At 44.2% G+C, this 230,686-nt stretch carries 204 protein-coding genes, 2 tRNA genes, 1 other RNA gene, 2 riboswitches and 1 other annotated feature (1 of these 210 cut by a window edge); of the genes, 127 read left to right on the forward strand and 80 right to left on the reverse strand.

Translation table 11 applies throughout. The features are described from left to right. Nucleotides 1–103: 103 nt before the first annotated feature. Nucleotides 104–188, reverse strand: a tRNA-Tyr gene (locus IJ23_RS00005). Between the two features lie 284 nt (nucleotides 189–472). Here IJ23_RS00005 and IJ23_RS00010 point away from each other — a divergent pair. Both IJ23_RS00010 and vmeF read left to right on the forward strand, forming a co-directional pair. Beyond that, nucleotides 473–1,561, forward strand: coding sequence for an efflux RND transporter periplasmic adaptor subunit (locus IJ23_RS00010; protein WP_033905031.1), 1,089 nt, complete (start codon nucleotides 473–475; stop codon nucleotides 1,559–1,561). Further along, nucleotides 1,561–4,674 (forward strand): multidrug efflux RND transporter permease subunit VmeF, encoded by a 3,114-nt coding sequence (gene vmeF, locus IJ23_RS00015; protein ID WP_033905032.1) that lies wholly within the window; start codon nucleotides 1,561–1,563, stop codon nucleotides 4,672–4,674. The genes IJ23_RS00010 and vmeF overlap by 1 nt, the downstream gene beginning before the upstream one ends. Nucleotides 4,675–4,754: 80 nt before the next feature. Here vmeF and IJ23_RS00020 read toward each other — a convergent pair whose 3' ends face one another. Next, nucleotides 4,755–5,330, reverse strand: a complete 576-nt coding sequence (locus tag IJ23_RS00020; RefSeq protein WP_033905033.1) for a porin family protein — start codon at nucleotides 5,328–5,330, stop codon at nucleotides 4,755–4,757. A gap of 214 nt (nucleotides 5,331–5,544) precedes the next feature. Here IJ23_RS00020 and IJ23_RS00025 point away from each other — a divergent pair, with 214 nt between their 5' ends. Then, nucleotides 5,545–5,862, forward strand: coding sequence for a DUF1244 domain-containing protein (locus IJ23_RS00025; RefSeq protein WP_005378586.1), 318 nt, complete (start codon nucleotides 5,545–5,547; stop codon nucleotides 5,860–5,862). A gap of 61 nt (nucleotides 5,863–5,923) precedes the next feature. Here the strand turns inward: IJ23_RS00025 and IJ23_RS00030 are convergent, their stop codons facing one another. Beyond that, nucleotides 5,924–7,018: a PLP-dependent cysteine synthase family protein gene (locus IJ23_RS00030; RefSeq protein ID WP_005389952.1), complete on the reverse strand. Its 1,095-nt coding sequence runs from the start codon at nucleotides 7,016–7,018 to the stop codon at nucleotides 5,924–5,926. Between the two features lie 140 nt (nucleotides 7,019–7,158). Here IJ23_RS00030 and IJ23_RS00035 point away from each other — a divergent pair, with 140 nt between their 5' ends. Together IJ23_RS00035 and IJ23_RS00040 are read left to right on the forward strand one after the other, a co-directional pair. Beyond that, on the forward strand, nucleotides 7,159–7,623 hold the full coding sequence (locus tag IJ23_RS00035) for an Lrp/AsnC family transcriptional regulator (RefSeq protein ID WP_025998626.1): 465 nt from the start codon (nucleotides 7,159–7,161) through the stop codon (nucleotides 7,621–7,623). 456 nt (nucleotides 7,624–8,079) lie between these two features. Then, a complete protein-coding gene (locus IJ23_RS00040; protein WP_033905034.1) occupies nucleotides 8,080–11,121 on the forward strand; it encodes a hypothetical protein in 3,042 nt (1,013 codons plus the stop codon). Nucleotides 11,122–11,189: 68 nt separating this feature from the next. Here IJ23_RS00040 and tesB read toward each other — a convergent pair whose 3' ends face one another. Continuing rightward, nucleotides 11,190–12,050, reverse strand: coding sequence for an acyl-CoA thioesterase II (gene tesB, locus IJ23_RS00045; RefSeq protein WP_033905035.1), 861 nt, complete (start codon nucleotides 12,048–12,050; stop codon nucleotides 11,190–11,192). 240 nt (nucleotides 12,051–12,290) lie between these two features. Between tesB and IJ23_RS00050 the strand changes: the two genes are divergently transcribed. Continuing rightward, nucleotides 12,291–12,725: a YbaY family lipoprotein gene (locus IJ23_RS00050; protein ID WP_005378572.1), complete on the forward strand. Its 435-nt coding sequence runs from the start codon at nucleotides 12,291–12,293 to the stop codon at nucleotides 12,723–12,725. A 30-nt stretch (nucleotides 12,726–12,755) separates the two neighbouring features. Here IJ23_RS00050 and IJ23_RS00055 read toward each other — a convergent pair whose 3' ends face one another. Beyond that, complete coding sequence (locus IJ23_RS00055; RefSeq protein WP_033905036.1) at nucleotides 12,756–13,058, reverse strand: DNA base-flipping protein; 303 nt, start codon at nucleotides 13,056–13,058, stop codon at nucleotides 12,756–12,758. 257 nt (nucleotides 13,059–13,315) lie between these two features. On the opposite strand from IJ23_RS00055, the gene IJ23_RS00060 reads away from it, so the two are divergent. The 7 genes from IJ23_RS00060 to udp all read left to right on the forward strand — a co-directional run bounded on the left by IJ23_RS00060 (nucleotide 13,316) and on the right by udp (nucleotide 21,615). Next, nucleotides 13,316–14,059, forward strand: a complete 744-nt coding sequence (locus IJ23_RS00060; RefSeq protein WP_005389942.1) for a hypothetical protein — start codon at nucleotides 13,316–13,318, stop codon at nucleotides 14,057–14,059. Between the two features lie 152 nt (nucleotides 14,060–14,211). Then, nucleotides 14,212–16,215 carry a GGDEF domain-containing protein gene (locus tag IJ23_RS00065; RefSeq protein ID WP_033905037.1) on the forward strand — a complete coding sequence of 668 codons (2,004 nt, stop codon included), beginning with the start codon at nucleotides 14,212–14,214 and terminating at the stop codon, nucleotides 16,213–16,215. 137 nt (nucleotides 16,216–16,352) lie between these two features. Further along, nucleotides 16,353–16,449, forward strand: an RNA gene (gene ffs, locus IJ23_RS23785) — signal recognition particle sRNA small type. A 212-nt stretch (nucleotides 16,450–16,661) separates the two neighbouring features. Then, nucleotides 16,662–17,396: an RNA methyltransferase gene (locus IJ23_RS00070; RefSeq protein WP_033905038.1), complete on the forward strand. Its 735-nt coding sequence runs from the start codon at nucleotides 16,662–16,664 to the stop codon at nucleotides 17,394–17,396. Between the two features lie 247 nt (nucleotides 17,397–17,643). Continuing rightward, entirely contained in the window at nucleotides 17,644–18,063 is a 420-nt protein-coding gene (locus IJ23_RS00075) for a CBS domain-containing protein (RefSeq protein WP_005378483.1), read from the forward strand. 172 nt (nucleotides 18,064–18,235) lie between these two features. Next, complete coding sequence (locus tag IJ23_RS00080; RefSeq protein WP_033905039.1) at nucleotides 18,236–20,542, forward strand: zinc/cadmium/mercury/lead-transporting ATPase; 2,307 nt, start codon at nucleotides 18,236–18,238, stop codon at nucleotides 20,540–20,542. A gap of 314 nt (nucleotides 20,543–20,856) precedes the next feature. Beyond that, nucleotides 20,857–21,615, forward strand: coding sequence for a uridine phosphorylase (gene udp, locus IJ23_RS00085; RefSeq protein ID WP_005378479.1), 759 nt, complete (start codon nucleotides 20,857–20,859; stop codon nucleotides 21,613–21,615). Between the two features lie 157 nt (nucleotides 21,616–21,772). Here the strand turns inward: udp and IJ23_RS00090 are convergent, their stop codons facing one another. Both IJ23_RS00090 and IJ23_RS00095 read right to left on the reverse strand, forming a co-directional pair. Next, a complete protein-coding gene (locus tag IJ23_RS00090; protein WP_005378476.1) occupies nucleotides 21,773–22,933 on the reverse strand; it encodes a DUF1887 family protein in 1,161 nt (386 codons plus the stop codon). A gap of 163 nt (nucleotides 22,934–23,096) precedes the next feature. Then, a complete protein-coding gene (locus IJ23_RS00095; RefSeq protein WP_033905040.1) occupies nucleotides 23,097–25,088 on the reverse strand; it encodes a methyl-accepting chemotaxis protein in 1,992 nt (663 codons plus the stop codon). Between the two features lie 269 nt (nucleotides 25,089–25,357). Between IJ23_RS00095 and hinT the strand changes: the two genes are divergently transcribed. The 7 genes from hinT (at nucleotide 25,358) to IJ23_RS00130 (ending at nucleotide 31,571) form a co-directional block, all read left to right on the forward strand. Then, nucleotides 25,358–25,708, forward strand: a complete 351-nt coding sequence (gene hinT, locus IJ23_RS00100; RefSeq protein WP_005378473.1) for a purine nucleoside phosphoramidase — start codon at nucleotides 25,358–25,360, stop codon at nucleotides 25,706–25,708. A gap of 69 nt (nucleotides 25,709–25,777) precedes the next feature. Next, a complete protein-coding gene (locus IJ23_RS00105; protein ID WP_005378471.1) occupies nucleotides 25,778–27,175 on the forward strand; it encodes a COG3014 family protein in 1,398 nt (465 codons plus the stop codon). Further along, entirely contained in the window at nucleotides 27,175–27,567 is a 393-nt protein-coding gene (locus IJ23_RS00110; RefSeq protein WP_005378469.1) for a YcfL family protein, read from the forward strand. Before IJ23_RS00105 ends, IJ23_RS00110 begins: the two co-directional genes overlap by 1 nt. 66 nt (nucleotides 27,568–27,633) lie before the next feature. After that, nucleotides 27,634–28,224 carry a penicillin-binding protein activator LpoB gene (gene lpoB / locus IJ23_RS00115; RefSeq protein ID WP_005378467.1) on the forward strand — a complete coding sequence of 197 codons (591 nt, stop codon included), beginning with the start codon at nucleotides 27,634–27,636 and terminating at the stop codon, nucleotides 28,222–28,224. 24 nt (nucleotides 28,225–28,248) lie between these two features. Then, entirely contained in the window at nucleotides 28,249–29,130 is an 882-nt protein-coding gene (gene thiK, locus IJ23_RS00120) for a thiamine kinase (RefSeq protein ID WP_017634746.1), read from the forward strand. A gap of 75 nt (nucleotides 29,131–29,205) precedes the next feature. Next, nucleotides 29,206–29,748 (forward strand): alpha/beta hydrolase YcfP, encoded by a 543-nt coding sequence (gene ycfP / locus IJ23_RS00125; protein WP_005378464.1) that lies wholly within the window; start codon nucleotides 29,206–29,208, stop codon nucleotides 29,746–29,748. A 533-nt stretch (nucleotides 29,749–30,281) separates the two neighbouring features. Then, nucleotides 30,282–31,571: an NAD(P)/FAD-dependent oxidoreductase gene (locus tag IJ23_RS00130; protein ID WP_005378463.1), complete on the forward strand. Its 1,290-nt coding sequence runs from the start codon at nucleotides 30,282–30,284 to the stop codon at nucleotides 31,569–31,571. Nucleotides 31,572–31,647: 76 nt separating this feature from the next. On the opposite strand, the gene IJ23_RS00135 is transcribed toward IJ23_RS00130, so the two are convergent. The 4 genes from IJ23_RS00135 to IJ23_RS00150 all read right to left on the reverse strand — a co-directional run bounded on the left by IJ23_RS00135 (nucleotide 31,648) and on the right by IJ23_RS00150 (nucleotide 37,168). After that, on the reverse strand, nucleotides 31,648–32,196 hold the full coding sequence (locus IJ23_RS00135; RefSeq protein WP_005387823.1) for a GNAT family N-acetyltransferase: 549 nt from the start codon (nucleotides 32,194–32,196) through the stop codon (nucleotides 31,648–31,650). A gap of 160 nt (nucleotides 32,197–32,356) precedes the next feature. Continuing rightward, nucleotides 32,357–33,124 (reverse strand): peptidoglycan binding protein CsiV, encoded by a 768-nt coding sequence (locus IJ23_RS00140; RefSeq protein WP_021707672.1) that lies wholly within the window; start codon nucleotides 33,122–33,124, stop codon nucleotides 32,357–32,359. 7 nt (nucleotides 33,125–33,131) lie between these two features. Then, entirely contained in the window at nucleotides 33,132–36,593 is a 3,462-nt protein-coding gene (mfd, locus tag IJ23_RS00145; RefSeq protein ID WP_033905041.1) for a transcription-repair coupling factor, read from the reverse strand. Nucleotides 36,594–36,598: 5 nt separating this feature from the next. Continuing rightward, nucleotides 36,599–37,168, reverse strand: coding sequence for a hypothetical protein (locus IJ23_RS00150; RefSeq protein ID WP_025766933.1), 570 nt, complete (start codon nucleotides 37,166–37,168; stop codon nucleotides 36,599–36,601). A gap of 248 nt (nucleotides 37,169–37,416) precedes the next feature. Between IJ23_RS00150 and lolC the strand changes: the two genes are divergently transcribed. From lolC to lolE, 3 genes are read left to right on the forward strand one after another with little or no spacing between them, the layout of a single operon-like run. Continuing rightward, on the forward strand, nucleotides 37,417–38,625 hold the full coding sequence (lolC, locus tag IJ23_RS00155) for a lipoprotein-releasing ABC transporter permease subunit LolC (RefSeq protein ID WP_031778997.1): 1,209 nt from the start codon (nucleotides 37,417–37,419) through the stop codon (nucleotides 38,623–38,625). Continuing rightward, on the forward strand, nucleotides 38,618–39,325 hold the full coding sequence (gene lolD / locus IJ23_RS00160) for a lipoprotein-releasing ABC transporter ATP-binding protein LolD (RefSeq protein WP_005378457.1): 708 nt from the start codon (nucleotides 38,618–38,620) through the stop codon (nucleotides 39,323–39,325). Before lolC ends, lolD begins: the two co-directional genes overlap by 8 nt. Before the next feature lie 2 nt (nucleotides 39,326–39,327). Further along, complete coding sequence (lolE, locus tag IJ23_RS00165; protein ID WP_033905042.1) at nucleotides 39,328–40,572, forward strand: lipoprotein-releasing ABC transporter permease subunit LolE; 1,245 nt, start codon at nucleotides 39,328–39,330, stop codon at nucleotides 40,570–40,572. Between the two features lie 148 nt (nucleotides 40,573–40,720). Here the strand turns inward: lolE and IJ23_RS00170 are convergent, their stop codons facing one another. Then, nucleotides 40,721–41,230: a DUF2062 domain-containing protein gene (locus IJ23_RS00170; RefSeq protein ID WP_005387834.1), complete on the reverse strand. Its 510-nt coding sequence runs from the start codon at nucleotides 41,228–41,230 to the stop codon at nucleotides 40,721–40,723. 8 nt (nucleotides 41,231–41,238) lie between these two features. Here IJ23_RS00170 and IJ23_RS00175 point away from each other — a divergent pair, with 8 nt between their 5' ends. Continuing rightward, nucleotides 41,239–43,524: a DNA internalization-related competence protein ComEC/Rec2 gene (locus IJ23_RS00175; RefSeq protein ID WP_050550044.1), complete on the forward strand. Its 2,286-nt coding sequence runs from the start codon at nucleotides 41,239–41,241 to the stop codon at nucleotides 43,522–43,524. Nucleotides 43,525–43,527: 3 nt separating this feature from the next. On the opposite strand, the gene IJ23_RS00180 is transcribed toward IJ23_RS00175, so the two are convergent. Beyond that, a complete protein-coding gene (locus IJ23_RS00180; RefSeq protein ID WP_033905043.1) occupies nucleotides 43,528–44,517 on the reverse strand; it encodes a glycosyltransferase family 8 protein in 990 nt (329 codons plus the stop codon). A 345-nt stretch (nucleotides 44,518–44,862) separates the two neighbouring features. On the opposite strand from IJ23_RS00180, the gene msbA reads away from it, so the two are divergent. Genes msbA through kdsB form a run of 4 tightly spaced genes read left to right on the forward strand, consistent with a single transcriptional unit; the run spans nucleotide 44,863 to nucleotide 48,539 of the window. Continuing rightward, the gene (gene msbA / locus IJ23_RS00185; RefSeq protein ID WP_033905044.1) at nucleotides 44,863–46,611 is read left to right on the forward strand and encodes a lipid A ABC transporter ATP-binding protein/permease MsbA; all 1,749 of its coding nucleotides are present in this window, start codon (nucleotides 44,863–44,865) and stop codon (nucleotides 46,609–46,611) included. Between the two features lie 5 nt (nucleotides 46,612–46,616). Then, complete coding sequence (lpxK, locus tag IJ23_RS00190) at nucleotides 46,617–47,624, forward strand: tetraacyldisaccharide 4'-kinase (protein WP_017634739.1); 1,008 nt, start codon at nucleotides 46,617–46,619, stop codon at nucleotides 47,622–47,624. After that, the gene (locus IJ23_RS00195) at nucleotides 47,605–47,784 is read left to right on the forward strand and encodes a Trm112 family protein (protein WP_009707122.1); all 180 of its coding nucleotides are present in this window, start codon (nucleotides 47,605–47,607) and stop codon (nucleotides 47,782–47,784) included. The genes lpxK and IJ23_RS00195 overlap by 20 nt, the downstream gene beginning before the upstream one ends. After that, complete coding sequence (gene kdsB, locus IJ23_RS00200) at nucleotides 47,784–48,539, forward strand: 3-deoxy-manno-octulosonate cytidylyltransferase (RefSeq protein WP_033905045.1); 756 nt, start codon at nucleotides 47,784–47,786, stop codon at nucleotides 48,537–48,539. The genes IJ23_RS00195 and kdsB overlap by 1 nt, the downstream gene beginning before the upstream one ends. Nucleotides 48,540–48,619: 80 nt before the next feature. Here kdsB and IJ23_RS00205 read toward each other — a convergent pair whose 3' ends face one another. From IJ23_RS00205 to IJ23_RS00245, 9 genes are all read right to left on the reverse strand, one after another. Continuing rightward, nucleotides 48,620–50,179, reverse strand: a complete 1,560-nt coding sequence (locus IJ23_RS00205; protein ID WP_005378449.1) for a SpoVR family protein — start codon at nucleotides 50,177–50,179, stop codon at nucleotides 48,620–48,622. A gap of 11 nt (nucleotides 50,180–50,190) precedes the next feature. Then, nucleotides 50,191–51,462, reverse strand: a complete 1,272-nt coding sequence (locus tag IJ23_RS00210; protein ID WP_005378448.1) for a YeaH/YhbH family protein — start codon at nucleotides 51,460–51,462, stop codon at nucleotides 50,191–50,193. Between the two features lie 47 nt (nucleotides 51,463–51,509). Beyond that, on the reverse strand, nucleotides 51,510–53,444 hold the full coding sequence (locus IJ23_RS00215; RefSeq protein ID WP_005378447.1) for a PrkA family serine protein kinase: 1,935 nt from the start codon (nucleotides 53,442–53,444) through the stop codon (nucleotides 51,510–51,512). A 493-nt stretch (nucleotides 53,445–53,937) separates the two neighbouring features. Then, the gene (locus IJ23_RS00220) at nucleotides 53,938–54,438 is read right to left on the reverse strand and encodes a YfbU family protein (RefSeq protein WP_005378446.1); all 501 of its coding nucleotides are present in this window, start codon (nucleotides 54,436–54,438) and stop codon (nucleotides 53,938–53,940) included. A 136-nt stretch (nucleotides 54,439–54,574) separates the two neighbouring features. Beyond that, entirely contained in the window at nucleotides 54,575–55,240 is a 666-nt protein-coding gene (locus tag IJ23_RS00225) for an energy-coupling factor ABC transporter permease (protein ID WP_005378445.1), read from the reverse strand. 154 nt (nucleotides 55,241–55,394) lie between these two features. Then, a complete protein-coding gene (gene pflA, locus IJ23_RS00230) occupies nucleotides 55,395–56,135 on the reverse strand; it encodes a pyruvate formate lyase 1-activating protein (RefSeq protein WP_005378444.1) in 741 nt (246 codons plus the stop codon). 211 nt (nucleotides 56,136–56,346) lie between these two features. Then, nucleotides 56,347–57,324 (reverse strand): lipid A deacylase LpxR family protein, encoded by a 978-nt coding sequence (locus tag IJ23_RS00235; protein WP_005387855.1) that lies wholly within the window; start codon nucleotides 57,322–57,324, stop codon nucleotides 56,347–56,349. Between the two features lie 153 nt (nucleotides 57,325–57,477). After that, the gene (gene pflB, locus IJ23_RS00240; RefSeq protein ID WP_005378442.1) at nucleotides 57,478–59,754 is read right to left on the reverse strand and encodes a formate C-acetyltransferase; all 2,277 of its coding nucleotides are present in this window, start codon (nucleotides 59,752–59,754) and stop codon (nucleotides 57,478–57,480) included. A gap of 303 nt (nucleotides 59,755–60,057) precedes the next feature. After that, complete coding sequence (locus IJ23_RS00245) at nucleotides 60,058–61,605, reverse strand: DUF3360 family protein (protein ID WP_005378441.1); 1,548 nt, start codon at nucleotides 61,603–61,605, stop codon at nucleotides 60,058–60,060. Nucleotides 61,606–62,058: 453 nt separating this feature from the next. Between IJ23_RS00245 and IJ23_RS00250 the strand changes: the two genes are divergently transcribed. The 6 genes from IJ23_RS00250 (at nucleotide 62,059) to IJ23_RS00275 (ending at nucleotide 69,769) form a co-directional block, all read left to right on the forward strand. Then, a complete protein-coding gene (locus IJ23_RS00250; RefSeq protein ID WP_033905046.1) occupies nucleotides 62,059–63,522 on the forward strand; it encodes a hypothetical protein in 1,464 nt (487 codons plus the stop codon). A 241-nt stretch (nucleotides 63,523–63,763) separates the two neighbouring features. Beyond that, nucleotides 63,764–64,534 (forward strand): ABC transporter ATP-binding protein, encoded by a 771-nt coding sequence (locus IJ23_RS00255; protein WP_005378438.1) that lies wholly within the window; start codon nucleotides 63,764–63,766, stop codon nucleotides 64,532–64,534. Between the two features lie 83 nt (nucleotides 64,535–64,617). After that, nucleotides 64,618–65,388 carry an ABC transporter substrate-binding protein gene (locus IJ23_RS00260; protein WP_005378437.1) on the forward strand — a complete coding sequence of 257 codons (771 nt, stop codon included), beginning with the start codon at nucleotides 64,618–64,620 and terminating at the stop codon, nucleotides 65,386–65,388. 81 nt (nucleotides 65,389–65,469) lie between these two features. Next, nucleotides 65,470–66,210: an ABC transporter permease gene (locus IJ23_RS00265; RefSeq protein WP_005378436.1), complete on the forward strand. Its 741-nt coding sequence runs from the start codon at nucleotides 65,470–65,472 to the stop codon at nucleotides 66,208–66,210. A gap of 3 nt (nucleotides 66,211–66,213) precedes the next feature. After that, nucleotides 66,214–66,891: an ABC transporter permease gene (locus IJ23_RS00270; protein WP_005378435.1), complete on the forward strand. Its 678-nt coding sequence runs from the start codon at nucleotides 66,214–66,216 to the stop codon at nucleotides 66,889–66,891. Between the two features lie 154 nt (nucleotides 66,892–67,045). Further along, complete coding sequence (locus IJ23_RS00275) at nucleotides 67,046–69,769, forward strand: ImpA family metalloprotease (protein WP_033905047.1); 2,724 nt, start codon at nucleotides 67,046–67,048, stop codon at nucleotides 69,767–69,769. A gap of 93 nt (nucleotides 69,770–69,862) precedes the next feature. Here IJ23_RS00275 and xthA read toward each other — a convergent pair whose 3' ends face one another. The 5 genes from xthA to dinG all read right to left on the reverse strand — a co-directional run bounded on the left by xthA (nucleotide 69,863) and on the right by dinG (nucleotide 74,346). Beyond that, on the reverse strand, nucleotides 69,863–70,669 hold the full coding sequence (gene xthA / locus IJ23_RS00280) for an exodeoxyribonuclease III (protein WP_005378433.1): 807 nt from the start codon (nucleotides 70,667–70,669) through the stop codon (nucleotides 69,863–69,865). 95 nt (nucleotides 70,670–70,764) lie between these two features. Further along, the gene (gene rsmS / locus IJ23_RS00285) at nucleotides 70,765–70,929 is read right to left on the reverse strand and encodes a pleiotropic regulatory protein RsmS (RefSeq protein WP_005378432.1); all 165 of its coding nucleotides are present in this window, start codon (nucleotides 70,927–70,929) and stop codon (nucleotides 70,765–70,767) included. Continuing rightward, complete coding sequence (locus IJ23_RS00290) at nucleotides 70,929–71,474, reverse strand: primosomal replication protein (RefSeq protein ID WP_033905048.1); 546 nt, start codon at nucleotides 71,472–71,474, stop codon at nucleotides 70,929–70,931. The genes rsmS and IJ23_RS00290 overlap by 1 nt, the downstream gene beginning before the upstream one ends. Then, nucleotides 71,471–72,256, reverse strand: coding sequence for a sulfite exporter TauE/SafE family protein (locus IJ23_RS00295; RefSeq protein WP_005378430.1), 786 nt, complete (start codon nucleotides 72,254–72,256; stop codon nucleotides 71,471–71,473). The genes IJ23_RS00290 and IJ23_RS00295 overlap by 4 nt, the downstream gene beginning before the upstream one ends. Nucleotides 72,257–72,270: 14 nt before the next feature. Further along, nucleotides 72,271–74,346 carry an ATP-dependent DNA helicase DinG gene (gene dinG / locus IJ23_RS00300; RefSeq protein WP_017634733.1) on the reverse strand — a complete coding sequence of 692 codons (2,076 nt, stop codon included), beginning with the start codon at nucleotides 74,344–74,346 and terminating at the stop codon, nucleotides 72,271–72,273. Between the two features lie 515 nt (nucleotides 74,347–74,861). Between dinG and IJ23_RS00305 the strand changes: the two genes are divergently transcribed. After that, a complete protein-coding gene (locus tag IJ23_RS00305; RefSeq protein WP_005378424.1) occupies nucleotides 74,862–75,941 on the forward strand; it encodes a porin in 1,080 nt (359 codons plus the stop codon). Nucleotides 75,942–76,017: 76 nt separating this feature from the next. Beyond that, entirely contained in the window at nucleotides 76,018–76,695 is a 678-nt protein-coding gene (locus IJ23_RS00310; protein ID WP_025766923.1) for a DUF2057 family protein, read from the forward strand. An 85-nt stretch (nucleotides 76,696–76,780) separates the two neighbouring features. Here the strand turns inward: IJ23_RS00310 and IJ23_RS00315 are convergent, their stop codons facing one another. After that, nucleotides 76,781–77,482, reverse strand: coding sequence for a pseudouridine synthase (locus IJ23_RS00315; protein ID WP_005387874.1), 702 nt, complete (start codon nucleotides 77,480–77,482; stop codon nucleotides 76,781–76,783). Between the two features lie 311 nt (nucleotides 77,483–77,793). Between IJ23_RS00315 and IJ23_RS00320 the strand changes: the two genes are divergently transcribed. Beyond that, nucleotides 77,794–80,019, forward strand: a complete 2,226-nt coding sequence (locus IJ23_RS00320; protein WP_005378404.1) for an NADP-dependent isocitrate dehydrogenase — start codon at nucleotides 77,794–77,796, stop codon at nucleotides 80,017–80,019. A 183-nt stretch (nucleotides 80,020–80,202) separates the two neighbouring features. Here IJ23_RS00320 and cspD read toward each other — a convergent pair whose 3' ends face one another. Next, nucleotides 80,203–80,421 (reverse strand): cold shock domain-containing protein CspD, encoded by a 219-nt coding sequence (gene cspD / locus IJ23_RS00325; RefSeq protein WP_005378407.1) that lies wholly within the window; start codon nucleotides 80,419–80,421, stop codon nucleotides 80,203–80,205. Nucleotides 80,422–81,125: 704 nt separating this feature from the next. Between cspD and clpS the strand changes: the two genes are divergently transcribed. Together clpS and clpA are read left to right on the forward strand one after the other, a co-directional pair. Then, nucleotides 81,126–81,446, forward strand: coding sequence for an ATP-dependent Clp protease adapter ClpS (gene clpS / locus IJ23_RS00330; protein ID WP_005378419.1), 321 nt, complete (start codon nucleotides 81,126–81,128; stop codon nucleotides 81,444–81,446). Between the two features lie 50 nt (nucleotides 81,447–81,496). Next, the gene (clpA, locus tag IJ23_RS00335) at nucleotides 81,497–83,764 is read left to right on the forward strand and encodes an ATP-dependent Clp protease ATP-binding subunit ClpA (protein WP_005387879.1); all 2,268 of its coding nucleotides are present in this window, start codon (nucleotides 81,497–81,499) and stop codon (nucleotides 83,762–83,764) included. A 133-nt stretch (nucleotides 83,765–83,897) separates the two neighbouring features. Here clpA and infA read toward each other — a convergent pair whose 3' ends face one another. The 3 genes from infA to aat form a co-directional block, all read right to left on the reverse strand. Next, on the reverse strand, nucleotides 83,898–84,116 hold the full coding sequence (infA, locus tag IJ23_RS00340) for a translation initiation factor IF-1 (RefSeq protein WP_001040192.1): 219 nt from the start codon (nucleotides 84,114–84,116) through the stop codon (nucleotides 83,898–83,900). An 81-nt stretch (nucleotides 84,117–84,197) separates the two neighbouring features. Further along, nucleotides 84,198–84,899: an arginyltransferase gene (locus IJ23_RS00345; RefSeq protein WP_005378346.1), complete on the reverse strand. Its 702-nt coding sequence runs from the start codon at nucleotides 84,897–84,899 to the stop codon at nucleotides 84,198–84,200. Continuing rightward, nucleotides 84,896–85,603: a leucyl/phenylalanyl-tRNA--protein transferase gene (gene aat / locus IJ23_RS00350; RefSeq protein ID WP_033905049.1), complete on the reverse strand. Its 708-nt coding sequence runs from the start codon at nucleotides 85,601–85,603 to the stop codon at nucleotides 84,896–84,898. The genes IJ23_RS00345 and aat overlap by 4 nt, the downstream gene beginning before the upstream one ends. Before the next feature lie 39 nt (nucleotides 85,604–85,642). Here aat and IJ23_RS00355 point away from each other — a divergent pair, with 39 nt between their 5' ends. Together IJ23_RS00355 and aroA are read left to right on the forward strand one after the other, a co-directional pair. After that, nucleotides 85,643–86,119, forward strand: coding sequence for a glycine zipper 2TM domain-containing protein (locus tag IJ23_RS00355; RefSeq protein WP_005378348.1), 477 nt, complete (start codon nucleotides 85,643–85,645; stop codon nucleotides 86,117–86,119). Between the two features lie 290 nt (nucleotides 86,120–86,409). Continuing rightward, entirely contained in the window at nucleotides 86,410–87,690 is a 1,281-nt protein-coding gene (gene aroA, locus IJ23_RS00360; RefSeq protein ID WP_033905050.1) for a 3-phosphoshikimate 1-carboxyvinyltransferase, read from the forward strand. A gap of 63 nt (nucleotides 87,691–87,753) precedes the next feature. Here the strand turns inward: aroA and IJ23_RS00365 are convergent, their stop codons facing one another. After that, on the reverse strand, nucleotides 87,754–88,002 hold the full coding sequence (locus tag IJ23_RS00365) for a YciN family protein (protein WP_005387884.1): 249 nt from the start codon (nucleotides 88,000–88,002) through the stop codon (nucleotides 87,754–87,756). A gap of 434 nt (nucleotides 88,003–88,436) precedes the next feature. Here IJ23_RS00365 and topA point away from each other — a divergent pair, with 434 nt between their 5' ends. The 4 genes from topA to IJ23_RS00385 all read left to right on the forward strand — a co-directional run bounded on the left by topA (nucleotide 88,437) and on the right by IJ23_RS00385 (nucleotide 95,253). Continuing rightward, nucleotides 88,437–91,067, forward strand: coding sequence for a type I DNA topoisomerase (gene topA, locus IJ23_RS00370; protein WP_005378351.1), 2,631 nt, complete (start codon nucleotides 88,437–88,439; stop codon nucleotides 91,065–91,067). A gap of 608 nt (nucleotides 91,068–91,675) precedes the next feature. After that, a complete protein-coding gene (gene glgC / locus IJ23_RS00375; protein WP_017634726.1) occupies nucleotides 91,676–92,893 on the forward strand; it encodes a glucose-1-phosphate adenylyltransferase in 1,218 nt (405 codons plus the stop codon). Beyond that, a complete protein-coding gene (gene glgA, locus IJ23_RS00380) occupies nucleotides 92,883–94,340 on the forward strand; it encodes a glycogen synthase GlgA (RefSeq protein WP_033905051.1) in 1,458 nt (485 codons plus the stop codon). The genes glgC and glgA overlap by 11 nt, the downstream gene beginning before the upstream one ends. Nucleotides 94,341–94,449: 109 nt before the next feature. Continuing rightward, a complete protein-coding gene (locus IJ23_RS00385; RefSeq protein WP_017820032.1) occupies nucleotides 94,450–95,253 on the forward strand; it encodes an alpha/beta fold hydrolase in 804 nt (267 codons plus the stop codon). 31 nt (nucleotides 95,254–95,284) lie between these two features. Here IJ23_RS00385 and IJ23_RS00390 read toward each other — a convergent pair whose 3' ends face one another. The 5 genes from IJ23_RS00390 to torD all read right to left on the reverse strand — a co-directional run bounded on the left by IJ23_RS00390 (nucleotide 95,285) and on the right by torD (nucleotide 99,631). Continuing rightward, entirely contained in the window at nucleotides 95,285–95,605 is a 321-nt protein-coding gene (locus IJ23_RS00390; RefSeq protein WP_017820033.1) for a DUF2007 domain-containing protein, read from the reverse strand. Between the two features lie 20 nt (nucleotides 95,606–95,625). Further along, nucleotides 95,626–96,312 (reverse strand): TVP38/TMEM64 family protein, encoded by a 687-nt coding sequence (locus IJ23_RS00395; RefSeq protein WP_005378366.1) that lies wholly within the window; start codon nucleotides 96,310–96,312, stop codon nucleotides 95,626–95,628. Between the two features lie 114 nt (nucleotides 96,313–96,426). After that, the gene (locus tag IJ23_RS00400; RefSeq protein ID WP_005378367.1) at nucleotides 96,427–97,017 is read right to left on the reverse strand and encodes a TfoX/Sxy family DNA transformation protein; all 591 of its coding nucleotides are present in this window, start codon (nucleotides 97,015–97,017) and stop codon (nucleotides 96,427–96,429) included. 116 nt (nucleotides 97,018–97,133) lie between these two features. Continuing rightward, nucleotides 97,134–97,223: riboswitch (cyclic di-GMP riboswitch) on the reverse strand. 287 nt (nucleotides 97,224–97,510) lie between these two features. Then, on the reverse strand, nucleotides 97,511–98,515 hold the full coding sequence (gene purR / locus IJ23_RS00405) for an HTH-type transcriptional repressor PurR (protein ID WP_033905052.1): 1,005 nt from the start codon (nucleotides 98,513–98,515) through the stop codon (nucleotides 97,511–97,513). 468 nt (nucleotides 98,516–98,983) lie between these two features. Then, a complete protein-coding gene (gene torD, locus IJ23_RS00410; RefSeq protein ID WP_005378369.1) occupies nucleotides 98,984–99,631 on the reverse strand; it encodes a molecular chaperone TorD in 648 nt (215 codons plus the stop codon). 266 nt (nucleotides 99,632–99,897) lie between these two features. Between torD and torR the strand changes: the two genes are divergently transcribed. Next, nucleotides 99,898–100,608: a two-component system response regulator TorR gene (torR, locus tag IJ23_RS00415; RefSeq protein WP_005378370.1), complete on the forward strand. Its 711-nt coding sequence runs from the start codon at nucleotides 99,898–99,900 to the stop codon at nucleotides 100,606–100,608. 72 nt (nucleotides 100,609–100,680) lie between these two features. Here torR and elyC read toward each other — a convergent pair whose 3' ends face one another. Next, nucleotides 100,681–101,466, reverse strand: coding sequence for an envelope biogenesis factor ElyC (gene elyC / locus IJ23_RS00420; protein ID WP_005387893.1), 786 nt, complete (start codon nucleotides 101,464–101,466; stop codon nucleotides 100,681–100,683). 114 nt (nucleotides 101,467–101,580) lie between these two features. Between elyC and cmoM the strand changes: the two genes are divergently transcribed. Genes cmoM through mukB form a run of 4 tightly spaced genes read left to right on the forward strand, consistent with a single transcriptional unit; the run spans nucleotide 101,581 to nucleotide 108,884 of the window. Next, entirely contained in the window at nucleotides 101,581–102,372 is a 792-nt protein-coding gene (gene cmoM, locus IJ23_RS00425) for a tRNA uridine 5-oxyacetic acid(34) methyltransferase CmoM (protein ID WP_033905340.1), read from the forward strand. 2 nt (nucleotides 102,373–102,374) lie between these two features. Further along, the gene (gene mukF / locus IJ23_RS00430) at nucleotides 102,375–103,712 is read left to right on the forward strand and encodes a chromosome partition protein MukF (RefSeq protein ID WP_009707095.1); all 1,338 of its coding nucleotides are present in this window, start codon (nucleotides 102,375–102,377) and stop codon (nucleotides 103,710–103,712) included. Continuing rightward, nucleotides 103,693–104,418 (forward strand): chromosome partition protein MukE, encoded by a 726-nt coding sequence (mukE, locus tag IJ23_RS00435; RefSeq protein WP_005378379.1) that lies wholly within the window; start codon nucleotides 103,693–103,695, stop codon nucleotides 104,416–104,418. Before mukF ends, mukE begins: the two co-directional genes overlap by 20 nt. A gap of 2 nt (nucleotides 104,419–104,420) precedes the next feature. Then, the gene (gene mukB, locus IJ23_RS00440) at nucleotides 104,421–108,884 is read left to right on the forward strand and encodes a chromosome partition protein MukB (RefSeq protein WP_033905342.1); all 4,464 of its coding nucleotides are present in this window, start codon (nucleotides 104,421–104,423) and stop codon (nucleotides 108,882–108,884) included. A 143-nt stretch (nucleotides 108,885–109,027) separates the two neighbouring features. On the opposite strand, the gene IJ23_RS25320 is transcribed toward mukB, so the two are convergent. The 7 genes from IJ23_RS25320 to IJ23_RS00470 form a co-directional block, all read right to left on the reverse strand. Then, a complete protein-coding gene (locus IJ23_RS25320) occupies nucleotides 109,028–109,180 on the reverse strand; it encodes a hypothetical protein (protein ID WP_005378381.1) in 153 nt (50 codons plus the stop codon). 227 nt (nucleotides 109,181–109,407) lie between these two features. Beyond that, nucleotides 109,408–110,376: an alpha-L-glutamate ligase-like protein gene (locus IJ23_RS00445; RefSeq protein ID WP_005378387.1), complete on the reverse strand. Its 969-nt coding sequence runs from the start codon at nucleotides 110,374–110,376 to the stop codon at nucleotides 109,408–109,410. A 3-nt stretch (nucleotides 110,377–110,379) separates the two neighbouring features. Beyond that, the gene (locus IJ23_RS00450) at nucleotides 110,380–111,885 is read right to left on the reverse strand and encodes an inactive transglutaminase family protein (RefSeq protein WP_005378389.1); all 1,506 of its coding nucleotides are present in this window, start codon (nucleotides 111,883–111,885) and stop codon (nucleotides 110,380–110,382) included. Between the two features lie 11 nt (nucleotides 111,886–111,896). Beyond that, the gene (locus IJ23_RS00455; RefSeq protein ID WP_005378391.1) at nucleotides 111,897–112,643 is read right to left on the reverse strand and encodes an ATP-dependent zinc protease family protein; all 747 of its coding nucleotides are present in this window, start codon (nucleotides 112,641–112,643) and stop codon (nucleotides 111,897–111,899) included. A 276-nt stretch (nucleotides 112,644–112,919) separates the two neighbouring features. Next, complete coding sequence (gene cmoB, locus IJ23_RS00460; RefSeq protein ID WP_005387902.1) at nucleotides 112,920–113,891, reverse strand: tRNA 5-methoxyuridine(34)/uridine 5-oxyacetic acid(34) synthase CmoB; 972 nt, start codon at nucleotides 113,889–113,891, stop codon at nucleotides 112,920–112,922. A gap of 81 nt (nucleotides 113,892–113,972) precedes the next feature. Next, the gene (cmoA, locus tag IJ23_RS00465) at nucleotides 113,973–114,710 is read right to left on the reverse strand and encodes a carboxy-S-adenosyl-L-methionine synthase CmoA (RefSeq protein ID WP_017635063.1); all 738 of its coding nucleotides are present in this window, start codon (nucleotides 114,708–114,710) and stop codon (nucleotides 113,973–113,975) included. A 93-nt stretch (nucleotides 114,711–114,803) separates the two neighbouring features. Beyond that, on the reverse strand, nucleotides 114,804–115,670 hold the full coding sequence (locus tag IJ23_RS00470) for a DUF72 domain-containing protein (RefSeq protein ID WP_033905053.1): 867 nt from the start codon (nucleotides 115,668–115,670) through the stop codon (nucleotides 114,804–114,806). A gap of 273 nt (nucleotides 115,671–115,943) precedes the next feature. Between IJ23_RS00470 and aspS the strand changes: the two genes are divergently transcribed. The 21 genes from aspS (at nucleotide 115,944) to IJ23_RS00575 (ending at nucleotide 134,953) form a co-directional block, all read left to right on the forward strand. Further along, nucleotides 115,944–117,722, forward strand: coding sequence for an aspartate--tRNA ligase (aspS, locus tag IJ23_RS00475; RefSeq protein ID WP_005378401.1), 1,779 nt, complete (start codon nucleotides 115,944–115,946; stop codon nucleotides 117,720–117,722). Between the two features lie 143 nt (nucleotides 117,723–117,865). Continuing rightward, nucleotides 117,866–118,612 (forward strand): YebC/PmpR family DNA-binding transcriptional regulator, encoded by a 747-nt coding sequence (locus IJ23_RS00480; RefSeq protein ID WP_005378402.1) that lies wholly within the window; start codon nucleotides 117,866–117,868, stop codon nucleotides 118,610–118,612. A gap of 92 nt (nucleotides 118,613–118,704) precedes the next feature. Beyond that, nucleotides 118,705–119,226 carry a crossover junction endodeoxyribonuclease RuvC gene (gene ruvC, locus IJ23_RS00485; protein ID WP_005387909.1) on the forward strand — a complete coding sequence of 174 codons (522 nt, stop codon included), beginning with the start codon at nucleotides 118,705–118,707 and terminating at the stop codon, nucleotides 119,224–119,226. Nucleotides 119,227–119,293: 67 nt separating this feature from the next. Continuing rightward, nucleotides 119,294–119,905, forward strand: a complete 612-nt coding sequence (ruvA, locus tag IJ23_RS00490) for a Holliday junction branch migration protein RuvA (protein ID WP_017820041.1) — start codon at nucleotides 119,294–119,296, stop codon at nucleotides 119,903–119,905. A 286-nt stretch (nucleotides 119,906–120,191) separates the two neighbouring features. Further along, nucleotides 120,192–121,196, forward strand: a complete 1,005-nt coding sequence (gene ruvB, locus IJ23_RS00495; RefSeq protein ID WP_033905343.1) for a Holliday junction branch migration DNA helicase RuvB — start codon at nucleotides 120,192–120,194, stop codon at nucleotides 121,194–121,196. 461 nt (nucleotides 121,197–121,657) lie between these two features. After that, nucleotides 121,658–123,244, forward strand: coding sequence for a cytochrome ubiquinol oxidase subunit I (gene cydA, locus IJ23_RS00500; protein ID WP_033905054.1), 1,587 nt, complete (start codon nucleotides 121,658–121,660; stop codon nucleotides 123,242–123,244). A 17-nt stretch (nucleotides 123,245–123,261) separates the two neighbouring features. Next, the gene (gene cydB, locus IJ23_RS00505; protein ID WP_006742909.1) at nucleotides 123,262–124,398 is read left to right on the forward strand and encodes a cytochrome d ubiquinol oxidase subunit II; all 1,137 of its coding nucleotides are present in this window, start codon (nucleotides 123,262–123,264) and stop codon (nucleotides 124,396–124,398) included. A gap of 12 nt (nucleotides 124,399–124,410) precedes the next feature. Next, a complete protein-coding gene (cydX, locus tag IJ23_RS23790) occupies nucleotides 124,411–124,518 on the forward strand; it encodes a cytochrome bd-I oxidase subunit CydX (protein WP_000270284.1) in 108 nt (35 codons plus the stop codon). After that, the gene (gene ybgE, locus IJ23_RS00515) at nucleotides 124,511–124,813 is read left to right on the forward strand and encodes a cyd operon protein YbgE (protein WP_033905055.1); all 303 of its coding nucleotides are present in this window, start codon (nucleotides 124,511–124,513) and stop codon (nucleotides 124,811–124,813) included. The genes cydX and ybgE overlap by 8 nt, the downstream gene beginning before the upstream one ends. A gap of 172 nt (nucleotides 124,814–124,985) precedes the next feature. Next, entirely contained in the window at nucleotides 124,986–125,405 is a 420-nt protein-coding gene (gene ybgC, locus IJ23_RS00520; protein WP_017820044.1) for a tol-pal system-associated acyl-CoA thioesterase, read from the forward strand. Then, nucleotides 125,395–126,093: a protein TolQ gene (tolQ, locus tag IJ23_RS00525; protein WP_005378301.1), complete on the forward strand. Its 699-nt coding sequence runs from the start codon at nucleotides 125,395–125,397 to the stop codon at nucleotides 126,091–126,093. The genes ybgC and tolQ overlap by 11 nt, the downstream gene beginning before the upstream one ends. 3 nt (nucleotides 126,094–126,096) lie before the next feature. Beyond that, nucleotides 126,097–126,540 carry an ExbD/TolR family protein gene (locus tag IJ23_RS00530; RefSeq protein ID WP_005378298.1) on the forward strand — a complete coding sequence of 148 codons (444 nt, stop codon included), beginning with the start codon at nucleotides 126,097–126,099 and terminating at the stop codon, nucleotides 126,538–126,540. 13 nt (nucleotides 126,541–126,553) lie between these two features. Next, entirely contained in the window at nucleotides 126,554–127,621 is a 1,068-nt protein-coding gene (gene tolA, locus IJ23_RS00535; protein ID WP_017820045.1) for a cell envelope integrity protein TolA, read from the forward strand. Between the two features lie 12 nt (nucleotides 127,622–127,633). Further along, entirely contained in the window at nucleotides 127,634–128,986 is a 1,353-nt protein-coding gene (tolB, locus tag IJ23_RS00540; protein ID WP_005387925.1) for a Tol-Pal system beta propeller repeat protein TolB, read from the forward strand. 30 nt (nucleotides 128,987–129,016) lie between these two features. Next, nucleotides 129,017–129,541, forward strand: coding sequence for a peptidoglycan-associated lipoprotein Pal (gene pal, locus IJ23_RS00545; protein ID WP_005378293.1), 525 nt, complete (start codon nucleotides 129,017–129,019; stop codon nucleotides 129,539–129,541). Between the two features lie 15 nt (nucleotides 129,542–129,556). Beyond that, nucleotides 129,557–130,309, forward strand: a complete 753-nt coding sequence (gene ybgF, locus IJ23_RS00550; protein ID WP_005378285.1) for a tol-pal system protein YbgF — start codon at nucleotides 129,557–129,559, stop codon at nucleotides 130,307–130,309. A gap of 251 nt (nucleotides 130,310–130,560) precedes the next feature. Then, nucleotides 130,561–131,622 carry a quinolinate synthase NadA gene (nadA, locus tag IJ23_RS00555; protein WP_017820046.1) on the forward strand — a complete coding sequence of 354 codons (1,062 nt, stop codon included), beginning with the start codon at nucleotides 130,561–130,563 and terminating at the stop codon, nucleotides 131,620–131,622. 118 nt (nucleotides 131,623–131,740) lie between these two features. After that, entirely contained in the window at nucleotides 131,741–132,784 is a 1,044-nt protein-coding gene (locus IJ23_RS00560; protein ID WP_017820047.1) for a potassium channel protein, read from the forward strand. Next, a complete protein-coding gene (locus tag IJ23_RS00565) occupies nucleotides 132,784–133,200 on the forward strand; it encodes a DUF350 domain-containing protein (RefSeq protein ID WP_005378281.1) in 417 nt (138 codons plus the stop codon). The genes IJ23_RS00560 and IJ23_RS00565 overlap by 1 nt, the downstream gene beginning before the upstream one ends. Nucleotides 133,201–133,208: 8 nt before the next feature. After that, on the forward strand, nucleotides 133,209–133,778 hold the full coding sequence (locus tag IJ23_RS00570; RefSeq protein WP_025766906.1) for a DUF1190 domain-containing protein: 570 nt from the start codon (nucleotides 133,209–133,211) through the stop codon (nucleotides 133,776–133,778). Nucleotides 133,779–133,786: 8 nt separating this feature from the next. After that, nucleotides 133,787–134,953: a glutathionylspermidine synthase family protein gene (locus IJ23_RS00575; protein ID WP_033905056.1), complete on the forward strand. Its 1,167-nt coding sequence runs from the start codon at nucleotides 133,787–133,789 to the stop codon at nucleotides 134,951–134,953. A 73-nt stretch (nucleotides 134,954–135,026) separates the two neighbouring features. Here the strand turns inward: IJ23_RS00575 and IJ23_RS00580 are convergent, their stop codons facing one another. After that, nucleotides 135,027–135,638: a YecA/YgfB family protein gene (locus IJ23_RS00580; RefSeq protein WP_005378278.1), complete on the reverse strand. Its 612-nt coding sequence runs from the start codon at nucleotides 135,636–135,638 to the stop codon at nucleotides 135,027–135,029. Nucleotides 135,639–135,689: 51 nt separating this feature from the next. Between IJ23_RS00580 and IJ23_RS00585 the strand changes: the two genes are divergently transcribed. The 3 genes from IJ23_RS00585 (at nucleotide 135,690) to IJ23_RS00595 (ending at nucleotide 139,294) form a co-directional block, all read left to right on the forward strand. Further along, nucleotides 135,690–138,110 (forward strand): hybrid sensor histidine kinase/response regulator, encoded by a 2,421-nt coding sequence (locus IJ23_RS00585; protein ID WP_033905057.1) that lies wholly within the window; start codon nucleotides 135,690–135,692, stop codon nucleotides 138,108–138,110. Between the two features lie 502 nt (nucleotides 138,111–138,612). Further along, nucleotides 138,613–139,062: an L-alanine exporter AlaE gene (locus IJ23_RS00590; protein ID WP_005378276.1), complete on the forward strand. Its 450-nt coding sequence runs from the start codon at nucleotides 138,613–138,615 to the stop codon at nucleotides 139,060–139,062. Nucleotides 139,063–139,206: 144 nt separating this feature from the next. Further along, nucleotides 139,207–139,294, forward strand: a tRNA-Ser gene (locus IJ23_RS00595). A gap of 273 nt (nucleotides 139,295–139,567) precedes the next feature. Here IJ23_RS00595 and IJ23_RS25675 read toward each other — a convergent pair. From IJ23_RS25675 to IJ23_RS00605, 3 genes are all read right to left on the reverse strand, one after another. After that, on the reverse strand, nucleotides 139,568–139,696 hold the full coding sequence (locus IJ23_RS25675; RefSeq protein ID WP_257789285.1) for a hypothetical protein: 129 nt from the start codon (nucleotides 139,694–139,696) through the stop codon (nucleotides 139,568–139,570). Between the two features lie 353 nt (nucleotides 139,697–140,049). Further along, nucleotides 140,050–141,042: a cytochrome d ubiquinol oxidase subunit II gene (locus IJ23_RS00600; RefSeq protein ID WP_033905058.1), complete on the reverse strand. Its 993-nt coding sequence runs from the start codon at nucleotides 141,040–141,042 to the stop codon at nucleotides 140,050–140,052. 2 nt (nucleotides 141,043–141,044) lie between these two features. After that, complete coding sequence (locus IJ23_RS00605; RefSeq protein WP_033905059.1) at nucleotides 141,045–142,376, reverse strand: cytochrome ubiquinol oxidase subunit I; 1,332 nt, start codon at nucleotides 142,374–142,376, stop codon at nucleotides 141,045–141,047. An 816-nt stretch (nucleotides 142,377–143,192) separates the two neighbouring features. On the opposite strand from IJ23_RS00605, the gene IJ23_RS00610 reads away from it, so the two are divergent. Further along, complete coding sequence (locus tag IJ23_RS00610; RefSeq protein ID WP_033905060.1) at nucleotides 143,193–143,441, forward strand: hypothetical protein; 249 nt, start codon at nucleotides 143,193–143,195, stop codon at nucleotides 143,439–143,441. A 5-nt stretch (nucleotides 143,442–143,446) separates the two neighbouring features. On the opposite strand, the gene IJ23_RS00615 is transcribed toward IJ23_RS00610, so the two are convergent. Then, entirely contained in the window at nucleotides 143,447–144,436 is a 990-nt protein-coding gene (locus tag IJ23_RS00615; protein ID WP_033905062.1) for a Solitary outer membrane autotransporter beta-barrel domain, read from the reverse strand. 773 nt (nucleotides 144,437–145,209) lie between these two features. Here IJ23_RS00615 and IJ23_RS00625 point away from each other — a divergent pair. The 4 genes from IJ23_RS00625 (at nucleotide 145,210) to IJ23_RS00640 (ending at nucleotide 152,260) form a co-directional block, all read left to right on the forward strand. Further along, nucleotides 145,210–146,847, forward strand: coding sequence for a methyl-accepting chemotaxis protein (locus IJ23_RS00625; protein ID WP_033905064.1), 1,638 nt, complete (start codon nucleotides 145,210–145,212; stop codon nucleotides 146,845–146,847). A gap of 466 nt (nucleotides 146,848–147,313) precedes the next feature. Then, nucleotides 147,314–148,453 carry an efflux RND transporter periplasmic adaptor subunit gene (locus tag IJ23_RS00630; protein WP_033905065.1) on the forward strand — a complete coding sequence of 380 codons (1,140 nt, stop codon included), beginning with the start codon at nucleotides 147,314–147,316 and terminating at the stop codon, nucleotides 148,451–148,453. 2 nt (nucleotides 148,454–148,455) lie between these two features. Then, on the forward strand, nucleotides 148,456–151,617 hold the full coding sequence (locus IJ23_RS00635; protein ID WP_005378264.1) for an efflux RND transporter permease subunit: 3,162 nt from the start codon (nucleotides 148,456–148,458) through the stop codon (nucleotides 151,615–151,617). Between the two features lie 187 nt (nucleotides 151,618–151,804). Beyond that, nucleotides 151,805–152,260 (forward strand): MarR family winged helix-turn-helix transcriptional regulator, encoded by a 456-nt coding sequence (locus IJ23_RS00640; RefSeq protein WP_033905066.1) that lies wholly within the window; start codon nucleotides 151,805–151,807, stop codon nucleotides 152,258–152,260. A 44-nt stretch (nucleotides 152,261–152,304) separates the two neighbouring features. Here the strand turns inward: IJ23_RS00640 and IJ23_RS00645 are convergent, their stop codons facing one another. Further along, nucleotides 152,305–153,261 (reverse strand): AEC family transporter, encoded by a 957-nt coding sequence (locus IJ23_RS00645; RefSeq protein WP_025766898.1) that lies wholly within the window; start codon nucleotides 153,259–153,261, stop codon nucleotides 152,305–152,307. A gap of 601 nt (nucleotides 153,262–153,862) precedes the next feature. Between IJ23_RS00645 and trpS the strand changes: the two genes are divergently transcribed. Next, on the forward strand, nucleotides 153,863–154,885 hold the full coding sequence (trpS, locus tag IJ23_RS00650) for a tryptophan--tRNA ligase (protein WP_033905067.1): 1,023 nt from the start codon (nucleotides 153,863–153,865) through the stop codon (nucleotides 154,883–154,885). Between the two features lie 84 nt (nucleotides 154,886–154,969). Here the strand turns inward: trpS and IJ23_RS00655 are convergent, their stop codons facing one another. Both IJ23_RS00655 and IJ23_RS00660 read right to left on the reverse strand, forming a co-directional pair. Then, on the reverse strand, nucleotides 154,970–155,926 hold the full coding sequence (locus tag IJ23_RS00655) for a hypothetical protein (protein ID WP_033905068.1): 957 nt from the start codon (nucleotides 155,924–155,926) through the stop codon (nucleotides 154,970–154,972). Next, nucleotides 155,923–157,251: a sphingomyelin phosphodiesterase gene (locus tag IJ23_RS00660; RefSeq protein ID WP_033905069.1), complete on the reverse strand. Its 1,329-nt coding sequence runs from the start codon at nucleotides 157,249–157,251 to the stop codon at nucleotides 155,923–155,925. The genes IJ23_RS00655 and IJ23_RS00660 overlap by 4 nt, the downstream gene beginning before the upstream one ends. Before the next feature lie 291 nt (nucleotides 157,252–157,542). On the opposite strand from IJ23_RS00660, the gene IJ23_RS00665 reads away from it, so the two are divergent. Beyond that, the gene (locus tag IJ23_RS00665) at nucleotides 157,543–157,809 is read left to right on the forward strand and encodes a hypothetical protein (protein ID WP_033905070.1); all 267 of its coding nucleotides are present in this window, start codon (nucleotides 157,543–157,545) and stop codon (nucleotides 157,807–157,809) included. Nucleotides 157,810–157,964: 155 nt separating this feature from the next. After that, a complete protein-coding gene (locus IJ23_RS00670) occupies nucleotides 157,965–159,593 on the forward strand; it encodes a methyl-accepting chemotaxis protein (protein ID WP_033905071.1) in 1,629 nt (542 codons plus the stop codon). A 125-nt stretch (nucleotides 159,594–159,718) separates the two neighbouring features. Here IJ23_RS00670 and miaE read toward each other — a convergent pair whose 3' ends face one another. After that, nucleotides 159,719–160,489: a tRNA isopentenyl-2-thiomethyl-A-37 hydroxylase MiaE gene (gene miaE / locus IJ23_RS00675; RefSeq protein WP_033905072.1), complete on the reverse strand. Its 771-nt coding sequence runs from the start codon at nucleotides 160,487–160,489 to the stop codon at nucleotides 159,719–159,721. 97 nt (nucleotides 160,490–160,586) lie between these two features. After that, the gene (locus tag IJ23_RS00680) at nucleotides 160,587–161,351 is read right to left on the reverse strand and encodes a hypothetical protein (RefSeq protein WP_033905073.1); all 765 of its coding nucleotides are present in this window, start codon (nucleotides 161,349–161,351) and stop codon (nucleotides 160,587–160,589) included. 313 nt (nucleotides 161,352–161,664) lie between these two features. On the opposite strand from IJ23_RS00680, the gene cysB reads away from it, so the two are divergent. Together cysB and IJ23_RS00690 are read left to right on the forward strand one after the other, a co-directional pair. Beyond that, on the forward strand, nucleotides 161,665–162,639 hold the full coding sequence (gene cysB / locus IJ23_RS00685) for an HTH-type transcriptional regulator CysB (protein ID WP_005388967.1): 975 nt from the start codon (nucleotides 161,665–161,667) through the stop codon (nucleotides 162,637–162,639). A 53-nt stretch (nucleotides 162,640–162,692) separates the two neighbouring features. Next, complete coding sequence (locus IJ23_RS00690) at nucleotides 162,693–163,889, forward strand: methyltransferase (protein ID WP_025766893.1); 1,197 nt, start codon at nucleotides 162,693–162,695, stop codon at nucleotides 163,887–163,889. Between the two features lie 93 nt (nucleotides 163,890–163,982). Here IJ23_RS00690 and ald read toward each other — a convergent pair whose 3' ends face one another. After that, nucleotides 163,983–165,107 carry an alanine dehydrogenase gene (gene ald, locus IJ23_RS00695; RefSeq protein WP_005378241.1) on the reverse strand — a complete coding sequence of 375 codons (1,125 nt, stop codon included), beginning with the start codon at nucleotides 165,105–165,107 and terminating at the stop codon, nucleotides 163,983–163,985. A gap of 156 nt (nucleotides 165,108–165,263) precedes the next feature. Here ald and lrp point away from each other — a divergent pair, with 156 nt between their 5' ends. The 8 genes from lrp (at nucleotide 165,264) to IJ23_RS00735 (ending at nucleotide 174,177) form a co-directional block, all read left to right on the forward strand. Next, the gene (lrp, locus tag IJ23_RS00700; protein WP_005378234.1) at nucleotides 165,264–165,758 is read left to right on the forward strand and encodes a leucine-responsive transcriptional regulator Lrp; all 495 of its coding nucleotides are present in this window, start codon (nucleotides 165,264–165,266) and stop codon (nucleotides 165,756–165,758) included. 152 nt (nucleotides 165,759–165,910) lie between these two features. Continuing rightward, nucleotides 165,911–168,958: a DNA translocase FtsK 4TM domain-containing protein gene (locus tag IJ23_RS00705; RefSeq protein WP_033905074.1), complete on the forward strand. Its 3,048-nt coding sequence runs from the start codon at nucleotides 165,911–165,913 to the stop codon at nucleotides 168,956–168,958. A gap of 61 nt (nucleotides 168,959–169,019) precedes the next feature. Beyond that, on the forward strand, nucleotides 169,020–169,646 hold the full coding sequence (gene lolA / locus IJ23_RS00710; protein ID WP_033905075.1) for an outer membrane lipoprotein chaperone LolA: 627 nt from the start codon (nucleotides 169,020–169,022) through the stop codon (nucleotides 169,644–169,646). Beyond that, nucleotides 169,647–171,002, forward strand: coding sequence for a replication-associated recombination protein A (locus tag IJ23_RS00715; protein WP_020196990.1), 1,356 nt, complete (start codon nucleotides 169,647–169,649; stop codon nucleotides 171,000–171,002). Nucleotides 171,003–171,093: 91 nt separating this feature from the next. Beyond that, nucleotides 171,094–172,401 carry a serine--tRNA ligase gene (serS, locus tag IJ23_RS00720; RefSeq protein WP_005378225.1) on the forward strand — a complete coding sequence of 436 codons (1,308 nt, stop codon included), beginning with the start codon at nucleotides 171,094–171,096 and terminating at the stop codon, nucleotides 172,399–172,401. Between the two features lie 206 nt (nucleotides 172,402–172,607). Further along, nucleotides 172,608–173,339 (forward strand): hypothetical protein, encoded by a 732-nt coding sequence (locus IJ23_RS00725; RefSeq protein ID WP_033905076.1) that lies wholly within the window; start codon nucleotides 172,608–172,610, stop codon nucleotides 173,337–173,339. Beyond that, a complete protein-coding gene (locus tag IJ23_RS00730; protein WP_033905077.1) occupies nucleotides 173,333–173,773 on the forward strand; it encodes a hypothetical protein in 441 nt (146 codons plus the stop codon). Before IJ23_RS00725 ends, IJ23_RS00730 begins: the two co-directional genes overlap by 7 nt. A gap of 137 nt (nucleotides 173,774–173,910) precedes the next feature. Continuing rightward, nucleotides 173,911–174,177: a DksA/TraR family C4-type zinc finger protein gene (locus tag IJ23_RS00735; RefSeq protein ID WP_033905078.1), complete on the forward strand. Its 267-nt coding sequence runs from the start codon at nucleotides 173,911–173,913 to the stop codon at nucleotides 174,175–174,177. Between the two features lie 69 nt (nucleotides 174,178–174,246). Here the strand turns inward: IJ23_RS00735 and bioA are convergent, their stop codons facing one another. Then, entirely contained in the window at nucleotides 174,247–175,527 is a 1,281-nt protein-coding gene (gene bioA / locus IJ23_RS00740; RefSeq protein ID WP_033905079.1) for an adenosylmethionine--8-amino-7-oxononanoate transaminase, read from the reverse strand. A 130-nt stretch (nucleotides 175,528–175,657) separates the two neighbouring features. Here bioA and bioB point away from each other — a divergent pair, with 130 nt between their 5' ends. The 4 genes from bioB to bioD are packed head-to-tail and all read left to right on the forward strand — an operon-like array spanning nucleotide 175,658 to nucleotide 179,352. Next, complete coding sequence (gene bioB, locus IJ23_RS00745; protein ID WP_005378222.1) at nucleotides 175,658–176,710, forward strand: biotin synthase BioB; 1,053 nt, start codon at nucleotides 175,658–175,660, stop codon at nucleotides 176,708–176,710. Then, on the forward strand, nucleotides 176,697–177,848 hold the full coding sequence (gene bioF / locus IJ23_RS00750) for an 8-amino-7-oxononanoate synthase (protein ID WP_033905081.1): 1,152 nt from the start codon (nucleotides 176,697–176,699) through the stop codon (nucleotides 177,846–177,848). Before bioB ends, bioF begins: the two co-directional genes overlap by 14 nt. Next, nucleotides 177,848–178,669: a malonyl-ACP O-methyltransferase BioC gene (bioC, locus tag IJ23_RS00755; protein ID WP_005388087.1), complete on the forward strand. Its 822-nt coding sequence runs from the start codon at nucleotides 177,848–177,850 to the stop codon at nucleotides 178,667–178,669. Before bioF ends, bioC begins: the two co-directional genes overlap by 1 nt. Continuing rightward, on the forward strand, nucleotides 178,666–179,352 hold the full coding sequence (gene bioD, locus IJ23_RS00760; RefSeq protein WP_005378217.1) for a dethiobiotin synthase: 687 nt from the start codon (nucleotides 178,666–178,668) through the stop codon (nucleotides 179,350–179,352). The genes bioC and bioD overlap by 4 nt, the downstream gene beginning before the upstream one ends. A gap of 81 nt (nucleotides 179,353–179,433) precedes the next feature. Here the strand turns inward: bioD and IJ23_RS25325 are convergent, their stop codons facing one another. Next, a complete protein-coding gene (locus IJ23_RS25325; protein WP_005378215.1) occupies nucleotides 179,434–179,601 on the reverse strand; it encodes a hypothetical protein in 168 nt (55 codons plus the stop codon). Nucleotides 179,602–180,110: 509 nt separating this feature from the next. Here IJ23_RS25325 and htpX point away from each other — a divergent pair. The 9 genes from htpX (at nucleotide 180,111) to IJ23_RS00805 (ending at nucleotide 187,329) form a co-directional block, all read left to right on the forward strand. Next, the gene (htpX, locus tag IJ23_RS00765; protein WP_033905082.1) at nucleotides 180,111–180,980 is read left to right on the forward strand and encodes a protease HtpX; all 870 of its coding nucleotides are present in this window, start codon (nucleotides 180,111–180,113) and stop codon (nucleotides 180,978–180,980) included. A 209-nt stretch (nucleotides 180,981–181,189) separates the two neighbouring features. After that, nucleotides 181,190–181,609, forward strand: a complete 420-nt coding sequence (locus tag IJ23_RS00770; protein WP_005378211.1) for a nuclear transport factor 2 family protein — start codon at nucleotides 181,190–181,192, stop codon at nucleotides 181,607–181,609. After that, nucleotides 181,606–182,331 carry an SDR family oxidoreductase gene (locus IJ23_RS00775; RefSeq protein ID WP_033905083.1) on the forward strand — a complete coding sequence of 242 codons (726 nt, stop codon included), beginning with the start codon at nucleotides 181,606–181,608 and terminating at the stop codon, nucleotides 182,329–182,331. Before IJ23_RS00770 ends, IJ23_RS00775 begins: the two co-directional genes overlap by 4 nt. A 12-nt stretch (nucleotides 182,332–182,343) precedes the next feature. Further along, nucleotides 182,344–183,654: an NAD(P)/FAD-dependent oxidoreductase gene (locus IJ23_RS00780; protein WP_033905084.1), complete on the forward strand. Its 1,311-nt coding sequence runs from the start codon at nucleotides 182,344–182,346 to the stop codon at nucleotides 183,652–183,654. A 1-nt stretch (nucleotide 183,655) separates the two neighbouring features. After that, a complete protein-coding gene (locus tag IJ23_RS00785) occupies nucleotides 183,656–184,474 on the forward strand; it encodes a DUF1365 domain-containing protein (RefSeq protein ID WP_005378205.1) in 819 nt (272 codons plus the stop codon). After that, nucleotides 184,468–185,724 carry an SAM-dependent methyltransferase gene (locus IJ23_RS00790; RefSeq protein ID WP_033905085.1) on the forward strand — a complete coding sequence of 419 codons (1,257 nt, stop codon included), beginning with the start codon at nucleotides 184,468–184,470 and terminating at the stop codon, nucleotides 185,722–185,724. Before IJ23_RS00785 ends, IJ23_RS00790 begins: the two co-directional genes overlap by 7 nt. 6 nt (nucleotides 185,725–185,730) lie before the next feature. After that, complete coding sequence (locus IJ23_RS00795) at nucleotides 185,731–186,243, forward strand: DUF2878 domain-containing protein (protein ID WP_033905086.1); 513 nt, start codon at nucleotides 185,731–185,733, stop codon at nucleotides 186,241–186,243. Further along, nucleotides 186,203–186,796 (forward strand): chalcone isomerase family protein, encoded by a 594-nt coding sequence (locus IJ23_RS00800; protein WP_017821712.1) that lies wholly within the window; start codon nucleotides 186,203–186,205, stop codon nucleotides 186,794–186,796. Before IJ23_RS00795 ends, IJ23_RS00800 begins: the two co-directional genes overlap by 41 nt. Next, nucleotides 186,796–187,329 (forward strand): DUF3833 domain-containing protein, encoded by a 534-nt coding sequence (locus IJ23_RS00805; protein WP_139832019.1) that lies wholly within the window; start codon nucleotides 186,796–186,798, stop codon nucleotides 187,327–187,329. Before IJ23_RS00800 ends, IJ23_RS00805 begins: the two co-directional genes overlap by 1 nt. A gap of 133 nt (nucleotides 187,330–187,462) precedes the next feature. Here IJ23_RS00805 and purB read toward each other — a convergent pair whose 3' ends face one another. The 3 genes from purB to mnmA all read right to left on the reverse strand — a co-directional run bounded on the left by purB (nucleotide 187,463) and on the right by mnmA (nucleotide 190,739). Beyond that, entirely contained in the window at nucleotides 187,463–188,833 is a 1,371-nt protein-coding gene (gene purB, locus IJ23_RS00810) for an adenylosuccinate lyase (RefSeq protein WP_005378198.1), read from the reverse strand. A 153-nt stretch (nucleotides 188,834–188,986) separates the two neighbouring features. Further along, nucleotides 188,987–189,604: a high frequency lysogenization protein HflD gene (gene hflD / locus IJ23_RS00815; RefSeq protein ID WP_005378194.1), complete on the reverse strand. Its 618-nt coding sequence runs from the start codon at nucleotides 189,602–189,604 to the stop codon at nucleotides 188,987–188,989. Nucleotides 189,605–189,614: 10 nt separating this feature from the next. Further along, a complete protein-coding gene (gene mnmA / locus IJ23_RS00820) occupies nucleotides 189,615–190,739 on the reverse strand; it encodes a tRNA 2-thiouridine(34) synthase MnmA (protein ID WP_005378192.1) in 1,125 nt (374 codons plus the stop codon). 188 nt (nucleotides 190,740–190,927) lie between these two features. On the opposite strand from mnmA, the gene IJ23_RS00825 reads away from it, so the two are divergent. Both IJ23_RS00825 and IJ23_RS00830 read left to right on the forward strand, forming a co-directional pair. Beyond that, a complete protein-coding gene (locus IJ23_RS00825; protein ID WP_033905087.1) occupies nucleotides 190,928–191,197 on the forward strand; it encodes a hypothetical protein in 270 nt (89 codons plus the stop codon). 117 nt (nucleotides 191,198–191,314) lie between these two features. Further along, complete coding sequence (locus IJ23_RS00830) at nucleotides 191,315–192,619, forward strand: inosine/guanosine kinase (protein ID WP_005378187.1); 1,305 nt, start codon at nucleotides 191,315–191,317, stop codon at nucleotides 192,617–192,619. Between the two features lie 127 nt (nucleotides 192,620–192,746). Here the strand turns inward: IJ23_RS00830 and IJ23_RS00835 are convergent, their stop codons facing one another. Further along, nucleotides 192,747–193,154, reverse strand: coding sequence for an H-NS family histone-like protein (locus tag IJ23_RS00835; RefSeq protein ID WP_005378185.1), 408 nt, complete (start codon nucleotides 193,152–193,154; stop codon nucleotides 192,747–192,749). Nucleotides 193,155–193,736: 582 nt separating this feature from the next. Further along, a riboswitch (Lysine riboswitch) is annotated at nucleotides 193,737–193,919 on the forward strand. A gap of 109 nt (nucleotides 193,920–194,028) precedes the next feature. Here IJ23_RS00835 and tet(35) point away from each other — a divergent pair. The 9 genes from tet(35) to hisIE all read left to right on the forward strand — a co-directional run bounded on the left by tet(35) (nucleotide 194,029) and on the right by hisIE (nucleotide 203,176). Next, nucleotides 194,029–195,630 carry a tetracycline efflux Na+/H+ antiporter family transporter Tet(35) gene (gene tet(35), locus IJ23_RS00840; RefSeq protein ID WP_005378182.1) on the forward strand — a complete coding sequence of 534 codons (1,602 nt, stop codon included), beginning with the start codon at nucleotides 194,029–194,031 and terminating at the stop codon, nucleotides 195,628–195,630. A 180-nt stretch (nucleotides 195,631–195,810) separates the two neighbouring features. Further along, nucleotides 195,811–195,948, forward strand: a sequence feature (His leader region). 53 nt (nucleotides 195,949–196,001) lie between these two features. Beyond that, nucleotides 196,002–196,898: an ATP phosphoribosyltransferase gene (hisG, locus tag IJ23_RS00850; protein ID WP_005378180.1), complete on the forward strand. Its 897-nt coding sequence runs from the start codon at nucleotides 196,002–196,004 to the stop codon at nucleotides 196,896–196,898. 5 nt (nucleotides 196,899–196,903) lie between these two features. Beyond that, nucleotides 196,904–198,196, forward strand: a complete 1,293-nt coding sequence (gene hisD, locus IJ23_RS00855) for a histidinol dehydrogenase (protein ID WP_033905089.1) — start codon at nucleotides 196,904–196,906, stop codon at nucleotides 198,194–198,196. An 18-nt stretch (nucleotides 198,197–198,214) separates the two neighbouring features. Further along, nucleotides 198,215–199,255 (forward strand): histidinol-phosphate transaminase, encoded by a 1,041-nt coding sequence (gene hisC / locus IJ23_RS00860; RefSeq protein ID WP_017634689.1) that lies wholly within the window; start codon nucleotides 198,215–198,217, stop codon nucleotides 199,253–199,255. 69 nt (nucleotides 199,256–199,324) lie between these two features. Then, entirely contained in the window at nucleotides 199,325–200,398 is a 1,074-nt protein-coding gene (gene hisB / locus IJ23_RS00865) for a bifunctional histidinol-phosphatase/imidazoleglycerol-phosphate dehydratase HisB (protein WP_033905090.1), read from the forward strand. A 26-nt stretch (nucleotides 200,399–200,424) separates the two neighbouring features. Beyond that, on the forward strand, nucleotides 200,425–201,039 hold the full coding sequence (gene hisH, locus IJ23_RS00870; protein WP_033905091.1) for an imidazole glycerol phosphate synthase subunit HisH: 615 nt from the start codon (nucleotides 200,425–200,427) through the stop codon (nucleotides 201,037–201,039). A 12-nt stretch (nucleotides 201,040–201,051) separates the two neighbouring features. After that, complete coding sequence (gene hisA / locus IJ23_RS00875) at nucleotides 201,052–201,789, forward strand: 1-(5-phosphoribosyl)-5-[(5-phosphoribosylamino)methylideneamino]imidazole-4-carboxamide isomerase (protein WP_033905092.1); 738 nt, start codon at nucleotides 201,052–201,054, stop codon at nucleotides 201,787–201,789. Next, the gene (hisF, locus tag IJ23_RS00880) at nucleotides 201,771–202,544 is read left to right on the forward strand and encodes an imidazole glycerol phosphate synthase subunit HisF (protein ID WP_004749837.1); all 774 of its coding nucleotides are present in this window, start codon (nucleotides 201,771–201,773) and stop codon (nucleotides 202,542–202,544) included. The genes hisA and hisF overlap by 19 nt, the downstream gene beginning before the upstream one ends. Beyond that, the gene (gene hisIE / locus IJ23_RS00885; RefSeq protein WP_033905093.1) at nucleotides 202,541–203,176 is read left to right on the forward strand and encodes a bifunctional phosphoribosyl-AMP cyclohydrolase/phosphoribosyl-ATP diphosphatase HisIE; all 636 of its coding nucleotides are present in this window, start codon (nucleotides 202,541–202,543) and stop codon (nucleotides 203,174–203,176) included. The genes hisF and hisIE overlap by 4 nt, the downstream gene beginning before the upstream one ends. 275 nt (nucleotides 203,177–203,451) lie before the next feature. Here the strand turns inward: hisIE and IJ23_RS00890 are convergent, their stop codons facing one another. From IJ23_RS00890 to IJ23_RS00905, 4 genes are all read right to left on the reverse strand, one after another. After that, nucleotides 203,452–203,967: a YchJ family protein gene (locus IJ23_RS00890; protein WP_033905094.1), complete on the reverse strand. Its 516-nt coding sequence runs from the start codon at nucleotides 203,965–203,967 to the stop codon at nucleotides 203,452–203,454. An 80-nt stretch (nucleotides 203,968–204,047) separates the two neighbouring features. Next, a complete protein-coding gene (locus IJ23_RS00895; protein WP_005378158.1) occupies nucleotides 204,048–205,262 on the reverse strand; it encodes an EAL and HDOD domain-containing protein in 1,215 nt (404 codons plus the stop codon). A 98-nt stretch (nucleotides 205,263–205,360) separates the two neighbouring features. Further along, nucleotides 205,361–206,098 (reverse strand): UDP-2,3-diacylglucosamine diphosphatase, encoded by a 738-nt coding sequence (gene lpxH, locus IJ23_RS00900; protein WP_005389817.1) that lies wholly within the window; start codon nucleotides 206,096–206,098, stop codon nucleotides 205,361–205,363. 60 nt (nucleotides 206,099–206,158) lie between these two features. After that, nucleotides 206,159–206,653: a peptidylprolyl isomerase gene (locus IJ23_RS00905; RefSeq protein ID WP_005378156.1), complete on the reverse strand. Its 495-nt coding sequence runs from the start codon at nucleotides 206,651–206,653 to the stop codon at nucleotides 206,159–206,161. A gap of 202 nt (nucleotides 206,654–206,855) precedes the next feature. Between IJ23_RS00905 and cysS the strand changes: the two genes are divergently transcribed. Both cysS and IJ23_RS00915 read left to right on the forward strand, forming a co-directional pair. Continuing rightward, entirely contained in the window at nucleotides 206,856–208,238 is a 1,383-nt protein-coding gene (cysS, locus tag IJ23_RS00910; RefSeq protein WP_033905095.1) for a cysteine--tRNA ligase, read from the forward strand. An 87-nt stretch (nucleotides 208,239–208,325) separates the two neighbouring features. Continuing rightward, nucleotides 208,326–208,904 (forward strand): thymidine kinase, encoded by a 579-nt coding sequence (locus IJ23_RS00915; protein WP_005378154.1) that lies wholly within the window; start codon nucleotides 208,326–208,328, stop codon nucleotides 208,902–208,904. Nucleotides 208,905–208,964: 60 nt separating this feature from the next. Here the strand turns inward: IJ23_RS00915 and IJ23_RS00920 are convergent, their stop codons facing one another. From IJ23_RS00920 to IJ23_RS00930, 3 genes are read right to left on the reverse strand one after another with little or no spacing between them, the layout of a single operon-like run. Beyond that, the gene (locus tag IJ23_RS00920; RefSeq protein ID WP_017821723.1) at nucleotides 208,965–209,603 is read right to left on the reverse strand and encodes a YdcF family protein; all 639 of its coding nucleotides are present in this window, start codon (nucleotides 209,601–209,603) and stop codon (nucleotides 208,965–208,967) included. After that, entirely contained in the window at nucleotides 209,600–210,427 is an 828-nt protein-coding gene (locus tag IJ23_RS00925) for an NAD-dependent epimerase/dehydratase family protein (RefSeq protein WP_017634682.1), read from the reverse strand. Before IJ23_RS00925 ends, IJ23_RS00920 begins: the two co-directional genes overlap by 4 nt. Before the next feature lie 18 nt (nucleotides 210,428–210,445). Further along, nucleotides 210,446–211,324, reverse strand: a complete 879-nt coding sequence (locus IJ23_RS00930; RefSeq protein ID WP_005378151.1) for a LysR family transcriptional regulator — start codon at nucleotides 211,322–211,324, stop codon at nucleotides 210,446–210,448. Nucleotides 211,325–211,413: 89 nt separating this feature from the next. On the opposite strand from IJ23_RS00930, the gene IJ23_RS00935 reads away from it, so the two are divergent. Continuing rightward, entirely contained in the window at nucleotides 211,414–211,860 is a 447-nt protein-coding gene (locus IJ23_RS00935; RefSeq protein WP_005378150.1) for a PACE efflux transporter, read from the forward strand. 43 nt (nucleotides 211,861–211,903) lie between these two features. On the opposite strand, the gene IJ23_RS00940 is transcribed toward IJ23_RS00935, so the two are convergent. Further along, nucleotides 211,904–212,137, reverse strand: coding sequence for a TIGR02647 family protein (locus IJ23_RS00940; RefSeq protein ID WP_005378148.1), 234 nt, complete (start codon nucleotides 212,135–212,137; stop codon nucleotides 211,904–211,906). 299 nt (nucleotides 212,138–212,436) lie between these two features. On the opposite strand from IJ23_RS00940, the gene focA reads away from it, so the two are divergent. Then, entirely contained in the window at nucleotides 212,437–213,297 is an 861-nt protein-coding gene (gene focA / locus IJ23_RS00945; RefSeq protein WP_033905096.1) for a formate transporter FocA, read from the forward strand. Nucleotides 213,298–213,382: 85 nt separating this feature from the next. On the opposite strand, the gene IJ23_RS25680 is transcribed toward focA, so the two are convergent. Together IJ23_RS25680 and IJ23_RS00950 are read right to left on the reverse strand one after the other, a co-directional pair. Further along, nucleotides 213,383–213,508 (reverse strand): hypothetical protein, encoded by a 126-nt coding sequence (locus IJ23_RS25680; RefSeq protein ID WP_254903806.1) that lies wholly within the window; start codon nucleotides 213,506–213,508, stop codon nucleotides 213,383–213,385. Nucleotides 213,509–213,874: 366 nt separating this feature from the next. Continuing rightward, a complete protein-coding gene (locus tag IJ23_RS00950) occupies nucleotides 213,875–214,687 on the reverse strand; it encodes an ABC transporter permease (RefSeq protein WP_033905097.1) in 813 nt (270 codons plus the stop codon). 462 nt (nucleotides 214,688–215,149) lie between these two features. On the opposite strand from IJ23_RS00950, the gene torE reads away from it, so the two are divergent. The 4 genes from torE to IJ23_RS00970 all read left to right on the forward strand — a co-directional run bounded on the left by torE (nucleotide 215,150) and on the right by IJ23_RS00970 (nucleotide 220,991). Beyond that, entirely contained in the window at nucleotides 215,150–215,329 is a 180-nt protein-coding gene (torE, locus tag IJ23_RS23795; protein WP_005378141.1) for a trimethylamine N-oxide reductase system protein TorE, read from the forward strand. Between the two features lie 50 nt (nucleotides 215,330–215,379). Then, nucleotides 215,380–216,564 carry a pentaheme c-type cytochrome TorC gene (gene torC / locus IJ23_RS00960; protein ID WP_033905099.1) on the forward strand — a complete coding sequence of 395 codons (1,185 nt, stop codon included), beginning with the start codon at nucleotides 215,380–215,382 and terminating at the stop codon, nucleotides 216,562–216,564. 26 nt (nucleotides 216,565–216,590) lie between these two features. After that, nucleotides 216,591–219,053 (forward strand): trimethylamine-N-oxide reductase TorA, encoded by a 2,463-nt coding sequence (gene torA / locus IJ23_RS00965; RefSeq protein WP_005378138.1) that lies wholly within the window; start codon nucleotides 216,591–216,593, stop codon nucleotides 219,051–219,053. A gap of 198 nt (nucleotides 219,054–219,251) precedes the next feature. After that, nucleotides 219,252–220,991, forward strand: coding sequence for a glycoside hydrolase family 36 protein (locus IJ23_RS00970; protein ID WP_033905100.1), 1,740 nt, complete (start codon nucleotides 219,252–219,254; stop codon nucleotides 220,989–220,991). Between the two features lie 77 nt (nucleotides 220,992–221,068). Here the strand turns inward: IJ23_RS00970 and IJ23_RS00975 are convergent, their stop codons facing one another. Continuing rightward, complete coding sequence (locus tag IJ23_RS00975; protein WP_005378133.1) at nucleotides 221,069–222,283, reverse strand: putative manganese transporter; 1,215 nt, start codon at nucleotides 222,281–222,283, stop codon at nucleotides 221,069–221,071. A gap of 186 nt (nucleotides 222,284–222,469) precedes the next feature. Between IJ23_RS00975 and IJ23_RS00980 the strand changes: the two genes are divergently transcribed. Further along, nucleotides 222,470–223,375, forward strand: coding sequence for a manganese-dependent inorganic pyrophosphatase (locus tag IJ23_RS00980; protein WP_017634678.1), 906 nt, complete (start codon nucleotides 222,470–222,472; stop codon nucleotides 223,373–223,375). Between the two features lie 68 nt (nucleotides 223,376–223,443). Further along, nucleotides 223,444–223,833, forward strand: a complete 390-nt coding sequence (locus IJ23_RS00985; RefSeq protein WP_005378129.1) for a DUF2750 domain-containing protein — start codon at nucleotides 223,444–223,446, stop codon at nucleotides 223,831–223,833. 82 nt (nucleotides 223,834–223,915) lie between these two features. Here the strand turns inward: IJ23_RS00985 and IJ23_RS00990 are convergent, their stop codons facing one another. The 6 genes from IJ23_RS00990 to pspF all read right to left on the reverse strand — a co-directional run bounded on the left by IJ23_RS00990 (nucleotide 223,916) and on the right by pspF (nucleotide 230,367). Further along, a complete protein-coding gene (locus IJ23_RS00990) occupies nucleotides 223,916–224,707 on the reverse strand; it encodes a peptide ABC transporter ATP-binding protein (RefSeq protein ID WP_005393308.1) in 792 nt (263 codons plus the stop codon). Beyond that, nucleotides 224,704–225,699, reverse strand: coding sequence for a peptide ABC transporter ATP-binding protein (locus IJ23_RS00995; RefSeq protein ID WP_005378126.1), 996 nt, complete (start codon nucleotides 225,697–225,699; stop codon nucleotides 224,704–224,706). The genes IJ23_RS00990 and IJ23_RS00995 overlap by 4 nt, the downstream gene beginning before the upstream one ends. After that, nucleotides 225,699–226,586 carry an ABC transporter permease subunit gene (locus IJ23_RS01000; protein ID WP_005378123.1) on the reverse strand — a complete coding sequence of 296 codons (888 nt, stop codon included), beginning with the start codon at nucleotides 226,584–226,586 and terminating at the stop codon, nucleotides 225,699–225,701. The genes IJ23_RS00995 and IJ23_RS01000 overlap by 1 nt, the downstream gene beginning before the upstream one ends. Beyond that, on the reverse strand, nucleotides 226,573–227,535 hold the full coding sequence (locus IJ23_RS01005) for an ABC transporter permease (protein ID WP_005378122.1): 963 nt from the start codon (nucleotides 227,533–227,535) through the stop codon (nucleotides 226,573–226,575). The genes IJ23_RS01000 and IJ23_RS01005 overlap by 14 nt, the downstream gene beginning before the upstream one ends. Further along, a complete protein-coding gene (gene sapA / locus IJ23_RS01010) occupies nucleotides 227,535–229,154 on the reverse strand; it encodes an ABC transporter substrate-binding protein SapA (RefSeq protein WP_033905101.1) in 1,620 nt (539 codons plus the stop codon). Before sapA ends, IJ23_RS01005 begins: the two co-directional genes overlap by 1 nt. A 205-nt stretch (nucleotides 229,155–229,359) precedes the next feature. Continuing rightward, nucleotides 229,360–230,367, reverse strand: coding sequence for a phage shock protein operon transcriptional activator (gene pspF, locus IJ23_RS01015; RefSeq protein ID WP_017820869.1), 1,008 nt, complete (start codon nucleotides 230,365–230,367; stop codon nucleotides 229,360–229,362). Nucleotides 230,368–230,599: 232 nt separating this feature from the next. On the opposite strand from pspF, the gene pspA reads away from it, so the two are divergent. Beyond that, on the forward strand, nucleotides 230,600–230,686 hold the 5' portion of the coding sequence (gene pspA, locus IJ23_RS01020; protein WP_005378119.1) for a phage shock protein PspA. Its footprint extends 585 nt past the window's final position; the window shows 87 of its 672 coding nt (coding positions 1–87); the start codon lies at nucleotides 230,600–230,602; its stop codon lies beyond the right edge, outside the window.

The raw sequence follows: 230,686 nt of genomic DNA on the forward strand, positions 1-230,686 counted from the left end.
GGCCACTCGGGAACCCCTCCAGGGTGTTTATACTTAAAAGTTAGTTTCCCAACCTAGCTTTCAAGTTGTTCTCACGTTTAAAGGAAAAACATAAGAAAGAATATGGTGGAGGGGGACGGATTCGAACCATCGAAGGCAGTGCCGGCAGATTTACAGTCTGCTCCCTTTGGCCACTCGGGAACCCCTCCAGAGGATTTTTATACTTAGTAAGATGTTTTCCCAACTCATCTCCCAAGTGCGGAGCGAATCATAGCAAACTCGCTCAGGCTGTAAAGCGTTTTTCTTACGTTTTTACGTTGAATGCTGTCTTTTTGGGCAAAGATGGTAGAAAGTCAGCGTTTTGTTTGTCCTTTGAACAGAAGAGAAGCGCGCTTTTTACTTGAATTTACACTACTTGACGTTAAACACCGTATCTACTGATAAACTGTAAGCAGTTTAATGACATAAGTTTATTCGTTTAGAAGTCAATATCATGAGCATGAAAGCCACGTTATCTGTTTTAACGCTTTCTATATTACTGAGTTCTCCATCGGTTTGCGCTGCGATGCGAGGAGGCTCAGCGGTTACTGTTGTGACTGAACAAGTAGAAACGCACGAGATCAATCAATCCTTAACTCTTATCGGCAAATTAAAGGCAGCGGAGTCTGTGGTTGTCGCATCGGAAGTCGCCGGCAAAGTGAATCAAATCGCTGTTAAAGCGAATCAAAATGTCCAGCAAGACCAGTTATTAATTAAGTTAGATGACGATAAGGCTCAAGCCGCTTTGATTGAGGCAAAGGCGTATCTAAAAGATGAACAGCGTAAGTTAAAAGAGTTCCAACGTTTGGTTAAGCGGAATGCGATTACTCAAACTGAAATCGATGCACAAAAAGCCAGTGTTGAAATAGCACAAGCGAGGCTAGATGCTGCTCAAGCCAATTTAGCTGATCTCCATATTACTGCTCCATTTTCTGGCACTGTTGGTTTTATCGATTTTAGCCGCGGCAAAATGGTCAGTGCGGGTACTGAACTTTTGACGTTGGATGATCTTTCCGTCATGGAACTGGATTTGCAAGTACCGGAGCGCTATTTATCGATGCTTTCTATTGGTATGGAAGTCATCGCTAAAACCAGTGCATGGGGTAGCCAGATCTTTACTGGTCAAGTCACAGGTATTGATACGCGTATCAGCGCCGAAACACTGAATCTTCGCGTGCGTATTGAGTTTGATAACCCAGAAAATCAATTGAAGCCGGGCATGTTGATGAACGCTTCACTAGCATTTCCTGCTATTAAGGCGCCAATCATTCCTGTTCAAGCGCTTGAATACTCCGGAACTAAACGTTTTGTATATGTAATTGATGAAAACAACAAAGCTACTCGTCAAGAAGTGTCGCTAGGTGCTCGTGTTGGTAACGAGGTGGTGATCGAATCTGGTGTTGAGATTGGTGACAAGATTGTGGTTCAAGGCATTGTTAACATGCGTGATGGTGTCGAAGTGAAAGAAATTGTCGCGCCACTAAAAGCGAACACCACGGATGTGACACGCAATGACAGTGAATCGGATGAGGAAGAAAACTAATGTTACTGTCCGACGTTTCAGTTAAACGCCCTGTCGCGGCGTTGGTTCTGAGCATGCTGTTGTGTGTGTTTGGCTTTGTGTCATTCACCAAATTAGCCGTTCGTGAAATGCCTGATATAGAAAGCCCAGTCGTTTCTATCAGTACGCGTTATGAGGGTGCATCGGCGACTATTATTGAAAGCCAAATTACCTCCGTTTTGGAAGACCAGCTTTCTGGGATCAGTGGAGTTGATGAAATTAGCTCCACTACTCGTAACAGCATGTCGCGTATCACGATCACGTTTGAGTTAGGTTACGATCTCAACACAGGTGTGAGCGACGTGCGTGATGCCGTAGCTCGTGCTCAGCGCTCGCTACCTGATGAAGCGGATGACCCTATTGTTTATAAGAACAATGGCTCGGGAGAGGCGTCGCTCTACATCAATCTCAGTTCTGCAGAGATGGACCGTACTCAATTAACGGATTATGCCGAACGTGTATTGATGGACCGCTTTAGCCTGATCTCTGGGGTTAGCTCCATTGATCTCTCCGGTGGTTTGTACAAGGTCATGTACGTGAAGCTTAAGCCAGAACTAATGGCTGGACGTTCAGTTACAGCTTCGGACATTACATCAGCTTTACGAAGTGAGAACCTAGAAAGCCCAGGTGGTGAAGTTCGCAACGACTCAACAGTAATGTCCGTGCGTACGGCTCGTACTTATAACACGCCTGAAGATTTTCAATATCTTGTCATTAAACGCGCAAGCGACAATACACCTATCTATTTAAAAGATGTAGCAGATGTCTTCATTGGTGCAGAAAACGAAAACTCAACCTTCAAAAGTGATGGTGTAGTAAACATCAGTCTTGGTGTGGTACCGCAGTCAGACGCAAACCCGTTAGAGGTTGCGAAGCTGGTTAGGTCTGAAGTCGATAACATCCAGAAGTTCTTACCAGAAGGTACACGTCTTGCGATAGATTACGACGCGACAGTGTTTATCGAGCGTTCAATCGAAGAGGTGTACAGCACGCTATTTATCACGGGCGGCTTGGTGATTTTGGTATTGTACATTTTCATCGGCCAAGCTCGTGCAACCTTAATTCCTGCGGTTACGGTTCCTGTTTCTCTGATTTCTTCGTTCATTGCCGCGTACTACTTTGGGTTTTCTATCAACTTGATCACCTTGATGGCGTTGATATTATCGATTGGTTTGGTGGTGGATGACGCAATTGTGGTTGTAGAGAATATCTTCCACCATATTGAACGCGGTGAATCGCCATTACTCGCCGCATATAAAGGCACAAGAGAGGTTGGTTTTGCTGTTATAGCAACAACATTAGTGCTGGTGATGGTGTTCTTACCGATCTCCTTTATGGATGGCATGGTAGGTCTACTATTTACAGAGTTTTCTGTATTGCTGGCTATGTCGGTCATATTCTCCTCTTTGATTGCCCTGACGCTGACGCCTGTATTAGGTAGTCAGATTTTGAAAGCGAATGTAAATCCAAATCGATTCAATGAAGCAGTTGATCGCTTGTTTAGCAAGCTTGAGAGTGGCTATCGCGCATTATTGAAAGGCGCATTAAAAGTACGTTGGGCTGCTCCCCTGGTGATTCTAGCTTGTTTGGGCGGTAGCTATTTCTTGATGAATCAGGTACCGGCCCAGCTGACCCCACAAGAAGATCGCGGTGTGATATTCGCGTTTGTGCGCGGTGCAGATGCTACGTCGTACAATCGTATGTCAGCCAATATGGATATTGTCGAAGACCGATTGATGCCATTACTAGGGCAAGGTTATCTGAAGTCATTCAGTATCCAAACGCCAGCGTTTGGTGGCCAGGCAGGAGACCAGACAGGCTTTGTGATCATGATTCTAGAAGATTGGAACGAACGTGATATCACGGCTCAGCAAGCCCTTAACAAAGTACGGAAAGAATTGGCGGGTATCCCAGATGTTCGAGTGTTCCCATTTATGCCAGGTTTCCAAGGTGGTTCGAGTGAGCCAGTTCAGTTCGTATTAGGCGGCTCTGATTACGATGAGCTCGTTGTTTGGGCTGAAATGCTAAAGAACAAAGCAGAAGAATCACCAATGATGGAAGGAGCAGAGATAGATTACTCGGAAAAAACGCCTGAGTTATTGGTTACAGTTGACCGACAGCGTGCCGCAGAGCTAGGAGTCAGTGTTAAAGACATTTCTGACACCCTAGAAATCATGCTCGGTGGTAAAAGCGAAACGACTTATGTTGAGCGTGGCGAAGAGTACGATGTGTATCTTCGCGGTGATGAAAATAGCTTTAATAATGCTGCAGATTTAAGTCAGATTTATCTGCGCACGAATAGCGGTCAGCTAGTGACGTTAGATGCGGTCACAAAAATTGAAGAAGTGGCGGCCTCTATTCGTCTTTCTCACTACAACAAACAGAAGTCCATCACTATTACTGCCAACCTGTCGGAAGGTTATACATTAGGAGACGCGCTGAATTACCTAGACCAGGAAGCCATCGACAACTTACCGGGTGACATTTCGGTGAGTTATTCGGGGGAGTCGAAAGACTTTAAAGAGAACCAAGCAAGTGTTGCTGTTGTGTTTGCATTGGCACTACTAGTGGCGTATCTCGTGTTGGCGGCTCAGTTTGAAAGCTTCGTAAACCCGTTAGTGGTCATGTTTACGGTGCCGATGGGTGTATTTGGTGGCTTCCTTGGTTTGGTTATTATGGGCCAAGGTATGAATATTTATAGCCAGATCGGCATGATCATGTTGATTGGTATGGTGACGAAAAACGGTATTTTGATCGTAGAATTTGCCAATCAGCTACGTGATCGTGGCGTTGGGTTTGAAAAAGCGATCATTGATGCAGCTGCGCGACGTCTACGTCCAATCTTGATGACTGCGTTTACCACACTTGCTGGCGCAATTCCGTTGATAGTATCGACAGGGGCGGGTTATGAGAGCCGTATTGCCGTGGGTACGGTTATCTTTTTCGGGATGGGGTTTGCGACATTGGTGACCTTGTTTGTTATCCCGGCAATGTACCGATTGATTTCGGCGAAAACACAAGCACCAGGTCATGTAGAAGCAGAGTTAAACAAAGCAATTAGCCATGATACGAAGGGCCGTATAGCGCACCCTTAAATCAAACGTTAAAACATAAAAGCCGAGGTAATAACCTCGGCTTCTCTTTATCGGTTTAAAGTTAGCTCGGAAGCGTTCGATTAGAAGCGTTTCCCTAGGCTGATTTGTACACCTTCGTAGCTGTCGTAAAAATCTTCAAAACCCATATCCGCGACATTATAAATGTACTCTGCGCGTAACCAGATATCTGTACTCATATCCCAATGGACACCAGCACCGATGTTGAATAGTGCGCCTGAATCATCTGTGACTTTTTGTTCGTTTGGTACGTACATTTCGGCTTGAGTGCCAAGCGCTGTTACGCGACCGAATAGTGATAGTGGCGTATCGCCTAAGTCATCACTCGTTACAACAGCAGACATACCTGCTTGGTAATAGTGAAGATCTAAGTCAGTTTTTAGAGCATCGTTCTTAAGTTCATTTTGTGAATAGCGCAGAACCCCTTCAAACGCGAGGTATTGGTTTACATGGTAACCCCAGCCAACTGTGATATGTGGTGTTGACCACTCATTGTCTCTATCCGAGCCGAAATACGGTGTATCAAAACCAACGTTACCAGTACCCAGATAAAAATAAGATTGATGAGCTTGTTCTTGAGCAGCTAAAGTTGGCACGCTAATGGTCAAGGCAGACAATAATAGAATGGCGTTTTTCATAACTAGACGATAACCTTGGTAAAAGACCGTTGTAATGATTTGTTTAAATGTTAATTTAATCAATAGGATGGATGGTAATTATCATATCAGCTTTTATCAAAGGTAGTGATTTTAGAATGGGAATTGTTGCGCTAAAGCATACTTATTACTCATGACTACCGACTAACTAGATATGGTGACGAAAGCTAGCTAAAGAAGAGAGAAGGAAAGGAAAGTGGCTGAATTCAAATACAAAAACTTGACTCAAGAAGAACAAGATAAGTTAGACGCGGCGACATTTCGCCGTTTATTGGCGCATTTAGATGCCAACAAAGACGTACAAAACATCGACCTGATGATCCTTGCGGGCTTCTGTCGCAACTGCTTTAGCAAATGGTATAAATCTGAGGCTGAAAATCTCGGTTTGGATTTAGATATTGATGACGCTCGCGAACGTGTTTACGGCATGACTTACGATGAATGGAAACAAAATCATCAACCAGCGGCAACGCCAGAACAATTGGCTGCGTTTGAAGCGCGCCAGAAAAAGTAAAACCCAACGATAAAAACAGCCCGCATGAAGTTGGGCTGTTTTTTAAAGTCCAGTTTGCACGTTAAGCGTTAGTTGAGCCGCAACAAGCTGGCTCAACGCAACCTTTTGCTTGAATGACTTCGAGTTGAGCTAAGTAAGGTTGAATATCGCCGATGTTCTCTTTTACCCATGTTAAGTCATAATACGTATCTAGGTAACGCTCTCCAGAATCACATAGAAGCGTCACGATAGAACCCTTCTCACCGCGTTGTTTCATCTCACAAGCCAATTGCAGCACACCGTAAAGATTGGTGCCTGTTGATGCGCCGACTTTACGCCCAATCAGCTGAGATACCCAATGGGCGGTTGCCACACTGGCTGCGTCTGGAATTTTGCGCATTTCATCAATGACACCAGCAATAAAACTTGGTTCGACACGTGGTCGCCCGATACCTTCAATTTTGCTGCCAGTATCGCCTTTCAATGAGTGATTTCCTGACTGGAAAGCATCGTAAAACACTGAGTTTTCAGGGTCTACCACGCAAAGCTTAGTGTCGTATTTTTGGTAACGAATAAAACGGCCAATGGTTGCTGATGTGCCGCCTGTTCCAGGACTCATCACTACCCAGCTAGGAATCGGGTGATCTTCTAACTCCATTTGGCTAAAGATAGAGTTCGCGATGTTGTTGTTACCGCGCCAGTCAGTAGCACGTTCAGCATAAGTAAACTGGTCCATGTAGTGACCATTTAGCTCTTGAGCCAAGCGTCGAGACTCGTCATAAATCTGATCTGATCGTTCAACAAGGTGCGCTTTACCACCGTAAAATTCAATTTGTTCGATCTTTTTACGTGCAGTGGTTTTCGGCATAACAGCAATGAACGGTAAGCCAAGTAAACGCGCAAAATACGCTTCCGAAACGGCAGTGCTGCCTGAGGACGCCTCGATTACAGTGGTTTCAGGACCAATCCATCCATTACAAATAGCATAAAGAAACAATGAGCGCGCCAATCGATGCTTAAGAGAGCCTGTAGGGTGCGTACTCTCATCTTTTAGATAGATATCGATACCATCAAGAGAAGGTAGTTCGAGTTTAAATAAGTGAGTATCAGCAGAACGTTGGAAGTCTGCTTCAATTTTACGCACTGCATTGTTGATCCAATTGTGGTCAGTACACATGGCGTCTCTCCTTGGGAAATCGATAGATAAGTATTAGATAGGGATAATTTATCTATAATTTCCGAGAAAAACTTTGCTATTGTTACTCTTAATAAAGATACCTGTAGAAAAATTTTCTACATTTTATGGGTTTTATAGAAATGAGCTTAGATCGAATAGATAAGCAGCTGCTTGCTTTACTACAAACCGACAGCACCTTGTCATTAAATGACGTGGCTGAGCGAGTCAATCTTACTACAACACCATGCTGGAAGCGCTTGAAAAGGTTGGAAGAAGAGGGCTACATCGAAAAACGCGTGGCGTTGTTAAGTGCAGAAAAGCTCGAGCTATCTTTCATTGCATTTGTTCAGTTAAAAACGATTGATCATTCCGAAGGTTGGTATCACCATTTTGTTACAACTGTGAGTGACTTTCCTGAGGTAATGGAGTTTTATCGTATGGCTGGCGAGTATGACTACATGATGAAAGTACTAGTCAAAGATATGAAGTGTTTTGACGAATTCTATAAGCGGTTAGTTAATAGCGTAAAAGGGCTATCTAATGTGACTTCAACATTTGCTATGGAGTCCATTAAATACACAACAGAGTTACCAATCCTAAAATAACTCGCCCTATAAGAATTCTATCTAATGTTAATTCTACCTTTTAGTATTTTAAATGTTAAAAGGTAGTTTGATTATGATTTTAAAACTATTTCCTATCAGATTTTCATAAATATAAACGATATTTATTCTCTCTTCTATTTTTCATTAACCATTTGTTTTTACAGTCCATTAATCCTGTACATCATAATGAAAGAAAAAATAACGCAATTTTTTCTCTTTCTTTTTCATGTTTTATTTTATTGAATATTAATTTTTACTAAATTAATGGAAGAGTTTGATTTAAACGTTTGCTTTTTGTGTTTTCATGTAATTTGGTCGCTATTTTTGAGTATTTGTTTTTAGGATGAATACAGTAGCAATTACTTAAGTAATAAAGTACTCAAAAATGGGGATAGTGATTAATAAAACATCGTATTATTATCGCCCCATCTTGTATGTAACAAAGTATTACTAAAAATGAACAGAAATTACTATTTGCTTTTTCTCGCAGCTTTACTTGCTGGCTGTGGCGGTGGGGGAGACTCTAAGCCGAACAATACGAAGACACCAACTACGATAACAAAGCAGAACCGTCCGCAATTAAAAGTGGAAGACACGGTATTGAAGTTTGAAGGAGTGGGAACGGTTACTGAAGCAAAACTGAGCAATGTACATGGGTCGGTTTCTTACCAAGTCATTGATTCTAATCCGCAAAATGTCGTGAAAATTAATGACTCAGGAATACTACAAATTCTGCGCCCAGGAACGGCGACTATTCTTGCTACAGATAGTAGCTCTGCTTATGAATCTTCTGAAGCAAGATTTTCTGTGACTGTAGAGCGAGGCATCAATACTGAACTTTCAGTGAGTGATCTGAATTTCAATGCGATTGAGTCAGAAGGAAAAGCGTTGATCGTCCGTGGCCAAAAAGGCGAACTGAGTTATGAGGTAGAAAGTGGTCATAACTTGATTCGTGTTGATGAGAACGGTTCGGTATATTCATTAGGTTCAGTTGGTCAGGCATCGGTGCTGATTACTGATTCAGGTAACGACTTTTACTTGCCGAAACAAGTTCGCGCTACGGTTAAACTGCATGCAGTAGCTCCGGGGCAATTACAGTTCGCTTTGCTTGAAGACGAGTATCGAGAAGGGTTGACGTTAGAACCAGTGCGTCTAGATAAAGCTCAAACGCAACGTATTTCTTACAAAATCATAAATAGCGTACCAGACAGCAAGGTGGCCGAGTTGCTAGACCCTGAAACGGGTTTGCTTCTTGTTCATAATGTTGGGCAATTAACGGTTGAAGCGACTGCAACTTACAGCGACGCGTTTCTAGATAAACAGCAAACAGCGCAATTTTTTGTGGATATAAAACAAGGTAAGCGTCAAGAAATCAGGGCAGCGGATATCGTCACAACTTATGAGGAAGGTGGACGAATTTTCCCTAAGGTGACGAACGCCTACGGTGACTATGAGCTGAGAATCATTCGTGGTGAAGACGTTGTTGCTAAAACCGAAAATGGTGAAGCATTACTGATCAAAGGTGTTGGTGCTGCTGAAGTGGAAATTTACGAGCATGACATGCGTAATTATCCTGCAAGCAAAACTCGTTTTGATCTTGAAGTTAATCGCGCGCCTCATCCCGTTATAAAAGACATTGAAATGCCGCTTACCTATCAACCAAATCTTTCAATCCCTCTGGCGTTTAAAGGGCAAAAAGGTAACGTAAATCTAGTTAGCAGCTTACCTAATGGCTTACGAATGACTGACGGCAAGTTGGAGGTAGTGACTGCGGGTGAGTACGACCTTAAGTTTGAAGACGATGGTGGGGAGTTCTACCAACCTATTCAATTTAATGTCGTCATTAAAGTAGCAAAGGCTGAAGGCCAACCCATGGCAACGCACGATTATGACGTTGTATACAGCAACAAATACAGTTTTGATCTTCACCGTGATTTTGGTTTGAGTGCTGACGAGCAAATTGAGATTGTAGATAACACCGCACCAGATGTTGTCGGTGGTTTTAGTGAAGGACGTCTCCATGTGTATAAAGCGGGTAAAGCGACGCTAACTGTGCGCAGAAAAGAGAGCGCGAATTATACTGTTGGTCCTGATCAAAAAGTCTACGTGACAATTTTGAGTGCGCCGAGCCGAATTGAAGTTCAATCCGATGTGGAAGAGATTTGGAAGGTTGGCCAAACATTTGTTGCGCCGAAAATCTCTGGTACGGTTGGGGAAGTTACGTACCGATTTGCAGACAACGCTGCAACAGATGTGGTTTCCTTAAACAGCCAAACGGGTGCCATGCAAATTCTTAACGCGGGTAGCACAAAAATTATTGTTTCGGATGCGGGGGACGACAAAGTGGATCCGGGTGAAAGTAGTTTCTCGGTCACGATTAAACAAGGCACAAACCCTGTATCGGTTACTTACCCAACGGTAGAATTCTCCGCTGGTAGTGTTATCTCACCAGTGATGAGTGGTGGGACTGCGAAGGCAAGTTACCGTCTTATTAACCAAAAAGATCCTGTGGTCGAGCTAGTTTCCCCTGATACGGGGCGTTTGAAGATTTTGCACGCAGGCGAGTACCAAGTAGAGGTTACTCTTACTGGACGCAACTACAAAGCTAAAACAATCGTCGTAAATGGCACTATTAACAAAGCGAATCACCCTGGTTTAAGTGCTTCTACAATGAAGGTGGAATTTGAACCATTTAAAAAGGTTAAGCTAGACTTTGGTACACCAATAGGAAACCGCAGCTATCAAATATCCAGCTCAACAATTAAAGGAGTCGCTTCATTAGATGTTGATAAGGAAGAGCTGACGTTACTTGACCTCCCGCCAGTAAAAAGACGTTGGATTTCTCTCGACGTTTCTGAAGGAGAATCTCGAGATTACAAAGCGTTGGAAAGTAAGAAAGTCCAGCTGTATCTAAGCTTTGCAGATGAAGGTGTTGCGGATCAATATACATTGCTTGAAACTGAACAAACAGTATTGTTTAGCACGCTAAATGCACGTGAGTTTTCTAACTTAGAAGAAAGTGAGTTTGGTTTGATGAACGTTCGTTCAGTGCGTGAGCCAACGGACGAAGAATTGAAACTATACGGCAAAGGTAAGATTGCACTACTTGCATTCAAGCCGGTGGGTAACGATGACCAAACTCTAATAAAAGGAGCGTGGGTACACTTAGCTCGATTTGATGGATGTACATCAGAGCTGTTCGAAGATGATCTCAAGCCTTTTGAAGCAATTGACTATGATGACCCAGGGTACTGCACCAACGGCAGCACGATTCGTATGACTCGGTTCTTAGTAATTGATGACTCGAAGATGGAAAAGGTAGAGTATGAGTTAGTAGCACCTGTGATTACTTACCGTCGTGGGGTTCGTGAATTTTTAGCAACGAATAAAGGTGGATTCTATGCCGACCCAAATGTCATTTACGGGAAAGGCGAATATGGTTACCCGAAATCACTTTACGAATGGTCGGTTGTTAACATGAAGTATCAACCAAATTAATCATCGTTTGATACCCATTAAAAAAGGAGTGCGGAACAGCACTCCTTTTTTCGTGTAACGAACACGAGCTATTTCGTGTAGCGCATCACCCCTTCTTGCACGGCGGTCGCCACTAAGTGACCTTGCTGGTTGTATATTTCGCCTCGGACCAACCCACGAGTATTGCTCGCCGTTGGGCTCTCTATCGCATATAGAAGCCATTCATCCATCTTAAACGTACGATGGAACCAGATAGAGTGGTCAATGGTGGCCACTTGAAAGTTAGGCGTCATTAATGAGACTTCATGTGGATGCATTGCTGTCACAAGGAATCCCCAATCGGATGCGTAGGCCAGAAGGTACTGGTGAATTAGCTGATTCTCTGGCATTTCACCATTAGCACGAATCCAAAGGTACTGTTTGGGTTCTGCTTTTTTGGGCTTCAAAGGGTTGATAACCGTAACGGGGCGAGTTTCGATTGGCTTTTCCCCGCAAAATGTTTTGCGTAAGCGTTTGGGTAGAAATTCTGCAATATGGCTTGCGAGCTCACTCTCTGAGGCAAAGTTTTCTGGACCAGGGATATCTGGCATTTCTTTTTGATGATCAAACCCAGGTTGATCGCCATGGTAGGATGCGGTTAGGTAAAAAATAGGGCGTCCATTTTGAATTGCTTTTACGCGTCTAGTGCTAAAGCTACGGCCATCTCTCAGATTTTCTACGTCATAAATAATAGGTTTTTCTGGATCGCCAGGGTACAAAAAATAGCTATGGAAGGAGTGTACCGTGCGTGTTTCTTCAACGGTGTAGCGCGCAGCAGAAAGTGCTTGCCCAATTACTTGACCGCCATAAACTTGAGGCAAACCTAGGTTTTCACTTTGGCCACGAAACAAGCCTTCTTCTAATTTTTCGAGTTGTAGTAGGCTGAGCAATTCTCGTAGTGGTTTACTCATTGTGTCTCCTCACCGTTGTCTTTCATTCCAAGTTACCTCAACAGCCTCACTCTTGTGAAGTGGCATAGTTAAGAACTATTGAGTAACTTAGAAATAGTATTGTTCCAATTATGAAACAAAATCAATTGTTTGATAAATTCTAACTCAGTCAAACTATTGTCAAATAAAATGACAGGAAGCAGACAGTTTTATATTCCACACCTATAATTGCTTCGGTTTAATGCTCTTTTCGAGGAATATATGAAAAAAACACTACTACTTGTTACTTCTCTACTCTTTGGGGCTGCGTTAGTGGGTTGCCAAACTTCTCAAAATACAGAAATGGAATCTACAGAGGCGTCAATGAAGACGATTACAGGTACAGTGGCTTATCGCGAGCGGATTGCCTTGCCACCAAACGCAGTGGTTACTATTGCGTTAGAAGATGTGTCCTTGGCGGATGCGCCAGCAAAAGTGTTGGCGAAACAGACATTCGAAACAGAAGGTAAGCAAGTTCCTCTTTCTTTTGAGTTGAGTTACGACAGCAATGAAATCAAACCAAACCATCGTTACAGCGTTCGTGCTCGCATTGAGGTAGATGGAAAGCTGCGTTTTATCAGCGACACACATAACGGTGTTATTACAGATGAAGCACAAACTCACCAATTAGATATTCGTCTAGTTGGAACACGTTAATACGACGTACTGAGAACAAAAAATGGCAGCTTAAGGCTGCCATTTGTATTTTTTAAGTGAAGTTTTGCCAACTTCCGAGACTTCAATCCCTTCTGCTTCTAATTTCTTTTTTTGTCGCTCTAAGTCTCTGCCTTTTAAAGATATTTTTCCTTGGCTATTTACCACTCTAAACCAGGGGAGTTTGCTGTCTTCTGGTAGGTTACCCAGTGCTTTACCAACATGTCTCGCATAGCCCGGATAACCGGCCATTTTTGCAATTTCCCCATAGGTGGAGACTTTTCCTTTTGGAATTTGGTGAATTACAGCAAAGATTTGCGCTAAAAATTGGTCCATACTCAAAAGTGTCTATTTTGGATTACTAAGGAATGGTAAACCATTGGACTTGTATATTGCTAACGGTTCTTAACCCTTGTGTTGTCAGCGACTCACTTTGAAGAATTACATTTTCTGTTCTTTAGTGTCGTTGGTTGATGAGCCTTAAACAGCATGAAGCAAACGCAAGCTAAGCTTGAATCTAGACCCTCTCAACGACTTTCAATCCCAGTTTTTGCCGTTGAGTTACCAAGTAGGTGGGGAAGCCAGGAGGCGCTATGATTTTATCGACACTTCAATTTTTCGTTACGACCTTACTCGCTGTTGTCTGCGTTCGGGCGATGAGTTTGAGCGAGGGTGACATTCCCGTTCTTGCACTTATGATCCCCGCGCTGTGGGTTCTGCCACAAGGTGGGTTCGCTGGCTTAGTATTGCTGGGCGCGATGATGGCTTTTGGTGCGACACTCTCAATGCAGCCAATTGCTTTGTCGGTTGGTGTTTTGATCCTTTTCCCACTTTTAATGGTGGTGTTTTCTCGTAGAAGCTCTTTAGGCGTGTTGCTCACCGCTGGTCTTATTGTACTTACACTGCAAGTTGGTCTTATGGTCACACAGCAAGGCGGTAAGCTGGATGGGTCTGCTTGGGTTACAGTGGTTCAAACCATTGCGGTTATGGCGATGTGGTGGTCGGCTGCGCATTGGACGCCATCCAATAAACACAGCTGGTGGCCGTTGTTTTTGTTGCTCCCTTTGTGGATTGCAGGCCTACCGTACGCCGTTCTTATGGCGTTAAGTTTGACGGGAATGTTAGCGTCAATGGAAGCACTTGCGAAGCTTCAACATACCATTCGTTGGAGCAAATTATTATGTTGGACATTGCCGACTGTGGGTTTTGCCGCTTTAGTCGTCAGCCCGACCACGGATGTGCCAAACCCTGTTTTCGTGGTTTGGATCTGTTTGTTAGGGACGGCTTGGATGACTGACTATATTTTACGTAGTAGCGATGAACAGGCTGAATTATGAGTTTTTAGTCAGGTAAAAAGTGACATGTGCGGCAGAGTATCGAATTGGTTGTGGAACAAAATGGAGATTAGTATATGTTCTTCATTTCATATTTACTACACTTCCAATAATAATAACCACAATATAAGTGGTTGATTTAAGATAAGTTTGTCATGACAACTTTTGCTCGAACACTGTTGCTTTTTGCATGTTGCCTCTTGAGTTTGAATGTAAAAGCCGAAGCCCCTTTAATTGCTCATTATAAAGTCGCGACTGAAGCGGATGATGTCGTCACTCGTGTTCTTTTCAATGCTGCTTCAAAGGAGTTTGGCTTTACCGTTCAATACGTAAACTACTCCAGCTTTGATGCCATTCTAAATTCAGTAGCGAATGGGGAAGCGGACTTTGCTGCGAATATCACTTACACACAAGAACGTGCTCAACGTTTTAGTTATTCCCGCCCAACAAATATCGAATATACCTACCTCTTTGGCTTAAAAGATTCGACGTTGAGTGATATTTCGCGTGTTGGCGTCCCCAAAGATACAGTTTATGCCCAATTACTTAAACAACACTACCCTGGTCTAGAACAGATCTCTTATCAAGGTCACGAACAAGCAGTAACACTGCTACGTTCAGGTGCTGTGGACGGCGTTGTCGATGCCATTAACCAGCTCAAGCCGATGCTGATGGAGGGGTTTGACGCCAAGATGCTCAATGATCAGATTTCGATAAAGCCCGTATCCATCATCAGTAAAAAAGATCATCATCTTGAGGAGTTGGACACGTTCGCTACGTTTATTCACGGGGAAGCGGTGCAAAAGCAGCTTCGCGAAGAAATTTCCCAGTATCAATTTGAATTAAGGCGAGCAGCGTTGCGTGATTCTATTCGTTTATTACCCCTTGATTTTAATGAACCAATACGGATTAAGCTCGAATCTATCTTTCCATATGTTGTATACAACGCAGATGGTAGTGTCGAAGGGATGACGGCTGATGTAGTCCTGAGAAGTTGTGAGATCTTGGCTTTAAACTGCTTGATCATTAGTGAGCCTGGTGAAAGCTGGGGTTCTATGTACCATGAGTTTATCCAAGGTAATTTCGAAATTTTGGCGCCGTTAACGGTCAGCCGTGAGCGGCGCGCATTTAGCTACTTTCCAAAGTCCCATTACGCGCCAGCATCGGTGATGGTCAAGCGTTTAGGTTACAAACCGAGCACATACTCTCATGTTTCACAGTTGATATCTGAGCAGATTGGCGTAGTTAAGGATGACTTTTTCGATCAAATGATGACGCAACTGTTACCGCTAAAAGAACTCAAACGTTATCGTACTCAACAAGAGCTCATTCAGGGGCTATTAAATGAAGAAGTCGATTACATTCCGATGGATACGGCGATGCTCAATCATTTTTTACGTCTCAGTGAATTGGTTCCGATAGAGCAGGATACCGCTATTGGTGAGTTTTATGAGTCACAACTCTCTGTTGGATTGGTCGCGAATGAAAAAGGAGCCATGCTTGCGCCTTTCTTCAGTCGAGCGATAGCGATGTTAGAAGTTGATAAGATCATTGCTCAGTACGATGTACGCCCAGATTGGCGTACCGCACTTGAATATGATATTCGATTAGCGACGCAAACACAAGCTGTGTTTATCTTTGTGTTATTGTTTGCTATTTGTGTTTCGCTTTATCTTTACCGTCAATCTAACACTGACAACTTAACAGGGTTAAGGAATCGTCGTGCGTTGCAAGTAAAGTATCGAAAAGGAGTAAACAAAGATCTATCCATACTTTACTTAGACATTAATCATTTCAAACGAATCAATGACACTTATGGGCATCGCGCTGGGGACGAAGTTTTACAACTACTGGCACTAAAAATTCATTATGTCTGGTCGGGAAGATGTTATCGAATTGGAGGGGATGAGTTCATATTACTGGGTTATCCTACGCAAGCTGAGTTAACTAGAGCAATGAGAGAGCTCAGTAGAATCGATGTGAAAGGCAAATTATGTAGTGATTTGGAGTCTATAAGTATCTCTATTGGTTTCTCTGCAAAAAGGGAACGGCACATGAGCTTAGAGCAAGCGATGCATTTGGCTGATGAAGACATGTACATGAGTAAGCAGTCCTCACGGCACGACTCCTCTTATCGTGACTGTACGGTTTCATCATAAAGGAATGAATTGATCGAGTTTTGTCCAAACGGTAATGAAATGATGAAATTCAAGGTTTTTGCTCTTGCATTATGAGAGCTGATACTGAATAATCGCCCCATCGATTGAGGCAAGACCTCTCGAAAAGAATTATGGGGCTCTGGTCCTCTCGCAACAATAGCTCGTGAACTCGGTCAGGTCCGGAAGGAAGCAGCCGCAGCGTGTGACTTGTGTGCCGGGATGTGGCTGGGGTCCCACCCTTTGAAAGCCCTGCGTTATCGCAGGGCTTTTTTCGTTTTTGAGCCTTCTTTTATTTTGGCTACGCTTGGTGTTCAACGTCTTCTGATGATCAAGCTTCTTGAGGTTATTTAGGTATAATTTATAATCTCATCCGCTCGATACCGAACTTTCGTGAAGATTGTTTAGGGTACGCTCGTCGAATAACCATTTTCACCTGGGATACTTTAATGATTTCAAAAAACCAATTAAAACTGCTTCGTGCTTTAGGTCAAAAGAAACAGCGTAAAGCGCATGGCTTATTCCTAGTTCAGGGTGAAAAGAACGTACTAGAGCTAGCAAGTAGTTCATTGAAGGTGAAGCAGGTTTTTGCAACAGCGGCATTTCTCGAACAAAATGCTGGTACGCTAAATCGTTTTGATTGTGTTGAAGCATCGCTTGATGAATTGACCAAAGCGAGCACGCTTGTGAGCAATAATGCGGCCATTGCTGTGGTTGAAATTCCGAGTGTAAAAGAGCCTCAAGCGAAAGGCTTGATGATTGCGCTAGATGGTGTATCCGACCCTGGTAATCTAGGTACGATTATTCGTGTTGCAGACTGGTATGGCATCAAGCACATTATTGCGAGTACAGATTGTGCTGATCCTTATAATCCTAAAACGATCAGTGCGACCATGGGCAGCTTTGGCCGCGTACAAGTGAGTTTGGTGGATTTGCCAAGTTATTTGGAACACGCCAAATTGCCAGTATATGGCGCGTTTTTGGAGGGAGAGAGCGTTCATAAAACGGATTTCGCTGCTGAAGGTATTTTGTTGATGGGCAGCGAATCTCATGGTGTGGGCGAAGCCGCAGCAAAATTCGTGACAGATAAGATCACGATTCCGGCGTTTGGCGGTGCCGAATCACTGAATGTCGCGATGGCGACTGGCATTATTTTAGACAACATGCGCCGCCAACATAGCTAACGCAACAATTACTTAATAACAAAGCCAGTCAATTTGACTGGCTTTGTTGTATTTATTGCCTAGAAAAATCAGCCTGGCTGAATCTTGCGTTTAACGAAATACAGTGAATGTTGTTCGGTGAGTTAATTTTGTTTTAGTTCAATAGGCTGTGCCTATAAATAAAATTACTCCTTTCCATTTAGTAAAATCAGGAAATTAGGCGACACTTATCTAAAGGCCGCAATAAAATGCCCTTAAGGAGATAAGAATGCATTCATTAAAAGTAAAAGATTACATGACGTTGCAAGCGGTGACTTTCACGAAAGATATGTCACTTTCGGCAGCTTTAAACAAAGTAATGCAAAGTGTCACACTAGGTGGCCCTGTCATTGATGAAAATGAAAAAGTGGTTGGGTTTTTATCGGAGCAAGACTTATTAGATAAGTTGGTGAAAGCAAGTTATCACTGCCAAGATACACATACGGTACAAGAGTGTATGCATGATGATGTCTTATCTGTTTCTCCAGAAATGTCAGTAATTGAACTGGCTGACATGATGAAAGTTGGAAAGCCGAAAATGTATCCAGTGGTGGATGGCAAAGGTAAGTTGGTTGGTGTTATCACAAGAAGAGACGTGCTGCGTGCCATAGGAATGACATTAAATGAGTGTTTTAAGCATCCCGTTTAACCTCTCTGTTTAAACTTTACGGAATATTGCTTTTAAACTGGTTTGGAAAGACGCTTCGGCGTCTTTTTTATTTTCTATCGCCGAACTGTACAAATTTATCTTGACCTTGGAGCTTACTCTAAGGTTTATCCTTAGCAATAGGTAAATCACCGATACCAATAAGGAAAAAATTATGTGTACAAAACATCAAGGTTGCCAATCTAGCAAAATCAAAACTGCGGTGCCGCTTGGTGCAAGCGAGTCATGCTGTGCGCCAGTAAAATCTTCGCTCAATATCTCTCAGGCCAGTGTTGATGTTTCTGAAAGCTCTTGCTGTAGTGGAGGAGGCTGCAGCGTAGATACAGGCGAGGAAGACGATCCCACAAGGGAGAGTAATTCCTCCGTTCGGAACGCTTGGCTTGTGTCAGGTATGGATTGCCCATCTTGTGCGCAAAAGCTTGAGAAAGCCATTACGTCTTTACAAGGCGTCAGCCAAGCCAAGGTTTTGTTTGCAACAGAAAAACTGGTCGTCGATTTTGATGGTCTAGAGCTGATAGCTACGATAGAGCAGACAGCCCAAAAAACGGGTTTCCCGCTCTCTTCACTGGATGCTCCAAAACCAAGCACTACAAAGAAAGGCTGGCTTGGCGTCATAAGAGACAACATCCAAATTCTCTCGATTGCTGGTGCAATGGCTACTGCGGCAGTAATTTCTAAGATCGACCCTCAAATAAGCGCTTGGTTATTCACTTTGACGTGTTTACTTGGTTTATACCCAATCGCGCTCAAAGCATTTAAGTTGGCGCGTAGCGGTACGCCTTTTGCGATTGAAACGTTAATGAGTGTAGCGGCGCTCGGCGCTTTATATTTAGGTGAAACCGCCGAAGCCGCAATGGTGTTATTGCTTTTCCTTATTGGTGAAAAGTTAGAAGCATATGCATCATCTCGCGCGCGAAGCGGTGTCCAGGCGTTAATGGACTTAGTCCCAGAAAATTCAATTTTAATAATTGATGGTGAACGTAAAGAAGTACCAGCTGCTCAGCTTAAACCAGGGGATATCATAGAAGTCGCACCCGGAGGTCGTTTGCCTGCCGACGGTGTTTTGCAAGATGCGCTTGCGAGTTTTGACGAAAGTGCGTTAACGGGAGAATCTGTTCCCGTTGAGCATCAAACCGGTGGCAAAGTGATGGCCGGGGCTGTGGTTGTCGATAAAGTGGTTCGTTTACAGGTGACTTCCCGTCAGGGCGAGAATGCGATAGATCGAATTCTTCATTTGATTGAAGAAGCAGAATCCCGTAAGGCACCATTAGAACGCTTTCTTGATAAATTTAGCCGTTGGTATACGCCACTAATGATGTTGGTGTCTCTGATGGTTATCGTTACGCCGCCATTACTATTTGCCCAACCGTGGGAAACGTGGATCTATCGAGGACTCGCCCTGCTGTTGATTGCTTGTCCATGTGCATTAGTAATTTCAACGCCTGCGGCGATCACTTCTGGCTTGGCGGCAGCTGCTAAGCGGGGCGCATTGATCAAAGGTGGTGCGGCGCTTGAGTTGCTTGGCAAGGTTGAGTCTGTCGCATTTGATAAAACTGGGACACTGACGCAAGGTAAACCAGAAGTGACCGACGTCTTTGCTTTTGATATGGATGAAGACAAGTTACTTAGCCTAACTGCGTCAATCGAGGTTGGTTCAAGTCATCCTCTAGCGGTTTCTTTAGTTACCAAAGTGCAAGAGCAGGGGCTTACTATTCCTGAAGCGTTGGATAAAACCGCGCAAGTAGGCTCTGGTGTCACAGGTTACGTCGATGGAAAAATGGTCCAAGTGGTCACGCCTTCAAAGGCAGACTTTCCACTTTCTCAACAAGCCAAAGAGCAAGTGGTTACGTTGGAACAACAAGGTAAAACGGTTGTCATTGTGCGTTTCGATGACGAGGTCATTGGCGTGATCGCATGGCAAGATACATTGCGCTCAGATGCCCAGCAAGCCATCGCAATGTTGAAGGAACTTGGGGTCACGTCGGTGATGCTAACGGGTGACAACCCGAGAAGTGCAGAAGCAATGGCAAATAGAATAGGCTTGGATTATAAAGCGAGTTTGTTACCTGCAGACAAGGTGCATTACGTCGAGAAGCTATCACAACAACATACCGTTGCGATGGTGGGAGACGGTATCAATGATGCTCCAGCCATGAAAGCTTCGAGTATCGGCATTGCGATGGGAGGCGGTACGGATGTTGCACTCGAGACTGCTGATGCGGCGTTAACACACAACCGTTTGATTGAGCTACCTGCCATGATAGAACTGTCGCGTGCGACGCTAAGTAACATTCGTCAGAATGTCGCGTTAGCGCTAGGTTTGAAAGGTGTATTCTTAGTGACAAGTTTACTTGGTGTTACTGGGTTGTGGGTTGCTGTATTAGCCGACAGTGGTGCAACAGCACTGGTGACATTGAATGCGTTGAGATTACTTCGTTTTGAGTCCAAGCAGATCAAATAACTGACCTAACCATTGATCCCACTCATTAATAGCCCGAGGCATTCGTGTATCGGGCTTTTTTTAACCGTATTCACCTGATGCGATCAGACGTTTTTCTCGTCCTTGAAATCACGCATTGCTATGCAACAAAATGATCTAATGCCCCTTGAAGTGTGATCAATACCAGTTTTGTTTGAAATTTCATTTTCATTACATTTTGTCATTGTGATTGTGATCACTCTATGTTGGTGAAAGGTTCGCTACAGTGCATCTGTACCCAATAACTGATTAATGAGCTTATTGTTCATAAAATAAGCCACAATAAGGAGCGACTTATGTCTCAAGCTGTATTCCATTTAGGTGTTACTGAAGCTGATCTTAATGGTGCGACTCTAGCGATCATTCCTGGTGACCCAGCGCGTGTTCAAAAAATCGCAGAACAAATGGAAAATCCAGTATTTCTAGCAAGCCATCGTGAATACACGCTATACCGTGCAGAGTTAGACGGTAAACCTGTTGTGGTTTGTTCTACAGGTATTGGTGGTCCTTCTACCTCTATCGCAGTTGAGGAATTGGCACAGCTTGGTGTTCGTACTTTCCTACGTGTTGGTACAACGGGTGCAATTCAACCACATGTAAACGTGGGTGACATGATCGTAACGACGGGGTCAGTTCGTCTTGACGGTGCGAGCCTACACTTTGCTCCTATGGAATTCCCAGCAGTTGCTGACTTTGAAGTAGCAACCGCAATGAAAGCAGCGGTAGAAGAGTCTGGCGCTACAGTTCACATGGGTGTGACTGCATCAAGCGACACGTTCTACCCTGGTCAAGAACGTTACGATACGTTCTCTGGTCGTGTTGTTAAGCGTTTCCAAGGCTCTATGCAAGAATGGCAAGACATGGGCGTACTTAACTTCGAGATGGAGTCGGCAACACTGCTAACAATGTGTGCGAGCTCTGGTTTAAAAGCGGGTTGTGTGGCAGGTGTTATCATCAACCGTACACAAAAAGAGATTCCAGATCATTCAACTCTGAAAGAAACGGAAGCGCGTTCAATTAAAGTGGTTGTAGAAGCAGCGCGTAAAATGCTTTAAGCCCCTATAGTTGGCATTTAAACAAACAGAAAAAACCAGAGGCTAACCTCTGGTTTTTTTCTAGTTATAGAAATGCGTACAGCTAAAATTTAGGTATAAAAAAAGCAGCATTAATGCTGCTTTTTATCGTTGTGAATTTTAGCTTTTCTTAATGGCACTATATCTCGTCTGAACCGCCCGCGTCTTTAAACCAAGCAGTTAAGTGCGTTCTTAAATCTTTAAGCTCATCAGGGCCAATCAGGGCTAGTCCTAAGTCTTCAGCACGAGTAATGTCATTGTGACGAAGAGGACGGAAGCTCACCAACATTGCGCGCGCTTGTAAGCCACCTAATAGATCGCGAAGCGATTCTAACTTATATAAAGTATCGTCGCCGTCATCTCTCATGCCTTTGGTTTTGCACTCGATGATGTGCAGCTTGTTGTTTACAACTGTTGCGACATCTAACTCATTGCGTACTTCACTTTCACCAAGTTTGCGATAAACCTGAACATTTAACGATCGATCTTGGATCGTCGGCATGGTGTCTTGGATTTGCTTCACGGTGCTGTGAACCAAAGTTTCTAACCACTCACCGTTTGAAAAGCGTCGAGCATCTTCATCTGCAAACGTTAAAACGCCATTCTCATAGGTGGCGATTTCTGCTTCTACTAAATCTGAAAGCAACATGTTTAGCTCACGGTAGCCCTGCTGTTTTTCGGAGAGCTCGACATCAAGCTTTTGTTCTTTGCGGCATGTGGTTGCAAGGTAGTTAAGTGTTGCTAGACCTGGCCCAAGCTCAAGCGCATTTGAGGCCCATCGTTCACCAAGTTCATACAATTTTTTATCAAGAAGAGGTGGTAAATCAACGTGGTGAAATTCGCCGCGTGCACCAAAGATAGTGAGGTAATCTGCAATCGTAATGTGATCTTCGACTTGGGTATCTTCTTTGCCATCAGGGTATAACCAACAAAGCTTATCGCTACTAGGCTCAACCACAAAAATTGGCCAGCGATAGGTACGGAAAACTTCGTACACCGACAACAAGCGATGACGAAGACCACAGCTCGCGTTCAATTTTACATCTTCGCCGCGTTCATGGAGATCTTTTGCCAGTTTTTGAATTGCTTGTTTGATCAGAGATGTATTAACAGCGGATGGAATTTCAAAAAATTCAGAAGTAATTTCTCGTTGATCTAAAACGGCACTCAGTCGGTCAAATATATCTAACTGGCTCTTGTCTCCGATGAAGACGATATGTGTGCTTAGCGTACGATTATCTAATAGAGGAGTGACCAATCTCACTGGGTCTTGGTCGATAATACCAACATGAACAGCCATAGATTTTCCTTTTTATGAGGCCGCTCGAAAAGAGTTGTGCAAGGGGATGAGCTGGCCTTATTAATCATATGTAGACATGGCCGACAAAAAACAAGGGCGACTTAACAAAAAGTCGCCCTTATACAGTTGATTGCACTAATTAATGCTCTTAATTATAAAGTATTTATAACTTAAATCGGTGGACCAATTCATTTTGCTGATGAGCCAAGTGGGTCAGTGATTCACTGGTTTGTGCGATATTCGACATGGCTTGGAAACTTTCATCGGCGATGCTGTTGATATCTTCGATGCTGCGAGCAATGTCTGTTGATGTTTCACTTTGCTCTGCTGCTGCTTGTGAAATGTGCGTACTCATTTGGCTGATTTCGATGATTAGCGCCTGGATCTCTTCCATTGAGCTGTTCGCTTTTGACGCTTGCTCAACCGACATCTCCATATCGCTCATACAGCTTTGTATGACTTGGTTTGCCGATTGTGAGCTAGATTGCAGATTACTGATCATGGATTCAATTTCAGTGGTTGATTGAGTCGTTCTTGATGCGAGTACTCGTACTTCATCTGCCACTACCGCGAAGCCGCGACCTTGTTCACCAGCGCGAGCCGCTTCAATTGCCGCGTTCAATGCCAGTAGGTTGGTTTGCTCCGCAATGTTGCGGATCACATCAAGGATAGACCCAATTTGACCACTCATCTTTTGTAGCTCAGAAACTGCGGAGACCGATTCGTTCAAACGTGTTTCTAGTTGATTAATGGTTGAGATGTTACTGCTCATAACATTTCTGCCTTCTTCAGAGGCAGATTCGACGCGTTGCACCATTTCTAGCGAGCCTTGCGCACTTTGCGCGACTTCCTGCACTGAATGAGACATTTCTGTCATCGCGGTAGCGACGTTTGCCGTTTGTTCGCGTTGAGAGCTCAATTTAATTTGTGCTTGCGAAGAGGTGCGTTCGTTGGTTGTCGCGGTTGACGATAGGTTTTCTGACGCTTCGTTGAGTTTCACCAAGATCTCGTGAAGGTTGTCGGCGAGTGAGTTAATGTGTCCACTCACACGGCTGAATTCGTTGTTATAGCGAATATCGATACGCTGTGTCATATCACCTTCAGTCAGGCCTTCTAACACTTTTAGAATACGAGTCAACGGCTCGCGAACGCTTTGTGCGATGTGGTAGCCAATCGCTGTCGCGAGTAAAACGACAATAACGCCAATGATGATGGCTTTCGTTACACCGGCCGAATATATGTCACCTGCATCTGCCAATGATTCATTGAGCTTATCTGTTGCGGTTGTCGTAAATTGCTCAAGAATCGCCATGGTTGAATCCACTTTATTTGCTAGGTTGGCGATATTGTTATACAAAGCGGCGCGAGCATTGAGGTAATTATTATGTTGGTCTAGCACACCGCCACGCATACCGACGTCACGAGTAAATTGCTCTACAGATTCGCCAAATGCTTTTTCTAGCTCAGGAAGCTGAGTCACCAACCCGCGGAATGCGTAATTCAAGTGCGTTACTGCTTTGCGGTTTTTAGCTACGGCTTGCGTAACAAACTCAGGGTTGGAACTGGCGAGGGCATCAGAGGTAATTACTTCGGCATCTTTTAACTTGATAAAGTAGCTCTTTGCCATGACTTTGACAGAAATGCTGGTTTGATCTGCCACATATTCTTTAAGACCAACCGAAAGTTCGGTATTCAGTTTTTGGAAGCGGCGTGAGGATTTTTGCACTTCTTCTTGAGCCGCAAACATTGCTTCGTAGTTGTCCATGGCCTCTAGAGCTTCTGTAAAATAGCTCTGCTCTAACGTTTTTAACTGTGAAAACGGTTCGGCAAGAGAAGGGTAGATTTGGCTTGCGGTTTTCAGTTGAGCCAATGTGGATTCGAAGCGCTGTTGAGATCTAGCAAATTCCTGACGCATTTCATCCATGCGTTGTTTATTCTCTGTCGTCAGGAAGTCTTTAAATGATTTGTCGGCAGAAAGCAGCTCAACACTGGTTTGATTAGATAACGATACCAACGGTAGGGATGATTTAGAAACCGTGCCAAATTTTCCGTGAATATCACTCATTCCTCCCATCATAATGGCAATTGTGACGGCAAATAGGATGATGATCAGTGCAAAGCCGGCATACATCCTTTTAATAACTGAACCTCGCATAAGTGAGCTTCCTCTCCCAAAAATAGACAAGCTACCCAAGCATTTTTGAGTTTACTTGGGTATAAAAATAATAATTGTCTTAAAAAAGTAACAAAATTCATTGGATTGTATTCAGTTTGTGACGCGCATTTTATGACGCACACGACAAAAAAAGCCTCGTTAATTAGCATTTGATTAATAATGTTAAGTGAACACTGTTTTTATTGAGCTCCGCTTTTGGTTGGCGCATACTAATTGGGGTCTAATTACGTTTATAAAATGGAGTCCTCATGGCGGAAGAAACGATCTTTAGTAAAATTATTCGCAAGGAAATCCCTGCCGATATCCTTTATCAAGATGATTTGGTGACTGCGTTTCGCGACATTAACCCTCGCACACCAAGCCATATTCTCATTATTCCGAATAAACTGATCCCAACAACGAATGATGTAGAAGCTGAAGATGAAGCAATGATGGGGCGTTTGTTCACTGTTGCTAGAAAGTTAGCGAAAGAAGAAGGTATTGCTGAAGACGGCTATCGCCTGATCGTTAATTGTAATCCACATGGTGGCCAAGAGGTTTACCATATTCACATGCACCTACTAGGCGGCCGCCCTCTAGGTCCAATGGTATTGAGCTAAGCTTTTAAAAGTGGGTGGTGATTCACCCGCTTCTTTTTCCTGTCGAATGACACATTTGTGGAGATAAATGTGAAACTAGGTGTAAAGCTGTTAGGGCTGATGAGCTGGGCTTTAATGGCCTCTGGCTGCGCGAATTTATCTGCGGGCAATCTGTTTAGTCATTACAGCAACCAGAATCAAGAAGTTTATCAAGCCGTTGTTGCAGGGGAATATGCCAAAGCAAAACAACTTCAATCAAGTGAAGTGGGTGGCGAGATACTTGGCAATTTTGAAAAAGGTCGCATCTCTTTTCTTGCTGAAGATTACCCAACAAGTTTGAATGCGCTAGAAAGCAGCGATCGTGCCGTACGTGTTCAACAAGATCGAGCGACGATATCTGTGTCAGACACGGCAACGAGCGTCGGCTCTCTCGCAGTGAACGACAATCTCCAAGATTATCATCCCGCCGATTACGAACTTGGCTTTTTGCACCTGTATCTAGGACTAAATTACTTACAGAAAAACGATTTAGAAGGAGCACTAGTTGAAGTGCGTCGAGCTAATCAAGTTCAGGAAGCGGCAAGAAATGCGCGTGAAAAAGAGCTAAAAGCAGCAGAGAAAGACCTTAACAAGCAAGGCATGTCTGCCAATTTAGGCAGTGTATTAGCGAACTACCCTGATGCTGGTAAAAAACTAAGCGCGGTACAAAATGGTTATCTGTTCTATCTTTCTGGCTTGTTATATGAAGCGTCGCGAGACTTAAACAGTGCTTATGTTGATTACCGACGAGCACTCGCTGTAATGCCAGACAACAAGCAAGTTGTAGAAAGCACCTTATACGCTGCTAAGAAGTTAGGCATGCGTGAAGACTTGCGCATGCTAGAGAAGCGGTATGGCAAAGCACCTTCTGGATTAACTCAGTCACAAGGGCGAGTCATCGTTATTGATGAGCAGGGTGTTGTTGAGGCGATGAAAGGGTGGCGTATTGATTTACCGATTTACGACAGTCGCGATAATGGCGCGATTTATTCGTTGGCGCTTCCTTATTATCAGAACCGAGGTGCTCAACGTTTTAGCGATGTTGTTTTAAATGGTCAGGTATTGCCTTCCAGTACGCTGACTGATGTTAATGCGATGGCGCAAAACGATCTTAATGAACGTCTTACTACAATAGTGATCCGTCAAGCTCTTCGTGTTTGGGCAAAAGATCGAATCCGAAAAGAGGCGGCGAAAAAAGGCGATGATGTGGGCAACATACTTTTCAATGTATGGAACACATTGACCGAACAGCCAGATACAAGAAGTTGGCAAACATTGCCAGCGCAAGTGAAAACGGCTTCAAAAATCGTGAAACCGGGAACACAAAGTTTAAACTTGGGTGATCAAACCTATCAGTTTGAAGTGCCTGCACAGCAGACTACATTGGTATGGGTATCTCGTCAGGGAGCACACTCAACCGTGTGGCATAAACAGCTAGGGAGACTGTAATGAAAGCATGGCTTGTTTGTTTAGCAATGGCTATTGGTTTAGTTGGATGCGCCGAAAACACGGCTGGTATTCGAATTGATGGCCAAACGCAAAAAGTATTCTTTAATGATAACGTTTTAGGTAGTCGCTTATTAGTTGACAACATCACCACCACTTACGTTGATGATCGCCCACGAGGAGTCGTGCAGTTGAGTAGCAATTACAAAGGTGATCAGCACATTCTTTACCGATTTTATTGGTATGACAACAATGGTTTAGAAGTGAATACCAAACCTGGTCCGTGGCGAAAAATGATTGTGCGAGGATTTGAGCAAGTCACGTTATCTGAAGTTACTGTGAATCCAAATGGCACAAAATTCCGTGTGCAAATTAGAGAAGCACAAGACGATTAATCTTAACGGCTCTGCCGAAGCTGCCGCGCTAACGATGCGCTGGTATTGAAAAACTAAGGAACTCTCATGAAAAAAAGTATTATTGCTCTTTTAGGTCTTGCCGTCATTTTAGGTGGCTGTTCTAACAAAGTCTCTTACGGCGATGCGCAAGCAACAGAAACCACGACTATCGATTTTGGCTCAACAGATTTACAAAAAATCGCGGCTGAAATGGTGGATAGCATGATGATGTCGGGCTCTGTAGCAGCAATTACTCGTGACCAACGTCCTATCGTTTTTGTTGAGCGAATTAAGAACAAAACCAGTGAACATATTGACACTGAATCCATTACTGACACGATCTCTACTAAGATGTTGAACTCAGGTAAGTTCCGCTTTGTTGATATGGATCGTGTTGAGTCTGTGCGTGAACAACTTAACTTCCAAAACACGGATGAGCTTGTTAACCAAAGCACAGCGATCCAATTTGGTAAAATGGTTGGTGCTCAATACATGCTTTACGGCAACCTATCTAGCATTGTGAAAAATGCAGGTAGCGATAAAGATGTATACTACAAGATGACCATGCGCCTAATGGACCTAGAAACAGGTTTGATTGAGTGGGCGGATGAAACTGAAATTCGTAAAGCGCAATCTAAGAGCCTATTCGGTCTTTAATCGAACAGGGTGGAGAAGTCATCAATGGCATGGTTTTCTTGGCAACAAGCAAAACAGTTAGATCCGAGTCTTAATGCTCTCGATGGCTTCTTTACGGAGCCTCCGGTAAAAGTACAAACTGTTACCGGGGGGCTAACCAACCGCTGTTGGCGGTTGGAATCTTCTCAAGGCCTTGCATACATCTGGCGACCGACCAGTCATGTCTGCAAGGCTTTTTCAATTTCTCGTCACAGTGAATATCAAGTGCTGAATGCAGTCTCTTCATTGGAAATTGGCCCCAAGCCAGTTTTTATTCATGAGCAAGGGTTGCTGGTGGAATGGATAGAAGGAGAGGCACTGACGGAGTCAGGCTTAGCACTAAGCGATTTATTATCCATTGCGGCGAAGATTCATCAATATCCGATAAGCGCAATTCCTTTGGTTCCATTTTCATATATTTCTCGCATCGATCATTATTGGCTTGAGCTTGATGGTCAGTATGTGGGTACGGAGTTTGAGGCTTTGTACATGAAGTGGCGCACGGAACCGAACGTTGCACCTGTTCCGCTTGCCCTATGTCACTTCGATCTGGGGTGTTACAACCTAGTGCGAGGGGAGAGTGGGGTGAAAGTCATTGATTGGGAGTATGCCGGGATTGCTGACCCTAGGCTAGATTTGACCTTAACTATTCAGGTCGCGAATGCGCCTGTGGAAGAAGCGGTAAAGCAGTATTGCCAAATTCGAGGTATCGAAGATGTGTCTCTTTGGCTGAGAGGTGTACACGCTTGGCAACCAAGAACCTTGGTGATGGCGATGCTCTGGTATCTACTTGCCTATAAATTGTGGGGAACTGAACAATACTTAAACAGTGCGTATGAGTTGAAAGGCTCATTGTGTATGGAAGATCACTGTTTTGAGAACTCGTGATATTTTCCCCTTTAACAGTAAGGAAATAGTGGTAGTTTTAATAAAAGTACCAGATACACACAGGGAGAGGTACACATGATTATTTACTTACACGGCTTTGACAGTACAAGCCCGGGTAACCACGAAAAAGTTCTTCAACTGCAATTTATCGACGACGACGTTCGTTTTATCAATTACAGCACCCTTCACCCAAAGCACGACATGCAACACTTGTTAAAAGAAGTGTCTAAAGTTATCGATCAATCTGATGACCCAAACCCGTTAATCTGTGGGGTAGGTTTAGGTGGTTACTGGTCTGAGCGAATTGGTTTTCTATGCGGTATCAAGCAAGTGATGTTCAACCCGAACTTGCACCCAGAAAAAACGATGGCTGGTCGAATCGATCGCCCAGAAGAGTACGAAGATATCGCAACAAAATGTGTTGATCAGTTCCGAGCGAAAAATCAAGCGCACTGCTTAGTGATTCTCTCTAAAGATGATGAAGTGCATGACAATTCGAAAACGGCAGCTGAGTTAGAAAAACACTATCAAATCATTTGGGATGAAACTCAGTCTCATAAGTTCAAAAAAATCTCTCATCATTTACAAGCGATAAAGGCATTTAAAAATACTTACTAATGTTGAGTGTAGACAGTAAAGCGGCGTTTTTATCGGCTGCTTTGCTGCGATTCCTTCTCTTGAGTATGCCGAGCCACTGTCTCTTTGAAAGGCACATTTTCTTGGTTTAACGCTTTGAATATTGTGTTCTCCTTACCGTTTTCTTACTTACCTCCTATGTAGCACGAACACCTTGTTGTAGAGTAGTCGAAAAGTAGTCAATCCGTACTCGTTACACGGATTTTGGTTGCCTTCAAAGTTGGTCTCTATATAATGAACCGGACTAAAATAATTTGATAAATATCAAAAAAAATTGAGAGCGAGTAATAAACTTGCCCAAAAACTTCTGGCGCCGTATGCGTACCAGATAAACATGCCAAACCCTGACAAGTCATTGATAGATAAAGAATCAAAGTGGGTGGTAGTTTTTTAATCCAAGTAATTGAGACACCTCTAAGAACCAAGAATTCATCGGTTGGATGGATGCCACAAATGTTTGTGAGTCATGCATCGAGCTGAACCCCATATATTCATTTTTGTAGAGGAAAATCATTGTGACACGCATTATCGTTGTAGGCGGCGGTGCAGGTGGTCTTGAGTTGGCAACTAAGCTTGGTCGAACTCTAGGTCGCAAAAACCGTGCGCAAATTACGCTAGTCGATCGAAAAGCGAGCCACTTGTGGAAGCCATTATTGCATGAGGTTGCTACAGGTTCTTTGGACGAAGGAGTAGATGCACTGAGCTATCGAGCTCATGCAAAAAACCACAGCTTCGACTTCCAAATGGGTAGTCTTCAAGACATCGACCGTGAACGTAAAGTTATCATCTTAAGTGAGCTTAAAGACGAACACGGTGAACTTCTTATGCCAAGCCGTGAGCTAGAATACGACATTCTAGTGATGGCGATTGGCTCGACATCAAACGACTTCAACACGCCTGGCGTTCGTGAAAACTGTATTTTCCTAGACAGCCCTGAGCAAGCACACCGTTTCCGTACAGAAATGAACAACGAGTTCCTAAAGCTGCACGCGAAAAACGGTAACGGTACGGTCGATATTGCGATTGTTGGTGCTGGTGCAACTGGCGTTGAACTATCAGCTGAGTTACATAATGCTGTTAAAGAGCTGCGCACTTATGGCTTCGGTGATCTTGATTCTAGCAAGTTGAACGTCAATCTGATTGAAGCAGGTGAGCGTATTTTACCAGCGTTACCTCCACGTATTTCTTCTGCTGCTCATCAAGAGTTGGTGAAGTTGGGCGTAAACGTGCGCACCGCCACTATGGTGACTAAAGCTGAAAAAGATGGCCTTACTACAAAAGATGGTGAGAAAATCCCAGCTCAAATCATGGTTTGGGCTGCAGGTATCAAAGCTCCAGACTTTATTAAAGATATCGCTGGCTTAGAAACGAACCGTATCAATCAGCTTGTAGTGAAAAACACACTACAGACAACACGAGATGATGACATCTTTGTTATTGGTGACTTAGCACAATGCACCCAGTCTGACGGTTCGTTCGTGCCGCCACGCGCTCAAGCTGCACACCAAATGGCAAGCCAGGCATTTAGTAACATCGTCGCGAAGATCAACGGGCGCGAGTTGAAAGACTATGTATATAAAGATCACGGTTCATTAGTGTCTCTAAGTCGCTTCTCAACCGTTGGTAGTCTGATGGGGAACCTAACTAAAGGGTCGATGATGGTAGAAGGCCGTATTGCTCGTGTCGTTTACATCTCATTGTATCGCATGCACCTAATGGCGTTGCATGGTGTATTCAAAACCGGTCTGATGATGCTCGTCGGCCGCATTAATCGCGTGCTGCGTCCAAACCTTAAGCTGCACTAAGGTTTTAAATCCACTCTGTGTGGATGTGTTGTATCTTAAAAAATGCAGAAGCCACCGCAAGTCGGTGGCTTTTTGTTTATGTTAGATCTGTCGGTAAAAGTGAGAACACAACGCCATCTTTAGGCTTACCCTGAAAAATAAACCGGTTTCTGGCGATGGCTTCTTTTTGTGCACCGACGGACTCAATTAAGGCTTGGCTAGCTTCGTTGTCGGGGTCACAAACAATCTCTAGTCGAGTTAAACTTAGCTTTGCGAAGCAGAATTCTGCTAAGGCTTTAACGGCTTCTTGGGCATAGCCTTGCCGTTGATAGCGGTCGGCAACCCAGTAACCAATACTCGCCATATTAAACGTATGATATAACTCATTAACCGCTGCCATTCCAACCAAAGTGTTACTTTGCCGCTCATAGATACCGAAACCAAAAGCCTCAGTTTTGACCCAGTTAAGACGGGTTGCCAACAGAAAGTCCTGCGCGGTTTTCAATGTGACGTTTTTATCACACCAGTCAAGCCATTGGTGCAGCGAAGGGGATTCTGCAAGTAATCGTTGTAGTGAATGTGCTTCTTCAGCAGGGATGAGCTTGAGCGCTAAGCGGGGCGCAATGATTTCAAAGTCTGGACTCATGAACTAATACGACTTCCATGTTGAGTGTAAGTAAATTGAAAGCTGTCTATTTATACTTGAACGCAGCTATTTTCCTTGCTCTGCGTTGGTTAGGAATAACTGAGGTATAGCAGATAAAAACAAAGCGCAGCTTTGCTGCGCTTTGTCGAACCGCTCGTGCTTATCGAACCCGACGAACTTGAATGATCATACCCATCAACGGGTTATCTAGGTAATGAGTCTCGCTGCTACGCATACGACGTTTTTGATCCATTCGATAACTCTTCAGGAATTTCTCTTCGGTTACTGTCGGCGATATTTCTGCCAAGTTACCGACTTGGACGTTACCATCTACTTCACCTAAGTCATCCGCCAATTGCTCAGTTGAGGTTGGTTCAAAACGCACCTCTCTAACACTTGGTTCGCGCAGATCTAGTGTTGTTTCGGCGAAGAGGTAATGCTGTACGTATATTTGGAATCGACCATCTAGTTCATATAAAGGACCATTGACCGTCTCTTCACTGTAACCGTCGCTGGAAAATGTTTGATTGCCATTGATTGGGCGGCCATCTGCTTGATAAGAATCAGAGAAATCTCGCCCGCCAACGATGCGGAAAATTGGGGCGCTAGATTTACCTCGGTCACCTTGACGCCAGGCTACGTGTTTAAGCACTTTAAAGCCGGCATGATTATTTAGTGCCGCTTCTTGCGCGTTGAGACGGAAAGAAGAACTTGGCAAAAGTGTCACGCCTTTAGAGCGGCGGTAGGATTCACTCTCTAGGCTACCGACATTTTCCATATCGATTTTTGGCAGTTGATTCGGCCAAGATTCTGTTGTGCTTTCAGCGTCGACTGCTCGCTTGAAAATGATCACTTCAATATCAAATTGGCGCTGTGCCCAAGAGGGCATTGAGACACATAGAAGCAATAATGGGATCAGTATTCTCATTCGACTATTAGCTCGTTGGTAATAAATTCTGTTTAAAATCATTCAGTAAGTCTTGAACAAACTGAATGCGTTTACGTCGGTCCACCAATGGTACGCTAAACTTGAACTTAGTTGGACCTTCCATTGCAAATTTTTGCGGCTGTGATTGCAGCAGTTTAACTAAATACGCTGGATTTATGTCAGCATCAGGGTAAAACTCGATAAATCCACCTTTATCATGGGCTTCTATCTTTTTCGCTTTTAAACTACCAGCCGAAATTTTCAATTCTGAGACGGCAAGTAAGTTCTTTGTTGCGTCTGGAAGCAAACCAAAGCGATCAATCAGTTCCACTTTTAGCTCTGATAGTTCATCACTGCTTGTGACACTCGCAATGCGTTTGTACATCGACAGTCGTGTGTTTACATCCGGAATGTAATCATCTGGTAAGAGCGCTGGGATTCGCATTTCCACTTCAGTTTGCTCACGAAGCAGCTCATCCAAAGATGGCTCCTTGCCTTCTTTTAATGCTTGCACTGCTTGTTCCAGCATTTCCATATAAAGTGTAAAACCAACGGATTGAATTTGCCCACTTTGCTCATCACCAAGCAGCTCACCAGCACCACGGATTTCTAAATCGTGGGTTGCTAACGTAAAGCCAGCACCTAAGTCTTCTAGTGAAGCAATCGCATCAAGACGCTTGATGGCATCTTTGGTCATGGCTTTTGGATGTGGCGTTAATAAGTAAGCATAGGCCTGATGGTGCGAACGTCCAACACGGCCACGCAATTGATGCAACTGCGCCAAGCCAAGATTGTCCGCACGATCCATGATTATGGTATTTGCCGTTGGTACGTCGATACCGGTTTCGATGATGGTTGTACACACCAACACATTAAAGCGCTGATGGTAGAAGTCATTCATGATTCGCTCAAGTTCGCGCTCGCGCATTTGACCATGAGCCACGGTAATACGTGCCTCTGGGATGAGTTTCTGTAAGTCTTCTGCCGTTTTTTCAATGGTTTCAACCTGATTGTGCAGGAAGTAAACCTGACCACCACGCATAATTTCACGCAGTACCGCTTCACGGACCACTGGCTCTTCTTTTTGTCGAACAAAGGTTTTAATGGCTAAACGGCGTGCAGGAGGTGTCGCGATGATCGACAGGTCTCGCATGCCACTCATTGCCATATTCAGTGTGCGTGGAATTGGTGTTGCGGTGAGGGTAAGAATGTCCACATCCGCACGCATTGCTTTGACTTTTTCTTTTTGACGAACCCCGAAGCGGTGTTCCTCATCAACGATCAACAAACCTAAATCTTTGAATTTAATGTCGCTCGAAAGCAGCTTATGCGTACCAACGACAATGTCTACTTTACCATCGGCAACGTCTTGCAGAATGACTTTTTGTTCTTTGGCAGATTTAAAACGAGACAGTACTTCAACTCGGATTGGTAAGTTGGCAAAACGGTCACGGAAGTTTTCGAAATGCTGCTGAGCAAGCAAGGTTGTTGGTACGAGTACGGCGACCTGTTTACTGTTATCCGTTGCGACAAATGCTGCGCGCATAGCGACTTCCGTTTTACCAAAGCCCACGTCACCACACACTAAGCGATCCATCGCTTTTGCCTGGCACATGTCTGACAATACGGCATTGATGGCCATCGCTTGGTCATCTGTTTCTTCAAACGGGAATGTTGCTTTAAATGTTGCGTATTGCCCACGATCTAGCTCAAATTTGAAGCCAGGTTTTAATTCTCGTTTAGCATACACATCCAGCAATTCTGCCGCGACATCACGCACTTTTTCTGCCGCTTTACGACGTGCTTTTGCCCACGCTTCACCACCTAATTTATGCAGTGGCGCACTCTCTTCAGCGCCGCCAGAATAACGGCTGATAAGATTCAGTGATGAAACTGGCACGTAGAGCTTGGCATCGTTTTGATACTCAAGGGTGACGTATTCCGTTTTCATGCCACCGGCTTCAAGTGTTTGTAAACCGATGTAGCGGCCAATACCGTGATCAATATGAACCACAGGTTGACCGGGTTTTAGTTCCGCAAGATGGCGAATAACGGTGTCACTGTTGACGGCTTTTTTATCTTTGCGGCGTCGCTGGATAACACGGTCACCGAGTAGATCACTTTCACAGATCAGAGCGAAGTTCAGCTCTTCGTGAATGAAACCATGCTCTGCTGCGCCTAAGATCAAGCTGAATCGATCACCCGAGTCTAGAGCTTGGTAAAGTGAGCCATGTACGACTGGCCGAACTTTGATGCCTTGCAACAGCTCCGTTAGTGCTTCACGACGACCTTCTGACTCTACCGAGAAAACGATTTTGCCGCTGAATTGCTCACTAAACTGACGAAGGCGCGAGAGCGGCTCTTTATTTTGTTGTTGAACGCCAAGCTCGGCTAACGATTGTACTGGTAGATTTTGACGACCGGCACGCTTAACCACTTTATCTAGGCTCAATTGAGCGATAGGGAGCTGTTTTAGTTGACTGAAAAGTTCGTCTTTTTTCAACCAAAGCTGTTCAGGAGTCAAAAGAGGACGCAGCGGATCAACTTTTTTCTGGTCGTATCGATATTCGACATCGGTTAAGAAAGTATCGACCGCAGATTCGATATCACCATATGTGATGACTTGAGAGTCTTCTGGCAAATATTCAAATAAAGTCTCGGTATGGTCAAAAAACAGCGGCTGCCAATACTCAATACCAGCGGGCCACGTGCCTTTGGTCACTTGCATGTAGATTGATTCAGGCTCGCGGCGTGCGTCGAACTGGGTGCGCCAACGTGTGCGGAAATCTTCAATCGCTTCTTTAGTGGTTGGGAACTCATGTGCAGGCAGCAATTGGATTTGCTGAATATCGTCGATAGAGCGTTGGTTCTCTGGATCAAACGTGCGAATGGTATCTATTTCATCATCAAAGAAGTCGATGCGGTACGGGTCATTGCTGCCCATAGGAAAGAGATCCAGAATAGACCCACGACTTGCATATTCACCTGGTCCAAATACTTGATCTACATGGCGGTAGCCTGAATTTTCAAGTTGTACACGTAACTTCTCTAGCGAGAGCCGATCACCAGTTTTCACCATTAAAGTGTGTTGCAACAAAAAATCACGTGGCGATTGGCGTTGCAATACGGTACTGACCGGGACGATGGTTATGCCATCACGTTGACTTGGCAGTTGGTATAGGCGTGCGATACGTTCAGAGATGATTTCTTGATGCGGAGAAAAGTTATCGTAAGGCAGCGTTTCCCAGTCGGGGAACAGGCTTACCGTTTGGTCGGTGAATTGCTCAATCTCTGCCTGAAGCTTTAAAGCAATTTGCGGGTCAGGCACAACGAGTAGCGAGTGACTCGAATGCTGTTTGGCCAGCTCTGCAATGGCTAGAGGTAGAGCTGCGCCCGGCAAATTACCTAGCTGTTTTTTGTCGCCACGCTCTGAAGGATTGGTGACGGAAAGAATCGTTGCTTTTGTCATAGGAATTATTTTTTATCTCGCTCCATCGAGCGCTGACGTAAAAGTTTTTGTTGTTGATACAGTGCCGCCTTTATCAGTAAATCTTGATCAGATTCTCGGAGCATCTTGTATCTAAGCGTGATAATGAAATCTTGCTCTGAAGCATCACATTCTTCTACTTGAGCGTAACAGTAAATCGCCGCAGCAGGGTGATCGAGGAACAGTTTAACACGAACGAGTTGTTGAGTAGTTAACGCTGTATCTGAGCGGAAACTGAGTTGACTAGCACCAAACTGCGTCGTTTGATAGCGAATGGAGGCGTCATCTTGTTGTGAAAGCATAAAGCTCAACAAGAGGTTAAGTTTCGCGTTTTGCGTATCAAGCAAGTTGATCACATGCTTTAACTCTTTGTTTTTCAGCTCTAGACGCGCGTTGTCTGCCAACATATCTAAGTGACTAAATTCACTGGCGACAATAAATGGTGCTGGAATTTCGGAGACAAACGTTTCTTCATCTGGCAAAGCAAAGTCCTCACTTAACGTTTCGACGTTGATGGTGAGGTTATGATGGACGGTAAAGTATTCTTGCTCTGTCATATAGTCATCCTTTTGCCTGTGAGCGCTCCCTGTTCACTCAACAAACAAAGAGAAATAGGGCACTGATTATCGCTAACTGAATGAAGTTATCAAGTTTAGCCGATTTGTCCTTGAACTTTTTGCCCTAAATACAGACTTATTGCATGTCGTTGACAAATTTAGCGATTCTCTTGTCTTCTTAATGAGAAGAGTAAGGTAAGATAATCCGCTAAAGCTTTATATCAAAACAACCAGTTGGTTTGTCTTATATGTATCATCCTATCTCATTGTTTATTGGCTTAAGGTATCTTCGGGGACGCTCTGGAGATAGGTTCAGCCGATTTGTTTCTTATATGTCGACGGCGGGTATTACGATCGGTGTAATGGCGTTGGTGACGGTTCTTTCTGTGATGAACGGGTTTGAATCGCAGTTAAAAGAACGCATTTTAGGTGTGCTACCTCATGCCGTTGTTTCGCAACACGATGGAAAAACACCTATGACCGAGTCTGCTCCTCCATTTGTTCAAGCGATGTCGAGTGAATCCCAGCCGGAGCCTATCGTTAGAGGAGAGGCTGTTATTCAGAGTTCTGCACAGCTGACGGCTGGTTACCTCATCGGTATTGAACCTAAGAAAGGCGATCCGATTAGCAACCATTTGATTGCCGGACGATTATCGTCACTTCAAGCAGGTGACTACAATGTATTTTTGGGTCACAGTTTGGCACGTTCACTAAAGGTCTCAATCGGGGATAAAGTACGCTTGATGGTGACCAACGCGACGCAGTTTACCCCACTTGGTCGTATTCCTAGCCAGCGAAACTTCACTGTCTCAGGCATTTTCAATACGGGATCGGACGTTGATGGTCAATTAATGATTGTGAACATGACGGATGCATCTAAGCTGATGCGTTTCCCTAAAGACACGGTTTCTGGTTGGCGTGTCTTTTTCTCTGACCCATTTATGGTGACGGATTTTGCTGACCAACCCATGCCTGATGGATGGGAATGGAGTGATTGGCGCGAACAGCGTGGTGAGCTTTTCCAAGCGGTGAAAATGGAAAAGAACATGATGGGACTTATGCTAGGTCTAATTGTGGGTGTCGCTGCATTCAATATTATCTCCGCTTTAATCATGGTAGTAATGGAGAAGCAATCAGAAGTCGCAATATTGAAAACTCAAGGCATGACTCAATCTCAAGTGATGACCATTTTCATGGTGCAAGGTGCAAGCAGTGGTGTAATTGGCGCGATTGTTGGTGGCGCCGCGGGCGTGATCTTGTCACTTAATCTAAATGCGATTCTTGAATCTGCTGGTGTGGCGCTATTCAGCTTTGGTGGTCATCTACCCATCTTGATTGATTCACTGCAAATTCTTTTAGTGGTGGTGTTGGCGATTGCTCTTAGCCTTGCTGCTACGCTTTATCCTTCTTATCGAGCATCTTCTGTTAAACCTGCTGAGGCACTTCGCTATGAATAAGCTATTAGAATGTCGTGATATTCGTAAAGTCTACCGAGAGGGTTCGTTAGATACGGAAGTGTTGAAAGGCGTAAGTTTCGATATCGACAAAGGGGAGTTGGTTTCTATTGTTGGCTCTTCTGGTTCGGGAAAAAGTACCTTATTGCATATTTTAGGTGCGTTAGATGACGCAACTCATGGTGAAGTTGATTTTCTAGGGCAAAACTTATCAGCTTTGAGCTCGAACAAACAGGCGGCATTACGCAACAAGCACCTTGGTTTTGTATACCAGTTTCATCACTTATTGGCTGACTTTACTGCGCTTGAAAATGTGGCGATGCCACTGATGATTGGCGGTGCTAAAGTAGCGGATGCAAAACAGGCGGCTAAAGCGCTGTTAGATAAAGTTGGTTTGAGTCATCGGATGCAACATAGACCCTCCGAGTTATCGGGCGGTGAGCGTCAGCGTGTTGCGATTGCGCGTGCATTGGTGAATAAACCTGATCTGGTCTTGGCTGATGAACCTACGGGGAACTTAGATCACAATACGGCACTGTCTATCTATGATTTGATGCGCGAGCTCAATAAAGAGTCAAACATTGCATTTTTGGTTGTCACGCATGACAAAGAGCTGGCAGCAAAAATGGATCGTCAAATGCACATGCAAGATGGTTTGCTCGTAGATCGTTTTGTGACTGATACAGCATCTGCGGAGGGCTAGTTTTGTTTACCTCTTTAGCTTTGATGATTGGTGGTCGCTTCAGTCGAGCGAAAAAGCGCAACAAGATGGTGTCTTTCATATCGCTTTCTTCGACCATTGGTATTGCGGTTGGCGTTGCTGTGATCATTATCGGTTTGTCTGCAATGAATGGCTTTGAGCGCGAGCTGCAATCGCGTGTGTTGTCTGTGATTCCACACGGCGAGTTAGAAGGTGTTAATGGACCACTTCAGGACTACACCAAAACGATGAATCAAGCTCTAAAACATGAACATGTTGTTGCGGCAGCACCGTACGTTCGTTTTACGGGCTTGGCAGAAAAAGGCAGTAAGCTAAAAGCGATAGAAGTTCGTGGTGTAGAGCCTACTTTCGAGCAAGCGGTGTCGAGCTTATCGAATTTTATTGACCAAGCAGCTTGGCAAAACTTTTATGCCGGTCAGCAGCAAGTGATCTTAGGCCGAGGTGTAGCAAACGAGCTAAATGTCGCCGTGGGGGATTATGTTACGTTAATGATTCCGCAAACAGGCGGCGCAAATAAAGTGCAGGCTCCTAAGCGTGTGCGCGTGAAGGTGTCAGGGTTCTTAACGTTGAATGGCCAAATCGACCACTCTCTAGCGTTAGTACCATTAGCTGATGCGCAGCAATACGCGAGGTTAGGGGAAGGGGTCACAGGCATTTCACTAAAAACTGACGATGTTCTCAATGCGCCTTCTATTGTTCGCGAGGTTGGTAGCATGGTTGATGTTTACGTGTATTTGAAAAGCTGGCAGCAAAAGTTTGGTTTTTTGTATCGCGATATTCAGCTCGTGCGCACCATTATGTACTTGGTGATGGTACTGGTGATTGGCGTGGCATGTTTTAATATTGTGTCTACGTTGATGATGGCAGTGAAAGACCGAGCGGCGGAAATTGCAATTTTGCGAACAATGGGAGCAAAAGATAGCCTAATCAAACGGATCTTTGTTTGGCAAGGTGTATTCTCTGGTGTATTTGGCAGTCTCGTCGGCAGTGTTATCGGTGTCTTAGTGGCGTTAAACCTGACTCCGTTAATTAAAGGGTTAGAGAGCTTAATTGGTCATCAGTTTTTATCGGGTGATATTTACTTCGTCGACTTCTTACCATCACAACTACACTGGCCAGATGTGGCATTGGTGTCAGTGACGGCTATAGTGCTTAGTTTACTTGCGACGTGGTATCCTGCTTCGCGTGCCGCAAGGTTGAATCCGGCGGCTGTACTGAGTTCTAAATAGCTGATTGTTTTACAGTATGCGAAAAACAAAAAGGACCGAATTCGGTCCTTTTTTGTATTTATCCGACTTGAGTAACATCGCGTTTCATTCTAACTGTTAGATGCCCCTCAACTGATAGCTCAAATGCTGATTTTTACGCAGTAAGGTCTTATCTTATTTTGCGTTTTTGCCAGCTCCGTACCACTGAGTAGCGCCAAAGCCCTCGAATTCCGAAGTAGCCAATAATCGCGGATACAACCCCACAAATTGCGCAGCCCAATAGAAATGGAGGTCCAATGGTGCTCATTTGCTGCATGATGAATTCCCACGATAGTTCAAAGTGAAAAGGTTGCGGGGGAAGACGCATCACTAGAGCACCTAGCTTGTACGCAAAGTAAAATAGCACAGGCATAGTGATAGGATTGCTGATCCATACCAAAGCGACGGAGAGGGGCAGATTGACACCCAACATAATGGCCAAACCAGCGGCCATGATCATTTGGCTCGGCAGCGGAACAAAAGCCATAAATAACCCGACAGCAAAAGCCCCTGATGCCGAGCGGCGGTTTAAGCACCACAAGTTTGGGTTGTACAACACATTGCCGAAGACCTTCAATGCTTTTTGGCGTTTGATCAATTCATGATCTGGCATGAAGCGTTTTATCAGCTTTCTAGGCATAGGACAGCATGACTCTCTCAGAAAAAAGTTGGACCTTGGCGTTATTTGTAGCGAGCGTAATCTCGTCAGCTTGGTGGCCGACAATACCAGATTGGCGTTGGTTGCTGCTGGGAATAATAACCACTGGCTCAATAATCAAATTACGTCGTGGCTTAATTAGCATAGGCGCAATTGCGGGCTTTATGGTTGTCATCGTCCACGGCAATGTATTGGAGTCTCAGAGACAAGCCCTTTTTCAAGCAGGGGAGAATATTACCATAATTGGTAAAGTTGACAGCCCTTTTACGCAAATAAGTCACGGTTATGAAGGTATTGTCGCTATAGAAGCGGTAAATTCTCAAACTCTGTTACCTTTTCTTAAACCTAAAATCCGTCTTATTACGCCTTTTCCACTCGATGTTAACAGTGAGTTTACGACATCCATCTCGTTAAAGCCGATTACAGGTCTACGCAACGAAGCTGGCTTTGATGCTGAAAAGCACGCGATGAGTAAAAATATTATCGCCCGAGCGGTTGTTAACAAAGATGCTAAGTGGATTGTTCGTTCTAATGTATCTCTGCGTCAATCCATTATTGCCGATGTCGCTGATGATGTGTCTTCCCTTCATCATTTCTCGTTAATAAGTGCGTTAGTTTTTGCTGACCGTTCTTGGTTGTCTAAGGAAGATTGGCAAGCGCTCAGGGACAGTGGTTTACTGCATTTGGTCTCCATTTCTGGTTTACATATTGGTATGGCGTTTACTTTTGGGCTAGTCGTGGGCGGTACCGTTCGTTATCTATTACCCCAATACCAGTTGTTACCTAGCTTATATGGGCTGATCTTCGCTGTTGCCTACGCTTGGTTAGCGGATTTCTCTCTGCCTACTACGCGAGCAGTGTCGGTATGCGTTGTTTACGTTCTCCTGAAGTATACTCTGGTGCACTGGACTTCTTGGCGAGTTCTTTTGCTTGCAGTATCTCTACAACTGCTTGTCCAACCTTTTGCATCCTACAGTATGAGCTTTTGGTTATCGTACCTCTCCGTTTGTGCGGTATTGTTCGCAATTAATTTGATTCGACATCAAAGGGGAGGTTGGAAAGCGCGATTAAAAGCGTTATTGCTTACTCAATTGATGTTGAGCGCTTTAATCGTACCTGTTAGTGGCCATTTCTTCTCCGGTTTTAGTTTGTCCTCAATAGCCTACAACTTGGTATTTATTCCTTGGTTCGGATTTATCGTTGTACCTTTGATGTTTCTAGCCCTGTTCTCATCTTTGTTTCTTGAAATGATAGCGAAGCCTCTGTGGCATTTGGTGGACTGGTCATTACAGCCATTGAGCACGTCAATACAGTACGCAGTAGGTTCTTGGCAACCCATTAGCATGGAAATGACAATGCTGGTTATGGTGATAGTGGTTTGCTTAATATTTCAACGGTTCATGTCTCATTACGCGTGGTATTTGTTACTCGGCATCGTTATTAGTATCAAGTTTGCAGCGGAGTATGAACCGCATTGGCGTATCGATGTATTAGATGTAGGTCATGGCCTTGCAGTGGTTGTAGAAAAAGACGACAAGGTGTTGCTGTATGACACTGGTAAAGCATGGCAAAGCGGCAGTATCGCAGAGCAGGTCGTCACTCCGGTTTTGCATCAACGAGGTTATGAAAGCATAGATACACTGATTCTAAGCCATTCCGATAATGATCACGCAGGCGGCCGCTTTTTCATTGAAGATGCCTTTTCTCCACAGCGTAAACTTAGTAGTCAATTCTTTATCGAATATGAGCCTTGCACTAGAGGCGACCAATGGAAATGGCAAGGATTAAACATGGAAGTGCTCTGGCCTCCTGCACTTGTTCAACGTGCGTATAATCCGCACTCCTGTGTATTACGACTTACTGACCCTATTTCTAACTTTAGTATGCTTTTTACTGGTGATATTGAGGCCATTAGCGAGTGGATTTTGCTTAGAGAACCCGGAAAGTTACAAAGCGATGTGATGCTAGTCCCTCACCACGGGAGTAAAAGTTCATCGAATCCTCGATTTATTGAGGCGGTGAGCCCGAGTGTGGCAGTTGCTTCTTTAGCAAAAAACAATCGATGGGGAATGCCAGCGGAAAATGTCGTTGCTTCATACCGAAAGCTTGGCGTTACTTGGCTTGATACTGGTGAGGGTGGTCAGGTAAGCTTCTTTATTCACCGTGATAATTGGCGCTCAGAAACCAAACGTAGCGATACATTTGAGCCTTGGTATAGGCAGATGCTGCGTAGCGGAACTAATATAAAAAGACCTAATGTCGAATTAGGTCTGTAAGTTTTAGCTTTTTATTTTTAATATATCCAACCTGAATTTTTTATTCTTTTTTAATGGTAGTGTAAAACTAAATAGTTTCTTTTCACCATTTGGTCTGGCTAGTTGCTCTAAGCTAGAAAAGTAGTCTTCGAAAAACTCGGTCTTAAGTATACATTCTAACCACAAGTTAGCTTTTATAGAATCTAATTTGTTCCATGGTTTTACTCTTGATGCGTAATGGAGTTGAATCGGATTATCATATGCATCCAATAATTCTTCTTTAGTATAGTTAACCTCATCCACAAACTCTTTTCTGTCATACATACTATACACATAGTTACAAACCATGTTTCTTAAGGGTAATTTTCCAACTCTAGGGTGACAACAGAAGTTTAGAACGTCTTGTTCTGGCTGTATTAATCTGTGAGAGTTTTTTTCGAGGTAGTCTTTAAACCTTTTCTCTAAATTATCTTTTCTAATGAGATCGGCATTCATAAAAAAGTATCCAGCACCTATTTTCAGTTGGCTAATCTCTTCATTAGAAAAACTCTTTTTATAAACATCATTATAGCTTAGGATCTTATCTACGGAGAATACCCCTGATATATAATTATTATCATCGTTGTTATTATATTCTATAAAATCTTTTGAAATGTCATTTAAGTAAATAACATCGACATCAGATACGATCATTTTTTTATGTTCTTTAATTAAACTTGAAATACTAAGTTTGTAAAACATAGCTTTAGAGTAATGACCTTTTGTCTTTATGTTTTTCCAATCATTTTCAAAGTCGACATTTTCATTGAAATTAATGAAAATAAGTTCTGAGTTTTTGAATTTTTGTATGGTTTTTTTTAATTTTTCTTGATTTAGCAGCGTAATATCTTCATGTAAGACATATATCTGGTATTTGTAGTTTTTATCTGATTTCTCAAGCAAAGAATAGAATGCTACTGCAGCTGGAATAACATAGTTGTTATCAAAGCAATGAACAATGGGAATGACTTGCATATTTTTTATTGTAAATAAGAATGAACATATCAAGAGTATAGAGCGAAATATAAAAGACTAAAAGACTTTCTCTAAGTGGACATAACACATTTATTAATGTTTATCAGTAGATGAACAGGTACGATGGTCAAGTTTGCTTCACGATGAGGCTTGATCCCCCAATTTTCATATTTAAGATTGAATATCAGTTGAGTCAGAGTAGGTTAGCCAATGACACATTGGAGATCTACTGGGTAAAAGTGGCAGTCTTATACGTTAGCAAACTTAGTGTACGTTCTAGGGATAGGCATATGAGCGCTAACAGAGTAGAATGAATGCCTTAATGTAAGAAAACAAAGCACTTCTATGTCAACAAATACTGATGAAACGACTTGGCAGACGTTTAAGCGTCTCTGGCAATTTATACGCCTTTATAAATCTGGCCTAATCGTTGCTGTTTTAGCATTAGTTATTAATGCAATATCAGATACTTATATGATTTCCTTGCTAAAACCGCTACTCGATGAAGGTTTTGGGAACGCTGAGTCTGATTTTTTACGCACGCTTCCATTGATTATTTTTGCTATGATGTTCATTCGTGGCATAAGTGGATTTGTCTCCACCTACTGTTTGAGTTGGGTATCTGGCAACGTAGTTATGCAAGTCCGTCGCATGGTGTTCAATCACTTTATGCATATGCCGGTGTCTTACTTTGATAAGGAAAAGACGGGCAATTTATTGTCGCGTATAACCTACGACTCAGAGCAAGTGTCAGCGGCAACTAGCCAAGCGTTGGTGAGCATTGTCCGTGAAGGCGCAAGTATCATTGGTCTGTTAGTCTTGATGTTTTACAACAGCTGGCAATTGTCGCTAGTGCTGTTTGCTGTTGCTCCCGTTGTGGCATGGGGTATTGGTGTTGTTTCTAAACGTTTTAGAAAAATATCCAAAAATATGCAGACCATGATGGGTAACGTAACTGCATCAGCAGAGCAGATGCTGAAAGGCCATAAAGTTGTGTTGAGCTATGGCGGCCAAGACATCGAACGTCAACGATTTGAAAAAGTCAGCAACCAAATGCGTCAACAAAGCATGAAGTTGGTGACGGCTCAAGCGGCGGCTAACCCTATCATCCAAATGATTGCATCACTTGCAATTGTTGCCGTTCTTTATTTAGCAAGTATTGATTCGATTAAAGAGCAACTGACTCCAGGTACATTTACTGTTGTGTTCTCTGCAATGTTTGGTCTGATGCGCCCACTTAAAGCGCTGACTAACGTTACTTCTCAGTTCCAACGTGGTATGGCCGCGAGCCAAACGCTCTTCGCGTTAATTGACCTCGAGCCTGAGAAAAACGAAGGTAAGTTGACAGTTGAACGCGCAAATGGCGATGTTTCGGTTAAAAACGTAAGCTTTACTTACACTGGCGCAGAAAAACCAGCATTGGAAAATGTCAGCTTCGATATTCCAAGAGGAAAAACGGTGGCGCTAGTTGGCCGTTCTGGCTCAGGTAAAAGTACCATCGCGAACTTGTTCAACCGCTTCTATGATGTTGGCAGTGGATCTATCACATTAGATGGGCATGATATTCGTGATTACGAGCTAAAGAATTTACGTCAGCAATTTGCACTAGTATCGCAAAATGTTCATTTGTTTAATGACACGATAGCAAACAATATTGCGTACGCAACGGATGGCCAATACGAGCGCAGTGATATCGAGAAAGCGGCAACACTCGCGCATGCGATGGAGTTCATCAGTAAGATGGATGGCGGACTAGATGCGATGATTGGTGAAAATGGTGCTAGCTTGTCTGGTGGTCAACGCCAACGTGTTGCGATTGCGCGAGCTCTATTGCGTGATGCTCCAGTGCTAATTCTTGATGAGGCAACTTCAGCTTTGGATACTGAATCCGAGCGAGCTATTCAAGCTGCACTTGATGAGCTGCAAAAAGACAAAACGGTACTTGTAATAGCGCACCGCTTATCCACAATCGAGAAAGCCGATGAAATTCTTGTGGTTGATGATGGTGCCATCATTGAACGTGGCAACCACGCTGAGCTTATTGAGAAAAATGGTGCGTATGCACAATTGCACCGTATTCAGTTTGGTGAATAAGCGCGGTGATTGAAAAAATCTGGTTTGAAAGCCATCCAATAAAATATCTCTTGTGGCCGCTTTTGTGGCCACTGAGTTTATTATTTGGAGCGATAAGCAAGTCAAAGCGAAAGCAATACCAAACTGGCCGCAAGCAAGCTTATAATGCGCCTATACCTGTTGTTGTGGTTGGCAATATCACTGCTGGTGGCAATGGTAAAACACCAGTTGTTGTGTGGCTTGTTGAGCAACTACAGCAAATGGGCTTTAAGCCGGGGGTTGTTTCTCGTGGTTATGGGGCAAAGGCTCCTGCCTATCCGTTAGTGCTAAAAGAAGATACGCCAGCGAAGCATTGTGGCGATGAACCTAAGTTGATTCATCGCCGTACAGGAGCACCTGTTGCGGTAGATCCTGTGCGTTCAAATGCAGTGAAAGCACTGCTAGATTTGGATGTGGATATCATAATTACGGATGATGGATTACAACATTATGCGTTAGGCCGTGATATTGAGTTAGTGATTGTGGATGGGAATCGCCGGTTTGGGAATGAAAGCCTGATTCCATTAGGTCCTTTACGTGAAGGTATTGAGCGACTTAAAGAAGTCGACTTTATCATCACCAATGGCGGTCAAGCGCATACGGGCGAAATCGCAATGGCTTTAGCACCCTCTAAAGCTATTAATCTTAAGACTAAGCAACATGTGGATGTCTCGGAGTTGAAAGATCTCGTCGCATTTGCGGGCATTGGGCATCCTCCGCGTTTTTTTCATACACTAAACTCGATGAACGCAAATGTTAAAGTCACAAAAGGTTTTGCTGACCATCAAGACTTTGATCAACAAGAATTAGAAGCATTGGCTCAACAAGGGACCAATGTGATTATGACCGAGAAAGATGCCGTCAAGTGCAGCCATTATGCGCAAGATAATTGGTGGTATCTGCCTGTATCTGCCCAGTTTGAGTCAAACGATGCAGAGCAAATTTTAAATAGAATAAAAGAGGTTAAAGCGGCTTATGGATCACCGTCTACTTGAGATTGTAGCTTGCCCTGTTTGCAAAGGTAAGCTGACGTACGATAAAGATAATCAAGAGTTGATCTGCAAATTGGATCGCCTTGCTTACCCGATCAAAGAGGGTATTCCAGTTCTGCTAGAGCCTGAAGCTCGCGCTATGAGCATGGATGAGGGACGCTAATGTCTTTTACGGTTGTCATCCCTTCGCGCTACGCATCGAGCCGTTTGCCTGGTAAACCGCTAGCGGATATTGGTGGTAAGCCTATGGTTCAGTGGGTTTATGAACAAGCGCTACAAGCGGGTGCGGAAGATGTCATCGTTGCAACTGATGACGAGCGTGTTGCGAAAGCGGTTTCGTCATTTGGTGGTAAAGTTTGTATGACCTCTCCCCAGCACGAATCAGGTACGGAGCGTCTTGCAGAAGTTGTTGAAAAGATGGCTATTCCGTCAGACCACATTATTGTTAATGTGCAAGGGGATGAGCCTTTGATTCCGCCGTCCATCATTCGTCAGGTCGCTGATAACTTATCAGGGTGTGAAGCCCCGATGGCGACGTTAGCTGTAGAAATAGACTCGGAAGAGGAAGTGTTCAACCCGAACGCTGTTAAAGTTGTCGCAGATGAGCAAGGCTATGCGTTGTACTTTAGTCGAGCAACCATCCCTTGGGATCGCGATAACTTTGCTAAACAAGACAAAACCATTGCCAACCCATTAATGCGTCATATTGGTATTTATGCTTATCGAGCTGGTTTCATTAATACGTATGTCAACTGGGCACCAAGTGCATTAGAGCAGATTGAGTGTCTTGAGCAACTGCGAGTGCTTTGGTACGGTGAAAAAATTCATGTGGCGGTAGCGAAAGAAGCACCAGCGACAGGGGTTGATACGCCCGAAGACCTAGAAGCCGTGCGCGCGATTGTTGCAAAGCAAGCGTAACAAATGCTCATATAGATTTAAGAATAAACAAGGCTCCTGAATTAGGAGCCTTTTTTGTTTTACTCGTATCGCGGTATTAGTTAAATGTTAGTGTCGTATTGGTTCCGTTTAGGGCAGGTCGCTAACACCTCTCGGTGACCGGTGTCTTTCACTTCTTGGAGAATGACATCAAAGCCCCATAATCGGTACACGTGCTTTAGAACTTCTTCGTAACTATCATCAAGTGGGATGCGGTTGTGAGGAACGTACTGCAACGTAAGCGATCGATCACCACGGACATCGACATTAAACACCTGAATGTTTGGCTCAAGATTAGATAAGTTATACTGAGCGGCTAAGGTTTCTCTAATGCGTTTATAACCCATCTCATCGTGTATAGCAGCGACTTCAATAAAGTTCTTATGGTCATCATCGTTGATCGCAAACAGCTTGAAATCACGCATTAATTTCGGAGAAAGGTATTGGCTAATAAAGCTTTCATCTTTGAAATTATGCATCGCGAAATGCACTGCATCTAACCAGTCGGTTCCTGCTAAATCTGGAAACCACTCCTTGTCCTCATCAGTTGGTTCTTCGCAGATACGCTTAATATCTCGGAACATGGCAAAGCCTAACGCGTAGGGGTTAATGCCATTAAAGTAAGGACTGTTATAAGGCGGCTGAGCCACGACACTGGTGTGGCTATGTAAGAACTCTAGAATGAACTTTTCAGACACCAAGCCCTCATCATAAAGATGGTTGAGTATGGTGTAGTGCCAGAACGTTGCCCAGCCTTCATTCATGACTTGCGTTTGTTTTTGCGGATAAAAATACTGACTGATCTTACGGACGATCCGAACAACTTCACGTTGCCATGGCTCTAGCAACGGCGCATGTTTTTCGAAGAAGTAGAGCAAGTTTTCCTGAGGCTCGCTTGGGAATCGCTCTTTAATGTCTTCCTCTTTCGTCTTGGCTGTTGGTACCGTGCGCCAAAGCTCATTAACTTGAGATTGTAGGTATGCTTCGCGTTCTTCTTGTCTTGCTTTTTCCTCTGTAATTGAGATTTTCTCTGGACGCTTGTAGCGGTCTACACCAAAGTTCATTAACGCGTGACAAGAGTCGAGCAGCTTTTCCACTTCTTTTACGCCATATCGTTCTTCACATTCGGCTAAGTACTTTTTGGCGAACAGCAGATAGTCGATAATAGAACTGGCGTCAGTCCACGTTTGGAATAGGTAATTACCTTTGAAAAAAGAGTTATGGCCGTAACACGCGTGTGCTATCACGAGTGCTTGCATTGTTACCGTATTTTCTTCCATCAAATAAGCAATACAAGGGTCGGAGTTAATCACAATCTCGTAGGCTAGCCCCATTTGACCATGTTTATAGTTCTGCTCTGTTTGAATGAATTTTTTACCAAATGACCAGTGGTTGTAATTGATTGGCATGCCGATGCTTGAATAGGCATCCATCATCTGTTCTGAAGTAATCACTTCTATTTGGTTAGGGTAAGTGTCTAGGCGATAATGCTCCGCGACACGCTTAATTTCTTTGTGGTATCGCTCTAACAGCTCAAATGTCCAATCTGGTCCATCTGGCAACACTTTACTGTTACGCTTCTTAGGCGCCTCTCCTGAGAGGTTTCTCGTTGCGGTATTCATCGCTAGCCTCCTTACGCCGTTTCTTTTTGGAATAGTTCACGAAAGACTGGGAAAATATCCTCCACAGAGCGAATGTTTTTCATTGCGAAATTAGGAAACTCTTCAGTGAGTTTTTCGTACTCATGCCATAGAGTTTGGTGCGAGCGCCGCGTGATCTCTATGTAAGAGTAGTACTGACAGTTTGGAAGTAATTTGTTCACTAACAGATCCCGGCATCTTGGCGAATCATCTGCCCAGTTGTCACCGTCGGATGCTTGAGCTGCATATATGTTCCACTGACCAATCGGGTATCGCTCTTTTACTATTTCATCCATTAACTTGAGCGCGCTAGATACAATGGTACCCCCGGTTTCTTGTGAATAGAAAAATTCGTGCTCGTCCACTTCCTTCGCTTGGGTATGGTGGCGGATAAAGACGACTTCGACATTCTCGTAGGTACGAGTTAAGAACAAGTACAAAAGAACATAGAAGCGTTTTGCGATGTCTTTCGTTGCCTGGTCCATCGAACCGGATACGTCCATTAGACAGAACATGACCGCTTGGCTTGATGGTACCGGGCGTTTCTCATAGTTCTTGAAGCGTAAGTCGAAGGTATCGATGAACGGCACGCTTTCGATTTTCTTGCGCAGTTCTTCAATTTCAGCCTTCAAGCGGTTCTCTTCAAACTGCTGAGCAGGTTCAATATTTTTGATGCGAGCAAGTTCGTCTTCTAACTCTTTAAGAAGTCGTTTCTTACCAGCAGTCATTGCAGTACGGCGCGCAAGAGATTGTTGCAGAGAACGTACTACGGCGATATTGGAAGGGATACCGGCAGTTTGAAAGCCTGCACGGTGCGTTTTCCATTCTGTGATTTTGGCAATTTGGTTTTTTTCTAGATTAGGCAGCTCGAGATCTTCGAACAAAATATCGAGGTACTCATCTTTTGATATTTGGAATACAAATTCGTCTTGGCCTTCTCCATCTGGACTGGCGTTCCCTTCTCCAGAGCCGCTACCTTGACCGCCACCTTTGGGACGCTCAATCTTATCACCAGTAATGAATTGGTCGTTACCGGGATGAACTCGTTCGCGAACACCACCTTTGCCTTGATGAAATATAGGCTCATTGATGTCTTTGTGAGGGATAGAGACGTCTTCGCCCGTTTCCGTATTCGTAATCGAGCGTCGATTCACTGCGTCTGCTACCGACTCTTTTATTTGCTCTTTGTGGCGCTTCAAGAAGCGCTGTCGATTAACAGCGCTCTTGTTCTTGCCATTGAGCCTTCGGTCTATAAATTGCGCCATGAAATAGCCCTCTTCATGTTTCACAAGCGACCTAACTCAATACTGGGTTAGGATGACTTACGTACTCGTAGGTACCACTCAGAAAGTAGGCGAACCTGTTTCTCGGTATAGCCTTTTTCCATCATGCGAGCGACAAAGTCGTCGTGCTTCTTCTGATCTTCAGAAGAGGTTTTCGCATTAAATGAGATAACCGGAAGTAGCTCTTCGGTATTGGAGAACATTTTCTTCTCGATTACTGTGCGCAGTTTTTCGTAGCTGGTCCAAACCGGGTTTTGACCATTGTTATTCGCTTTCGCACGAAGCACAAAGTTAACGATTTCGTTTCGGAAATCTTTCGGGTTAGAAATACCAGCTGTTTTTTCGATCTTCTCTAGCTCAGCATTCAGTGAAGAGCGATCAAATAGCTGACCAGTTTCTGGATCTCGGTACTCTTGATCTTGAATCCAGAAGTCTGCATAGGTGACATATCGATCGAAGATGTTTTGGCCGTATTCAGAGTAAGACTCAAGATAAGCGGTCTGAATCTCTTTACCGATAAATTCAACGTATCGAGGTACTAGGTAGCCTTTCAAGAACTCGAGATATTTCTCTGCTGTTTCAGCAGGGAACTGTTCGCGCTCAACCTGTTGTTCAATCACATAGAATAGATGTACAGGGTTGGCTGCCACTTCGGTTTGGTCGAAGTTAAATACGCGTGACAAAATCTTAAAGGCAAAACGTGTTGAGAGACCGTTCATGCCTTCATCGACACCAGCATAATCACGATACTCTTGATAGCTTTTTGCCTTTGGATCCGTATCTTTCAGCGTTTCACCGTCGTATACGCGCATCTTAGAGAAGATGGACGAGTTCTCAGGCTCTTTAAGTCGAGAAAGAATACTGAATTGTGCCAGAGTCTCGAGCGTGCTTGGTGAACAAGGGGCTTGAGACAACTCACTGTTTTCAAGAAGTTTTTGGTAGATTTTGACTTCTTCTGAAACACGTAGACAGTAAGGTACTTTCACAATATAAACACGGTCCAAGAACGCTTCATTGTTCTTGTTGTTACGGAAGGTCTGCCACTCAGATTCGTTTGAGTGAGCCAGAATCATACCGTCGAATGGAATCGCAGAAAGGCCTTCTGTGCCGTTGAAGTTGCCTTCTTGCGTTGCTGTTAACAGCGGGTGAAGCACTTTGATTGGTGCTTTGAACATCTCAACGAATTCCATTAAACCTTGGTTTGCTTTACACAGCGCACCGGAGTAGCTGTAAGCGTCTGGATCGTCTTGCGAATAGTGTTCAAGCTTACGAATATCGACTTTACCAACCAATGATGAGATATCTTGGTTGTTTTCATCGCCTGGTTCAGTTTTGGCAATACCGATTTGGTCAAGGATAGAAGGGCGTACTTTCACTACTTTAAATTTGGTGATATCACCACCAAACTCGTGAAGACGTTTAGCGGCCCAAGGAGACATTATCGAGCGAAGATAACGGTGCTCGATGCCATATTCTTTTTTCAAAATATCGCCATCTTCTGTGGCTTTGAATAGGCAGAACGGATGGTCATTCACTGGGCTGCGTTCGCCGTTAGCAGTAAGAACATAAATAGGCATCTGTTCCATCAGAGCCTTAAGCTTTTCTGCAAGCGAAGACTTACCGCCACCTACAGGGCCGAGTAAGTAAAGAATCTGCTTACGCTCTTCTAAGCCTTGCGCCGCATGTTTTAGGTAAGACACAATTTGTTCTATGGCATCTTCCATGCCATAAAAGTCTTTAAAGGTTTCATAACGAGAGATAACACGATTCGAGAAGATTCGGCTTAGTCTCGGATCCTTTGCCGTATCGATTATCTCTGGTTCACCAATCGCCATCAGTAGGCGTTCTGCTGCATTAGCATAAGCGCTTTTGTCATCTTTACACAGGGCTAAAAACTCCTGTAACGACATCTCTTCATCTTTTGCAGCTTCATATCTTGATTGATAGTGGTCGAAAATACTCATGTCGCTTTCCCCTTTAATAGTCAGTCTACCGACGAACGTTGATTCAGGCTTTCCACCAACAGTTATGCTCGTTGTTGTTTGAATATACGTCCTGTTATCACATTTGGTTCGTACAGAATGTAAGATTGGCGACACCAAAGACTTTGCTTTATGGACGGTTTTTTCGTTACAACGGTGAGCGGTGGATATGAATTTTTCAATCACAGCCTTTCTCTACTTAAGCCTAGTCGGGGATTTGCAATTTTGCTTAACAATTATGAATTTATTGTAAAAGTGACATTTGAATCACTCTTTTATTAAGGACGAATTTATGTCGTGAATAGGTGCAATAGAAATCAAATATTTGGCAAAGACAGAAGAGTCTCAGTGATTCGTTGTTCTACATTGAGCAAGGTAAGTGAAAGAGGTAGGAAGAGAGCAAAGTCTTAGATAAGTTTGTGACAGGGTAAATAACAAGGAGAGCGGGCGCTCTCCTCATTCTTAGACGACCATTTTATGCGCTGAAGATTTGCGCTAGTTCGTTTTCACATAAATGATACTGACGAGGGCAGTTACGCCAAGTTTGCAGCATACGGCGGTATTTATCTAGCATCGGCATTTGGCTGTTAAAGTGATGATCTGCCTTGTCAAACTGAGGGTACAAACCTTCAGAATCGATGAGAAAACGTACGTAATGTACTTGTTGCGCTTCTGAAGCAATATCAAATCCCAAGAACTTCAAGCGGCGCTGATCTACGTTGCTGCGATCTTCATCGTCTAGCATGTTGTAAGATTCTTGCATCGCATGATACATCTCCATAACGTCGATGATCTCACGACACTCTGCTTCTGAGAGGCAGCCGAAATCTTTGTTCAACTCTCGCATTTGTAGTTCATAACCACGTTCAACGATCGTTTGTAAGCGTTTGTATTTGGCCGCATTACTTGGATCAAGTTGAGACATAAGGTTGTATTGGTTTGATAGAATCAAACGTTGAGCGTTTGACATTTCCATGGTGACCTCACTAGATATCTAATACATTTTTAATGTGCTTAGGTTAACGCTTAAGACATGAGTGAAACATGATCTCAACACATATTTAATACTAAAAAATGGCAAGAACTGTCACTTTTGACCAGTTTGAAAACACTTATTTATGGTAATGATTGTATATGTAGTCTCGGTCTGAAAATACTCTCAGCCACTCTGGCTTGAATACGGTTAAAACCGCCAGTGCCATACCATTTAATAGACCTTCTGGAAAGGCGAGCAACGGCACAAAAACAAAGTAGTTATGTTGAATGGTTTCCCAATCGTAGTGACCAACTGATAGGTGATAAAAAGAGTTAATGATGAGGTGCAGACTTCCTGTTATCGCGCCATTGAAAAATCCAGCAACGAAGATGAAAACAAAAATGTTTCGTGGCAAGTAGTGGTAACTCAGAAGAAACACTAAGTAACTAATGAAAATCGGAATTAGGGCAGATAGAACTAACGACGTGGGTAAGAGTAGCAAGGACACATCATGTAGTAGGTGGTTGACCAACATAGCGGGAATGCTGAGTAGAAATGCCATGCGCCAACCATACATCATCGTCAGCGTTGTTAGTGCAAGAAAATGAATCTGTAATCCTTCTTTTACACCTGCTTGAGCTGTCCATAAAATACTGAAAAAGAAGAGCGTTGCAAAAACGAGGTGCTGAAATCCTTTTTCTTTTTCCAGTTTGGGCCAAACGACTTTTTTCCAATCTGGTAGGCAGTAGACTACTACTATCCAAATTGAGACAACAAGAGAGCCTAAGTTAAACAAATCCATGTTACTTCCTTCCTATGCGAACATGACGCAATCATTTCTATCGTTCTTTTTATACCTAAATGACCGCAGAGAAACTCACTGATAAGGCTTAGATATAATCAAAAAAATACCAGCAATAAGCTGGTATTTTAAAGAGGTTAGTCTTGCGGTTCACTTAGTATTTTACGTTATCGTTGTATTGAGCAAGAATGGATTGAATTTCATCCATGGTTTCTTTCGGTGGCGGGTTTACGCCTTCGAGTGGGTATTCTAAGCCTAACGCTTCCCACTTATGAGCCCCTAATTTGTGGTAAGGAAGTAACTCGACCTTTTCGATGTTATCCATGTCTTTAATAAATTCACCAAGCATGTGTGCTGCTTCTGGGTCATCTGTGTAACCAGGCACGACGACATAGCGAATCCATGTTTTCTTTCCGATTTTTTGCAAGTAACGAGCAAAGTCCAATGTGCGTCGGTTGGATACACCAATGAGATCTTGGTGCACTTCGTCTTTCATGTGTTTGATGTCAAGCATGACTAAGTCTGTTGCATCCAGTACTTCATCGATAACATCAGTGTGCTTACGAACATAACCGTTAGTATCTAGACATGTATGAATGCCTTCGGCTTTAGCAGCGCGGAAAAAATCACGTACGAATTCCGGTTGAAGCATCGCTTCGCCGCCAGAACAAGTAACGCCACCGCCTGATGCATTCATGAAGTGGCGGTAACTTTTCGCTTCGGAAATGATTTCTTCAACCGTGACTTCTTTGCCATCATGCGTGTCCCAAGTATCGCGGTTATGGCAATACTTACAGCGCATTAAACAACCTTGCAAGAAGACGATAAATCGAATACCAGGTCCGTCTACGGTACCACATGACTCAAATGAGTGAATACGACCAGCTGTTGACATCTTTTGCTCTCATTACTAGTAAATTCTAGCTGTTATTTTATTACAAAAAGCAGGGTTAAAACAGCTTTGTCGGTACTAAAGGCAAGGTTATTTGAAGAAAGAAAATAGATGGAGCCAATCTACATAAACGCTTGAACACGAGGTGGTTAATACCTACCCCGAGAACTTGCCGTGTATCTAGATTGACTTCGATGCTGGGATAATCCAGTTTTTAGAAAAAGGCGAACACGGAGAACGAGCCTGTCCCATAAACATCGGTTTGGGCTTCTTCATAATCCGGTGTTTTAATCGTAAAGGTGATGCTTGCACCGTAATTTTGGTTGTACCAAGATACCCCCGCGACGGCACTTGCTTGCCAATTTTGCAGTGTGACGTCGTATGGCGCTGACGGTTCAGGAATGCCAGGACGATCTCCTTCGATAGTCATGTCATTAAAGCGGTAACGACCTTCAAACCCGGTGAACAAGAACCAACTCGACGTGTTCTGAGCGATCATACTTGCTGAGAAAGGGCTTTCGACACTGATATTGGCTGCTCCGATGCTATTCGCTAGGTTTGTACCCCAACGAAACATGACGCCTTGAGAGACATCACTACGGAAGTTACCCGCATTGATGTCGTTGATGTTGGTGATCTCCCATTGTGTTTTTTGTTCTTCGCTGCGCATCAATTTGTTAAATACGCGGTAACCAAGGCTGAACGCAACTTTATCTTCAATCTGGTAATCCCAACCTTGAGGGTCCGTCGATCCTGTTATGCCGTGAACGATTTCTTGCGCCTTTTCTGATAGCGAACTTTCACCCGTAGCTCCTATGGTGAAATTGTACCGTACAGCTTTGTCACTCGTTAGGGAAAGGTAGTTGATTTCGGTGTGTAGGTAACCGGCATATGGGCGATCATTGATTAGTGGATAATCGGCTTCAATGTCGCTTGGAGTCCACATTTTGTGGCCAAGAACCAACTCTATTTTATCGATATTGGCGTGCTCTGAGTTAGCTAGACTCAGCCATTTCCATTGGCTTTCTTGTGTCAGTTGGTCTGTCGCGTAAGAAAGGAAAACACCATTCGTATAGTCTTGATCGACGCCAAAAATACCATCGTTGTCGATGGTAAAAGAAACCGTAGACTTAGTGGATGCTATTGCAACTGGAGAAAGAAGGGTAAGAATAATTAATTTACTAAATCTCATAGACTTTATTTGCTAACTTTTTTCGCATCATACGTAAGAATGCGGGCAAAAGTCTTTCGCGATATCACAACTTTCATTCAAGAAATAAAAAAAGGCTGATGCTACTTAGCATCAGCCTTTGTTGTATTACTAGAACGTTATTTCGCTATAGTCTTATAGAGACTCAGTGAATGTACGTGCGATTACGTCAGCTTGTTGCTCTGCAGTTAGAGAGTTGAAGCGAACAGCGTAACCAGATACACGGATTGTTAGCTGAGGGTATTTCTCTGGGTGCTTAACTGCGTCTTCTAGAGTTTCACGGTTAAGAACGTTCACGTTTAGGTGTTGGCCACCTTCGATACCCGCTTCGTGGTGGAAGTAACCATCCATCAGACCAGCAAGGTTAGCGCGTTGTGAACCCTCATCTTTACCTAGTGCGTTAGGTACGATAGAGAATGTGTAAGAGATACCATCTTGTGCGTCAGCAAACGGCAGTTTAGCAACTGAAGTTAGTGATGCTACAGCACCTTTCTCGTCACGACCGTGCATTGGGTTTGCACCTGGAGCAAATGGAGCACCAGCACGACGACCATCAGGCGTGTTACCAGTTTTCTTACCGTAAACCACGTTTGAAGTGATAGTAAGAATTGACTGAGTAGGGATTGCATCACGGTAAGTCTTAAGCTTACGGATTTTGCCCATAAATACAGAAACAAGTTCACATGCAATGTCATCAACGCGTGGGTCGTTGTTACCGAATTTAGGGTAATCGCCTTCGATTTCGAAGTCGATTGCTAGACCGTCTTCGTCACGAATTGGCTTAACTTTTGCGTATTTAATTGCAGATAGTGAGTCAGCCGCAACAGATAGACCAGCAATACCACAAGCCATAGTACGTTTAACGTCACGGTCGTGTAGAGCCATTAGTGCCGCTTCGTAGCTGTACTTATCGTGCATGAAGTGGATAGCGTTTAGTGCAGTCACATATTGTTTCGCTAGCCAATCCATGAAGTGGTCCATTTTCTCCCACAGTTCATCGTAGTTAAGAACATCGCCTTCGATCTTAGGCATTTGCGGGCCAACTTGGATTTTTAGCTTCTCATCCACACCACCGTTGATGGTGTAAAGCATTGTTTTCGCAAGGTTCGCACGAGCACCGAAGAACTGCATTTGCTTACCAACAACCATTGGGGATACACAACATGCGATCGCGTAGTCGTCAGAGTTCATGTCTGGACGCATTAGGTCGTCATTTTCGTACTGAATAGAAGAAGTATCGATAGATACTTTCGCACAGAACTTCTTGAAGCCTTCAGGTAGTTGCTCAGACCAAAGAACAGTGATGTTTGGCTCTGGAGAAGGACCCATAGTGTATAGTGAGTTTAGGAAACGGAAGTTTGTACGAGTAACTAGCGTACGACCGTCAAGACCCATACCACCCATAGACTCAGTTGCCCAGATAGGGTCGCCAGAGAATAGATCATCGTACTCAGGAGTACGTAGGAAACGAACCATACGTAGTTTCATTACGAAGTGGTCGATCATTTCCTGAGCTTGTTCTTCAGTTAGCTTACCAGCCGCGATATCACGTTCGATGAAGATGTCTAGGAACGTAGAAGTACGACCTAGAGACATAGCCGCACCGTTTTGAGACTTAACAGCAGCTAGGTAACCGAAGTAAGTCCACTGAATAGCTTCTTGCGCAGTTTCAGCAGGACGAGAAATATCACAACCGTATTTTGCAGCCATTTCTTTGATTTGACCTAGAGCACGGTGTTGCTCTGCGATCTCTTCACGAAGCTGCATTGTCATTTGTAGGTCTTCGCCGTTCTCAAAACGCTCTTGTAGAGAAGAGAACTGCGCGAATTTATCCTTCATTAGGAAGTCAATACCGTATAGAGCAACACGACGGTAGTCACCGATGATACGACCACGACCGTATGCATCTGGAAGACCAGTCAGTACGCCAGATTTACGACACGCCATGATTTGAGGAGTGTAGATATCGAAAACGCCTTGGTTGTGAGTTTTACGGTATTCTGTGTAGATTTTTTTAACTTGTGGGTCTAGCTCGCGGTCGTAGGCTTTGCATGAACCTTCAACCATGCGGATACCACCGTTAGGGATGATCGCACGTTTTAGAGGAGCGTCAGTTTGAAGACCTACGATAGTTTCTAGGTCTTTTTCGATGTAGCCTGCATCGTGAGCAGTGATGGTAGAGATAACTGAAGTATCAAAATCAACAGGAGCGTGAGTCGCGTTCTCTTGTTTGATGCCTTCCATTACCTTAGCCCAAAGCTTGTTAGTCGCTTCAGTACCTTCAGAAACTAGGAAAGATTCGTCGCCTTCGTACGGAGTGTAGTTCTTCTGAATGAAATCACGAACGTTTACTTCGTTTTGCCAGTCGCCTGCAGCAAAACCTTCCCAAGCTTTAGCAAATTGCTCTGCCATGACATACCTACCTTTTTAGTAGAAAAAAATACGTACTGCTTCGCCGTTGAGCCAGCTATCCCCAGATAAAAGAGGGGAACAGTACACTCTTATGAATAACAATATTTATAGTCTTAAATTTACGTATTCGATTTACAAAACTATAAATATTGTCACTAGTTTTAACGTTTCTCTTTTTAAGCAACAGTTAGAGGTTAAACTAAAATTTTTTTGCAAACCTTAAACTAAATCAATAAATCCTCAAAAATCTCGATAAAAATGGGGTAGCGACGAGCGCTACCCACAAATTTCTGGACTGCTAGCTTATAGCCAAGCTTGGATGCCATACTGGCCTTCAAGCATACCAACTGCAAGCATAGCAACTAAACAGATAACAAGTACGCTTACTGGGATCACAATCTTGTCTACAAATGATAGGCGAGACGCGCGCTCTTTATCTCCAATTAAACCGTTGTTATCTAAAAGCATAGTTAGTGCCCAAGCTAGAACTGGGTTAACAACGGCAGAACCAAAGATACAGATACCTGCTGCTTGTGAGTCTTTCGAGTCCTTCACCATCTGCATGCCAGCTTCAAGCAGTGGTAGAGATACACCAACGAGAAGAGCAACGCGCATAACTGGAGGCCATACTGCAACGTCCATAGGAAAACCAAGGATTGCAACAATAATACATAGAGAGCCTAGTAAGATGGCGCCAGCAGGAATAGGGCGTTTCGCGATTGCAGCAGGGATCATGTAAGTCCCCCAAGATGATGTGATGTTACCACCACCCACTGCAGTACCGACCATTTGGCGAACGGAACACATTGTCATTGTGTCATCAACGTCCATCAGCACTTTCTCACTCTTACGTGGGTAGTTCATCTCTTGGAAGATACGGTGACCCAAGAAGTCAGGTGACCACATTGCTACCGCAAGTATGGCGAATGGTAGTGAAGCGATGAAGTGTTCCATATTAGGAAGACCAAGCATCCAACCTTCTTCTGTTGAACCCCACCAGTAGATTGGATTTAGGTTTGGAAGGCCTGTCTCGGTTACGAATTTAATATCGAAGCCTGCGCCAAGAGCAAGTGCGATTGCAAGCCCAGTGAAGGCACAAACAGGGATCGCTAGCCAGCGTTTGTTCACTTTAGCAAGGAACGCGTATAAGCCAATGGTAACCGCAAGAACAATTAGACCGATGTAACCCATGCTACCAGCGGCAACCGTATCGGATTGCAAACCAACAGCCCAAGCTTGAATAGAGTTAATTTGGCTCATGGTTCCGGTTAAACCTAGGAAAATAAGAAGGCCACCAGCCGTACCTTCAGAGGTGAGGTTAACCAGTTTTGACCCACCTTTTAAGAGGCTCAAAATCAAACCAAACACACCAATGAGAATTGCTAATGCAAGAGGGTGAGCACCAGCAAGAGCGATGGTACCAATAAGAGGGATCATTGGGCCGTGGTTGCCTGCTAGGTTGGCTTTAGGGTTAATAAAACCAGAGGCAAGTACACAGAAAAGAAGTGCAGGGATGAGCATTTCTACACGCGCAACTTCGATAGCAAAGTCCTTGCCTAAGTTTACGTGGTCCCATGCTGCAGTAAGACCTTCAGCCCAAGACATCATTACCGCAGAGTACATTGCGATAATACCGATAGTACCAGCAAGTGCTGGAACAAGGTCTTCAAGCTCAAAGCGGAAGTCACGACCTGGCAAGTTCAAGCCAAAACGACGTGGCTTCATGATTTGTAGTTCGTGGTCTAGGTAGTCTGAACGGCTTGCGAACTCAGATGCTGGACGATGAAGCTCACGGTAGCTCTTGGTCTCGATATCTGAATCAGAGTGCGTTTTGTTAACTGCGTCTGACATAGATTCCTCATATATTTAAAAGTTATGAATTCTTCATTCAATTGTGTTAATCCGCATCCTGCGGCACGCTTATGCTAGCTATTGTTAGATTTGTTACACGTCGATACTGTGCCTAAGCATAGCTAATAACTTATTGTGTTGAAGCGCAAAAAAAGCCTCATCTTTTGGCAGGAGTCTAGCAAGATAGCCATTTAGGGTGATTGATTTAGATCACTTTAAGAATGGTTGTGAAATAAAACTACAGAAAGTTTCTGGCATGCGAATGAGATGCGGAGATCTTGTGTAATTTCATTACACAAGTTGCATAAAATTAGAACTTTTTTTCCTTTTGCACGAGATGCAGATTAAATGTCAATATTCACGGTGATTATATAAAGCTGGCTTTATTCTTGCTTTGGACAGAGCAAAGACAATTTTTTGGCTAATCATTGCCGCTCAGTTTAGGAAAAAGACATGAAACAGCTTAAAGTACTGCCACTAGTGGCAATCATCTCAGGGTTAATGGTCGGTTGCGGCGGCGGTGGCGGCGGTGGCGGTGGTTCCACACCAAGAACTACATTCACTTTTACTTTTGCAGCTCCAAATGTCATTAGTGAAACAAATGCACAAAAAGACAGCTGTACTATTTACGACCGAAGAGTAGATGGCAACGGCATCGAGCAGGTATTGACCTATCAACCAGCCGTAAGTGCACAGCTAACAGGAGGTAAGGTCGTCGGTTTCTATTCAGACAAGAATGGTGTCCGTCAAGGCGACTTTATCTACCCATCAGGCACTACTTTGAAATTTGTTCTAGAAGACATTCCTGAGGACGGCTATTTTACTTATCAGTTGCTTGATGCTTCTGGAACAGTATTTACGGCAAACAGCTTCGGTCGAGATTTTTTAAAGGACAATAACCTTAGAAACTCAACGTTCTCAATGAATCGAGAGGCGGTGTCTGCTTGCAATAAAAATGGCAACTTCCGTAAGGCTACCCGAACTGACCTTAAATATGAAGCAACGGAGGCTGGTGGCTTAGAGTACAACTTCATATCTAAAATTGCGAAAGAGTCTAAGCCTACCTATTCTATTGATTCTTTGGATGTAAGAGCAATTGGTTCGAAGATGGAGTCGACAGTCGTGCTACAATATGCAGACGCAGCGAAAACAGAACTGCACCAGTATGGTATTCGCGATTGGTCGAGTGAATCACCATTGCCGTTGGTTGGCATGAATGGCTCTTCTCCAATCTTGAACCCAACACTTTTTAAATATGACACTTTAGACATCAGTGTACTTGTTGGTGATTACAACTACGAAGTTGCAGAGCTACCTATGTCAACGACGAAGTTCTACCACCCGCTTGAGCCAAAAACGGAAACTTGGACTTACAGTGTTGCAGCTGAAAAACCTATCAATGGTTGGACGGTAGTGCTGAACCAAAAGATGTATCAGGACGCAAATTGGGATATCTCAATTGATCCAAGCGCTTACTACAACCTAAATGCTCTGCCTGCGTCGCATGTGGTGAGAGGCTCAACTATTGATACTGGTTTTGCTTTCACTGACCAAGATAAAGGCTTTAGCCGCCTTGCATATCGTGCAGAGTCTAACTCTGGAACACTACACCGAGTAACACACAAGATATTTACAACTTTAGAGAGTGATGTCGTTGTTCCGGAGTTGTTCTACTACACATTCGATGACAGTGTGAAGCAAGATTTGAAAGTTTCTTCTAAAAGTGATTTCTCACAATCTATTGTCGTGGAGTCTGCTGAAGCAAACCTAAATAGCTATGACTTTGTTTCTCTTTTCTCTCATGGTGATGTGACCGATCTTAAAGTGGATCACGATGGTCTTGTGATCAGTGAAGTTGATTCTGAGAAGGTCAATACGAATGCTCAGAAATCTGATTTTATGGTATTGGTTAAGTAGCGTCTTAACACTTTTGTAAATTAATTAAGCCCCTTTGAAAGGGGCTTTTTTATATTTAATATTCAACTTTTGAAGAATATGTTGCTATATATTGCATATTAATTTGTCTATAGTATCTTTCTATTCGAATTATTTAGGTTAATAATTTGTTGCAAGTTTCAAAGGGCGGTGCTAATTTGTTCCAAATTAGAGAGGGCGGAGTCCCTTAATTGCAGTGACAAAAACACAGGGAGTAGGGCGCATGAATGATGTACCAGCGCTAGATATAAAAGACCTGCACAAAACATTTGGACAAAATGAAGTTTTAAAAGGCATTTCACTTGCCGCGCACAAAGGAGATGTTATCTCCATCATTGGCTCTTCCGGCTCAGGTAAGAGTACCTTTCTCAGATGTATCAACTTGCTAGAAACGCCTACCGCGGGCGAAATTTGGGTAAATGGTGAATTAATCCAAATGAAGAACAACAGAGCAGGTGAATCTGTTCCTGCTAATGAAAAGCAAGTCCAACGTATTCGCTCACGCCTGGCAATGGTTTTCCAAGGTTTCAACCTCTGGTCTCACCTAACCGTACTAGAAAACGTGATTGAGGCGCCTGTTCATGTCTTAGGCGTGCCAAAAGCTCAAGCGATTGAAAATGCAGAAGTCTTGCTTAAGAAAGTAGGCTTGTATGAGCGTAAGGATTATTACCCTGGGCACTTATCTGGCGGCCAGCAGCAACGTGCAGCTATTGCCCGTGCGCTAGCAGTTGACCCAGAGGTGATGTTGTTTGACGAGCCAACTTCTGCGCTTGACCCAGAACTTGTAGGAGAAGTTCTGGGGGTAATGAGAGATTTGGCAGATGAAGGGCGAACTATGCTGGTGGTCACGCACGAAATGGCGTTTGCGCGTGACGTATCAAACCATGTGATGTTTTTACATCAAGGCTTAGTGGAAGAACAGGGAAATCCAGCTAAGCTATTTACAAACCCGGATTCAGAACGATTACAGCAGTTTATCTCATCCATTTACTAATATTTGTTAGGCGGCAGACTATTGCCTCCTAAGCCAACACAACAAACAAAACGAAATAAAATAGCAATCACAGGAGTATGGAAATGAAAAAGTGGTTATTAGCAGCAACGATTGCTGCAACGGCAGTATCAGGTGTTGCCCAAGCGAAAGAATGGAAAACAGTTCGCTTTGGTATCGAAGGTGCTTACCCTCCGTTTAGCTGGACAGAAACTGATGGCTCAATAAAAGGCTTTGACGTAGACATGGCAAATGCACTCTGTGAAGAGATGCAAGTGAAGTGCAAAATCGTCGCTCAAGATTGGGATGGTATTATTCCTTCTCTGCTTGCACGTAAGTACGATGCCATCATCGCAGCAATGTCTATCACTGAAGAGCGCAAGAAAAAAGTCGATTTCACTGGCAAGTACGCACAAATTCCAAATAAATTTATCGCTAAGAAAGGTGCGGGTCTAGATTTTGATAATCTTAAAGATGTCAAAATTGGCGTGCAACGTGCGACGACACATGACAAGTACTTAACTGACAACTACGGCGATGATGTTGAAATTGTGCGTTATGGCTCTTTTGATGAAGCGTATCTTGATCTAGAAAATGGTCGAATTGCTGCTGTTTTAGGTGATGCTTCTGCTCTAGAAGAGGGTGTGATCAACAAAGCAGGTGGCGAAGCTTATGAGTTTGTTGGACCATCGTTAACCGATCCAAAATGGTTTGGCGAAGGTATGGGTATCGCTGTTCGTAAACAAGACAAAGATCTAACGAAGAAACTCGACGCAGCAATTATTTCACTACGTGAGAAAGGTGTTTACCAAGAAATTGCTGGTAAATACTTTAACTACGATGTGTACGGTGAATAAACCGTAATTAAGCGACCGTTGGCTTGTTCCTAGAAGTAGTCAACGGTCGATTTTTTGAGTTTAGGGATTAGGAACTCACCTATGCTAGATTTACAAGGATACGAAGCTTCGATTTTGAAAGGAGCTTTAGTAACAATAGAAGTTGCAGTGCTTTCACTCATTCTCGCCATGGTCTTAGGCATGCTTGGCGCATTAGCTAAGTTAGCACCTTACAAATGGGCAAGGGCGATTGCCACTCTTTACACCACAGTCATTCGCGGCATTCCAGATTTGGTTCTAATGATGCTAATTTTCTTTGGTGGACAAATACTTTTAAATAACAGCCTTTACTCCATCAACGAAACGCTCAACGAGTGGTTTGCCTCGAGTGATCCAAACCATGAATGGACGTCTTACTTACCTGATTATATTGATGTCAGCCCATTTATTGCTGGTGTACTCACGATTGGTTTTATCTTTGGCGCCTACATGGCGGAGACTTTTCGCGGAGCGATCATGGCGGTGGACAAGGGTGAATTAGAAGCGGCGAAAGCTTATGGGATGAGTTCTGCTTTATCGTTTAGAAGAATCTTACTTCCTCAGATGATTCGTCATGCATTACCTGGATTTGGTAATAACTGGTTAGTGTTACTTAAGACCACAGCGTTAGTTTCCATTATTGGTCTGGATGACATGGTGAGAATGAGCTCATTGGCAGCAGGTACAACGAAAATGCCGTTCACCTTTTACATGGCTGTCGCGCTCATCTTTCTATTTTTTACCAGCGTTTCGACCGGGCTACTCAAGCTTGTTGAGCGTAAGTTCAGTATTCATGCGAGGTAAGTTATGGACTTTTCTTTGATTATTGAAAGCTTTCCAACTTATCTTCAGGGACTTTGGACAACAGTTTGGTTAGTGGGATTAGCGTTGGTTATTGGCTTGTGTGTCTCTATCCCATTAGCCGTGGCACGCAATAGTACCAATTACGCTCTAAGCTTACCTTCTTGGGGATTCATTTACTTTTTCCGTGGAACGCCGCTATTGGTTCAGCTGTATTTGATTTACTACGGCATGGATCAGTTTTTCCCTGTGAAAGATACCTTGTGGGAGAACGCTTGGTTCTGTGCTTTGGTCGCTTTTATTCTGAATACATCGGCTTACACCGCAGAAATTATTCGTGGTGCGATTAATGGTTTGCCGAAAGGTGAGGTGGAAGCTGCGAAAGCCTATGGCATGAGTAAGTTTATGACATACAGACGTATTATCTTGCCGAGTGCATTGCGTCGAGCATTACCAGCTTATTCAAACGAGGTCATATTTATGCTGCACGGAAGTGCAGTCGCGGGCATCGTTACCATCATGGATTTAACTGGTGCTGCGCGTCTAGTTAACTCGCGCTACTATGCACCATTTGAGTCTTTCCTGACGGCGGGGCTGTTCTACATGGCACTGACGTTTATGATCTTGTGGTGTTTCAAAGTGGCAGAGAAGCGTTTCTTAGCTTATCTGCGTCCTTTAAGCTAATTATCAATAGAGGCAATAGCACCGGAATGGGTGCTATTGCTTTTGATAATTTTGTTATCTTCATTCCTATTTTTCCAGCCGATGTAAAAGACTCTTTCTTATTATTCATTAACTTACATTAACATTCGGTAAACTCATTGTTTAGTAAGTAAAAATGAAAAAAACAATTCTATCGTTGGGCATTGCCGCCTTAGCCACAGGATGTGGTGGGGGAGAGGGAGAATCACAACCTAATGCTCAAGTAAAACCAACGCCAGCTCCAGTTCAACAAGCTCTTGAAACTGGTAATGCACTGCTCGTTTCTGACCCGAGCGATTTCATTCGTGAAAGTCGTCAGGTTGTGGAAGCTCACAAGATGCAGTCGAATACGATCAAATCTGCAATTGCGAAAAACCTTTCAGGTCTTTATTGGGATCCAACCCATGATGCCGCGATCTTGGCACCTAAGTATGGCTTCAACGACACCATCTTGATGACCAATAAGGCCATGGTAAGCGGTTACAAAGATCAAGCTATGTCAATTGGCGTTGCCGGGGAAAAGTCTAATGGTCAACGTTACGCACTATTAGGGAGTAACCCATTTAGAACGGCACAACGTTTTCCCGACTCTTCCAACGCAGCGATGACGAAATGGTTAAGTAATCTGGTCACTTGGTTGTCGGGCGGAGTTACTTCAAACGTCGTCATCGCGCAAATGGACCAGTCTTATTACTTTCCGGATGAGCAAGCGACTCGGAATTGGCTGAAAGACAATGTTTCACAAGAGTTGGCGTTTAACGAGGCCAACCTATGCGATGGTTCGAAGCTACTTAGCTGCTTGCAAACCAATATTCCAAACTTATTGATCTTGTCACAGCATCTGCAATCTGGAGATACCAACAAACCAGTACTCGAAGCTTTGGAATACGCTGAGCAAGCCCAAATTCCTGTTCTATACCTGCATTGGGATGGAGGACTAACTGATCTTGGCCAAGACATTTTGGGAAGATTCCATGTTGATTATGTGGGAGATAACTATTGGCGTAAGTTAGGCTTGGTCGACTGGGAACCTTCATCGTTGATGAACGTTGTGCCGGACTCTGTCATCACACAACAAGCGCTGTTGTCTCGTTTTGAATCTCAAAATTTCAACGTTGACTTGTCAAAGTGTGATGACAAATCCTGCCCTGACACTGCGAATATGGACAGTCAATTTTATGCAGGGGCAAACAGCATTCGCCATTGGTTGCAAAAGCTTGATGAACAAAAAGTAGATTTGTTTAATCAAAACGGCTACCAATACGAAAAACTCATGGTATTGCTGGCTGATCATTATCGTCAAACGGTTGTCTTCCCGATGGACAAACAATCAACCCAAGCGACCGAATTCCTAAAGTCGTACTTTGCCGATTACGTGCAATACAACAGCCGAAGCGTAAACCCAAAACAACCAAATATGGGGAACTTCAGCCGTAGTGAGTTTAGCCCTGACATAAAGAGAATCAGTGCAACGATTAATATGGAATCAAAGCGTAACTTCCGTTCGGCTGGTGTGTATGCGCTTCCTGGGGAAACCTTTACGGTTAAACGTAATGACAGCAATGATGTGGCGACTAAGATTGTCATCAACACTTTAAGAAGTGGTGCAACTCATGAGTTCAGCAAAGATGGATACACGCGACCAAAACTGCTGACTTCATTCGGCTATGAAGTGAAGCCGGGTGAAACCATCACGCTGACTTCTCCTTATGGTGGTCCAGTACAGGTTCACTTTGACAAAAATGATGTTCCGGTTGAACTGAAATTTAATCATGTGGCACAGCATCCAGTTTGGAGAAGTGAGAAGGACAACGACGCTTTTATTCAACAGTTAGAAGCCAATTTATTCGATTGGGCTGAGCTGATCACTCCTGGGTTTGAAGTACACTCAAAGCGCGACAAAATGTTGGAGTCGGTCAACGATGAAATGTGGTCTACCCCTTCGGAAATGGCGCTTGCAACAGAAGAATATGTTCACAACTACCCGCATGTGCTGGGAGGTTTCCAAGGGCCGGGCATAGATGAAGTGCCTGAAATTATTCAATACGCCCAAAACCAAGGTTGGGAAATCGCCAATATTGATATAGTGAAGCACATGAACGCCGACCAAGCGACGTGTGGTTATGGTTGTTCGGGTAACCCTTACGATGCTTATTGGTCATTCAGCCCACTCGGTCACGGTGATTTACATGAGCTTGGCCATGGTTTAGAAAAAGGTCGATTCCGATTTTCAGGCTGGGAAGGGCATTCAACGACCAATTACTACTCGTATTATAGTAAGTCTCGTTTCTTCCAGAATACGGGGAAAGTTTCAACTTGCCAAAGCTTGGATTTCAAAGGCCAGTTTGAATTATTGCAAGCTAGCCGAACTCAAGCGGATCCAAACGCATACATGGCTGCGCAAAATCAAACCAGTTGGAGTTGGGGCGCTCGTGTTTACATTCAAATGATGATGGCGGCGCAGCATGAAGGTGTGCTTAAAAATGGTTGGCATTTATTGGCGCGCTTGCACCTGATTGAACGTGAGTTTAACCGCTTAAAATCGGACGATGCGCTTTGGGATGAGAGACGATTGAGTATTGGTTTCGCCAACTACTCTCGGGAAGAAGCAAATAGCATCTCAAACAACGACTGGTTGCTTATTGCTCTGAGCTACATCTCTCAGCGAGACATGACGAGCTATTTAGATATGTGGGGCTTCTCGTTCACAGAAAAAGCGAAACAGCAGGTTATGGCGCTGAATCTACCGCCGATGCCGCTCACTTACTTTGCAAGCAGCAATACCGGCTACTGTCTGAACGAATTTGCTCAAACACCGATAACTATTGATGGTCAAACGGTTTGGCCGCTGAATCAGTGATTAAATAGTAATTTGTATGAAAAAGGGAGACTGAGTCTCCCTTTTTATTGGACTAAGCTTAGCGTTGAGTCTCGCTTATAGCTTTGCAATAAATTACTTAAATGTCGACCAGATTGGTGCGTGATCTGAAGGCTTCTCGATACCACGAAGCTCATAGTCGATACCAGATTCAATACACTTTTCCGCTAGAGAAGGGGTTGCCAAAATGACATCAATTCGTAGGCCACGGTTATCATCAAAACCGCGAGAACGGTAGTCAAACCACGAAAATTGATCGTTCACCTCTGGGTATAGCTTACGGAAGGTGTCCACAAAGCCCCAGTCTAGTAAGGTTTTCAACCATTCGCGCTCTTCAGGTTGGAATGAACATTTACCTGTTTTTAGCCAACGTTTACGGTTTGGCTCGCCGATACCGATATCTGCATCAATAGGGCTGATGTTGATGTCACCCATAACAATCAATTGCTCGTCGTTATTGTGATGATCGTTTAGGTAGGTCATCAGATCTTTATAGAATTGGCGCTTGTATGGGAATTTGGTTTCGTGGCTGATGTTATCCCCTTGAGGGAAATAGCCGTTTAGCACAGTGACCTTTTCGCCGTTTTCATTTAAAAACGTTGCCATGATCATGCGCTTTTGATGTTCCTCGTTATCCGTCGGGAACCCTTTTTGTACGTGTAGAGGCTCTTGCTTACAAAGCATTGCTACGCCGTAATGTGCTTTTTGACCATGAAAATACACTTTGTAGCCCATGGCTTCGACAGCTTCAATCGGGAATGCTTCATCGTGAACTTTAATTTCCTGAAGACCAATCACATCAGGTTGGTGTTTGTCGATTAGCGCTTGGAGTTGGTGCAGTCGCGCACGTAGTCCATTGATGTTAAAGCTGATTACTTTCATTATTTATCCTTTTTGGGGCGTACTTTTGTATGAATAGTATCATTGTGTAAGAGCACTGAAAACGAGTCTCGGTGAAAGGAGTGAAACGCTCTGAGCTACTTTGCTTTTAATTTGTTTTCTAAGTCGTTTTGCACGATCTTTAAAGCGTTAAGCGCAACTTCTGGATCTATCTCATTGCTCTCAAGCAAATAGATTAAATCGACAGCCAGTTTGATCTCTTCAGGTGCGTCATCTAAAGGCGAGGTTGGTTGATCAGCCATTATTGATGTTTTTCCCTATGTGTAATTTGGTTCTCTAGCTTAAGAAGTGCTGCTTCACAACGCGCTAAACGTTGCTCGGTTGCTAGTAATACTTTTTGAGCGTCGGCACGCATAAAACTCGGAGCGCTTTCGACAGCACGTTCTTTTTCTAACACCATCTCGCGCAAGCGTCTTGCCCACTCTTGGTGTTGAGCGAGTTCCTGATAAAGCACGTTGATAGGCTTGCGGAAATAGCTGCTATGTTTGATTTCATTCTTACGAATTTTAGTGGTAGAAATCTCGCGTTGAATTGCACCGATTTGCGCCACTAACCGTTCAGTGAGGTACTCAGCACGCAAAGCGGTGAGCTTACCTTCATTTTGCTCACGCACAATCGCATCCAGCGTGGCTTTTGCTTCTTTTACGCAAGGAGTAAGTAAGCGAGAGCGGCAACCAAATAAACGCTCATCAAAAAGCGGAACATGATGTTCGCCTCTTTGACGGTCAAGAACAGCGGCTTGCTTCGCCATTTGTTCTAGATTTTCCTGGAGTTGAGAAATGTTCATGACAAACCTACAAACCATGCGTCATAAGCCAATTTAATGGCTAGTATGCTGACGACAGTAACAAATACAGGACGAATGAATTTAGAACCAAATCTAATAGCGGAGTGCGCGCCAACAAAAGCACCAGCCATTAAACATACTCCCATTGTTAAGCCTAGCACCCAGTTGATGTGTCCGAGGAATGCAAAAGTGATCAAAGAGGTAAAGTTACTGGTAAAGTTCATTGCTTTTGCTAAGCCAGAGGCGAGCAAGATATTCAGTCGGTATAGCGCCATTGAACTTACTGTCCAAAAAGCCCCAGTTCCAGGCCCTGCGAGTCCGTCGTAGAATCCTATGGATAAGCCTTGCATGTACTGTTTTTTATGAAGTTTTGGGCAAGGCTCGGGTATTGGACTTTGATGAGCAGAGTGGGGCGTTTTATGAAAAACGGTATACAACGCTGCCGCCAAAATAACAAGCGGCAATCCTTTTTCCAGCCAATCCGTACTAATCGCATCTACAAATAGCGTACCTAATGTCGCTCCGAAGAGTGTCGCCACGAATGCACGCCGCCAGCATTGAGGCTTGAATAGACGTTTTTTGTAGTACGTAAATGCCGCAGTAGAAGAAGCAAAGGTAGCGGCAAGTTTATTGGTGCCTAGTGCAATATGAGGCGGCAAGCCCAGCGACAGTAGAGCAGGTACGGTAAGCATGCCACCACCACCGGCAACTGCATCAATAAATCCAGCGACAAAAGCGACAAGCGCCAACACCAACAGCATGGTTGGCTCAATCATTTCCATAAATGGTGATTCTTCTAATATTCTATTTTACGTTTAAATGGAGGTAGTGAGTCGATTAAGGCTTGTCCGTATCGCTTAGTGACTAGGCGTCGATCAAGAATCGTTACTCTACCAGAATCTCTCTCTTTACGCAGTAAGCGACCTACGCTCTGGATCAGCTTTTTGCTTGCGTCTGGTACAGTTATTTGCATAAACGGGTTTCCTCCTTTTTTCTCAATGTATTCGGAATGAGCCTGCTCAACAGGGGAGGTTGGAACGCCAAATGGAATTTTTGTAATCACCAAGTTTTCAAGTAATTCGCCAGGTAAGTCTAGCCCCTCAGAGAAACTGCCAGTACCAAATAAGACGCTGGTTTTATTTGATTCTATTAACTTTTTATGTTTTTTTAGAATTTCTTGACGTGAGCTTTCACCTTGAACTTGCAACGCCCAGCCTTTTTTTATGAACTCCGAAGAGAGTGCCTTCGCGACTTGGTTCATCTGCCAATAGGATGAGAATAATACTAAGTTGGCTTTCTTGTCTTCCAAGTACTTAGGCAATATCTCGATAAGATATTCAGTAAATTGAGGCGCTGGTGGTTCATATTTCATCGCAGGGATGAGCAATTCTGCCTGGTTTTGGTAATCGAATGGTGACGCAAGCGCTAAAAACTGAGTGCCTGATTCTGGTTTTCCATCAATACCAACCTGATGGCAAAAGTAATGGAAAGAGTTTAATGCACGCATCGTTGCGGAAACCAAAATGGCGCCAATACATCTGCTCCAAATCTGTTGGTCGAGTTGCCATCCAATTTCAAGTGGCGAAACACTCACAATGAAATCACCCTCGCGATCGGGGTGGGTTTCTAACCAGCGAGCTAAAGGCGCACCTTTTTCACGAGTTGGTTCAGCCATTAAATGCCATACTTGCGCTAGGTTTTCTAACCTTTGAATGTAGAAACCGAGCTCTGCAAGCGCTGGTTCAGCCAACCTTGTCGCAAGCTCCCCGTCTTTTACTCTTTCCGCAATAAGGTCGGCAATTTTTGCCACGCTCTGATTTGCTTTTTTACTGAACTGTTTTAGTTCTTTGGATTGGTTCTCTAGCCACTCAGGTAGTTCACCGTGTTCGAAGCGGTAGATACCCTCTTCAAATTGAGCTGGGTCGAACTGTTTGGGCAATTGAGTCAGTGCCGGTATCAAGTTCTGAACCGCGTCTTGAAGGTCGTTGCGAAATCGAGCTACGCGTTTCTCGTCTGCGAGTGATGAAAACTTACTAATCGACTGATTTAACTTCTCAAGCCATGCTGCCGCACCTTTTAAACTCGCAGATGCTGAAGCATGGTCACGAGCGACGTGAGGTAAGTGATGTGCCTCGTCGAAGACGTATATCGTATTTTCTGGCTCAGGTAAAATCACGCCGCCACCTAAATCTGCGTCTGCCATGACGAGAGAGTGGTTAGCAATGATGACATCGTTTTTATCCAACTCTGAGCGCGCTTTTTGGAATGGGCAGCCGCGGTGGCCTGGTAAACTGTTATTGCAACTGTGTTTATCACTGACAATCAGTTGCCAAAGCTTATCGTCGATGGGTTTAGGCCAAGAATCACGGTCACCGTCCCATTTACCTTGCGCAAGAGAGCGATGCATTGTTTCTAACAGCTCTATATCTTTTTGCTTAGGTTTGGTTTCAAACATGGCTAACTGGCCACCATCAGCACCGCTAGCAGTAGCGAGCTTTTCTGCACAACAATAGCGTTGACGGCCTTTTGCCAAAATAAAAGAAAACTCTCGGTCGGTAATCCGACGAAAAAGAGGGAGGTCTTTATTTATGAGCTGCTCTTGCAGAGCGACGGTCGCCGTTGAGATAACCACTTTTCTATTGTTATGTACAGCCACGGGAATGGTCGCCATTAGATAGGAGAGCGATTTACCAATTCCAGTCCCTGCTTCTGCAACGAGTATTCGGTTAGATTTGTGATACTGACCGCACAGCGTTTTTGCAATCTCTGCAACAAGGTAGTTTTGTGCTCTTCTAGGCACAAAGTTATCAAGTTGATCTTGAAGGTTTTGATAGCTATTACGAATCGATTTTTGAATGTTACTGGTCAGCATACGGGCCTCAAATGCGTTGGAGGCGAATAGTAGCACACATCACTAGTTGTACAGTAGTTCACAAAACGGAATGCTTTTATAAGGAATGTAGATCTCCTTCACAAAAAAATATTGAACCTTATCTTAATGAAATTAATTTCATTATATGAAAAATATAAAACTCCAACTTGGTCTGATTTGTGGGTTTTTATTCTTTTTTTTGTTTTTTTAAATTTACTTATTGGATTAAAAAACCATTTGTTAATAATTTTGTAAATTACAAATAATAATGGAGATTGGTTAGATGTTCGTCGAATAAATAAAGGTAAACTTATCAAGTTGTTGTTTTATAATGGTATTTTGTTTTTTTTACATTGGTATTTAGAAAATTTGACAGCCAGAATAATCTTTTGCACTCTTAGCTCCAGATTTTGAGGAGGTGCTGTATAACGTTTTGTTAACGCTCTACCTCAAACATATAAAAAAAGGGAACCGGACAAGGATATCCCGAACTAAGAAAAGGCAGTGGATTAATTATGAAAAAAACTCTATTAGCACTAGCTGTAGTTGCGTCTGCAACTTCAGTGAACGCAGCTGAAGTATTCAAATCTGAAGAAGGTTCTGTAGATTTCTACGGTCAGCTACGTCCAACTCTTCTATTCACAGAAAAAACTGATCACACAGCAGAGCTAAACACTAGCTCTTCTCGTACTGGTGTGAACGCGGTTTACGTTGTTGACGAAAGCCTAAAAGTTCTGGGTGAAGTTGAAATCGGTGTTGCTCTAGGTGACAACTACGACGCAGGTGCTGATTCAAGCGAGCGTACAGATGACTCTGTATACGTACGTCGCCACATCATCGGTTTTGATATGGGTGATATGGGTACTCTTCGCTTCGGTAAAGAAGGTACTTGGGCTGATGACGTATACTTCGCAGATTACTCTTACTTCTTCGGTGGTAACGCAGCGGAAACTGCATACGGTCACGCTTGGAACAACGATTCTCAAATCAAATACGCTTACGAAAATGACGCGTTCTGGCTAAAAGCTGGTTACGCGCTAGGCGAAAAAGATTCTAACGAAGAAGTACTAGAAGTATTCGTTGGTAAATCTTTCAACGACCTATCTCTACACGCTGGTGTACTTACTGCGAACAACGACATCAACGTAACTAAAGAGAAAAAACTAGTTCTTAATGGTGTAGAGCAAACAGTTTCTCACACAGAGCGTACTGATAACGAAAACCTATCTTTTGAAGTAACTGCTGAGTACGCACTAAACGAGCACACTCTAGGTGCTACGTACTACTACAACGAAAACGAAGATAAGCTAGGTAAATCAACAGTTGATTCACACTACATCGTTGTAGCTGGTATGTTCGCTGTTGCTCCTAAAACAACTCTATACTCTGGTTACGAGTACCTAGCTCAGTCTACTGACGAAGCAGGTAAAGTAGACGCAGACTCTTCTTGGTTCTACGCTGGTGTTGAATACAAGTTCTCTAAATGGGCACGTGTATTCGCAGAAGCGGGTTACACTTTCGAAGGTACTGACTTCGACAACAAAGACACAGACGACGCAACTAACTTCGGTGTTGGTGCTCGTTTCTACTGGTAATCAATACCCAGTTTGATATTGTAAGACCCAGCTATATGCTGGGTCTTTTACTATGAAGATAAGGATGAAAAATTCTATGCAGTTATCATTAAAAGTGGCAATGGCACTGTCTATTTTTGCCAGTACAAACCTCTACGCTGCAACGACTTTAGTGGTTCCAGAAGACGTGAAGTTATTGGCCGTCAACATGGAGAAGCCAGATCTAGAAGGTGGTCTTTTTTCTAGTGAGAAGACAATCGAACTACCTGACGGAACGAATCAAATTGTCTTCAAATATCAACCTACATTCGAAATTAACGAAAACCTTAAGACGGTTTACAGTGATGTAATCGTTGCTAAATTTGATGCTGAAAACGAAAAGCTAACGTTTGAACTGCCAGAGTTTAAAACTCTTCGCCAAGCGCAAAACAACATCTCGCCTCTAAATTGGCAATTACTGGATACCAAAGGCCAACCTATTGCTTTGGTCGAAGATGTATTAGAGTCAGATGGTGTTCAAATTGGTCGTAATTACCCTCAAGAATCTCGCAACTACAATATTGCTGGCGGTATCGCGAGTGTTGCCGTTAGTTATGTAACTGTGAATCAGCATCAACAATCAGTAAGTGATATCGAGCCTCTAGTTGAGACTAGTGATACCCGTTCAACAGCCGCATCAAACGACAGCCCAATGGTTGATGTATTAAAGACGATGTACCAGAAAGCGTCTCCGGCGGAAAAAGAGGCCTTTAAAAACTGGCTTGCTGAGCAGTAATCCCTTAGTTCATTAGATAGGGCTTAACTGAAAAAGTATGAATCTAAAAAGCAGGCTTTAAGCCTGCTTTTATCTTTTCTGCTTGTTAGAGAGAGATTTCTCTCCATTCACCAGGCATTAGGTCGTTAAGGACGATATCACCCATCGAATGACGAATGAGGCGCAAAGTAGGGAAGCCAATGTGCGCAGTCATGCGACGCACCTGACGATTTCTTCCTTCAATAATGGTAATGGCTAACCAAGTGGTAGGGATATTTGCGCGAAAACGGACCGGAGGCGTTCTGTCCCAGACTTGTGGTTCTGGAATAACTTCAACTTCGGCTGGTAGAGTCATACCATCTTTTAGCTCTACTCCCTTTCTCAATTTTTCAAGATCTTGCTCCTGAGGAGCGCCATCAACTTGAACCCAATAAGTCTTCGGCGATTTTGACTTTGGCTGCGTTAGCTTCGCCTGCAAGATGCCATCGTTAGTGAGTACCATCAAACCTTCGCTGTCTCGGTCCAATCGGCCAGCCGCATAGACATTTTTGATTGGGATATAGTCCGCTAACGTTTTGCGACCATCGCCATCGGTAAATTGACTGAGCGTATCGTAAGGCTTATTGAAAATAATGACTTTACGATCTTTAGGGGCCACTTTTGGCTTTTGGCTTTTTGTTGGGCGATTAGGGCGGCGGTCTTGCTGAGTACGAGTCTTCGAGCCATTGCGAGCTCCTGAGTGTTTAAAATGGCCCGTTTTAGACTGGTTACGACTGCGACCTTTTTCCTGACCTGTACGAGATGACATGTTAACTACCCTGCAAAAATGTAAATGAACTGTGTTTGAAAGTTTTAAGTTTTCTCATGATCGGATATGATTTGCGCGCCTAAAACTAACAAACGCGCACAGAATGATAGACTAATTCGTGTTATTTGTTTAATTATATCAGTGCACTCATGGATTCAGAGCTTAGAGCTTCAAACTACAACAAAGAGTGCGAACCGCATGTGGCGTTAGTGAGGAGACATGTACTGCTAACGTGCAGCAATGCGTCAATTAAACCAACTCAGACGCTGAGTTGATCAGCCAACAAGTTGATTAAAAAATAGGGAAATTTCATGCCTACAGAAAAACCTACAATTATCTACACCATCACTGATGAAGCGCCGGCGCTAGCAACTTATTCATTACTACCAATCATTCAATCATTCACAGCATCGTCTGGCATCAATGTAGATACTCGTGATATTTCACTAGCAGGTCGAATTATCGCTAACTTCCCAGAGCATCTAAAAGAAGAACAGCGCATTGGCGATGCGTTGACTGAGCTTGGTGAACTAGCTCAAACTCCAGAAGCAAATATCATCAAGCTACCTAACATTTCAGCTTCAGTTCCTCAGCTTAAAGCGGCGATTAAAGAGCTTCAGGCGAAAGGTTACGATTTACCAAACTACCCAGAAGAGCCGAGCACGTACGAAGAGAAAGCGATTAAAGCGGCTTACGACAAAATCAAAGGTAGTGCGGTTAACCCAGTACTTCGTGAAGGTAACTCAGACCGTCGTGCTCCGACTTCGGTTAAGAACTACGCGAAGAAAAACCCACACTCAATGGGTGCATGGTCAGCAGAATCTAAGTCTCATGTTGCGAGCATGTCAGACAATGACTTCTTTGGTAGCGAAAAGTCTACAACTATCTCTGGTGCAACAGAGGTCAAAATCGAGTTTGTCGGTAATGATGGTACAGTTAAAGAGCTTAAGTCTGCGTTCCCATTACTAGATAAAGAAGTCATTGATACTTCAGTAATGAAGAAGAAGGCGTTGGTTGAATTTTTCGAGAAAGAGATTGCTGAAGCGAAAGCACAAGACGTGCTGCTGTCTCTTCATATGAAAGCGACGATGATGAAAGTTTCTGACCCTGTCATTTTCGGCCATGCCGTAAAAGTTTACTACAAAGACGTTTTCGATAAGTACGGTAAGCTGTTTGAAGAGCTAGGCGTTGATGTAAACAATGGCATCGGTGATGTTTACTCAAAAATTGAGTCTCTACCTGAAGCGCAAAAAGCAGAAATTGAAGCGGCCATTCAAGCGGTTTACCAAACTCAACCAGAACTTGCGATGGTTGACTCTGATCGTGGTATCACAAACTTACATGTACCAAGTGACATTATTGTAGATGCTTCTATGCCAGCAATGCTTCGCTCTTCGGGTCAAATGTGGGGACCAGATGGTAAACAAAAAGACACCAAAGCGATGATTCCAGATCGTAGCTACGCAGGTATTTACCAAGCGGTTATTGATTTCTGTAAAGAGCACGGCGCATTTGATCCAACCACTATGGGTAGCGTACCTAACGTTGGTCTAATGGCTCAGAAAGCTGAAGAGTATGGTTCTCACGACAAGACATTCATTCTAGACGCTGCGGGTACTGTTCGCGTTGTTGATGCTTCAGGTAACGTACTGTTAGAGCAAGCGGTTGAAGAAGGTGATATCTTCCGTATGTGTCAGGTTAAAGACGCACCAATCCAAGATTGGGTTAAACTAGCAGTGACTCGCGCACGTGCAACAGGTGTTCCAGCTGTATTCTGGCTAGATGAAAACCGCGCGCACGATGCTGAGCTCATCAAGAAAGTAAACGCCTACCTACCAGATCACGATACTGACGGTCTAGAGATTAAGATCCTATCTCCTGTTGAAGCTTGTAAGTACTCACTAGAGCGTATGAAAGCGGGCCTAGATACTATCTCTGTTACAGGTAATGTTCTTCGTGACTACCTAACAGACTTGTTCCCAATTCTAGAGTTAGGTACGTCTGCTAAGATGCTATCTATTGTTCCATTGATGAATGGTGGTGGTCTATTTGAAACAGGCGCTGGTGGTTCTGCTCCTAAGCACGTTCAACAAGTAGAAAAAGAGAATCACCTTCGTTGGGATTCTTTGGGCGAGTTCCTAGCGCTTGCAGCTTCGTTAGAGCATTTAAGTGTAGCGACAAACAATCCTAAGGCTCAGGTTCTCGCAGATACACTAGATAAAGCGACCGGTGAGTTTTTAGACACCAACAAATCTCCGTCACGCAAAGTGGGTGAGCTAGATAACCGTGGAAGCCACTTCTATCTCGCACTTTACTGGGCGAAAGCGCTTTCAGAGCAAACGGATGATGCGGATCTTGCTGCTGAATTTGCACCAATTGCAAAAGCGCTGTCAGAGCAGGAAGAAACGATCGTTGCTGAGCTAAATAATGCGCAAGGCGTGAAAGGTGAGCTAGGAGGTTACTACTTACTAGACGATGCATTGGTTTCTAAATTGATGCGTCCAAGCGAAACCTTTAACGCAATCATTAACAAGTAAGTTAGTGTAAAAACACGTCGTTTTCGACGTGTTTCCTATCCTGTAAGTGCGTTGTAAGTGTTCCTTTTGTAACGCGTGCTCTAAATAGTAAGAAACCCGCTATCTTGGCGGGTTTATTTTTCTCTTCAAAACATCAACGTGGCGTTTCGAGAGCAATATTTTTATATTTCGACAGCGCTCTAATTATTTGGCTTGGCCTTCAAGAGGCACGACGCTACTCGCGTGACAGCCTTTGGGACCTTTTTCAATCTCGTAAGAGACTTGTTGGCCTGCTTTCAGTGTACGATAACCGTCCATCTGGATAGTTGAGTAGTGGGCAAAGATATCTCCCTCTTCTTCATCTGAACAAATAAACCCAAATCCTTTGGCATTGTTAAACCACTTTACTGTACCTGTAGCCATGCTTTACATCCCTCATGCATTTTTTACTGATGTTGTTACTGCAACCAAGTTATACCTTTAACTTGGTACTACCATTGTCAGCGAATGCCAACAAACGTCAAATCAATGATAAGTCACATTCATCAAACCACTTAAAGAAGAGAGGTTTCAAAATGATGATTTATGCATCGACACTTTCCACTGTAGTCAATGAATTTCGACAGTCAATAGCAGTGAGCAACAAACAGAAACATAATTGAAAACAAATCACTTTTGAGATTAACAAATTTGCAAACAGTTTTTCGTATATACGCAGAAGTTTAGTCAATTTGCCTATGAAGTGGCTCATACTGAAAAAGCCATACTGTCCGTGTTGCTTATGGGAGAAGAATCCTCTGACTGAATAAAAAATGAAGTTTTCGTGATAATTACCGTATTCTCAATGAGGAAGTGTGATCCAGATAGAAGATGATGGGGTGGTTTGCAATAGTCCGAGAGCAATAAATAGAAAGTTCTTTTATAAGAAAAAATGTGTAACTTATCGACAAGCATCTTTTATTTGCGCCGTATCAAGACGTGCATTAGTCTCTATATTAGGTAGCAACTTTTATCGATCAAAGATCGAATTCGGTGCCATAACTCACTACACCGCGCTGCATGCTTGTGGTAGATTGTTTTTATAGGTCGAAAACATCAACCCTTTGATACGATATCTTTAGATTGCCATGAGTAAAAATTTTGAATGGGTCACTCCGGACTCTGATCTTCTGGAGCGAGAAAGTACGAAAGTCCAGCCACCTAAGCTGTACAATGTCGTGCTCAATAATGATGACTATACACCTATGGATTTCGTCATAGAGGTGCTTGAGCGATTTTTCTCACATGATATTGATAAAGCAACTCAAATCATGCTTCAGGTCCACTATGAAGGAAAGGCAATCTGCGGCACATACAGCGCAGAAATTGCCGAGACAAAAGTAGCGCAAGTTACGATGTACGCAAGGGAAAATGAACATCCGCTACTTTGCACTATGGAGCAAGCGTAAACAAAGAAGACTTGCTCGAACAACCCCAGTTGTTTTTTCGGGAGGTACTTATGCTAAATAAAGAACTAGAGTCAAGCCTTAACGGTGCATTTGCTCGGGCGCGAGATAAACGCCACGAGTTTATGACTGTCGAACACCTCCTACTTGCATTGTTGGAAAATGATGCAGCTAAGGAAGCCCTTCTAGCTTGTAAGGCGGATCTTGACGCTTTACGCAACGAACTCGATATTTTCATCGATCAAACTACGCCTCTTATCCCAGATAGTGATGAGACGCGTGAAACGCAGCCGACTTTGAGTTTTCAACGTGTACTACAACGCGCCGTCTTTCATGTACAGTCGTCTGGTCGTAATGAAGTAACAGGCGCCAACGTGCTTGTTGCTATCTTCAGTGAGCAAGAGTCGCATGCCGCTTACCTTCTGAAGAAAAATGACATCTCCCGATTAGATATTGTTAACTTCATCTCCCACGGTATTACTAAAGCATCAGGTGCAGGTGAGGATTCATCATCAGACTCGTTTAGCTCAGAAAGTGTTGAAGAGCCTAATTCTGAAGAACGCTTAGAAAGCTTTGCGACGAATCTTAATCAAGTCGCTAAAGATGGAAACATCGACCCACTCATTGGACGTGATAAAGAGTTAGAGCGCACTATTCAGGTACTTTGTCGACGCCGCAAGAATAATCCACTACTAGTGGGTGAGGCAGGGGTTGGTAAAACAGCCATAGCGGAAGGTCTTGCATGGAGAATTGTCGAAGGGCAGGTCCCTGAGGTTATTCAAAACAGCGTGATTTATTCACTAGATATTGGCTCTTTGCTCGCTGGTACCAAATACCGCGGTGATTTTGAAAAGCGCTTCAAGGCGATTTTGAAACAACTTGAAAAAGAAGAAGATGCCATTTTGTTCATCGATGAAATACATACCATCATCGGTGCAGGCGCGGCATCTGGTGGTCAAGTCGATGCAGCAAATCTTATTAAGCCTCTTTTAAGTAGCGGTAAGTTGCGTTGTATTGGTTCGACGACATACCAAGAATACAGCAACATTTTCGAGAAAGAGCGTGCGTTGTCTCGCCGCTTCCAAAAGATAGACGTTGTAGAGCCCTCATTGGATGATACAACTAAAATCTTGATGGGCTTGAAGCCGAAGTACGAAGCTCACCATGAAGTACGTTATACCAATAAAGCACTGCGTGCCGCGGTAGAACTGTCGGCTAAATACATTAATGAACGCCATCTACCAGATAAGGCCATTGATGTCATTGATGAAGCTGGTGCTCGTAGTCGTCTTGCTCCTGCAAGCCGTCGTAAAAAAACGGTCGGAGTGGCTGATATCGAATCAATGGTTGCCAAAATGGCGCGAATTCCAGAGAAGTCGGTTTCTTCTTCAGATAAAGACATTTTGAAAAACTTAGATAGCAAAATGAAGATGTTGGTATTCGGTCAAGATAATGCGATTGATGCATTGTCCGAGGCGATCAAGCTGACACGTGCAGGTTTAGGTGTAGACAACAAACCTGTTGGTTCATTCTTGTTTGCAGGCCCAACAGGGGTTGGTAAAACAGAGGTGACGGTGCAGTTATCTAAGCTTCTAGGTATCGAGCTACTTCGTTTTGATATGTCTGAGTATGGTGAGCGTCACTCCGTAAGTCGCTTAATTGGTGCGCCTCCTGGTTATGTCGGTTATGACCAAGGTGGTTTGCTAACCGATGCTGTTATTAAGCATCCACACTCGGTCGTATTACTTGATGAGATTGAAAAAGCGCACCCTGATATCTTTAACCTGTTGTTGCAAGTCATGGATAACGGTACGCTAACGGACAACAATGGTCGCAAAGCAGACTTCCGTAATGTCATTCTTGTTATGACAACTAACGCAGGTGTGGCGGAAACCGAGAAGAAATCAATTGGTTTGATTCAACAAGACAACAGTCACGATGCAATGGCGGAAATTAAGAAGGTGTTTACTCCTGAGTTCCGTAACCGTCTTGATAACATCATCTGGTTTAACAGCCTTGATGAAAGCGTTATCCATCAAGTGGTTGATAAGTTCATTGTTGAACTGCAAGTGCAACTTGATGCGAGAGGCGTTTCAATGGAAGTATCGCAAGACGCTCGCCATTGGTTAGCACATAAAGGTTATGACAAAGCTATGGGGGCTCGCCCAATGGGGCGTGTTATCCAAGAACAGCTTAAGAAGCCTTTGGCTAACGAACTGTTGTTTGGATCTTTAGTTGACGGCGGTACAGTGAAAGTAACGCTGGTCAACGATACGCTTGAGTTTGAATACTTAAGTGAGAAAGAGACAGCGATGCATTAATCGTTAGTCGGTAACAAACGCAAAAGCGCACGAGAAGATCGTGCGCTTTTTTATCTGAACTAAATCGGAAAAAATTGTGCAATAAAAAACGGAGCAGCTTGCTCCGTTTTTTATTGCATCCGAAAATCAGAGATTAACGAGCGCGGAAGACGATGCGGCCTTTTGACAGGTCGTATGGAGTCATCTCTACAGTTACTTTGTCACCCGTTAGGATACGGATGTAGTTCTTACGCATCTTGCCAGAGATGTGAGCAGTCACAACGTGACCGTTTTCAAGTTCAACACGGAACATAGTGTTTGGTAGAGTGTCAAGGACAGTGCCTTGCATCTCGATTACGTCTTCTTTAGCCATTTAATCCTCTTTAGAAATTAGGCAATATTAGCGGGCTATATTCTGCCGCTAAATAGTAATTATGTAAAGTTGAGGCGTATTCTACCCTCGCCAACGCTGATTTACTAGCCTTTGGTGGCGTTGAAAGCGTGTTTTGTAGCTCATTGCTGGGCACTCATCAATCTGATATCCCAAATATAGCCACTGTTGTTTGTTTTCTTGGCAGTATTTAATTTGATAAAGCACTGCTAACGTGCCAAGAGATAACTCGTAGTCAGGGTCAAAGAAAGTATAAAAAGCACTCGAGCATTGTGGCATCAAATCTGTCACCGCAATGGCGAGCAATTGATCTGATTCATCGTAAATGTGTAAAAACGACGTTGTCAGCCAGCTAGTTTGAGCAAATCGAGCAAACTCATCACGCTTTGGTGGGTACATAGTGCCGTTTTTATGCCGTTTGCAGATGTACCGACTGTAAAGCTCAAACCATTCCTCATCCATTTCAGGTTTCATTTCCCAGCGTAAAGACTGTGCTTTATTAAGCAGCCTCTTCTGACTTTTTGATAGTCTAACGTCTGGAATCGAGACTCGAATTGGCTGGCAAGCGGTGCAATGCTCGCAATGCGGTTTATATATGGTATCTCCGCTACGACGAAAACCGTTAGCCATGAGCAACTGGTAATTTTCTTCAGTATGCAGCCTTTCATCAAGCGCCACCGCAACCCGCTCTTGCCGTTCAGGCAAATAACTACAAGGGTGATTATTCGTCAACCCTATTCGAATATGTTGTATATCCGTACTCATACTGAATCCTGCAAAACTTGGGGCTGATAGGCATCAAATAGTGTTTGCTTTTCTCTTAAAGATAGTAGTTTTTGCATAAATTCGTCACGCTCAAGTTCAAATGCGCCAAGTGATGCCAAGTGAGAATTCATAACTTGGCAATCGATTAATTGACCTTGCTTTGACGCCAAATGGTTGCATAAGTACCACAATGCAATTTTGGATGCGTTATCTTTTAGGCTAAACATCGACTCCCCGCAAAAAAGTTGGCCCACGCAGATGCCATATAGTCCGCCAATCAGGTTGTTGTCATGCCATACTTCTACAGAGTGACAGTAACCAAGTTTGGCTAACTCAATGTAGGAAGCTTGCATTTCCTCGTTGAGCCATGTTTCCTCTGCAGGGCGTGTTGAAGAACATAGTCTAATCACTTCTTCTGTCGCGAAATTGAGTGTTACTTTATAGTTATGTTTACGCTGAAATTTTTTGAGACTTTTAGATGGCTTAAACTGCAATGGGTCAAACACAGCGCGCGGAGAAGGGCTCCACCATAAAATAGGTTCACCAGGACCATACCAAGGGAAAATGCCTTGATAGTAACCATTGAGGATTCTCATGGGGTTTAAGTCACCACCAAAAGCCAGCAAACCATTGGGGTCGCTGAGTGCTTTATAGGGTGAGGGGAAGTTGAACGTTTCATCGAGTTCAGTTAAATAAATAGCCATAAGAAGTCGTTACCAACATTGGAGTCAGAGGAGTTTATGATGACCTGGTTAAGAAATATCGTAAAAGTATGGCTTGGGATCATACTGTTTTTACCACTTGTCGCCAACGCAGCCTATGAAAGAAATGTTGCCAAGCCAGTTAATGAAGTAGTTTACGGGAAGATTGACTCTGTCCGTTATATTACTCAACAAGAGGTTGTTCAATCGAAAAGTAACGGTTGGAAGACACTACTTGGTGCCACTATCGGTGGTTTAGTCGGTAATCAATTTGGTGGCGGTACGGGAAGAGAAGTCGCGACGGCAGTGGGTGCGCTTGCAGGTGCCGCAGTTGCTCAAAACCAAAGTAATTACCAATACACGGTTGAATATAAGTTAGTTGAGCTACTCATCAAAGTGAAGGGTGATAAGCTAATTAATGTCATCCAAGATGTTGATAAAAATATGTTATTTAGTCGAGGGGATGAAGTTCGTATTTTATATTTTGATGATGGAGTCAGGGTTGATATCACTTATTAACCCTAGGTTGTTTTAGCCTAACGAAGCCTAATCAAGCATGTACAGTCGGGCTGGCTTATTGTCAAATCAAGTCGAAATAGTTTGCTGTTTCGCCGTGCTTCTTTCGCTCTTATTTACATCGCTGGCAATGCCTTTAATTCTGTATCTTTAGGCTGCTTGAGGATATTCATAAATTAGCGCCGATTTACTCTGGTTTTGTCGTGTTTTTTTGGGTAGTCTGAATTCACGAAGAATTGTTTAGCCCTCATAAAAAATCGTATGTTGAGGGCACAAAGGATTATCAACTTTTAATGGAAAGCCTAACGTTACAACCTATCAATAAAATTCAAGGGGAAGTGAACCTTCCTGGCTCTAAAAGCGTTTCTAATCGAGCTCTTTTACTTGCTGCTCTTGCTAAAGGCAGAACTCGCCTTACTAATCTCCTCGACAGTGATGATATTCGTCATATGCTGAATGCGCTGACTAAACTAGGCGTTCAATACCAACTTTCCGAAGATAAAACAGAATGTCTCGTTGAAGGCCTTGGGCGTCCGTTTTCTGTCTCAGAGCCGGTAGAGTTATTTCTCGGCAATGCTGGCACTGCGATGCGACCATTAGCTGCGGCTCTTTGTCTTGGCGAAGGGGAGTATGTACTGACGGGCGAACCTCGTATGAAAGAGCGTCCAATTGGTCACCTTGTCACGGCACTGAAAGATGCTGGTGCGAACGTTGAGTACATGGAAAACGAGAACTTTCCGCCTCTCAAAATAATTGGTACTGGCCTAAAAGCAGGTACAGTTTCTATCGATGGGTCCATTTCAAGTCAGTTCTTGACCGCTTTCTTAATGTCTGCGCCATTGGCTGAAGGTGAAATTCGCATCAACATCGAAGGCGATTTGGTTTCTAAGCCTTATATCGATATCACCCTGCATATCATGAAGCAGTTTGGAGTCGATGTGATCAACAACGACTATCAAGAGTTTGTGATCCCAGCCGGTCAGCAATACATCGCTCCAGGTGATTTCTTGGTTGAAGGTGACGCGTCTTCTGCTTCTTACTTCTTGGCGGCGGCAGCCATCAAAGGTGGAGAAGTTAAAGTAACGGGTATCGGTAAAAACAGCATTCAAGGTGATATTCAATTTGCTGATGCGCTTGAAAAAATGGGTGCAGAAATTGAATGGGGTGATGACTACGTAATTTCACGTGTTGGTCAATTAAAAGGCATTGATATGGATTACAACCATATCCCTGATGCTGCAATGACCATCGCGACAACAGCGTTATTTGCCGAAGGCACTACCGCTATTCGTAACGTTTATAACTGGCGTGTAAAAGAAACAGACCGTTTGTCAGCTATGGCGACTGAGTTACGTAAAGTTGGTGCGGAAGTGGAAGAAGGGGAAGACTACATCATCGTCAAACCTGTCTCTCAGTTAAAGCATGCTACGATTGATACTTACGATGATCATCGAATGGCGATGTGTTTTTCGCTGGTGGCACTTAGTGATACGCCTGTGACGATTAACGATCCAAAGTGTACGTCGAAAACGTTCCCTGACTACTTCGACAAACTTAAGGCTTTAAGCTGCTAAATATTCTGACCTAAAACAGGAAAGCCAGAGTGAATAACACTCTGGCTTTTTTGTTTCCCAATACTATTTAACCAGCGTAAATTCCTTAGAAAGGTGATGCGCTAAGTATTTGAACATATTGAATACTGCAGTCGTATTTGAAGTTGGTAAACCTTTGTCATCAAGGAAGTATTCACCTTTAAAAACTAAAACACCTTCTTTTTCTTCTACACTTGTTGCTCGCATTCCCTCGATGTAATCATCGTGCTCTTGGATGATTTGGTTAGCGATCAAAAGAAGGTCGAACTCTTCGATAAACGTTCTATCAGACATATTCTTTCTACCATCCTATTCAGTTAAGAACGCTGAGTATACCTACAACTAAAATGGGGTTGCATGATTAATTCAGTCAATCGTTCAGTAAGACTAAACAGATCAATTTTTAGAGTATAAGCATGATGCGGAGGAAGATGGCAGAGCATTGAACCAAACTATTTTGTGATGGGTAACAAAATTTATTGCATTGGATTAGCGGATGCTAAGTTTGCCTGTTTAGATATGCCGCTCAATACCTTTCAGAACCCTGTCTCTTTGAAGTATAAAGACGATGAATTGTCAACCAATCGGATCTGAATTTCAAAAAAGCAGTTGATCTTCTTTTCATCTCGCACAATAGTAAAAAAAGAAGCAATGAAATAGAACATTATGCGGGTGGCCTTTAAACAAGGTTTCTACCCGCATTATTATGAAGGACGTTAGAGTCAGTTATGGGTAAATCACTCGTTATAGTGGAGTCACCAGCCAAGGCAAAGACGATAAATAAGTACCTTGGTAAAGACTTTATTGTTAAGTCTAGTGTTGGTCATGTGCGTGATCTGCCTACGGCCGGTCAAAGCACTGGTGAGAAAAAAGCCGCAGCCATCTCAACTAAAGGGATGAGTCCGGAAGAGAAAGCGCGCGTTAAAAAAGAGAAAGACCGCAAAGCGTTGATCAAAAAGATGGGGATTAACCCATATCATGACTGGGAAGCGAATTACCAAATCCTTCCAGGCAAAGAAAAAGTTGTCAACGAACTACAAAAACTCGCCAAAGACGCAGATTGCGTATATCTCGCAACCGATTTGGACCGCGAAGGGGAAGCAATCGCATGGCACCTTCGTGAGATCATCGGTGGCGATGAAGAGCGATACAAACGTGTAGTTTTTAACGAAATTACGAAAAACGCGATCCAACAAGCTTTCCAGACACCTGGCGAGCTGAACATGGATGGTGTAAATGCCCAACAAGCACGTCGCTTCATGGACCGTGTCGTTGGTTTTATGGTTTCACCTCTACTTTGGAAAAAAGTGGCTCGTGGCTTATCTGCTGGTCGAGTGCAGTCTGTTGCGGTGAAATTGTTAGTTGAGCGTGAGCGTGAGATTAACGCGTTTGTACCAGAAGAATTCTGGGACATTCATGCGAATACGAAAACGAAAGACAAAGCGGACTTTAAACTGCTTGTTGCTCAGAAAGACGGTTCTGCGTTTAAGCCAGTTAATGAGGCAGAAACCAAAGCAGCGATGTCTGTACTTGAGAATGCAAGTTACGAAGTATGTAAGCGTGAAGACCGCCCTACAAAGAGCAAGCCTTCAGCACCTTACATCACCTCTACGCTTCAACAGGCAGCAAGTACACGTCTGGGCTACGGCGTGAAAAAGACCATGATGCTAGCTCAGCGCCTCTATGAGGCCGGTTACATCACTTATATGCGTACGGACTCGACTAACCTAAGTGCCGAGGCTGTGGACGCTGTACGTGACTTTATTGGTTCTGAGTTTGGTGATAAGTACCTGCCAGCGAAACCATTGACGTACGGTAGCAAAGAAGGGGCACAGGAAGCGCACGAAGCGATCCGTCCTTCAAATGTGGGTGTTAAGGCGGAAGACCTGCAAGGTGTCGATGCTGATGCGCACAAACTTTACGCTTTGATTTGGAATCAGTTTGTAGCGTGTCAAATGACGCCAGCAGAATACGATTCAACAACCATCAGTGTAAAAGCGGCAGAATACACGCTTAAAGCGAAAGGCCGTATCCTTAAATTTGACGGCTGGACTCGTGTACAGCGTCCAATGGGCAAAAACGAGGATACAATCCTTCCTGCGGTACAACTTGGCGATAAGCTAAGCTTAGAGTCACTTGACCCTAAACAGCACTTTACAAAGCCACCTGCGCGCTACACTGAAGCAGCACTGGTTAAAGAGCTGGAGAAACGAGGCATTGGTCGTCCGTCGACTTACGCATCGATCATTTCTACGATTCAAGATCGTGGCTACGTGAAAGTTGATCAGCGCCGTTTCTACGCTGAAAAAATGGGTGAAATTGTTACTGACCGCCTTGATGACAGCTTTAACGATTTGATGAACTACGACTTTACTGCGCGTATGGAACAGAAATTGGACCAAATCGCTGAAGGTGAAGTGAACTGGAAAGCTGTGTTAGACAACTTCTTTGCTGATTTTACTGGCGATCTTGAAAAAGCGGAGCTGGATGAGTCAGAAGGCGGTATGAAGTTAAACCACATCGTCATGACGGATATCGAGTGTCCGACGTGTAGCCGTCCAATGGGCATCCGTACTGCTTCAACAGGTGTGTTCTTAGGCTGTTCAGGTTACGCGTTACCACCAAAAGAGCGTTGTAAGACAACCATCAACTTGGGTGACGAAGAAGGTATTATTAACGTTCTAGAAGAAGACGTTGAAACCGCAGCTCTTCGTGCTAAAAAGCGTTGTCCGATCTGTGAAACAGCGATGGACGCATACCTGATTGATGACAAGCGTAAGATGCATGTTTGTGGTAATAACCCGAACTGTGAAGGCTACCTTGTTGAATACGGCGAGTTCAAAGTAAAAGGCTACGATGGTCCAGTTGTTGAATGTGACAAATGTGGCTCTGATATGGTGCTTAAGAACGGTCGCTTTGGTAAATACATGGATTGTACGAGCGAAACGTGTAAGAACACTCGTAAGATCTTGAAGAATGGCGAAGTCGCGCCCCCGAAAGAAGATCCTGTTCATTTCCCCGAGTTGCCATGTGAAAACTCAGATGCGTATTTCGTACTTCGTGATGGTGCTTCGGGTCTATTTATGGCGGCAAGCAATTTCCCGAAATCGCGCGAGACACGTGCTCCTTTGGTTGCTGAACTGGCACGTTTTGAAGAGCGTTTACCTGAGAAGTTCAAATACCTAGCAACTGCGCCGCAAGAAGATCCTGATGGTCGTCCTGCTGTTGTACGCTTTAGCCGTAAAACAAAAGAGAACTACGTTCGTTCGGAAGAGAACGGTAAGCCAAGTGGTTGGACAGCGCTCTTTGTTGACGGTAAGTGGGAAGTCACTGATAAGCGTAAAAAAGCGAAAGCATAAAAACGTACGATCTAAGTAATGTAAAAAGGCAGCGATATCGCTGCCTTTTTTGCGTTTTGTTTTTGCGTAAAGGCCACTGTGTTGTTCGTATAGATCTTTGCTGCTTTGACTGAGTTTTGCTGACGCGAGAAGATCCCAGCATCAATATTTCGTAGTCGCTGATGTATTTTTTATGTAAAAAATATTTGTTGTAACTTTCATTTTGCATTCACATATTTGTTATACATTGGGCTAAAAAATCGGCGGTGTAGTGAATCCGTTCGTAAATTGTTTTCACAATGTAATCGTTTGCTTTTCCATGTGTGATCTAGATATCGTCTTGAGTACGCAAGAGCTGTATGGTACACAGAATGGCGTATTAAAAATTGTAATTTAGAACCCGCTTAGATAATTTATTACAAAAATTAGTGCAACTGTGTGCATTGTTTGCGTCAAAAAATAAGGAAAGAGTGGACGTTGCATACTGGAAGTGCCGTAGCTTTTTTATCCGTGTTGTAAGAGTTCACAGAAACTCAGAGACGGTTGCTAAATGTATTCGCTTGACTCCCCGAGTATGACTCATTCAAGCGAGTACCAAATCCAAGCTATAACGATATGGAGAACAACAAATGGCTGGTGTTTTGGGAATGATTCTTGCTGGCGGTGAAGGCTCTCGTTTGAGACCTTTAACGGAATCTCGCAGTAAACCTTCGGTACCGTTTGGTGGTAGTTATCGATTGATCGATTTTGCTCTAAACAATTTTGTTAATGCGGATCTGATGCGCATTTACGTCCTAACCCAATTTAAATCTCAATCTTTATTCCATCACTTAAAAAAGGGGTGGAACATCAACGGCATTACAGACCGCTTTATCGATCCTATTCCCGCTCAAATGCGTACTGGTAAACGTTGGTACGAAGGGACGGCGGACGCGATCTATCAAAACCTGCGTTTTATGGAATTAGAGGAACCAGAGCAAGTTTGTATTTTTGGCTCTGACCATATCTATAAGATGGATATCAAACAAATGCTGAACTTCCACTCAGAAAAGCAGGCTTCTCTGACGGTATCTGCATTGCGCATGCCACTAAAAGAGGCGTCGCAATTTGGGGTTATCGAAGTGGATAGTGAAGGTCGTATGATTGGCTTTGAAGAAAAACCAGCAAATCCAAAGTCGATTCCTGGTGACCCTGATTACGCTTTAGTTTCAATGGGTAACTATGTTTTTGAAGCTCAGGTACTGTTCTCAGAGTTGGTCGAAGATGCGGATAATGAAGCTTCATCACATGATTTTGGAAAGGACATCATTCCAAAGATGTTCCCTAGAGGTGATGTGTTCGTGTATGACTTCAGTACCAACAAAATCAGTGGCGAAAAAGAAGAGGTGTACTGGCGTGATGTCGGAACTATTGATGCGTACTGGCAAGCGCATATGGATCTGCTAGAAAAAGATGCTCCATTTTCGCTGTACAACCGTAAATGGCCATTGCACACCTACTACCCACCATTGCCACCTGCGACATTTACCGACTCTGATAATGGTCGTGTGCAGATAATCGATAGTTTAGTGTGTAATGGCAGCTATGTTAGAGGCTCAAGAATCGAAAAGTCGGTGCTTGGTTTTCGCAGTAATATTGCTTCTGCTTGCGATATCAGCGAATGTATACTTCTTGGTGACGTAAAAATTGGCGAAGGCTGTGTTTTACGTCGTGTGATTGTCGACAAGGATGCCGATATTGCTCCTGGTACTCAGATTGGTGTGAATCTTCAAGAAGATAAAAAACACTTCCACGTGTCTGAGGAGGGCATTGTTGTTATTCCGAAAGGAGCTCGAGTTGGCTACTAACAACTTATCTATTCTGTTTGTAGCTTCTGAGGTTGAAGGCCTCATTAAAAGTGGTGGCTTGGCAGATGTTGCCAAGGCACTACCGGAAGCCCTTCAAAACCTACAGCAAGACGTAAGAATTACCATCCCTGCGTACAGCAGTATTGATAAACTCGCAGACGCAGAAGTTGTATTAGAAACAGAATTAACATCATGGCCGCATACGGAGTATCGAGTTTTGCGGCTCATGTTAGGTCAAAATCCTGTTTACCTGATTGATTGTCCGCCGTATTTCAATCGACCATCAATGTATGCGGAGAACAACCAAGCGTATACTGATAACGGCGAGCGCTTTGCGTTTTTTAGTGCAGCATGTCTCGATATGTTACCCAAGCTCGCCTTTCAACCTAATATCATACACGCGAACGATTGGCACACAGGTCTTGTTCCATTTTTGCTCAAGCACAGGTATGGCAATGATCCGTTTTTTGCTCATACTAAAAGCGTCATTTCAATTCACAATGCGGTCTTTAAAGGCGTATTTAGTTATGAAGACGTGCAGTGTTTGCCAGAGTTTCATTGTAGAAACGTTCCCGATGCTGCGGTGAGTGCAACGCATATTACGATGCTTAAAGCTGGTGTAATGAATGCAGATAAGATAAACGCGGTCAGCCCTACGTACGCAGAGGAACTCAAAACAGAGCTTGGCAGTCATGGAATGGCTTGGGAGTTTCAGCAACGCGCGCAGGACTTAGTTGGTATTTTGAACGGTTGTGATTACAGTGCTTGGAACCCGGAAACGGATACTTACTTGCCAGTTAATTACTGCGCCGACCAGCAAAGTATGTCGCAAGGGAAGAAAGCTTGTAAAAAAGCATTACAACAACGACTAAATTTGCCCGAAAAAAATGTAGCTATGTTCGGTATGGTTTGTCGGTTGACCCAGCAGAAAGGTGTTCATTACTTGTTGCCTGCTTTGGCCGATTTTTTGAAGCACGATGTTCAGCTAGTTGTCGTTGGGACCGGAGACCCTATTCTTGCCGCTCAGCTACGAGAGGTTGCCGCGCAGTTTTCTAGCAAATTTGCCTTTGTAGAAGCGTATGACAATGAACTTGCGCATATCGTTGAAGCTGGTTCTGATTTCTTCTTGATGCCTTCTGAGTTTGAACCATGTGGCTTAAACCAAATCTATAGTATGGCTTATGGGACATTACCGATAGTACGCGGTGTTGGTGGCTTAAAGGACAGCGTTAGCGATTATGATGTAAACCCATCTGAAGCAACGGGGTTTGTTTTTTTCGAACCGACACCGCAGGCATTGTTGTTAACGATGCTAAGGGCACTGTTGCTCTACGCTCAAAACGAGCCTGAAGTGAATAAAGTACAGTTGCACGCGATGCAACAAGATTTTTGTTGGCAAAAGGCCGCAGAATCTTATTTGCAGCTTTACCACTCAGCGTTAGTTTGACTTAAAATTGTAACGAAAGGCACCGAATGAGGTGCCTTTATTATCTTGAGTAAGGGGAGTGTGGTAGGATGGCTTTTTACTCAATAGCACGATCTTTTTGATACTCAATATGACCCAGCCGCTACTTTTTCATAAAACCTATTTGCACCCTACTAGTAATGAGTGGGTTGTATTTGTGCACGGTGCTGGTGGTAGCTCTTCTATCTGGTTCAAGCAAATTAAAGCTTACAAGCAACACTTTAACTTATTGCTGATCGATTTAAGAGGTCATGGAAAGTCAAATCAGTTACTTAAAGAGCTCATTGCTAGCCGTTATACCTTTACGGAAGTTACCCAAGATATTTTGAAAGTATTGGACCATTTAAAGATCCAATCCGCTCATTTTGTCGGTATGTCGCTTGGTACTATTATTGTTCGAAACCTTGCTGAATTGTCATCAGAGCGCGTACGTTCGATGGTGCTCGGCGGTGCTGTCACAAGGCTTAACACTCGTTCTCAGATATTGGTGAAATTAGGTAATTTTTGTAAGCATATCCTACCGTACATGTGGCTCTACAAACTGTTCGCTTATATTGTTATGCCTCAAAGAAGCCAACGAGAATCTCGCCACCTTTTTATTCGCGAAGCCAAGAAGCTTTGCCAAAAAGAATTTAAACGTTGGTTTATTCTTGCCGCTGATGTAAATCCGTTAATGAAATATTTTAAAGATCGAGAGTTACCCATTCCGACTCTTTACTTAATGGGCGACAGGGATTACATGTTTATTAAACCTGTCAAAGAAATGGTTGCAGCACATAAGCTCAGCATTCTACGAGAAATCCCGAATTGTGGTCATGTATGCAATGTAGAGCGTCCAGAAGACTTCAATCAACACTCCATCGAGTTTATTAAACAGCAAGCTGTATGTGCTTAAAACTGAGTGCATCCACTGAATAGGAGAGCCGCTATAGCTCTCCTAGTTGATATCCACATTGCCAACATGCACCAAATTGCCCTTCGTTTATTTCATGACATTTTGGGCATTGCCAATCTTGATACTCATGCCTATCGGATTGTTTTCGATATGCTTTTACTATTTCTTCAGCTTTCATCTTTTGTGCCGTGTCAAAAAGCCACACATAAGGATCGGTATCATCACCAAACGGCAGTTCTCCTTTTAAGCCGAAAATACCTTCTCCGCGAACTTCACAGTAAATTTGTTCCACTTTAAGCAGCTCACATACAATGTGTGCTTCTGCTGGGTTTTTAGCGATAAATATTTTCATCAAAATACCCACTTCACCAATTACGAGTTTTGCTGACTTGGTGTCGGCCTTACTTTATTCATAACCCATTTAGTGATGATTGGAAATAGTCCCAATAGCGCAAAAGACGCTAATACTGCGGGTGAAACAATGCCCGATAGGCTTTCAATTGTTGCTAATTGAGTACCTGCATTCAGATATACGGCTGTGCCTGGCAGCATACCTATTTGGCTAGTGAGATAAAATCGACCTACAGACATCGGTGTTAAGCCCATCAGTAAGTTGATTAGAAAGAAAGGGAATACAGGGATTAGACGCAAGGAAAATAGATAAAAAGCTCCGTCTTTTTCGACACCTTGATTAATTGCGTTGAGTTTATTTCCGAATTTGTTTTGTACCCAGTCACGCAATAAGTATCGGCTGCTCAAGAAGGCCAGTGTTGCCCCCATAGTGCTAGCGAAAGAAACCAGTAGCAAGCTTGTCCAAAAACCAAATAAGGCTGCACCAAGTAAGGTGACTACTGCCGCTCCTGGGATAGAAAAAGCGGTAATTGCAATGTAGGTAAAAAAGTAAATCGCAGCCGAGAATACAAAATTCTGATCGATGTATGTAGTTAGTGCTTCTTGTTGGGCTTTTGCATTCTCTAAGGTTAAATACTGGCCAAAGTTAATACCTAAAAAGACGATAGCCGCTAGTAAGATGAGACCTAATATCAGTTTCTTATTCATAATTTTGATTCCAATTTGGGATATATGTAATAAGACAGTAGGAAAACCGAAAAAATTTCACAAAAAAACCGCAGATTAGACTGCGGTTTTACAAGATAGTTTTTAGGCCGACTTTTATTGGAGGCCGTTCATCAACTCATCTCGGCGAGCTTGAGGTACCACACTCCAATGAGTGCCGTTGATAGCACCTTCTAGTGCCCATAGCAACTCAATGTTGACGGTTGCAGAGTGCGTATCTCTTATCGCTTTATAGGCGTTAAGCGCACCTTCCTCTTCAAGCTTCTCTACGGATTCGATGCCGGCTTTTTTTAGCATGCGCTCGGTAGCCAGTCGTAAGTTAGGCAAATCTTTCAAACGGTTAGGCTTTGTACTTGCTTGCTGTTCTTTCTCAAGCTTTGCCTTTTTCAATGATTGATTCGCTACTTCGATTAAGCGTTCGCTTGATTCCCATAAATCGCTGGAAATAGCGTAGTACTTTGTAACGACTGGGAAGCCACGTTTTTTATAAACGTAAGGCTTTAGCCCTTGTTTCTCGAAGTCAGATGAAGTTTTTTGGTCTGCTCTGATATGAAGCTGATTGTTTACCACTAGTGCAAACATTGTTTCATCAGCGAATAGTCCGAAGCCACCAAACATTGAGCGCGACTTGATATTACCAAGTGCCTCAAATAGCTTCATAGAGTCTTTGAGTATCGGTTTATCCATGTTTTGTTATCTCGGTGTAATTAATATTACGCCACCAAAAGTCAGGTCCGAGAGAGTAGCAAACATGCGTAAAAACAATGTCATTACAGAGTAAAGTCATTGCTTACACACTTGCCATCGGTAACCCCGCTACCTTCCATATCGTAATATGGTTCAGGCCGGAGGCTTTGCGTCCCACTCTTTCGAATGGTTTGCCCTGTGCGTGACACAATGAGCATACTTCTTATATTGAATTAACATCACGGTTTAGCGTTAAAAGTGTGATTTTGGTTCAATAAAAATGATAGATTGAATGCTCTATTTTGCATATGGAAAGGTGCAAATTGGCCTTTGAAAAGGAGTTCTTAATATATATTACATTTATATAAAACAGGGAGTTAACGTTAGTCAATTGTTATTAGAGCAGTGTGAAGTATTAGAGAATGCTTAATTTTCCCAAAAAAATAAGCGCCCCTGTAGAGCGCTTATTTAACACGGTTAAATACAGTGAAATTTAGTTCATTTTTTTCACAGTATTTCGAATTACAAGCTCAGGTTGCATTTCGAAAACTCGTTTTTCGTGTTCTTTATCTTTGATACGCTCAAGTAGAATTTCGAATGCATTTTTACCAACACGACGTTTAGGTTGGTGGATAGTCGTTAGCGGTGGAGAGAAGTATTCCGCAAGCTCGATGTTGTCGTAGCCGATCACTGAAATATCTTCAGGAATTTTGATCCCGTTTTGTTGCAAGCGGCTCATTAGGCCTAGAGCCATTGTGTCGTTAAAACAGAATACCGCCGTCGGGCGCTTGTCCATTGCGGTAATTTTATCTGCAACTAATACGGCCGTATCACATTCAAAGTTACCTTCAAGGATCCAGTCTTCATTTACAGCTAGGTTCGCTTCGCTCATTGCGCGACGGAAACCTGCAATGCGCTCTTGGCAAGCAAGCTTTTCAAAATGACCGCTTAGACAAGCGATATCCGTATGACCATTGTCAATCAGATGTTTGGTTGCAATGTAGCCACCTTCTTCTGAGTTATCCATGATCTTGTCTGCTTGTGAGCTCTCTGGGCCCCAATCCATGACCACTTTAGGAATGTCCGCATGACGGTCAAGCATCTCTTTTAGTTCTTCGGTTAAGTCAGAACACATCACTAGGATGCCATCAACGCGCTTTTCAGCCAGCATACGAATGTAATCGCGTTGTTTTTCGTAAATCCCGCCTGTGTTACATAAAATCAGAGTATAGCCTTGGCGGTAACAGTAGCTCTCAACGCCATCAATCACTTCTGAGAAAAATAGGTTAGTTGATTGAGTTACTAACATGCCAATCGTACGAGTTGAGTTGCATTTTAGGCTGCGTGCAACGGCACTTGGCGCGTAATTCAGCTCGTCAACGGCTTTCATTACTTTTTCTTGCGTTGCTTCTGCAACGAAACGCGTTTTATTGATAACGTGCGAAACTGTCGTAGTGGAAACGCCGGCTAAGCGAGCAACGTCTTTTATCGTGGCCATAAATGGTGTCCTGTATCGAGCTACTGAAATATGTCGTATTGGATGTACCTGATGCTCTAATGGTTTCACACCTAGCAATCTAAAATTGGCGCTAAGTGTCTCGGCAGCGGTTGATCCAAGTGCGACAAAAGGGTGCGTAGCAGCATCGGTCGATGAATTTTATCTTTTTTCTATCTGATGAGAAATTGCCATCAACCTGTTAAGAAAACACAAAAACCGCTATATTTCAGCGGTTTACATATAAATCATATTTAATCGTTTGCGCTCACATTTTAGCCCTATGTGGACTGACTAGCAATGTTTTCAGCAAGAGATTTGTGTATTTGAAGTCACATTTTGACTGCTAAATAACCAAGCGTCTTTGCGCTAAGTTAAGGCAAACGAATATTATACCCAAGTTACTTACAATTGGTCACTTTCAGGCATACAGGAAGCCCGATAGGCAGGCTCCCTAAAAATAGGCGGCAATTATTCACCAAGAAGGTAGGCGCTGTCTAGTTTACAAAATGCAACTAATAGTTTCGCGACACTTGAGTAAAATCCAAATTCATCGAATTTTTTACATTTGTCTGAAAACTGAGGCAACCAAGACATCAATTGTTGCTGGATAAAGTCGTTTTGTTTAACGAAGGCTTCTTCCATGTGTTTTTCTTGTTCAAGCTCGTTTGAGCGGATAATCATGTTCCCGAGAAAGTCGAGCTCAACGGCTAAGTGATCCGCAGGTTCCTTTAGGTTTTCGTCTACTTGAACGCCAAATTCAGCCATCAACTTTTCCATTTCCTCAGCTGGCTTGTCATTCAGTAAACCTGATTCACCAATGTACATGGATGCGTAAGGAAGAGCGCCGTATTTTTCTGTCTTCAAAAACAGTTCACAAAAGTCAGCTGCAAGCTCTAGTTGTGCATCTTCACGATCTTGTAACCGATTCAATGCATCAACTAGGCTATCAACGGCTGGTTTTAGCGACTCATTTTCACCTAAACCTGCGAGAAAACTGCGAATTTCAACACTGTGATAGGCTTCCAATTCTTTCTCTGTTAGTTCTTTTGCGAACAAGCTCGAAAACCACCAGTAAATTTCAGCGCGTTTTTCATTAAAAGCTTTCACTTCTTGCATTTTGGGCTCCTGAATGATGCTTCAAGTCATGCATCACAAAGTCAATTAGGGATATCCCCTAAGTGTAATCAATTAAAATGAATAGCAGTAACTATAATTGTTATGTTTTATGGTCAAAAATGACCGTTTATTAATAGCAATGGGCAAGCTTGTTTTGAATCAATAAAAACGCTAAATCTTGCGTTTTAATGTATCTATGACTAGAAATGTTACTAGTTATGAATAGAATACGTCTTGGATAATAAGAAGACAGAAAAGTGGTGTAAATGAGCTATCACGTATTAGTCGTAGAAGATGATGTTGTAACTCGTAGTAAGCTTGCGGGATATTTCCAAAATGAGGGCTACCAAGTCAGCGAAGCAGAGAGTGGCGCAGAAATGCGTGAAGTTTTGCAAGCGGGCGATGTAGACCTGATCATGCTGGATATTAACCTGCCTGGTGAAGACGGCCTGATGCTTACTCGTGAGTTACGTAGCCAATCGGATATTGGTATCATATTAGTAACAGGACGCACGGATAGCATTGATAAAATCGTAGGCCTAGAAATGGGTGCTGACGATTATGTGACAAAACCTTTTGAACTGAGAGAGCTGTTAGTTCGCGTTAAAAACTTGCTGTGGCGTATTTCAGCAGCGCGCAGTGGCAGCTCGAAAGCGAATGAAACCAGTGAAGAGCACATTGTGCGCTTTGGGGAGTGGACATTCGACATTCAACGTCGCGCACTTAGCCGCAACGGTGAGCCAGTAAAACTAACTAAAGCAGAGTATGAACTTTTGGTGGCATTATCGTCTTACCCTAACCAGGTGTTAAGTCGTGAGCGTATTTTGAACATGATCAGCCATCGAGTGGATGCGCCGAATGACCGCACCATTGATGTTCTTATTCGACGTATGCGCGCAAAAATGGAGTTCGATCCTAAGAACCCACAGATTTTTGTAACGGTGCACGGCGAAGGCTATATGTTTGCTGGTGACTAGTTTGAACATAACTCAATCGTAAAAAGAAAAGGAGAGCTTCGGCTCTCCTTTTTTTGTGGCTTCAAGATAATACTAGTTTGCTTCAACCATTGGTGTTTGGCCGACAGTATCACGCAACCTTTGCCAAATACTGCCCAAGTACTCATGCCAATAAAGCTCTGTTTGTTCTAAGTAACGCGCTTTAGGTGAGTATTTATCCCAAGGTTGACTTATCTCGCTAATAGCTAAGAAGTTGGTCGGGGCTGGGATTGGTTTAATGCCTGCTGCGTTGAACTCATACAATGCACGGCTCATGTGACTCGCAGAAGTGACTAACACAATCTCCTTTTGTTGAACGAATGCAGCCGCTTGACGCGCCTCTTCCCACGTATCTTTCGCATCTTCTAATAAAATGATATCGGATTTCGCGACTCCCAACGCAAGGGCAACGTTCGCCATCATTCGCGCGTGGCTAATTTCAGAACCGCCAGCATAGCCGGATAAGATTAATTTCGCGCCTGGATACATTCTTAAAATACGAATGCCCTCAGTTAAGCGCATTAATGCTGCACGGCTTAACTGCGAGGTGGGTGGAATTTCGTCATCGATAACATGACCATTCCCTAAAACCATCACGTAGTCGATGGTGCCAGAAACTGGCAAAAAGGCTTTATGCTCTCGCTCTAACGGCATAAGAAGCTTGGTTGAAACAGGTTGGAAGGCAACAAGAAAAATGCCAACAAAAGAGAATAGAACAACGAAGCAGCCAGTTTTACGTTTTGTAGTAAAACTAATGAGAGCAAGACCCAACAAGCCTATCAGCAGCAATGCCGGAAGGGGCATAAGCATGGCTGACACTACTTTTTTCAGCTCAAACATACATAAATAGTCCGAAAAAACATCAATTGATAATAAAAATGAGGGTATCCCTCTTTATTCCTGCTTTCCTTGTGCCAGAATAGCGGCACAATCCGTTATGATAACTCAGCAGAAGTGACAGAAGACCGCAATTTCGACGATATCGCCCACAAATTTGCAAAAAATATTTACGGCTCCGATAAAGGGGAGATCCGCCAAATCATTGTGTGGGAAGATTTTCTACAGATTCTAAGTGAATTAGATGCTGACCAGCAACCCCTAGAAGTGTTAGACGCTGGTGGTGGTTTGGCACAAATGTCGCAAAAGCTTGCTAAGCTCGGACATCGAATCGCTTTATGTGATCTATCTTCGGAAATGCTGCAGTTGGCTAAGCAGGATATTGAAAAAAACGGTTTGCTTGAGCAGTATCGCCTGATTCATTCGCCTGTCCAATCCATCGGTGAACATATGGATGTACAGGTCGATCTGGTTATGTTCCACGCTGTGATGGAGTGGCTGGTTGATCCTAAGGCCGCACTTGAAACAGTTCTAGAGCAAGTAAAACCGGGAGGCATCGCATCAGTCATGTTCTACAACCACCACGGTTTAGTCTATAAAAATGTGGTTTGTGGCAACATTCCTCATATTTTAGACGGCATGCCTCACCGGAAAAGATTTAAACTACAGCCACAGAAAGGCCTAAAACCCGAAGAGGTCTATCAATGGATAGAAGATTCTGGTTTTAGTATTTGTGGCAAATCTGGTATTCGTTCCTTCAGTGATTACATAGGCAATATGCAATACATGGGCGATTACGAGTTTGAAGATGTGTTGGCGCTAGAAAAACAACTTTGTCGACAAGAGCCATACCTCTCATTAGGCCGCTACATACACGTGTGGGCTAAGAAGAACGATAAACAGGAATAACGATGAGTGAGATGACTCTCAATGCTGCAGAGCAACCAATCGATGAGTTGGTTGGCTGGGTTAAGCAGCACGATTTCTCGTTGAACCTGACCACTGAGCGATTGGCATTTTTGATTGCCATCGCTGTACTAAGTAATGAAAGGTTCGATGAAGAATTGGGTGAAGGTGAATTGCACGACGCATTTGCCATCGTCACTCGACTTTTTGATGAGACCGGCGAAGCTTCGGCTTTCCGTGCGAACAATGCCATCAACGAGATGGTTAAGCAGCGTCTTATGAGCCGTTTTGTCAGTGAGATTACTGACGGAGCGAGCATTTACCGCTTGTCGCCATTAGCGATAGGAATTACCGACTACTACGTGCGTCATCGCGAGTTCTCGAAACTGCGTCTTTCTATCCAGCTATCGATGGTAGCGGATGAAATGGCAAAAGCGATTGAAGCTGCACAAAAGGGTGGCACTCCGGGCCACTGGAAGAAAAACGTTTACGGAATTTTGAAATATTCTGTAGGCGAGATCTTCGATCAAATCGACCTTAACCAACGTGTGATGGATGAGCAGCAACAGTCTGTTAAACAACAGATTGCTGATCTGCTTAACAAAGACTGGCGTGAAGCGATCAACAACTGTGAAGCGCTACTGTCAGAAACGTCGAGCACGTTGCGTGAACTTCAAGATACGCTGCAAGCTGCCAGTGATGAACTGCAAACTCAGATCCTAGATATTCAAGAAATTGTTTACGGTGACCCTGAGCTGGAGTTCATCGAAGAAGCCTTGTTTGGTCTGCAAATGAAGCTGGACCGAATCACAAGCTGGGGCCAGCAAGCGATCGATCTCTGGATTGGTTATGACAGACACGTACACAAGTTTATCCGTACTGCTATTGATATGGATAAGAACCGTGCGTTTAGCTCGCGTCTGCGTCAATCCGTCAAAGATTACTTCGATGCGCCTTGGTATCTGACTTATGCAGATGCGGAAAGGCTTTCTGACCTTCGTGATGAAGCCCTAGTACTGCGTGATGACGAGGTAACGGGTCAAGTTCCGATGGAAGTAGAATACGAAGAGTTTCAACAAGTCAATGATGAGTTGGCAGAGCGAATTGGTGACATGCTAAAAGCGCATAAAGATCAAGGCACACCAATCGACTTGAGCGTGGTACTGCGAGATTACCTTGCACAACACCCATACACTCATCACTTTGATTTAGCTCGCATTGTCGTTGATCAGGCGGTACGTCTGGGTTACTCAGAATCCGACTACCAAGCTGTTCAGCCAGACTGGAAAGCAATCAACGAATTTGGGGCAAAGGTACAAGCGAATGTCATCGACCGATACTAATGAATACATGTCAGAAAATCTGGCAAAAGCAATTTCTAACCCTCTGTTCCCAGCGCTAGACAGCATGCTTCGAGCAGGGCGTCATATCTCAAGTGAAGATCTAGACAACCACGCGTTGTTGTCGGATTTCGAACTTGAGCTTTCTTCTTTCTACCAACGCTACAACACCGAATTGGTGAAAGCGCCAGAAGGTTTCTTCTACCTTCGTCCACGTTCAACATCTCTGATTGGCCGTAGTGTTCTTTCTGAACTGGATATGCTGGTGGGTAAGGTACTGTGTTTCCTTTACCTAAGCCCAGAGCGTCTTGCGCACGAAGGCATCTTCACTAACCAAGAGCTGTACGACGAACTGCTTGCTCTAGCAGATGAAAATAAGCTGATGAAGCTAGTGACGAACCGTGCTACCGGTTCTGACCTTGATAAAGAAAAGCTGTTTGAAAAAGTACGTACGTCACTTCGTCGTCTGCGTCGCCTAGGCATGATCATCAACATCGGTGAAACCGGTAAATTCAGCATCAGTGAAGCGGTATTCCGCTTTGGGGCCGATGTACGTATTGGCGATGACATGCGTGAAGCGCAGCTGCGTCTGATCCGTGATGGTGAAGCAGTAGTGCACACCAAAGAGCCAAGCCAAGGCAGCTTATTGTCTGAAGAAGATCAAGACGACCAAGCCCAAGAAGAAACAACAGAAGAGGGTGAAGCATGAGCATGATTGAACGCGGTAAATACCAATCGCTGACCATGGTCAACTGGAACGGCTTCTTTGCCCGTACGTTTGACATCGATGGTCTGGTCACCACGCTATCAGGTGGTAACGGTGCAGGTAAATCAACCACAATGGCGGCGTTCATCACCGCATTGATTCCTGACCAAACGCTACTACACTTCCGTAACACGACAGAAGCAGGCAGCAGCCAATCGTCTCGCGACAAAGGTTTGTACGGTAAGCTACAGCCGGGCGCATGTTATGCGGCGCTAGACGTGGTGAACTCACGTAACCAACGCCTATTGTTCGCAGTAAAACTGCAGCAAGTTGCGGGTCGTGATAAGAAAGTAGACATCAAACCGTTTGTTATTCAAGGTCTTCCAAGCCATGTCAAACCAACGGATATCTTGGTTGAAAGCGTATCAGCGACTCAAGCTCGTGTACGTCAAATCAACGAAGTAAAAGAATCGATCGCAGAATTTGAAGGTGTTCAATTCAAAGCCTTCTCTTCTATCGTGGATTACCACGCGCAAATGTTTGAATTCGGTGTGATTCCGAAGAAACTGCGTAACTCTGGTGACCGTTCTAAATTCTACCGCCTGATCGAAGCATCGCTTTACGGTGGTATCTCAAGTGCGATTACCCGTTCGCTACGTGACTACCTTCTGCCACAAAACGGCGGCGTGAAGAAAGCGTTCCAAGATATGGAATCGGCGCTGCGTGAAAACCGCATGACGCTAGAAGCGATCAAAACTACGCAAGCAGACCGTGACTTGTTCAAACACTTGATCACAGAGTCGACTAACTACGTGGCAGCGGACTATATGCGCCATGCTAACGAGCGTCGTAAAAAACTAGAACAGACATTGTCTTTGCGTTCAGAGTTATTTGGTTCTCGCGAGACCTTGATTGAGCAAAACAATCTGCTTAATCGCGTTCAAGAAGAGCTGGAACTGCTGATCGAATCAGAATCTTCTTTAGAGCAAGACTACCAAGCGGCTTCTGATCACTTGCAACTGGTGCAAAACGCGCTGCGTCAGCAAGAGAAGATCGAACGCTACCAAGAAGATCTTGAAGAGCTGAGCGAGCGTCTTGAAGAACAAATGATGGTAGTGGAAGAAGCGCAAGAACGCGTGATGATGGCTGAAGAGCAAGCTACCGTTGCAGAAGAAGAGGTGGATAGCCTTAAGACGCAACTTGCTGATTACCAGCAAGCTCTTGACGTTCAGCAAACTCGCGCCCTTCAATATCAACAAGCAGTTCAAGCGCTGGAGAAAGCGAAGAAGCTACTTGGCGATGACAGCCTAACGGCGGAATCGGCTCAAGCGCTTGTCTCTGAGCTTAAGAGCAAAGAATCAGAAAACACCAATGCGTTGCTATCGGTTAAGCACAAGCTGGACATGTCTTCTGCAGCGGCAGAGCAGTTTGAAACCGCGCTTAAACTAGTACAAAGCATCGTTGGTCAAGTTGAGCGCAAAGACGCGTCTGAACATGCGAAAACCGCAATTGCGAAAGCGCGTGAGTCACAACAAATTGCACAAAACGAACAACAATGGCGAGCACAACACCGTGATCTCGAACGCAGCCTTAACCAGCAGCGTCAAGCACGTGAACTGGTTGCTGAATACAAAAAGCAATATCACGTTGAACTAACCGATGAGGTTACGTTTGAACAAGAACGTGAACGTCATGCGACGCAAATCGAATCACTAGAGATAGCTCAAGAAGAAGTTCGTGATCAGCGTGGTGAACAGCGCCGTCTAGAGCAAAACGCGGTGGCAGAAATCAGTAAGCTTGAAGCAATAGCACCAGCTTGGATTGCGGCGAACGATGCGCTAGAGAAACTGAGAGAGCAGAGCGGTGAAGAGCTTGAGGATCGCCATGCGGTAATGAACCACATGCAAGTTGTCCTTGAACAAGAAAGGGAGTTGTCTTTAGCTAAAGATAAGCTTGCTGAGCGCCGTAGCCAGCTAGACTCTGAGATTGAGCGTCTTGCTTCTCCTGGTGGTTCAAATGACCCTCGCCTGAAAGGTTTGGCAGATACGCTGGGCGGTGTATTGCTGTCTGAGATCTACGATGACATCACGATTGATGACGCGCCTTACTTCAGTGCGATGTACGGTCCGGCTCGTCACGCTATCGTTGTTTCTGACTTGTCAGGCATCGAAGAGAAACTGGTAGAGCTAGACGACTGTCCAGAAGACTTGTACATCATTGAAGGTGACATCGATGCCTTTGATGACAGCTCGTTCGATGCAGAAGAGTTAGAGGGCGCGGTTTGCGTTCGTATGAACGATCGCCAAATGCGTTACTCTCGCTTGCCTGAGATCCCATTGTTTGGCCGTGCGGCACGTGAGCAGCGTCTAGAGTTGCTGCGTAACGAACGAGAAGAAGTGGTAGAGAAACACGCAAAAGCGGCGTTTGATTCTCAGAAAATGCAGCGCTTGTACCAAGCGTTTAACCTATTTGTGTCTAACCACATTCAGGTTGCTTTTGACGCCGATCCAGAACAAGCACTGGCAACTATTCGTGATAAGCGTAACCAAATTGCTCGCGTGCTGGCGGATCTGGATGCGAAAGAGCAACAACAACGTTCTCAGCTTCAAACCAGCAAGCAAGCGTTGTCTTCTCTGGACAAGCTAGCGTCACACATGGTGCTTGTTGAAGATGAGTCATTGCAAGCGCGTTTTGATGAGCTAGAAGAGAAAATCGCTCAGCTTGCAGAGGCGAAGAACTTCTTAAGCAACCATGCAAAAGCCGTCGCGCAATTAGAGAATATTGCGTCTGCGCTTGATGCTGACCCAGAGCAATTCGATGCACTAGAAGCAGAATACAAAGCGGCAGACGAGCGGCTACAAGATCTTAAGAAGCAAATCTTTGCACTCTCGGATCTCGTTGAACGTCGTCACTACTTCGCTTACTCTGATTCAGTAGACCTACTGAACAAGAGTAGCGAACTGAGTGAGCAGCTAAAAGCTAAACTGGTTCAAGCTGAACAAATGCGTACTCGCTCTCGTGAAGAGTTGAAGCAATCGCAAGGTCAAATGAACCAATACAACCAAGTATTAGCTTCATTGAAGAGTTCACACCAAGCGAAACTGGAAACGGTTCAAGAGTTCAAACAAGAGCTTCAAGAGTTTGGCGTGAACGCTGACGAAGGTGCAGAAGAGCGCGCAATGCGTCGTCGTGACGAATTGCACGAGCGTCTACACACGTCTCGCAGCCGTAAGAGCGAATACGAGCGCACGATCACCTCTACTGAACTAGAGATGAAAGGCTTGGCAAAACGTCTGAAGAAAGTTCAGAAAGAATACGTTGAGCTGCGTACGTTCGTGGTTGCTGCGAAAGCTGGCTGGTGTTCAGTACTTCGTCTGGCGCGTGAGAATGATGTTGAGCGTCGTCTACACAAGCGTGAACTGGCTTACATGTCAGCGGATGAACTGCGTTCGATGTCGGATAAATCACTGGGTGCGCTGCGTCTAGCGGTTGCGAACAATGACGACCTGCGTGATGCGCTGCGTCTATCAGAAGATAACGCACGTCCAGAGCGTAAAGTTCTGTTCTATATTGCTGTATACCAACACCTTCGTGAGCGTATTCGTCAGGATATCATCCGTACTGATGACCCAGTTGAAGCAATCGAAGAGATGGAAGTCGAGCTGGCGCGTCTAACGGAAGAGCTAACCCAACGTGAAAACCGTCTAGCGATCAGCTCTGAGTCGGTAGCGAGCATTATCAAGAAGACGATTCAACGTGAGCAAAACCGTATTCGTATGCTGAACCAAGGCCTGTCGAACATCTCGTTTGGTCAGGTGAAGGGCGTACGTCTAAACGTGAAGATCCGCGAAAGTCACGAAGTGCTACTGAACGGCCTAGCGACACAACAAGAGCAGCATAAAGACCTGTTTGAATCGACTCGCTTTACCTTCTCTGAAGCAATGGCGAAACTGTTCCAACGCGTGAACCCACACATCGATATGGGTCAACGTTCACCTCAAGTTCTGGGTGAAGAGCTACTGGATTACCGTAACTACCTAGAGCTAAGTGTAGAAGTGAACCGTGGTACAGATGGTTGGCTACAGGCTGAGTCTGGCGCGCTATCAACAGGTGAAGCGATCGGTACCGGTCAGTCAATCCTTCTTATGGTTGTTCAAAGCTGGGAAGAAGAGTCTCGTCGTCTACGCAGCAAAGACATTGTGCCTTGTCGTCTGCTGTTCTTGGATGAAGCCGCGCGTCTGGATGCGAAATCGATCGCGACATTGTTCGAATTGTGTGACCGTCTGGATATGCAGCTTCTTATCGCGGCGCCTGAAAACATCAGCCCAGAGAAAGGTACGACCTACAAACTGGTGCGTAAGGTGTTTAAAGATCACGAACACGTACACGTGGTTGGCTTGCGTGGTTTTGGTCAAACGGATAAGCCTAAGACTGAAGCACAAGAGATGATTGAAGAGTTTGAATCGTAAACTGCGAATCTAACAAAACGCCCGCAATGAACGCGGGCGTTTTTGTATCTGTTTACGAGGCAGGCTTCGAAATACATAAGATAAGCCGAGACTGTAGGACGGCAGTCTCGGCTTATTAACGGAACTTAATGAGGAAGCGACGTTTATTCCTCTGGAATATCGTCCCTGACTTCGATCATTTCAGCAAGCTCTTCAAGTGCTTGGACAGAAAGCTCAGACAAGCGTTGTAGGTGTTGGTCTAAGCTCTCTTGTTCTTCAAGCTCTGGTTCATCATTATTTGTTTCTTTTATTAGCATTTCCCAACCTCTCAAGTTGAGTAAGGGGAGCTCTCATCATACTCAAAAGGCAAAGTAGAAAAGAAACGATCTATGTTGATTTTGTTAGCTCGATCATTGATTCAACTTATATATGAGAAGGATGTGTTTAATAAGGAGAGCAAGTGCAAGGTTTTTGGATGCGGGAACAAAAACGCCAGTAATCATGACAATTACTGGCGAGTAATAACGAACGTTAGGTCGGAGGGTTAGAACAACGGCTTCACACCGAACTGCTCTGCTGCGTAAGCGACGCGTTCAATCGGTTTTGGATACTCAGCAGGTGTGCCAAGGCTCTCTATGTGTTTCAAACGAGGAAGCAAGCCTGCACCATTAGCGATTTGGATTGCCAGACCAGGGCGAGCGTTAAGCTCTAAAACCATAGGTCCTTCATCTTTATCCAGCACCATATCCGTACCCATGTATCCCAAACCTGTCATTTCCCAGGCACTTGACGCAAGCTCCAGCAAGCGCTCCCAATGCGGTACTTGAAGGGTCGAAAGGTCTTTACCTGTATCAGGGTGATGAGTCACTGGATGATCGAACTGCACCGCTCTGACGGCTTTACCTGTCGCGATGTCAATGCCTACTCCTACGGCACCTTGGTGAAGGTTTGCTTTGCCGTCGGAAGCCGCTGTAGAACAGCGCATCATCGCCATAACTGGATAACCTTTAAATACGATGATCCGAACATCTGGTACGCCTTCATAACTGAAGCCATCAAAACAGTCATCAAACTTGATTAAGTTTTCAACCACAGCAACGTCATTTTTACCACCAAGAGAGAAAAGGCCAGCAAGCGCATTACTAATGTGACGCTCGACCTCATCCCTACCAATTGTAGAGCCGGAGGGTTTGGTATATACCCCGTTTTTGTGAGACGTAACAACCAGAATGCCTTTACCGCCACTACCTTGTGCAGGTTTGATTACAAAACCAGGCCAGTTCTCAACCATTTTGTGGATAGTCTTAACTTCAGCTTGGTTATGAATGACACCGATCAGGGCAGGAACTGTTGCTCCTGCTGCCTGTGCAATAATTTTGGTCTTTAGCTTGTCATCGACAAGTGGGTATTTAGAACGATCATTGTAACGGCCAATATAGCTGTGGTTACGCTTGTTCATCCCCATAATGCCTTTATGGCGAAGCTTAGACGGCGAAGTAAAACTTTCGAACATCGTTTAGTCCTCCGCTAGTGGTTTGAAGCGTCGTAGCTCAGTGAGGCGGTAACCTGTGTAAGTACCTAGTAATAGAATACCGGCCAGAACAATCAACTGTAGACCAATGAAGTTAAAGGTTAAGTGTTGAATGTATGAGTTCGTCATTGCAAGGTAAACTAATACTGCTGTCAGCAATGAACCACCACCTTGCAGAGCAACTTCCTTCGCACCTTCTTCTTCCCATAGGATTGACATACGTTCAATCGTCCAAGACAAGATGATCATAGGGAAGAAGGTAATTGTTAGGCCTTCTGTTAAGCCCATTTTAAACGCAACAACGGTGAACACCGAGATGATCATAATAACGGTAATAATGACCGCAGATATCCTTGCTACCAGCAATAAGTTCAACCTAGACAAATAGCTTCGAATAATCAGGCCTGTACCTACAATTAGCAAGAAACCGACAATACCCGTTAATAGTTGAGTTTGAACAAAAGCAACGGCAATCAACACAGGCATGAAGGTACCGGATGTTTTCAGGCCGATAATCACACGCAAGAACACAACGATCAGAGCACCAATAGGGATGAGCATGATGGTTTTGAACATCGCTTGCTCTTCCAAAGGTAGGCTATGAATTGAAATATTCAGTAATCCATCTGCTTCTATTTTGTTGTTTGTAGCTTGTTGTGGTGTCATTTCTTGCTTAATCATCGAGAAATGCACTTGGCTATTTTTACCACCAACAAGGTCAAGTAAGGATACGTTTGATTCATCCCACACTAACAAGTTGGGTTTCACTGCTTTTTGTTCGGATTTTGGCGAAAACAGTACCCAATCTTTACCTGACCAAACCTGAACCATTGGTTGAATTGTTTGGCGTCGACGACCATCTTCTAGTTCGATAACACCGACGGTTTTGCTCTGTATACCTGCGGTAAGCAAAATATTATGCAGTGCATCAGTACGGCTGAAATCGTTCAGTAGTAGCGACGAGTTTTGGCTATCTGGGTCATTAAGCGCTTTGATAAGCTCACGAGTAAACGTCACATTATCGGCTGAGCGACTCATCGCACGTTCGATAAGGGCATTTGCCGCTGCTGCTTGTGGTGCTGATAGCGTTGGTGGCGTAATGTCTTCCGTTGGCGGTAAAGGAGTGACTTTAGCCTGAGGGTCTACTAAGAACTGGGCTTTGTAGTATATGGTTTGTGGCCCTTGAGCTTGGCGAATTGACCATTCTGCACGACGGCCTGAATCGTCATTGATGTAGGAAACGCCATAACCTGATGAGGAAGCAGATTCACCGATAAGTGTGTAACCACTTTGTGTATGAGGTGCTGCAAGTGACGCTTTTACTTCGTTGCCGTTAGCATTGAACTCAATACGAGCTTCTACATCCCATACCTGGCGAGTTTCGCCTGGCGTCCAAGGCACGCCGTAGTTTTCATGTCTGAAAACACTCAGAGCAATGCCCGCAATCACCAATAAGATGATAGAAAGGTAAAACGGTATTTTTGACGTCATAATCTACCTTATTATTTTTTATCTTCGTCCGTTTGGATATAGGTACGACTTACATCGACAAGTGCTATGTCGCGCATAAATTCTCTACCCAGTAAAATAGGATGGTTCATATGTGAGCGATCTGCCAACGTAAATTGCGCTTTTTCATGAATTTTTCCAACGCGCACCCAAAGTTCTACCACAGCGCGGCGTTCTAACTCTTCACTGGTAACCTGGCGGATTTTGACGTAGCGAATGACAGGAGCTTCGATCCAAGTACTTTTCTCTTCTTCGGATTTACTGGTGTCTGCTAAGTGGAATCGGACCCATTTTTTGCCATTTCTTTCGAACTCTTCAATATCAACGGCATTTAAAGACGACGTCGCGGCACCAGTGTCGATACGTGCATCAAAAGTTTGCTTAATCGACTCTACAGTGACCTTTTCGATAGAGCCAAGGACAATATCGTGAGTTGGGGTTGGTTCCACAGGAGCGGGAGATTGGACAATAATCGGCTCTTTCGGTTTTTTTACTTCTGCCATTGCTTCATCGCGAAATGTAAGAAGTTCAACCTGTAGTTTATCGACTTGTTCTTCAAGGCTGTCGATATAGTCCGATTGGTTGCTGAGCTGTAGCTCTAGGTTGGTAATGCGATTATTGACATTCGCTTCTGAATTTTGAATCGCCGCTAACGTTTCTTGGTGGTACTGTTCGCCTTTGGTTAGTGAGCATCCAGATAGTAAGGCGATGGCAACAATCGGGGTCAATCGTAATAACATTGAAAACCTTGGGATTGGATTAAGTTGTTTATTTTTTAGGAGTTTAGCTTATATCGATAAAGCCTCACAAGTAAGAATGTTTCTCTATTACTTATTGTTTGAGGAATAGTGATGAAAAGCCAAAAATCAAGGACATAAAAGCGCATCCTTATTTAGAGCGTGCTTATATTTTGACGTGAAAAATGGATTCAAAAAACAAACTCGCTCATTACGAGGAAAGAGGGTAATGTCTTAACTCGTAAAATGAGTTAAGACAATGTCAGGAATCTCAGCGAATTATGATTTGCGAGCGACAAGAACCGCGCGGCGAGGGGCAGGATAGCCTTCTACAGTTTTGCTTGGGTCGTTCGGATCTAAGTAGTCAGGTAGAGAGTTATGCGTCATCCAATCTGTGGTACGTTGTTCATCTACGGATGTGATGTTTTCATCAACGATACGAACATCTTCAAAACCGACCAATTCTAGCCACACTTTTAGGGCTTTTGCTGAAGGGAAGAAATAGACATTACGCATTTGCGCGTAACGAGAAGTCGGGACCAGTACTGCATTCTCATCACCTTCAATCACGAGTGTTTCCAATACGAGTTCACCTCCAGATACCAATTGATCTTTTAGTTGCACTAAATGATCGAGAGGCGAGCGGCGATGGTAAAGCACGCCCATGCTGAATACCGTATCGAACGCTTCTAACTTAGGTAGTTGTTCAATGCCCAATGGCAGTAGGTGTGCACGTTGGTCATCGCCCATTAGTTTACGAATTGCTTCGAACTGAATCAGGAACAGGTGAGATGGATCGATACCGACAGTTAAGCGTGCACCTTCGCCTAGCATGCGCCACATGTGGTAGCCGTTACCACAACCTACATCGAGTACGCTGCGATTCTTTAATGGTGAAATATGCGGAAGCACGCGGTCCCATTTCCAATCACTGCGCCACTCAGTATCAATATGGATGCCGTGTACGTGGTATGGGCCTTTGCGCCAAGGATGGAATGTACGAAGTAAGCTTTCTAGCTTTTTAAGTTCCCCTTGAGGCATCGGCTCATTGTTTGAAATCGTGACAGAATCAACAATGTCGATGTTGTCCGGTCTACCCGCTGGGATTTTGTTCAGGGCTTTCAACCAGCGACCAAAGTCACCGTGCTCTGCATTTTGCCAATCCGTTAGCTGTTGCGGAAGCACATTAAGCCAAGGTTGAAGACGAGTGTCTTGGGCAATCAATTGGTAGAAATTTGCAAAGTTAAACATAGTTAGTCAATCGCTGAGTTGATGGGTATAAATTATTAACAAAAGCCGAAATCGGTATGGTTCAGGCTTGGTATGCATGGTCTATTTAATCGCGAACATGGAGCCGAAGTTAAAGCATTGGAACCAAACGTCGTAGCTAGAAAAGCCAATTTTAGCGAAACGCTCTTTATGTTCTTTCTTTGAATCTGGGCGCATTACGTTTTCTATCGCGCTACGCTTTTGGCTGATTTCTAGTTCGCTATAACCATTCGCACGTTTAAAGTCGTGGTGAAGGTCAATTAACAGTTCGTTCGACACTTCATCTTCGAAGACGAACTTCTCCGATAGAATCAAAATGCCGCCTGGACGCAGGCCTGCGTAAATTTTCTCGAGCAAGGAGTAACGATCTTCTGGAGAGAGGAATTGCAAAGTGAAGTTCAACACCACCACTGACGCGTTTTCAATTTCGATATTGCGAATGTCTGCTTCTACTACATCCACAGGAGTGTCACTGCGGTAAGCGTTGACGTGAAGTTTACAACGCTCAACCATCGCTGGAGAGTTGTCCACTGCGATGATTTGGCAACCTTCTTGTTTGATATGGCGACGCATAGACAATGTTGCAGCACCCAAAGAACAGCCAAGGTCATAGATGTTTGAGTGAGGTTTTACAAAACGCTCTGCCAGCATACCGATTGCAGAAATGATATTGCTGTAACCCGGTACCGATCGTTGAATCATGTCAGGAAATACTTCCGCTACGCGTTCATCGAACGTGAAATCCCCAATTTTATCGATTGGAGCCGAAAAAATAGTATCTGGATTGCTCTTAGGGTTCATAACTAAGTCTCTGCATACAAGCCGCCTGAAAATGTCAGGCACCAAAAAAGGCGCGTATTTTATGGGAATTTCGCGCCTCTGTCATGTGTTGCGTTAGAACATCTGTAACTGCGAGTTGCCATCGTCAGCAGGGAAAGGCGCTAACTCAGGGAGCGTGATACGCTTTTGTATGTCTTTATATAGGTTTGCGGCCAACTCTGGCGCAATTATATTGTCTGCGGTATGGATCATGACATATGGCTGTTTACCTTCGGCAATCCATTGTGGCAACTTGTTGAGCCATGGTTTAAAAAACTCGTAATTTTGCTGTTCTTCTGGATGACCAATAAAGCGAATCAAAGGGTGTGAAGCGGTAGCAATGGCGTGAACAGGGACTCGTGGTTTTTTCATTTGTGCATCAATAATCGCCTCATTGTCGGGCTTAGCGGCAAAGACTGGGCGGCTATCCATAATAATGCGGTCAATATTATTCTCTACTAACCATTGGTTAAGTGCTCGCTCTTCTTCGCCTTTGGAGAAAAATGCCATATGGCGAACCTCAACACCGAGAGGGAAGTTAGGTGGAAAGCTCGCACAGAACTTTTTCAGTCGATCAAGGTGCTCAGGACCAAATGCGGCTGGTAATTGAATTGTCCATTGGCCCACACGGTCATGCAAAGGCTCCATGACCTTCATGAAGTCTCTCAGTTGTTCGCTGCAACCTCTTAGCATTTGCTCATGAGTGATGGCTTTAGGAAGTTTGAAAGTAAAGCGAAAATCATCGTGGGTTGCGGCTCTCCAGTTTTGCACTGTATTGAGCGTCGGTGTGGCATAAAATGTCGTGTTGCCTTCCACGGTATGAAACACTTGCGCATACCTTTCTAAACGTTCAGCGGGCTTTGTCCCGCTGCCGTAAAAACTTTGTTGCCATTGATTGTGCGACCACATCGTCAATCCAAGTCGAAGAGGTAAGTTATCCATTATTCTTTACTGCTTGCTACTCGTGTGAATACTTTACGAGAGTTTTGCTGAAATAGGTAATTTCACGCTATAATCCTCCCCAATTTTTTCGCTTTGGTGCGCTTTTGAACATTTGTTGTACTAAAAAGCACCAGTGAATGATAAAACACACGTAATTGTATGTTGAGTAGTCGATTTTCGTGGACATTCAGCGTATAACTGAATCTTTACTCTGCTTAGCAATGAGGCTGACAGAGCGTAGTTAACAACATTTGAGAGATTGGGAATTTCATTATGCGTACCCATTACTGTGGTCACCTGAACAAGTCCCTTGCAGGACAAACTGTAGAACTTTGCGGCTGGGTTAACCGTCGTCGTGATTTAGGCGGTCTTATTTTTATTGATATGCGAGATCGCGAAGGTATCGTTCAGGTAGTTGTTGATCCAGATATGGCGGATGCGTATGAAGTGGCGAACACACTTCGTAATGAATTCTGTATCAAACTAACGGGTGAAGTGCGCGTTCGCCCAGAGAGCCAAGCAAACAAAGACATGGCAACAGGTGAAGTTGAGATCCTTGCGAAAGGTCTTGAAATCATCAACCGTTCTGATGTTCTGCCTCTAGACTTCAACCAAAAGAACTCTGAAGAGCAGCGCCTGAAGTACCGTTACCTAGATCTACGTCGTCCTGAAATGAGCGACCGCATCAAGCTACGTGCTAAAGCGTCTAGCTTTGTTCGTCGTTTCCTAGATGACAACGGCTTCCTAGACATCGAAACACCAGTCCTAACAAAAGCGACTCCAGAAGGCGCTCGTGACTACCTAGTACCTAGCCGTGTTCACAAAGGCAGCTTCTACGCGCTTCCTCAGTCTCCACAGCTATTCAAACAACTTCTAATGATGTCTGGTTTTGACCGTTACTACCAAATCGTTAAGTGTTTCCGTGATGAAGACTTGCGTGCTGACCGTCAACCAGAATTCACTCAGATCGATATCGAAACGTCATTCATGACGGCTGACCAAGTTCGTGCAACGACTGAGAAAATGGTTCGTGAAATGTGGCAAGAGCTACTAAATGTTGACCTAGGTGAATTCCCAGTAATGCCGTTCAGCGAAGCGATTCGTCGTTTCGGTTCGGACAAGCCAGACCTACGTAACCCACTGGAACTAGTAGACGTTGCTGACCTAGTGAAAGATGTTGAGTTCAAAGTATTCTCAGGTCCAGCAAACGACGAAAAAGGCCGCGTTGCCGTTATTCGCGTTCCAGGTGGTGCATCTTTGACTCGTAAGCAAATTGATGGCTACGGTGAATTCGTTGGCATCTACGGTGCGAAAGGTCTAGCTTGGATGAAGGTTAACGACCGTGCAGCGGGCATGGAAGGTATCCAATCTCCAGTCGCTAAGTTCCTAAATGAAGACGTGATCAACGGCATTCTAGATCGTACTCAAGCGGAATCTGGTGACATTATCCTATTTGGCGCTGATAAAGCGGGCATCGTTGCAGAAGCAATGGGTGCGCTACGTTTGAAACTAGGTAAAGACCTAGAGCTAACGGATGAGTCTGCATGGGCTCCACTATGGGTTGTTGACTTCCCAATGTTCGAAGAAGATGACGAAGGCAACCTACACGCGATGCACCACCCATTCACATCGCCTCTAGGTGTGACTGCAGAAGAGCTAAAAGCAAACCCTGCTGCGGCAAATTCTAACGCTTACGATATGGTTCTAAATGGCTACGAAGTGGGCGGCGGCTCTGTTCGTATCCACAACGCAGATATGCAAGAAGCCGTATTTGATATTCTAGGTATCACACCTGAAGAGCAACAGCTTAAGTTCGGTTTCCTGCTTGATGCGCTGAAATTCGGTACGCCTCCACATGCTGGTCTTGCATTTGGTCTAGACCGTCTAGTAATGCTGCTATGTGGCACAGAGAACATCCGTGATGTTATCGCGTTCCCTAAAACAACAGCAGCGGCGTGTCTACTAACAGACGCACCAAGTATTGCGAACCCAGCAGCGCTAGAAGAGCTAGCAATCGCAGTAACTGCAGCGAAAGAAAAAGACGCAGAATAAGCGCACAACATTTGAAGAAAACTCCCGCAACTGCGGGAGTTTTTGTTTAAATAAACCCAAGAAACTTCCAAAGCAATTTCCCAAGCAACGCTTTTTAGAACATGTTTTGTTATTAAGCGTCAAAATACATTAAAAGGTGAATTATGGCTGGTCATAGTAAATGGGCGAATATTCGTCACCGTAAAGCAGCGCAAGATGCGAAGCGCGGCAAAATCTTTACTAAATTAATTCGTGAAATCGTTGTTGCGGCAAAAGAGGGGGGCGGTGAGCCAGAAAATAACCCACGTTTGCGAGCAGCAATTGATAAAGCACTGTCTAACAACATGACACGTGACACTGTCAACCGTGCTGTCAGCCGAGGTGCTGGTGGTGAAGGCGACGACAACATGGAAACCGTGATCTATGAAGGTTATGGTCCAGGTGGTACGGCGGTCATGGTCGAATGTATGACGGATAACCGAAATCGTACGGTATCTGGCGTACGCCATGCATTCTCAAAGTCAGGCGGTAATCTGGGGACGGATGGTAGCGTCAACTATCTTTTCGACAAGAAAGGCGTGATTTCATATGGCCCAGGTTTAGATGAGGATGCGGTAATGGAAGTAGCATTAGAAAGTGGTGCTGATGACATTGAAACGGCAGAAGATGGCTCGATTGATGTCTACACGGCCCCAGGCGATTTTGGACTCGTAAAAGATGCTCTTGATGCCGCAGGGTTTGAGGCAGAGAACGCTGAGGTGTCTCTGATCCCATCTACGAAAGCAGATTTGGACGCGGACACTGCGCCAAAACTACTTCGTTTGATTGACGCTTTGGAAGATCTGGACGACGTTCAAGAGGTTTATCACAATGGTGATATCTCTGACGACGTTGCTGCTACGCTAGATTAAACTCAAGGTGTCGGGAGCGGTATTTGCTCCGAAGTTAGCAAGTAATAATAAAAAGACTGAGGCCGAATTAGGCCTCATTTTTAGGAACATTCATGTCAATTATTTTGGGCATTGACCCAGGTTCGCGCATTACCGGCTATGGGGTCATTCGTCAAAATGGACGCCACTTGCAATACCTTGGTAGTGGCTGCATTCGTACTTCAGAAAAAGAACTTCCGGGTCGGCTTAAACAGATTTATGCAGGCGTCACGGAAATCATTACCCAGTTTCAACCGGACGTTTTCGCGATCGAGCAAGTGTTTATGGCCAAAAACGCGGATTCAGCGCTAAAACTTGGCCAAGCTCGTGGCAGTGCAATTGTTGCTGCGGTGAATGCGGAGTTGCCGGTATTTGAATACGCAGCTCGTCTTATTAAGCAAGCTGTCGTCGGCACTGGTGGCGCGGACAAAGCGCAAGTTCAGCATATGGTTCAGCAGATGCTTAAATTGCCCGCCAAGCCTCAAGCGGATGCAGCCGATGCTTTAGGTGTGGCGATTTGTCATGCCAATACTAACAAGACTCTCGTTGCGTTAGCGGGCAAAGCAACCAGTGCCAGAAAAGGGCGCTACCGTTAAAATTAACTGGATGTCTATCCAGTTCTTTATTATCCTGTCGCAAATTCATTTCCAAAGAGTATTTATAGTGATTGGACGTCTTCGTGGCATACTGATTGAAAAGCAACCACCTGAAGTATTAATTGAAGTTAATGGCATTGGCTATGAAGTCCAGATGCCAATGAGCTGTTTTTACGAACTGCCAAATGTTGGCGAAGAAGCCATTATTTATACTCACTTTGTTGTCCGTGAAGATGCGCAATTGCTATACGGTTTCAACACGGTAAAAGAACGAGCACTTTTCCGTGAAGTGATCAAAGCCAATGGCGTTGGTCCTAAACTCGGTCTTGGTATTCTCTCTGGTATGACAGCAACGCAATTTGTTACTTGTGTGGAACATGAAGACGTTTCTACGCTGGTTAAGCTTCCAGGCGTTGGCAAGAAAACCGCAGAGAGATTGGTTGTTGAAATGAAAGACCGCTTGAAAGGGTGGGGCGCTGGCGATCTATTTACACCATTTACGGATGCTGCTCCTGCGGATTCTAGTGCGACATCCAACAACGCGGAAGAAGAAGCAATCAGTGCGCTTCTAGCTCTAGGTTACAAGCCGACTCAAGCGTCGAAAGTGGTATCTCAGATCGCTAAACCGGACATGAGCAGTGAGCAAATGATCCGTGAAGCTCTAAAATCAATGGTGTAACGCTGGTTGCACAGTGAACATTTGTTCAAGATAACTCATTCTCTAAGGTTAATGCCAATCGCTTAACGATGTTTTTTGTGTCATTCCAGCGAGCCTGGCGAGACTGGGAATCTAATAGCAGCACGCTGAGCGGTTAATGAAACAATTTGACCATAAATCGCTCGGATAGAAGATCCTGTATCACGCTCCTTCGTCGCTGTACAGGATGACGAGATATAGAAATATGCCACTTGCTGTTAAACGAGCGGCATTATTCTCTCAGGTAACCATTTTTCAAGGTAAAAAGATGATTGAAGCCGATCGTTTAATCGCGCCAGAAAACCCTGCCTTTCGTGATGAAGATGTCATTGATCGTGCTATTCGGCCAAAAAAATTAGCGGATTACCAAGGTCAGGACCATGTCCGTGACCAAATGGAGATCTTCATTAAAGCTGCTCAGTTACGTAGCGAAGCACTTGATCACCTTTTGATTTTTGGTCCCCCAGGTTTGGGTAAAACCACACTTGCGAACATCGTTGCCAATGAAATGGAAGTGAACATTCGCACTACTTCAGGCCCTGTACTTGAGAAAGCAGGCGATTTGGCCGCGCTGTTAACCAACCTCGAAGAAAACGATGTGTTGTTCATCGATGAGATTCACCGCTTGAGCCCGATGGTTGAAGAGGTGCTGTATCCGGCGATGGAAGATTATCAACTGGATATTATGATCGGTGAAGGTCCGGCCGCTCGTTCTATTAAGATCGATTTACCACCATTTACGTTAATTGGTGCGACGACCCGAGCGGGCTCTTTAACGTCACCATTGCGCGACCGCTTTGGTATTACTCAGCGCCTTGAGTTTTATAAGATAAAAGACCTCCAAGATATCGTGCAGCGAAGCGCGGATTGTTTAGGTTTATCAATGGAACCTAAAGGTGCATTGGAAGTGGCAAGACGTGCGCGTGGCACACCACGTATTGCTAACCGTTTGCTACGTCGTGTTCGTGATTATGCGGAAGTAAAAGGCAATGGTCACATTTGTGCCGATGTTGCCGATAAGGCGTTGAATATGCTTGATGTGGACGCCGAAGGCTTCGATTACATGGACCGTAAGCTACTACTCGCGATTATGGAAAAATTTGGTGGTGGTCCGGTCGGGCTCGACAACATGGCAGCGGCGATAGGTGAAGAAAAGGACACTATTGAAGACGTTCTTGAACCTTATCTTATTCAGCAAGGTTATTTACAACGCACTCCGCGTGGAAGAATCGCGACAGATCGTGCGTATTTGCATTTCGGAATTGAAAAATAAGATTCCCTCGCTGGGCCGTTGTTGCCCAGCGCTTCATTAAAGTTGACCAAACTCACATTTTTTGAATTTTTTCTCATACTGGTTTAGTAAGTAAAAAGCATTGATTGTTAACTCGATGTTTGCTTGCAACTGGTTAATTTCTCTCCTGATTACTCTCTCTTAACATCCGTATCCAATACTGGTTGATCTAGATCAATGTGATGGATTTTTGTGCAAATTCCGCGCATAAACATTGATGTATATCAAAGCGCGTTACGGCTATAAACCTTTTGAAACAATCTGTTTTTACAAGTAATATTAGCCCCAGCTATATTAGCTGATGCTTAACAATTAACTAACCAATGAAGCACATTTTTGCAACAATGAGTTGTGATAATTCAACATTTTTCAAGTGTAAATAACACCTGAATATGGATTGCAATATGTAGAGAGTGTCATTCAGCCGACACATAGGAGTTACCATGATTGACGTAGTTGATCTATCGCGGTTGCAGTTTGCACTGACAGCGATGTATCACTTCCTATTCGTACCATTGACCCTTGGTATGGCCTTCCTTCTGGCCATTATGGAATCGATGTACGTAATGACGAACAAGCAAATCTATAAGGACATGACCAAGTTCTGGGGTAAGCTATTCGGTATTAACTTTGCACTTGGTGTGGCGACAGGCCTTACCATGGAGTTCCAGTTTGGTACGAACTGGTCTTACTACTCCCACTATGTAGGTGATATCTTCGGTGCACCGCTAGCGATCGAAGCACTTGTCGCATTCTTCCTGGAGTCAACTTTTGTTGGTCTATTCTTCTTCGGGTGGGATCGTCTATCTAAACGCCAACACTTAGCGGTTACCTGGCTTGTGGCACTAGGCTCTAACTTCTCTGCTCTTTGGATTCTTATCGCAAACGGCTGGATGCAAAACCCAGTAGGCGCAGATTTCAACTTCGAAACCATGCGAATGGAAATGGTGAGCTTCTCTGAGGTTGTACTAAACCCAGTTGCTCAGGTTAAGTTCGTGCATACGGTTGCTTCTGGTTACACTTGTGGCGCAATGTTTATTCTAGGCATCAGTTCATACTACCTATTAAAAAGTCGTGACATTGCGTTTGCTCGTCGTTCGTTTGCTATTGCTGCTTCTTTCGGTATTGCAGCTATCTTATCTACCATCGTTCTTGGTGACGAATCTGGCTACGAGCTTGGTGAAGTTCAAAAAGTGAAACTCGCTGCAATTGAAGCAGAGTGGCACACTGAACCTGCACCTGCCGCATTTACGTTATTTGGTGTTCCTAACCAGGAAACGATGCATACCGATTACGCAATTAAGATCCCTTACGTAATGGGTATTATCGCGACACGCTCTTTTGATGAGCAAGTAACAGGTCTTCGTGATTTACGTGATGAACACGTCGATCGTATTCGTGACGGCATGTACGCTTATGAACTTCTAGAGAAGCTTCGTGCGGGCGACAAGTCAGAAGAAAACATGACTGCGTTTGATGAAGTGAAAGGTGACCTAGGTTACGGTCTACTTCTAAAGCGCTACACAGACAATGTTGTTGATGCAACAGAAGAGCAAATCCAAGCTGCTGCGGACGACTCAATCCCAACAGTATGGCCGCTATTCTGGTCATTCCGTATCATGGTTGCTTGTGGCTTCATCATGTTGTTTGTCTTTGGTGCGGCGTTTATCCAAACGTGTCGTCAGAAGATTGAACAGAAACAATGGATTCTAAAAGCTGCACTATTTAGCATTCCACTACCTTGGATTGCAATTGAAGCGGGTTGGTTCGTCGCTGAGTACGGCCGTCAGCCTTGGGCTGTAGGTGAAATTCTACCAGTGCATGTTGCAGCTTCTGCGCTAACTGCAGGTGAAATCTGGACTTCACTCTTCGCAATTCTGGCGCTATACACGGTATTCCTGATTGCAGAAGTTTACCTAATGTTGAAATTCGCTCGTAAAGGCCCAAGTAGCCTGAAAACGGGTCGCTACCACTTCGAGCAAAATGCTGACTCTGTTGAAGACAAAGTTAGTCGCCAAGTAGAAGCGTAAGGTAAGGAGATAACAAGATGTTTGATTACGAAATCTTGCGACTCATCTGGTGGGTACTAATCGGTGTTCTACTAGTTGGTTTTGCAGTAACAGACGGCTTCGATATGGGTGTAGGCGCGCTTGTACCTATTATCGGTAAAAACGACACGCAACGCCGTGTCATGATTAACTCAATTGCTCCTCACTGGGATGGTAACCAAGTTTGGCTTATCACTGCTGGTGGTGCACTGTTCGCAGCTTGGCCTTTGGTTTACGCAACGTCATTTTCAGGCTTTTACTTAGCGATGATTTTGACACTAGCAGCGCTATGGCTTCGTCCTCTGGGCCTAGACTACCGCTCTAAAATCGAAGATCCAAAATGGCGCAATACCTGGGATATCTGTATCTCAATCAGTGGTTTTGTTCCGCCAATCATCTTTGGTGTGGCGTTTGGTAACCTTCTACAAGGTGTACCGTTCCAATTGAGTGAGTTCTTGATGCCAACATACCATGGCTCATTCTTTGGTCTACTAAACCCATTTGCACTGTTGTGTGGTCTAGTAAGCTTGTTCATGATTTTGATGCAAGGTTCTACTTGGCTACAAATGAAAACAACAGGCGAAGTGCATGTGCGTGCGCGCAACGTTGCTCAGTTGGCTGGTTTACTGACGGTTGCTGCGTTTGTAGCGGCTGGTTTCTGGATCCAAAATATCGATGGCTACGTCATTGTTGGCGGTATCGACACTAACGCTGCTTCTAACCCTCTAAACAAAGAGGTTATCCGTGAAGCTGGTGCGTGGATGAAGAACTTTGAAAACTACCCACTACTATGGGCTGCTCCTGTATTAGGTGTTGCAATGCCGCTTCTCGCTGTATTGGCATCTCGTCTTGAAAAATGTGCGATTTCGTTCATTACTTCAAGCTTGGGTGTTGCTGGTGTTATCTTTACTGCAGGTTTTGCGATGTTCCCATTCATCATGCCTTCAGACTTAATGCCAAGCCACAGCTTAACAATGTGGGATGCAACGTCATCTGAGCTGACTCTGAACCTAATGACAGGCGTTGCGTTTGTTATGGTGCCAATCATCCTTGGTTACACATCTTGGACTTACTACAAGATGTTTGGTCGCCTTGATGACCAGTACATTGAAGACAACAAAAACTCACTTTACTAAGGAGCATTTACTATGTGGTATTTCGCATGGATTCTAGGTGTACTACTTGCTTGTGCATTCGGTATCATCAACGCTCTTTGGCTAGAGCACTCAGAAATGATGGATAAAGACAGTGAGTAACCTCGCTGATAAGGTAGCGAAACTTCATGCACCAATGGATAAGACTCTGCTACGAGTCTTATCTCTCATCCTTGGCTTTATGCACATAGGATTGGTGATGTGGGACCCTGAAGCTTACCATCAAGCAATTGGTGGTTTTAACTCAATCATCGCACCAGCACTGATTTGGTCTGTATGTTCAAGCATGGTGTATGGGGTGGGCTTCAAGCCAAGAAACTGGTACTGGCAAGTTTTGTTTAGTCCTTATTTCTCGTTAGCTATCTTAATTTATCTAACGGCACTTTATTTCATTTAGGCTGAAATATGCTGTAATAAAGTCGGTTACTAAATCATCGAATAAAAGCTAGGTATCTCGCCTAGCTTTTATTTTTTCTACAAATTTCAAAAATATTTCCTTAGCTCGGTACCAATTGCTGTCGCTTCAGTTATAGTAATTACTTTAAAGAATTGAATATATTGGTACTCCCTTGCAAGGCACATCAAATCTCTTTCACTGGCCGATCACCGTGTACTATGAAGACACTGATGCGGGCGGTGTTGTATATCATTCTAATTATCTAAAATTCTTTGAGCGCGCACGGACAGAGATGTTACGTGCTAAAGGCATTTCTCAACATGTGTTACTGGAACAAAATATCGGCTTTGTTGTCCGACACATGGATATCGATTTCAACCAAGGGGCTAGGCTGGACGAGCATCTGACAGTCGTAACCCGAGTGTCAGAAATAAAACGTGCTTCTCTGCAATTCTGTCAAGAGTTGGTCAATGATCAAGGCAAGATATTGTGCAAGGCCTCGGTTAAGGTAGCATGTATCGATAATAAGAAAATGAAACCAATAGCTATTCCAACCTTTATAAATTCGGAGCTAACAAATAGTGACTGCTGATATTTCCATTTTAGATCTCTTTCTTCAGGCCAGTCTGTTGGTAAAGCTTGTGATGCTGACGTTGCTTGGCATGTCAATTGTGTCATGGGCAATGATCATCAAGCGCAGCAAAGTGCTTTCTCAAGCATCAAAAAATGCAGAGCAGTTTGAAGACAAATTTTGGTCGGGTACTGATCTTTCTCAGCTTTACCAAAAAGTAAAAGCGCGTAAAGACGAAATTGAAGGCACAGAAGAAATCTTCTACGCAGGTTTTACAGAGTTTGCTCGCCTACGTAAGAGCAACGCAAATTCACCAGCTTACATCATGGAAGGCACTGGCCGCGCAATGCGCGTTGCTGTTTCTCGTGAAGTAGATGAGCTAGAAACAAGCTTACCGTTTTTGGCAACAGTCGGTTCTATAAGCCCTTATATCGGCCTATTTGGTACCGTTTGGGGCATCATGCACGCCTTTATTGCGCTGGGTGAAGTAAAGCAAGCTACGTTGTCTATGGTTGCACCGGGTATCGCCGAGGCACTTATCGCGACAGCGATGGGGCTATTTGCGGCTATTCCGGCAGTAATGGCGTACAACCGCCTAAGCAATAAAGTGAGTAAACTAGAGCACACTTACGCAACATTTTCTGAAGAATTCCACAGCATCCTTCATCGTCAAGCGATGGCTGGCCGAGACAGCGCGGATAAGGAATAAAGCATGGCGGGTTATCAACCTAAAAAGCGAAAAATGACAGCGGAGATCAACGTTGTTCCGTATATCGACGTAATGCTCGTACTGTTGATCATTTTTATGGCGACCGCTCCATTTGTGACTCAAGGCGTCGACGTTGATCTTCCGAAAACATCGACCGCAGAATCTATGCAAGACCTTGCTGGCGAGACTGACAGTAGCTTTATTATCATCGAAATTGATAGCGAGGGTAATTTAGGCCTAAGCGTAAATGATGAAGAAGTTCAGCGAGGTTTGTCGTTGCAAGATGTTATTGTGCGAGTGAAAGCGGAGCGAGAGGTTAAGCCGGATTCACCAGTTGCGGTAGGTGGCGACGCGGCAACACCATATGCCGATGTTGTTCTATTGCTAGATGAACTAAGTCGAGCTGGTATCCCTAAGGTAGGTCTAATGACCGATATCAGGGAATAGACATCAATTATCTATGAAAGATCACAAGAAGAAACCCAACCAATACGCCAAACCGATAGCAATATCGGTTGGTTTGCATGCAATTCTAGTTGCAGCCCTGCTTTGGGGGACGGACTTCAACATGTCTAAACCAGAGCCTACAGGGCAAATGGTTCAAGCTGTTGTCATCGATCCAAAACTTGTGCAGCAACAAGCGAAAGAAATTCGCCAGCAACGCGAAAAGGCAGCGAAAAAAGAACAAGAGCGTCTTGATAAACTGAGACGCGAAGCAGAGCAGCTAGAAAAAAACCGCAAAGCTGAAGAAGAGCAAATTCGCAAGTTGAAAGAGCAGCAAGCGAAAGATGCTCAAGCGGCACGAGAAGCAGAAGCTGCACGTAAGAAAAAAGAGCAAGAGCGCAAGCAGGAAGAAGAACGTGTTCGCAAAGAAAAAGAGCGAGCTGCTAAGCTAGAAAAAGAGCGCAAGGCAAAAGAAGAAGCCGTGCGTAAAGCTGAGCAGGAGCGTTTAGCAAAAGAAGCGGCTATAGCAAAAGCTGAGCAAGAACGTTTAGCTCGTGAAAAAGCAGCAAAAGAAGCGGAAGAAAAAGCACGTCGTGAGCGTGAAGCTGCTGAAAAAGCTGAACAAGAGCGCATTGCAAAAGAGAAAGCGGCAAAAGAGGCAGCGGAGCGAGAGCGTAAAGCGAGAGAAGCAGCTGAGCGTGCCGAGCGTGAGCGTAAAGCTCAAGAAGCCGCGTTAGATGATATTTTTGCGGGTCTCGAGGATGAGGTCAGTAAAAACAGTGCTGCGCGCAATCAATTTATTGACGACGAACTTTCTCGTATGTCATCCATCTATACTCAAAATATTCAGCAAAAGCTGATTAAGGATGACTACTTGCTGGGAAAGGAGTGTAGGGTAAACATCAAATTGATTCCGACAGGAACTGATATGATGGTCTCTGGTGTTACCGTTTTGAGTGGTGATACTCGAGTATGTGCTGCGGCGAAGCGAGCAATAGCTCAGGTAGGGACGTTCCCTAAATCTTCAGAATCAGCGGTCAATGAAAGACTAAAAGACATCAACATAACTGTTGCTTTGGACTAAAAGGAATAAGACGTGATTAGACGCCTTTTACTAGGAATGTTTGTACTGTTTAGCAGTATGACAAATGTGGCGAATGCCGCATTAGAGTTGGTCATTACCGATGGTATTGATTCAGCACGACCAATTGCTGTTGTTCCGTTTAAGTGGGAGGGCACACAAGCGCTTCCAACGGATGTTTCTGCTGTTATCGCCTCGGATTTACAACGTAGTGGTAAATTTAGCCCAGTTCCAACGAGCAAAATGCCACAAACACCGTTCAGTGAATCAGAAGTTAATTTTGATGCTTGGACCAATTTAGGCGTGGATGCGCTATTGACTGGTTCAATCAAGCAAAACGACCAAGGTGACTACGTTATCAACTATCAACTTGTTGATATTGTGCGTGGTCAGTTAACGGGTGGGAAGAGTAAGGCGCTTGGTAGTGACGGTGAATTGGTTCTGTCAAAAGATCATGTGCTGTTCAATAAAGTAGCCACTGTTCAAGGGCCTCGTATGCGTGAGTACGCTCACCGTATCTCTGATTTGGTGTATGAGCAGTTGACTGGCGACCGTGGCGCTTTCATGACTCGTATCGCATATGTGGTAGTGAACGATAAAGACCGTTTCCCTTACCAACTTCGAGTCGCTGATTACGATGGCTACAATGAGCGTCTGGTTTTACGCTCTAAGCAACCATTAATGTCACCAGCGTGGTCACCAGATGGTAAAAAGCTTGCGTATGTTAGCTTCCAAAATGGCCAAGCAGAAATCTTCATAATGAACATCTACACCGGTGAACGTGAGAAAATTACTTCATACCCACGTCACAATGGTGCACCAAGATTTTCGCCTGATGGCAATAAGTTAGCGATTGTTCTTTCTAAAACAGGCTCGCTTCATGTTTATACGTTTGACCTTAACACTCGTAAACTGACGCAAATTACGCGTGGCAGATCAAATAATACGGAACCGTTCTGGCATCCGGATGGAAAATCGTTGATTTTCACATCGGATAGGGGTGGTAAACCACAGATTTATCAAGTAAATTTGGGCAGCGGTTCTATTGACCGTTTGACTTGGCAAGGCAGCCAAAATTTGGGTGGTCAGATTACTCCTGATGGGCGATTCCTAGTTATGGTGAACCGCAGCAACGCAGGATTTAATTTGGCGAAACAAGATTTGGAAACTGGTGCTCTTCAAGTCTTAACTAAGACCTTGCTTGATGAGTCTCCTAGTATTGCCCCAAACGGTGGCATGGTTGTGTATAGCTCGATTTACAACAAGAAAAACGTACTATCGATGGTGTCAATTGATGGTCGATTCAAAGCTAGATTACCGGCAACAAATGGGCGTGTTCGAGCGCCTGCATGGTCACCGTTTTTGTAGTAATAAGTTTGATTAATAAAGGAAAATAAGATGCAACTGAACAAGGTTCTAAAAGGGCTACTAATCGCGCTTCCTGTAATGGCTGTTACAGCGTGTAGTTCAAGCGACGACGCTGCTTCTAACACTGGTGCAGCAACAAACAACAATGGCGCAGTGGAAACAACAGTAGCTACGCCAATTGATCAAAGCGGTCAGTTGACAGAGCAAGAGCTAAAAGAGCAAGCGCTACGTGAAACTCAAACAATCTACTTTGCTTTTGACAACTCAACAATTGCAGCAGATTACGAAGAGATGCTAGCGGCTCACGCTTCTTACCTAAGCAAGAACCCAGCACTTAACGTAACTATCGAAGGTCACGCTGATGAGCGCGGTACACCTGAGTACAACATTGCTCTAGGTGAGCGTCGTGCACAAGCAGTAGCGAACTACCTACAAGCACTAGGTGTTCAAGCTGACCAAATCTCAATCGTTAGCTACGGTGAAGAGAAGCCACTTCTTCTAGGTCAATCAGATGAAGTTTACGCTAAGAACCGTCGCGCGGTTCTAGTATACTAATTCGAGGTAATCCTCATGTTCAGTAACACTAAGCGCGCTGTTGCGCTTACGTTACTGGCAAGTGCAGCGAACTTTGCGTTCGCTGCACCAGCTCCAGTATCCGATCTCAACAGCACATCATCCGTCTCTAAGAGCCGTTCATCTGAAACGGAAGTAGAACGTCTAGAACGTTTGCTACAAAATCGCAATCGCGTTCAGCTCCAAATGCAACAGCAAATTGACCAAATGTCACAAGAGATCAGTGAATTGCGTGGTCAATTAGAGCGAAATAGCTACGAAATGAAACAAATGTTGCAACGTCAACGTGAGTTGTTTGTCGAGCTGGATCGTGTTCGTGGAGAGATAAAATCCACACCTGCACAAGAAGCACAACCTGTGAAAACAGGTGGCCAGTACACTCCAAATGTTGATGAGCAAACGGCATATCAGAATGCAGTTGACCTCATTCTCAAAAAGCGTGATTACACTGGCGCAATTGCAGCGTTCCAGCAGTTCCAGAAAGATTATCCTGATTCTACATATTCAGCGAATTCTCACTACTGGTTAGGTCAGTTGTACTTCGCTAAAAAGCAGGATGAGGATGCAGTGAAAAGTTTTGCCGCTGTTGTGTCTTATAAAGACTCCAACAAGCGAGCCGATGCGTTGCTTAAGTTAGGCGAAATCGCTGAGCGTAATAACAATGCAGCTCAAGCGAAAAAGTACTACCAACAAGTGGTTGATGAATACCCAGGTAGTGCATCTGCAAAACTTGCCAGCTCTAAGCTGTAAGACGTTATGTTTTGAAAAGGAAGCCTCGGCTTCCTTTTTCTTTTCCATTTTCTGTTGGTGCAGAACGGCTAAGTCGATAGCAATGATGCAGAGCCTCTGACCTTGTGTTGCACCGAATTTCGCTACTCGGAAATGCTACCTGTAACAAAGATATACGGCTAGACCGCTAGAAATCCCCGCGACAAGTTGGTTTTTGAAAATTAACGAGGTTACAATACTCGGATTAAAGGAAGTTGCGTAGAGCAAGAGCAATGAGCCATATATTAGATAAAATCGACACTGTTTACCCATTCCCACCGAAACCAGTTCCATTAAGCGAAGAAGAAAAAGCATCTTACATTGAGCGTATTAAAAAGTTACTCAAAGAAAAAGATGCGGTACTTATCGCACACTATTATACCGACCCTGAGATTCAAGCCCTAGCTGAAGACACTGGCGGGTTTGTTGGTGACTCGTTGGAAATGGCGAAGTTTGGTAATCGTCACCCTGCAAGTACATTGATTATTGGTGGTGTTCGCTTTATGGGCGAGTCGGCCAAAATTCTGACACCAGAAAAGCGCATTCTAATGCCAACGTTGGAAGCGGAATGTTCGCTTGACCTTGGCTGTCCTGCGGATAAGTTCAGCGAGTTTTGTGATGCTCACCCTGATCATACGGTTGTAGTTTACGCAAATACTTCAGCAGCGGTTAAAGCCCGTGCCGACTGGGTCGTTACATCGAGCATTGCGCTTGAAATCGTGGAACACTTAGACGCTGAAGATAAGCCAATTATTTGGGGACCAGACCGTCACCTAGGATCGTACATCGCTAACAAAACTGGCGCAGATATGCTGCTTTGGCAGGGTGAGTGTGTGGTTCATGATGAGTTCTCTGCTGATGCGCTACGAAAAATGAAGAGCGTGTATCCAGATGCGGCTATTTTGGTTCACCCTGAGTCACCAGCAAGCGTCGTAGAACTTGCCGATGCCGTTGGATCAACGAGTCAGCTGATCAAAGCAGCGAAAGAGCTTCCTCACAAACAAATGATCGTTGCGACAGACAAAGGCATTTTCTTTAAAATGCAGCAACTTGTGCCAGAGAAAGAACTTATCGAAGCGCCAACCGCAGGTGCAGGCGCAACATGTCGCAGCTGTGCACACTGTCCTTGGATGGCAATGAACGGTTTGAAAGCAATTGAGAAAGCGCTTAGTGAAGGTGGTGAAGAGCACGAAATTTTTGTTGATGAAGCGCTACGTGTGAAATCACTTATCCCACTGAACCGCATGCTAGATTTTGCTGAGCAGCTAAATATGCAAGTGAAAGGTAATGCTTAAAAAGTAGGCGTAACTGAAAGTAAATCTCAAAAACCAGCCGAATATGGCTGGTTTTTTTGTGTCTTACTATCAATGAGTTACTATTGATGCAATCAATGAATATCGAGGTCATAAATTTATGGCGGTGTGGTTAGTAGTTAAAAAGTGGCTTAGTTCCCACCTTTTTAAATTGAGCAACCGAAGCCTTCTCATCTTTAGTGGCTTATATGTGAGCCTTTCATGGTGGCTGCTGGTTCTCGCTGGTGAAACAGCATTAACAGACAGTTTCGCTAACTTTATCTATTACCTCATGGTTACGGCGAGTACGGTGGGTTATGGCGACCATTCTCCAGTAACAGATATGGGTAAATGGGTTGTCGTACTATTTGTAATCCCCGGCGGTTTGAGCTTATTCGCCGCATTATTGGGGCGTGTCGCTGGAGCAGCGATGGACTATTGGCGAGCGGGTATTTTAGGAAAACGGAGAGTAAGAGTGGAAAACCATATTGTATTGTTGGGCTGGAATGGATCGAGAACGATGCACCTTATTCGCATGTTACAACATGAAGAAGAGGGAAAGCGCCCGATTGTTTTATGCAGCCGTTCAGAAATAGAGAACCCGTTACCTGGCGAAATCAGTTTTATCAAAGTGACCAGTTATACCGATTCGCAAGAGATGAAAAACGCCAATATTGCCGAAGCCGCTTGCATTATTGTGGATAATCTCTCGGACGACATTACCTTGTCAGCCGCTCTATACTGCGCATCTGTAAACCCTTCCGCTCATTTGGTCGCTTACTTTAAAGATGAAGCGCTAGGCCGACTTCTAAGTCAGCATTGCCCGAAAGCGGAATGCATACCTGCTGTTGGCGCAGAAATGTTGGCAAAAGCGGCGGTTGACCCGGGCTCAAGTGCGCTTCATCAGGAGCTTTTGGCTTCAACACGAGGTATGACGCAATACTCAGTTATTTATCCTGAGGGGCAGTCTGCCACCACTATTGAGAATCTCTTCGTTTTTCTCAAAAGACGCCATCATGCCACGCTGATTGCTTTTGATATTGGCGATGGTATTCAACTCAACCCAGATTTAGATGCTGAAGTACCCGCGAGTACCAAGCTGTTTTACATTGCAGATGAACGTATTGAAGATTTTGCCTGGAAAGAAATGAACAAGGAACAATAATGCACATGATTGCCGGCCTGTTAGCAGGCTTCCCAAACTTTTTACTCTATTTCTCTGTTTCTATTATTTTTGTATTGGCGTTTAAGTTCATCTACGTCAAGTTGACGCCATACGATGAGTGGCATCTGATTAAAGAAAAACAAAATACAGCAGCAGCGATTGCGCTAAGTGGGGCTTTCCTTGGTTACTGCCTCGCGATTTCGGGGGCGGCAAAAAACTCAGTCAATATCGTCGATTTTATGGTTTGGGGCGTTGTCGCAATGCTTGCTCAAATTATCGCATTTGCAATTGTACGCTTTATTTTACTTCCGAAAGTGGCAGAGCGTATCGAAAAAGATGAACTGCCAGCCGGTATCGTATTAGCAGCAGTTTCTGTTTCGGTCGGCGTATTGAATGCCGCTTGCATGACTTACTAGGAGGAACGATGAAGCGGAGTTCTAACGTTAAACGTTCTTCCATGGACAAAAGCTTAAAGCTTGGGAAAATTCTTCCCTTTGCTGCCTTTGGTGGTATTTTCTTCTTTGCTACGTACGAGTCAAAAACAGAAGGGTACATTTTTTCTGATGCCGATGAGTGTAAATCTAACTCGCCTGAGTTTAGTGAACAGTGTGACATTGCATACCAAGAAGCTTTAGCTCGTGCCGAACAAAATGCCCCTCGCTACCGCAGCGAGTTCGAATGCGAGAATGATTTCTACGAGGATGATTGTTACTACAGTTCCAGTTCCCGAGCTTATGTACCTAACTTTGGCGGTTTTTTTTACAGTCGCTCATTAAGCGGGTTGAAAGGTTATAACAAGAGCTATTACTCAGAGCCGATGTACCGTTATAAATCCAAATTCTATAATGGAGCAGGACAATTCTTTGGCTCCTACCGAAATCAGCCGACCAAAGTCGCGACGAATAGCCTTAACAAACGTGGTGGCGGCACCATTGGCAGGGCGATGTCTCGAGGCGGGTTTGGTAAAGCGGTGTCGGTCAGTCGAGGCGGTTAAAAAGCACTATGTTTCGACGAGAAATACAAGAGCGCGAAAACTGGCGTGAATTAGCACGCCAGTTTGGTTTTGGTTTCCATACCATGTATGACCAACCGTATTGGGATGAGAGTGCTTACTATCAATTCACGCTGGAGCAAATTGAGCGCGATATAGAAGCGCCCACTGAAGAGCTGCATCAGATGTGCCTGGCTATTGTGGATGAAGTCGTTCGGAGTGAGCGGTTGCTGACGCAATGTGCGATCCCTGAATCTATGTGGGAGCAGGTCGCTTCTTCATGGAGACGAAGCGAACCTTCGCTTTATTCGCGGCTGGATTTCGCGTACAACGGGACCTCGCCAGCAAAATTACTGGAAAACAATGCGGATACGCCAACCAGCTTGTTTGAAACTGGCTTTTGGCAGTGGGTGTGGCTAGAAGATGTTGTAAATAAAGGTCGAGTTCACCAGAGCGCGGATCAATTCAATATTCTTCAAGACTTTTTGATCGAGCGCTTTGCCGAAATAGCAAAATACCAACCAGGACAAACACTTCACTTTAGCTGCTGCAAGTACACTGAAGAAGATAAAGGGACTGTCCAGTATTTAGAGGATTGCGCGCGAGAGGCAGGGTTAGCAACGGCATTCGTGCATGTCGAAGATATTGGAGTGACGGAAGATGGTCTGTTTGTGGATGCTGACGACAGAGCGATTCGTTGGATGTTTAAGCTTTACCCTTGGGAGTTTATGTTTGAAGAGGAATATGCGAAGTACTTAGCGACTGCGAACGTAAACTGGTTAGAACCGATGTGGAAGTCGATTCTATCCAATAAAGCACTTTTACCGTTATTGTGGGAGCGCTTTCCTAACCACCCGAACCTTTTGCCCGCTTATTTTGCTAACGATTCAAAAGCGAACACTATGAGAGATTATGTCATCAAGCCACTATTTTCTCGAGAGGGCGCGAACATCGAGATCGTCATCGATGGAAAACGTTTTGTTAAAACGTCAGGGCCTTATGAATCTCAATTCAATATCGTCCAGCAATACCATCCACTACCTAAGTTTGGGCAAAACCATACGTTAATTGGCAGTTGGTTGGTCAATGATAGAGCTGCCGGTATTTCGATTAGGGAAGACAGTAGCTTAGTGACTCAAGATATGGCGCGGTATATTCCACATGTAATTTTAACATGATCAAAAAAGCTCTCCATTTGGAGAGCTTTTTGTCTATTCAGCCGTTCAATCTTGATGGTCGACAGCGTTGCGTCTATTGTTCTTCAGCTAATGCAACACCGCGCTGGGTAAGACCACATAACATCACTGGCATTGCATTGAAGATTTCCTCAAACTGCTCTAAGCCTTCCATACCTTGTTCGGCCAATGTTTCAATGGTCGTTTCTGGGTCGTAAAGCATAGTAAGAGAAAGTAAAACACCACCGAGTAGGGCATTATCTTCGCTATCCTCAGGCATCAACGTTTCCCAGTCATCACGCGCAAGTTGCCAGCCTTGTAATACACCTTCACAGAAATCGCGAGCCTGACTTGTTACAATGTCTTGCTCATCTAGCGCGCACCCTGCAGGCCACTGCCAAGTGCCTTCTAGGAGAGCGGGACGAGTTTGGTTCCACATTTGTACAATCTCGTCAATGTATTGCTCTAGTTGCTCACCGTCAGTAAATGGCGCTGTTTCTTCTCCACCCCATAAGAATGGCAACCACTCTTGAGGCATTAATACGTTTGGCGCTGCAGCCATCGCTGTTACAAAGCCTTGAGTTTTTGCTAGGTTTAGTAGTTTACCGTCAAGTTCTGGGAGAGAAAGGATGTCTTGTAGTTTCAAAATAGAATACCATTTGTTAATGGGCTGGTTGATTGCGCTCATCTTACCAATCAATTAGTGATAAATCGATATTAGGGAATGATTCACACATCTATGGAAATTCGCTCATCACTTAGAAAAAAAAGCATTCTCGCCCTAACACTTTACCTGTGCTTCTTTATCGCCACTATCGGTTCTGTCGCCTATTTGGTTGTTGAGCCACCGGTTAGACAAAAGCTAGAGCAAAACCTAGAGTTACGTACCCAACTCCTGGCTCTTGAGATAAAAGAGCCCCTCCTCAGTTCTACAGGTGTATTGAGCAGCTTAGTAGGGCTAGCCCAAGGGACTGAAAATATTCAATCTCTCAACACAATAATTCCACATATACTTCAATTGAGTGACAAGATGCTTGTTAGTGGTGGCGTATGGCCTAAACCCGAACTCAAAGCAGAACAATGGAGATATAAAAGTCTATTCTTCAATAAAAACAGTGATAGTGGTATTGACCAAATTCACTCCTACAATAACCCCGAATCTGGCGGTTATGATAATGAACCCTGGTATGTCGCTGCCGCCGATGCTCCGGTAGGTTCTGTTAGTTGGTCTACGGTTTACATCGACACCTTTACTCAGGTCCAGATGATTACCGCATCTTCTCCATATTACCAAAACGGTCGATTCGCTGGAGTTGTAACGGTAGACCTATCACTAGATGCACTTTTTCAGTTTATTCGAGAGCACACGAACCAGCATTCTTTGGGGGTAGTGGTTCGCGATGCTGACTCAAACGTGATTATTGAACACAACTTTCAACTGACGGACGAAATTTATGTCAGCGAGCTTGATTTCGGAGAGTTCGACTGGCGCATGGAAGTTGTCAACGCAAAAGCTAAAGTCGCCGATCAAGTGTTTGAACAAGTGATGAGCGTTGAGGGGAGGATCATTCCATTTTTGCTCTTGTGTGTCTTGGTCGGTTACTACTTACTGAATCGCTATATTGTTGAACCAATTGTTCGCATTGCCGCTAAGATTGATGACTCGAAAACTGGTGGGATCATAGATATTGACTACGATAGCGATGACGAAATCGGACAGCTTATCGAGAAGTTCAATGAAAAGACGATCTATTTAGAGCAGGAGAGAATAAAAGCTCAGGCTTCGACAAACGCTAAAACGGCATTCTTAGCCACATTGTCCCACGAGATTCGCACACCAATGAACGGTGTACTAGGAACTGCCCAGATACTGTTAAAAACACCACTTACCGATGAGCAGCGTAAGCACCTGAGAACACTTTATGATTCAGGTGATCACATGATGACATTACTCAATGAGATTTTAGATTACTCAAAAATTGAACAAGGGCATGTTGAGTTTGAAAATAAGCCTTTCCCAATTGAGTCGATTATCGGCAGTATCAAGAGTGTTTATCAAACTCTATGTGCAGAAAAAGGTCTTCGCTTTAGAGTAGTCTCGCATTTACCAACGGGTCGTTGGTACAACAATGACAAAGCCCGTTTGCGTCAAGTACTGTTCAATCTACTCAATAACGCTGTTAAGTTCACCGATCGTGGCATCGTAGAGGTAGAGCTAGCCGAGAAATCGAGTAAGGCAGGCACCAAGCTGATACTAAAGGTAAAAGATACAGGAATTGGTATTTCAAAAGAGGCACAAAAACGCATTTTTCGTCCTTTTGAGCAAGCGGAGTCATCAACGACTAGGCGGTTTGGTGGTACAGGGCTTGGTTTAGCAATAGTCAAAGAAATCGCGGAACATATGGGTGGGCAAGTGGTTGTAGAGAGTCAGGAGGACGCTGGAACGACTTTTACTGTCGAAATTGCCCTTACACCTTGCAAGCCAGGTAAAGTAGAGTCAATCAATACACATAAATTGAACTGTAAAGGGTTGAAAGCACTCATTGTTGAAGACAACCGAACAAATGCGATCATTATGGAAACTTTCCTCCGAGCCAAGGGCTTTGAGTGCACAAGTGTCGAAAATGGTCAGCTTGCAGTCGATGAGGTTGCGATCAAACCATTTGATTTGATACTGATGGATAATCATATGCCTGTTCTAGATGGCGTTGGGGCCATATCAGCCATTCGAGCAATGAGTTCACCTGCTAAGTCGGTACTGATTTTTGGCTGTACAGCGGATGTGTTCAAAGAAACACAAGAGCGTATGATTAATGTAGGAGCAGATCACATAATAGCGAAACCAATAGTGGAGTCTGAATTAAATGATGCACTGTATCTTCATGCGACACAGTTATATCAGTACCAATCGGACTTTGATGGAAATGCAGCAGATAGCTTTAATGCTGAAAAGTGGTTACTCAACTTCTATGTCGCTCTAGATAATGGACATCTTAATGAAGCACTTGAGGCTATTTCAGCGATCATTGCGGAGGCTCCCCTTGAACTCAGTGACGACGTTTCTTCAGTCGCTGAACGGATAAGAAGTAACTTAAAGCGTCAGCAATCCCCAGACCAAGATGATATCGATACATTAACGATTTTGCTGGCCTCACCATAACTGAATCAATATGGCGCAACTGTGAATTGTTCTTACTATTCATACGTCATCCAGCTTCGTGACAAACTCTTCTAACCTGCAATGAACAGGCTTGCAGTTTTACTTTTACGAGTAAAGCAGCAAGACCTTCTACTGTGATTATATCGGTAATACTCTGAATTTTCGCAGCTTGGTAGCATAAGCTATAGGAGTGACTGTTTACAGTCCGAGTTTTGTTCTAACTTTACGCCAAAATAATTATCGTAACCCCTTTTTATGTAAGTGAAATCCGTGTTTTTGTACCATTTTTACGTAATTTTAGGCGTTTTTACTCGCCATTGGTGAAAAAAACTACTTTTACTTTAAAAGTTGGTTATAAATTTACAACTTAATTTTAAATACAGAACCATAAGCTAGTTTTTGTGTGTTCTAATTGCATCATTAGCTGGCTTGATGTCTTTTTAGTGGTTAATAGTTTTATTATTTTTATTAATTGCAGTGTTTGATTTTAAGGGTTTTGTAAATGAAGTCTCGTGGACCATTTTGTATTCGTCACGCCGCAGCGGATACCTTTGCTATGGTTGTTTTTTGCTTTATCACAGGGATGATTGTCGAGATTTTGATTTCAGGGATGACATTTGAGCAATCTCTAGCATCGCGTACGCTATCGATTCCAGTGAATATCGCTATTGCTTGGCCGTATGGGGTTTTTCGTGATTGGGTGCTGCATCAAGGTAGTAAGGTGTCACCGTCTTCCTTTATGAAAAACATCTCCGATCTGGTCGCTTATGTACTATTTCAATCTCCAGTTTATGCGGGTATCTTATTCGCAGTTGGCGCGTCTACAGATCAAATTGTGACCGCAGTGGCAAGTAACGCTGTTATTTCTTGTGGCATGGGTGTGTTGTATGGGTACTTCTTGGATATGTGCCGCCGTTGGTTCCGTGTTCCCGGTTATTCTCAAAGCATGTAAATGCCCCAGTTTTGCTCAATTTAGTTACTTAGTGAGCAATCGATTCGAAAAGGGCGCTTTTTTTTATGTTTAGCCTTGACCATCAGGCACATAATCATTAAATTAGCGCCTCGTTAGCCAATGATGCTAACCAAAATTTGATTCGGTGAGTTGTCCGAGTGGCTGAAGGAGCACGCCTGGAAAGTGTGTATACGGCAACGTATCGAGAGTTCGAATCTCTCACTCACCGCCACATTCTAAAAGGTCTGATTTATCAGGCCTTTTTTCATATCTGCACTAAAGTAATGCGTCATTGAAAGTACATAAGAGTACTCAGAGTGCAAACGCAACTCTATCTACAAGCCAACTGTTCATATCTCACCTCGATACAACGCCAAAATTGAAGAAGCTATACAGAGGCAGCCATAATCTGATTGGTGCGGGTTAGCCCATCCGCTTTAATCTAGAATTTAGCACCCATATCACATGAGGTATGAATACGGCCACAAGAATGAACGTATTGCTACTAGATGCTAAGCAAAACAGCCATGAACACGAATACAACAGCAATCATAACAAAGAGATCTGTGTTTGGATTGAGGTCATCTGGGTTAAATTTTTCAATGCTTTGCGTCGTTTCGCATCGTATCTTCATGTTCTTGTCCTTATTTCATGTACTATTTCAACAGCAACATAACATGCAATTGAGTGTTCACAAGTCATAAAAAAGCATAAGTATACTTGCACCTCATTGAGCGCAAAAAAAATACTCAAAGCGTTTTAAAGTGGCGGTCTACCTTTTGTAACATCAAATGTTCTTTCTGTTTTTGTGCCTGTATCGCTATAGTTGAGAAACGGTTATCTCGTTCTAGTTAGGAACAAACTACTGGCTGCCGCTACATTCTCTCAGCGTTCCCACTCAGTCGCCTTGGGTAGATACTTTAGTCGTTGAGTACTGCAAAAAAAACGCCGCATGAGCAGCGGCGCTTTGTTGAGGAATTCCCTTTCCTACTTGTAGCTAAGTTCTGTCGCTTTGCCTTTGAAGATCCGGTATACCACAAAGGTGTAAAGCAATATCACCGGCATAACAATCATCACACCGTAGCCCACGATTATTAACGTCGCAGGCGAGGAGGCAGCTTGTTGTGCGGTCATTAATCCCGGCACAACTTCTGGGAAGAAGCTATACGCAAGCCCGAGAAAGCTCAACGCGAAAATGACGGTGACACCAAAGAAAGGCCAGCGCACACCCAGATCATTCACCATTGGAACCTGACGCAAATAGCGATCAACTAGGAAGATGGTTGCCAATACAATTAACGGAACTGGGGCAAGCAACAAGATTTCTGGGAAGCTGAACCAACGCAAGGCAACTTGTTGATTTACAATTGGGTTTACAACGCTAACCACCAAGATTCCTAAGGCTGCTAACCAACCAGCACGGCGAGACCAACGGGCCGAGCGTATTTGCAAATCACCTTCCGTTTTTAGTACTAACCATGCGCCACCGATGTAAACGTACGCCGCCGCTACACAAAGTGCGCTTAACCAAGCAAAGCCAAATGCTTCGGTTGATTGTTCAAATCCCATGATGTAACGACCCACCATGTAACCCTGAGTTAGTGCGGTGATTAGCGAGCCAATTCTGAAGCACCAATCCCAATGAGGTTTATGATCCGAGTTCGCTTTGGCTCGGAAATCGAACGCCACGCCACGCATTATCAGTGCGATAAGCATGATGGCGGTCGGCATATAGAGCTCCGTTAAAATCAAACTGTGAGCGGTAGGAAAGGCAATCAACAAAATACCAACGGCTAACACCAGCCACGTTTCGTTCGCGTCCCAGAAAGGGCCGATAGAGGCTATCATTCGGTCACGTTGCGCTTCATTATCACTTGGTAAAAGGATACCGACGCCAAGGTCGTAGCCGTCGAGCACGGCATACATAAAGACCGAGAAGCCAAGCAGCAGAAGATAAATTTCTGGTAGATAGTTGAGCATGATTAGGCCTCTTGTTGTGTCAGTGGGACTTCATGGGCTGCAACGTCTTTGCGCGCCAAATAGAATAGGGTATGGATGTACGCAACCAGCAATGCAGCATAAATGGCTAAGTACATAATGAGCGAAGTCATCACGCTACTGCTCGCAACCGTGGTGACGGCTTCGGATGTTCGCAATACACCGCTGACCAACCAAGGTTGTCGACCAATCTCAGTAACATACCAACCCGCCAGTGTGGCTATCCAACCAGAGAACGTCATGGCTAATACCGTGTACAGGTAAGGTTTAGGTAGCGCTTTTTTGCGTGCTAGCTTCACCGCGCCATACCAGCTAACCAGCAGCATAAGGACACCTACACCAACCATCACGCGGAAGCCAAAGAACAAGGGCTTGACTGGCGGGTGGTCAGGCGCAAACTCGTTGAGGCCTTGGATTTCTCCGTCTAAGTCATGAGTAAGAATCAAACTCGCTAACTTCGGGATGCCCACTTCAAAATCATTGCTACGAGTTTCTTTATTTGGCATCGCAAACAGTAGAAGAGGCGCACCTTGCTCGGTCTCCCACACACCTTCCATCGCTGCAATTTTTGCAGGTTGATGTTCAAGCGTGTTTAACCCGTGAAGGTCACCGACAAAGATTTGTACCGGGATGAACCCAGCCGCCGCGAACAGCGCGACTTTTAGGCCAAGTTTGGCTGAGCGGTGATCTGGCTTTTTCATTATTTGATAAGCTGAGATACCCGCAATCAAGAAGCTGGCAGTCAGCGCCGATGCTAATAGCGTGTGCAGAAGACGGTAAGGTAAAGAAGGATTGAAAATAACTTCCTTCCAACTGGTTACATGAACAATGCCGTCAATCACTTCATAGCCACTTGGTGTGTGCATCCAGCTGTTAAGCACTAGAATCCAAAATGCGGACATACTTGTCCCAACAGCAACCAGAACGGTGGCGAGAGTATGAACCCATTCCGGTACGCGTCCTCGTCCAAAAAGCATTACACCCAGGAAGGTGGCTTCCATAAAGAAGGCGGTCATCACTTCGTATCCGAGCAATGGTCCAGCTACGTTTCCGACTCGTTCCATAAAGCCTGGCCAGTTGGTACCAAACTGGAAACTCATCGTAATGCCGGATACCACACCCAAGGCGAAAGTGAGAGCGAATATCTTGACCCAGAAGTAATAAACATCGAGCCATACGGGGGCTTGTGTGCGGTTATATCGCCACTTGAAAAACACCAACATCCATGCCAACGCGATGGTGATGGTCGGGAAGAGAATGTGAAAGCTGATATTGGCCGCGAACTGGATCCGCGACAGCATGAGGGTATCTAACATCTTGGTTCCTCAAAAACGTGCCATACTAAAAATCGTGTCTATCTGTAATTTAGTTACGAAAAGTCGGGCAGTTTGGATTTATGTATCGAGAAATACAGGTGATTCTGTTTTCTTCTAACAATGATTTATATCAACTAAGACAAAGAAAGGAGTGTAGGAAATTGTCTCAAAATGCCACTAATAGTCGCGAGAAGTGAGTAAAAGAAAGCAAATGTAACTGAAGGAGCATGGAATAAGATTAGTTCGAATTATCCTTATGATGGTTTCGATAATCCTGAAATAAAATTACAGAAACAATATTTTTAGTAAGGAAATTTGCCTTGCCTTCACTTTGAACCTCCATACTATTTATACACTAGTCATGTCGAGATCATCTCAAACACAGCAAGCTTACTGACAGTTAAGGTGGGAAACTTTAGCTAATTGATAAACTTAAAATTGCACCGCTAATGACATATGCATCATAAGTTTGTTAGGACTCGACCAGAAGTGCGATAGGCTACATTTTTATACTAGCGAACGATTTAAAGCTAGGTAATTCGGCTTTCACTAGATCAGCAAGTCGACTGCGGACCATTTTCGATTCCTGATGAGTTTCAATCCAAACTGACACTTACTTTTCAGCAAGTGTGCTAGTGTCTTTCTTGTTATTTATTAAATAATTAATAAATGCCGATATGGTAAAGAGAGTTGTGGACAGCTATCTCGAGCAGTAGACTGACGCTAGCCAGAGAGTCTGACTTTGAGGGGGGCATTCTACATGAATCTTGGATTCTGCCACCGCAAAGCTGATATTGAATTTGATGGAGATGGATAATGAACGACAGTTGGGCTAATTTCTTTCCTTACTTTGCTGGAGCTTTTAAGCTTATTGTATTAGGGATAGGAGCCTACTTAGCCATTAAATGGCATTTTGACGAAGAGCGAAGGGTAAGAGAAGCGGAAGGTGTGGTGTTTGATAACCCAAGTCTCATGAAAAAGTTTGCGAAGACGCTAACTCTGCCATTCCTTTTGTGTCTTCTCGTTCTTCTTGTTATATATGCTACCAACAGGTTCCTGTACTGACGGCTTTATTGTTTGTTGTAGTAAAGTTGAATGCTGCCACCTCTGAGAGTCGAGCCGTAGTTGAAGTTAACGCCTATGCCGAAATTGTCCAACCAATCAAAGGGCTTTGGTGCATAAAATAGCCATCCTATAGAAGCTTCGTAGTAATGCGGACTTCCAAGTTCGTCGCTTAAATCATGCGAAAGGTCGACTCTTTTAATCCCAGTAAATAAAGCTTGCTCACCGTGATAAATATTGTAGTAACCGGTGATTTCATTAGATAGGTACCAACCTTTAGGGTTGCCTATATTGCCGTTATTTGCGCTTCCCCAGCTGTGCCCAATGAATGAATTCAATGTCGAACTGGCATGCCATTTCCCCCAACTTGTGGGAGACGTGTATTTGGCTTTGATGGATGGTTGAACTATTGCCGCCCATGCTGAAACGTTAACGGCACGGCCGTCTAGGATTCTTCCAATGATGGAGGAAAGTTTATTATCGGTAGAGAATGAGTTTTCATAACGCATAAGGTGAGTCGTCGTTCTGGTGCTAAGGGTGACGTTTTCACTTGCTTTGTATCGATACCCATAACCAATCGATGCACCGTATGTCCTTTCCTTGAGAAGATCCTTACTTGTGCCGAATAGTTTGAGATCATTCTCTGTTTGTATCGTAAATGCCTTAAACGACAGCTCATGTAAATCCTCGCTGCCCTCTATGTCAAAGTTAGTCGTGTAAGGGAGAACATATACGGATTTGCTTCGACGTTCATTGATTGACTCGTCAGTCCCGAACTCTGGGTTGGCGGTATCAAATAATGCATTCGGATCAAAGTCGCCAATACCAAACGCAATTGCGTCAGTATCGGACAGCAACACCGCGATAGAAAAACGTTGTTGGAGAAGGTTGCTAATTTCCTTATCTAGTGGATCCGCTTGAGCAGTGTGAGGAAGTGAGAGTAGGAGAGTGAGCGAAACGACTCGCCACTCCACTGAGGCGAAGTTGGGTTGGAACATTTTGGCTCTTTCAAATGGTTCATGCATGGAGTTTTTGGACGTACCGGTACGCTAACATTAGTTTAATCGTTGAATGGTCGGTGTAACTTTGAGAAATCTATGTTTTCTCATATTGATATGAAAAAGTTCCTTAAACGAGTTTAGCTTCAATGTGTATGCTGCACCAGATTTGTTTAGCAACATCATTCTTTTCTGAAGATGTAGCAAAACTTTGTGACTAGGTTGCATTATTTTCTTGAATGCGTCTCTTGAGAGGAAAATAGCAAACTTTTTTATTGCCTTGGCGCTCAAGAAAATCTGAATCGTTCACTGTGCTACAGGTTACTTCGAAAACTTGTAAGCACCCTGTCTGCCAACATCACGACTAACATCATCAAGGATTACCCTTAAATACGTCAGATAAACAATGGTTTTTTTGAGCTTTAGAAGAAATGTTCGGACTTTTGCATATTCCGCGGAGGTGCTCAATCCAAGAACTGTGTTTTGTATGTGTTCTCAGTAAATCATTGAGTCGATCTATTCTTCAAAATGTGGTCCCTTTTAATTCACTTTCTGTTACATATTTTTCGTTTTGAAAGAGCATTTTAATTTGCATCTTTTGAAAAGATCTCTTTGTTAAATTTTGTATAAAATCAACTAATTGTTGAAATTAGAACCCTTGTCAAAAAGTCATTAGATTTCATGTTGAATAGCCTCTTTTACCTAATAGTATACTCTATTTGTTTGATATAATTTCCGGCAGTTTGTATACCATAAATAAAGAGAGTCTATTCATGTTCCAGAACTTAACGATCAAGCAGAAGATAGTGATTCCGCTGTCATTGATTATTGGATTGTTTATTGTGAGCTCTGTATTAAACGTTATGACAAGTTGGAAGCAATCTGAATTGAGTGAGACACTCAACGAACAGATCGTGCCGAACTTATTAACGATTGAGGATGCTTACCGCGATCTTTACCAAGCTACATCTGCAATCCAAGGTGTTGCTCTTTCTGATACTCAAACCGATATTGATCACCACATCGGTGAATACAAAGACAACGCATACAAAGCGCTGCCGCGTATGGAACAAATGATTGAGCTATCGCAAGCCGGTGTGACGCCTTCTACACATGGTAATGAAGTTCGAACGCTTGTCTCTTTGGGTGAAAAATGGTTAGCAAGTTATGAGGCGATGCTACGTTTACCTCAATCTCAATGGCGTGGTTACTACAATGAGCACAAACATACCTTTGAAGACCAATTTATCGAGGTTAGAGCGCAGCTTAACGTTGTAAAAGATGCAATAGAAGAAAAGCAAAGCCAATTGAAGGACGAAATATCAGCGGCTGCAACAAGAGCAGAACTCATTCTTGAGGCTGGCATTGTGATTGTTATTTTTGCCGCTATCGCGATGGCTTTTTTGTTGTTACAAACGGTTGTGAAGCCTATCAATGATATTAAAAATGCGATGACAGAAATTGCGTCCGGTGAAGGTGATCTAAGTCAGCGAATCGATGTAAAAACACAAGACGAAATTGGCAATTTAGCAGACGCATTTAACCAGTTTGTGTCCAAAATTCAAATGACAGTCGCTCAGGTAATTGAAAGCTCAAATACCTTACGTAACGAAATGGCAAATCTTAGCTCGTTGACCACGACCATCGCGAACTCGACCGTTTCTCAGCAAAAAGATAGCGAGGCGGTAGCGGCGGCAGTGCATGAAATGCAAGTCACCAGCAGAAATGTAAGCGATAGCGCTAACGAAGCTGCGGTTGCGAGCCAAACAGCGAATGATGAACTTACCAATACCAATGTTATTTTGGATCAAACGGTTAGCTCAATTCGCAGCCTCGCAAGTGAAATCGAAAGCGCAAGCCACGTCATTAACACATTGGATCATGATGTGAGTAACATTGCGTCCGTACTGGATGTAATTCGTGGTATTGCCGAGCAAACAAACTTATTAGCGCTTAACGCAGCCATTGAAGCGGCTCGCGCTGGAGAGCAAGGGCGAGGCTTTGCTGTGGTAGCGGACGAGGTTCGTTCTTTAGCCAGTCGTACGCAACAGAGTACGGGAGAAATCCAAACCATGATTGAAAAGCTACAATCTGGTGCAGGACAAGCTGTAGAAGTGATGCGCGGTAGCCAAAATAGCAGTGATGAAACGATCAAGTCCGCTGGCCGAGCGAGTGAATCCCTTTCTGAAATCTTGAACGCGATTTCACGTATGAACGAGATGAATACACACATTGCAACGGCTGCGAGCCAGCAAAGTACAGTAAGTGACGAAGTAAATAGCAACGTACAAGGCATTGCAGACAGTAGCACTTCAATTGTGGAAATCGTAAACCAAGCGCAAGCTTCTTTAGCCATGTTGTCAGAGCAAACTCAACGTTTAGATCATCAGGTCAGTCAGTTCAAAGTATAAGCTTGAGAACAGCAATCTCACTGACGAAATAACCCGCTTCTTAGCGGGTTATTTTTTAGATAAGTGGCGAACCTGACTTGTGAAATTTCGACTATATTTACATTCCTTTCTCACTTTAGTTCGTATACCAGAGTGGGCAAATAACCCTAGACAGCGGTAACAAACTCTGTACAGCGTGATGATGCTTTTATCATCACTTTTGCTGCTTTTTAACCATTGCAATTGCACACAGGAAAATGTGATTTCCAACCCAAAATCTTCAAATTTGAGAACTTCATAACACCTTTACCATAAACGTTTTTCGTAAGCGTATAGAACTGTAAATTTTGTTGTATGTACAACACTGGGTATTTATCATCCTAATTAATTTGTTCTGGATATACATCCATTAGTCATTATTAAGTCATTCTAGAAGCTTTTAATAAGGAATCTTGAAGGCTTGTCGGTAGATAAGAGAGAAAAATTCATGAGACGTAAAACCACGCTATCTCTGCTGATTGCGTCGAGCCTTTTTGTGGTTGGATGTCAACCTAGCGAAGAAGGATCGAGCCAAGGTGGGGGGCCTGCGCCCGTAACCGAAGTAGAAGTGTTAACAGTGCAGCCAACGCGCCAAGCATTGACAGTAGAGTTGCCGGGTCGTAGCCGAGCATTCAAAGAAGCAGAAGTTCGTCCGCAAGTTACTGGCATTATTTCGGAACGAAATTTTGTTGAAGGTGGATTTGTTGAACAAGGACAGTCGCTATATCAAATTGATGATTCGTCATTTCAGGCGGATTTGCTGAGCGCTGAAGCGGAATTAATCCGTGCGCAAGCTGCGGCAGAGTCGACCTATGCCACGGTGAAGCGTTACAGAACCTTGATCACCAAAAAATCCATCAGCCAACAAGACTTGGATGAAGCAGAAGCGGCATACAAAGAAGCGAAAGCGCAGGTCCTAGTCGCAAAAGCCAAGATCAACACAGCAAAAATCAACTTAGATTATACGCAAGTCAAAGCTCCGATTAGCGGGGTGATCGGTAAATCGAGTGTGACAGCGGGTGCGTTGGTTACGGCTAACCAAGCTGCCAAATTAGCGACCATTCAGCAGCTTGACCCTATCAATGTTGATATTGTGCAATCATCCGCGCAACTGCTGCGTTTGAAAGCATCACTCTCCCAAGGCCATATGCAAGAAGATGATTCTGCGCAAGTTACATTGATGCTTGAAGATGGCAGCACTTACGAACACAAAGGCACAATGAAATTTACTGAGGTCAATGTGAACGAAAGTACGGGCAGCGTGACGCTTCGTGCCGAATTCCCAAACCCTGACGGTTTGTTGCTACCTGGAATGTTTGTTCGTGCGACGGTCATTACTGGTGTCGACCCTGATGCGATTCTAATACCACAAAATACGGTATCTCGTGATGCGACAGGTAAAGCGACAGTGATGACGGTTAATGGCGAGAACAAAGTGGAAGCGAAACCAGTGAAGACAGCTGAAGCGATCAATAGCCAATGGCGCATTATTGATGGTTTGAACGCGGGTGATAAAGTCATTACCGCCGGTTTACAAAAGGTAGGGCCAGGCAGTTCGGTAACTATCCAAAACGGTGAACAGGAGTAATCATGGCACGATTTTTTATCGATCGTCCGGTATTTGCTTGGGTTCTCGCGATTCTAACGATGTTGGCGGGGGTAATGTCATTATTCAATTTACCCGTCTCGCAATACCCAACGATTTCACCGACGACGATCACCATCAGTGCTCGCTATCCAGGTGCATCAGCAAAAACCGTTGAAGACTCGGTAACGCAAGTTATCGAGCAAAACATGACGGGATTAGATTACCTTCGCTACCTATCATCGAGCAGTGATGCATTTGGTAATGCGACAATTACCCTGACGTTTGATAGCGAAGCTGACCCTGATATCGCGCAAGTACAGGTTCAGAACAAACTGCAATTGGCATTGACTTCATTACCGATGGAGGTACAAAACCAAGGTATTGTCGTAAATAAATCCAATACGGCATTTCTCATGGTTGTCGCAGTTTATTCTGAAGATCCAGACTTTACAGAAAACGATATCGGCGACTTTGTTGTAACGAATATTCAAGACCCGATAAGTCGTGTAACTGGCGTAGGACAAGTGCAGGCGTTTGGTGCGCAGTATGCGATGCGAGTTTGGCTGGATCCATTTAAGCTTACGCAGTTCAACTTGACCGCAATCGATGTAGCGAACGCGATCAGTGAACAGAACGCGCAAGTTTCTTCAGGTCAACTTGGTGCAGCACCTGCGCAGGAAGGCCAGTTGTTGAATGCAACGATTTCGTCTGCAAGTCGTTTGAGCAGTGTGGAAGAGTTCCAAGACATCATTCTTAAGTCTGACGCCAGTGGTTCTAATGTTTATTTGAAAGATGTTGCTCGTGTTGAACGTGGTGCAGAAAGTTACGATATTCGAGGCCAATATAATGGCTTCCCAGCATCGGGTTTAGGTATTTCATTAGGTACTGGCGCAAACGCGCTTGAGACAGCCAATGCGGTAAAAGAGCGCTTAGAACAACTGAGTGCAACGTTCCCAGAAGGGTTGCAGATTGCTTACCCATTTGAAACAACGCCATTCGTCAAAGCCTCGATTCAAGAAGTGGTTAAAACGCTATTAGAAGCCATTCTTCTTGTGTTCTTAATCATGTACCTGTTCTTGCAGAACTTCCGTGCGACGATCATTCCAACGATCGCAGTGCCTGTCGTATTGCTCGGAACCTTCGCTATTTTGTACGCGACTGGATTTAGCGTAAACACGTTAACCATGTTCGCGATGGTTCTGGCTATCGGTTTGCTGGTGGATGATGCCATCGTTGTGGTGGAAAACGTCGAGCGTGTGATGCATGAAGATGGTTTAGAGCCCAAAGAAGCGACCAAAAAATCGATGGGGCAGATCACTGGTGCCCTGATTGGTGTGGGGTTGACGCTTTCAGCGGTATTCGTCCCTATGGCGTTTATGTCTGGTTCTACCGGGGTTATTTACCGTCAGTTCTCGATAACTATTGTGGCGGCTATGACGCTTTCAGTTTTGGTGGCGATAATTCTGACTCCGGCATTGTGTGCTACGTTGCTGAAAAAAGGCGATGCTGAGCTTCTAGAGAAGAAAGGCTTCTTTGGCTGGTTTAACCGCAAGTTTGATGCGATGACAGCAGGCTATGAAACCGGCGTTGCCAAACTTCTAAAACGCACAGGTCGCATGTTGGTTGTATTTTTGGCAATGAGTGCAGGTGCTGGCTGGTTATTTATGAACCTTCCAACGTCATTTTTGCCAGATGAAGACCAAGGCACAGTATTCTCAATGGCTATTTTGCCGCCTAACTCAACACAAGAACAGACGGAAAAAACACTTGAGAAAATGCGTGACTTTTACCTAGTAGACGAAAAAGACAATGTAAAATCCGTCTTCTCTGTTGCTGGATTTAGTTTCGCAGGCCAAGGCCAAAACATGGGGATGGCATTTATCGGCCTGAAAGATTGGTCTGAGCGTGAAGCGCCTGGCGCTGATGCGGCTTCCATTACGGGCCGAGCGATGGGGTACTTCTCTACCATTAAAGAAGCTTTGGTGTTTGCGTTCGCCCCTCCAGCGATTCAAGAGCTAGGTAACTCGACAGGTTTCGATTTCTATCTCCAAGACTCGTTGAATAAAGGGCACGATGCATTAGTTGCGGCTCAAGGGCAACTTCTGGGCATGGCAGCACAAAACCCGAAACTTGTCGGTGTTCGTCCAAACGGTCAGGCAGATGCGCCAATGTACAAAGTGAACATTGACCACGTCAAACTTCGTGCTTTGGATGTCAGTATCAATGACGTAAACCAAATCCTGTCAGCTGCATGGGGCGGGGCTTACATTAACGATTATATTGATCGCGGTCGTGTGAAGAAAGTGATGGTGCAAAGTGATGCGGAATACCGCATGCAGCCAAAAGACTTTGATTCATGGTACGTACGCAATGCTAAGGGAGAGATGGTGCCTTTCTCTGCTTTTGCGAGTGGCGAGTGGACCTATGGTTCTCCTCTTTTGCAGCGCTTTGATGGTTTGCCAGCAATGAATATTCAAGGCGGTGCAGCTCCTGGTGTAAGTACTGGTGAAGCCATGGAAGAAATTGAAGCAATGGTAGAAAAGCTACCAGAAGGTTTCACGGTGAACTGGAATGGTATTTCGTATGAAGAGCGCCTTTCCGGAAACCAAGCGCCGATGCTATATGCGCTATCTATCCTCGTCGTATTCTTAGTTCTTGCCGCTTTGTATGAAAGTTGGTCAGTACCTTTCGCCGTGGTGTTAGTTGTTCCTCTTGGTGTGCTTGGTGCTGTGCTTGCGGTAATGACGCGCAGTATGGATAACGATGTGTTCTTCCAGGTGAGCTTATTAACTACGGTCGGCTTGGCAACCAAAAACGCCATTCTGATTGTTGAGTTTGCAAAGGACTACTATGAGAAAGGCGCTGGGCTTATCGAAGCAACCTTACATGCTGTTCGCGTTCGTCTGCGCCCAATTATCATGACATCGCTTGCTTTTGGTTTGGGTGTGGTACCACTTGCTATCAGTTCAGGTGTGGGATCGGCAGGTCAAAACGCAGTGGGTACCGGCGTACTTGGTGGCATGATCAGTGCCACGATATTGGGTATATTCTTCGTCCCAATCTTCTTTGTAGTGGTTGAGCGATTGTTTGATCGACGTGCGAGAAAAGAGTCGGAGGCAGAGTTGTCTGAGACCAGCACTAAACCCACTCAGCAAAGCGAGTAGGACTTGGTTGTTTTAACTGAGTTATACTAGTGATAATAAACACGATTAAAGGGCGCTTCGGCGCTCTTTATTTTATGTTTTCACTTGGTGGTTACCGTCTATGACGCGAGCCTGAAAGACGGCGTGTTGTGTGCAGTATCAGCACAGCCTTTTCGGCCGAATGAAAGCCTAAAGAAGAAAAACGACGATGAAAGATCAGAAAATTTCCCCAATTTCCGTTTTGGATCAAAGTCCTATGTTTGTTTGTGGTGTGATGCAGCGCATGTACCGCAATCGTGCCCAAGCTGAGCTCTCTCGGCAAAATTTGATGACACTAGAAATGGCAAGTGCACTGGCCGCTTTAGAAGAATTTCAGCCTATGAGCCAGCAAGCGTTAGCTGATGCGGTTCGAACTGAGCGAAGTGTAGCAAAGCGGATGGTGGACAATCTGGAAAAGAGAGGGTTTGTTCAAGTTTCTAAAAGTAAATCGAATCAGCGCCTTAAAATGCTAAGCATGACAAAAGAGGGGGCAAATGCTTTAAAGCAAGTTCATCAAATCATGACGAATTTACAGAAAGAGTTTTTTTCTTGTTTGTCGGAATCTGAAGCGAATGAATTTTTTCGTCTGGTAAGAAAGCTCACTTTTGCGAATCACGACCAGTAACTGACATCAATGCCGTTTAGCGTCTTTATTTTATCGCGGACCAATTATATTAAGCTGTAGAACTTAAGAAATAGGATGCCCAACGTACAGGTCACGGTAGAAAGCACCGTAGTGAGTGCGATGATATTTGCAGCTAACGTGGCATTGCCTCCCATGGAACGCGCCATGACATAGCTGGCAGCAGCGACTGGAGAGGCGTTCATAAAGAAAAGAATACCTAGCTCAATTCCTCGAAATCCTACTAAGTAAGCTCCCATGGTGATGATGACTGGCGCTACGATGAGCTTGTAACTGCTCGCAAACCAAGATGGACCTTTCTCTTTTCTCATCAAGCTAAAGTCAAGTGAGCCACCCGTACACAACAGCGCCAAAGGCAATGTCATTTTGGACAAGTAGTCTCCTGCGTCAATAACCACATTCGGTACTGGAATAGCGAGTAAATAAAAAGCCATTCCTAGAACAATGGAGATTATGAGTGGATTCCTAGTCAGTGTTCGGCCCATCATCTTTGCTGCTTGCGAGGCAGACGTTGCTCCTTTGGGAGATAAGCAAATTACCGCTTGGACGTTATAAATAAATGTGGTGACCGCGACATAGAGAGCCGCTAACGCCACACCTTGAGAACCATACGCATTGGCAACGTAAGCGATGCCAATAATACCTGTATTTGCTCGGAACCCACCTTGGATGAGAACGCCTTGATCAGGCGATGCTTTGAACAGAAGTTTGACGGAAAGGTAGGTGAAAATGAAAAACGAAATACTAGCGATGACGCCGAAATTGACGAATCCACTTGCCGCGGAAAAGTCGTGTTCTGAAGCCACAATGCTGACAAATAACATTGCAGGCAAGGTAACTTGAAACACCAGTTTAGAGCCTACTTCGATAAAATTATCGTTGATTAGACCAAAGCGCTTAAAAAGAACGCCAAGTACCAACATCAAACAGATAGGTCCGGTTATCGACAAAGAGAATTGCAACTGATGTAAAACAGCTTCCATGTAAGTATCCGCAGCAAAAGAAAAAAGTGTTCCTGTTGCCTATTAAGCCACAAACCCGGAGGGTAGGACAGTAACGTGATGAAATTTTCTTCTGTTGTAGGTTCCGGAGTCATTTACACTCCAAGTTATGGACGAGGTCCCAATTTAACAAAGCGGTACTGGTCCTACGTGCGATATGTTGGTTAACTCGTTGTCGTGATGCATCCACATGCGTATTAGATGTGAGGGCTGGTCATCGTAGTTATAGATAGGAGTTCATCAATGAAAAGGAAACACAACAAAACTGTACTGTGTGCGTTTGTCTCTGGTTCGGTATTTGGTGCGGTTTTGGTCATTGCGATGTCTTTACCAATGTAATCCTCTTAATTGGCTGTTGGAACACTCACACTAATTCAGTACAAAACAGATTGAGTTCTGCGGTGTGTGCTGTTAGTTTAAAAAACATGAAAATACACGTTCGCCCTTCATTAACAACCTTCTCTTGGTGGCGCTCTAAATAGAGCGGCGCGGAATACTTACATTCTTAAGCTGCTGGATGGTAGCTAAGAGTGTTTGATCTTTTTATCTCCAGTAGCGATCTATTAAATACTTGGAGACAAATATGAATAGCCATAAAAATACATCTCAGCGTGAAATTATACTTACCGGAGATCGAGCAACAGGTCCATTACACCTCGGGCACTATATTGGTTCATTGCAACAACGAGTCAAATTGCAAACGGAGCACGAGCAAACGATCTTGGTCGCGGACATGCAAGGGTTGACGGATAACGCGCATAATCCATCAAAGGTATCCTCTAATATTCTCAATGTCGTTGCAGATTATTTGGCTGTTGGTATCAACCCCGCTCAAACTACGATCACGTTGCAATCTCAAATTCCAGCGTTAGCCGAGTTGACAATGTATTACAGTAATCTTGTTTCTATCGCACGATTAGAGCGAAACCCCACGGTTAAAAATGAGATTCAAAGTAAAGGCTTTGAACGCTCTATTCCCGCAGGCTTTTTAACGTATCCAATTTCTCAAGCTGCTGATATTACGGGGTTTCATGCGACGCTAGTACCAGTGGGTGATGACCAGCTGCCGATGTTAGAGCAAACTAATGAAATCGTGAGAAAAATAAACCATCTGGGTGGGAAAGAGGTTCTTAGGGAATGCCGTCCATTACTTAGTGATGCACCTCGTTTGCCGAGTACTGATGGCAAAAATAAGATGTCTAAAAGCATGGGGAATGCAATCAACCTAGGGACGTCTGAAAAGGAGATTTCTGCGGCGGTGAAATCTATGTATACCGATCCCAATCATCTGAAAATTGAGGACCCTGGCCAAGTCGAAGGGAATATTGTATTCATCTACCTCGATGCTTTTCATCCTGATAAAAATTATGTCGAACAGCTAAAAGACCATTATCGACGAGGTGGGTTAGGTGATGGTTTGACCAAGAAAGTGTTAGAAGAATGCTTACAAGAGATGCTTCGCCCTATTCGAGAAAAGCGCGCTATGTATTTGAATGATAAAGCGCAGCTGATTGATATTTTAAAACAAGGTAGTGAGCGTTCTCGCGAGAAAACCGAAAAAGTGCTATTTGATGTGAAAGATGTATTTGGTTTAAATTTGTTCTGAATTAAAAGTAGAGAGTTGAACATAAGGCACGACGACTGGTTAGCAACGTGCCTTTTTAAGTTCCCAGTCAGTCAAAGCGCATTGTTAAGAAGAAAAAAATTCACGACGAAAATCCGCGACTTCTTGTTGGTAATAGCTTTGCCATTCCGGTTCTGACAAATGTGAATGGCTAGAGGCTCTTTGCGTTCTTAGCTTGGACTCAAGTTGTTGTAATGCTTGTTGGTAATCTTTGACTTGTTTTTTTTGCTCAGCAATTTGTTGCTCACGAGCGTGAATGTTTTTAGTTTCTTCTTTCGTTAAGTAAGTTCGTTCTAGCTCTGCGATGATCGCCAAGCGATCTGGTAGGCTCATACTATTAGGAATCAGGGTGACCGCACGCTCATATTTTTCCTGGTCGCTTGTTAGCCCGATAGCACCTGCATGTTCTTGCCAGTCAATGGTGAGTTGCTCGAAAGCTCGCAAAAAGTTATCTGGGCTTTGAGTGTCCAGCTTTTGGGCTTCTAAGTTGAAATCGTACAGCGCGAACTCATCCGCAAAAACAACATCAGCCAATTCCCCCCAGATGCTTCTTGCTTCGTTCTTCAGCTGTGCAACACGCGACGCCAGTGATTGTTGCTCATCAAATAACAAATTTCCTACACTCTCTTGCCATTGGCTGCTGAGCTGAGGGTAGTTCGCCAAAAGCTGGAATCGAGCTGAAGATAAATGCGCCTCAAACAAGGCGACCTGCTCTTCACAACTACGGTTCAACATACACTCTTGCCAAAACGTCTCAAGTTCGGCGACAAGTTTCCTGCCTTTGAGTTGAGTTAATCGCTCAGTCGTTATTTGAACTGTGGAAGGGAGCTTAGCGGTTTGTGGTGAAGTATCTGTATCGGGCACGATGCTGCTTGTTTGTGGTGATGTACTGGAGACATTCTGATTTTTTGTCTTAGGGGAAGGAGAGGAAGCGAGCTCTTCTTTTTGAACATCGTGACTGAAAGTTAAAAATATCATGCCCGCCATAATGGCGGACATGATTATCAAAGCGATTTTCTTCATGGCTTGATTGTTGAGCTTACTGGGAAATGGTCAGAAAGGTTGTAGTGTTTCCATAAACTCTCTGCGGTTGTGCGCGGTACGTCTACACGGTTGTCATTGAATGATTTCACCCCGTATTCACTACTCACCATAACATAGTCAAGGTATTCCACGTTTTCGCCACCTGATAACGCTTCACCTGCGAAGTTATTGATACGGGGATCAAAGGTTGACTCCGTGTAACCAGAGTAGTGAGGCTCTATGGCACTTAAGTTAGCGATCATTTGTTGGTAGTCACCAGGAAACTTTCTTTTGTTTACGTTAAAGTCGCCGCTGTATACCACAGTTTCGCTTGAAGGAATGTTAAGAGATTGGGCGAGTGTGCGGATTTGTTTGAACTGGCGCTGACGATACTCACGGGCGGTGTCTGTATCGAAAGATGCGGTATGGGTAGCAAACACATGATAAGCCTGACCACCTTTAATTATTTCCGCATAATTTACGCCTTTATCGGCAAAGCAGTCTGTACCAGAGCAATCGGGAAAGACATATTGCGCTTCATTCACGATAGGGTAGCGACTAACTATGATTACGCCACCATCATGAATATTAACGCCTTCTTTATCTAACATCTTTGTTTGGTAAGGATATTCCTTGGCTAACTCACGTAAGAATGCTTCACGGCCGCTGGCAAACACCTCTTGCAGTGCCAAAACATCGTAACCTTTTACATGTTGAGGAATCAGTTCGTAACGATCTCCAATGTGCGATGCAATAGCCGTCAACGCCCAGATGTTATAAGTCATCAACTTAAGGTTTTGTTCTTCGTTGTCGACAGATTCCGCTACCTTGCTTGGCGTGATGGTGTAGTAAAGATCATCATATCGAGCGGTACTGTCTGACTTAAATGCCAGTTCGGTTTCTCTCGCACCAAAAGCGTTAGTGTTGGCACGATGAATGTTACGATCATCTTTGAGAGATAACTCGACATCGGCTGCGGACAAGCCGTATTCAATGGTCGAATTGTACCAATGGCCTTCCATTATTTGATTGAGTGTTATGCTTTCACCTTCGGGGCTAGAAACCACAGTTTCAAAACGGTAAGTTTGATTTGATTTCACGCCCTCCCAGCGGTTGAAGCTTAATACAGATTTAGTTTCCCACGGACCAAGTACCTGCATATGTTGTTGCCACTCTTCTCCGTATTGAAGCAAATCACTGCCTTCATGTTTTACTTGAATAGTTAACGGTTGATCAGAGTTATTCGTTAGGTAAACGTCGGTATCTGCAATGCTGGGTAACGCTATCAAGCTACTTACTAAAAGGCTCCACTGCGAAAATTTCATCTTATTTTTCCATCATTTGAACTAGAGCAATCATTCTTGTTTATAAATGTTACTTGCACGTTAAATATGGATGACATCTAAGTCAGTGCTGAAAATTGTTATCAGAATGTGATCTTTATTCAATGGTGAGGGTGGAGGTATTGAGTGTGTTGCCGTTGAAGCGGTGGAAAATAATACCAACAGTCAACGAATTGCATTCACTGCAATCAAGCTGTCATCTTTGCTCTATAAGTTGTGCGGCGTCATTCATCTAGCCATATGGCTAGAACTCAAATTGATAGATGGAGCACCATGGCTAGAGCAGTAAATCCAACCGATGAAACCATCATTAAATTGTTACAAGAGCAAGGTCTGATTAGAAGTGAAGCAGAAGCGCGTTTAAAGAAAGAGGTGTACCGCTTGCAGCCTAATGAGATAGCAAAAGTAAAAAATTATGCCCAGCATTTTGGGATAAACGCGAAAGAAAAGCTCATCGATGAGATCTTGGATCTGCGCCGAGAAGCGCTCATGAAAAGATGTAGACACAATACGGAGCATACGACCCTATCTTTAAAATAGCATGTGATAAAACTATCAATTACTGGTCAAGATTTGATCTCTCAAGCCGATGTATATAAGAGCGTTCAATGATATCGAGCGCAAAAAACAGTGCGTTTTAGAGGTTAAGCTTTCACTTAAGTGAGAGGTTTGGAAAGGCTGCGGGGAGAAAGTGCATGCGTATTAAAGACTTAAGTGTCGTAAAGAAAATATCGGTTAGTTATTTAACCGTTTTTGCCGTGTTTGGTTTAGTGTCAGTAATGTTGGTGCAAGGTTTGTTAACACTGAATAAAGACATCTCAGTGCTAACAGATAAAAGTTTACCTTCTGTTGCGATTTTGAAAGGTATCCAAGTTGATATTACTAAAGTGCGTAAAGATGAGTTCTCTTTATTGCCAAACGCAAATCACCCCAAAATTGGTGAGTGGTTAAAAGGCCTCGACCAATGGCGTTCTGATGTGCAGGCTGGTATTGCAGAATACGAAAAGCTCGACCTTAATAAGCGTGAAACGCAGTCCTTTAGCGTTTTTAAAGAAACTTGGAATCAATACATCAAAGAAACGAAGACTTACAACGTATTGCTAAGCCAAGGCGATGCTGAAAGTGCAAATGATGTAATTTTATCAAGTTTCGATACCTACTCAAAAGCGTTGAGCAGCTTGGATGATACCCTCGCGTTGAACGATGAGTTGGTAAATTTGATTGGCGAAGAAGTACAAAGTGAAGCGGCATTTACACAATACAGCGCTGCTGTTGGTGCGCTTGTCGTCGCATTGGTCATGGTAATGTCTGCCATGTTGCTTTCTCGAGTCATCTGCGGGCCTGTTGATCGAGCACTGGAATTCGCTTCCAAAATCGCCAAGGGTCAATTGAATAATCAAATCGACGAAAGCGAATTGAGCAAAGACGAGTTAGGAACGCTGCTCAAAGAGCTTGTCGGTATGCAAACAAACTTACATTCGTTGGTTTCTGAGATTAATGACTCAACGATTCAGCTAACGGCAGCAGTAGAGGAAGTGAGTGCTATTTCTTCTCAGACCGCCTCTGGTATGCAAAATCAACAAATTGAACTTAGCTCGGTGGCTTCTGCGATGACAGAGATGCAAGCTGCTGTAAGTGAAGTGGCACAAAATACCGAAGTTGGCGCAACCTCTGCTTATTCGGCTGCGGAAGTGGCAAAGCAAGGAACGGCGACGTTACAACAAACTATCGCAGTAATTGAGCGTGTATCACATACGATCCAAGAATCAGATGAACTGGCACGTGAGCTTGAATCGAGCTCAAACAATATCAATGTGGTCGTCGATGTGATCCGCGGGATTGCCGAGCAAACAAACTTGTTAGCACTGAACGCCGCAATTGAAGCCGCTCGGGCTGGTGAACAAGGTCGTGGGTTTGCTGTTGTGGCAGATGAGGTTCGTTCTCTGGCGCAACGCACTCAAGACTCCACTTCACAAATTGTGGAAATTGTTAATCAGCTACAAGAGAGCAGCAGTAAAATAGGGCATTCAAGCCGTGATTGTCAGGAGGGTATTTCTCAGTGTGTTGAGCAAGTTAATGACGCTGATAGCCAGATAAAAGAAATTGAACATTCTGTCGATAACATAGCGCAAATGAGCACACAAATCGCAACGGCGTGCAGTGAGCAGAATTCTGTATCCGAAGAGCTGAATCGCAGTGTGGAGCATATTAATAGTGCTTCAACAGAGATGGCTGAGGGAGCTTCACAAACGGCTGTGGCTTGTCAGCAGATTAGTAGCCTAGCGCACAACTTGAAAACTCGAATGGGTTCATTCCAGCTCTAGTTGTTGTGTTTCAGCTTTATTCCTAACCTCATTGCTACAATAAATAAGCCGGACGAAATTTCCGGCTTATTTATTCTCTGTCTATATAAGTTCAGAGTATGCTCAACCTTGGGAGAATATGCTCGCTAGGCTGGAATACCACTGTGAAACTTAAAATCTGTATCTGGCGTAGAAATTAAATCTGCCTCTATACGTCCAAAGTAGGCGATGCGCTCGCTGATATCTTTGCCTGCGATTTGCTCCGCTAATACAAGATAATCCTGGTAATGGCGTGCTTCTGAACGTAATAAAGAAATGTAGAACTTTGCGATATCGTCATCCATATGTGGTGCTAGTTTGGCAAAACGCTCACAAGATCGGGCTTCGATGTACGCACCAATGATGAGTTTATCGATCAGCGTTTCCGGCTCATAAGTCTTCATATGCGAAATCAGTCCTTTAGCATAGCGACTTGCTGGAATATTTTTATACTCAATTCCACGACTTTCCATGATCTCTAAAACTTGATAAAAGTGGTGTAACTCCTCTTTTATCAAAAGCACCATCTTATCGATCAAATCTTGGCTGTATGGTGAGTCGGACTTAGCCATGATTGACTTAGAAATATTGCTCTTGCCTTTTAAAGTTTCCAATGAGCCTACGTTACGGTAAGCAAAATCTTCGTAGGGCTTAAACCAGTCAAGTAGAGCATGTGAACTGGATTGGTCAACGGCATACTTACGAATTAAAAACATGGCAGATTGGCCAGCTTTTAGTTCGCACAGTAGGTGGTCTAACAAAATGGTTTGAAGGTTCTCTGGTTTCTTTGCTTCCTCTACCCATTCATCAGGTGTACTGCATTGCAGAAATTGGTTAATGGGAGCAAGAAGATCTTGATAGGCGTCTAGATTCATCATTTTAGTTTTAGTACTTCACATTTTTATTGGGCATATCCGTTGTCTTGCGGATAGAAAAAAGGCTGCAATTGCAGCCTTTCTTGACCTGAAGTGAATGTTACCACTTTTTCTTCTCGCCGAAGAGTGCTTCCATGTCATTGTCACGCTCTTTGTCAGCAATCTGCTGCATTTCGGCATCGCTTTTATCTTGGCGCTTTTTATCTAAGTCACCTAACATCTCTTCAAGCTTTTGTTTCGCTTGAATAGAATAAGGATCGCTCTTAGTGCTCAAAGCATCGATACCTTTACGCAGCAGTTGAAGCGCGGTGCCTGGTTGGCCACGAGAGATAGAGTCGTTTGCTCTTTTGATGACATTTTCAATGTTGATGCGAATTTGCATCGTTTCCAAGCGCGCATTTTCGGTGACGTAGGTCTGGGTATCCAATCGGCCTTTGTTGTGCTCGTTACGGATAGTGTCGCGAAGTCGTTTAACCAGCTTAAGCATGACGATAGCTTGTTTATCACTACTCGGCATCTTGAAAGTGGTACTCTCGCCTGTAGGGCCATTCTCTTTTAGCTGCGTAATCTGCTGCTTCATATTTTCGATACGTTGAGCAAGTTGCTTGTTCTTCGGATCCAGCTCATGCATGCTCTCTAGCGCGTCAAGAATACGATTGTTTAGACACAGCAACAGCTCTTTACTAAAAGGGATATGGTGCGCATGACCAATCAACTCTTCAGTACCATCTATCAAGGCTACATATCGTGCTGATTCCTGCCTTTTTGCGGTTTCAACTTTAACCTTATATTGCAACATAATGTTATAGCCTAGGATTAACACCAGTAGGATGGCTACCAAAGCGATTATTAAACCAATATTCATATCTTTGCGTCTGCTTTACTTTTCTGCGGCTAGCGTTAAAGAATACATGAATCTTATCTTACTCGGCACCTTATTTGTTTGATTATTTTGTCTCTCCCACGTTTTAGTTACTGATAGAAGTCACATCATAGAACTTCGGTCATTTATTGGCTCAACTTTGTGCATATTGTTTCTTGCTTGAAGATTATTAGTATGTGATTGAGGTATAAGTTAGAAATTGCTGTTCATTTCGATTTGAACGCGTTATAACTAATTATTATATCGCTCGCTTGAGTGGCCAATAAACTCTCTCATGAATAAGTAAGGGATTACGATGAAACTGCAGCAGCTGAAGTATATTGTTGAGGTTGTAAACCATAATCTGAATGTATCTGCAACGGCGGAAAGCTTATATACCTCTCAGCCAGGTATCAGTAAACAGGTTCGGTTGCTGGAAGACGAGTTAGGCATTCAGATTTTTGAACGTAGCGGTAAGCACTTAACGCAAGTGACGCCAGCTGGAGAAGAAATTGTACGTATCTCTCAAGAAATTCTCGCTCGTGTAGAAAGTATCAAAGCGGTGGCTGGAGAGCACACCCATCCAGAAATGGGGACGCTGAATATCACCACGACACATACGCAGGCTCGTTATGCACTGCCAGATGTCATCAAAGGTTTTACTTCTCGTTATCCAAAAGTGTCGTTACACATGCACCAAGGTACACCGTCACAAATGTCTGAGGCGATAGCTAAAGGCACAGCGAATTTTGCGATTGCGACAGAAGCGCTTCACTTATATCAAGATGCCATCATGCTGCCTTGTTATCACTGGAATCGTTCAATAGTTGTGCCTAAAGACCACCCACTAGCGAAGAAAGACAAAGTAACGATCAGTGATCTTGCCGCTTACCCATTAGTCACTTACGTGTTCGGTTTTACTGGCCGTTCAGAGCTGGATACAGCATTCAACCGCGAAGGTTTAACCCCGCGAGTGGTGTTCACTGCAACTGATGCAGACGTCATTAAAACTTACGTTCGTATGGGTATTGGTGTGGGTGTGATTGCAAGCATGGCTGTGGATGAAGAGCAGGACGGTGACTTGGTTGCAATAGATGCGAGCCATTTGTTTGGTGCGAGCACCACGAGCATCGGCTTCCGCCGTGGTACATTCTTACGCTCTTACATGTTCGATTTTATGGAGCGTTTTGCACCGCACTTAACGCGTCCAGTGGTTGAGCAGGCGATTTCGTTGAAGTCTAATGCAGAAATCGAAGAGATGTTTAAAGACATCGAGCTTCCGGTGAGATAACACTTCATTGATGTTTCGATTCCCTCTACAATGCGCTCGTTGTAGGGGGAGCTATGAAAACGCAATTTCAATTTATTAATGACTGCTTAATCGAAAACCAATCTTTGTGGCGATTCGAGCCTTTTAAAAGCAGCATTCACACATCATTACCTTGGCAGGAGCAACATCCTCGACTGTGCCAATGGCTAGCGTCTCTTACTCCCTCTCAAATCGAAGAATACAAAGCAGCACCAGAACTCGCGTTAAAAGCACTTAGTCCGTTTTTGCCTGAGCTTGAACAACTCGCAAAACTGACTCATTTAGAGCTTTTGTCGTTAAACGGCTTGGAACTCGCTCGTGGTTTAGATAACGGTATTCCGGGACGTAAGTTGGAGCAAATTAGCTCGATGGGTGAAGCTGCAATTCAACAACACTGTGGCGAAGAATGGCTAGAATGGTGCTCAGGTAAAGGTTACTTGGGGCGAATCCTGACCACGCAAACCGATCAGCCTGTAACCAGCTTTGAATACCAACAAGCACTGTGCGATTCGGGACAACAAGCAGCCAATGAACATCATTGGAAGATGACGTTTATTCAAGGCGACGCGTTTGATAGCAAAGCGAAAGCCGTGTTTAAGCCAACGCAACACGCAGTAGCACTGCATGCATGCGGTGACCTTCACGTTCGTCTAATGCAGTACGGCAGTGAAAATGGGATTGCTGCGATGACCATATCACCTTGTTGTTACCACTTGATTCAGTCGGAACAATACCAGCCGATGTCGGAATCGGGCAGGGCTTCTTCTCTCTCATTGTCTAAGCAAGAACTGCGTATCCCATTACAACAAACGGTGACGGGAGGAGAGCGCGTGCGTCGTCATCGTCAGCAGGAAATGATGTTTCGTCTTGGGTTTGATTTGATCACGCGACAAGCTTTGGGAATGGCAGAGTATCAGCCTGTGCCGAGTATCCGTAAGTCGCAATTAAGTGATGGTTTTGAATCGTTCTGTCGCTGGGCAGCGGAGCAAAAAGGCATTGTTCTTCCTCAAGAAATCGATTTCTCTCATTTTGAAAAGTTAAGCGAACAACGCTTCTGGCAAATGGAGAGAATGAGCTTAGTGCAACTTGTTTTTCAACGTCCGTTGGAGATCTGGCTCGCATTAGATAAAGTGCTTTATCTTGAAGAACGTGGTTACCGTGTTAGATTGTCAGAGTTTTGCCCTAAATCGGTCACACCTAGAAATATTTTAATTTGTGCATATAAGATTTAGTTATTCTTTATAGCCAAACGCTCTATATGAAAAAGCCCACTTATGAGTGGGCTTTTGTAAACAAAACGTGACAAGTTATGTTTTATTTTGTCATTAATTAAACATAGCGATAGCTTGAGTTGGTTCAACGTATTCCAAGTCAAAGCTTTCTGCTACTTCTTTACACGTTACTTTTCCGTGAATAACGTTTAGACCTTCAAGGAAGCCTTTATCTTCTAGAAGTGCTTCGCGGTAGCCTTTATTTGCTAACTTCACGATGTATGGAAGTGTAGCGTTGTTGAGTGCAAATGTTGAAGTGCGAGCAACTGCGCCAGGCATATTTGCTACACAGTAGTGAACCACTTCATCAACGATGTAAGTTGGATCTGCGTGAGTTGTCGCGTGCGAAGTTTCGAAACAACCGCCTTGGTCAATTGCCACGTCAACCACTGCCGCACCAGGCTTCATCTTAGCAATGTGCTCTTTAGTGACCAGTTTAGGTGCTGCTGCGCCAGGAATTAGAACGGCACCGATAACAAGGTCCGCTTCTAGAACATGCTTCTCGATAGCGTCTTCAGTAGAATAAACCACTTTTGCGCGACCTTGGAATTCTTCGTCAAGCTTACGAAGTGTGTCTACGTTACGGTCTAGAATGGTGACGTCAGCGCGAAGGCCAACCGCCATACGAGCAGCGTTTGCACCAACAACGCCACCACCAACGATAACGACTTTTGCAGGTTCAACACCAGGTACGCCGCCTAGGAGCAGACCACGACCGCCGTGCGATTTTTCCAACGTTTGCGCACCAGCTTGGATAGACATCCGACCTGCCACTTCTGACATTGGTGCTAACAGTGGCAAACGACCCATATTATCTGTTACAGTCTCATAGGCTATACAGACAGCTTTGCTCTTGATTAGCTCATCAGTTTGTGGAAAATCTGGTGCTAGGTGTAAATAAGTAAATAAAATTTGCCCTTCGCGGAGCATTGCTCTCTCTACTGCTTGGGGTTCTTTTACTTTTACAATCATGTCTGCTTGCGCAAATACGTCAGCAGCATGAGGGAGAATGGATGCGCCGACAGCGATGTAATCATCGTCTGAAAAACCAATGCCGGCACCTGCATTGGTCTCAACTAAAACTTGGTGACCATGTGAGATGAGTTCTCTCACGCTAGCTGGGATCATACCAACACGATATTCGTGATTCTTGATTTCCTTAGGTACGCCAATGATCATCCTGTATCCTCTTTCTATAATGGTTGTATTAACTGTTAGTAGGGTGTTATTGTCGAATTAATAACTAGTATAGTTATAGATTTGTAAAATTTGGCACCAAATATTAAAAAGTTGTAGTATATTTTTTTGCAAGGAAGTAATAAGGTGGAATAAAAAATGGCAGACAACTATAAAAAGCCGTCCAAGGAACTAGACCGTATCGACCGCAACATTCTTAATGAGCTGCAGAAAGACGGTCGTATTTCAAACGTTGAGCTTTCAAAACGTGTGGGACTTTCTCCAACGCCATGTTTGGAGCGTGTACGTCGCTTAGAGCGTCAGGGGTATATCACAGGGTATACTGCATTATTGAATCCGCAGTTCCTGGATGCATCACTATTAGTATTCGTTGAGATTACGCTAAACCGTGGTGCGCCGGATGTGTTTGAGCAGTTTAACTCAGCTGTTCAAAAGCTAGACGACATACAAGAGTGTCATCTTGTTTCAGGTGACTTTGACTATCTTCTTAAAACCCGTGTATCAGATATGGGTGCTTACCGCCGACTATTGGGCGATACGTTACTACGTCTACCTGGCGTAAATGACACTCGCACATACGTTGTTATGGAAGAAGTGAAACAATCTAACCAGCTTGTGATCAAAACTCGTTAATTTCTTGCAAAGAAAGCGGTATATGCTTCCGCTTTCGCCAGAGAGTAATTGGGTTTTTCTCCTTGATATGGTTAAATCAATTTACCGAGCGGCTTGATGCCGCTCGGAATGTTTTGCAATTTCCTATTTCATTTCCATATTCAAGTTGATTTATGTTCAAAGAGAACGCAAAGAAAGTCGAAACCATTATCAAAACCAGTGAAGAGCCCCAGTCTTCACGCTTAAATGGCTTCCAACGCTTAAAAGAGTGCTGCTTTATCGTTGGCGTTCTTAGCTCGGTATTGCTTGCGGTTGCACTATTTACCTTCAGTCCGGCCGATCCTTCTTGGTCCCAAACCGCATGGGGAGGGGATATCGATAATGCTGGTGGCCTTTTCGGCGCTTGGCTAGCCGATACTCTATTCTTCACATTTGGCTCTCTCGCTTACCCAATCCCTTTCTTGCTAGCGGCGGCTGCATGGGTGATTTGCCGTAAACGAGGAGAAGATGAGCCCATTGATTTCATGCTATGGGGTACAAGGCTGCTCGGTCTGGTCGTCCTTATTATGACCAGTTGCGGTCTTGCCGATATTAATTTTGATGACATTTGGTATTTTTCATCCGGAGGTGTGGTCGGGGATGTGTTGTCTAGCCTCGCTTTACCTACATTGAATGTACTCGGTACCACATTGGTATTGCTGTTCTTGTGGGGAGCGGGCTTTACGCTCTTCACTGGCATCTCATGGCTTAACATCGTGGAATGGCTTGGTGATCGTGCGTTAGCACTAATTGCCGCGCTTGCAAATAAGGCAAGAGGTTCAGAGCAGGAAGTTTTAGAACCTCAGCTTGATGAGTTTGTAGAAGACAAAGTCTCTACGCCTAAACATAATGTAGATTATGAAATTGATGATGAGCCGCTTCCTCATTTAACGGCATACGACGTCGATGAACCGAAAGAATCGGCGCCAGCGCATGAGTATCCTATTTATATGCCGCAAGCGAAACCTGATAAGCCTGCGGAACAGGCGATGGTAGAACCGACGCCACCACAACGCAAGGCTACGGTTAATGCTGCGCCAGTTTATGCTGAACCTGAGCCTCAAACACAACCTATCCATACGGTTAACACTGATAACGTTGATCCGCTCTTGGAACGCACCAAGCAACTGAATGTTACGATAGAAGAGCTTGAAGCAGCGGCGCAACAAGCAGATGACTGGGGAACTGAAGAACAGGCAGCCCCATCATTTGCAGACACTTACTCTTCCTATGTAGAGCCACATACAGCTACAGAAGAACCGATCAGTGTTGAACCAGATTATGCGGAGTACGAACAATTTGAAGCAGAGCAAGTACAGCAGCCAAGTATTGAGCATCCTGTACATGAAGAGCCTGCAATTGATTCTGCTGTATTAGATAGCATCACGGCGCAAACAGAATCGAGCCAACATATTGAGCCTACGATCTCTGACTTTGATGTGTTAGATGATGAAGACGAAGTGGAATCTCAGCCTGCACAGCAAGCACAGCCAACAACGCCTCATCAGCAAGTTGCAACACCTTCAACAACATTTGAACCTGCACCTCAAAAAGTGGAGGTGGAAGAGGTCCAAGACAACGACCAAGATGTTACCGCATTCCAAGATATGGTTTCCAATGCGCAAGCCAAAGTCGCTGCAACACAGAACCCATTTTTGGTACAGAAAGAAGAAAACTTGCCAGTTCCGGAAGAGCCACTCCCAACGCTCGAGTTGCTTTATCATCCAGAAAAACGTGAAAACTTTATCGACCGTGATGCGCTAGAGCAGGTCGCTCGATTGGTAGAGAGCAAACTCGCTGACTACAAAATCAAAGCCGATGTGGTTGGTATTTATCCTGGTCCAGTGATCACTCGTTTTGAGCTTGATTTGGCGCCAGGGGTGAAAGTAAGTCGTATTTCTGGTCTTTCAACTGACTTAGCGCGTGCATTGTCTGCGATGGCGGTACGTGTTGTGGAAGTAATCCCTGGCAAGCCTTACATCGGTTTGGAACTGCCAAACATGAGTCGTCAGACGGTCTATTTATCTGATGTCATCAGTAGCCCTCAGTTTGAGCAAGCAACGTCACCAACAACGGTTGTGCTAGGTCAAGACATTGCGGGCGAAGCTGTGGTGGCAGATCTTGCGAAGATGCCTCACGTGTTAGTAGCAGGTACAACAGGTTCTGGTAAGTCGGTGGGTGTGAACGTGATGATTTTGAGCATGCTGTATAAAGCAGGTCCAGAAGATGTACGCTTCATCATGATTGACCCGAAAATGCTAGAGCTTTCTATTTATGAAGGTATCCCTCATCTTCTTTCTGAAGTTGTGACTGATATGAAAGACGCATCAAATGCTCTGCGTTGGTGTGTGGGCGAGATGGAACGTCGTTACAAATTGATGTCGGCATTAGGTGTACGTAATGTGAAGGGCTTCAACGAAAAATTGAAGATGGCAGCAGAAGCGGGCCACCCAATCCATGACCCGTTCTGGCAAGAAGGCGACAGCATGGATACTGAACCGCCATTGCTAGAAAAGCTGCCTTACATCGTCGTTGTTGTTGACGAATTTGCTGACCTAATGATGGTGGTAGGTAAGAAAGTTGAAGAACTGATTGCTCGCTTGGCGCAAAAAGCGCGTGCGGCAGGTATTCACTTAATTCTTGCGACTCAGCGTCCATCGGTTGATGTTATTACCGGTCTAATTAAAGCGAACATTCCAACTCGTGTTGCGTTTACGGTATCGACTAAAACGGACTCTCGTACAATCCTAGATCAAGGCGGCGCAGAATCACTACTTGGTATGGGTGATATGTTGTATCTACCGCCGGGATCAAGTCATACAACTCGTGTTCACGGTGCATTTGCATCAGATGATGATGTTCATGCTGTTGTAAACAACTGGAAAGCGCGTGGTAAACCGAACTACATTGAAGAGATCATCAGTGGAGATCAAACTCCAGAAAGTCTATTGCCAGGTGAGCAAATGGAAGCGGATGAAGATGTAGACCCGCTCTTCGATCAAGTTGTTGAGCACGTGGTTCAATCACGTCGAGGTTCGGTTTCCGGAGTTCAGCGCCGATTTAAGATAGGTTACAACCGTGCCGCCCGTATTGTAGAGCAGCTTGAAGCTCAGGGCATCGTAAGTGCTCCGGGTCATAACGGTAACCGTGAAGTACTGGCACCTGCGCCACCAAAAGATTAATGAACTTGTGTTACTCACCTCAGTCCAACTGAGGTGAGTGGTTCTAATAATAGGTATCTGAATGAAAAAACTATTTTCAGCGAAACTTTTCTCTGCGCTTGTTTTAAGCTTTTCCCTCTTCTCTACTGCGCACGCAGCGTCTCCTAAAGATGAATTAAACAAACGCCTTTCTATGAATGATGGCTTTAGTGCGGATTTCTCTCAGCAGGTTATCAGCCCTGAAGGCGAAACGGTGATGGAAGGAGAAGGTACGGTTGAAATTGCCCGCCCAAGCCTGTTCCGTTGGAGTACAACATTCCCTGATGAGAACCTATTGGTCTCTGACGGTAAGACATTGTGGTACTACAGCCCATTCATCGAGCAAGTGAGCATCTACTGGCAAGAGCAAGCAACAGAGCAAACGCCATTTGTTTTGCTAACGCGTAACCGAGCAAGTGATTGGAATAACTACAAAATATCTCAAAAAGGTGACCAGTTTACTCTCGTTCCTACCGCAGTAGACTCCACACAAGGTCAATTCCAGATTAATATTGATGCCAAAGGTGTCGTGAAAGGCTTCAACGTGGTTGAGCAAGACGGTCAAAAAGGTTTGTTCACCTTTAACAACGTGAAGCTGGGTAAACCAAAAGCAGACAGATTCACATTCACAATTCCAAAAGGTGTGGAAGTGGATGACCAAAGGAATTAATTGGTAGTGAGTAATTACACATTAGATTTCTCGGGGGACGAAGATTTTCGTCCCCTTGCTGCTCGTATGAGACCGGAAACAATCGAGCAATACATTGGACAACAGCACATTTTAGGCCCTGGTAAGCCACTGCGCCGTGCGCTAGAGGCGGGTCACATTCACTCTATGATCCTTTGGGGACCACCAGGCACAGGCAAAACGACATTAGCGGAAGTGGCTGCAAACTATGCCAATGCTGAAGTTGAGCGCGTGTCTGCCGTAACATCTGGTGTGAAAGAAATCCGTGCAGCAATCGAGAAAGCACGTGAGAATAAAATGGCGGGTCGCCGCACCATCTTGTTTGTGGATGAGGTGCATCGCTTCAACAAATCTCAGCAAGACGCATTTTTGCCGCATATTGAAGATGGCACGGTTACCTTTATTGGAGCGACGACAGAAAACCCATCGTTTGAGCTAAACAACGCATTGCTGTCACGTGCGCGTGTGTACAAGCTAACGTCTCTCGACAAAGATGAAATCTCGTTGGCGTTGAACCAAGCCATAAGCGACAAAGAACGTGGGCTGGGTAATACACCTGCACACTTCGCTGATAACGTATTAGACCGTCTAGCAGAACTGGTAAACGGTGATGCTCGTATGTCTCTCAATTATCTTGAGCTCCTCTACGATATGGCAGAAGACAATGCGCAGGGTGAAAAAGAGATCACGCTTAAGTTGCTTGCGGAAGTAGCAGGGGAGAAGGTCTCTCGCTTCGATAACAAAGGTGACATCTGGTACGACTTAATCTCTGCGGTTCACAAATCAATTCGTGGCTCAAACCCAGATGCTGCGCTGTATTGGTCTGCGCGTATGATTGCAGCGGGATGTGATCCTCTTTATATTGCCCGTCGATTACTTGCGATAGCATCGGAAGATGTAGGTAATGCTGACCCTCGCGCAATGCAAGTGGCACTGTCTGCTTGGGATTGCTTTACCCGAGTTGGTCCAGCAGAAGGTGAACGTGCGATTGCACAGGCGATCGTGTACTTAGCGTGTGCGCCAAAAAGTAATGCGGTATACGTGGCGTGGAAACAAGCGCTCACAGACGCTCATAACTTACCTGAATATGAAGTGCCGCATCACCTTCGAAATGCGCCAACCAGTTTGATGAAAGACATGGGTTATGGGGCTGAGTATCGTTATGCTCACGATGAGCCTGGTGCTTACGCAGCAGGTGAGCAATATTTGCCGCCTGAAATGGGCGATCGTAGGTACTATCAGCCGACAAATCGTGGTCTGGAGACCAAAATCGGCGAAAAGTTAGATTACTTGGCTACTTTAGACGCAAATAGCCCACAAAAGCGCTATGAAAAGTAGGCGTTTTTGGATACATTTGTTTAGTAAATTTTTTTAACGCGTACGCTTGGAAAGTGCGCGTGATTTCACAACAAAAAGCATAGGATTAACAATGCTGGATTCTAAATTACTTCGTACAGAGCTGGATGAAACAGCTGCTAAACTGGCGCGTCGTGGCTTTAAGCTAGACGTAGATACTATTCGTAAACTTGAAGAACAACGTAAGTCCATTCAAGTAGAAGTAGAAAATTTACAATCCACGCGTAACTCCATCTCCAAGCAAATCGGCCAAAAAATGGCGGCTGGCGACAAAGAAGGCGCAGAAGAGATCAAGAAACAAATCGGTACGCTAGGTAGCGATCTTGATGCGAAGAAAGTTGAACTTGAGCAAGTAATGGCTCAACTAGACGAATTCACGCTTTCTGTACCAAACATCCCAGCAGATGAAGTGCCAGATGGCAAAGATGAAAACGACAACGTTGAAATCTCTCGTTGGGGTGAGCCAAAGTCTTACGACTTCGAACTGAAAGATCACGTTGACCTAGGCGAAATGGGCGACGGTCTAGACTTCGCAAGTGCAGTTAAGATCACTGGCGCACGTTTCATCGTGATGAAAGGCCAATTCGCTCGTCTACACCGTGCAATCGCTCAGTTTATGCTAGATCTTCACACTGAAGAGCACGGCTACACAGAAATGTACGTACCTTACCTAGTAAACTCTGACAGCCTATTCGGTACTGGTCAGCTTCCTAAGTTCGGTAAAGACCTTTTCCACACAGAGCCTCTAGCGGAAAAAGTAAACGACGAAGAGCCACGTAAACTGTCTCTAATCCCTACTGCAGAAGTACCTGTAACGAACCTAGTTCGTGACACGATTTCTGACGAAGCGGATCTACCAATTAAGATGACAGCGCACACGCCATGTTTCCGCTCAGAAGCAGGTTCTTACGGTCGTGATACTCGTGGTCTTATTCGTATGCACCAGTTCGACAAAGTTGAGCTAGTACAAATCACTAAGCCAGAAGATTCAATGAACGCACTAGAAGAGCTAACAGGTCACGCTGAGAAAGTTCTACAACTTCTTGAGCTTCCTTACCGTAAAGTGGTTCTATGTACAGGTGACATGGGCTTTGGCGCTCGTAAGACTTACGACCTAGAAGTTTGGGTTCCTGCTCAAGAAACTTACCGTGAGATCTCTTCATGTTCTAACATGTGGGATTTCCAAGCTCGTCGTATGCAAGCGCGTTTCCGTCGTAAAGGCGAGAAGAAACCTGAGCTTGTACACACGCTAAACGGTTCTGGTCTTGCTGTAGGTCGTACAATGGTTGCTATCCTAGAAAACAACCAAGAAGCAGACGGCCGCATTGCAATCCCTACAGTACTTCAGAAGTACATGGCGGGCGCAACGCACATCGGTTAATTCATTAACCACTAGAACACCAAAACCCAGCCTTTGCGCTGGGTTTTTTGTTATCTGCGTCGAGTGAAAATACGTTGTTATGTAATTAGCACACGCATTAGTGACGAGCTCGCCCAGAATCTGGCAGTAGGAGATAAATGATATTTTTCTAAGCGGTTTTTCACGTGACAAGCTAACGTCCTCATTTGTCTTTGTTGTTAAACGTTATGCCAGTAAATCATTTTTTATTACGTGTTATTTTTGCGCTTACCTTGCTTGTTTTCGGGAGGGTTATCGCAAGTGAACTTATTCAACCTCAATACTTAGATAGTGAGCGAACCGAACGCTTTTTTGCGCGCGAATTAGCACAACCATCCGAAGAAAGTATGCAGCTGCGTAATTCACTCGACTGGGGATATGGGCTTGAGTTGGCAAATGCGTCTGGCGATACGAAATCGGTGTCTAATTGCAAAGACTTAGCTACTGCAAACTCTGCGGGTTTTACTGCGGCTAAAGCTTATGAATACGGCGTGTTTAAAGCGTATTTAACTCAGTGTCAAACATGGAGTGAGATGGCAAAGTTAACCGCCTCCAAGCGCTCATTTATATCGAAATTTAAGTTAGACGATAACTTTCCTAATTTAACCCCAAGTGCGCTTGCTTTTGTTATTTCTAACGAAAGTGCTGAGAAAGCAAAGACACTATCAACGTGGGATGAAGCAGACCATATCCAAAGAACTCATGTCTCCAGTGAAGTGAGAGCAGAGTACTTCGACGCGACCGATGGCTTTCAAGTCATTACGATTGTAGCAAAAGGTGATTACAACGCTGACGGCATCGAGGATATCGTTATTGAGAAAGAGAATAGTGTACTCAGTGGCTCGTATTCATCTTCACATGGATATGTATTAACCCGTATGTCTGAACAGTCGCTATTTAAGGTGTTGGCTGAATGGTAATGAAACGATTGGCGGTCACTTGGGGGGTAAGTATTGCCATTATGAGCACATTTGCTGTTGCTAGCACCTCGCCTAGAAAAGTCTTTGAATGTTCAGTAAACCAAACTATGAACTTTAGTATTTCGATAGATCAAGCCAAAGGCGGGCTTATCCTTTATAAGTCTATTGCAAATAAAAGCCCAGTTTTACAGCGGATAAAACCTCAAGATTATCGTGTCGAACATTACCATCGAGCATTGGTAGATGAGAAGTCACTGGAATTTAGTATTGGTGAGCGGGTCATATTAGTCAGTGAGTACTTTAGCGAGGAGTTTGGTGAGGTAGAGAAGATACTCAGTGTTACTTTGAGAGAGCCTGAACAAATCCAGTACTTTGAATGTGAGGAAGGAAGTATGAGTAACCTTGCATTGCTTTTCCATGAGAGTGCCGAATAATCGATTACAGAGTGATTATTACCAAAACGTAATAGTGTTTTCGAGTTTACCCTAATTATCTTGTTATTTGTAATCGATATAATCATCCACCTTACCACGGTAAGTAGATTTTCTCATTCAAGTAACGAGGAGGGCTTATGGCCGTAGGGTGGGCAAACGACGATAGCGTCAGCCAACAAATTCAAAACACAATAGACGACGAGATTTCCCGTGTTCGTGGCAGTATCACAAAGGGTGAGAGCACCCATTACTGCGATGAGTGTGGTGATGAGATCCCAGAAGCGCGTCGTCTTGCAATGAAAGGCGTTCGTTTGTGTATCGAATGTCAGTCAACAATCGAATTGGTATCTCAACGCCAAGCATTGTTCAATCGACGAGCGAGTAAAGACAGTCAACTTCGATAGCTTTACTGCTCTAATAAATAACGAGACGGTTTGAGTCTCATACTCAAACCGTTTTCGTATTGAATGGAACTATGAAGCGAAGCAGTCTTTACGTTGCAACGCTGCATCAATCGCGTTAACTAGCTTCTCAATATCTTCTGGCTTGCTGATGAACGGCGGCATCATATAAATCAGTTTGCCAAATGGACGAATCCACACTCCGTGTTCAACAAACAAGGCTTGGATGGTTTCCATATTCACAGGGCGAAGCGTCTCCACTACGCCAATAGCACCCAACCAACGGGTGTTTTTCACCAAGTCGTATTCTTCAAGTTTTGGTAGTAACTCAGAAAACAGCGTTTCAATTTGTTGGGTTTGTTGCTTCCAATCACCTTGCTCGATCAATTCCAAACTTGCAGTAGCTACGGCACAAGCGAGTGGATTCCCCATAAAGGTTGGACCGTGCATAAAACAACCAGCATCACCACCACAAACAGTGTCTGCTACGTGTTTGCTCGCGAGGGTCGCAGAGAGGGTCATGTAGCCGCCAGTAAGTGCTTTCCCGACACACAGAATGTCTGGTTGAATATCCGCATGTTCGCAGGCAAACAATTTACCTGTGCGTCCAAAACCGGTAGCGATCTCATCTGCAATCAATAACAGACCGTATTTGTCGCAAAGTCTACGCACGCCTTTGAGAAATTCTGGATGGTAGATGCGCATGCCGCCTGCGCCTTGAACAATAGGTTCTAGGATCACCGCAGCAAGTTCTTGATGGTGCGTCTCAATCTTGTGCTCGAAGTCGGTAAGGTCTTCTGGCTTCCATTCATCCCAATAACCACAAGTTGGTGACTCCGCAAAGATATGCTCAGGCAAAAAGCCTTTGTAGAGAGAGTGCATTGAGTTGTCAGGATCGGTGACCGACATCGCCGCAAACGTATCGCCGTGATAACCGTGTCGCAAAGTAAGAAACTTCGGTCGGCGTTCGCCTTTTGCATGCCAATATTGAAGTGCCATTTTTAAGCTGACTTCTACGGCAACAGAGCCTGAATCGGCAAGGAATACATGTTCAAGATTACTTGGTGCTAGGGATAGCAACTTCTTACACAAACTGATTGCTGGCTGGTGGGTAATCCCGCCAAACATCACGTGAGAGACCTTATCGATTTGCTGGTGAGCGGCTTGATTTAAGTGCGGATGGTTATAGCCGTGGATCGTCGACCACCAAGAAGACATGCCATCGACCAGCTCAGTACCATCTTCCAATTTAATGTGCACACCATTTGCCGATGCCACTGGGTAGCAGGTCAGAGGTGTCAATGTAGAAGTGTAAGGATGCCAGATATGCTGGCGGTCGAAGGCGAGATCCATGTGCGATTCCAATAATAGTTTAGATTAAAAAACAGACAGATGTAAACTTTGTTCTTTTGCGTCGTGTTGACAGTTTATCGAGACTCAGTAGACTGTCAACACAACAACAAAAGTGACTAAAGGAATACACGTGGAAGTTCGTCATAACTGGACGCATGCTGAAGTGCGCGATCTCATGGAAAAACCATTCATGGATCTCCTATTCGAAGCGCAGCTTGTACATCGTCAATATCAACAAACCAACCATGTTCAAGTAAGCACGCTTCTGTCGATTAAGACAGGTGCTTGTCCAGAAGATTGTAAGTACTGTCCTCAGAGTGCTCGTTACACCACAGACATCGAAAAAGAGCGTCTGATGGAAGTAGAACGCGTACTCGATGCTGCGCAAAAAGCCAAAAATGCTGGTTCTACTCGATTCTGTATGGGCGCAGCATGGAAAAACCCGAAAGAGCGTGACATGCCACATTTGACCGACATGATCAAAGGCGTGAAGGGCATGGGTTTAGAAACGTGTATGACATTAGGCATGCTGACGCCAGATCAAGCAAAGCAATTGGCAACCGCAGGTCTGGATTACTACAACCACAACCTAGATACCTCACCTGAATTTTACGGCAACATCATTACCACACGTACTTACCAAGACCGTTTAGATACTTTGTCTCACGTTCGTGATGCTGGCATGAAGATTTGTTCCGGTGGCATCATCGGCATGGGTGAAAGTGCTAACGACCGAGCTGGTTTGTTGGTTGAATTGGCTAACTTACCGGTACACCCTGAAAGCGTTCCAATCAACATGCTCGTGAAGGTAAAGGGGACACCACTGGAAGAAGTGGATGATGTTGAGCCTTTCGATTTCATTCGCCTGATTGCGATTGCACGAATCATGATGCCTCAATCAGCCGTTCGTTTATCCGCTGGCCGTGAAAACATGAACGAACAAATGCAAGCGCTGTGTTTTATGGCGGGTGCAAACTCCGTTTTCTATGGCTGCAAGCTTCTGACCACGCCAAACCCTTCTGAAGACAAAGACATGATGCTGTTCAACAAGCTCGGTATTAACAGCCAAGAGGTGTCTCAAAAGCCTGATGAAATCGAAGAAAACGAGTTACTCGATCGCGTCGTAGAGCGCGTTGCTGCCCGTCCGACAAAAGACGACCTTTTCTACGATGCCAGCGTTTAAATCTCGTATCGAGTCCGCCCTTGCTGAGCGTAAAACGCAAGGGTTGAATCGTTCTATGAATGTGGTGTTTGCCGGTAACCAGTCCGTTTTGGAACACGAAGGTAGACGCTACATTAATTTCTCAAGTAATGATTATTTGGGATTGGCTAATGACCAAGCGCTTGTTCGGGCTTGGCAGCAAGGTTTAAGCGTATATGGTAGTGGCAGTGGAGCATCACCGATGGTGACTGGCTTTAGTGCCGCGCACAGCAATTTAGAAGCCGCACTGACCGAATGGTTGGGTTACGACAGAGCAATTCTGTTTGGTTCTGGATTCAGTGCTAATCAAGCCTTGTTGTTCACCTTGTTGGAAAAATCAGACGTATTGATCCAAGACCGTTTGAACCATGCCTCACTGATGGAAGCGGGGGCGTTGTCACCAGCTAAGATGAAGCGCTTCAAACACAATGACATCGAGCACCTAAAGTCGCTGATTAATAGCGAAGACAACCATCTAGTTGTGACTGAAGGGGTATTCAGCATGGACGGCGACTGTGCGCCGCTTAGCGATATAGCTGAAGTCACTCGTAGTCATGATGCTTGGTTTGCTGTCGATGACGCTCATGGTATTGGCGTTCTTGGTCAATCCGGTGGTGGTTCTTGTGAGTTGGCAACGGTTAAACCCGAGATACTGATCGTTACTTTCGGCAAAGCGTTTGGTATGTCTGGCGCGGCTATTTTATGTGACCACGCAACGGGGGACTTTTTAACTCAGTTTGCTCGTCACCATGTGTATTCCACGGCGATACCGCCAGCACAAGCGTATGCGTTGACTCATGCAGTCTCGATGGTTCAAGAGCAGTCTTGGCGACGTGAAAAGCTCTCTGAGCTTAGTGAAGTGTATCGAGATAGCCTTAGCGACCTTGAGGGGTTTGTTGAGACTCAAACTTCGATTAAGCCCTTTTTGATTGGTGAATCTGAATTGGCTTTGCGAGTAGCAGGTGCTTGTCGCCAAAACGGTATTTGGGTGACTGCTATTCGCCCTCCGACGGTGCCTAAAGGAACGTCTCGTCTTCGAATCACACTCACTGCCAATCACACTAATGAACAAGTTAAAACGCTTTCAATTGCATTGAAGCAAGCATTAGGAGCGCTGTAATGGATAATGCAACTACCGCATTAGCGCAAACGCTCGCGTTAGAGAGTTTCCATCAAGATAAAGACGCGATTGCCTCTTCGTTTGGTAAAGCAGCAGAAACATACGATAAACATGCGGCTTTTCAACGTGATGTCGGGCATCAGCTGCTTGATAAACTTCCTGAAAACTTGACGGGAAAACGTGTATTGGATTTAGGTTGTGGCACGGGTTATTTCTCCCAACTACTTCAACAACGCGGTGCGGAAGTAGTCTGCGGCGATATCTCTCAAGCCATGTTAGATAAAGCAGAGCAGCGTTGTGGTGCAGTACGAATGCATTACCAAGTTGCTGATGCTGAAAACTTACCATTTGACGATGATAGCTTCGATTACGTGTTTTCAAGTTTAGCGCTGCAATGGTGTACAGATTTAAGTTACCCACTAAAAGAAGTGCGCCGCGTGCTAAAAAATGGTGGGAAAGCGTGGTTCTCTACACTGGTTGATGGATCACTGTATGAGCTGCGTGCATCATGGGAAAAAATTGATGCATATCAACACGTCAATAACTTTCTAACGCTCAATCAGGTAAAAATTGCGTTAGCGCAATCTCGATGTGACAGCCATCAACTAGACTTGACCACCATCACAGTTTGGTACGACTCTGCATTTTCAGTTATGCGTGACCTCAAAGGTATAGGTGCAAATCACGTAAGCGGGCGCTCACACGGTTTAACTAGTCGCGAGACTTTGTTAAAAGTTGAGCATGCGTACCAAGCGTTTAAAAACGATCAAGGTCTTCTACCTGCAAGTTATCAGGTTTGTTTTGGAGTAATACATCTATGATTGATGCTTTTTTTATTGCTGGTACGGATACTGATGTTGGAAAGACGGTAGCGTCTAAAGCCATTTTGCAAGCGATCGCAGCAAAAGGACTAAACACTATTGGTTATAAGCCAGTGGCAGCAGGGAGTGACAAGACTGAAGCGGGATGGCGCAACTCTGATGCTTTACACTTACAAGACGCCGCAACACTCGATGTGGCCTATGATGATGTGAACCCATACGCTTTAGAGTTGCCTGCTTCTCCCCACATTGCAGCGAAGCATGAACATGTCGAAATAAGTTACGATGTTCTGAGTCAAAAACTGGCTCAACATAAGCAGCAAGCCGATGTTGTTCTCGTTGAAGGTGCTGGAGGCTGGCGTGTGCCAGTATCCGATACGGACTGTTTATCTACATGGGTAAAAGAAGAGCAGTTACCTGTTGTACTGGTGGTTGGCATTAAATTAGGCTGTTTGAGCCACGCTTTACTCACAGCGGAGAGTATTAAAGCGGATGGTTTGAATCTTGTTGGCTGGGTGGCAAACCGCGTCAACCCAGGCACAGAGCACTACGCTGACATTATCGAGATGCTAGAAGCACGTATCGATGCACCTAAGCTTGGGGAAATTCCATATATTCCAAGTGCTAAACGTAAAGAGCTAGGCAAGTACATTAATGTAGAGCCGTTGCTAAACACTGACTAATGGTGTTTAGGGTAAAAGACTAAAAAACCAAAGGGCTGCGCAATGCAGCCCTTTCTTGTTGGTGTAACCTAAAAAGTCAGATTACTTATCTTGGCTGAGCCCCATCAATGCTTGTTGTGTTTCTGCAACACGCTGAGACATATGATGATCGGTTGAAATACCAAGTTGTTGCTTTGCCTCGTCCTCTGAGATGCCTAGGTGACAACGCAGTAAATCAATAGCCATCTGATAGTCGTTAGTTTCTACCATGGTTTTTCCCTCAATACATGGAGTTTTTGAGCTCACCCAATGCACTTTTTGCAATGTACTTAGAGTGGCTCTGTTTTGTTCATCTCATTCGAATTTAGCATGTCCATGTAGCCGCACAATAAGACCAAAGTCTATAGCAGAGCTAACGTACTGTTTTTGGTCTATTAAAAAATTTCTAGCTAAGTTGCTAAGAGGTGATAGATTTAACACCAAGATCATCTATCAATAGATGATGGGTAGGTCAGAGCTTATTTCATCATTTTGATAAATGTATATGAACGGAGGTTCCAGCTCCTACCAAAGCATGTTTTGAAATCGCTTGAATCAAATATTTCAGTCTCGAAAACAAATGTTGCAATTTATTGCTTAACCTTGTTTTTATCGCGGATAGACTATATCTATAACGCACGGAACATGAAAATCAACGGAATTGGCTTTTATAGCGATTACCATTTGTTCCTTATAACAATCCGTTTTAAAAAAACGATAAGCTTCCTCGGAGAAAAGTAATGAAGCGAATTATGTTATTCCTAGCAACTAACCTAGCTGTCGTGCTAGTGCTTAGTGTTGTTCTGAATATTGTTTACGCTGTAACTGGAATGCAACCAGGCAGTCTGTCAGGTTTACTTGTAATTGCTGCTGTATTTGGTTTTGGTGGCGCATTTATTTCGTTGATGATGTCAAAGGGTATGGCACTACGCTCGGTTGGTGGTATGGTCATTGAAAGCCCGCGCAACGAAACGGAGCATTGGTTAGTCGAAACTGTGGGTCGTCAAGCTCAACAAGTGGGTATTGGTATGCCAACGGTGGCTATTTATGATTCACCAGATATCAATGCATTTGCGACAGGTGCAAAGCGAGATGACTCTCTTGTCGCAGTTTCTACTGGTCTTTTACACAATATGACTCGTGATGAGGCAGAGGCAGTACTTGCACACGAAGTGAGCCATATTGCAAATGGTGATATGGTCACGATGACGTTGATGCAAGGTGTCGTGAACACGTTTGTTATCTTCCTATCACGCTTTATTGCCAATATCGTGGCATCGAACGATGATGAAGAAGGCCAAGGTACAAATATGATGGTTTACTTTGGCGTATCCATGGTGCTTGAACTGGTATTTGGTTTCCTAGCTAGCTTCTTGACTATGTGGTACAGCCGTCATCGCGAATTCCACGCGGACGCAGGTGCTGCGCGCCTCGTTGGCAAAGAAAAAATGATTGCGGCTCTAGAGCGTTTGAAGGTGAGTCATGAATCTCAACTGGATGGCACCATGATGGCGTTTGGTATCAATGGCAAGCAGTCGCTGACTGAGCTACTAATGAGCCACCCTCCGCTAGATAAACGTATTGCAGCGTTGCGAGGCCAGCAATACTAATTGTTCCTACTTAAATAATTGTTAATCTGCTGAAAAGGCTTGGTTTTGACCAAGCCTTTTTTTTCGCCGATTGATCGCGTGCGAACTTCATCACGTACTACTTACAGAAATAAAGTTATACAAAATTATTTTTGTACAACTTTGGTGGAATGAACTATCTTGTACATATAATAATTTTGTACAACTTAATGGGCGTGTAGGAGTAAAAAATGGACATACAGTCTGTTGGCAATATCTATCAAAAGCTCAACAAAGCGAACTTACATCTGCTTAAGGATATATATCACCAAGATGTAGTATTTGAGGACGCAGCGCATCGTTTAGAAGGATGGCCAGCACTTTCGGATTATTTCACCTCATTATATGCCAACGTCATCAGTTGTGATTTTGTAATCCATGAGCATCAACAAGTCGGAGATACAGGCTTCCTAACTTGGACAATGGACCTTCAGCATCCCAAACTTCAGAAGGGTGCGCCTATCCTCGTCAATGGTGTTTCGCACCTCAAATTTAGCGAAGGTCAGGTCATTTATCACCGAGACTATTTTGATCTCGGAGAGATGCTCTATGAGCATTTACCGTTACTTGGTTCAGTCGTTAAAACCATCAAGCAGAGGTTAGGACAATGAACAACACCATCTTAATCACAGGCGCCACCTCCGGAATAGGAAGGCAGCTTGCCCTAGATTACGCGAACTCAGAATGGAATGTGATTGCTTGTGGTCGGAATCAAGATGTTCTTGCAGAACTGGAGGCAGTTTCCTCCAAAATTCATACATTGCAGTTTGATGTGACAAATTATGAGGAAACTCAGCAGGCGCTCTCTAATTTGCCCTTTACGCCAAACACATGGGTTTTTAACGCAGGCGATTGTGAGTACATGGATGAGGGAGTGGTCGACGCGAAACTCATGGCGCGTGTGATGAACGTAAATGTTGTCGGTGTTGCCAACTGCGTTGAAGGCTGCCAAGTGCATTTAGAGAGAGGGCACCGCATTGTTATTGTTGGCTCTATCGCATCAGAAGTGGCACTGCCTCGTGCTGAAGCTTACGGCGCATCCAAAGCGGCAGTCAGTTATTTTGCACGCACGCTCGCCGTCGACTTGAAAAAGAAAGGGATCAATGTGGTAACGGTGTTTCCTGGTTTTGTTGAAACGCCGTTGACTGACAAAAACGACTTCGAAATGCCAATGATCATTTCTACTCAGCAAGCGTCGGACTCTATCAGGAAGCAGTTAGCCGCCAACAAGACCTATATCTATTTCCCAGCGAGATTTACCAGTATTTTACGTTTTATCTCGTTACTTCCATACAGTTGGCAAGCTCGCCTAACTGCTAAACTCGTAGCATAAGAAGGAATAAGAATGAAAACAGCAGGAAGAAAGAAGATAGCGATTGTGGGAACGGGAATCTCTGGCCTTACTTGTGGTTATTACTTGCATAAAGAACATGAGGTAACGCTGTTTGAAGCGAACGATTACATCGGTGGCCATACTGCAACCGTTGATGTGAGCCTTGATGGTAAAGAATACGCGATAGATACTGGGTTCATCGTCTATAACGACCGTACGTACCCTAATTTCATTAAAATGATGAGCGAGATTGGCGTTGAAGGTCTGCCGACTCAAATGAGCTTCAGTGTCAGAAACGATGGGAACGGACTAGAGTACAACGGCCACACAGTGTCGACATTGTTCGCTCAAAAACGCAACTGGGCAAACCCTAAATTTTATCGATTTATCTTCGAGATACTTCGTTTCAATAAACTTGCCAAGCGCTTCGCTAGCGAGCAATCCTCGCACTCTCAGACGTTAGGTGAGTTCCTTGATGAACACAAATTCAGTGCTTTCTTTACCGATAACTACATATTACCGATGGGTGCTGCGATTTGGTCGTCGACTTTAGCTGACATGCGCGCATTCCCTCTTATGTTCTTCTTACGTTTCTTCCTCAACCACGGTCTGCTAGATGTGACTAACCGGCCACAATGGTATGTGATTAAAGGTGGTTCACGATCATACATTCCACCATTGACCAAAGGCTTTGCCGAGAGTATTCGTCTTAATAGTCCTGTCGAAAAAGTGGTTCGCAACGAAAAAGGGGTTGGCGTTCAAGTTCGCGGAGAAACGCATTGGTTTGATGACGTTATCTTTGCTTGTCACAGTGATCAAGCAATGAGAATGCTAGAGGATATCAGCCCAATTGAGCAGGAAATCTTGGGGGATATGACATACCAAGCAAATGAAGTTGTTCTTCATACCGACTCTGCCGTACTACCAAAACGTAAGGCAGCATGGGCATCATGGAACTACCTATTGGAAGGCAGTGAAGAGGAACAGCAACGCCTCCCTTCGCTCACTTATAACATGAACATTCTTCAGCATATTCAATCAGAACATACGTTTTGTGTAACGTTGAACAGTACTGAGCAAATTAACTCAAATAAAGTCTTGCGTTCGTTCACTTATCATCATCCAGTATTCACCACTGAGTCTATTGCAGCGCAGCAGCGCAAAGATGAGATACAGGGCAAACAAAGTACCTGGTTCTGCGGCGCTTATTGGTACAACGGTTTTCATGAAGATGGCGTGCGTAGCGCGCTTGATGTTGTGAAAGAACTAGAAGAAAAGTACCGCGAACAAAATGTGGTTCCTTTCGAAAAAGGCGCAGCGTGATATGGATAGCCAAATGAACAGCCGATTGTTTATAGGCAACGTTCGTCACCGTCGATTCACGCCTGTGAATCATGAGTTGAACTACTCTTTATTTATGCCCGCCATCGATGTAGACGAGCTCGATGCTTTAGAGAAAAAAGTATGGGGTTTTGGTTCGCGTTGGTGGCATTGGGCTCGCTTCAAGCGCAGTGATTACATTGGTGAAGGCAGCGTCAAGTCGGCAGTGCACAGCAAAATTGAAGAACTGACAGGTGTTCGCTGTACCGGCAAGGTAATCGCAGTCTGTCACTTGCGTTATCTAGGGCTTTATTTCAGTCCCGTTAATTTCTACTACGTTTATAACACGGAAGGAGAATGGAAGTATCTCCTCGCAGAGGTGAGTAACACTCCTTGGAATGAACGACATTACTACGTGGTGTCAGCAGATAAAGAAGAAGAAAAGTTTGGTTGGGAACAAGTTAAAGCATTCCATGTTTCACCATTCAACCCGATTGACCAACTCTACCGCTGGAGAATTAAACCTTTGACAGACAAGTTGAATATTCATCTTGAATGTCACAAAGGAGAGAAACACTTTGATGCCACCATGGTTATGAAAGCCAAGCCACTTTCAAGCAAAACCTTATTGAGGTGTTTGATCGTTACACCAATACAAACGGTAAAAGTAATGGTTGGTATTTATTGGCACGCATTAAAACTTTGGGTGAAAGGCGCACCTTTTTATTCTCATCCTAAATATTCAACGCATGAAGAAATAGAAGCCGATACTGAAAAAACAGACAAAAAAAATAAAAAGCACAAGGAGAATTCTGCATGTTAAATACTAGTTCTATGACATTGCCGCGTAAATTGACGACAACGCAAAAAGCGGCTCGCGGAGTTATTTTTCAATGTCTGCAAAAAATGGAAATCGGCTGCTTAACAGTTATTGAAAGTTTTAAGACGGAAACGACAGAGCGAAGCGAGCGTTTTAGTGCGCCAAATGGGGAGTACAGTGGTCAACCTGTTGTCGCTACTATAGAGGTAAAACATCCAGGCTTTTATTCACGGATCTTGCAGGGCGGCAGTATTGCTGCTGGTGAGGCTTATATGGATGGGTGGTGGGATAGCCCCGATTTAACCTCATTAATGAAACTGATGGCCCTTAACATGCGTGCTCTAGATAAACTCGAAGAGCAAGGCAGTTGGTTGACTAAAATACTATACAAGTTCAGTCATTGGTCAAACAGAAATTCTGAAGAGAACTCACGTAAAAATATCCATGCGCATTACGACTTGGGTAACAACCTATACGAAGCGTTCCTTGATATCAATATGCTGTATTCGTCGGCGCTTTACAATCATGCGGACGACTCTCTAGAGCAGGCTCAAATCAACAAAATGGATCGTCTATGTCAGCAACTTGAGCTGAAGCCCACTGATCATGTTGTTGAAATTGGCACTGGGTGGGGCGCTATGGCGATTTACATGGCAGAACAATACGGTTGTCAGGTCACCACAACAACGATATCTGAAGAGCAACACGCGTACGCGGAGCAAAAAATCAAAGAGCGTGGCTTAGAAGACAAAATCACGCTACTCAAAGAAGATTACCGAAACCTAACCGGAACTTATGACAAGCTCGTTTCTATTGAAATGATTGAAGCTGTGGGCAAACAATTCCTGCCTTCGTACATTAAGGTCTGTGAGTCTTTATTAAAGTCCGGTGGCGTGATGGCGATTCAAGCGATTACGATTGCCGATCAGCGTTACGATTACTACAGTAACAACGTCGACTTTATCCAAAAGTACATTTTCCCGGGTGGTTTTTTACCGTCGGTAACCTCACTAACCCAAGCCACAACAAAATACAGTGACTTAGTGACGCGAGACTTGTTCGATATTGGTTTGGACTACGCCAAGACGCTGAACGAATGGCACTTACGTTTTAATCGAGCAGAGGGTGAAGTGCGCTCATTTGGCTACGACGACCGCTTTGTGCGTATGTGGCGCTACTATTTGAGCTACTGTGAAGGTGGCTTTTTGGCTCGCACGATCAGTGCAGTTCACATGACGTTTCAACGCCCGTAGTTCGTTATGAAGGTATTTCTTGCTTCGACATGGTTCCAACTCTGCTGGTTTGCAGCGGTGCTTGGAACCTATCAATGGCAATGGGTGACGTTATTCCTTACTTTGGCAACCCTACTATATTGTTTGAAAAGCGATGCATCTTCGCTCAAAAGTATTAGTGTGATCGTCACGGTCGGGCTCGTGCTTGATACGCTCAATCAACAACTCTCGGTCTTTGTCTTTCCAACCCCATGGCTGCCAGTCTGGTTATTATGCTTGTGGGTTTTGTTTTCTTGGTATGCCTATCAACTTAAGTCAATTTTGTACCGTTTCCCAAAAACCTACGTATCAATAATAGGCGGACTCGGAGGAACAGCGAGCTACTTTGCTGGCTATAAGCTCCAAGCCGTTGAATTTGGATTTAGCACTGGCGCTACACTGGCAATGTTGTTTGTCGAATGGTGCGTCATGATGCTCTTGATACTCAAGGTGTACGGAAATGAAAAGCTTGAAGAGAGACTTAACTCAGAGACTGACTAGGCTGCTTGCGTTGGTAATAGTAACTGGCTCTTTTGCTCTGCAAGCTCAACCTGTTGGAAATAGCGAAGCTGCCAGCAACATTGCGAATTGGAAGGGATGGAAAACTGTTGGAGAAGCCCAACTTACTTGGTTCATCTTCGATATTTATCACTCAAGATTAAAAGCGCCTGATGGAAAGTTCATCGTAAGCGATGACGTATCGCCACATCCCCTTGCGTTGGAAATTAATTACAAGAGAGACATCAGTAAGCAACAGCTGCTTGATGTGACGGATGAGCAGTGGGCGAAATTGGGTTTTACGGACTCATATCGAAAAGCTTGGATCAGCGAGCTCGATCGTATGTTTCCTGATATTCAAAAAGGTGACGAGCTTACTTATTTAACAGATGGAAAATCTGGTCAGCTTTTTTATAAGCAGGTTGGGGACGTGCAAGTAAAGAACGTTGGCATCATTGAAGACGAACGAATGAACGATGCATTTTTGGCTATATGGTTATCACCCAACACAGAATTTCCGAAACTCCGAAAACAATTGATAGGGCAGGTTAGATAGTGTTTAAACGAATTTTTAAAGCAGCGACTTTAGTGGCAGCTGTTTTTCTTTCGGCATGTTCCGCAGACATTGATAATTACCGCTCTTCTACACCGACTTTTGACGTATTCGGTTATTTCGAAGGCGACATAAAGGCGTGGGGGATGGTGCAAGATTATACCGGACAGCAAACGCGTCGCTTTGAGGTCGATATAGCGGGTACTGTAGCGGGTGATACGCTGACGCTGGTGGAAGACTTCGTGTTTGATGACGGAGAGGTGGACCAGCGAGTTTGGGTTATCACTAGATTAGAAGACGGTCGTTATGAAGGTAAGGCAGACGATATTATAGGTGTAGCAACAGGGGAAGAGCAGGGCAATGCGCTACAGTGGCAATATGACTTTGAGCTACAAATGGAGGATTCATCAGTGACGGTTGCTTTTGATGATTGGCTTTATCGTCAGGATGACAGACACGTTTTCAATCTAACGAAAATAAAAAAGTTTGGTGTGGAAGTAGGAACAATAACCTTGTTCTTCCAAAAGCAGCCATAACAAATGGGGCTGATCTTCAATTAATAATCCATTCCATATAACTAAAATTATTTTCTCCCGACCTAACTCTCCTAACTAAAAAAGGTTGACGCTTTCGCGTCAACCTTTTAAGTATCTGGTCGTTACAGGAGTATTACAGCTTATCTGTCAGCTCGATTGCTTGACCGATATAGTTCGCTGGTGTCATCTCTTTCAGACGTGCTTTCTCGTGCTCAGGAAGCTCAAGACCGTCGATGAAGTTACGCATTGCTTCGCCGTCTACACGCTTACCACGAGTTAGCTCTTTCAGCTTCTCGTATGGCTTCTCGATGCCGTAACGACGCATAACGGTTTGTACTGGCTCAGCTAGTACTTCCCAGTTCTTGTCTAGTTCAGCAAGAAGCGCTTCACGGTTTACTTCTAGCTTGCTGATGCCTTTAAGTGTCGAAGTGTAAGCGATGATAGCGTAGCCAACACCAACACCAAGGTTACGTAGAACCGTTGAGTCAGTTAGGTCACGTTGCCAACGAGAGATAGGCAGTTTCTGTGCTAGGTGGCCGAATACAGCGTTCGCAAGACCTAGGTTACCTTCTGAGTTTTCAAAGTCGATTGGGTTAACTTTGTGAGGCATTGTTGAAGAACCGATCTCACCAGCAATAGTTTTTTGCTTGAAGTGGCCTAGTGCAATGTAACCCCAAACGTCACGGTCGAAGTCAATCAGGATAGTGTTGAAACGAGCGATAGCGTCGAACAGCTCAGCGATGTAATCGTGCGGTTCGATTTGAGTTGTGTAAGGGTTCCAAGTTACGCCTAGAGACTCTGTGATGAACTCTTCAGAGAACTTGTGCCAATCTAGCTCTGGGTAAGCAGAAAGGTGTGCGTTGTAGTTACCTACTGCACCGTTGATTTTCGCTAGGATCTCAACGTTTTCGATTTGCTTGAATTGACGCTCCATACGGTACGCCACGTTTGCCATTTCTTTACCCATAGTAGATGGAGAAGCAGGCTGACCGTGTGTACGAGATAGAAGAGGAATGTCGCGGTATTCCACTGCTAGTGCTTTGATAGCGTCGATTAGGTTACGGATTTCTGGAAGAATCACGTTCTCACGCGCTTCTTTAAGCATTAGAGCGTGTGATGTGTTGTTGATGTCTTCAGAAGTACATGCGAAGTGGAAGAACTCGTTTACTGCGTGCAGTTCAGGAACGTCTGCTACTTTCTCTTTTAGGAAGTACTCAACCGCTTTTACGTCGTGGTTAGTTGTACGCTCGATCTCTTTGATACGGCGTGCATCTTCTTCAGAGAAGTTTGCAGCAAGGTCGTCTAGGAATTGGTTTGCTTCTGCGCTAAACGCTGGCACTTCTGCAATTTCAGCAGTAGCAGCAAGCTTTTGTAGCCAGCGGATTTCAACGATAGTACGGTACTTTAGTAGACCGTATTCACTGAAAATTTCGCGTAACGCAATTGTCTTGCTTCCGTAACGGCCGTCTACTGGTGAAACAGCAGTCAATGCTGACAGTTCCATGATGTTCTCCTGAATTGGGTTTCTAAATTTCGTGAGCTTTATACCAATAACTGTGGCAATTGTCACGAATATTGCGCAAACGTTTGCGCGAGATTTGTTTTAGTCGAAAAAAATGAGCTCGCGATAAACGCGAGCTGCTTATTTGATATTTTACTACAGACGAGCAAGAAGGATTTGTGCTTGCTCTACCATCTTCTTGCGCCCGAAGATTAGGTGGCGACGCTTACCACCAACTTGACGCCAAAGAACTGCACTACGAATGCCAGATAACAACAGCGCACGAACTTTGTGTTGGCTTGCCGTCTGCTGCAGTACAGATGGCGTGCCCGTTACTTGAATGCGTGGGCCAATAGGGCTAACGACATCCAGATAGATGCTCGCTAAATTGCTGATCATTTGATCGTCTAGTAGCTCAAAGTGCTCTGACTGACGCTTGGCCATTTGAATACGATCACCAAGCTGAGACATAGCATCGTTTCGAGAGCTTAACTTACGTTCTAACGCCATTAAACTAATAATGTAACGAGTAATTTCACTGCCTGATGGTGTGCTATCAATCCCTTTAACCAAGCATTCTAGGCCGAGCTTTAGATCGGCTTCGCGACCGAATACGCCAACTGTGTTAGCAGGGTTAGTGCTCAAAATAGCGTTGATTGATGTTTCAAAAGCATCTTGATCACAATGTCCGTTTCTCGCTACCTGTTGAACTAAAGCAACAGCTTGGCAAATCCCAGCGAAAGCGATAGTACGGTCATAAAGTGTATTCGCCACGTAACGACTCCTAAGCTTGAGAATATTTAATGCGTTGCTCGATGATGCCGCCACCTAGGCACACGTCACCTTTGTAGAACACTGCTGATTGACCTGGAGTTACAGCAATTTGTGGCTCGTCAAAGATAACTTTAATGTTTTCATCATCGATAGGGATGATTGTACAAGGAATATCTTCCTGACGGTAACGAGTTTTCACTGTGCACTTCATAACATCGCGAATTGGCTCACGATCTACCCAGTGAAGTTGTGATGCAAGTAGACCTTCTGATTTCAACATTGGATGGTCTTTACCTTGAACGGCAATCAAAACGTTACGTTCTAGATCTTTCTCACCAACGAACCATGGGTCCTCGTTACCACCGCCGCCTTTACGGCCACCAATGTGTAGACCTTTACGCTGACCAAGTGTGTGGTACATCAGGCCTTGGTGTTGACCAATCACTTCGCCTTCTGGAGTCTCGATATTACCAGGCTGAGCTGGAAGGTAGCGACCCAGGAATTCCGTAAACTTACGTTCACCGATGAAACAAATACCAGTAGAGTCTTTCTTCTTCGCCGTGATTAGATCTTGCTCTTCAGCAATGCGGCGTACTTCTGGCTTCTCTAGGTCACCAACGGGGAATAGGCTACGTGCGATTTGCTCGTTGCTTAATGTGTACAGGAAGTAGCTTTGATCTTTGTTGCCATCTAGACCACGCAGCATCTGTGGTTTTTCACCATTTTCTGGGAAAGAGCGACGCACATAGTGGCCCATTGCAATGTAATCAGCATCAAGTACTTCATCTGCGAATTCTAGGAATGCTTTGAACTTGATTTCTTTGTTACAAAGAATGTCAGGGTTCGGAGTACGGCCAGCTTTGTATTCAGCAAGGAAGTACTCAAATACGTTATCCCAGTATTCGGCTGCAAAGTTGATAGTGTGTAGGTGGATGCCTAGCTTGTCACATACTGCCTGAGCGTCAGCAAGATCTTCTGCCGCTGTACAATATTCTTCGTTGTCATCTTCTTCCCAGTTCTTCATGAAAAGGCCTTCTACTTGGTAGCCTTGCTGCTTTAGAAGATACGCGGAAACAGATGAATCAACGCCGCCGGACATACCGACGATGACTTTCTTTTGGCTGTTATCAGACATTACTAAACACCACTTAAATAAACGGGATGCAGATTCTATCAGAATCCACAGACCGGTGACAGATCCGAGATCGAAATCACAATTCGTTTCGCTGGATTTTTCTTCAACAAAGATTCGAACGAGTAATTTCGCAAGTATAGAAGAGGTATATATGGCATAGTTGGCCAAAATCCAAGAGGAAACACCAAATGACAGAAGAAAACCAATTTATGCAAGAAAGTGAGTTGATTGAAATTGTTGAAAATCAGCTCGAAGATGGCAACCCGCTTAAAGTAAAAGAAACCCTTATGCGTTTAATGATGACTGGCACACCACGTGAAGATGCGGTTGCGATGATGGCATGTGCGATGTCAATTGAGATTTTTGATGTAATGAAGAATGAAGGTGGGTTCAACCTAAAGCGTTATAGCGAGCACCTTGAGCAACTACCAGATCTCAGCTTTATGGAAGGTGAATAAGCCACCTAAAAGAAAAAAGCTGTCAGCAAACGTTTGCTATAATCGCTTTTATTGCTGCTTTATTATTAGCGGTATAGAATCCGCTCTCCTTTTCATCCCCTTACTCAGACTGACAATATGAAATTTCCTGGACAACGCAAATCGAAGCACTATTTTCCTGTTCATGCTCGTGACCCGCTGGTGAGCCAAGCACAAGAAAGCAAGAAGATGACGCGCACTCACATCATTGGTATTGACCAAACCTTGGTTGATATTGAAGCAAAAGTTACAACGGATGTGATTGAAAAGTACGGTCTGAGTAAAGGTCACTCTCTGGTTATCGATGACGAAAGAGCAGAAGAGTTATACCAGCAACTGAAAGAAGAGAACTTGATTACCAATGAGTATGCGGGCGGTACAATTGGTAACACGCTACATAACTACTCCGTGCTAGCGGATGACCGCTCCACACTACTTGGAGTGATGAGCCAGGATATTAAGATTGGCAGCTACGGTTACCGTTATCTTTGTAATACATCAAGCCGCATGGACTTGAACTACCTACAAGGTGTAGATGGTGCAATTGGCCGTTGTTTTGCTCTTATCACAGAAGACGGTGAACGTACTTTTGCTATCAGCGAAGGGCAAATGAACCAACTCCATCCTGATAGCATTCCAGAGAAAATCTTTAAAAATGCATCAGCACTTGTACTGACGTCATATCTAGTACGTTGCAAAGACGGCGACCCAATGCCGGAAGCAACAATGAAAGCAATTGAGTACGCGAAAAAGAATGATGTGCCTGTTGTTCTGACTTTAGGCACAAAGTTTGTTATTCAAGATGACCCTAAATATTGGCAAGAATTCATTAGAGATAACGTTTCAGTCGTTGCGATGAATGAAGATGAAGCAGAAGCACTGACGGGGGAATCTGATCCACTTGCTGCGTCCGATAAAACATTGGAGTGGGCTGATCTAGTATTGTGCACGGCGGGTCCTGTAGGTCTATTTATGGCTGGGTATACGGAGGATAGCGCGAAGCGCGAAACTTCTTTGCCATTACTTCCAGGGTCAATTGCTGAATTTAATCGTTATGAATTCAGTCGTCCGGCGAAAAAAGACTCATGCGAGACGCCAATAAAAGTGTACTCGCATATCTCGCCATATATGGGTGGCCCAGAAAAAATTAAGAATACAAATGGCGCAGGTGATGCTGCGTTATCTGCTGTTCTTCATGATATGGCAGCAAATAAATACCATAAAGAAAATGTGCCTAATTCAAGCAAGCACAGTAACGAGTATTTAACTTACTCTTCTTTTTCTCAAGTCTGCAAATACGCAAACCGTGCTAGCTACGAAGTTCTCGTGCAACATTCACCACGATTGTCGCGCGGACTTCCTGAGCGAGAAGATAGCCTAGAAGAAGCATACTGGGAACGTTAATACGAAGCGGTTTAATTAACTATTCTGTAACTAAAGTAAAAGGCACATTAAGAAATGTGCCTTTTTTATTTGTAATGGTTTAAATAAAAAAGGCTCCCTATGGGAGCCTTTTAAAAATAGCACGGATCTAGATTAGGAACTCATCCAGAGATTTACCTGCATCAAGTTGCTCTTGAATCGCCGAAGGTGTACGACCTTGGCCAGTCCAAGTTTTCTCATTACCGTTTGAATCTGTGTATTTGTATTTAGCAGGGCGAGGTGCGCGCTTCGCTTTGCCTTTCGTCTTAGTTTCGCCAGATAGCGCAGTAATAAGTGCTTCTACGTCAATACCGTCTTGAGCGATTTTCTCAGCAATCTCTGCAAGCTTAGCTTCTTGCTCTGCTTGTGCTGCGCGTTCTGCTTCTTCTGCTTCACGACGCTCATCTACGACAGTAGTGAGTTTATCTAGAGCTTCTTCCAATTGTTCTAGAGTCAGCTCACGAGAAAATGCACGAAGGCTACGGATATTTAGAAGGGTTTTAGTCAGCTCTGACATAACGATTCCTATTAAAAGGTTAATGTGTTGGGCACTTTTTATCGTTACGATTAAATAATGCCAATCTATAAATAAACAAAGAGTCCTTATATTTAACTTTATCTTTTCCTTATGTGCAAATGCTAAATCAAGATTTTGTTTAAATTTGACTATTTTTTAAAGCAATTAATATTATTACACTCGAAATAAATCATTATTAGATGAGAACTAAAATCAACAATCATTATTGTATAGAGAGAGTGATAGCTTGGTTTTTTATAAAAAAATTTGAGTTATTACTTAAAAATATGAAGCATCCATCTTTAATGCTGTGTCATATATCCTTAATTTATTGATATAAGATAAACCATGATATTTCTAAGGTAGTAATAATGTTTCATAAATAACATGATTGATGTGATTTCAGTTGCACAAAACTTATGGAAGTAGGCAAGGTTTATAAATTATCTCAGTCATTATTTATTTGTTTAATTTAGTTTGATGTGTTGCATTGACTCTCATCATAAGTACAATGGCTGCCACCTGATGCAATATTGCAGACAATTTGTTGTTAATTTGTACAGTTAGTGGTTAATTGTTTGTTGTTGCCGTAGAGGCGCGGTCTCGAAGAGTAGCTATTATTGGGGTGATGCCAATGAATAATAGTGGAAGGCGAAGATTGCCGAAGTAAGTAACTCATCAAAGTTACTTGCTGGGGTTGTATCTGAAAGGAACAACACTGCCATAGTATATATTCACATTAAACTATGGAGCGCTACTGTAGGGTTGGGTGGAGTGTTCGCTTCCCTGTCGCTAAGTTCAACATGAGCACGTATCGTATGCTACGTGACTTGTCTGCAGTAGATCTCTAGCCAAACTTTGGTTTTTGAAGATCATGAATTTAATAGATTTTTCTAGTTCTCCTGTTTCATTATTGCCACCTATTGTCGCTTTGACTTTGGCGATTTTGACTCGACGTGTATTAGTTTCCTTGGGTGTAGGTATCGTGCTAGGTGCGGTGCTACTTAATAGCTGGTCTATCAGCGACACCGCAGGTTACGTCAGTTCTCAAGTTTCTTCTGTCTTTATTGAAGATGGCGGAATTAACACTTGGAACATGAGCATTGTTGGTTTCCTAATCTTATTAGGTATGACAACAGCTTTATTAACGCTATCTGGCGGTACTCGTGCTTTTGCTGAATGGGCACAATCTCGAGTGAAGAGTAAACGCGGCTCCAAACTTCTTGCCGCCTTTTTAGGCGTATTCATTTTTGTCGATGATTACTTTAATAGCCTTGCTGTTGGTGCGATCTCTCGCCCAGTAACCGATCGCTTTTATGTGTCTCGCGCTAAGCTTGCGTACATTCTAGACTCAACCGCCGCTCCAATGTGTGTAATTATGCCTGCTTCTAGCTGGGGTGCTTACATTATTACTATTATTGGCGGGATCTTAGTCTCACATGGGATCACAGAGTATTCGGCTCTTGGCGCATATGTTCGTCTTATCCCAATGAACTTCTACGCCGTTTTTGCGCTGCTAATGGTGTTCGCTGTTGCGTGGTTTGGTCTTGATATTGGTAAAATGCGTGAGCATGAAATCTCTGCATCGCAAGGTCGTGGCTTTGATAAAGACAAAGAAAATGACTCGCAAGAAGCGCATGACCTAAACGAAGAGCTAGATATCCGTGAAAGTGAAAAGGGTAAAGTGTCAGATTTGATACTTCCTATCGTAACGCTGATTATCGCGACTATCGCTTCAATGCTTTACACGGGTGGCCAAGCATTGGCTGCTGATGGTAAGGAGTTTGCGCTTCTTGGTGCTTTTGAAAATACAGATGTAGGTACATCACTAATCTACGGTAGCTTGCTTGGCTTAGCTGTTGCACTGTTTACTGTTGTGAAGCAAGGTCTACCAATGGCTGAGATCGCACGTACACTTTGGATTGGTGCTAAGTCTATGTTTGGTGCGATTCTAATCTTAGTATTTGCCTGGACCATTGGTTCTGTTATCGGTGATATGAAGACTGGTACTTACCTTTCGACAATGGCGCAGGGCAACATTAACCCACACTGGCTACCAGTTATCCTATTCTTGTTGTCTGGCCTAATGGCGTTCTCAACAGGTACTTCATGGGGTACGTTCGGCATTATGCTACCAATCGCGGGTGACATGGCTGGCGCAACAGACGTAGCGCTAATGCTACCGATGCTGAGTGCGGTTTTAGCTGGTGCGGTATTCGGTGACCATTGTTCACCAATCTCAGATACGACTATCTTGTCATCGACGGGTGCACGTTGTAACCACATTGATCACGTATCAACACAGCTACCTTATGCATTATCAGTCGCGCTTGTTTCATGCGTGGGCTTTATTGCCCTTGGTATGACTGCTTCAATTGCGTTTTCGTTTATTGCAGCGTCGATAACATTCGTTATCGTTTGCGCTATTTTGTCATGGCTTTCAAAGTCTAAAATAGCGTCTTGCCAGAGTGCGTAATTCACTGATTTAAAAGGTGAAATTGTAGGAGGCTTCGGCCTCCTTTTTTATTTGTATTATACAATTCGAATTTTTTTAAAATTAAGGGTTGAAAAAAGTAATCAGCTTGGTTAGTGTGGTTGGTAACAAAGCAAATGAGAAGAGCCTTGAAATAAGTATGCGTAATTTTGTAATGAACATTCATCACCATCATCACCCAATCTAGTCTTTCGGGCGATGTACGCATACCCGGGAGGCAGGAAACTCCCGGAGGTAAAATCAAAGTAAAAGCAGATTTTAAACCCTCGGGAGACTTCAATCTCCCGAGGGTTTTTTAGTTTTATTAGTTTGAAAAATACTTAGATATCAAAATCTTGCATAGGGACAAAGCAATGCAAACACAACGTTTAAGAATCGCAATTCAGAAAAAAGGTCGTCTTAGCAAAGAGAGTCAAGCTCTACTAAAACAGTGCGGCGTAAAGTTCAACGTAATGGGCGAGCGTTTAGTTGTCCATTCTGAAAATATGCCAATTGATTTACTCTTGGTTCGTGACGACGACATCCCAGGTTTAATTATGGATGGCGTGGTTGACCTTGGCTTTATTGGCGAAAATGAACTAGAAGAAGTTCGCCTTGACCGCAAAGCATTAGGTGAACCCTGCGAGTTTGTTCAGCTTCGTCGACTTGATTTTGGTGGCTGTCGTTTATCTATCGCAATCGACAAGGACGAAGAGTACAACGGTCCACAAGACTTAGCTGGCAAGCGTATTGCTACAACGTATCCTCAACTTCTAAAAGCGTACATGGATGAAGCCGGCGTTCCATTCTCTACATGTATGCTGACAGGCTCTGTAGAAGTTGCGCCTCGCGCGGGTCTCGCTGATGCTATCGCTGATTTGGTTTCTACAGGTGCAACACTGGAAGCGAACGGCCTTAAAGAAGCTGAAATTATCTTCAAATCAAAAGCGACATTGATTCAACGCACAGGTGAGTTCGACGCAGACAAAGTGGCGCTAATCGAAAAGCTGTTAACTCGCATGCAAGGCGTGCAGCAAGCGAAAGAATCTAAGTACATTATGCTTCACGCCCCAGCAGAGAAGTTAGATCAAATTAAAGCACTACTGCCAGGTGCTGAAGACCCAACTGTTCTTCCTCTTTCTGCAGATAAGCAGAAAATGGCTGTTCACTTAGTGAGTTCTGAAAACCTATTCTGGGAAACAATGGAACAGCTGAAAGAGTTGGGCGCAAGTTCAATTCTCGTTCTACCAATTGAAAAAATGATGGAGTAAGCATCATGAGAACAGTCGTTTGGCAATCATTAAGTGAGAATCAGCAAGACTCTATTTTGGAGCGCCCTGCTATTGCAGAAGGTGCCAATATCACCACTGCTGTGGCCGAAGTTATTGCTAAAGTTCGAGAAGAAGGTGACTCTGCTCTTATTGAGCTGACAGAAAAGTTTGACCGTGTTAAGCCTGAATCCATTCGTGTTTCTTCTCAGGAAATTAAGGCAGCGTCAGAGCGTTTGTCAGAGTCAATGAAGAGCGCACTAGAGCAAGCTTACGCCAATATTTCTAAGTTCCACAAAGCGCAAAAGCCGCAACCGATCAAGGTGGAAACGCAGCCAGGTGTTCTTTGTGAACAAGTAACACGTCCAATTCAAAAAGTGGGTTTGTACATTCCTGGTGGAAGTGCGCCTTTGCCATCGACTGTTTTGATGCTCGGCGTTCCTGCAAAAATTGCAGGTTGTCGTAAAGTCGTTCTTTGTTCTCCACCGCCAATCGCTGATGAGATCCTTTATGTCGCGAAGCTGTGTGGCATTGATGAAGTGTACAACGTCGGTGGTGGCCAAGCAGTTGCTGCAATGGCTTATGGCACCGAGACTGTATCGAAAGTAGATAAGATCTTTGGTCCGGGCAACGCTTACGTGACCGAAGCAAAACGACAGGTTAGCAATGATTTCCGCGGTGCTGCGATTGATATGCCAGCAGGGCCATCAGAAGTTCTTGTGATTGCCGATGAAACCGCAGATGCAGACTTTATCGCTGCGGATCTTTTGAGCCAAGCAGAACACGGTCCTGATTCTCAAGTGGTATTGGTGACTCCTTCTCCTGTGATTGCTGATCAAGTGACGGATGCGGTTCAACGTCAGCTTAAGGAGCTATCTCGTGCAGACATCGCAGAAAAGGCTCTGGCATCAAGCTTGATCATTATTTCCGAGTCGATGACGCAGTCAGTTTCTATTTCCAATTACTACGGTCCTGAGCACTTGATTGTTCAGACTAAGAACCCTCGTGAGCTTCTACCTCTACTTGATAATGCAGGCTCTATCTTCCTTGGGGATTGGTCGCCTGAATCTGCGGGAGATTACGCGTCGGGGACTAACCACGTCCTTCCTACTTACGGTTACACACGTACTTATTCAAGCTTAGGTTTGGCGGATTTCTCTAAACGAATGACGGTTCAGGAGCTTTCTGCTGATGGTTTAAAGAACCTTGCACCAACGGTAGTCACGATGGCTGAAGCGGAAGGTCTGGACGCTCACAAACGTGCTGTTACTATCCGCGTAGAAAAATTAGCAAGTAAGTAAGAATAAGAGAGTAATGAGATGGAAAAGCTAGCGCGTAAACAAGTCCAACAGCTTACCCCTTATATGTCGGCTCGCCGAATCGGTGGTACGGGTGACGTATGGCTAAATGCCAACGAATCACCATTTAACAATGAATACAAAACAGACTTTGCTCGTCTTAATCGTTACAGCGAATGCCAACCGAAAGAACTGATTTCCGCTTACGCAGCGTATGCGGGTGTTAAACCAGAACAAACACTGACTTCTCGCGGCGCAGACGAAGGTATTGAGTTATTAATTCGTGCATTCTGTGAGCCGGGTGAAGATGCGATTCTTTACTGCCCACCAACTTACGGTATGTACGCCATCAGTGCAGAAACCATCGGTGTAGAGCGCAAAACCGTGCCGCTAACGTCAGATTGGCAACTAGACCTTGCAGGCATCGAAGCTAATCTGGATAACGTGAAACTGGTTTTTGTATGTTCGCCAAACAACCCAACGGGTAACTTGGTTAAGCGTGAGGACATTGTGTCTCTGCTTGAGATGACAAAAGACCGTGCAATCGTGGTGATGGATGAAGCGTACATCGATTTTTGTCCAGAAGCGTCAACGGTAGACCTACTGGCGCAATACCCGAATCTTGCGATTCTGCGTACTCTGTCGAAAGCTTTTGCGCTTGCAGGTCTGCGTTGTGGATTTACGCTTGCGAACGAAGAGCTTATTAATGTACTTCTTAAAGTTATCGCACCTTACCCAGTCCCAGTTCCAGTGGCAGAAATTGCGACTCAGGCGCTTTCGGAAGCTGGTTTAGCACGAGCGAAGTTTCAAGTTCTCGATTTGAATGCAAACCGTGCTTACTTGCAAGTTGGCCTTTCAATGATTCCGGGTTTGGAAGTGTTTGAAGGGTGGGGGAACTACCTATTGGTGAAATTCCCAGATGGCGATGACCTTTTCAAAGCGGCTTGGGATACGGGCATTATTTTGCGTAACTCGCCAATTGAAAACTGTGTGCGTATCAGCGTGGGTAACCGTGACGAGTGCGAAAAAACGCTTGGATTTATCAGAAACTACTACGCATAAATAGAGACAGAATTTATCGCTCTCGCTCAATAGCGGGAGCGCCAAAAGAATAGCAATAAGGAAGTTCGAGTGAGCAAACAACAAAAAATCCTTTTTATTGATCGTGATGGCACCTTAATTGTCGAGCCGCCGATTGATTTTCAAGTAGACCGTTTAGACAAACTAAAGCTAGAGCCATTTGTTATCCCAAGCCTGTTGTCGTTGCAGGATGCAGGATACCGTCTAGTGATGGTCACGAACCAAGATGGTTTGGGTACCGACAGCTACCCACAAGAAGATTTTGATGCACCACACAACATGATGATGGAGATCTTTGAATCTCAAGGTGTGAAGTTTGATGATGTGCTGATTTGTCCTCACTTTGATGAAGATAACTGCTCTTGCCGTAAGCCTAAATTGGGCTTGGTAAAAGAGTACCTTCAAGGTGGCAAAGTGGATTTCCAAAATTCTGTTGTGATTGGCGATCGTCAAACTGATCTTCAACTTGCAGAAAACATGGCAATTCGTGGCATTCAATACAACCCAGAAACCATGGGTTGGAAACAGATCCTGAAAGATCTCACGGTGAAGGCACGCGTTGCTGAAGTGGTTCGCACCACAAAAGAAACGGACATCAAAGTATTCGTTAATCTTGACGAACAAGGCGGCAATGACATCTCTACTGGTCTTGGCTTCTTCGACCACATGCTGGATCAAATCGCGACACACGGCGGGTTCCAGATGGTGTGCAAAGTAGAAGGTGACCTGCACATTGATGATCACCACACAGTAGAAGATACCGCTCTTGCGTTGGGTCAAGCGTTGAAAGAAGCACTGGGTGACAAGCGTGGTATTGGTCGCTTTGGCTTTAGTTTGCCAATGGATGAGTGTTTGGCGCAATGCGCACTAGACCTATCAGGTCGTCCTTACCTTAAGTTCGACGCGCAATTCAGCCGTGAGCAAGTGGGTGATCTTTCAACAGAGATGGTGGTTCACTTCTTCCGTTCTCTGACTGACACATTAGCGTGTACGCTGCACCTGTCTTCTGCGGGCAACAATGATCACCACATCATTGAAAGCTTGTTTAAAGCGTTTGGTCGTACTTTGCGCCAAGCAATCAAAGTAGAAGGCACTGAGCTACCAAGTAGTAAAGGCGTGCTTTAAGGCTAACTTTAGCAAGGAGAAAAACAGTGACAGAACAGAAAGTTGTCATTATCGATACTGGCTGTGCCAACGTCTCTTCGGTGAAGTTTGCTATTAAACGCCTAGGCTATGACGTAACTATTTCAAAAGATCCGCAAGTTGTATTGTCGGCAGATAAGCTATTCCTACCAGGCGTGGGAACCGCCAGCGAAGCGATGAAGAATCTAGAAGAGCGCGATCTTATCAGCTTGGTAAAACAGGTAGAAAAGCCATTGCTAGGTATCTGTTTAGGCATGCAACTGTTGGGCAAAGTGTCTCAAGAGAAAGGGCAGAAAGCCGACGAGTTGGTTGAGTGTCTTGGACTTTGTGATGGCGAAGTGAAGTTGCTACAAACCGGCGATTTACCGCTGCCGCACATGGGTTGGAATACAGTGTCTGCAAAAGCAGGTAATCCACTTTTCAAAGGTATTGAAGAAGGTGAGTACTTCTACTTCGTGCACAGCTTTGCAATGCCTGTTGGGGATTACACGATTGCGGAATGCGAGTACGGCAACCCGTTCACAGCAGCAGTACAAAGCGGTAACTACTACGGCGTGCAATTCCACCCTGAGCGTTCTTCAAAAGCGGGCGCGAAGCTTATTCAAAACTTCTTAGAATTATAAAAGGGATTTAGTGTGATTATTCCAGCTCTTGATTTAATTGAAGGACAGGTGGTTCGCCTTTATCAAGGTGATTACGGCCAAGTAACCGAGTACAAAGTCGACCCAGCAGAGCAGTTCAACTTGTACCACCAAGCGGGTGCTAACTGGCTGCACTTGGTGGATTTAACTGGCGCGAAAGACACGACAGCACGCCAGCTTGATTTGATTGCAAAGCTACTAGCAAGCACGCCAGCGAACATCCAAATCGGTGGCGGCGTACGTACAGAGCAAGACGTGATTGACCTGCTAGAAGCTGGTGCTCAGCGTGTTGTTGTTGGTTCTACAGCAGTAAAACAGCCAGAGCTTGTGAAATGTTGGATGGAAAAATACGGCGCAGAGAAAATCGTTCTCGCGCTAGACATCAACATCGATCAAGACGGCACGCGTAAAGTGGCGATCTCTGGTTGGCAAGAAGACTCAGGCGTGACTATCGAAGCTCTGATCAACGATTACCTAACGGTAGGTTTGCAGCACGTGCTTTGTACGGACATTTCTCGTGACGGTACGCTAGAAGGCTCAAACGTAGAGCTTTACGTTGACCTATGCAAACAGTACCCACAAGTGCAGTTTCAATCTTCAGGTGGCATTGGCTCATTAGCAGATATCGAAGCGCTAAAAGGCAGCGGTGTGGCTGGTGTGATTGTTGGTCGTGCACTGTTAGATGGTAAGTTCACAGCAGAGGAGGCGTTTGCATGTTGGCAAAGCGAATAATTCCATGTCTTGATGTTCGTGATGGACAAGTGGTAAAGGGCGTTCAGTTCCGTAATCACGAGATCATTGGCGACATCGTTCCTCTGGCACAGCGTTATGCGGAAGAGGGCGCAGACGAGCTTGTGTTCTACGACATTACTGCTTCAAGTGATGGGCGTGTCGTTGACAAAAGTTGGGTCGCTCGCGTTGCTGAAGTGATTGATATTCCCTTCTGTGTGGCTGGTGGTATTAAATCAGCGGAAGACGCGGCGCGCATTCTTGAGTTTGGTGCAGACAAAGTGTCCATCAACTCACCTGCATTGGCGAACCCGCAACTGATTACTGACCTTGCTGATAAGTTTGGTGTGCAATGTATCGTCGTTGGTATCGATTCATACTACGACAAAGAGACAGGTAAGTATCAGGTTTACCAGTTTACCGGTGATGAAGAACGCACCAAAGCAACTCAATGGGAAACGCGTGATTGGGTGCAAGAAGTACAAAAACGCGGCGCTGGTGAAATCGTACTGAACATGATGAACCAAGACGGCGTGCGTAACGGCTACGATATTGAACAACTTAATATGGTGCGTGAAGTGTGTAACGTGCCATTGATTGCATCGGGTGGTGCTGGTGCCATGGAGCACTTCGCAGAAGCCTACCAAAAAGCAAATGTGGATGGCGCGCTTGCCGCATCGGTATTCCACAAGCAAGTCATCAATATTGGTGAACTAAAGCAGTATTTGAAACAACAAGGCATTGAGGTACGACTATGAGTGTGAAAGCCGCCGAAGTAAGTTCGCTAGCTGAGCGAATCAACTGGGAAAAGGTGGATGGTCTGGTACCTGCCATCGTACAAGATTTCCAATCAAGCCAAGTGCTGATGATGGGTTACATGAACCAAGATGCGTTGGCAAAAACGGGTGAAACAGGTCAAGTGACGTTCTTCTCTCGCACCAAGCAACGTCTTTGGACGAAAGGTGAGACTTCTGGCAACGTATTGCAATTGGTGAACATGCAGCTCGATTGCGACAACGATACGCTACTGGTGAAAGTTAATCCCATTGGCCCTACGTGTCACCTGGGTAACACAACTTGCTGGGATGTGGACCCTCAAGAGGAGTCACAAATGGTGTGGCTTCATCAACTTGAGCAGTTACTGGCTGCCCGCAAGAGTGCCGACCCAGATTCCTCTTATACTGCCAGTCTTTATGCCCGTGGCACCAAGCGTATTTCGCAAAAAGTGGGCGAAGAAGGCGTTGAAGTCGCGCTTGCGGCGACGTCGGGCGATAAGTCGGAGTTAGTGTGTGAATCAGCAGATTTGATTTACCACTTAATGGTATTGCTTCAAGACCAAGGCTTATCGATGAATGACGTAGTGAATAAACTGAAAGAGCGTCATAAGTAAGCTTGCGATAAGTGAAAGCCCCTATGCTCTCGAGCCTAGGGGCTTTTTACTTTAGTGTTCTTGATTCGGGGCAAAAACCGGCAACAGTGCTGGTGGCGATTAGATTCTGAATCACGCTCGTCCCTCGCTGTTCAGAATGACGGTATATTTTCTAATGGTACTTGCAGTAGAGTTATTTACTTCAAATAGGTACATATATTAACGTCACTCCAACGAACCTAGGCGAAGTCAAGAATCCAATTAAATCGAGCTCAATAAGCTAGGAGTGGATGATCTTACCCACAACACTTCTTAAATTTCTTACCGCTTCCACAGATACACGGGTCGTTACGACCTACTTTTAGGCTACTCACTGGTTGGTTTAGGCGAGGATCTTGTTCTGGTTCTTCTTCTAGCTCTTCTTCTGGAAACGTGCCGTCAATGTAGTACCAAAGCCCATTTTCTTTTACAAAGCGAGAACGCTCTGTCATGCAGTAGCGTTTGCCGTCTTCATCAAAATAAGCGCTAAACTCTACAAAGCCTTCATTGTCATTACTGCCAGCTTCTGTTTTTACAACTTCAAGTTTGCACCAATCGCTGTCGATAGATTGGGCAATGTCTTCACGTTGCTCTTCTGCATTACAGCTTGGGTGGTACGTGTTCACCACGTAATCGACTAGACCTAACACATGCGCACTGTAACGAGAGCGCATTAACTGCTCTGGAGTGGTGACGTCAGCGTGGTTATTGTGGGCAATTTCACAACACTGTTGGTAGGTGCGGTTAGATCCGCAAGGGCAAGAAGAAGCCATAAAATGAAATCTCGATTAATTAAGCGGTAAAAACAAACAACCTCACAATTGCGAGGCTGGAGGTGAGGCATTATAGCGATTTAGGGCGTTTGAGACAGCAGTTCTTGAGCCCATTCCGTCGATTGATTAAAAGCGTCTGCTAATTGAGGTTCGGTTAATTTAAGAACGGTGCAATATCGCTCGGCTAACTCCCAGTCCGCTTGTTCGTAGGCGATCGTCATCGAAAGTAAGTGACCAAGTACGCCTTTTCGACTGGTTAATGCGAGTTTTATATCTTCGTCAACGGGGATATCTTCAATGACATCCGAGAGCGGTTGATCGAGCAAAGATCCGAGTAAAGAAAACATGCCTGTCAAAAAAGCCTGCCCAGGGTCATACCTAGTGTTCATTTGACTAAGTAACAGTTCACACATTCGTGCACGCTGAATCGCTAAAGAGTAAAGAGAGTCAGGTTTATCTTCTTGAACGGACGCAATTGCAACTAAGGAAATAAAGCGTCGTAGTCGCTCTTCACCCAGATAAATAAGCGCCTGTCTGAACGATTTGATCTTAGTCGTTAATGTATATCCTGAATTTACGTAAGTAAGCAGCTTGTATGACAGCGTCACATCAATCGAAAACAGACGTTCAACCTCATTGAAGTCGATGGGCTTATCAGCAATCTCTTTACAAAGTTGGATGACGGTAAGAAACGCGGGGTTCAACCGTTTTTTCTGGATCATCTCAGGTTTGCTAAAAAAATACCCTTGAAAATAGTTAAAACCGGCTTCTAGAGCTTGCTCAAACTCTTCATAGGTCTCTACCTTTTCCGCAAGAAAGTCGATTTTAAATGGGCTCAACGCCTGAATAAAAATGGCAGCTTTCTTGATCGGCACAAGTCTAATATCAAACTTGATCATGGAAACGTATGGAAGAAAACGCTTCCAAGCTTTCGTCGGAACAAAATCATCCAGAGCAATTTTGTATCCGCACTCATGAAGGTGCTTGATGGCTTCTAACAGTTCTTCTGTCGGTTCGCAGTCTTCAAGGACTTCAATGACGAGAGATTCTTTAGGGAACAAAGTTGGGACCAAGTTCACCAAGCTTTGATGCGGAAAGTTAACAAAGCCAAGTTTGTTTCCTAATGTGTTGTAATGCGTCGACAAAAAATGATCGGATAGCAGTCGACTAGTAGCCAGCTCTGGTTCTACTTCAGGGAAGGTATTTTTAGGGCCGTCTCGAAAGAGGAGTTCGTAACCTATGGTTCGTTTTTCTCTATCCAGAATCGGTTGGCGAGCTACGTAAGAATACTTCAATTAGGTACTTCGTTCTGTTTAACTTAGTATTATGATAATAGCGATTTTTTACAAAATATCTACGACTTGAGCGTGAATCTTCTACACGCTCTACATGCTTAACGCAAATTCTGTATGAACGGTCTCGTTTGTAGGTCAAAACTATCAGAATTTACTTTTAAAACTGAGCCTTGCGTATACCAATCCCCTAAAACAATTCGGGTCTTTTTAACGCCATCGACGTCAAAAAAATGTGTGTTCGGGCGATGTGTGTGACCATGAATCATTAAGTTGACGCAGTTCTGAGACATCACTTTCTCGACCTCATTTTGGTTGACGTCCATGATATCTAATGACTTGCTCATTTTATCATCACGAATATCGGATTGAACTTTTGAGACAATTTTCTTCTTAATGAACCAAGGAATACGGTTAAACAACCATTGTAGCCATGGCTTGTGAACGGTTTTTCTAAACTCTTGGTATTTCACATCGTCAATGCAGAGCGTATCGCCATGTAGGATTACGGCTTTTTGACCATAAAGATCAATCGTGCAGACATCGTCGAGTAATGTCATACCGGTTTCTTTGCAAAAGCGTTTGCCGAGTAAAAAATCTCGATTGCCTTGGATGAAAAAAGTTGGCACACCCGCATCCGTCAGTGCTTTAAATTCTGCACGGATTTGGTCTGCAAAAGGGGTGTTGTCATCGTCACCAATCCAGAACTCAAACAGATCGCCGAGTACATAAAGTGCATCAGCTTTTGTTGCTTCTGTTCGCATGAACGTCACAAAACATTCCGTGATATCAGGACGTGATGGGGTAAGGTGAAGATCGGAAATAAATAATGTCGTCATAGAAATAAGGGGAAGCTATGCCTCCCCATTAACTTATCTTTTAAAAATAATTCCTAAGAATTACTCTTCAATTGTTGTACCAGTGATTACTACGTCTTCTAGAGGTACGTCTTGGTGCATGCCGTAAGAACCAGTGCTAACGCCTTTGATCTTATTTACGATGTCCATGCCTTCGATTACTTCACCGAACACACAGTAACCCCAACCGTCTAGGCTTTCGCTACGGAAGTCTAGGAATGTGTTGTTGTTTACGTTGATGAAGAACTGAGAGCTTGCTGAATGCGGCTCCATAGTACGTGCCATAGCAAGTGTACCCACTTTGTTGCTTAGGCCGTTGTTTGCTTCGTTCTTGATAGGTGCACGAGTCGCTTTTTCACGTAGACCAGACTCCATACCACCACCTTGGATCATGAAGCCGTCAATAACACGGTGGAAAAGCGTGTTGTCGTAGAAACCGTCGCGGCAGTACTGAAGGAAGTTTGCGCTTGTCTCTGGCGCTTTCTCTTCGTTTAGTTGAATCTTGATGTCACCAAAATTAGTGTGAAGGGTGATCATGCTACTTTCCTTTACTGTGTTGTGTTGAGCCCGAGATTCTAGCCTAAGTTCTAGTGCTTTAAAAACTCAGGAAGAGGAAATTCTTCGTTTTGTGCTTGAAGTTTAGCCGATTATCGTTTTATCGGTTAATTGCTATTACCTAACTAGGTTGGAGTTGATATACTCATCTTCTTTTATTCATTCACAATCATAGATAGAGATCATGTTAAAGATATATAACACACTCACAAGACAGAAAGAGGAATTCAAACCAATTACAGCTGGCAAAGTCGGTATGTATGTCTGTGGAGTTACCATCTACGATCTCTGTCACATTGGTCACGGTCGTACTTTCGTCTCTTTTGACGTTGTATCACGTTACCTTCGCTACTTGGGCTATGATCTGACGTTTGTACGTAACATCACAGATATCGACGATAAGATCATCAAACGTGCCGCAGAAAATGGTGAGTCTTGCGATTCATTGACTGAGCGTTTGATTGGTGAAATGCACGCTGATTTTGATGCGCTGAACATGAAACGTCCGGACGTTGAACCTCGTGCGACACAGTTTATTGCTGAAATCATCGAATTGGTTGAGAAGCTAATCGAGCGCGGTTTTGCATACGTTGCAGATAACGGTGACGTAATGTTTGAAGTGGGTAAGTTCAACGAATACGGCAAGCTTTCTAAGCAAGACCTTGATCAGCTTCAAGCTGGCGCGCGCGTTGATATCGAAACAGCAAAACGCAGCCCTCTAGACTTTGTACTTTGGAAGATGTCTAAGCCGGGTGAACCAACGTGGGAGTCACCATGGGGTCCTGGTCGTCCAGGTTGGCACATAGAGTGTTCAGCAATGAACTCTTCAATCCTAGGTAACCACTTCGACATTCACGGCGGCGGTTCTGACCTTCAGTTCCCACACCACGAAAATGAAATCGCACAATCATGCTGTGCACACGATACACAATACGTGAACACATGGATGCACAGCGGCATGGTAATGGTAGACCGTGAGAAGATGTCTAAATCTCTAGGTAACTTCTTTACTATCCGTGACGTTCTTGGTCACTACGATGCTGAAACAGTGCGTTACTTCCTAATGTCTGGTCATTACCGTAGCCAGTTAAACTACAGCGAAGATAACCTAAACCAAGCACGTGCTTCGCTTGAGCGCCTGTACACATCTCTACGTGGTTTAGACCTAAACGCGGCGCCTGCTGGTGGTGAAGAGTACGTATCTCGCTTCACTGCAGCGATGAACGATGACTTCAACACACCAGAAGCGTACTCAGTTCTGTTCGACATGGCGCGAGAAGTTAACCGTCTGAAAACAGAAAACCTAGAGAAAGCGAGCGAACTCGGTGCGCTAATGCGTGAACTAGCTGACGTGATCGGTATTCTTCACCAAGATCCTGAAGCCTTCCTAAAAGGTGATGCGGGTAACGATGATGAAGTGGCTGAAATCGAAGCTCTGATCAAGCTGCGTAACGACTCTCGTGCTTCGAAAGATTGGGCGAATGCAGATATGGCTCGTGACAAGCTGACCGAAATGGGCATTGTTCTGGAAGATGGTCCAGAAGGCACAACGTGGCGTCGTAAGTAATTGAATTTTCATTTTTAAAGGGCTGATGATTCAGCCCTTTTATTTTCCATTTCCATAAATTAAAACTTTAACTTTAGGTAATGCTCTGTGGCTCAGATGTATTTCTATTACTCAGCAATGAATGCGGGTAAATCAACAACGCTTCTTCAATCCTCTTTCAACTATCAAGAACGCGGCATGACGCCAGTTATTTTTACGGCTGCGCTAGATGATCGTTTTGGTGTCGGTAAAGTGAGCTCTCGTATTGGTCTTCAATCTGACGCACATTTATTTCGTCAGGATACCAATTTGTATCAGGAGATCGCAGCTCTGAATGAGGTTGAAAAACGTCACTGTATTCTTGTTGATGAGTGTCAGTTCTTGTCGAAAGAACAAGTTTATCAACTTACTGAAGTCGTTGATAAGTTGCATATTCCAGTATTGTGTTACGGCCTTCGCACCGATTTTCTAGGCGAACTTTTTGAAGGCAGTAAGTATCTATTATCTTGGGCGGACAAGCTGGTTGAGCTCAAAACAATCTGCCATTGCGGCCGCAAAGCGAATATGGTTATTCGTACCGATGAACACGGCGTGGCAATTAAAGAAGGCGATCAAGTTGCGATCGGCGGTAACGATAAGTATGTCTCCGTATGCCGCCAACATTACAAAGAAGCGCTCGGTAAATAAGCCGTATTGATACATAAAAGCCACCGAACTTGGTGGCTTTTTGTTGTCGGTTAGAAAAAGTTAGACTAAGTCAAAACCAAACCGCTCGAGTAAAACCTGGTAAGAAGATTCGACTTGCTGAGGGATGTTCTGCTCGGTTTGAAATCCTTTCTCTGGATAGCTTTTTACGCGAGAGAAATCTTCCATTAGTGCTTCTAGCACCATCATTAATGGCATGTCTTCATTAATGTATTCAAAAAATGGAAGAGCCGCAGAGCTTACTTGGAGCTGAGTGTAGGGTGACTGCCACTGTTTTTCAAATGTCGCGATTGCTCTACGCTCCATAAACGGTTTTTGTACCAGAATAAACGAGGAACATTGTTTTCCTTCCTCTTTTAATCGTTGCTCAGTAAAGCGGACGTTTTCTCCGCTGTTTGTGGATTTAGTCTCGAGCAAAATTGCTTTGCTTGGAACGCCCGACAACTTTGCAATCTCGGCAAAGGTTTCTGCTTCGCTTTTTTCAAACAGTCCATCTGTGAAGCGACCTTCACCCCCTGAAAATACAATCAAAGGTGCCAACTTTTGGTGGTAGAGCTTGGCAGCGTGCTCCGCTACACGCACATCATTACTGCACATCACAAACAAACAGTCCGCAGGCTTCAGTTCATGTTTAAGTTGCATGTAATCCCAAAGCGTTTCTATATGTCTATAGAGTCTCATAGCGCATCCAAAGTTGAATTGAAGTGAAATCGATAACCAAGTGAGAGTAGTTTGTCAGCAAGAATACGCTTGTCAGCTTGCTCTGTGACGGGTGGAAGAGGTATCTCACTTCCGATTTTGTTTATGGCAGCTTGGTAGAACTCAGCCTTGCTGACAGTATGAGGTGTCGTAACATTAATGACTTGGTTGCTTAAATTGCCTAAGGCAAATTTCGCAGCCGAGACAGCATCATCTTGATGAAGCATATTAGCTGGTGCTTTACGACTAACTTGTTGAAGCCTTGCTGCAAAGCGAGATGGGTGTCTATCTGGCCCGATTAATCCGCTACAACGTAGAATAACAAAGCTAATATTCGAGTCGATAACATGCTGCTCTGCTTGAAGCATAATACGTGCATTGTCAGAGAAATAAGGGCTTTCGGCTGCTAAAGAGATTGACGCGTCAGCTTCTTCCATATCGGAAGCAAGGTTAGGGTAAACCGTTGTAGAGCTGATCATGAGAAGTTTTTCAACGTTGTTTTGCTTAGCTGCGTTGGCAAGTATTTGCCATTGCTGTGCATATTCTTGACCGCGTCCTTTACGAAATCCTGGAGGAAAAGCACCGATAACGTGCGTAATTTGATGCTGTTTGAGCAGCTCATCTAGCCGTGCTGTGGCGTTCAATTGATTGAAATCGAACAATGCGGAGTGAGTTAATGAGGTGGGTAACTCTTTTAATCGAGTTTGGCTACGACGAGTGACAACAACATAGTGGCCATCTTTCATCAATGTTTCTGCTAGCGGAGTTCCGAGCCAGCCTGCACCTACGATCAATGTATTTGCCATTTGGGTCTTCCTACTTACTTATGTCTGCCCGAATAGGTTGAGCAGTTCTGCTTTGGCTTGTTGATGGAGGGGATCTGAATGCCATTTCTGGTGCTGAATAAGGTCAACATTGACTTGCCAAGCCAGTTTTGTGAAATCATCCCCAACTTTTTTTAATGTATTAGGTGAATACGCGACTAAATGCTGTGGTAGAAAGCACCAACCAAACCCTTTATTCGCCAATTCCAACAAAATATAGTAGTTATCAGCGTACCAGATATCTGGGCTAAATGCTTGATTGAGACCACATGGCTCTGCACTTTTGGATCGTATGACCAATTGACGATGTTGTTTTAGTTGATCAATGTGAGTGATTTGCTGCTTTGCTAAAGGATGTGTTGAAGAGACATAGACATCAAATGCAATATTGCCAAGATTGGTGAAATCGATGTGCCTTGGCATTTGTAAATCACTCAAAATAATCCCAGTCGTGGCGCGTTCCGACTTAACCAATTCAATGATATCAGGGCTTGATGCCGTTAAGCATTCAACTTGTAAGTGTGGAAAGCGTTGCTCTAACTTCTTTAGCACATCCGGCAAGCGAGTCAGAGGAATCCCTTCATCAATAGCTAAGACTAATTTGTTCGTTGGCGTGGAAAAGAGCTGCGATGCCCTATTGTTTAGGCGGTCGAGTTGGCTGATTGTTGCTTGTGCATAAGGTACGAGCGCGAGGCCATTCTCAGTTAATTTAGGGTACCTGCCTGATCGATCAAAAAGCTCAACGCCACAGTCGATCTCCATATTCATGATGTGCTGGCTCACTACAGATTGAGCTCGCCCCAGTTTTCTAGCTGCTCCTGAAAATGATCCTGCTTCTGATGTAGCAATAAAAGCTTGCAGTTGTTCGATGGTAAACATATCGCTTAAACCGATGGTATCTAACTTTTGGTTATCTAAATAATAGATAAAATTCTAAGCATTGAGTAGAACTATTTGGACAGAGAAATATGACTCGTAACGAACGAATTTTTCATGCAGTACTTTTTGAGTTAATCGCACTCGCGATTATTGTACCAGCGGCTTCATTGATCACTGGAAAGGGCTCTAGTGATCTTGCGTTGGTTGGGGTCGGGTTGAGCATGTATACCGTGATATGGAACTACATCTACAACTTGTACTTTGATAAGTGGTTTGGTGGCAATCGAGCTGAGCGAAGTTTAGCGATGCGGCTTGGACACACTGTTGGTTTCGAGGGAGGATTGATCTTTATCTCTCTACCTGTGATTGCCTGGTTCTTAGAAATTACGCTTCTTCAAGCTCTGATGCTGGAAGCCGGCTTCCTCGTTTTCTTCCTATTTTATGCTACTGGTTTTAACTGGTTGTATGACAAGGTTCAACCATTTAGCAAAATGAAAAAGCGATTATTGCCGCAGGCATCGACAGGAAAAATATAGGACTAAAAAACGCCACCGAGTTCGGTGGCGTTTTTTGTTCAAATTACACAGACAAAACTCTTAAAATCTTATCTGCATGTTCTGCAACTTCAATGCCTTCGTCTGTTAGATAACCACCGTCAGGCTGTGTACAAAGTTGCTTCTCATATAGACGAGCAACGGCTGCCTGCATTTCTTCTGACGCGTCTGTATGAACTTTAATACCAGTTGCAGCACTACTTAGGTCGAACTGAAGAAGTAGATTCAATTCGGCGATATGTTCAGCTGAATATTTCATAAATGATTCCTTTGCGCTTTTTTTACCAAGCTAGTCTGAAAAGTAGCGTTGGGCAACATTCAACGACAAGAAGTGTTAAGTATGGCGCTATCAGGCTGATATAACGCAGGATCTTTGTTCGAAAGGTCGAATACTTGTTAAGTATCAATGATACTTACGGTAGCGAATGATAGGCGCTATTTATTGCTTGATCTCCCAATAACAACGATTTTAGTAAACACGCCAAATAGCACTTGAAAAAATAGGGAAATAGAGCGATTATCCGCGCCTCTTTAAATGTTTCTAAATGTTACACCAGAATGAACTTTAATCAGTTTGACTCACTATTACCGCCACAAGCTGCGGAACGCGCAGCTGAAGTGGGGGTAGGCAAAGCAACGAAAGCTCCAATCAAATCTTTTCTGCTCGCCATTTCTGCGGGGCTTCATATTGGTATTGCTTTCATCTTCTATACCACAGTAACGACAGGCGCAGGCGAGCTGCCTTGGGGCATTACACGACTCATTGGTGGTCTGGCATTTAGCCTTGGTTTGATTTTGGTGGTGGTTACTGGCGGCGAGCTTTTCACTAGCTCTGTACTGACACTAGTTGCGCGTGCGAGTGGAAAAATCTCTTGGCAAGCACTTATCAAAAACTGGTTGGTGGTTTACTTTGGCAATATGGTTGGGGCCATTTTGCTCGTGGCCTGTATGCTAGTTACCAAGCAATATATGTTTGATCATGGCCAAGTTGGTCTTAACGCGATGGCGATCTCCCAACACAAATTACATCATGGTTTCTTTGCTGCTGTTGCGCTTGGCATCATGTGTAACGTATTAGTTTGTATTGCAGTTTGGATGACGTTTAGTGGGCGAACATTGACAGATAAAATAGCGGTCATGATTTTGCCTGTGGCTATGTTCGTGTCGGCAGGTTTTGAGCACTGTATTGCGAACATGTTCCAAGTACCTATGGCGATTGGTATTAAGTACTTTGCGCCAGAAGCGTTTTGGCAAATGACAGGGGCAGATATTGCAAACTACGCGGACTTAAACATGATGGGGTTCATCGTAAACAACCTAATTCCTGTTACGATAGGAAACATTATTGGTGGTGGCGTATTTGTTGGCATGTGGTATTGGATGATTTATCTACGCGATGGAGATAACCATTTGCGATAAGTTTAGAAGATCACAAGAAAGGCGAACCAGATGGTTCGCCTTTCTTTTTATTTGTCTCTGCAAATGTCAAATAAGTCGAGTCATGCTAAATCAACTCTTCGTTGATGCCAAAATCGGTTGGGAGCCAATGAGAAGTTACTTCCTTTGGTTCTTGAACGAGCCAATCCAGAGGTGCATCGGACAGGAGTTCATCGTAATTTTCTTTGATCATTAAGACATCCATGTACGTCTCTCCAAGTTTGTGGTCACTGCCTTTACTTTAAAATTAGAACATGTCAGTCACGTGATCAATGCATGACGATTCGATTGATCACTTATGTTGCTATGTTTCTGGTTGCGTATGGGTTTTGGGGGCTTATCCACATTTTCTGTGGATAACCTGTATCAAAGGTCGTGCGTATCTAAACTTGCAAAGAAAATTTCATAAAATTAGAGGCTTATATCAAAAAGAATTCTGCCTGACTTTTCATCTGAAAGCGTCTTGATGAGTGCTCGAAGAATAGTTGAGTTATTCAGTTATAAGTACGTTCGACTTGGCAACATAAGTTGTTTAACGGGCTTTACCCACAAGCGCCAACTAACCGTGAGTTTTGGTCGATTCGGGTTGCTCGATTTTTATCTTGATTCGGCCTTCTTTGGTTTGTACCCAGCGCAATGTCATTTCTAACGTTATGGTTACGGAGGCACTCAACATAACGAAAATAGCCAGCATAATTACTAACTGGTATTTAATCGCAACCATCGGGCTCGCGCCACCTAGAATTTGACCGGTCATCATACCCGGTAAGGTAACCAGCCCTGTAGTGGCCATAGAAGCTAAAGTCGGGGCAAGGGACTTTCTAAGAGCCTCCTGAATGAAGGGGAAGGAGGCGTAGCGAGGAGAGGCTCCAAGTGAGATTGCAGCCTCATATTCTGCTTGTCTCTGCTCAAAAGCCGTAAACAAATTCTGAAGAGCGATGATATTACTACTCAAGCTGTTACCCAATAACATACCAGCAAGTGGGATCATGTACTGCGCATTGTAAATAGGGGATGGTTGCACTAGGCCTGCTGTAATTGCAATCAGAAGTGGTATTAGACCACAGGTAAGGCCCGTTAGTAGCGGAAGCATAAGTGGCTTTTTAGGTAACTGAGCTTTTCCCGCAATTGAGCTGGCACCAATCAGTAGCATGATGGCAAGCCAAAGTATATTGACAAGTAAACTGTTTAATTGAAAAAGATATTCTAAATACACGCCAATCAATATGAGCTGAAATGTCATTCGGATAACACTGATTATCGTGTCTTTTGCTATCCCTAATTTGTAGCGGGCATTGATAAAGAAGGGGACCAATAAAATCAAACCAAACAGTGCCAGTTTGACCCAGCTTATATCCACCACGTTATCCATAATCGCTCCTTGAAAATACGCGAATAATTGTATCTAAGCCTCCCCTTTATATGAACCACTATGTGCACTTTTTGCTGTTCTTAAAGTAAACCTTGAGTGCTATTTTAGACATTAATACGCAGCATTCTGTTTACAAGTGGTTATCTTTTTCGGAGTTTTTAAGTCGATTTATGGCATGGTAATTACGATTTAAATGTGATCGATGTTTCTTAAATGTTGTTTATTTAACAACTCCTTAAAAGACTTATTTTGTCACATCTGTTCATGTTTTTTAATAAATAACATCAATCCATCATATCTCTGGATGAGCTCAAAAAAGTGTTGAATTACAAGGTCTGAGGTCGCTTATTTGATTGAACCCTACTATTAGTATGGTCTAACATTTTCCATTAGAGATTGTAAAAAACTTAAGCTTGGTTACGCGGGCTTTTCAATAACACTAGATACAAAATAGGCAAATGTATGAGTGATGTTAATAAAATTGAGAGTGGTGAAAAACGCTCCCTGGAGTGGAAGTCGTTCCTCTTCATTGCAGTTGTTCTCTTCCCAATTCTGAGTGTGGCCTTTGTTGGCGGCTACGGGTTCATCGTTTGGATGTTGCAAGTCTTCTTCTTTGGACCTCCAGGCGCGCACGGCATGTAAGCCAGTGAGCTCATAACCACACTTTTGAAAAGATTTTAAGAGAGCAAATAATGAAATCATTAATCATTAAACTGTGGCGTACCATGACGCGCCCAGCTGTACATATCAGCCTAGGTGTGCTGACTATGGGCGGCTTTATTGCTGGTGTTATCTTTTGGGGTGGCTTTAACACCGCTCTAGAAGCAACCAACACAGAAGAATTCTGTATTAGTTGTCACACAATGCGTGACAACGTGTACGTTGAGCTACAAGAAACGGTGCACTGGAAAAACCACTCTGGTGTTCGTGCTACCTGTCCTGATTGTCACGTTCCACATAACTGGACAGATAAGATCGCTCGTAAGATGCAAGCTTCTAAAGAAGTATTTGCACAAGTATTTGGCAACTACGACGAACCGGGTGTGTTCGAAGAGCGTCGTATCGAACTTGCTAAACACGAATGGGATCGTTTCTCGGCAAACAAATCTCTGGAGTGTAAAAACTGTCACAACTACGAATCGATGGATTTCGAGCAAATGTCTCCTACGGCTCGTATCCAAATGAAGCAAGCCGCTGAGAAAGATCAAAGCTGTGTTGACTGTCACAAGGGTATTGCGCACAACCTACCAGCAGGCATGGACAGCATTGGCGGTATCGTGGGTGATCTAGAGGGTATGACTTCTAACACGGATTACGGCGTTGGTCAGCAACTCGTGAGCGTTCGTCACCTACCAATTTACTTTGATGCGCAAGGCAGTAAAGAAGCTGGTCTTCTTAATCCTGCATCGACCGTTAAAGTTCTTGAAGACAAAGGCGAGTTTGTTGAGATCGAAATTGACGGTTGGCGCAAAGCAAAAGGTTTTGGTCGTGTAATTCAAGAAGACTTCGGTAAGAACATTGCGACTGCGTCTCTGATGAAAGAAGCAGCAACAGACAGCAGCATTGTGACGACTGGTGAGAAAAAAGTGGATGAGTTAACAGGCCTTCCTTGGGAAAAAGTAGCGGCGAAAGTATGGATTAAGAAAGAGTCTATGCTGAACGACATCAATCCTGTTTGGGAAAAATCTCGTGAAGCCTACAAGACCAATTGTTCTGTATGTCACACTCAACCTGCGGAAGCGCACTTCGACGCGAACACCTGGCCAGGTATGTTCGACGGTATGTTGGCGTTCGTTAACCTAGATACAGACAGTGAAGCACTGATCTTGAAGTATCTACAGAAACACTCTTCAGATTATGCTGAAGGTCACCACTAATAAGCGTCGGATTGGAGTAATTTTAAATGGCTATTACACGAAGAAGTTTTCTTAAAGGTGTAGCAACCACAAGTGCAGCGTCAGTAATTGGTCCTAGCTTATTGGCGTCCGCCTCAGCAAATGCCGTTGAGACGACAGGTACTTGGAAAGTAACCGGTTCTCACTGGGGCGCGTTCCGCGCCCACATCTACGCGGGTAAAGTTCAAGAGATCAAGCCGCTAGAGCTAGACAAAAACCCAACAGAAATGTTGAACGGCATCAAGGGTATTATCTACAGCCCTTCACGTGTTCGTTACCCAATGGTTCGTCTAGATTGGTTGAAGAAACACAAATACAGCGCGGATACTCGCGGTAACAACCGTTTCATCCGAGTAACTTGGGATGAAGCGCTAGACTTGTTCTACCGTGAACTAGAACGTATTCAAAAAGACTACGGCCCATGGGCGCTGCATGCAGGTCAAACAGGTTGGAACCAAACGGGTTCATTTAACAACTGTACCGCGCACATGCAACGTGCAGTGGGTATGCACGGCAACTTCATCACGAAAGTAGGTGACTACTCGACGGGTGCAGGCCAAACCATTATGCCTTACGTGCTAGGTTCAACCGAAGTTTACGCACAAGGTACGTCTTGGTCTGAGATCCTAGAAAACTCTGACAACATCGTTCTTTGGGCTAACGACCCAGTGAAAAACCTTCAAGTAGGTTGGAACTGTGAAACGCATGAGTCGTTTAAGTACCTTGCACAACTAAAAGAAAAAGTGGCGAAAGGTGAGATCAACGTTCTATCTGTAGACCCAGTGAAGAACAAAACTCAGCGCTACTTAGAGAACGATCACTTGTACATCAACCCGCTGACAGACGTAGCGTTCATGCTCGCTGTGGCACACGTGTTGTACAACGAAAACCTGTACGATAAGAAGTTCATTGATACTTACTGTCTAGGCTTTGAAGAGTTCATTCAATACGTTCAAGGTAAGACAAAAGACAAAGTAGAGAAGACGCCTGAATGGGCAGCAGCGATTTGTGGCGTGAAAGCGGACAAGATCCGTGAATTCGCACGCATGCTAGTCAGCGGTCGTACACAGATCCTAATGGGTTGGTGTATCCAGCGTCAAGAGCACGGTGAGCAGCCATACTGGGCAGCGGCTGTGGTTGCTGCAATGGTTGGTCAAATCGGTCTACCTGGCGGTGGTATCTCTTACGGTCACCACTACTCAAGTATCGGTGTGCCTTCTACTGGTTTCGCGGGCCCTGGTGGTTTCCCTCGTAACCTTGACCAAGGTATGAAACCGAAGTGGGACAACAACGATTTTAACGGCTACAGTCGTACTATCCCAGTTGCACGTTGGATCGACTGTCTGCTAGAACCTGGCAAAGAGATCAACTACAACGGCGGTAAAGTGAAACTGCCAGACTTCAAGATGATGGTTATCTCGGGTTGTAACCCATGGCACCACCATCAAGATCGTAACCGCATGAAGAAAGCGTTCCGCAAACTTCAAACGGTTGTAACGATCGAGTTTGCTTGGACTGCGACATGTCGTTTCTCAGATATCGTTCTACCGGCGTGTACGCAATGGGAACGTAACGACATCGACGTATACGGTTCATACTCGAACAAAGGTCTGATTGCGATGCATCGCCTCGTTGATCCATTGTTCCAATCTAAGCCTGACTTCCAAATCATGAGTGAACTCACTCAGCGTTTTGGTCGCCGCGAAGAATACACTCGTGGTATGAGTGAGATGGAATGGATCGAAAGCCTTTACAACGATTGTAAAAAAGCGAACGAAGGTAAGTTTGAAATGCCAGAATTCAACGAGTTCTGGGAGAAGAGCGTACTAGACTTCGGTGAAGGTAAACCTTGGGTTCGTCATGCGGACTTCCGTAAAGACCCTGAGCTTAACCCACTAGGTACGCCGTCTGGCTTCATCGAGATCACGTCTCGTAAGATCGGCCGTTACGGTTACGAACACTGTCAAGAGCACCCAATGTGGTTCGAAAAATCAGAGCGTTCACACGGTGGTCCTGGTTCAGATAAATACCCATTCTGGTTGCAGTCTTGCCACCCAGATAAGCGTCTTCACTCTCAAATGTGTGAGTCTGAAGAGTTCCGCGCGACTTACGCGGTACAAGGTCGTGAGCCGGTTTACATCAACCCAGCGGATGCCAAAGCAAAAGGCATCAAAGATGGTGATTTGGTACGTGTATTCAACGGTCGTGGTCAGCTGTTAGCTGGTGCTGTTTTGACTGACAGCTACCCACGTGGCGTTATTCGTATCGAAGAAGGTGCATGGTACGGTCCTCTAAACGAGAAAGAGGGCGCAATCTGTACCTACGGTGATCCTAACACGCTAACGCAAGACATCGGTTCTTCTGAGCTTGCACAGGCGACTTCTGCGAACACATGTATCGTAGACTTCGAGAAGTTCACAGGTAAAGTGCCACCAGTCACTTCATTTGGTGGTCCGATCGAAGTTGCTTAATTAGTGCAGTTTGCATAAATCGAAATACCAGCCTCAGGGCTGGTATTTTTTTATCAAAATTTCAGTGAGCGTTGTCTCAATAGTAACTTCATAACGTTAAACGAGACTGGTATTCGTGATGATGGTAACGAATTGGGTGAGACAAGCAGGAGATAATGCGCCAAGCTAAACAATAATAATTAAGTGAGTAGACCCATTATGGCTCAGAGCATTCAATTAGCAAATCACACTGAGATCACTGTGAATAACAATGACTTCCAAGTTGAAGTCGAGGGTAATCAATTACATTTTTCTTTTGCTGGTCTTCACAATAAAACCTTTACCGACCGTGAAGTGTTATTCGAAATGTCGTTTTTGTACGAGCACGAGGCCAACGTAATTGGGGATGGTTTTCAAATGTTGGCGCAAACGGCGGGAACGATCAATCACCCCGTTGATATTGGTCGCTGCCCAGACAATAATCCTTCTTATCGAATCTACCCTAAAGATGCCCCTAAGCGTTATTACAACTATTTAGTGGTGGAAGGTTCAGCGGGCTACACATTATTTGGCTTCACATCATGTCATCGCTTTGCAGGCTATTTTGATGTTGTGCTGCGTGATGGGCATTGGGTTTTATCAGCCGCAATTGATGGTGAGTTGACTCAAGTGGCGGATTGGGAAAGTAATCAACTTGAGTCCGTGGCGGTACTCTGCGGTCAATCACTGTCCGAGCTTTATCAAACCTATGGCGAGATGATTGCTGAGCATCATCCTGTTCGCCAAGGTGTGACACAAGATGCGCCTGTTGGTTGGTGTTCGTGGTACGCGTACTACGCAGACGTGACAGAGCAAAACATCATGCAGAACGTAGATTGTATGCAAGATAAGCTCGAAGACCTAGAGTGGGTACTTCTGGATGATGGTTATCAAGCCTTTATGGGCGATTGGTTAACCCCATCAGATAAGTTTTCTGGTGGCGTAAAAGAGCTCATTCATAACATCCGTGCAAAAGGAAAAAAGCCGGCAATTTGGATGGCGCCTTTCATTGCACAGCCTGAGTCGGAGATCTTCAAACAGCATCCAGAGTGGTTTGTTCGCCACAAGGATGGTGGCTTACTTAAAGCAGAAGATGTCACATACGGTGGTTGGCGATGCACGCCTTGGTACATACTCGATACCTCAAACCCAGAAGTACAAGACCATCTGACGCATGTAGTCTCTGTCATGAGACAAGAGTGGGGCGTTGAGTTGTTCAAGCTAGACGCGAACTATTGGGGCACCTTAAAAGGTGTTCGCAAACAATCTGGTATTACAGGCGTTGAGGCGTATCGCTTAGGAATAGAAGCGATTGCTAAAGGCGCTGGTGATGCGTGGCTTTTAGGTTGCAACGCGCCAATGTGGCCATCTCTGGGACTTGTGGATGCAATGCGTGTTTCTGACGATGTAGAGCGTCATAGTCGTCGATTCGAACAGATAGCCAAAGAAACCTTTTACCGTAGTTGGCAGCACCGAAAACTGTGGCAAATTGACCCGGATTGCGCCACGTTCACTTCATTAGCTAATCAATCTGCATCCAGAGAAGAGTATGAATTTCATCGCACGGTGTTATTAGCGAGTGGTGGTTTGCTGCTGTCTGGTGACCCGCTCCCTGAGATTACACCGTTTGCTAAGAAGACACTGTCTAAGCTCATGTTACGTCAACAACGTAACCAACAATCTGCAAAGTTTACCGCTTTGAGTTTAAATCACGCGTTTTTAAAACTAACGACGAAGAATGACCTCCATTGTTTGTTTAATTATGCGAGTTACGGAGCGATGGAATTTACGCTGACGTCTGATCAACCGGTGGACTGGTATGATTACTGGACAGGGGAAAAGCTAAACCAAGAACCTTGCCAGTTGTTAATGGTGAGCGTGGATAAAGGGCTCAATGCGAAAGCGATCGTTACAGCATAACGTGAAGTAAATCGCCCAAGACCAAGATCAAGAAAGGAGCCTATTGCGGCTCCTTTCTCGTTTTGATGCTCTGGGCGTTAGAACTCGAATAAAAAGTAATACCCGTATCCAACAATAAACGCAGGAATGGACGAATAAATAGTCGCGACCAAAGCAGCTTTCGGTGCCATTGCAATGGCGGGGAATAGGGCGTCACCATCGTTAGAAATCGCATTGGCCAGTTGCGCAGAAAGTGGCGCTGCACCAGAAATGTATAGGCTAGTGACTAAAATTTGCGGTCCGCAACCAGGCAACATACCAATGGCTAGGCCAGCTAATGGCATCCAAATTCCCCAATGAGAAAAGGTTTCTACAAGGTCGAGTCCAGAAAAATAGGTTGTCAGCTCAAACGCCAGAAAAGCAACGATCACCCAAGCACTGACGAAATTCGTATCTTGTGCTGCTTTTTGAATCGGGTGTGAGTCCACGATTTTTTCATCTTCAGAGACCGTTGACTGATAATCGCCAAGTTCTTTGGTCATCGCCCATAATGACATTGTGATCACCGCGAAGATAGCGCCCAGCCATTCAATGGTGTTGGCTTTCAAAGATAGCAACTGATTAATATCTATTTGGAAAGACATTAACACAGCAACGACACTAGCAGGCACAATAAGCCATTTCCAAAATGCGCCTTGTAGATTGATTGCACGTTGTTCAAGAGGCGTGTGTCGGTCTGTCTGGTGTTGGCAACAAGCATGTGTCTGAGGTGCTTCTTTTGGTTCTGGTCGCAGAAAGTTATCAGCATGAAAAGCATTAACGACTAACCCTGAAAGAGTACCCACGATAATGCCTAATCCAACCACGCCTAATCCAACACTTGGTTTGGCGGCCAGAAGTAAAAAGGCAGCGTCACCCATTGTTGAAGTAAGTACCGCGACAATCGCACCAAATCCCACTCGGCCACTAATAAATTGCGTTGTCACAACAATAGCGCCACCACAGCCAGGCAAAGCACCCAATAAAGAAGCAAAGAAAACCTGATGATTACGCGAGCGATGGTAGAGCTCGGTAATTCGATTGGTTTTCGACATAAAGTTTGAAAGATAATGATAAATAGCCAATGTGGCAGCAACATAGCATGACACTGCCCAGAATGAGTCGGATAGCGTCTGTACGGCTACGTCACGTGTATTTTCATTGCCTAGCAAAATGAGCATGACGATAGGGATCAGCAATCGCTTATAAGCTAAACGAAACTGAGTAGGCTGAAACAACTGTTGTGCAGAGTGTAATAATTGGGTCGCGTTCATCGTTTACTCAAATGCAAATAGGAATAATTATCATTATATGTAAATGAGATTTATTCGCAATAGCATTGTGAACTTTTCTTCGTGTCAAACTCTCTGAAATCAGGTAAAGTATCGGCCTTTGTGAGCAAACACGCCCTAATTAACTGTATTAGGCGGCGTATAAAATTGACTTGAATAGGAAGAAACATGATTCTAGTTGTAGGTCATAAGAACCCAGACAGTGACAGTATTTGTAGTGCACTCGTTGCAACTGAACTTCTAAAAGCGCGTGGCGTTGAAGCTATGCCAATTCGCCAAGGCGAAATCAACCGTGAAACTCAGCACATCCTAGAAGTTGCTGGCGCTGAAGTTCCTGAGCTTCGCACATCAGTTGCGGGTGAGACCGTTTGGCTAGTAGATTACTCAGATCTAGCACAAGCACCAGACGATATCGCAGAAGCTGAAATTGCGGGTATTGTTGACCACCACCGTCTAGGTGACGTGATGACAGTAAACCCAATGGAAGCATGGATCTGGCCTGTTGGTTGTACCAACACTGTTCTATTCAACATGTTCAAGATTGAAGGTCACGCGATTACTCCACAAATTGCTAAGCTAATGATGTCAGCAATTCTATCTGACACAGTAGGTTTTGCTTCTCCAACTTGTACACAAAAAGACAAAGATGCCGTTGCTGAACTAGCGGCAATCGCAGACGTACAAGATGTTGACGCGTTCACTAAAGATCTTCTAATTGCTAAAACAAACATCGAAGGTCTATCAGCGGCTGAGCTTGTTGAGAAAGACCTTAAAGGTTACCCATTCAACGGTCGTGACGTAGTGGTTGGGCAAGTTGAACTTGCAACTCTTGAGCAAGTTGACGGTATGATCGAAGCACTAGAAGCAGACCTAGAATCTCGTTGTGAGAAAGATAACCTAGCGTTCGCTGCTGTAATGCTAACAGACATCACGACTGCTCAAACTCGTCTTCTATACAAAGGTGAGTGGGCTGAGAAGCTTGTTAAGCACGAAAAAGACGGCATGTTAATGATGGAAAACACGCTAAGTCGTAAGAAGCAAGGTTGGCCTTGGCTTCAAACTGAGCTAGCTTAATTTTCTAGCATATACTTTAAATGCCCGCCTAGCTGCGGGCATTTTTCTATGGGAAATAGGAGACGAATATGTCTGAGCAACTGACCCAAGAGCAGATGGATACCATTAATCGCTACAACGAAGAGCAACGTTTAAAGTACTGCGTAAAAGAGATTGTGGCGAATCGTAAGGTTTGGATTCTGAAAGACGAACATGGCTGTGTCATGTTAAATACAGAAGATGATGATTGTGTACCAGTATGGCCAAACGAAGAGTTCGCTTTGCAATGGGCGAATGGTGATTGGGAAGATTGCGAGCCAGAAGCGATCTCTCTAAACAAGTGGCACAGCCGTTGGACCTCTGGTCTAGAGGATGACGAGCTATCGATTGTTGTATTCCCAAATCAAAATGAAGAAGGGGTCGTATTGTTTCCTGACGAGTTTGATTTTGAACTGCGCAAACAAGCGAGCCGCCGTTAGTTTTTTGATTAGTACCCATGCAATAAAGAAGCCTGCGTTAAAGCAGGCTTCTTTACATTTGCACGATTACATCTTTGATAAGCTATTTTGTTTGATGGCTTGGCGCTTTGTAAAAGTGGCTTTCGACTAATCGTTGAGTAATAGGATGCTCGGGATGAGTCAGTACTTGGTTGGTCTCGCCAAACTCGACCACTTCACCTTCATGCATCACCATCACTTTATCAGTAATATGCTTAACAATGCCAATATGCTGAGACACGTACACAAATGACAATCCCATCTCTTCTTGCAACTCGAGGAATAAGTTAATGATCTGCGAGCGCATTGCCATATCCAAACCGTTTAACGCCTCATCAGCGACAATGATGGAAGGTTGAAGAATAAGTGCACGAGCCAAACATACGCGCTGTTTTTGACCGGCAGCTAGCATTTGTGGATAAAAATAGGCGTGCTCAGGCAGCAATCCTACGCGGAGCAAGGTGTTCTTTACACGCTGCATGCGCGCATCTGGCGGCATGTTGGTATTTCGCTTTAGCGGACCTTCTAAAATACGACCAATCTGGATACGTGGGTTTAACGATGTGTTTGGATCTTGGAAAATCATGCGGATGAGCTTGCAGCGTGTCGCGTAATCTTTGTGCTCCAATCGTTCGCCATTCACACGGATCTCTCCGGAGCTTGGTTCAACAACGCCAGCAAGCATACGAGCTAGTGTGGATTTTCCTGACCCGTTTTGACCAATAAAACCAATAGTTTGTCCTGGCTCTAAAGTAAAGCTTACCGGTTTAACTGCCTCATTAACCTGACGTTTGAACAGACGGGAGCGCGTAACAAATTGCTTCGATAAATTATCGACTTCAAGTAACGCACTCATGACTTTTTCTCCGTGTTCAATGGAAAGTGGCAGTTAAATTTATGATTCTTAATTCGTCTGGTGTGTGGAATTTCTACACATTGTTTCTGCGCATATGGGCAACGTGGTCCGAGGCGACAACCGATAGGCAGATGCTGCAATGGCGGAATCGAGCCCGGTAGGGATTGGAGTTTTTGCTTGTGTGGTACCCAATCATTAAAGTCAGGCATCGCTTTAAGCAAGGCATCGGTGTACGGGTGCTTGGGTGCCGCAATGATTTTACTGGTATCGGCAGACTCCACCGACTGACCACAATACATTACCGTAATACGTCCTGCCCACTGTGTTATGGTCGCTAAGTCGTGGCCGATAAGCAAAATGGTTGTGTTATTAAGTTGGTTCATGCGGCTCAACAGACGCAAAATTTGCGATTGAGTAATCGGGTCTAAGTCGTTGGTTGGCTCATCTGCGATCAGCAACTTTGGTTTGGTCGCTATCGCCATGGCAATCATGACTTTTTGACACTCACCATCAGTCAGTTCATAAGGGTAGCTACCCATTAAACGCTTGTGATCTTTAATACCCACTTTATGCAAAAGCGCGATGGCCTGTTTTTTACGCCATTTAAATCGCTCCCACCATTTCCCTTCAAATGCGCGAGATGGAATGGATTCAATCAATTGACGCCCGACTTCCTCTGAAGGGTCAAGACAAGTTGAAGGCTCTTGGAAAATCATCGCAATATCACGAGCAATGACGCGCCGACGCTCTTTTGGTGTAAGCTGAAGCAAGTCAATATTGCCAAGGCGCATACGGTCTGCGGTGATGCGCCAGTTATCTTTACTTACCCCGACAATCGCTTTTGCAACTAAGCTTTTCCCTGAACCAGACTCACCTACAAGACCACGAATTTCGCCTTCGTTCAAAGTTAGGCTCATTCGGTCAACGGCTTTGACCAACCCTTGAGGTGTTTCGATCTCAATGGTCAAATGTCGAATATCTAACAACGGCATTATTCGATCCCCGCATTAAGCGCTTGACGTACACCTTCACCTACTAAGTTTAGGGTAATAACAGTAAACATGATGGTCAGGCCGGGTAGGGTCACTGTCCAAGGTGCAATATAAATAAGCTCGACAGAGTCACCTAATATTGCTCCCCACTCGGTGCTTGGTGCCTGTGCGCCTAGGCCAAGAAAACCCAGTGCCGTAATATCTAAAATCGCAGCAGAGAGCGCGAGTGTGATTTCAGCGGCAATGACCGTCAGAATGTTAGGAAGAATTGAACTCCACAGTAAGTAGAAATCATTAGCGCCATCAAGGCGTGCTGCCATTATGTAGTCTTTTTCAACTTCGGTGTGGACTGCTATATAAACGGAGCGAATAAAACGCGGAATCAAAGCCAAGCAGATTGCGAGTAAAATATTGAACCCACCAAAGCCTAGAAATGCCACAAAAATGATTGCTAATAAGAGCGACGGGATCGACATGACGGTATCGAGCAAGTGGTTGAGAGTACTCGACAGTAAGCCTTTCGTCATACCTGCCAATACGCCAATTAAACAGCCTACAACGGCAGCAATTGCGGTGATGGCGACAGCAGCGCCAAATGTCAGCTGAGAGCCCATAATCAGGCGCGAAAGAATATCTCTACCTAAGTCATCGGTCCCCAAAAAGTAATCAACCGTTCCTGCTGGGGCCCATGATGGCGGCACAAGCAACTCACCTGACTGTGCTTGGGCGTCAAATGGTGCAAGTAGGGGGGCAAAAATGGTAATAAGGACGATAAACACCAAGCACCACAAGCCAAACATGGCTAGTCCGTTGGCGCGGTAGCTTCGCCAAAAACGCTCAAACTGTGTTGGAATACGCTCTTCCTGATAAACGTTATTTGTTAGCATACCATTCCTTTCGAACTAAAGGGTTAATCATCGCGCCAATCAAATCCGAGAGTATGTTAGCGGTAAGAACCAAAGTCGCAAGTACCATCACGCCAGCTTGGATAGATGCATAGTCTTGGCTTGCTAGCGCATCTAAAAGCCAACGACCAATACCTGGCCAGTTAAAAATAGACTCCGTGATGATAGCTAAGGTAATCATACTCGAAAGTTGAACACCAACTTTGGGAATGATAGGCGGTATCGCATTCCGCAATACATGTTGAGTTACGATTTCGCGGTTAGAAAGACCTTTGATTCTCGCTGCACGGATGTAGTTTTGGCTCATCACTTCCGCTACCGAGGAACGCATTAGTCCGACAACCTGGGTGGTTGGAGCCAAAGCGAGCACCAAACATGGCAGCACCATATGCTCAATAACGCTTTGCAGTGCATGAGCGCGGTATTCGCCTTTCGCCATGAATGCGTCGATAATGGCAAACCCGGTTACATGATCAATTTCGTAAAGTAAATCATACCGTCCCGCAACGGGAAAGAGTTGGTATTCCAATGAAAAGACCATGATAAGTAACAGAGCAACCCAAAAGATTGGGGCGGAATAACCAGACATTGACATGAATGAAATGCTGGTATCGAGCCATTTACCTTGCTTCATCCCAGCCACGGTTCCAAGTGGAATGCCGATCAAAAGGGACACCAAAAAGGCAAAGAAACACAATTCCAAAGTGGCTGGGAATACAACGGCGAGCTCGTCGTAAATCGCATTGCCGTTTTTACTTATGCCAAAATCGAGTTGAGAAAGGTTGATCAAGTAAGTTTGCCAGCCAGACCAAAAATCAACGTTTGCCCAGTGCGAGAGAGGGTCAAGGCGCAGCAGAGAAAAACCCACTAATGTAAGGATCATCAAAGTGATGATAAATAGGTTAAAGCGTCGAACGGTATACCAAAACATCAGTGAATTCTCTCAACTCTATCAAACGGTTGGGCATTGAAAGGGCTTGATTTGAAGCCTGTCAGCGATTTGTCGTGCACACGGAACTGCACGCCATGCGCCAGAGGAATAACCGGGAACTCTTGATTCAAAATGTTCTGTGCTTGGCGATATAGGTTCAAACGGTAACGCGGTTCTTGAGTTTCTAAAGCCAAATCGAGCAAGAAATCGAAGTCATCGTTACACCACATGGACACGTTAAGGCCAACGCGGTCAGACTCGCAAGATAATAAAGGGCGGAAAAAGTTGTCAGGATCCCCGGTATCACCAATCCAACCAGTTAAAAGTAAATCGATATCGTTGATGTTCTCCAAATCCACACGTTCAAACCTATCATCGGTAAGTAGCGTTAATTTAACCCCAATATCGGCAAAATTCGCTTGGATTAGCTCTGCGGTCTTGCGAGGGCTTGGGTTAAAAGCACGTGGTTCAAGTGGTACCCACATGGTCAATTCTAGGCCGTCTTCGTAGCCTGCATCTCGAAGTAGTGCCAATGCATAATTCCGGTCATAACGAATTTTTACGCTGTCTTTTTGATAAGCCCATGAATTAGGTGGTAGCAAGGTATAAGCTTGGGAGCCAGTTCCGTAGTAAACCGAATCTAAAATATTTTGACGGTTGATCGCTAAGTTAAGAGCTTGGCGAACTCGAGCATCACTCAGCGCGGTGGTTTCTGTGTTTATCGCAATAAAGGAAACGTTGTTAGCTGGTGTAGCCGTCAGCTCAAGGTTGTCATTTTCTTGAATGACAGGTATTTGGCTCGAAATAGGTGAAGAGAGTACGTCACACTCGTTTCTTAAAAGTTTAGCTAATGTACCCGTCCCTCTGTGAGAGATATCGAACACCACTTGTTCCATTTTTGCTGGTGACTTCCAGTAATTTGAATGACGCTCTAATCGAATCAAGTCGTTCACTTGGTACTCTTTTAATTGATAAGGGCCGGTACCGATAGGAAGTTGGTCGATTTCTTCTTTATGATCTTTTGCTGCCAATTGCTGTCCATACTCCGCAGACAAGATAACCGCATGGCTGGTGGCAATATTGGCCAAGAAAGAAAAGTTTGGCTGAGATAACGTAAACCTTACCGTATACTCATCTATTGCAACCACGTCTTGGAGTAGGTTTTGAAAATCTAACCCTGCAAACCATGGATAAAAACCACCACCTACTTGGTGAAAAGGATGGTCTACATCGATGATTCGCTTGAAGCTAAATACCACATCTTTTGCATTCAATGGGCGAGTGGGTGTGAACCAAGGTGTGGTTTGGAATTTAACACCACGTTTAAGCTTAAACGTGTATTCCGTCCCTGATTCATTTACTGACCAACTCTCGGCGATGCTTGCCACGGGCTGATGTGATTTAGGATCGAGCGTGAGCAGCGTATCGTACAGCTGCGGGCTCAGAGCCTCTGCGGTAATACCGCTATCAATAAGCTGAGGGTTAAACGTGGTCGGCTTACCTTGTCCGCAAAACACAAAGCCAGCTTTGCGAATATCATTGTGGTCAATTTCATCGCCACAAGCGGTCAGTAGGCTAATCCCAATAAGGCTCAGCGATAATCTTATAAAAGCATTCATAATATGAAATGTTCATTGGATCTTGCTCGTTTCGTTTGATCTTACTCTTTCAAAGCTAACAAGCGAAAATGATCTCGCTAATTTATCACCTTTGTGAACTCGCTCCAAACATAAAATCCATACACTGTAAGGTGTTATGCCATAAATGCATGCGAATTAGAGCGCAGTCACGAGCTCGTGTATTGATTGAGTTCTCTCGGTCAAGTTAGCTTTGTCCGACCAAACCATATTTTCTAACCATCCCTCGTAATTGGTGATAGCTCAAGCCAAGTAGCTCGGCTGCTTGTCGTTGATTAAACTTGGCTTCTTCCAATGCACGATTGAGTAAATGGATATCTTGTTCCTCTTGCCATTGTTTATAGTCTAGAGGGAATTGGATGGTGTTGCTTGATGCTTCCTCTTCTTGTTGTTCTGCTTGTTTTGCACTATGGCCAAGCGCGCTGTGCCAAACCGTTTCAAAGGGATTGAAAACCAGTTCATCAATTGGGTGAGCATTCAGACCATGTTGGTAAATCGCACGTTCAATCACGTTTTTTAGTTCGCGGACGTTACCGGGCCATTCATATTCAATAAGCGACTGCTGCGCTTTTGGGGTAAAACCGACAAAGTATTCCAGTTGCAGTTCACGACACATTTTCATCGCGTAGTGCTCTGCTAAAGAGAGAATGTCTTCTTTGCGCTCGCGAAGAGGCGGCAACATAATGACATCGAAGGCTAGCCTGTCGAGCAGATCTGCACGAAAATCACCTTGCTCTGCCAATTTTGGTAGGTCGGCATTGGTTGCACAAACAAGTCGAACATCCGCATTGAGAGCGGTATGACCGCCAACTCGCTCATATTCACCATATTCAATGACACGTAATAGCTTTTCTTGAACTAAAAGTGGTGCGGTTGCCAGTTCGTCAAGAAACAAAGTACCGCCCTCGGCACGCTCGAAACGCCCTTTATGCTTACCTTTAGAGCCTGTGAAGGAGCCGGATTCATGTCCAAACAATTCGGAATCTATTAGCCCTTCGCTTAATGTCGCACAGTTGAGTGATAGTAGTGGTTTATCCCAACGTCTTGATAAATAATGCAAACGCTGAGCGATGAGTTCTTTACCCGTACCTCGTTCACCAATGATGAGGACAGGGCGCTCAATGGGTGCAAGTTGTGATACTTTATCTAGTACAGCGAGAAAAGCAGGTGATTCACCAATCAGGTTTTGCTTCATAAAGTCCTTCTTATTTAACAGCCGAGCCATGATTTAGAGATAGAGTTGGTAAATTTCACCAACAGTTGGTGAAAAACATCATAGCACAATAGTGTGTAACGACAACAAAATGAATAACACTCTGATTTAAAAGAAAATTATAAGTTGGCACGTTACTTGTTATATATTCAGGGAGACACAAGGTTAATCACCACCTTGTCGAGTTTTAATAGGAAAAAAGAGGAGTTCCGTTATGGGTATTTTTTCTCGATTTGCAGATATCGTTAACTCAAACATCAGTGCATTACTGGACAAGGCGGAAGATCCTGAAAAAATGATC

This window comes from Vibrio sp. OY15, assembly GCF_000742455.1.
GTDB classification, from domain to species: Bacteria; Pseudomonadota; Gammaproteobacteria; order Enterobacterales; family Vibrionaceae; genus Vibrio; species Vibrio alginolyticus.

Excerpts from the sequence above, each read along its gene's own strand:
- bioD (WP_005378217.1), top strand. The coding sequence starts at position 178,666 with ATGATTGATGCTTTTTTTATTGCTGGTACGGATACTGATGTTGGAAAG.
- IJ23_RS00110 (WP_005378469.1), top strand. The coding sequence starts at position 27,175 with ATGAAAGCATGGCTTGTTTGTTTAGCAATGGCTATTGGTTTAGTTGGA.
- mnmA (WP_005378192.1), bottom strand. The coding sequence starts at position 190,739 with ATGTCTGATAACAGCCAAAAGAAAGTCATCGTCGGTATGTCCGGCGGC.
- cydB (WP_006742909.1), top strand. The coding sequence starts at position 123,262 with ATGTTTGATTACGAAATCTTGCGACTCATCTGGTGGGTACTAATCGGT.
- IJ23_RS00255 (WP_005378438.1), top strand. The coding sequence starts at position 63,764 with ATGAATGATGTACCAGCGCTAGATATAAAAGACCTGCACAAAACATTT.
- glgC (WP_017634726.1), top strand. The coding sequence starts at position 91,676 with ATGGCTGGTGTTTTGGGAATGATTCTTGCTGGCGGTGAAGGCTCTCGT.
- IJ23_RS00630 (WP_033905065.1), top strand. The coding sequence starts at position 147,314 with ATGAGACGTAAAACCACGCTATCTCTGCTGATTGCGTCGAGCCTTTTT.
- ald (WP_005378241.1), bottom strand. The coding sequence starts at position 165,107 with ATGATCATTGGCGTACCTAAGGAAATCAAGAATCACGAATATCGTGTT.
- clpS (WP_005378419.1), top strand. The coding sequence starts at position 81,126 with ATGAGTAAAAATTTTGAATGGGTCACTCCGGACTCTGATCTTCTGGAG.
- rsmS (WP_005378432.1), bottom strand. The coding sequence starts at position 70,929 with ATGGCTGATCAACCAACCTCGCCTTTAGATGACGCACCTGAAGAGATC.
- nadA (WP_017820046.1), top strand. The coding sequence starts at position 130,561 with ATGAGCCATATATTAGATAAAATCGACACTGTTTACCCATTCCCACCG.
- IJ23_RS00295 (WP_005378430.1), bottom strand. The coding sequence starts at position 72,256 with ATGGAAATGATTGAGCCAACCATGCTGTTGGTGTTGGCGCTTGTCGCT.
- IJ23_RS00040 (WP_033905034.1), top strand. The coding sequence starts at position 8,080 with ATGAACAGAAATTACTATTTGCTTTTTCTCGCAGCTTTACTTGCTGGC.
- ruvB (WP_033905343.1), top strand. The coding sequence starts at position 120,192 with ATGATTGAAGCCGATCGTTTAATCGCGCCAGAAAACCCTGCCTTTCGT.
- IJ23_RS25320 (WP_005378381.1), bottom strand. The coding sequence starts at position 109,180 with ATGCTAATAAAAGAAACAAATAATGATGAACCAGAGCTTGAAGAACAA.
- bioF (WP_033905081.1), top strand. The coding sequence starts at position 176,697 with ATGCCAGCGTTTAAATCTCGTATCGAGTCCGCCCTTGCTGAGCGTAAA.
- IJ23_RS00345 (WP_005378346.1), bottom strand. The coding sequence starts at position 84,899 with ATGAGTACGGATATACAACATATTCGAATAGGGTTGACGAATAATCAC.
- IJ23_RS00670 (WP_033905071.1), top strand. The coding sequence starts at position 157,965 with ATGCGTATTAAAGACTTAAGTGTCGTAAAGAAAATATCGGTTAGTTAT.
- pspF (WP_017820869.1), bottom strand. The coding sequence starts at position 230,367 with ATGAAGCAAAACCTGATTGGTGAATCACCTGCTTTTCTCGCTGTACTA.
- IJ23_RS00600 (WP_033905058.1), bottom strand. The coding sequence starts at position 141,042 with ATGCTCAACTATCTACCAGAAATTTATCTTCTGCTGCTTGGCTTCTCG.
- IJ23_RS00890 (WP_033905094.1), bottom strand. The coding sequence starts at position 203,967 with ATGGCTTCTTCTTGCCCTTGCGGATCTAACCGCACCTACCAACAGTGT.
- serS (WP_005378225.1), top strand. The coding sequence starts at position 171,094 with ATGCTGGATTCTAAATTACTTCGTACAGAGCTGGATGAAACAGCTGCT.
- IJ23_RS01000 (WP_005378123.1), bottom strand. The coding sequence starts at position 226,586 with ATGCTAACAAATAACGTTTATCAGGAAGAGCGTATTCCAACACAGTTT.
- IJ23_RS00095 (WP_033905040.1), bottom strand. The coding sequence starts at position 25,088 with ATGCGAGGTTCAGTTATTAAAAGGATGTATGCCGGCTTTGCACTGATC.
- IJ23_RS00270 (WP_005378435.1), top strand. The coding sequence starts at position 66,214 with ATGGACTTTTCTTTGATTATTGAAAGCTTTCCAACTTATCTTCAGGGA.
- IJ23_RS00980 (WP_017634678.1), top strand. The coding sequence starts at position 222,470 with ATGATTCTAGTTGTAGGTCATAAGAACCCAGACAGTGACAGTATTTGT.
- trpS (WP_033905067.1), top strand. The coding sequence starts at position 153,863 with ATGAATAGCCATAAAAATACATCTCAGCGTGAAATTATACTTACCGGA.
- IJ23_RS00605 (WP_033905059.1), bottom strand. The coding sequence starts at position 142,376 with ATGTTAGATACCCTCATGCTGTCGCGGATCCAGTTCGCGGCCAATATC.
- IJ23_RS00775 (WP_033905083.1), top strand. The coding sequence starts at position 181,606 with ATGAACAACACCATCTTAATCACAGGCGCCACCTCCGGAATAGGAAGG.
- IJ23_RS00575 (WP_033905056.1), top strand. The coding sequence starts at position 133,787 with ATGTTTCGACGAGAAATACAAGAGCGCGAAAACTGGCGTGAATTAGCA.
- aat (WP_033905049.1), bottom strand. The coding sequence starts at position 85,603 with ATGGCTATTTATTTAACTGAACTCGATGAAACGTTCAACTTCCCCTCA.
- IJ23_RS00735 (WP_033905078.1), top strand. The coding sequence starts at position 173,911 with ATGGCCGTAGGGTGGGCAAACGACGATAGCGTCAGCCAACAAATTCAA.
- IJ23_RS00320 (WP_005378404.1), top strand. The coding sequence starts at position 77,794 with ATGCCTACAGAAAAACCTACAATTATCTACACCATCACTGATGAAGCG.
- IJ23_RS01005 (WP_005378122.1), bottom strand. The coding sequence starts at position 227,535 with ATGTTTTGGTATACCGTTCGACGCTTTAACCTATTTATCATCACTTTG.
- IJ23_RS00050 (WP_005378572.1), top strand. The coding sequence starts at position 12,291 with ATGAAAAAAACACTACTACTTGTTACTTCTCTACTCTTTGGGGCTGCG.
- IJ23_RS00780 (WP_033905084.1), top strand. The coding sequence starts at position 182,344 with ATGAAAACAGCAGGAAGAAAGAAGATAGCGATTGTGGGAACGGGAATC.
- topA (WP_005378351.1), top strand. The coding sequence starts at position 88,437 with ATGGGTAAATCACTCGTTATAGTGGAGTCACCAGCCAAGGCAAAGACG.
- elyC (WP_005387893.1), bottom strand. The coding sequence starts at position 101,466 with ATGTTTGAGCTGAAAAAAGTAGTGTCAGCCATGCTTATGCCCCTTCCG.
- cmoA (WP_017635063.1), bottom strand. The coding sequence starts at position 114,710 with ATGAACCCTAAGAGCAATCCAGATACTATTTTTTCGGCTCCAATCGAT.
- IJ23_RS00365 (WP_005387884.1), bottom strand. The coding sequence starts at position 88,002 with ATGTCTGATAGAACGTTTATCGAAGAGTTCGACCTTCTTTTGATCGCT.
- IJ23_RS00705 (WP_033905074.1), top strand. The coding sequence starts at position 165,911 with ATGTTCAAAGAGAACGCAAAGAAAGTCGAAACCATTATCAAAACCAGT.
- IJ23_RS00355 (WP_005378348.1), top strand. The coding sequence starts at position 85,643 with ATGACCTGGTTAAGAAATATCGTAAAAGTATGGCTTGGGATCATACTG.
- tesB (WP_033905035.1), bottom strand. The coding sequence starts at position 12,050 with ATGAGTAAACCACTACGAGAATTGCTCAGCCTACTACAACTCGAAAAA.
- IJ23_RS00150 (WP_025766933.1), bottom strand. The coding sequence starts at position 37,168 with ATGACAGAGCAAGAATACTTTACCGTCCATCATAACCTCACCATCAAC.
- IJ23_RS00220 (WP_005378446.1), bottom strand. The coding sequence starts at position 54,438 with ATGGAAATGTCAAACGCTCAACGTTTGATTCTATCAAACCAATACAAC.
- IJ23_RS00245 (WP_005378441.1), bottom strand. The coding sequence starts at position 61,605 with ATGTCAGACGCAGTTAACAAAACGCACTCTGATTCAGATATCGAGACC.
- IJ23_RS00725 (WP_033905076.1), top strand. The coding sequence starts at position 172,608 with ATGCCAGTAAATCATTTTTTATTACGTGTTATTTTTGCGCTTACCTTG.
- IJ23_RS00020 (WP_033905033.1), bottom strand. The coding sequence starts at position 5,330 with ATGAAAAACGCCATTCTATTATTGTCTGCCTTGACCATTAGCGTGCCA.
- cspD (WP_005378407.1), bottom strand. The coding sequence starts at position 80,421 with ATGGCTACAGGTACAGTAAAGTGGTTTAACAATGCCAAAGGATTTGGG.
- IJ23_RS00055 (WP_033905036.1), bottom strand. The coding sequence starts at position 13,058 with ATGGACCAATTTTTAGCGCAAATCTTTGCTGTAATTCACCAAATTCCA.
- IJ23_RS00170 (WP_005387834.1), bottom strand. The coding sequence starts at position 41,230 with ATGCCTAGAAAGCTGATAAAACGCTTCATGCCAGATCATGAATTGATC.
- IJ23_RS00610 (WP_033905060.1), top strand. The coding sequence starts at position 143,193 with ATGAACGACAGTTGGGCTAATTTCTTTCCTTACTTTGCTGGAGCTTTT.
- IJ23_RS00825 (WP_033905087.1), top strand. The coding sequence starts at position 190,928 with ATGACAGAAGAAAACCAATTTATGCAAGAAAGTGAGTTGATTGAAATT.
- IJ23_RS00970 (WP_033905100.1), top strand. The coding sequence starts at position 219,252 with ATGGCTCAGAGCATTCAATTAGCAAATCACACTGAGATCACTGTGAAT.
- IJ23_RS00930 (WP_005378151.1), bottom strand. The coding sequence starts at position 211,324 with ATGTTTACCATCGAACAACTGCAAGCTTTTATTGCTACATCAGAAGCA.
- IJ23_RS00655 (WP_033905068.1), bottom strand. The coding sequence starts at position 155,926 with ATGAAGAAAATCGCTTTGATAATCATGTCCGCCATTATGGCGGGCATG.
- IJ23_RS00215 (WP_005378447.1), bottom strand. The coding sequence starts at position 53,444 with ATGAGTATTTTCGACCACTATCAATCAAGATATGAAGCTGCAAAAGAT.
- IJ23_RS00660 (WP_033905069.1), bottom strand. The coding sequence starts at position 157,251 with ATGAAATTTTCGCAGTGGAGCCTTTTAGTAAGTAGCTTGATAGCGTTA.
- IJ23_RS00640 (WP_033905066.1), top strand. The coding sequence starts at position 151,805 with ATGAAAGATCAGAAAATTTCCCCAATTTCCGTTTTGGATCAAAGTCCT.
- ybgF (WP_005378285.1), top strand. The coding sequence starts at position 129,557 with ATGTTCAGTAACACTAAGCGCGCTGTTGCGCTTACGTTACTGGCAAGT.
- clpA (WP_005387879.1), top strand. The coding sequence starts at position 81,497 with ATGCTAAATAAAGAACTAGAGTCAAGCCTTAACGGTGCATTTGCTCGG.
- pal (WP_005378293.1), top strand. The coding sequence starts at position 129,017 with ATGCAACTGAACAAGGTTCTAAAAGGGCTACTAATCGCGCTTCCTGTA.
- hisD (WP_033905089.1), top strand. The coding sequence starts at position 196,904 with ATGAGAACAGTCGTTTGGCAATCATTAAGTGAGAATCAGCAAGACTCT.
- IJ23_RS00265 (WP_005378436.1), top strand. The coding sequence starts at position 65,470 with ATGCTAGATTTACAAGGATACGAAGCTTCGATTTTGAAAGGAGCTTTA.
- IJ23_RS00835 (WP_005378185.1), bottom strand. The coding sequence starts at position 193,154 with ATGTCAGAGCTGACTAAAACCCTTCTAAATATCCGTAGCCTTCGTGCA.
- IJ23_RS00090 (WP_005378476.1), bottom strand. The coding sequence starts at position 22,933 with ATGGCTGTTCATGTTGGTATTATCGACCAAGACCCAGTGAGATTGGTC.
- lolC (WP_031778997.1), top strand. The coding sequence starts at position 37,417 with ATGTATCATCCTATCTCATTGTTTATTGGCTTAAGGTATCTTCGGGGA.
- IJ23_RS00195 (WP_009707122.1), top strand. The coding sequence starts at position 47,605 with ATGGATCACCGTCTACTTGAGATTGTAGCTTGCCCTGTTTGCAAAGGT.
- miaE (WP_033905072.1), bottom strand. The coding sequence starts at position 160,489 with ATGATGAATCTAGACGCCTATCAAGATCTTCTTGCTCCCATTAACCAA.
- IJ23_RS00800 (WP_017821712.1), top strand. The coding sequence starts at position 186,203 with ATGAAAAGCTTGAAGAGAGACTTAACTCAGAGACTGACTAGGCTGCTT.
- cysS (WP_033905095.1), top strand. The coding sequence starts at position 206,856 with ATGTTAAAGATATATAACACACTCACAAGACAGAAAGAGGAATTCAAA.
- htpX (WP_033905082.1), top strand. The coding sequence starts at position 180,111 with ATGAAGCGAATTATGTTATTCCTAGCAACTAACCTAGCTGTCGTGCTA.
- IJ23_RS00730 (WP_033905077.1), top strand. The coding sequence starts at position 173,333 with ATGGTAATGAAACGATTGGCGGTCACTTGGGGGGTAAGTATTGCCATT.
- torA (WP_005378138.1), top strand. The coding sequence starts at position 216,591 with ATGGCTATTACACGAAGAAGTTTTCTTAAAGGTGTAGCAACCACAAGT.
- IJ23_RS00290 (WP_033905048.1), bottom strand. The coding sequence starts at position 71,474 with ATGAACATTTCTCAACTCCAGGAAAATCTAGAACAAATGGCGAAGCAA.
- cmoB (WP_005387902.1), bottom strand. The coding sequence starts at position 113,891 with ATGTTTAACTTTGCAAATTTCTACCAATTGATTGCCCAAGACACTCGT.
- lrp (WP_005378234.1), top strand. The coding sequence starts at position 165,264 with ATGGCAGACAACTATAAAAAGCCGTCCAAGGAACTAGACCGTATCGAC.
- mukF (WP_009707095.1), top strand. The coding sequence starts at position 102,375 with ATGAGTGAGATGACTCTCAATGCTGCAGAGCAACCAATCGATGAGTTG.
- infA (WP_001040192.1), bottom strand. The coding sequence starts at position 84,116 with ATGGCTAAAGAAGACGTAATCGAGATGCAAGGCACTGTCCTTGACACT.
- IJ23_RS00940 (WP_005378148.1), bottom strand. The coding sequence starts at position 212,137 with ATGAAATATTCAGCTGAACATATCGCCGAATTGAATCTACTTCTTCAG.
- IJ23_RS00985 (WP_005378129.1), top strand. The coding sequence starts at position 223,444 with ATGTCTGAGCAACTGACCCAAGAGCAGATGGATACCATTAATCGCTAC.
- cydX (WP_000270284.1), top strand. The coding sequence starts at position 124,411 with ATGTGGTATTTCGCATGGATTCTAGGTGTACTACTTGCTTGTGCATTC.
- hisF (WP_004749837.1), top strand. The coding sequence starts at position 201,771 with ATGTTGGCAAAGCGAATAATTCCATGTCTTGATGTTCGTGATGGACAA.
- IJ23_RS00315 (WP_005387874.1), bottom strand. The coding sequence starts at position 77,482 with ATGTCATCTCGTACAGGTCAGGAAAAAGGTCGCAGTCGTAACCAGTCT.
- IJ23_RS00140 (WP_021707672.1), bottom strand. The coding sequence starts at position 33,124 with ATGAGAATACTGATCCCATTATTGCTTCTATGTGTCTCAATGCCCTCT.
- IJ23_RS00680 (WP_033905073.1), bottom strand. The coding sequence starts at position 161,351 with ATGAATATTGGTTTAATAATCGCTTTGGTAGCCATCCTACTGGTGTTA.
- IJ23_RS00795 (WP_033905086.1), top strand. The coding sequence starts at position 185,731 with ATGAAGGTATTTCTTGCTTCGACATGGTTCCAACTCTGCTGGTTTGCA.
- ycfP (WP_005378464.1), top strand. The coding sequence starts at position 29,206 with ATGATTATTTACTTACACGGCTTTGACAGTACAAGCCCGGGTAACCAC.
- mfd (WP_033905041.1), bottom strand. The coding sequence starts at position 36,593 with ATGACAAAAGCAACGATTCTTTCCGTCACCAATCCTTCAGAGCGTGGC.
- IJ23_RS00560 (WP_017820047.1), top strand. The coding sequence starts at position 131,741 with ATGGCGGTGTGGTTAGTAGTTAAAAAGTGGCTTAGTTCCCACCTTTTT.
- IJ23_RS00590 (WP_005378276.1), top strand. The coding sequence starts at position 138,613 with ATGAAGTCTCGTGGACCATTTTGTATTCGTCACGCCGCAGCGGATACC.
- IJ23_RS00235 (WP_005387855.1), bottom strand. The coding sequence starts at position 57,324 with ATGAGATTTAGTAAATTAATTATTCTTACCCTTCTTTCTCCAGTTGCA.
- IJ23_RS00225 (WP_005378445.1), bottom strand. The coding sequence starts at position 55,240 with ATGGATTTGTTTAACTTAGGCTCTCTTGTTGTCTCAATTTGGATAGTA.
- cydA (WP_033905054.1), top strand. The coding sequence starts at position 121,658 with ATGATTGACGTAGTTGATCTATCGCGGTTGCAGTTTGCACTGACAGCG.
- IJ23_RS00205 (WP_005378449.1), bottom strand. The coding sequence starts at position 50,179 with ATGAATACCGCAACGAGAAACCTCTCAGGAGAGGCGCCTAAGAAGCGT.
- IJ23_RS00785 (WP_005378205.1), top strand. The coding sequence starts at position 183,656 with ATGGATAGCCAAATGAACAGCCGATTGTTTATAGGCAACGTTCGTCAC.
- lpxH (WP_005389817.1), bottom strand. The coding sequence starts at position 206,098 with ATGACGACATTATTTATTTCCGATCTTCACCTTACCCCATCACGTCCT.
- IJ23_RS00635 (WP_005378264.1), top strand. The coding sequence starts at position 148,456 with ATGGCACGATTTTTTATCGATCGTCCGGTATTTGCTTGGGTTCTCGCG.
- IJ23_RS25325 (WP_005378215.1), bottom strand. The coding sequence starts at position 179,601 with ATGGTAGAAACTAACGACTATCAGATGGCTATTGATTTACTGCGTTGT.
- thiK (WP_017634746.1), top strand. The coding sequence starts at position 28,249 with ATGGCATGGTTTTCTTGGCAACAAGCAAAACAGTTAGATCCGAGTCTT.
- udp (WP_005378479.1), top strand. The coding sequence starts at position 20,857 with ATGTCTCAAGCTGTATTCCATTTAGGTGTTACTGAAGCTGATCTTAAT.
- kdsB (WP_033905045.1), top strand. The coding sequence starts at position 47,784 with ATGTCTTTTACGGTTGTCATCCCTTCGCGCTACGCATCGAGCCGTTTG.
- mukE (WP_005378379.1), top strand. The coding sequence starts at position 103,693 with ATGTCATCGACCGATACTAATGAATACATGTCAGAAAATCTGGCAAAA.
- IJ23_RS00470 (WP_033905053.1), bottom strand. The coding sequence starts at position 115,670 with ATGGATAACTTACCTCTTCGACTTGGATTGACGATGTGGTCGCACAAT.
- IJ23_RS00790 (WP_033905085.1), top strand. The coding sequence starts at position 184,468 with ATGTTAAATACTAGTTCTATGACATTGCCGCGTAAATTGACGACAACG.
- vmeF (WP_033905032.1), top strand. The coding sequence starts at position 1,561 with ATGTTACTGTCCGACGTTTCAGTTAAACGCCCTGTCGCGGCGTTGGTT.
- IJ23_RS00175 (WP_050550044.1), top strand. The coding sequence starts at position 41,239 with ATGACTCTCTCAGAAAAAAGTTGGACCTTGGCGTTATTTGTAGCGAGC.
- IJ23_RS00990 (WP_005393308.1), bottom strand. The coding sequence starts at position 224,707 with ATGAGTGCGTTACTTGAAGTCGATAATTTATCGAAGCAATTTGTTACG.
- torE (WP_005378141.1), top strand. The coding sequence starts at position 215,150 with ATGAGTGATGTTAATAAAATTGAGAGTGGTGAAAAACGCTCCCTGGAG.
- pflA (WP_005378444.1), bottom strand. The coding sequence starts at position 56,135 with ATGTCAACAGCTGGTCGTATTCACTCATTTGAGTCATGTGGTACCGTA.
- hisIE (WP_033905093.1), top strand. The coding sequence starts at position 202,541 with ATGAGTGTGAAAGCCGCCGAAGTAAGTTCGCTAGCTGAGCGAATCAAC.
- IJ23_RS00385 (WP_017820032.1), top strand. The coding sequence starts at position 94,450 with ATGACCCAGCCGCTACTTTTTCATAAAACCTATTTGCACCCTACTAGT.
- bioC (WP_005388087.1), top strand. The coding sequence starts at position 177,848 with ATGGATAATGCAACTACCGCATTAGCGCAAACGCTCGCGTTAGAGAGT.
- IJ23_RS00995 (WP_005378126.1), bottom strand. The coding sequence starts at position 225,699 with ATGCCGTTGTTAGATATTCGACATTTGACCATTGAGATCGAAACACCT.
- IJ23_RS00580 (WP_005378278.1), bottom strand. The coding sequence starts at position 135,638 with ATGAGCGCAATCAACCAGCCCATTAACAAATGGTATTCTATTTTGAAA.
- IJ23_RS00260 (WP_005378437.1), top strand. The coding sequence starts at position 64,618 with ATGAAAAAGTGGTTATTAGCAGCAACGATTGCTGCAACGGCAGTATCA.
- torR (WP_005378370.1), top strand. The coding sequence starts at position 99,898 with ATGAGCTATCACGTATTAGTCGTAGAAGATGATGTTGTAACTCGTAGT.
- IJ23_RS00565 (WP_005378281.1), top strand. The coding sequence starts at position 132,784 with ATGCACATGATTGCCGGCCTGTTAGCAGGCTTCCCAAACTTTTTACTC.
- IJ23_RS00615 (WP_033905062.1), bottom strand. The coding sequence starts at position 144,436 with ATGTTCCAACCCAACTTCGCCTCAGTGGAGTGGCGAGTCGTTTCGCTC.
- IJ23_RS00585 (WP_033905057.1), top strand. The coding sequence starts at position 135,690 with ATGGAAATTCGCTCATCACTTAGAAAAAAAAGCATTCTCGCCCTAACA.
- hisG (WP_005378180.1), top strand. The coding sequence starts at position 196,002 with ATGCAAACACAACGTTTAAGAATCGCAATTCAGAAAAAAGGTCGTCTT.
- IJ23_RS00935 (WP_005378150.1), top strand. The coding sequence starts at position 211,414 with ATGACTCGTAACGAACGAATTTTTCATGCAGTACTTTTTGAGTTAATC.
- IJ23_RS00395 (WP_005378366.1), bottom strand. The coding sequence starts at position 96,312 with ATGAATAAGAAACTGATATTAGGTCTCATCTTACTAGCGGCTATCGTC.
- IJ23_RS00770 (WP_005378211.1), top strand. The coding sequence starts at position 181,190 with ATGGACATACAGTCTGTTGGCAATATCTATCAAAAGCTCAACAAAGCG.
- IJ23_RS25680 (WP_254903806.1), bottom strand. The coding sequence starts at position 213,508 with ATGATCAAAGAAAATTACGATGAACTCCTGTCCGATGCACCTCTGGAT.
- IJ23_RS00070 (WP_033905038.1), top strand. The coding sequence starts at position 16,662 with ATGATTTCAAAAAACCAATTAAAACTGCTTCGTGCTTTAGGTCAAAAG.
- IJ23_RS00060 (WP_005389942.1), top strand. The coding sequence starts at position 13,316 with ATGATTTTATCGACACTTCAATTTTTCGTTACGACCTTACTCGCTGTT.
- IJ23_RS00975 (WP_005378133.1), bottom strand. The coding sequence starts at position 222,283 with ATGAACGCGACCCAATTATTACACTCTGCACAACAGTTGTTTCAGCCT.
- IJ23_RS00570 (WP_025766906.1), top strand. The coding sequence starts at position 133,209 with ATGAAGCGGAGTTCTAACGTTAAACGTTCTTCCATGGACAAAAGCTTA.
- pflB (WP_005378442.1), bottom strand. The coding sequence starts at position 59,754 with ATGGCAGAGCAATTTGCTAAAGCTTGGGAAGGTTTTGCTGCAGGCGAC.
- IJ23_RS00080 (WP_033905039.1), top strand. The coding sequence starts at position 18,236 with ATGTGTACAAAACATCAAGGTTGCCAATCTAGCAAAATCAAAACTGCG.
- purB (WP_005378198.1), bottom strand. The coding sequence starts at position 188,833 with ATGGAACTGTCAGCATTGACTGCTGTTTCACCAGTAGACGGCCGTTAC.
- purR (WP_033905052.1), bottom strand. The coding sequence starts at position 98,515 with ATGGCCACGATAAAAGACGTTGCTCGCTTAGCCGGCGTTTCCACTACG.
- IJ23_RS00480 (WP_005378402.1), top strand. The coding sequence starts at position 117,866 with ATGGCTGGTCATAGTAAATGGGCGAATATTCGTCACCGTAAAGCAGCG.
- mukB (WP_033905342.1), top strand. The coding sequence starts at position 104,421 with ATGATTGAACGCGGTAAATACCAATCGCTGACCATGGTCAACTGGAAC.
- IJ23_RS00925 (WP_017634682.1), bottom strand. The coding sequence starts at position 210,427 with ATGGCAAATACATTGATCGTAGGTGCAGGCTGGCTCGGAACTCCGCTA.
- sapA (WP_033905101.1), bottom strand. The coding sequence starts at position 229,154 with ATGAATGCTTTTATAAGATTATCGCTGAGCCTTATTGGGATTAGCCTA.
- IJ23_RS00305 (WP_005378424.1), top strand. The coding sequence starts at position 74,862 with ATGAAAAAAACTCTATTAGCACTAGCTGTAGTTGCGTCTGCAACTTCA.
- bioA (WP_033905079.1), bottom strand. The coding sequence starts at position 175,527 with ATGGATCTCGCCTTCGACCGCCAGCATATCTGGCATCCTTACACTTCT.
- msbA (WP_033905044.1), top strand. The coding sequence starts at position 44,863 with ATGTCAACAAATACTGATGAAACGACTTGGCAGACGTTTAAGCGTCTC.
- IJ23_RS00030 (WP_005389952.1), bottom strand. The coding sequence starts at position 7,018 with ATGTGTACTGACCACAATTGGATCAACAATGCAGTGCGTAAAATTGAA.
- IJ23_RS00010 (WP_033905031.1), top strand. The coding sequence starts at position 473 with ATGAGCATGAAAGCCACGTTATCTGTTTTAACGCTTTCTATATTACTG.
- IJ23_RS00180 (WP_033905043.1), bottom strand. The coding sequence starts at position 44,517 with ATGCAAGTCATTCCCATTGTTCATTGCTTTGATAACAACTATGTTATT.
- IJ23_RS00065 (WP_033905037.1), top strand. The coding sequence starts at position 14,212 with ATGACAACTTTTGCTCGAACACTGTTGCTTTTTGCATGTTGCCTCTTG.
- IJ23_RS00250 (WP_033905046.1), top strand. The coding sequence starts at position 62,059 with ATGAAACAGCTTAAAGTACTGCCACTAGTGGCAATCATCTCAGGGTTA.
- IJ23_RS00830 (WP_005378187.1), top strand. The coding sequence starts at position 191,315 with ATGAAATTTCCTGGACAACGCAAATCGAAGCACTATTTTCCTGTTCAT.
- IJ23_RS00210 (WP_005378448.1), bottom strand. The coding sequence starts at position 51,462 with ATGGCGCAATTTATAGACCGAAGGCTCAATGGCAAGAACAAGAGCGCT.
- hinT (WP_005378473.1), top strand. The coding sequence starts at position 25,358 with ATGGCGGAAGAAACGATCTTTAGTAAAATTATTCGCAAGGAAATCCCT.
- IJ23_RS00035 (WP_025998626.1), top strand. The coding sequence starts at position 7,159 with ATGAGCTTAGATCGAATAGATAAGCAGCTGCTTGCTTTACTACAAACC.
- xthA (WP_005378433.1), bottom strand. The coding sequence starts at position 70,669 with ATGAAAGTAATCAGCTTTAACATCAATGGACTACGTGCGCGACTGCAC.
- aroA (WP_033905050.1), top strand. The coding sequence starts at position 86,410 with ATGGAAAGCCTAACGTTACAACCTATCAATAAAATTCAAGGGGAAGTG.
- IJ23_RS00645 (WP_025766898.1), bottom strand. The coding sequence starts at position 153,261 with ATGGAAGCTGTTTTACATCAGTTGCAATTCTCTTTGTCGATAACCGGA.
- cysB (WP_005388967.1), top strand. The coding sequence starts at position 161,665 with ATGAAACTGCAGCAGCTGAAGTATATTGTTGAGGTTGTAAACCATAAT.
- IJ23_RS00445 (WP_005378387.1), bottom strand. The coding sequence starts at position 110,376 with ATGTTCGAAAGTTTTACTTCGCCGTCTAAGCTTCGCCATAAAGGCATT.
- lolD (WP_005378457.1), top strand. The coding sequence starts at position 38,618 with ATGAATAAGCTATTAGAATGTCGTGATATTCGTAAAGTCTACCGAGAG.
- IJ23_RS00400 (WP_005378367.1), bottom strand. The coding sequence starts at position 97,017 with ATGGATAAACCGATACTCAAAGACTCTATGAAGCTATTTGAGGCACTT.
- IJ23_RS00455 (WP_005378391.1), bottom strand. The coding sequence starts at position 112,643 with ATGTTATTACGATTGACCCCGATTGTTGCCATCGCCTTACTATCTGGA.
- focA (WP_033905096.1), top strand. The coding sequence starts at position 212,437 with ATGAACTTTAATCAGTTTGACTCACTATTACCGCCACAAGCTGCGGAA.
- tolA (WP_017820045.1), top strand. The coding sequence starts at position 126,554 with ATGAAAGATCACAAGAAGAAACCCAACCAATACGCCAAACCGATAGCA.
- IJ23_RS00135 (WP_005387823.1), bottom strand. The coding sequence starts at position 32,196 with ATGAGTCCAGACTTTGAAATCATTGCGCCCCGCTTAGCGCTCAAGCTC.
- IJ23_RS00625 (WP_033905064.1), top strand. The coding sequence starts at position 145,210 with ATGTTCCAGAACTTAACGATCAAGCAGAAGATAGTGATTCCGCTGTCA.
- IJ23_RS00310 (WP_025766923.1), top strand. The coding sequence starts at position 76,018 with ATGCAGTTATCATTAAAAGTGGCAATGGCACTGTCTATTTTTGCCAGT.
- hisC (WP_017634689.1), top strand. The coding sequence starts at position 198,215 with ATGGAAAAGCTAGCGCGTAAACAAGTCCAACAGCTTACCCCTTATATG.
- IJ23_RS00530 (WP_005378298.1), top strand. The coding sequence starts at position 126,097 with ATGGCGGGTTATCAACCTAAAAAGCGAAAAATGACAGCGGAGATCAAC.
- IJ23_RS00690 (WP_025766893.1), top strand. The coding sequence starts at position 162,693 with ATGAAAACGCAATTTCAATTTATTAATGACTGCTTAATCGAAAACCAA.
- aspS (WP_005378401.1), top strand. The coding sequence starts at position 115,944 with ATGCGTACCCATTACTGTGGTCACCTGAACAAGTCCCTTGCAGGACAA.
- ruvC (WP_005387909.1), top strand. The coding sequence starts at position 118,705 with ATGTCAATTATTTTGGGCATTGACCCAGGTTCGCGCATTACCGGCTAT.
- dinG (WP_017634733.1), bottom strand. The coding sequence starts at position 74,346 with ATGCTGACCAGTAACATTCAAAAATCGATTCGTAATAGCTATCAAAAC.
- IJ23_RS00950 (WP_033905097.1), bottom strand. The coding sequence starts at position 214,687 with ATGGATAACGTGGTGGATATAAGCTGGGTCAAACTGGCACTGTTTGGT.
- IJ23_RS00920 (WP_017821723.1), bottom strand. The coding sequence starts at position 209,603 with ATGAGACTCTATAGACATATAGAAACGCTTTGGGATTACATGCAACTT.
- IJ23_RS00905 (WP_005378156.1), bottom strand. The coding sequence starts at position 206,653 with ATGATCACCCTTCACACTAATTTTGGTGACATCAAGATTCAACTAAAC.
- IJ23_RS00665 (WP_033905070.1), top strand. The coding sequence starts at position 157,543 with ATGGCTAGAGCAGTAAATCCAACCGATGAAACCATCATTAAATTGTTA.
- lolA (WP_033905075.1), top strand. The coding sequence starts at position 169,020 with ATGAAAAAACTATTTTCAGCGAAACTTTTCTCTGCGCTTGTTTTAAGC.
- IJ23_RS00075 (WP_005378483.1), top strand. The coding sequence starts at position 17,644 with ATGCATTCATTAAAAGTAAAAGATTACATGACGTTGCAAGCGGTGACT.
- lpoB (WP_005378467.1), top strand. The coding sequence starts at position 27,634 with ATGAAAAAAAGTATTATTGCTCTTTTAGGTCTTGCCGTCATTTTAGGT.
- IJ23_RS25675 (WP_257789285.1), bottom strand. The coding sequence starts at position 139,696 with ATGAAGATACGATGCGAAACGACGCAAAGCATTGAAAAATTTAACCCA.
- torD (WP_005378369.1), bottom strand. The coding sequence starts at position 99,631 with ATGCAAGAAGTGAAAGCTTTTAATGAAAAACGCGCTGAAATTTACTGG.
- torC (WP_033905099.1), top strand. The coding sequence starts at position 215,380 with ATGAAATCATTAATCATTAAACTGTGGCGTACCATGACGCGCCCAGCT.
- IJ23_RS00275 (WP_033905047.1), top strand. The coding sequence starts at position 67,046 with ATGAAAAAAACAATTCTATCGTTGGGCATTGCCGCCTTAGCCACAGGA.
- IJ23_RS00450 (WP_005378389.1), bottom strand. The coding sequence starts at position 111,885 with ATGACGTCAAAAATACCGTTTTACCTTTCTATCATCTTATTGGTGATT.
- IJ23_RS00390 (WP_017820033.1), bottom strand. The coding sequence starts at position 95,605 with ATGAAAATATTTATCGCTAAAAACCCAGCAGAAGCACACATTGTATGT.